Source organism: Streptomyces sp. NPDC004721, assembly GCF_053601495.1.
Genome location: NZ_JBSGBZ010000003.1, coordinates 1 through 230,686, shown reverse-complemented (window position 1 = coordinate 230,686; position 230,686 = coordinate 1). Strand labels below are relative to the sequence as shown.

Below are 230,686 nucleotides of genomic sequence, written 5' to 3'. Positions count from 1 at the left end.
CGGCGGTGGTGCCGGGGCGCGGATGCTCGTCGTGGTCGAGGACGACGAGCCCGTTGCGGTCCCTGACCGGGACGACGGAGCCGTCGAAGCGGCCCTCCTTCCAGGCGGTGGCCGCGCGCTCCTGGGACAGGGCCGCGTACTCGTCGACGTCCCGCCGGGAGAAGCCCTCGATGGTGGCGATCAGGTCGGCGCCGATGCCCTGCGGTACGAAGTTGACGGCGAGGTTGGTCATCGGGTCGTTGAACCAGGCGCCGCCGTCGGAGGCCATCGGCACCCGGGACATCGACTCGACGCCGCCCGCGAGGACCAGGTCCTCCCAGCCGGAGCGCACCTTGGCGGCGGCCAGGTTGACGGCCTCCAGGCCGGAGGCGCAGAAGCGGTTCTCCTGCACACCGGCCACCGTGTCCGGCAGTCCCGCGGCGATGGCGGCGATCCGGGCGATGTCGGAGCCCTGGTCGCCGATCGGGCCGACGACGCCGAGCACGATGTCGTCGACGGCGGCCGGGTCGAGTCCGGGGAAGCGGTCGCGGATCTCGTGGATGAGGCCGACGACCAGGTCGATGGGCTTCGTGCCGTGCAGGGCGCCGTTGGCCTTGCCGCGCCCGCGCGGGGTGCGGATCGCGTCGTACACGTACGCTTCGGTGCTCACTGACAAGCCTTTCGACGAGGGTGGTGTCCTGGGGGCGGTGGGGAGGAGCCGGGGCGGGTCGGGGGAACGTGTCGTGGTCGTGGGTCCGTCAGGAGCCGTCCTCCCCGTCATCTGCCTTCCCGTCCGTCCCGACCATCCCGCGGTTCCCGTCCATCCCGTCCGTCCCGTCCTCCAGGAGTGCGGGCAGGTCCCAGTCGCGGGCCACGGCCGCCGTGCCGTCGCCGGGCCGGGCGGGGCCGGTGCGGACGGCGGTGGGGGTGGCGGAGAAGCGGGGCGCGGGGGCGGGCTGGCTGAGGCCGGCGTGCTCCGTGAAGGTGCCGCGGGCGGCGAGGTGCGGGTGGTGCGGAGCCTCGCGTAGCGACAGCACGGGGGCCACGCAGGCGTCGGAGCCCTCGAAGACCGCGGTCCACTCCTGCTGGGTGCGGGACTTGAAGCGGGCGGCGACCGCCTCGCGCAGTTCCCCCCAGCGGGTGTGGTCGGTACGGGCCCCGGCGTGCTCCGCCAGGCCGAGCAGTCCCGTGAACTCGTCGTAGAACCGCTGCTCCAGGGCGCCGACCGCCATGTACCGGCCGTCCGCGGTCTCGTAGGTGCCGTAGTACGGGCAGCCGCCGTCCAGGAGGTTGGCCCCGCGGCGGTCCTGCCAGGCGCCGGCGGCGAGCATGCCGTGGATCATCGCGGAGAGGTGGGCGGTGCCGTCGACGATCGCGGCGTCCACGACCTGGCCGGTGCCGGTCGCGCGCGCGTGGTGCAGGGCGGCGAGGACGCCGACCACGAGGTAGAGGGAGCCGCCGGCGTAGTCGCCGAGGAGGTTGGCGGGGACGGCCGGGGGCGTGTCCGGTTCGCCGATCATGCCGAGGGTGCCGGTCACGGCGATGTAGGCGATGTCGTGTCCCGCGCGCGGGGCGAGCGGCCCGTCCTGGCCCCATCCGGTCATCCGGCCGTAGACCAGCCGCGGGTTGCGGGCGTGGCAGGCCGCGGGGCCGACGCCGAGGCGCTCGGCGACGCCGGGTCGGTAGCCCTCGATGAGGATGTCGGCGCGGGCGGCGAGGTCGAGGACGCGGGCGGGGCCGCCCGGGGACTTCAGGTCGACGACCACGGAGCGCTTGTTGCGGTTGGTGATGTCGTGGGCGGGGTCGATGCCCAGTCCGGCGCCGCCGGGGCGGTCCACCCTGACGACGTCGGCGCCCAGGTCGGCCAGCAGCATCGCGGCGAACGGGCCGGGGCCGATGCCGGCCAGCTCGACCACGCGCACACCGGTCAGCGGGCCGTGCCGCCCCGCCGCCTCTGCCGTTGCCATCAGGTCCCCTCACTGTGACACAACCGATGTAACACCGATGATGCTAAGAACGTGTTCCAGCGGATACAAGCCCTTGGCGAGCAAGCGCTTAGCCGAGGCGTACCCGGTGGCCTCGTGGCCATATCCCGCACCGCCGCGCCTTCACCGCCGGGCCCTCGCCGCCGGACCGCGCACTCCTCACGCTAGCCTCGGCCACGGACAGCGGCGCGGGCTGTGAGAGCAAGGAGTGTCATGAGCAGGCTGAGGAACTCCGACCGTCCGTACGACATCGTCCTCTTCGGAGCCACCGGCTTCGTGGGGGCGCTCACCGCCGAGTACCTCGCCGCGCACGCCCCGGAAGGGCTGCGCTGGGCCATCGCCGGACGCAGCGAGGAACGGCTCCGGGAACTGCGCGAGCGACTGCCCTCGGGTGCGTCCGTCGGAGTGCTGCGCGCGGACGCGGCCGACCCGGACTCCCTGCGCGCCCTCGCCCGGCAGGCGCGCGTGCTGGCCACCACCGTGGGCCCGTACGCGGCCGTGGGCGAGGAACTCGTCGCCGCCTGCGCCGACAGCGGCACGGACTACCTGGACCTGTGCGGCGAGCCCGAGTTCGTGGACCTGGTGTACGTCCGGCACGACGCACGCGCGCGCGAGACCGGGGCACGCCTGGTGCACGCCTGCGGCTTCGACTCCATACCGCCCGACCTGGGTGTGTACTTCACCGTTCGGCAGCTGCCGGAGGGCGTACCGCTGACCGTGGACGGATTCGTCCGGGCGGACGCCGCCTTCTCGGGTGGGACCCTCGCGTCGGCACTCAGCCAGTTCGCCCGCCCCCTGCGGGTCCGGGCCGCCGCGCGGGACCGGGCGCGGCACGAGCCCCGGCTGCTGGGGCGGCGGGCGGTCACGCCGACGGGCGCGCCGCGGTTCGCCGGGGAGGTGGGCGCCTGGGCGGTGCCGCTGCCGACCATCGATCCGCAGATCGTGCGGCGCTCCGCGCGCGTGCTGGAACGTTACGGCCCGGACTTCCGCTACCGCCACTATGCGGCCGTGCGGCACCTGCCGGTCGCCGTGGGCGGTGCCGCCGCCCTCGGCGCGGTCCTGGCCGCCGCCCAACTGCCGCCCGCCCGGCGCTGGTTGTCCGGACGGCTGCAGCCCGGTGAGGGGCCCAGCGCGGAGAAGCGGGCCAGGAGCTGGTTCTCGGTGCGGTTCGTGGGCGAGGGTGGCGGACGGCGGGTGTTCACCGAGGTGGCGGGCGGCGACCCAGGGTACGGCGAGTCGGCGAAGATGTTCGCCGAGTCGGCGCTCGCACTGGCGCTCGACGACCTCCCGCCGACGGCGGGCCAGGTCACCACGGCGGTGGCCATGGGCGACGCCCTCATCGACCGCCTGCGCCGGGCGGGCATCACGTTCCGGATCGCGACGAGCCGCTAGACCCGACCGGGCTACAGCGACCAGTCGGCCACGGTCCAGATCATCCCGGCTATCCAGCCGAGCCCGGCCAGTGCGGCGAGGATCAGGGCGGTGTTCACGGCACGCTCGACGGGGCGGGCCGGGTCGGCGAGGGGCTTGTGGGAACGGTGCGTCGTCATGTGCCACAGCCTGCCCAGGGGCCCCTGGTGGCCACATCCGTACGGATACTCAGATGGTGTACTCAGAACCGGGCCTCGGACCCGGACCCCGGAGCCGGGCCTCGGAGCTGGGCCCCGGAGACGGACACGCGACCCCGCGCCCCCGTGACCCTAGGCCCTGTCCTCCGTGGCCTCGCGCAGGGCGCGGCGGCACAGGGCGTCGGCGCGGCGGGTCGTCTCCGGGAGGCGGTAGTGCGGGGTGAGGGCGAGGGCGTGCGCGCAGGCGTTGTCCAGGCTCACCCGGTGGCCCACGGAGACGAAGACCGGCTTGACGCCGTCCCGGGTGCGCAGGGCCCGGCCGACCTCGTCGGCGCCGGCGAGCAGCGGGGAGGCGCTGCCGCGCGGGGTGTCCGGATCCTCGTGGGTGAAGGTGAACGGGTTCTTGGCGACGCCGATCGTCGGCAGTCCGGTCAGCACACCGAGGTGGCTCGCCAGTCCGAAGCGCCGGGGGTGGGCCAGTCCGTAGCCGTCGCAGACGACCAGGCCGGGCGGGCAGGGCAGGGCGTCCAGCGCGGCGAGCACGGTGGGGATCTCACGGAAGGCCAGCAGCCCGGGCACGTACGGGAAGGAGATCCGCCCGACGGCGGTGGTCTCGGCGACGACGCGCAGGGTGGCCGCGTCCAGGACGACGGCCGCCGCCGCGACGAGGTCCCGCTCGTCGTCGTAGGCCACGTCGACCCCCGTGACGTGGCCCGTACCGGGCGGCGGGCCCGGCTCGTCCCGCACCACCCGTTCGCGCAACTCGTCCTGGACGGCGCGGGCCTGCTCCTCGGTGGCGGGCCAGCCCGCGGGAACGCGTACGGTCGTCGTCATGATGGGCCGAGCGTACGGCCACCGGGTACGGCATGACGGGGCGGGCCCGCGTTCCTGACCGGAGGCGGGCCCGCCCGGCTGGGCACCGGTGGTCAGCCTCTGCCCAGGGCCTGCCGCAGCTGCTGCTTGTTCATGTCCGAGCGGCCGTGGATGTTGCGCCTTTTGGCCTCCTCGTAGAGCTGGTCGTAGGTGGGCCCCTCGGAGCCCCGGCCCGAACGCTGCCCGCCCCGCCTGCCGGAGGACATGTCCTGGGTGGAGGTGCGGCCGGCGGTCTTCGACTCGCCGCTGCGGGCACGCTCCTTGTTCACCGTGCGCGCGGCGATCTCCCTGGCGCGTTCGGTGCTCTCCCCCCGGTCCTGCGCGCTCTGCTTGATGTGCTCGTACTGGCGCTCGCGCTTGGAACTGGAACCGCGTGGCATGCCGTTCACTTCCTCTCTGTGCAAGGAACGGATACCGGCAATTCTGGATCGGTTCGCCATATCGGGCGATATCCAGTCGTCCAGTCGAGCGACGCGAGAGCCGTGTCACGTCCGTGAATGAACGCGGTGACGGAGGTCACTCGCTCCTCGTGTGCACGGATCGGCGGCTTCCGTCGTCTCTTCCAGTGCCCGGCCTCATCCGACCGGAGGTTCGTCCGGCCGTCACAAGGGAGCAAGGCCTTGTCCACCGACATCGAGCAGTTCGTGGAGGCGCGCCTGGTCTCCGCCACGCCACGGATGCCCAGCATTCCCGCCACGCTGCGCTACGACCGGCGCGACCCGTTCGCCGTCCGGATGACCTTCCCGGCCCCGGCCACCCTCGAAGGCGTGGACGTCTGCTGGCTCTTCGCCCGTGACCTGCTGGCGGCCGGTCTGCGGGAGCCCGAGGGCGACGGCGACGTACGGGTGCGGCCGTACGGCTTCGACCGCACCGTCCTGGAGTTCCATGCCCCCGAGGGCACGGCCGTGGTGCACGTCCGCAGCGGTGAGATACGGCGCTTCCTGGAGGCCACGAGCGAGCTGGTGCCGCTCGGTCTGGAGCACCTCCAGTTCGACCTGGACCATGATCTGGCGGAGCTGATGCGGGACGCCTGCTGACGGCCCCCAACCGGTGCGGGGCCCGTGGACTGGCCCGCTCGATGGTGAGGTGTTGGGTCACCAGCGGGTGGCAGCTCTCGTAGATCTTGCTGCGCACCGCGGCGACGAACGGTTCGAGGGTGGAGAGGATGCCGCCGAGGTAGACGGCGTCCGGGTGGGGCGGGGCGTCCGGGGTGACGGCCCCGGGGCCCCGACGGTCCCGGTCAGCCGCTCGCCGCGGCGGCGGAGGCCGCCGTGGTCGCCATGACCACCGCCGCGCTCACCTCGCGCACCACCCTGCGCAGCGCGGGGGCCGCGGCTCCACTGCGCTCGGTCAGCTCCTCGATGCGCTGCCGGTGGCGCTTGCGGTCCTTGGCGGGGACCAGGGTGCGCAGTTCGGCGGCGGCCGCGAGGGCGACGACGGCCGCGTCGCGTTCGGAGACCTCCGCGGCCGGCACCGGGCCCTCCAGCGCCCGGCGTGCCTCCTCCCGCAGCGCGTCCACGACGGCGACGCGCTCCAGGGCGTAGTCCACGGACGAAAAGACACCGAGGACCCGGCGCCGCTCGGCGCGCAGAAACCCTTCGGCGGCCAGCTGCTCCCGCACGGCGTCGAGGGTGGTCCGGGCGTGCAGCGTCACCCAGGTCTTCCAGCGGCGGGGCCGGGACTCCCGGACGAGTTCGAGCAGTCCGTCGAGCACCGGGTCCCCGGTGTCGGTGTCCAAGTTGGCGGGTGCGGCAATGCCGTCGTCGTCGACGAGCAGTCCGCGCTGGGCCAGCTCGGTCAGGGCGCCGGCCCGGACCAGATGGTGCAGTTGGGCGGTGCCGGTGATCTTCAGCCGCTTGGTGTCCCAGGCCAGCAGGTAGAGCCGGGCGGACAGCGAGAGCGAACCGTCGGGCACGGGGGCCTCCTTCCGGGGGGCTCGGGCCCACCCATTATTTCGTTGACAGGTGTCCCGGCCCCTCCTACCGTTTGCAGCGGTCCTGTTGCCGTCGATTGGAGAAGGACGTTGCTCGTCTGAGGTCCTGAGGCACCGCGTCGCACCGGTCAGGTGTGTGCGTGGCGCGCGACCTCGGCGTCCGAGCCGTCCCGAAGGAAATCCGGCCCAGGGCTTTTCTCATGCCCCGTGACCCCCGTTCCACACGGTGACCTCGCCCCGCGGTGCCTCACACGCGTCTGCCCCTGACCGCACCCAGCAATCGCGAGGCGCGCATGTCCTCATCCATCACCTGTACCTCCCTCTCCTTCGCCTGGCCCGACGGCAGCCCCGTCTTCACCGGCCTCGACGTCGCCTTCGGTCCCGGCAGGACCGGCCTGGTCGGCGTCAACGGCTCGGGAAAGTCCACCCTGTTGAAGCTGATCGCCGGCGAGCTCGAACCGGCCGATGGTGCCGTCCGCGTCACCGGCGAGGTGGGACACCTTCCGCAGAACGTCACACTCGACACCGCGCTGCGGGTCGACGAGGCGCTCGGCATCGCCGCGCAGCGGGCCGCTCTGCACGCCATCGAGGCCGGTGACGTCGCCGAGGAGCACTTCGAGACGGTCGGCGACGACTGGGACGTGGAGGAGCGCGCCCTGGCCACCCTCGGCGAGCTCGGTCTCGGCCGCGTCGACCTGGACCGCACCATCGGCGAGGTCTCGGGCGGCGAGTCGGTGCTGCTGCGGCTGGCCGCGCTGCTGCTGCGCCGGCCGGACGTGCTGCTGCTCGACGAGCCGACCAACAACCTCGACCTGCACGCGCGCCGCCGGCTGTACGCGGCCGTCGAGTCCTGGCCGGGCGTGCTGGTCGTGGTCAGCCACGACCGCGAACTCCTGGAGCTCGTCGACCAGATCGCCGACCTCAACTCCGGCCAGGTCACCTGGTACGGCGGGAACTTCTCGGCGTACGAGGAGGCCCTCGCCCTGGAGCAGGAGGCGGCCGAGCGCATGATGCGCGTCGCCGAGGCGGACCTGCGCAAGCAGCAGCGCGAACTGGCCGACGCCCAGGTCAAGCTGGCCCGGCGCAAGCGGTACGGCCAGAAGATGTGGGACCAGAAGCGCGAGCCGAAGATCGTCATGGGCGCCCGCAAGCGCGCGGCGCAGGAGTCCGCGGGCAAGCACCGCATCATGCACGAGGAGCGGCTCGCCGAGGCCAGGGAACGGTTCGACGAGGCGGCGGAGGCGGTGCGGGACGACGACGAGATCCGCGTCGACCTGCCGTACACGGCCGTACCGCCGGGCCGGACCGTGCTCACCCTGCGGGATCTGGAACTGGCGTACGGCGCGCGCGTCGACAGAGGTCTCGACCTGCGCGGTCCCGAGCGGGTCGCGCTGATCGGGCGCAACGGGGCGGGCAAGACGACGCTGCTGCGCACCGTCGCCGGGGAGCTGCCGCCGGTGTCGGGCGAGGTGACCGCGCATGTGCCGGCGCGGTTCCTGCCGCAGCGGCTGGACATCCTCGACGGCGAGCTGAGCGTCGCCGAGAACGTGGCCCGTCTCGCGCCGGGTGCCACCAACAACCGGATCCGGGCCCAGCTGGCCCGCTTCCTGTTCCGGGGCGCCCGCGCCGACCAGCTCGCGGCGACGCTGTCCGGCGGCGAACGCTTCCGGGCCGCGCTGGCCGCGCTGCTGCTGGCGGAGCCCGCGCCGCAGTTGCTCATGCTCGACGAGCCGACGAACAACCTGGACATGGCGAGCGTGCGCCGGCTGACGACGGCCCTGGAGTCCTACGAGGGCGCCCTGATCGTGGCCAGCCACGACCTGCCGTTCCTGGAGTCCCTCGGCATCACCCGCTGGCTGCTGCTGGAGGAAGGGGAACTACGGGAAACCACCTGGGAATCCGTCGCGGATCCCGCTTAGTGCTGTGGCCGGAAAGGTTTGCCGGGAAGCTCGCGGCGTCCGGTGCGGTGCATCGCAAGGCGGTGCGTCGCCTGCGTACTGGACGTACTCGGGTGATGCGACAACGCGGCGTGGGGTACCCCCGGCCGAAGGCTGGGGGAGTGCCGTGCCGGGCGTCGCGAGCCGGTGAACCTTTCCGGTCCCAGCACTAGCCCCCGGCGGGCTTTTGTCCGGGCGGACGCTTGTCGCATGATGGCGGCCCGGTGCGGTCACGGCCGCGCCGGGAACCGCCCGCGCGCAGACACGAAAGGCCCCTCGTGCCCACCAAGAAGGCCCTCGTCCGCCACCCCGGTCCACGTCTCGCCGAAGGGCTGGTGACCCATGTCGAGCGGGAGGAGGTCGACGTCGAACTGGCGGTGCGGCAATGGGAGGCGTACGTCGAGGCACTGCGCGACCACGGCTGGGAGACGGTCGAGGTCGAACCGGCCGACGACTGCCCCGACGCGGTGTTCGTGGAGGACACCGTCGTCGTGTACCGGAACGTCGCCCTGATCACCCGTCCGGGCGCCCGGTCCCGGCGTGGCGAGACCGCCGGGGTGGAGCAGGCCGTGGCCCGTCTGGGCTGCTCGGTGAACTGGGTCTGGGAGCCGGGCACGCTGGACGGCGGGGACGTGCTGAAGGTCGGCGACACGGTCTACGTCGGCCGCGGCGGGCGCACCAACGCGGCCGGTGTGCAGCAGTTGCGGGCGGTGTTCGAGCCACTCGGGGCGCGGGTCGTGACCGTACCGGTGAGCAAGGTGCTGCATCTGAAGTCGGCGGTGACGGCGCTGCCCGACGGGACGGTCATCGGGCACATCCCGAAGGTGGACACGCCGTCGCTGTACCCGCGTTTCCTGCCGGTGCCGGAGGAGTCCGGCGGCCATGTGGTGCTGCTCGGCGGCGACAGGCTGCTGATGGCGGCGAGCGCGCCGAAGACGGCGGAACTGCTGGGCGACCTCGGCTTCGAGCCGGTCGTGGTGGACATCGGCGAGTTCGAGAAGCTCGAAGGCTGTGTGACGTGCCTCTCGGTACGGTTGCGGGAGTTGTACGCCTGACGAGGCGGGCGGCGCCTGTTCCAGCCCCGGGACCTGCGGTCCTGGAGCGCTTCTGGGCGTCCGTCAACTCCTTTTCGGCACCCTTCTGATCAGCCACCTTTACGGCGAGCTTAACCTACGGATTCGTAACCTACGGTTTCGTAGCCTACGATCCCGTAGGTTCCCGTGCACCGCTCGCCGGGCCGTTCCGTTTCGCCCTGCCCGCCCCCGCTTCCGCGCGCGTCCCCTTGGAGTTTCCGTGACCCTCACCTCTCCTCACCTCGGCAGCCCGTCCGCATGGACCGACGCGCGGCTGCTGTACGCGCTGGAGGAAGTGGTCGAGAAGGAGCTGAACCGGCATCTGACGGTCGCCAAGGACTGGATGCCGCACGAGTACGTGCCCTGGAGCGACGGCCGCAACTTCCCCGGTCTCTTCGAGGACGGCGAGGCCTGGGACAAGGAGCAGTCCAAGGTCACGGAGGTCGGCCGGATCGCCCTGGTGGTCAACCTGCTGACCGAGGACAACCTCCCCAGCTACCACCACGAGATCGCCACCCTGTTCGGCCGGGACGGCGCCTGGGGCACGTGGGTGCACCGCTGGACGGCCGAGGAGGGCCGGCACGGCATCGTGATGCGTGACTACCTGCTCGCCTCGCGCGCGGTCGACCCGGACAAGCTGGAGCAGTTCCGGATGGCGCACATGAGCGAGGGCTTCGAGTCCGACAACCGGCACTCGATGCTGCACTCGGTCGCGTACGTCGCCTTCCAGGAGCTCGCCACCCGTATCTCGCACCGCAACACCGGGCACCAGTCCGGCGATCCGGTCTGCGACCGCATGCTGGCGCGCATCGCGACGGACGAGAACCTGCACATGGTCTTCTACCGCAACCTGCTCAAGGCGGCCTTCGAGATCGCGCCCGACCTGACCATGCAGGCGGTGCGGGACGTGGTGGTCGACTTCCGCATGCCCGGCCACGGCATCCCCGGCTTCGAGCGGGCGGCGGCGCAGATGGCCATCGGCGGCGTATACAACCTGCGCATCCACCACGACGACGTGCTCCAGCCGGTGCTGCGCTTCCTCAAGGTGCTGGAGATCGACGGCCTCGGCCCCGAGGGCGTGCAGGCGCAGGAGGAGCTGGGCCTGTTCATGGGCGGGCTGAACGACGAGGCGACGAAGTTCGACGAGCGGCTCGCCGCGCGGCGGGCGCGGCTGGCGGCGCGGGCCGGCGCCTGATCAGCCGTTCGCGCACGGGGCGGACCGCCCGGTCCGCCCGAGGGCCTGCCGTTCCTTCTCGGACAGGCCGCCCCAGACGCCGAAGCGTTCGTCGTTCGCGAGGGCGTACTCCAGGCAGGCCGAGCGCATCTCGCACATCCCGCAGATGCGCTTCGCCTCACGCACCGAGCTGCCCGGCTCGGGAAAGAAGAAGTCGGCCCCGGTCTGCGCGCACAGGGCCCGGTCCTGCCAGGCGATGCCGGCCGGGGTGGTCGTCTCGAAGTGCATGAACGGGATCGTGCCGGTCGACGCGAAACATTCGATCAACACCGGCTCAACGCGTCCCCCGCAGCCGCCCCACCGCGCCGATGATGACCGCACCCCCACCCGACCCGCACGGCGGCGCGCGGACTGCCCCAAAAACACGAGCGCACTCCACGCGTGACGGAAGGGACGACCACCGGGCCAACCGCCGCTGCCGGGTGACCGCCGTCAGCGGGGCCGACCAGCGCGGCCAAGTGACCGTCGCCAGCGGGGCGACCGCCACGGGCGGGTGACCGCCGTCAGCGGCGCGACCGCAGCGGACGGGTGACCGCCTCGGCGGAGGGCGACCACCGCTGCCAGGCGACCATCGCCAGCGGGTCCACCGCGGCGGGGTGACCGCCGTCAGCAGAGGGACCGCGGCAGCCAGGTGAACACCGTCAGCGGGGTGACCACACCGGGCGGGTGACCGCCTCGGCACGGGGCGACCACCGCTTCCGGGCGACCACCGCCAGCAGGTCCACCCGCCACCGGGCCGACCACCGCGGGCAGTCGAGCTGCATGACCAGGACAACGGCCACGCGCAGGATTGACAGGCACGCTTCCTGGGCGACCGCCGCGCCCGCGACCACCGCAGTCGACCGGGGCAACAGCCCCGAGCCGAGCGGCAACCTCGCCCGCAGGCCCGTCGTCGTCGCCGCGCGCGACAACCACGCCCCAAGCAGCCCACCCTCGCCGTACGGCGGCGCCCAGGGACGACCATCGCGACCCTCGACCAGTCCGGTCACCGTGCCGAGTGGCGGTCCCGAGGGGCGACCGTCGTGACCGGGGTGCCGCAAGGAACCGGGGCGGCGGCCGCGACCGGGTAACCCCGCGACCACCGCAGTCGACCGGGGCAGCAGCTCCGAGCCCGCGCAGCGACGCCGTCCCAGGGCCGGCGGTCGTTGCCTCGCGGCAGCCACAAGGCCCAGGGTGGGCACTCGCCGTGCAGCGGCCCGAGCCCGAGTGGCGACCTCACCCCCAGGTCCGCCGTCGTGCGCAGGACGCGAGGCCGAGTCGTGACCGCGTCCCCGGGCCGGACCTCGCCGTCATGGCGCAGCCCGGCAGGGCGTCGTGTTGCGGCGGCGGTTGTCGGTGGGCGGTGACAGACTCGGCAGTGCAGACAACCGGGCACCTTCGAAGGAGGGCAAGGATGCTCACCACCCGTTTCGTCAACGGCGCTCCTAACTGGATCGACGTCGGCACCCCCGACATCGACGGCGCCGGCTCCTTCTACGGCGCTCTCTTCGGCTGGCGGTTCCAGTCGGCCGGGCCGCAGGCCGGGGGCTACGGCTTCTTCCAGCTCGGCGGCCGGACGGTGGCCGGCGGGATGCAGACCACGCCGGAGCAGGGGCCGCCCTCCTGGACCGTGTACTTCCAGAGCGCCGACGCGGCGGCGACCGCCAAGGCCGCCGAGGAGGCGCACGGCACCGTGCTGGTCCAGCCCATGGACGTGATGGGCGAGGGGCACATGGCGGTCCTCGCCGACAAGGCGGGCGTGCCGTTCGGCATCTGGCAGCCGGGGCGGATCAAAGGCGTGGACATGGCCGGCGAGGCGGGCTCGCTGTGCTGGGTCGAGCTGTACACGGCGGACATCGCCGCGGCGGCAGCGTTCTACAACAAGGTGCTGGGCCTGGAGACCTCCGCGGTGCCCTTCCCCGGCGGCACCTACACGTGCGTGAACCCCGCCGAGGGCGGCGAGGACGCCATGTTCGGCGGCATCGTGGCCCTCGCCGACGACCCGACCGAGGCGAAGACGGGCGCGTACTGGCTGCCGTACTTCGAGGTCCCGGACACGGACGCGGCCGTGGCCAGGGCCGAGGAGCTGGGCGGCACGGTCCGGGTGCCCGCGACCGACGTCACGGGCGTCGGCCGTATCGCCAGGCTCGCCGACCCCTACGGCGCCCGCTTCGCGGTGATCAGGAGCACCCCGCCGCAGACGTGAGGCCACCCCGGCGGCCCGGCGGGCTCACGCGGACGCGCGCCGTACGAGGGTGGTCGGCAGGATGACGCTGCGCGGCGCGCCGCCCACCCCGGCCTCGGCGCCCCGTCCGTCGAGGCCGCGCAGCAGGAGGCGGGCCATCAACCGGCCCATCTCCTCGATGTCCTGACGCACGGTCGTCAGCGGCGGCTCGGTCTGCTCGGCCACCGGCAGCATGTCGTCGAAGCCGACCACGGCGACGTCGTCGGGGACCCGCAGCCCGCGCTCGCGCAGCACGCGCAGGGCACCGGAGGCGGTGAGGTCGTTCGCGGCGAACACCGCGTCCAGGTCGGGGCAACGGTCGAGGAGTTCGCGCATGGCGCGCTCGCCGCCGGCCGGGGTGAAGTCGCTCTCCACGATCAGCCGGGGGTCGGCGTCGACCATCACGTCCCGGAAGCCGTCGAGCCGGTCCACCGCCGAGGTCTGGTCGAGGGCGCCGGTGATGTGCCCGATCCTGGTCCGGCCGAGGCCGACCAGATGTCGTACGGCCTCCCGCGCCCCGCCCCGGTTGTCGCTGTCGACGTAGACGACCGCGGGGTTTCCGGCCGTCCGCGCGGGGTCCGCGGCGCCGGGGGCGGTGTCGTCGCTCCAGCCGGGCCGTCCGCCGAACACGGTCGGCACCCCGGCGCGCCTGATCAGCCCCGGCAGCGGGTCGTCGAGGTGGAGCGAGAACACGAGCGCGCCGTCGACGTGACCGCCGGCGAGGTAGCGCCCGACCCTGGCGTGGTCGTCGCGCCCCTCCGTGAGCAGCAGCACGAGCTGCGAGTCGTGGGCCGTCAGCTCCTTGCTGATGCCCCGCAGTTGCAGTGCGAAGAAGGGGTCGGCGAAGACCCTGGTCTCCGGTTCGGCGACGACGACGGCGACGGCGTCGTGCCGCTTGGTCACCAGGCTGCGGGCGGCCTGGTTCGGCACGTACCCGAGTTCCTCCACGGCCCGCCGCACCCGTTCGGCCAGCGGCTCCCTCACCCCGTCGCCGCCGTTCACCACCCGGGACACGGTGGCCCGCGACACCCCCGCACGCGCGGCCACGGCCTCCAACGTGGGACGCGACGCTGTCTCGGTCACTTCTGCGCTCCTCACCGGCGTTTGCGGATCAGGATAGCCGCGCCCGGGCCCCGTCGTGAGAGCGCTCTCAACCCGAAGAGCACCTCCCACCAGGGGTGCCCGCGCACTCAGCCCGCGCCCTCAGTCCGCGGCCGGGCCCTCCTTCTTCGCCCGGCTCGGCTGGACCCGCTTCGGCTCGCCCGGCATCTTCGGGTACTCGGGCGGGTAGGGCAGATCGCCGAGGCCGTGGTCGCGTTCGTCCTGGGAGGCCAGTTCCAGCAGCGCCTCCAGGGAGAAGGCGTGGTCGTCCATGTCGGCGTGCACGTCGCCGACTTCGGCGAACCGGGACGGCATGGTGGCCACGTCGAAGTCCTGAGGCCGGGCGGTGCCGACCTCCTCCCAGCGCAGGGGCGCCGAGACGGGGGCGTGGGGGCGGGGGCGCACGGAGTAGGCGGAGGCGATGGTGCGGTCGCGGGCCGTCTGGTTGTAGTCCAGGAAGATGCGGGCGCCGCGCTCCTCCTTCCACCACTTGATCGTCACGTGCTCGGGCATCCGGCGTTCCATCTCCCGGCCCACGGCGATCGCGGCGCGCCGTACCTGGGTGAAGGTCCAGCGCGGCTGGATCGGCACGAACACGTGCAGGCCGCGGCCGCCGGAGGTCTTGGGCCAGCCGCGCAGGCCCCCGAACTCCTCCAGTACGGACCGCAGTTCGTGGGCGGCGCGCACGGCGTCGGTGAAGTCGGTGCCGGGCTGGGGGTCGAGGTCGATGCGCAGCTCGTCGGGGTGGTCGACGTCGTCGCGGCGTACCGGCCAGGGGTGGAAGGTGAGCGTGCCGTACTGGGCGGCCCACACCACGGCGGCCTCCTCGGTGGGGCACATCTCGTCGGCGCTGCGACCGCTGGGGAAGGTGATGTGGGCGGTGGGAATCCACGCGGGCATGCCCTTGGGCGCCCGCTTCTGGAAGAACCACTCGCCGGTGATGCCGTCCGGGTAGCGCTCCAGGGTCGTGGGGCGGTCGCGCAGGGCGCGCAGGATGCCGGGGGCGACGGCCTGGTAGTACCGGGCGATGTCCAGCTTGGTGAACCCGCGCTCAGGAAAGAAGACCTTGTCCGGGCTGGACAGCCGTACGGTCCGCCCGCCCACCTCCAGTTCCACCGCATCGCCCATGCGAGCCACGGTAGGGGCAGCTCGCTGACCTCGCACACCGGGCGAGCACGCGCGCGGGCGCGCAGAATCTAGCCATGGACCTGCCGGTGATGCCCCCCGTGAAGCCGATGCTCGCCAAGTCGGTGGCGAGGATCCCGCCGGACATGCAGTACGAGGCGAAGTGGGACGGGTTCCGGGCGATCGTGTTCCGCGACGGCGCGGAGGTCGAGCTCGGCAGCCGTACGGGAAAGCCACTGACCAGGTACTTTCCCGAGCTGGTCGAGGCGCTCAAGGCGCGGCTGCCCGAGCGGTGCGTGCTGGACGGGGAGATCGTGATCGCGCGGGAGGGCCGACTGGACTTCGACGCGCTGACCGAGCGGATCCACCCGGCCGACTCCCGCGTGCGGATGCTGGCCGAGCGGACCCCGTCGTCCTTCGTGGCCTTCGACCTGCTCGCCCTGGACGGCGAATCCCTGCTGGACGTGCCACTGTCCGACCGGCGCGCGCTGCTGGTCCGGGCGCTGGCCGGGGTCACCGCTCCGGTGCACGTGGCACCCGCCACGACCGACATCGAGGTGGCCCGGCGCTGGTTCGAGCAGTACGAGGGCGCCGGCCTGGACGGTGTCGTCGCCAAGCCGCTGGGGCTGCGCTATCTCCAGGACGAGCGGGCCATGTTCAAGGTCAAGCACGAGCGCACGGCGGACGTGGTGGTCGCCGGGTACCGCCACCACAAGAGCGGCCCCGTCGTCGGCTCCCTGCTGCTCGGCCTGTACGACGACCGGGGCACCCTGCAACACGTCGGCGTGTCCGCCGCGTTCCCGATGAAGCGGCGCGCCGAGCTGATCGAGGAGCTGGAGCCGCTGCGCATGGACGACGTCACCGGGCACCCGTGGGCGGCCTGGTCGGACGAGGCGGCCCACGAAGCGGCCCGGCTGCCCGGCGCGCCCAGCCGCTGGTCGGGGAAGAAGGACCTGTCCTGGGTGCCGCTGCGGCCGGAACGGGTGGCCGAGGTCGCCTACGACCACATGGAGAACGGGGCGCGGTTCCGGCACACGGCCCGCTTCCGCCGCTGGCGTCCGGACCGCGCGCCGGAGAGCTGCACCTACGCCCAGTTGGAGGAGCCGGTCCGCTACGACCTGGCGGAGGTCTTCGGCTCCCACCCCTGAGCCCTCCGGCTCCGCGCCCGTGCGCGGCGGGCCCATGCGCGGCGGGACGCGGCGGCCCGGACGCGGGCCGCCCGCGCTCACGGCCGCATGACGACCTTGACGGACTCACGGCCGCATGACGACCTTGACGGCCCCTTCCTGCTTGCGCTGGAACATCTCGTACGCGTGCGGGGCGTCCGACAGCGGCAGCCGGTGCGTGGCGAAGTCGTCGACGCCGAGCGGGTCCTCGTCCGTCAGATAGGGCATGATCTCGTCGGTCCAGCGGCGGACGTTGGCCTGGCCCATGCGCATCTGGATCTGCTTGTCGAAGAGCGTGATCATCGGCATGGGGTCGGCCGTGCCGCCGTAGATGCCGCTCAGGGAGAGCGTGCCGCCACGGCGCACCAGTTCGATGGCGGCGTGCAGGGCGGCGAGCCGGTCCACGCTGAAGCGTTCCGCGAGCGGTGCGCTCAGCGCGTGCGGCAGCACCGCGGCGGCCTGCTGGACGAGACGGGCGGCGGCGCTGCCGTGCGCCTCGGTGCCGACCGCGTCGATCACGGCGTCGGGCCCACGTCCCTGTGTCTCGTCGCGGATCGCCGCGACCAGTTCCTTCTCGTGGTCGAAGCCGCGCAGATCGTATGTCTCCACGCCCCGCCGGCGCGCCCGGACCAGCCGTTCCGGGACCAGGTCCACGCCGAACACCCGCTCGGCGCCGCGCGCCTTGGCGATCCGGCACGCCATGTCGCCGATGGGGCCGAGACCGAGTACGGCCACGCTCCCGCCGCGCGGCACGTCGGCGTAGGCGACCGCCTGCCAGGCGGTCGGCAGCACGTCCGAGAGGTAGAGGAACCGGTCGTCGGGCGGGCCCTCGGGGAGCTTGATCGGGCCGAACTGGGCCTGCGGGACGCGCAGGTACTCGGCCTGGGCGCCCGGCACGGCGCCGTACAGGCGGGTGTAGCCGAACAGGGCGGCGCCCATGCCCTCGCTGGTGACCTGGGTGGTCTCGCACTGGGTCGTCAGGCCCGCGGAGCACATGAAGCAGTGGCCGCAGGAGATCTGGAACGGTACGACCACCCGGTCGCCGGGCTTGAGGTTCGGCACCTCGGCGCCGACCTCCTCCACGATGCCCATGGGTTCGTGCCCGAGGATGTCGCCCGGTGTCATGAACGGCGTGAGCACCTCGTAGAGGTGCAGATCGGAGCCGCACAGGCCGGTCGAGGTGATCCGGATGACGGCGTCCGTCGGCTCCTGGATCTTCGGGTCGGGGACCTCGTCCACCCGAACGTCGCGCTTACCCTGCCACGTCACTGCCTTCATCGCGGCGCGCTCCCTCCGTGGTTCTGCCTCTCCTGTGCCGCGCCCGGGTACCCGGGGCCCGCCCCTCCGAACCGCCGGCCGGCTCATTGGGCCGATCGGCCCACCGGGCGCGCTCGATCAGAACCGAACGGGTATGGCCACCGATGAGCGGATAAATACACAGTCAAAGACAGAGGCACGGAGACGGGGGCTGAACGGTGGACTTGGGACGAAGCACGCGCGTGCGCTACTCCGCCTCGGCGGTGGCGCTGCTGGCCGCCATGGCGACGGCCACCCCGGCGACGGGCTGCACGGCGCGGCACGGCACCGTCGAGGACGGGCGGAACGGAAAGGGAGAGACCCCGAGGACGGTGCGGGAGCTGCCGCAGACCCCGGCACCGAGTCCGGAGCACGCCGGCCCCGTCCTCGCCGTCAAGATCGACAACGTGGAAGCAGCCCGCCCCCAGACCGGGCTGAACGCCGCCGACATCGTGTACGCGGAGCAGGTCGAGGGCGGGCTGAGCCGACTGATGGCGGTCTACGCCACCCGGCTGCCCCCGGTCGTCGGGCCGGTGCGCAGCGCGCGCGAGTCCGACCTCGAACTGCTGCGCCAGTTCGACCGTCCCAGGCTCGCCTTCTCCGGCGCCCAGAAGAAACTGCTGCCGCTGATCGACGCCGCCCCGCTGTCCCCCAGAACACCCGACAACAAGCCCGACGCGTACTTCCGGGGCACCGCCAAGCCGGCCCCGCACAACCTCTTCCTGCGCCCCGGCAAACTCCTGGACTCGGCCCCGGGAGCGGACGCGCTGACCACCGGCTTCCGCTACGGACCGGCACCCGCGGGCGGCCGCGCCGAGACCTCGCGCACGGTCCGCTACCCGGCGGCCCGGTTCACCTTCACCTGGTCCACGCAACGGCACGGCTGGGAGGTGGCGATGGACGGCCGCCAGACCGTCACGACCGACGGGCAGCAGGTGGTGCCCACGACGGTCGTGGTGCAGCACGTGAGGGTACGCAAGTCGGATCTGCACGACGTGCTCGGCAACTACACCCCGTACACCGAGACCGTCGGCTCGGGGAAGGCGGAGGTACTGCGCGACGGGCGGGTGTACGACGCCACCTGGAAGCGCCCGAGCGCGGCGGACGGCACGCGGTTCACTGCCGCCGACGGCACGAACGTGAACTTCGCCCGGGGTCAGGTCTGGGTGGTCTTCACCCCGGACCGGTGACGTGCGGGCGGTGACCGGCGACGGCGGCGGACGCGATCAGGGCTGTGCGGCGAGGGGTTCCACCGGGTGGCGCAGCCCCTCGGCCGCGTCCGCGACCCGCCGGATGAGGTCGAAGAAGAGGGCCTGCTCGTCGGCGCTGAGCGGCCCCAGGAAGACCTGGTTCATCCGGGCCGTGCGCACGGTGAGCTTCCGGTGGGTACGCTCCCCCTCCCCGGTCAGCCGCAGCAGGAAGCGGCGGCCGTCCTGCGGGTCACGCACCTTGTCGAGCAGCCCGCGACGGCCGAGGCGGCTGATCACCTCCGCGATGGTGGACCGGTCGAGGCCCACCCGCTCCCCCACCGTGCGCTGGTCGAGCCCCGGCTCGGCGACGAGCACGTTCAGGACCGCGAACTGCGGCGAGGTGATCTCCTCGGAGACCATCGTGTTCCACAGCAGGTAGTGCGCCTGCTGCAACCGCCGGGCCAGATGCCCGGGGTGGGTCGAGAGGTCCACCGCGCCCATGTGCGCTCCTCGCGTCGGTCTGTCGTGTCGTCCGTGGCGTTCTGTAGGTGCACTGAACGATACCGCCGACGAGCCACCCGTCCACCACAGGTTTCCCGACGCCTCGGCCGTCCTCCTCATCCTGGTCATCCTGGTCAAGACGGTATTGACTGCGCACGCCCCAAGTGGCAGCGTGAGGGAACCCACGAAATAGTCAGTGCGCTGACTATCTGCGGTTGCTGAATGCTCGGCAGAGATGAGGCTTGATTCGATGGACAAGGTGGTCGCCACGGCCGTGGGGGCGGTGGCCGACGTATCGGACGGCGCGTCGCTCGCGGTCGGCGGTTTCGGGCTGAGCGGTGTGCCGAACGTGCTCATCCAGGCGCTGCACGAGCGCGGGGTGGGCGGGTTGTCGGTGGTGTCCAACAACTGCGGCGCGATGGAGTCGGGTCTGGCGGTGCTGCTGGCGGCGGGCCGGATCGGGCGGGTGACGGGCTCCTACATCGGGGCGAACAAGGAGTTCGCGCGGCAGTATCTGGCCGGTGAGCTGGAGGTGGAGATGATCCCGCAGGGCACGCTGGCCGAGCGGCTGCGGGCCGGCGGCGCCGGGATCCCCGCCTTCTACACCCCGGCCGGGGTCGGCACGCAGGTCGCCGAGGGCGGACTGCCCTGGCGTTACGACGGACAGGGCGGTGTGGCTTTGGCGTCGCCGCCGAAGGAAGTCCGCGAGTTCGACGGCACCGAGTACGTGCTGGAGCAGGGGATCCGGACCGACTTCGCGCTGGTGCGGGCGGCGAAGGGCGACCGGCACGGGAACCTGGTGTTCAACAAGTCCTCCCGGAACTTCAACCCGCTCGCGGCCATGGCCGGCAAGGTCACCATCGCCGAAGTGGAAGAACTGGTCGAGCCGGGTGAGATCGATCCGGACGCGGTGCACCTGCCGGGCATCTTCGTCCAGCGGGTAGTCGCCCTCACGCCGGAGCAGGCGGCGGACAAGAAGATCGAACAGCGCACGATGTCGGCGCCTTCGGCACGAGGAACGGTGAGCAGCTGATGGCCTGGACGCGTGAGGAGATGGCCGCCCGTGCCGCGCGGGAGCTGCGGGACGGCCAGTACGTCAACCTGGGCATCGGTCTGCCCACCCTGATCCCGAACTACCTGCCGGCGGGTGTGGAGGTGATCCTGGAGTCGGAGAACGGCATCCTGGGCACCGGCCCCTACCCCACCGAGGGCGCCGTCGACCCCGATCTGATCAACGCGGGCAAGGAGACCGTCACGGTCCTGCCCGGCGCCTCCTTCTTCGACTCGGCGCTGTCGTTCTCGATGATCCGCGGCGGGCACATCGACGTCGCCGTGCTGGGCGCCATGCAGGTCTCCGCCGGCGGTGACCTGGCCAACTGGGCCATCCCGGGCAAGATGATCACCGGGATCGGCGGGGCGATGGACCTCGTCCACGGCGCCCGCACAGTGACCGTGGTGATGACCCACACCGCCAAGGACGGCTCCCCGAAGATCCTCGAACAGTGCGCGCTGCCCCTGACCGGCAAGGCGTGCGTGAACCGGATCATCACCGACCTCGGCGTCCTGGACGTCACCGACGACGGACTCGTCCTGGTCGAGACCGCGCCCGGCGTCGGCGTCGGCGAGGTCACCGCCAAGACCGACGCCAAGCTGACCGTCGAAAAGGACCTGCTGTGAAGACCGTCTACCTCGTCGACGCGGTCCGCAGCCCGATCGGCCGCTACAGCGGCGCACTGGCGAGCGTCCGCCCGGACGACCTGGCCGCCCACGCGATCCGTGAACTCCTGGCTCGCGCACCCCACTTGGACCCGGTCCGGATCGAGGACGTCTACTTCGGCAACGCCAACGGTGCCGGCGAGGAGAACCGCAACGTGGGCCGGATGGCCGCGCTGCTGGCGGGCCTGCCGACCTCGGTGCCCGGGGTGACCGTCAACCGGCTGTGCGCCTCCGGCCTGGAGGCGGTGATCCAGGCCGCCCGCGCCATCGCGGTCGGCGACGCCTCGATCGCCGTGGCCGGCGGTGTGGAGTCCATGACCCGCGCCCCCTACGTACTGCCCAAGCCGGACCGGGCCTTCCCCGCCGGGCACGCCGAGATGTACTCGACCACCCTGGGCTGGCGCATGGTCAACCCCCGGATGGAACCGCAGTGGACCGTCCCACTCGGCGAGTCGGCCGAACTCATCGCCGAGAAGCACAAGATCAGCCGCGAGCAGCAGGACGAGTTCGCACTGCGCAGCCATCAGAAGGCCGCCGCCGCGCAGGAACAGGGCCTGTTCGACGCCGAGTTGGCGCCGGTCGCCATTCCGCAGCGCAAGGGCGACCCGCTGGTCCTCGCCGCCGACGAGTCCGTACGCCCGGACGCGTCCCTGGCGGCCATGGCGAAGCTCAAACCGTCGTTCCGCACCGAGAACGGTACGGTGACCGCGGGCAACGCCTCCCCGCTGAACGACGGCGCCGCCGCCCTGCTCCTCACCGACGAGGAGGGCCTGAAGGCCACCGGCCGCGAGCCGCTGGCCCGGGTCTCCGCCAGCGGTGTGAGCGCCACCGACCCGCACTACTTCGGACTCGCCCCCGTCGAAGCCGTCAACCGGGCCCTGGCCAAGGCCGGGAAGAGCTTCGCCGACCTCGACACCCTCGAACTCAACGAGGCCTTCGCCGCCCAGGTCCTCGGATGCGTCGCAGAGTGGCCCGAGTTCGACCCGGCCATCCTCAACCCCCAGGGCGGCGCCATCGCCCTCGGCCATCCGCTCGGCGCCTCCGGCGCCCGGCTCGCCGGCACCGTCGCCCACCAACTCGCCGGCAAGGGCGGAAGAGTCGGCGTCGCCACCCTCTGCATCGGCGTCGGCCAGGGCCTCGCCCTCGTCCTCGAACGCTAAGGAAGCGCTAGGAATCCCCATGGCTCTCACTCAGCACGACATCGACCAGGAGATCGCGGCCGAGTACGCCGCGTACGAGAAGCGCGTCGCCGGCGGCTCCCCGGTCGGGCACCATCCGCGCCGCGACTACGCGCCCTACCGCTCCTCGGTGCTGCGCCACCCCAAGCAGCCGCTGGTCGCCATCGACGCCGCCAAGGACCCGGAGCTGGTCGAACTGTCCTCGCCCGCGTTCGGCGAGCGGGACATCACCGGGATCGACAACGACCTCACCCGGCAGCACACGGGGGAGCCGATCGGCGAGCGGATCACCGTCTCCGGGCGGCTGCTCGACCGCGACGGGCGACCCGTGCGCGGCCAGCTCGTCGAGATCTGGCAGGCCAACTCCGCGGGCCGCTACGCCCACCAGTGCGAGCAGCACGACGCCCCGCTGGACCCCAACTTCACCGGCGTCGGCCGCACGCTGACCGACACGGAGGGCTTCTACCGGTTCACCACGATCCAGCCGGGCCCCTACCCGTGGCGCAACCACGTCAACGCCTGGCGTCCGGCGCACATCCACTTCTCGGTCTTCGGCACGGCGTTCACGCAGCGGCTCGTGACGCAGATGTACTTCCCGAACGACCCCCTGTTCGCGTACGACCCGATCCTCCAGTCCGTGACGGACGACGCGGCCCGGCAGCGACTGGTCGCCACCTACGACCACAGCCTGTCGGTGCCGGAGTTCTCGCTCGGCTACCACTGGGACATCGTGCTGGACGGCCCGCACGCCACCTGGATCGAAGAAGGACGCTGACCTGCCATGACGAAGATCGACACGAGCAGCCCCGAGAACGTGCTGCCCACTCCGTCGCACACGGTGGGCCCCTTCTACGGCTACGCGCTCCCCTTCCGCGGCGGCGAGGAGATCGCGCCCCTGGGGCACCCGGACACGGTCACCGTGCACGGGTACGTGTACGACGGCGAGGGGCGGCCCCTGCCGGACGCCCTGGTGGAGGTGTGGGGGCCCGACCCGGACGGCAACCTGCCGGCCGTGGACGGCTCGATGCGGCGCGACCCGGCCTCCGGCGACCACCTCGGCCGCAACGGGGTCGAGTTCACCGGCTTCGGCCGCATCCAGACCGACGTCGACGGCCACTGGTACGTGCGGACGCTGCGGCCCGGCGCGCGCGGACGGAACGCCCCCTACCTCAGCGTGTGCGTGTTCGCCCGCGGACTGCTCGTGCATCTGTTCACCCGGATCTACCTGCCCGGCGACGAGGCCGCGCTGGCCTCCGACCCGCTGCTCACCCAGGTGGACGAGGAGCGGCGCGGCACGCTGATCGCCGCGCGGGAGGACAGTGGGGCATACCGTTTCGACATCCGCCTTCAGGGCGAGGGCGAGACGGTCTTCCTGGAGTTCCGGTGACACCACCTGCCGCTGTTCCCGCCGCCGTCGGTCTCGACGTCGGTCTGCTCGGTCCGGGCTGGGCCGGCTCCCCCGCCGCGTCCGCGACGAGCGACTCCGCCTATCTGCGGGCCCTGCTCGACGCGGAGGCGGCGCTCACCCGGGCCCAGGCCGCGCTCGGCCTCGTCCCGGCCCGGGCGGCCGAGGCGGTGACCCGGGCGGCCGTTCCGGACCGTTTCGACGTGCGCGCGCTCGCGGAGCGCGCCCGCGGCGGCGGAAACCCGGTCATCCCGCTGGTCGCCGACCTCACCGAGGCCGTGGGCGAGGAGTACGGCCCCTGCGTCCACCGGGGCGCGACCAGCCAGGACATCATGGACACGGCGACGATGCTGGTCGCCGTGCGGACCCTGGACCTGGTCCTCGCCGACCTGGCCCGCACCGAACAGGCGCTGGCCCGGACGGCCGCCGCCCACCGTGACACGGCGATGCCGGGCCGGACGCTGACCCAGCACGCCGTGCCGACGACGTTCGGCCTGAAGGCGGCCGGGTGGAGGTCCCTGGTGCTGGACGCCCGGGACCGCCTGACCCGGGTGCGGAACTCCCTGCCCGTCCAACTCGGCGGCGCGGCGGGGACCTTGGCGGCCTTCGCCGCGTACGGCGCCGAGGACCCGACCGCGCTCGTCACCGCGTACGCCCGTGAACTGGGCCTGTGCGAGCCACTGTTGCCGTGGCACACGCTGCGCACCCCGGTCGCCGACCTCGCCGGATGCCTCGCCTTCGCCGCCGGGGCGCTGGGCAAGATCGCCGTGGACGTGCTGGTCCTGACCCGCACGGAGACCGCCGAACTCGCCGAGGGCAACGGCGGCGGTTCCTCCGCCATGCCGCACAAGGCGAACCCCGTGCGGTCCACGCTGGTCGCGGCCGCCGCCCGGCGTGCGCCGCAACTCGCGGCCACCCTCTACGGGTCACTGGCGGCGCAGGACGAACGGCCGCCCGGCGCCTGGCACGCCGAGTGGGAGCCGCTGCGGGAGCTGCTGCGGCTCGTCGGCGGCGCGGCCCGCGACGCGGCGGAGCTGTCCGAGGGGCTGCGGGTGGACGCGGACGCGATGCGCGCCCATCTCGGGCTGACCCACGGGCTGATCGTCTCCGAGCGGCTGTCGGCCGAACTGGCCCCGCTGCTCGGCCGTGCCCGGGCGAAGGAGCTGCTCACCGAACTCGCCCGGCGCACCTACACCGAGAACCGGAGCCTCCAGGAACTCCTCTCGGAACAGCCCGAGTTGAAGGACATTGACCTGGCCGAGCTCACCGACCCGGCCCGTTACACCGGCTCCGCCGGAGCCCTCACCGACCGTGCCCTGGAGCGACGTTGATCCTGCACCACCTTCTCGAAGGCCCCGCCTCCGCTCCCCCGTTGCTGCTCGGGCCGTCCCTCGGCACGTCGTACGCGCTGTGGGACAAGGTCGCGCCCGAGCTGGCGATCTCCCACCGGGTGGTCCGCTGGGACCTGCCCGGGCACGGGGGTTCGCCGGCCGGGCTGATCGGGCCCGGCGCGACCGTCGGCGACCTCGCCGGCCTGGTGCTGGCGCTCGCCGACTCGCTCGGCATCGAACGGTTCGCGTACGCCGGGGTGTCGCTGGGCGGTGCGGTGGGTCTGCACCTCGCCGTGCACCACCCCGAACGCGTCGACTCGCTCGCCGTCATCTGCTCGTCGGCCCACTTCAACGGCGCCAAGGCGTGGCAGGAGCGGGCCGAGCGGGTCCGGCGGGACGGGCTGGACTGGCTGGTCGAGAGCGCCGACGCCCGGTGGTTCGCCGGTGACTTCACCGTGCCGGAGCTGGTCCGGGACCACCAGGAGGCCGACCCGGAGGCATACGCCGCCTGCTGCGACGCGCTGGCCGCCTTCGATCTGACCGACCTGCTGCCTCGGATCGGCACGCGCACGCTGCTCGTCGCGGGCCGCGAGGATCCGGCCACCCCGCCCGCGCATCTGCGGCAGATCGCCGACGCGGTGCCCGGCTCGGCGCTGGTGGAGATCCCCGGCGCCTCGCACCTGGCGCCGGCGCAGTGCCCCGAGGCGGTCCTCGCGGCGCTGCGCACCCACCTCGACGGCGCTCCCCGGCGGGGTATGGAGGTGCGCCGCGAGGTGCTCGGCGACGCGCACGTCGACCGGGCGCAGGCCCGGCAGACCCCGTTCACGGCTCGCTTCCAGGACTTCATCTCCCGCTACGCCTGGGGCGAGATCTGGACCGACCCGACGCTGAGCCGCCGCGAGCGCAGCCTGATCACCCTGACGGCGCTGATCGCACACGGCCACTACGACGAACTGGCCATGCACGTACGGGCGGCCCGCCGCAACGGCCTCACCCCCGAGGAGATCGGCGCGGCGCTGCTCCAGAGCGCCGTGTACTGCGGGGTCCCGGCGGCGAACTCGGCGTTCGCGGTGGCCCAGCGGGTGCTGGAGGAGGAATCCGGGGAGAAGTGACGAAAGGTAACGACGGGTGGCGAACAGTAACGACGAGTGACCCGACGGGCCCTGGCGCCCTCGGCGGCCCGCACCGTCGGTCGCCGACGCGAGCGCGGACGCCGACGGCCGCCAGGCCGGCTCCCGGCTCCCGGGTGTGAACCAGGGCCCGTCCGGCGGACCGAGTCGCAGGACAGCGACAGTCGCCGTCGGCCCAAGCATGGTCCGCCGGCCGGGCCCTACTTCGGGGCCCGGCCCACTCCGTGTTCCGACTCCAGCAGACGCGCCGCCTGTTCCGCCAGGCCGTCCGCGCCGCACGAGCGCGCCAGTGCCAGGCCCCGGCCGAGCTCGGCGGCCGAGCGCGAGACGATGCCGAACTCGACGCGGGCGACGGCGTGTTCGTACTGGCAGGGAGAGGCCTCCAGGTAGGTGACGGCCTGCGCGGCCAGCCGGACCGCGCGCTGGCCGCGCTCCAGGGCCGCGGCGCAGCGCAGGGCCTCTCCTATGGCGGTGTCGGTGCCGAACCGCTCGGCCTGGCGGCGGAGGTCGGCGACGAGCCGGCCCGCCCGCTCGGGGTCCTCGGTGGCGAGCGCACGGGCCAGGTCGGCCGCCCAGGGCACCGTCACCGGGTTCTGGTGGCCGCGGGCGGCCGCCGCCTTCCCGGCCGCCTCCAGTTCGCTGACGGCGTCCTCGGTGCGGCCGAGGGCCAGCAGCAGCCGGCCGCGCACGCTGTGCGGATCGGGCAGCACGATGGTGGACGGGTAGGGCGGGGCGAAGGCGTGCTGCTCGGCGACCTCCCAGGCCTGCCCGACATGGCCGCGGGCGAGCAGGGTGTCGACGAGGTTGCAGGTCGCGGTCCAGTACAGGGGCAGTCCGCGGCCGATCCGCTCGGCCAGGCGCAGCGCTGCGCGCAGGGCCTCCTCCGCCTCCCGCAGCCGGCCGCGCCTGCGGTGCCCGAGGCCGACGTAGGCGTGGGCGAGGGCGAGGTGGCCGCCGCTCCAGCCGGCGGTCTCGTAGGCGCGCAGGGCCTCGGTGTAGAGGGTTTCGGCGCGGTCGAGGCGGTCGCAGTAGGCGTAGGAGCTGGCGAGCATCAGCAGCAGTTCGATGCCCCACTCGGTGTCGGTCCAGCCGAGTCCGGGGGCGAGGCGGCCGTTGACGAGTGCCCGGTCGCACATCTCGACGACCTCCTCGGCGCTCTCGCCGCGGGTCATGGCGTCGAAGCCGCGCAGGATCAGCAGGGCGCGCTCGGAGTTGTCGCGTCCGGTGCAGCCGGCGGCGAGTCCGGCGAGCTGCTCGGAGCGGTCCGGGGAGCTGGTACCGCCGGTGTACAGGCCCTCCCACATGTACTGGACCGCCTGCAACCGCATCCGGGTGGGCCCAGGTTCGTGGCGGGCGGCCTCCGCCTCGACCGTGCGGACCGCCTCCTCCAGCTGGTCGTTGTGCAGCAGGGCCTGGGACAGCCGCCACACGGCGTCCACGCGGGTGGCGCCGTCCAGGCCGGGCATGGCGAGCGCGCGTTGGAGGTGCTCGATGGTGGTGGCGGGCGCGGTCAGCAGCGTGGCGCAGCCCAGCTCGTAGAGCACGCGCGCGTGCGTTCCGGGGGTCGGCGGCTCCAGCAGGGCCCGCTCCAGGCAGCGGCGGGCCGCGTCGGACGCGCCGACGGCGAGGTGTTCGCGGGCCGCCTCGCGGAGCTGCTCGACGAGTTCCTGGTCGTCGTCCGGGTGGACCTGGAGCAGGTGCCGGGAGGCCGCGGCGGCGCCGAACCCGGAGTCGGCGACCACCTGGGCGGCGATGCCGTGCATGGCGGTGCGCAGGGCGTCCGGGATGGAGTTGTAGACGGCGGTGGCGATCAGCGGGTGCACGAACTCCAGGTCCCCGCCGCCGCCCCGGGTGCTCGCCGGGTCCGGCTCGGTGAGGATGCGGACGCGGCGCAGCAGTCCGGCGCAGCGCTCGGCGTCGTCGCGGTTCATGGTGGCCAGCCGGGCGACGAGCTCCACGGAGATGCCGGTGCCCAGGACGGCGGCGGCCCAGGCGAACCGGGTGGCGTCGATGCCGAGTTCCTCCAGGCGGGCGACGAGGCCGTGGCCGCGGGCCGAGCGGTTCAGGGGGCGCAGTTCGGCGGCCTGGGCCTCGACCGGTTCGAGTTCGCTGTCGCGCACCTTGGCGAGCAGTTCGACGGTCTCGTACGGGTTGCCGCCGGTGACCGCCCAGACCTCGCGGCAGAACGGCGCGTCGGCGTGCGGGCCGAGGGCGGTGCGGGTGAGTCCGGCGGTCGCCTCGGGGGTCAGGGCGCTCAGGGTGTGCACGCCCGCGGCGGCGACGGCCGCGTCCAGGCACCGGGCGCCCTCGCCGCCGAACTCGCCGGGCCGGCGGGTCACCACGAGCAGTACGGGCAGGTCCTCCAGGCGCTCGGCGAACGCGGCGAGCCAGCGCAGCGTCTCCACGTCGGCCCAGTGGGCGTCGTCGATCAGCAGCACCAGCGGCCACTCGCGCTCGGCCAGCCGGCGCACGGCGGCGACCAGTCCGTCGCACACGCCCTGCGGGTCGGCCTGCCCGTCCCGGGGTTCCGCGATGCCGAGGGCGGGGCCGGCGATGTGGTACCAGTCGCCGAGGTATTCGCGGGCCTCCTCGGGCATCAGCGACAGGAGCGCGGGCTGGAGCAGCTGCCGCACCACGTTGAAGGGCACGGAGCGCAGGGTCTCCCCGCCGCGCGCCGACCACACCACGCAGCCGCGTTCCCCGGCGATACGGCGGGTCTCGGTCAGCAGGGCGGTCTTGCCGAGACCGGCCTCCCCCTCCAGGACCAGCAGCCCTCCCGAGGACGCGCGGTCGGCGCACAGGACGTCGATCGCGCGTACGACGGCGGTGAGTTCCTCGTCACGCTCCCACAGCGAGCCCGAGGCGGCCGTGCCCGGCCGTACCTCCGTCATCCCGCTACCTCCCCAAGTCGCCAGACGGCATGCAGACTTCGAGCGTAGTCCCCGAGCGGCCGGCGCGGCGGCCCGTCCCGTCACCTGTTGCCTTGACGGGTGACCTGCGGTGGATGGGGCTGCGCCGGGCGCCGGACCGGGGTCCTCTCATCGGGCTTTCACCGACGCCTCATACGGTAGGCACATGACGCAGGTGACTCCTCCCGGGTGGTACCCCGACCCCGGGCAGACAAGTGACGGCCCCGCCACCGAGCGCTGGTGGGACGGCAGGGCATGGACGGACCAGACCCGTCCCGTCGGATCGGCCGCCGTGTGGGGTCCCCCGGCGCAGCAGGCGGCCCCGGGGCCGTACCCGGCCCAGCAGGCGGCCCCCGGGCCGTACCCGGCCCAGCAGGGGTATCCGGGGCATCCGGGATACCCGGGCTATCCGGCGCACCCCGGATACCCGGGGCGGCCGCCTGCCCCCGCGCGCCGCGGCCTGCGTATCGGCATCGCCGTCGCGGTGGCGGCCGCGGTGCTGGCGAGCATCGGCGTCGGCGTGTACGCGCTGGCCAACGACGTCGGCGGCAAGGACGGGCGTGCCGGGTCCCGGCAGGGGCAGGACGACCGGGGCGGCACCGGCGAGGAACGCGGCCCCTTCGGCGGCCCGGGCGGGGGCTCGGGCGACTCCGGCGGGTCCGGCGGGTCCGACGGCGGGCCGTCCGAAGCGCCGAAGATCAGGAGCGGCTCGGTGACCGACGCGGTCAGCGGCATCAGCCTGCCCGTGCCCGACGGCTGGTACGGCCAGGAGTTGGGGGTGGGCGCCCAGGTCACGTCGAACGACTCCTACAAGTGCCCCGGCGACACCTCCAAGAACTGCACCAAGGGCGGCGCCTACTCGGCTCCCGCGCTCGCGCTGCGCGTCCGCGGGAGCACGCCCGAGGAGGTCGCCAAGGCCGACATAGCGAAGAACGCCGAGGACTCCTACGGGGGCGAGGCCTACGGCGGCATAACCTCCCACCAGGTGCTGGCCTCCAAGGCGGTGACCGTGGCCGGGCAGAAGGGCTACCTGGTCCGCTGGAAGGCCGTCACCAGCAAGGGCGCCGACGGGTACGTGGAGTCCCTGGCCTTCCCCTCGCCCGCCGACTCCCGGCAGCTCGTCGTCGTCCGCTTCGGCCTCGACGTCGGGGAGCCGCAGTCCGTGATCGACGACATCACCCGGGGCATCGAGGCCTCCTCGGGCGGCGGCAACGGCCAGAGCGTCTGAGCCGTACCCGGACCCAAAGCGGCCGGGCGGGGCACCTCTCCGCTCCAGAGGTACCCCGCCCGGCCGGGGGTGCGCGCCGCCCCCGTCCCCACGGTGCGGCGCGGACAGGTCACCGCCCGGTCATCCCGGGGACGGTGGCCTGGGTCGTGAACCGAGGCCCAGTGCCGGCAGCACCGCGGCCTCCAGGAACCGGACCACGTAGTCCGGGTCGGCGTACTCCCCCTCCAGCACGGGCCGGATGCGCAGGACGCCGAACAGCTGCGCGGGCACGAACTCCAGCGCCGGGTTGTCCGCGCGGACCTCGCCGCGTTCCACCCCGCGCCGCAGGATCTCCCGCAGCGCGGCGATCTCCGGCTCGACCAGCGTCTCGCGCAGCGCCCGCTTCAGCTCGGAGTCCAGCGTGATCGCGTGCCCGAGCGCCTGGAGGAGGCGGGTGTCCCGGCCCGACCACTGGCCCGCGGCCAGCGCGACCCGCCGCAGGTCCTCGGCGAGCGAGCCCGTGTCGATGCCGGCGAAACGGCAGCGGCCGCTGGATCGCAGGGCGGCGGCCACGAACTGCGGCTTGGTCCGCCACTGCCGGTAGAGCGTGGACTTGCTGCACCGTGTGCTGGCGGCGACTCCCTCCATGGTGACGGCGTCATAGCCGTGCTCGCGGATCTGTTCGAGTACGGCGTCGAAGAACTCCTGCTCACGCTCCGGCGTGAGCTTGGAGCGGCGCGGGGCGACAACCGTCTCCGGCTCGTCCGCGGCCTGCGATGTCATCGCTGCGCTCCTCACTCGTGTCCCGGGAGTTCGGGCCCGGGCTCCGGGCCCGAACTCCCGGTGTGACGAAGGTCCATCGATACGGCAGTGTACCGGTACGCGTACGTATCGGTACACTGCCGTATCGGTACGCTCTCGTGTCGATGTACCTTACATCGACACGGGTGCGGACAGCACCACCCCACGCACCACCACGAGAGGGCCTGGCATGACATCCCGAAGCGAGGCCGCCGAAGCGGAGCCCGACGGACCGGCGCGGCGCCCGCTCGCCCACGAGTCCCGGCGGGCCGAGGGGAACACCCCGGCAGGGGCGGGCCGGTGAACGCCGCTCTGACGGCCGTCGTCCTGTCGCTGTTCTCGGCCGTCGCCTACGCGACCGCCGCGGTCGCCCAGGAACGGCTCGCCGCGCGCACCCGCGGAACGGGTGTGCGCGGACTGCTCCACGCCGGCGCCTGGTGGTGGGCCGTCGCACTGAACGGATCGGCGGCCCTGCTGCATGTGGTGGCCCTGAAGTACGGTCCGCTGACCGTGGTCCAGCCGCTCGGCGCGCTCACCCTGGTGGCCGCCGTGCCGCTGGGGGCGCGGATGGCCGGGCGGCGGGTCGCGGCGGCCGAGTGGCGGGGCACCGCGTGCACGCTGCTCGGACTGGCCGCCCTGCTCCTCGCCGCTTCCGGGCCGGCCCCGGTACGCGTGCTGAGCCCCGTCGAGGCACTGTCGGTGGCGAGTGCCACGGCCGTTCTGATCGGGGCGCTGTCACGGCCCGGGGCGCGGCCGGGCCTGCGGCACGCGACCGCGTCGGGGGTCGCCTCGGGCGTGGCCTCCGCGCTCACCCAGACGGTGACGGTGGCCGCCACGGACCACTCCGGCCCCCTGCTCAGCGCCCGCGTCATCATGGTGGCGCTACTCGTCGCGGCTTTCGCGACCGGTGGCCTGCTGCTGTCGCAGACCGCCTACCGGGACGGGCTCGGCGCTCCGCTCGCCGTACTGACGCTGACCAACCCGGCGGCGGCCGCGCTGATCGGACTCACCCTGCTGGGCCAGGGACTGAGGGGCGGCGCGACGGGCGTGCTGCTGGCGTCGGCGGGCGCGGCCCTCGCCTCCTGGGGGGTCGTGGCGCTCTCGCGGGCGACCCCGCGACCCACGGACGCCAACCCGGTACCCGGCCCGCAGCACATCGGACAGGGCGGCGTCCCGGACCATCCCGTGGCGGCCGTGCTCGCCCTGGAGACGGATCCGCCCGCCCAGGAACCTGCGCTGCCGTCCCAGCCGTTGGGGCCGGGACACCTCACCCCGTTGTGACCGGCGGTCAGTTCCAGCCGCGCGAGTCCTGCTTGAGCGCCGTGTCGACGGTCAGCGCCGTGGCGACCACCAGGCTCAGCAACGGCTCGGGCAGCTGGTAGTGGATCTGCAGGACGTAGTTGTCGGCGGTCGTGAACATCGTCTTGGCCAGGCCCTCCCAGGTCTTGGTGATCCGGGCGACCTCGTTGTCGGCGTGGTCGACGATGGCGAAGTTCCAGGCGCGCCAGTTCTCCGCCTTGATCGCGCCGACCTGCTGCCCGTTCGCGTTCATCGCGAAGTTGATCTTGCCGAAGACGTTCTGCTGGACGATCTCGCCGATCTCCGAGCCGTCCGGACGGGACACCACCACCCTCGACTTGAAGACCTTCGCCGGCCGGGTGAGCACCAACTGGGGTGTGCCGTAGGCGTCGCGGATCTCGAGCCTGTGCGTCATGAACTGGTCGAGGCTGGAGACGAAACGCATCGCCTTCTTCAGCGCGCTCTGCCCGATCTCGGTGACCGTGCCGATCCGGTTGCCGTGCTGGTCGAAGACCTCGTACTCGTTGGTCAGCTCGATCAGTTTGGCCTTCTGGTTCACCACGAGCACCGGCTCGCTGAACAGCGAGCCGCCGCCCTGGACGCCCGGAGCGACCCCGGCCTGGTGCTGGACCTGCTGCTGCACACGCAGGTCGGGGGCGGCCTGCTGCGGCGGCACCTGCTGCGCGACGTGGGCCTGCTGGTCGACGTGGGTGTGCTCCGTCCACTGGGCGCCGTCCCAGTAACGCAGCGTCTGGGCCGCTCCGTGCGGATCCGGGTACCAACCTGCCGGTGTGCTCGAATACGTACTCACCGGCGCACACTACCGCCGGGCAGGCGGAACCCATGCGCGCGAGTGACGCACGCCACACATTGACCTGCGGATTTCTGGGCAACCCTTTGCGGCCCTCGGCGATCTCCCTTGCGAATACATTGGTCACTTAGTTTTTCGAGGTTCGCATGAAGATTCGCCGCTCTCTGGCGCTCGCAGCAGCCACGGCAGCCATCACACCCGCTGTGCTTCTTGCGGCCCCCGCCGCCTTCGCCACGGAGTCTCCGACCCCGACGGTCACCGAGACGACCGAGGACGGCTCCACCGCCGCCGGCGAGGAGCCCGGCGCCACCACCGAGGAGCCCGCGGGCACCGACAACCAGACCCCCGAGACCGAGGGCCAGCCGAACGGCACCGACGGCCAGGCCACGGACGACATCAAGAAGTCGGACGGCACGGACGCGAAGTCCGACACCACCAAGGACGGGTCCGACTCGAAGGACGAGGGCACCACCGACAAGAAGCCGGCCACCCCCACCCCCAGCGCCTCGCCGTCCGAGACGCCGGGCCCCCAGGCGTGCAAGGAGGGCAAGAAGCAGAAGCAGGACAAGAACCTGCGCACCAGCCTGACCGGCCTGCCCTCGAAGGTCGTCGCGGGCAGCGGGTTCCACAACTTCAAGCTGAACGTCACGAACTCCGGCGACAACTCCTACAAGCGCGTCGACATGGGCGTGTTCGCGGCCCTGGTCGGGGAGAAGGAGTTCACCGACGAGAGCAGACACCTCACCCTGCAGTTCAAGGACCCGGTCACCGGCACGTGGGAGAACATCTCCCTGGACGAGAAGGATGACGCCATCGGCTACGTCGGCTACACCGACGTCAAGCCGAAGGAGTCCTTCTCCATCGACCTGCGGCTGAACGTGGACAAGAAGGCCCCGGCCGGCATGGGCGTCGCCATCTCCATCGGCATGTACGCCGACGACAAGGGCAACTGCGTCTACGCCTCCGACGACGACTTCTACCTGTTCGACGTCCTCGCGGCCGGCACCAGCGCGGGCAAGCCCACCGACGCCAAGCCGCAGGGCGGCAGGAAGCCGCTGCCCGCCAAGCCCGCCGGCGACAAGCAGATCGTCCCGCAGGGCCACCTCGCCGAGACCGGCTCCAACTCGGCGCTGCCGATGATCGCGGTGGCGGGCGGCGCCGCGGTCGCCGTCGGCGCGGGCGCCGTGTTCGTCGTGCGTCGCCGCAAGGCCGGCAGCGGCGCTGCCACGGCCTGATTCGCGTCCCTGACGCGCTGAAACACGAGGGCCGCACCCGCAAGAGCGGGTGCGGCCCTTCGCCGTCGGCGGTCGGCTGCCGACCGCGCCGGGCGGACAGAGCGCCGCGCCGGCGCGTCCGCCCTACCCGTAGGACAAGTTGGAGCACAGGTCGTCGTCGGCCGAGCGGGCGTCCGCCGCCACCGACGAGGGCACGGAGGTCGGCGCGGCCGAGGCGCCGTCCGCGGCGGCCGTGAAGTCCTCGCCCAGCACCACGTTGACGCCCGGGCCGGTCAGGGCCTGGAGTTCGGCCCCGGGGAAGAGCTTGGCGACCTTCTCGGCCTCGGCCTGCCGGCCGGGACCGTACTGGATGAGGGTGGTGGCGTGGTTCTGGCTGCCCGCGTTCCCGGTGCCGGTGACGGTGAAGCCGCGGCCGGTGAGGACGGAGGCGCCGCGGATGGCGAGGCCGGTGTTGGTGGTGCCGTTGTAGACACCCACGTCGATGCCCTTCCCCAAGTCGTGCTGACCGGCGTCCGGGGATGCGGAGGCACCCGCCTTGCCCTTCTTGTTCTTCTTGCCGCCGGCGTCCTTGCCGTCGATGGTGCGGTCGGCCCTGAGCGCGGCCCACAGTTCGGAGGCGTCCGGCTCCACGATGGCGACCCGCGCACCCTCATAGCGCCACGGGATGGTGACGAACTTGGTGTTGTGCAGGTCAACGTCCTTCAGCGACATCGCGAAGGACAGCAGCTTGTCGGCCGAGCCCAGACCGGGGTCCACGGTGAGCGACTTGGTGGCGGCATCGGCGAGGGGGAACAGCTTGGTCGGGGTGAACCCGTCGGCCTTGACCTTCTTGATGAGGCTGGCGACGAACGCCTGTTGGCGCTTGATCCGGCCTATGTCGGAGCCGTCGCCGATGCCGTGCCGGATGCGGACCCAGTCCAGCGCCTGTTTCCCGGAGACCTTCTGCTCGCCCTTGCTGAACAGCAGCGAGCCGCGGGTGGCCCGGTTGGGGTTGAGGTCCTTCTGGTAGATGTCCTGCGGCACGCACACCGGCACCCCGCCCACCACGTTGGTGAGCGCGGCGAATCCCTGGAAGTCGACGACGACGGTGTGGTCCACGCGCAGCCCGGTGAGGTGCTCGACGGTGTTCTGGCTGCAGGCGGGGTTGCCCTCGGCGGTGTTGCCCACGGAGTACGCGGCGTTGAACATCGTGTTCGGCTGCGGCTCGGTCCAGCCGCCGTCGGGGAGCTTGCAGGGCGGAATGGTGACCAGGGTGTCCCGGGGGATGGACACGGCGAGGGCGTGCCGGTGGTCGGCGTAGACGTGCAGCAGGAACGCGGTGTCGGAGCGGCCGATGTCGTCCTTGCTGCCGCCACCGAGGGCGTCGTTGCCGCCCACGCGCGCGTCGGAGCCGATGACCAGGACGTTCTCACCCTTGGACGAGCCGGCCTCGGGCCGGTCGCTGGACAGGCCGTCGGCGCCGAAGGTGTTGATGTTGCCGTTGAGCTTCAGATAGAGCCAGCCCAGACCCGCCGTGCCGAGCACCACCAGGGACAGCGCCATGACGAGGGTCGTCCGTGCGCGCGTGCGTCCGCCGCGGCCGCCGGAGGCGCGGCGGCGGGAACCGCCCCGGCGCTGGGGCGGGACGCCCCTGCTCCGGCGGCGCGAAGGAGCGGTCCTGTGGCTGGTCGTCATGCGCGCACCCTCATCCGTCGTACTCGTGCAGAGGGGACGGCTGGCCCCACCCAATGGTTGTACGGTTGCGCAATGTAGCAACAGTTGACGAGAGGACTCCGCAACGGGGTGCACGACCGGCCCGCACCCCCGATCCGGCGATACCGGTCAGGGGCTGGCCACGTCGAAGCCGTACCGCAGGGGCTCGCCCTTCACGCGCACGTCGCGGCGGTAGACGTACACCGCCTCCACGTGCACGCCGCCCCGCGGCGCCTCCGCCTGGCAAGGGAACGACACCTGAAGCACCCACGGCCGCCCGGCGACCTTGACCCGCATCCCGTCGGCCGGCCCGCCCACGAGCACCGCGGCCTCCTGCCCCATCACGCCACCACCAGATTCCATGGGGACAGTTTAAGGGTTGCGCAATTGTTGACCCGAGGAGATCTCCCGCCCGCCGGGGCTACGGGGCAGGGAGCCGGCGGGCCCGTAATCCGCCATCACCCTTGCCCCGCTGGCTAATTGGGGACCTGACCGGGGAAGATGGACGGCGTGAGCCATCCTGCCGACATCGTCATGGTCTTCGACCGGGACGAGGAACTTGCCGTCTTCCCCTCACTCCGGGCCGCGGAGGACGGGCTGGAGGCCATGGACGTGACGGACGGGGAGTACACGGCCTTCACCGTCGAGGGGCGCCTCGTCGACCTGCGCGCCCCGGACGGCGAGGAAGGCCTGGTCCTGGCCGCGCGGACCGAGGAGGACGGCCGGGAGGATCTGGAGCGCCCTCTGGCCCGCTTCTGGGCCCGCCGCCCCGGCCGCGCCCCACTGGACCCCGAGGGCACCGCCCGCCTCCTGCTGGAGGGCGGGCCACGGGCCTCGGGCCGCGGACCACGCCGGCCCTGGAACCCGTTCCGGCGCGGTCGCGCGCCGCGCTCCTGACGGGACGGCGGACGACCACGATGACAGCACGTTCCGCGCGGCCGGGGCCGCGGGCGCATTCACGAGTGCCGCGAAACGGCGATTCGGCACCGGCACCGGAGCGCCGCGCCCAGGGGGACCGCTCCCGCCGCTCTACGGTTGCGCACATGCGCAATTCACAGAGTGTCCGCGCGGAGAAGCGCGTGCCGGGCACCCAGGGCGCCCCGGCGGCACGTGGACGCCGACAGGCCCCGCCGCGGGCCCCGGAACCGGCGGGCCGGCCGCGCGGCGGGCGTGCGAGACGGGTGCCCGACCCCACCGCGCTCCCGCGCCGCGCCCTCGCGCGGCTGCGGCGGGCCTGGGACCGGCCACTCACCGGCTACTACCTGGTGGCGGGCAGTGCGGCGCTGATCGCCGGCCTGGGGCTGGTGATGGTGTTCTCCTCCTCGCAGATCGAGGCGCTGCGCTCCGGCCTGCCGCCGACCTACTATCTGCGCCGGCAGATCATGGCCGCGGTGATCGGCGCGGCGCTGGCGGTGCCGGCCGCCCGCATGTCGGTGAAGACGCACCGGTGGCTGGCCTATCCGCTGCTGGCCGGGTCCGTGCTGCTGCTGGCGCTGGTGCAGGTACCGGGGCTGGGGCGGACCGTCAACGGCAACACCAACTGGCTGGACCTGGGCGGGCCGTTCGTGCTCCAGCCCAGCGAGTTCGCGAAGGTCGCGTTCATCGTGTGGGGCGCGGACCTGCTGGCCCGCAAGCAGCAGCACAAACTGCTGGGCCAGTGGAAGCACCTGCTCGTGCCGCTCGCGCCCGGTGCCCTGCTGCTGCTGGGACTGATGATGCTCGGCGGGGACATGGGGACCGCGGTCATCCTGTGCGCCGTGCTGTTCGGTCTGCTGTGGCTGGCCGGTGCGCCGCTGCGGCTCTTCGGGGCCGCCCTGACGGGCACGGCGCTCCTGGCCACCGTACTGATCATGACCGCCCCGCACCGGGTGTCCCGGTTCGCCTGCCTCGGCGCGAGCGACCCGGGCCCGAACGACCAGTGCTGGCAGGTGGTGCACGGCCTGTACGCGCTGTCGACGGGCGGCCTGTTCGGCAACGGAATCGGCGCCAGCGTGGAGAAGTGGGGCCAACTGCCCGAGCCGCACACCGACTTCATCTTCGCCGTCACCGGGGAGGAACTGGGTCTGTTCGGCACCCTGTCCGTACTGGCCCTGTTCGCCGCGCTGTTCGCGGGCGGCCTGCGCATCGCCACCCGCCGCAACGACCCGTTCGTCCGCCTGGCGGCCGGCGGCATCGTCACCTGGCTCGCGGCGCAGACCTTCATCAACCTCGGCGGCGTCCTGGGGCTGGTGCCCGTCGCGGGCGTGCCCCTGCCGCTGTTCTCCTACGGCGGCAGCTCGCTGATCGCCACCCTGTACGCGGTGGGGATCCTGCTCGCCGCGGCCCGCGGCGAACCGGCCGTGCGTACGGCGCTGGAAGGACGTTGGCGCCGGATTCGCTCGACTCTGCCGCGCCGCCCCGGGCGCCGCCGCTGAGGCTCTGGGGTCAGGCGGACAGCGGGCGTTGCAGACGGATGCCCTGGAGGACGCCCACGGCGACCCAGCCGGCGAACATCGACGAGCCGCCGTAGCTGACGAACGGCAGCGGCAGCCCGGTGACCGGCATGATGCCGAGGTTCATGCCGATGTTCTCGAACGCCTGGAAGGCCAGCCAGGCAACGATGCCGGTCGCGACCACCGTTCCGTACAGGTCGGGGCAGGCGCGGGCGATGCGCAGCGCGCGCCACAGCACCACGCCGAGCAGGGCGATCAGCGCCCCGGCACCCAGGAAGCCCAGCTCCTCCCCCGCCACGCTGAAGACGAAGTCGGTCTGCTGCTCGGGCACGAACTGCCCGGTGGTCTGCGCTCCGTGGAACAGCCCCTGGCCCAGCAGGCCGCCGGCCCCGATGGCGATCCTGGCCTGACTGGTGTTGTAGCCGACCCCGGACGGGTCGAGGGCGGGATCGGCGAACGCGGCGAACCGGTTGATCTGGTACTGGTCCAGCAGATGCAGCTGCCACACCGCCACGGCACCCAGGATTCCGGCCGCGAGCAGCCCGGTGACCCAGCGCGCCGAGGCACCGGAGGCGAGCAGCACCCCGAGCACGATCACGCCGATGCCCATGAACTGCCCGAGGTCCGGCGTGAGCAGGACCAGCAGGGCGGGCACTCCGGCCACCGCCAGGGACTCCAGGACGCTGCGGCCGTCCGGGCTCGGCCGGTCGCCCGTGTCCACCTTGGTGGCCAGCAGCACGGCCATGGCCAGCACGATGGCGACCTTGACGAACTCCGCCGGCTGGATGGACATCCCGCCGATCATGATCCAGCGGCGTGACCCGTTGATCGTGGCGCCCAGTGGAGTCAGTACCGCGAGGACCAGCAGGAGCGTGACGCCGTACAGGACGGGGACGAGGTCCCGGAGCCTGCGCGGGCCCAGCCACATGGTGCCGACGGCCAGGGCGATCCCGATGGCGGTGTTGATCAGATGGCGCGTCAGGAAGGCGTACGGGTCGCCCTCGGTCAGCTGGGTGCGGCCGCGGGTCGCGGAGTACACCAGGAGCGCGCCGAGCACCGACAGCGCCAGCGCGGCGCCCAGCAGCGGCCAGTCCAGCCGCCGCAGGACCGAGCCGATGGCCGTGCGCGGCCGCGGTCCCGCGCCCCGCACCGGCCCCCGGGTGACCCCCGGCCCCATGAGCCCGCTCCCGACCTCCATCGCGGCTCTCCTTCGCTCTGGTTCGCTCTGGTGCGATCCGGCGCACTCCGGCGCACTCCGGTTCGCTCCGGCCGTGCCCCGGCAGGCTGTCCCGGATCCCGCACGGCACGGAACGCCATCATCGCCCAGTTGCGCAATCCGTTAAGTGAAGCACGCCGAAGGGTTGCGTGTTCACCGGCCCCCGCCGTGGTCACGCCTGCTCAGCAGGCTCTACGCTGGCCCCTCGTGAAGGACTCCGTGACCACCGACGAAGGCTCCTCGCGGAATCGTCTTCGCGCCGTCTCGTACCGCCGTGTGCCCGCCGTGGCCGGTTACCTGTGCCTGCTCGTGGGCGTGCTCGACGTCGCGGGGGCCATCTTCCCGCGTATGCGGCACGGGCGGGTGCACACCCTGGCCGTGGCCCTGCCCGGGGCCGTGTCCACCCTGGCCACCGCCGCCTCGCTGATCGTGGGCGTGCTGATGGTGATGCTGGCGCACGCCCTGCGGCGCCGCAAACGGCGGGCCTGGCGGGCGGTGATGATCCTGCTGCCCACGGGCGCGGCACTGCAACTGCTGCGCTGGCACCAGCATGTGCCCGGCGCCGTCACGGTGCTGCTGTTCGTACTGCTGCTCGTCGCCCGCCGGGAGTTCTACGCCTTGTCCGACCCGCGCACCCGGTGGCGGGCGGTGTGGAACTTCCTCCTGCTGAGCGCCTTCAGCTTCGGCGCGGGACTGCTGATCGTCGGCGCCCACCCCAGGAAGGTCGTCGCGGCCTCGCTGTCCGACCGTGTCCAGCACGTCGCCTACGGTCTGATCGGCATCGAGGGGCCGGTGCACTACTCCAGCGAGCGCACCAGCGACCTCGTGTACTTCTCGCTCGCCGGGCTCGGCCTGGTGACCGCGGCCACCACCCTCTACCTCGCGCTGCGCCCCTCCACACCCGTACCCGTCCTCGGCGACGACGAGGAGCGGCGGCTGCGCGCCCTGCTGGAACGGCACGGCGAGCGGGACTCACTGGGCTACTTCGCGCTGCGCCGCGACAAGAACGTGCTCTTCTCCCCCACCGGAAAGGCGGCGATCGCCTACCGGGTGGTGTCCGGCGTGATGCTCGCGGGCGGCGACCCGATCGGCGACGTGGAGGCCTGGCCGGGCGCCATCAAGGAGTTCATGGACACCGCCGCCCGGCACGCCTGGGTCCCCGCGGTGATGGGGTGCGGCGAGACCGGCGGCGAGGTGTGGACCCGCGAAGCCGGCCTGAACGCGCTGGAGATCGGCGACGAGGCCGTCGTCGACACCGCCGCCTTCACCCTGTCCGGGCGGCCGATGCGCAATGTCCGGCAGATGGTCAACCGCATCGAGCGGGGCGGCTACACCTGCCGCATCCGCCGCGTGCGCGACCTGTCCGAGCAGGAGACCGAGCAGATCCGGGCGGCGGCGGCCGCCTGGCGCGGCACCGAGGTGGAGCGCGGCTTCTCCATGGCCCTCGGCCGCTTCGGCGAAGTGGGCGACGGCGACTGCGTGGTCGTCACCGCCCACAAGGAACCGGACGCCGGCGCCCCCGCGCCCGCCGGGGACATCCGCGCGGTCCTGCACTTCGTGCCCTGGGGCCGGGACGGGATCTCCCTGGAACTGATGCGCCGCGACCGCACCGCCGACCCCGGTCTGAACGAACTCCTCATCGTCAAGGCCCTCCAGGAGGCGCCCGGCCTCGGTGTCAACCGTGTCTCGCTGAACTTCGCGATGTTCCGCGCCGCCCTCGCCCGCGGTGAACGCCTGGGCGCCGGACCAGCCCTGCGCGCCTGGCGCGGACTGCTGCTGTTCCTCTCCCGCTGGTTCCAGATCGAGTCGCTGTACAAGTTCAACGCCAAGTTCCAGCCCCAGTGGGAGCCGAGATTCCTGGTCTACCCCACGGCCCGCGACCTGCTCCGCATCAGCCTGGCCGCGCTCCAGGCCGAGGCGTTCCTCAATCTGTCCTGGCCCGCCCCGTGGCGGCGGAAGCCCCGGCGGCCGGAGCCCGCGCCCGTGTCCTCGGAGGCGAAGCCCGCCGAGGCGGAGTCCGCCGCGCTCGAGCCGCCCGGAGGACCGCCGGTACCCTAGTTGCATGGATGCGCAAGGACAGGTGTGGGACGCCGAGGCGGCGGACCGGGCGGTGGCGGTGCTCAAGGCGGTGGCGGACCCCTCGCGCTACCGGCTGCTGTGGGCGCTCAGCAACGGTGAGCAGCCGGTGAGCGAGCTGGCCCGGATGCTGGGCGCCCACGTGGCCGCGACGTCCCAGCACCTGGCCAGACTCCGGGCGGCCGGTCTGGTGACCACCCGCCGGGAGGGCACGCGCATCTTCTACCGGGCCGCGGGAGTGCGCCCCCTGCTGGAGGCCGCGCACGTCGCTGGCGCCGAGGGCGACGGCCCGGGATCCGGCGGACTCGGCGGCGAGGAGAGCGCGCTCGCACCCCGGCGGGCCGCCGCCACCAGCCCGGCGCTCTCACACCGCCCGGCCCTGGGCGGCACCCCGTGAGGCGGCGGCCCCGCGGTGCTCAGGCGGGGCCCGGAGTGCCCGTGGGTCCGGCCGCGTCGCCGGTGTCGTCGCGGCGGTACTCCTCGGGACCGGCGTCGTAGGCATACAACTCGGCGTAGCGGCCCCAGTCGGTGGCCGTCTCCAGCTGCTGGTCGACCTGCTCGCTGGTGTAGTGATGGGCCAGCAGATCGCGGAAGAATCCGGCCCGCGCGGTGCCGTCGGCCTTGCCGCGCACACTGCTGGTGATCACCTTGACCAGCGGCAGCTGGACCGCGGCCCGGGCGAAGATGGTCTTCGACTCCTGCACGTCGGCCCCGGCGAACGCGGTGCCGGTGGCGGTGAGCAGCAGGTCGTTGCCGCTGAACCCGGCGAAACCGAGCAGGTCCAGGGCGTCGACCTGGGGCATGATGTCATCGACCTCGAGGCCGAGGTCGTCGGCGAGATCGGCGAGGTCGCAGCGCCCACCGCGGTGCAGCACCAGCTCCGCCAGGCCCGACAGCCCGTCCACGCTCGCCTGCGGCAGCGGAGTGTTGGCCACCGTCCGCCTCTCCAGGTCGGCCGGCTCCTGGCGGCCAGGGGTACGGCCCTCCTTCTGCCGGCCGGTCATGGTGCGGTAGACACGGTCGATCATGTCCTCGAAGGCGGCGGAGTTGCGGTCGCGGGGCCGGTCCAGACCGACCTCGAACACCTCCCGGATGGTGCCGTAGGGGCGGGAGCCGAGCACCACGATCCGGTCGGCCATCAGGACCGCCTCCTCGATGTTGTGGGTGACCAGCACGATGGCCCGGGTGGGGAACTGGCCGGACTCCCACAGCTCCATCAGCTCGCCGCGCAGGTTCTCCGCGGTGAGTACGTCCAGGGCGGAGAACGGCTCGTCCATCATCAGCACGTCCGGCTCGACCACCAGCGCGCGGGCGAAGCCGACGCGCTGGCGCATGCCGCCCGACAGCTCCTTGGGGTAGGCGGACTCGAAGCCGTCCAGGCCGATCAGGTCGATGGCCAGGCGGGCGGCCTCCGCGCGCTCCACGGGGTGCACGCCCTTGGCCTCCAGGCCGAGTTCGACGTTCTGCTGCACGGTCAGCCAGGGCAGCAGCGCGAAGGTCTGGAACACCATCGCCGTACCGGGGTTGGCGCCGGTCAGCGCGGCGCCCTTGTAGCTGACGGTGCCGGAACTGGCCGGGACGAGTCCGGCCATGCAGCGCAGCAGCGTCGACTTGCCCGAACCGGACTTGCCCAGCAGCGCGACGACCTCACCGGCGCGGATCTCCAGGTCGATGCCGGAGAGCACGGGCAGTTCGCCGTCGGCGCCCGCGTACGACTTCGTCAGGCCGACAGTCTCCAGCAGCAGTTCGCCGTCGGCCGGGCGGGTGTTCTCGGTGGCCGGAAGGGTGTTCATCGCCATGGCAGGTCCAAGCTGTGGGGTTGCGGGGTGCGGGCGGGACCGGGCTTTGGAGTACGGGTGGGGCCCGGGGTGCGGACGGAAGCCGGTCACAGGGAGTACCGAGTCTCGGCCAGCCGGTACAGCGGGCGCCAGAGGAAGCGGTTGAGGCAGACCACGTAGACGCTCATCACGACCACGCCGGCGATCAGTTGGGGATGGTCGCCCCGCTCCGTGGCGCGGGCGATGTAGGCGCCCAGGCCGGTGGCGGTGAGCGTGGTGCCGCCGAAGGTGACGACCTCGGCGACGATGGAGGCGTTCCAGGCGCCGCCGGAGGCGGTGATGCCGCCGGTGACGTAGGAGGGGAAGATGCCGGGGATGATCAGCCGCCGCCAGCGCTGCCGGCCTTTCACCCCGAGGTCGTCCATGGCCTCGCGCAGGTCGGTGGGGATCGCCATGGCGCCGGCGATGGTGTTGAAGAGGATGTACCACTGGGCGCCCAGCGCCATCAGGAAGATGCCGCCGATGTCTATGCTCAGGCCGGTTCTGATGAAGAACCACACCGCCAGCGGGAAGAGGAAGTTGGCCGGGAACGAGGCCAGCACCTGCACCACCGGCTGGGCGATCCTGGTCAGCCGGGGCGAGAAACCGATCTTCACGCCGATCGGCACCCACACCGCCGTGGCCACGACGACCAGGACGGCGACGCGGGCCAGGGTGGCGAGCCCGAGCAGCAGCGGTTCGCCGAACACGCCCAGGCCCGTACGGTCGTACAGATAGCGGCCGAGGTCGGCCAGTCCCCACACGATCAGTCCGCCCGCGACCAGGGCGAAGGCGATGTCCCCGGCACGCCGCCTGCCGCGCGGCACCACCAGCGGCCGGTCGTCGGTGCCGAAGACGCGCCCGGCCCGGCTCAGCGCCCGGCCGGCCGGACGCAGCAGGCGGCCGACGAGCCGCGGCCAGTCGGAGCGGCGCAGGAAGTCCAGGACGACCGACCTCTGCACCTCGCTGGCCTCGGACTGCTCGATCTTGAACTTCTCCGCCCAGGCGGTCAGCGGCCGCCAGAACAGGAAGTTCACCCCGATCACCATGACGGCCATGGTGAGGATGGCGCAGCCGACCTTGGCCAGGTCGCCGTCGGCGATCGCGGCCCCGGCGTAGGAGCCGACCCCGGGCAGGGCGTAGTCGGTGTGGCCGAGGGTCACCGCTTCGGAGGCGACGAGGAAGAACCAGCCGCCGCCGAAGCTCATCATGCCGTTCCAGACCAGGCCGATCATTCCGGCGGGCAGCTCCACCTTCCAGAACCGCATCCACCGGGTGAAGCCGAACGACCTTGACAGCTCGTCCAGTTCGCGTGGCAGCGAGGTGAGGGAGTGGTAGAAGCCGAACGTCATGTTCCACGCCTGGGAGGTGAAGATGGCGAAGATCGCGGCGCACTCCAGGCCGAGCATCGAGCCCGGGAACACGGCGACGAACCCGGTCACCGCCACCGTCAGGAACGCCAGCACCGGTACGGACTGCAGGATGTCCAGCGCCGGGACCAGGATCCGTTCCAGACGGCGGCTCTTGGCGGCGGCGTAGGCGTAGACGAAGGTGAACGCCGTGGACAGGACCAGGGCGACGAACATGCGCAGCAGCGAGCGGGCGGCGTCGTAGGGCAGTTGGCCGACGCCGGTGTCCACCTTCGCCGACTGGCTGGTGGAGAACGAGACCGTGATCCCTTTCCCCACCCGCAGGGTGAGGTACAGCAGCACCACCACCGCGGCGGCGACGACCAGGTCCACCCAGGTCATCCGGGTGAGGCCGCCGGCGAACCGGGCGGGGAGCGACGTCCGCGACCGCGAGGCGGGCGCACTCGTACGGAACGACATCACAGGCACCTCCAAACCGCGCTCCGCCCGGACTGCGGCACATGGGTGCCCTGGTGCGAGCGCACCGCGACGCGGTGGAGCTCGCCCAGGGCCGGCATGACAGGGTACGGCGAGAAAGCGGCGAAAAGAGAAGAAGAGGAGAAGAGGCAAAGAAGGAGGAGGAAAGAGAAGCGAAAGAAGAAAGCGGACGACCGGGGCGACGGTCAGAGACTGCCGGAGAGGCCGCTCGGACTGGGTGGGTCGATGTCCACGAGTGCCTCCGTTCAGCCATGCGGTTCCGTCGGGGAGCACGGGCCTCGCGCACGGCGCGACAGGCGGGTGCCGACAGGAAGTGTGCCGCTTATTGCGTCGATACGCAAATAGAGCGGCCCCGGCGGTCGAGAACCCCGGGGCCAGGTGTCAGGCGTCGCGGCGGCGCACCGCCCACCAGCCGGCCAGCAGCGCGGCCGCCGCCCACAGCGCCGTCACCGCGAGCCCCGTCCAGGGGCCGAGGCCACCCGCCGCCTCTTGGTGCAGGACCTGCTGTCCGGCCCGGTCGGGCAGATAGCGGGAGGCGCCCTCGGCGATGTCCCCGATCACGAAGGACACGATCAGGATGAACGGGATGAGCAGGCTGAGCACAGCGACGGCGCTGCGCAGCAGCAAGGTGAGTCCCGCGGCGAACAGGGCCATCAGGGCGAGGTAGATCCCGGCGCCGACACAGGCCCGCAGTGCTCCCGGCGAGCCGAGGCCGATGGCGTACTCCCCCAGGAACGCCTGGCCCACGAGGAAGGTGGTGAATGCGGTCACGAGCCCCACGACGAGGGCGGCGGCGCCCACGACCGCCGCCTTGGCCGCGCAGAGCAGGCCCCGGCGCGGCACGGCCGACAGGGAGATCCGCAGGGCGCCGCCCGCGTACTCGGACGAGACGGCGGTGGCCCCGAAGGCGATGGCAGCGATCTGCGCGAAGTTGATCGCGTAGAAGGCTCCGAAGAGAAGGTCCTCGGCACCGTCCGCCTCCGCCCGGCCGACGGTGGAGTAGGCGAGCAGGGTGATGGCCAGGGTGGCGGCGAAGACCGCGACGAGCGAGCCGAAGCTCGCCCGGACCGACCGGATCTTGATCCACTCGGAGTGGAGAACGGCGGTGACGGACATGGTCACACCTCCTGCGGGGTGGTCGGGGACGCGGCGGCCGCGGCGGCGAACTCGGCCTCGCCGGTCGTGAGGGCGAGATAGGCCTGCTCCAGGGAGGCCCGTTCGTCGGTGAGTTCGAGGATCGGGATGCCTTCGCGGGCGGCGACGGCTCCGACCTGCTCGGCTCTGGCGCCGTCGACCACCAGCGGGCCGCCGTCGCCGTCCGCCACTGTGTATCCCTCGGCCAGCAGCACGGCCCGCAGCCGGGCGGGGGCGCCGGAGCGCACCCGGACGCGCGGGTGGCTGTGCTGTTCGATGAAGTCCTCCATGGTGGTGTCGGCGAGGAGCCGGCCCCGGCCGAGCACGACGAGGTGGTCGGCGAAGGCCGCGGTCTCGTTCATCAGGTGGCTGGAGACCAGGACCGTGCGGCCTTCCCGGGCCAGCCGGCGCAGCAACTCGCGGATCCAGACGATCCCTTCCGGGTCGAGACCGTTGGCGGGTTCGTCCAGCATGAGGACGGGCGGGTCGCCGAGGAGCGCGGCGGCGACGCCGAGGCGCTGACGCATGCCGAGGGAGAAGGTGCGGATGCGGCGGCGTGCCACCGTGACGAGACCGGTTTCCTCGAGCACCTCGTCCACGCGACGGGCCGGGATGCGGTTGCTGACGGCGAGGAAGCGCAGCTGGTCGCGGGCGGTACGGGAACCGTGGGCCGCCTGCGCGTCCAGCAACGCGCCGACGGTGCGCAGGGGTTCACTCAGGGCCGTGTAGGGACGGCCGCCCACGGTGGCGGAGCCGGCGGTGGGCCGGTCGAGGCCGAGGACGAGCCGCATGGTGGTGGACTTGCCGGCGCCGTTGGGGCCGAGGAACCCGGTGACCCGGCCCGGCTCGATGGTGCACGTCAGACGGTCGACGGCCCGGGTGCCGCCGTACTCCTTGGTGAGGTCCTGCACGTGGATGCTGGTCATGGCTTCAGCCTGGCCGGACGAGCGGGGACCGGACCTCCCCCGCCGGAGGAGACCGCCTCCCCCGTGCGAGGGAGCCGCCGGTGCCGTCCGCTCTGCCAGGATGACGGCATGCTCGGCCTGCTGTCGCCGCTGACACGTGCGGTCACCTACACCCGCTGGCTCCACCTGCTGGTGGGGTCGATCGTGCCGTTCGTCTGCGCCATGGTCTATCCCGGCCTGGTCGCTCCGACGCCCGGCGACTGGGCACTGATCGCGCTCCTTCCCGTCCCGCTGGTCCTGGCCGCGGCCATGGTGCCCTCGATGCGCCGTGCGGAGGGGCTCCAGGCGCGGCTGATGCTGTTCCCCGGGCCGCACGCGAGGGTGCGGAGCGACGAGGATCCGGAGGTTTCCGCAGCGCCGTCCACCTCGTGGACCGACCGGGCCAGAACGGGTGCCTGGATGGTGCTGCGCATGGAGGCGGGACTCGCGGTCGCGCTGGTGTCGGGCCAGTTGATGGCACTCTCACTCTCGCTCGTCGGGGGAGCCGCCGGGGATCCCAGCGTCGCCGACCCTCTCCTTCAGGTTCCCGGGTCCGGCTGGTGGTGCGCCCTCCTCGTCCCGGTGCCCGTGCTGGTGCTGCTCGCGGTGGCCGCCGTGGCGGGCGCCCTCATGGCCCAGGCCGCCCGCCGCCTGCTCGGGCCGTCGGTCAGGGAGCGTCTGTCGGAGCTGGAGCAGCGCACCGAGCGGCTGCTGGAACGCAACCGGATCGCACAGGAGTTGCACGACTCCCTCGGCCACGCGCTGACGCTGGCCGTGGTCCAGGCGGGTGCCGCCCGGGCGGCCGCCGACCCGGAGTTCACCGACCGGGCGCTGGAGGCCATCGAGGAGACCGGCCGGGCCGCGCTGGAGGACCTGGAGCAGGTTCTGCTCATGCTGCGGGACACGGGACGGCCTGCCGGCCCCCGTCCCGCCCTCGGTGAGGCGGACCGGTTGCTGGAATCCGCGCGGTCCTCGGGCGCGCGGGTCGACGCCGAGGTGACCGGGCCGTTGGAGGACGTGCCCGGGCCGGTCTCCCGCGAGGGCTACCGGATGCTCCAGGAGGCGCTCACCAACGTGCTGCGGCACGCGGGGCCCGTCCACGTCCGCGTACGCATCGCCGTGGAGCAGGCACGGCTGCGGCTGGAGGTGCGCAATCCGCTGACCGGGGCGGCCTCGGCGGCCGGCGCGGGTGGCGGCCGCGGGCTGCGCGGGATCCGGGAGCGGGCGGCGTTGCTGGGCGGCGAGGCCAAGGCGGGGCAGGACGACGGCTGGTGGCTGGTGCGCGTCGACCTGCCACTGCGGTGATCTACGCTGGCCGGATGCCGATCACCGTTCTCCTCGTCGACGACGAACCGCTCGTACGGGCGGGCCTGCGCGCCGTGCTGGAGGCGCAGCCGGACATCGAGGTGGTGGGCGAGGCGGCCGACGGTGCCGCCGTGATCCCGCTGGTGCGGCAACTGCGCCCCGATGTCGTGGCCATGGACGTACGGATGCCGCTGATGGACGGCATCGAGGCCACCCGGGCCGTGCTGCGCACGGAGCCGGACCCGCCGAAGATCGTGGTGGTGACGACCTTCGAGAACGACGAGTACGTGTACGGGGCGCTGCGCGCGGGCGCCGACGGCTTCCTGCTCAAGCGGGCCCGGCCGGCGGAGATCGTGCACGCGGTACGGCTGGTGGCCGCGGGCGACTCCCTGCTGTTCCCGGCGGCGCTGCGGGAGTTGGCCACCCGGTACGGCGAGGACCACGGCAACACCGCGGCCCGGACGGCCATGGAGCGGGCCGCGCTGACCGAGCGGGAGGGGCAGGTACTGCGCCTCATGGCGCGCGGCCTGTCGAACGCGGAGATCGCCGGGCGCCTGGTGGTGGGCACCGAGACCGTCAAGTCCCACGTGAGTTCCCTGCTGGCCAAACTCGGCGCCCGCGACCGCACCCAGGCGGTCATCGCGGCGTACGAATCCGGTTTCGTCGCCCCGGGCTGAGCCTCGGGGCGAGCGGGTGGTCCCGCGCCTCGCCGCGTTCGCGGAGCCTCGTCCTGCTCCTGGCGGCGAAGCGCGGGACACCGGCGGTCACGGGGTCAGGTAGGCCTCCACTTCGCTGAACTGGCCTGCCGGCCAGCCGGTGTTGGCGCTGACGGTCAGGCGGAGCCAGCGGAGGTTGGTGTTGCCCGGCAGGGACACGGCGGCCGTGTTGCCGGTGGCCGGGTCGAAGCGGTAGCCCTGGGAGCCGACGACGGTGGAGTAGGACGAGCCGTCGGTGCTGCCCTGCACGGTGATGGTCTGGGTGCGAGCGCCCCAGGCCGACGACGGCGGCAGCTTCAGCACCAGTCGGCGTACGGCCTGGTTCGATCCCAGGTCGACCGTCAGGGACTGCGGGAAGGCGTTGTTGGTGGACTCCCAGTAGGTGTTGGCGTTCCCGTCCACCGCGTTGCCCGGGGTGTAGACGTCCTGGGAGCCGGTGGCGGTGGCCGGGCGGCCCTTGGCGAGGTTGCGGCCCGGGTCGGGGTCGGGGTTGCCCTGGCCGGGCTGCGGCCAGGTCGAGCAGTCCGACCAGGTGGAGGTCCAGCCGGAGTTGCCGCCGCCGTCGGTCAGCGTGAAGCTGCCCGAGTTGGCCGGGTAGGGGCAGTTGTAGATGCCCGCGGCGCCCACGCCGGTGGCGGTGACGCCCCGGAAGGTCGCCGCGCCCTGTGCCTCGGCCTGGACGACGACCGTGCCGGTGTTCTTCACGGTCGCGCCGTCGACGGTGACGCCCTTGACCGGGTGGCCGTAACCTCCGCCCGACACGAACTCGAAGGCGCTGTACGGGCTGTCGGTGATCGTGGTGTTGGTGATGCGGACGGTGGCGTTGATCGCGCTGTCGTAGGAGTCGATGCGCAGCGCGCCCATCGGATGGTTCCAGTTGGGGTTCATCGCGCCGGCGCGCACCAGCGTGTTGCGGTCCACGGTGATGGTGCCGGCCAGTGGCGAGAAGGGGTCGAGGAACTTCTGGTTGGAGATCGCGATGCCGCTGCCGAGGGCGTTGGTGTCGGAGATCAGGTTGTCCTTCACCGTGATGTCCGTGCCGCCGTAGATCGCGATGCCGTTGGCGAGGTTCGGCTGCGAGATGGTGTTGTTCTCGAAGCTGCTGTTGGTGTCCGGCCCGTACAGCGACCACATGGCGAGCGAGTCGTCGCCCTGGTTGCGCAGGAAGTTGTTGCGGACCTTCACGCCCTTGGCGGTGCCGTTGAGATTGAGGCCGTCGGCGGTGGTGTCGAGGATGCGGCTGTTCTCGACGACGAGGTTGTCGTTGTTGCCGGTCAGCCACAGGCCGACCTTCAGGTGCTGGAGCCACATGCCGGAGACGGAGGAGTTCGGTCCGAGTGAGCCGTTGACGAAGTTGTCGGGGCTGGAGTCGACGCGCTCGGTGACCTCGCCGATGACCGCGAAGTCCTTGATGCGCACGTTCCCCGAGGAGTTGGACTGGTCGATGAAACGGGAGGTGTGCACGACCGAGTACCAGCTGCCCGCGCCCTGGAGGGTGACGTTCTGGACGCCGCCGAGGGAGGAGGTGAGCCGGTAGTCGCCCGGCGGGATCCACACCACGCCGCCCTGTGCGGCGGAGATGGCGTCCCGGAAGGCCTGGGTGGAGTCGCCCTGGCCGCTGGGGTCGGCGCCCTTGGAGGTGACGGAGACCGATCCGGCGGGCTGGGAGGCGGCCCCGGCGACCTGCTCGAAGTCGGCGACGTCCACGGTGACCTGGACGTTGGCGGCCTCGACGGCGACCTTGTCGCCGGGCTGGACGTTCTGCCCCAGCAGCAGCCGGGCGTTGTCGTAGAAGTGGTGCGTCCTGGCGCCGGCGATCCAGCCGGTGTCGACGTAGGAGTACTTCGAGGTGACCGCGAGCGTCTTGGTCAGCTTCGTGCCGTTGACGTACACGTTGAGCGTGCCGGACTGGCCGTCGGGGACGCTGTAGGAGACGTTCACGGCGTTGGCGGCCCGCGGCACGGTGAACTCCACGCGCTGCCCGGTGGCCAGCCGGACGGCCTGGCGTCCGGAGGCCTCGGAGGCCAGGGTGCCCTGGGTGTGGTCCGGCCCGATCCTGGTCCCGCTTGTGGTGGCGGACTCGGCTTCGACCGAGGTGAAGGGGAGGGTGGCGCCGGCCGCGGCGTGGGCGGCGGGTGCGCCGAGGGTGACGAGCATGCCGGCGGCGAGGGCGACGCTCGCCCCGATGGCCGGCAGGCGCCGGGCTGATCCGGCCCTGGTATTCGCATGCATGTGCTAATCCCTTCTAGGACGGTTTAGCTCGATCGTGTGGTGGTCGGCTTCCGGGCTTGTGGTGCGCTGGGCCGGTCGGGGAAGCGTTGCCGTGCGATCTGGGACGCCGGGTGCGGTGCCAGCGTGCGGGGCCCCTGCTCCACCAGCGAGATGGTTCAGGGCCTCCCCGTCGCCTCTGGCCGCTCCCACAGGCCAGGTCGTGAGGGACTCCGCCCCCCGGCTCGGACCACGGACACGATCCGTGTCGCCGCCCGGGACGCGAAAGCGGACGACCAGTGCGCCCAAAACCGTTCGGGGCGCGCGGCTGACGGAACTCACTCCCGCTCAGTCCACAGGGACGGTACGGGGATAGCGCGGTACTTCCCCAGCGGGTCGGCGGCTCCGGCTGCGCGGGCTCAGGCGCGCAGCCAGGCCGCCGTGTCCTGCGGGAGACGGCCGTTCTCGTCCAAGGGGCCGCTGCTCAGCAGGAGTTCTGTGTGTCCGGGGAGTTCGGCGGGCGTGGCGGCGAGGTTGACGACACAGGTCGTACCCGCCGCGCGGGTGAAGGCGAGGACACCTTCGGGGGCGGGCAGCCAGGTCAGGGGTGCGTCACCGAAGGCCGGGCGGAGGCGGATCGCCTCGCGGTAGAGGGTGAGCATCGAGGAGGGATCGCGCTGCTGCCGGTCGACGGCGTACGCGGGCCAGTCGGCGGGCTGCGGCAGCCACGGTTCCTCGTGGGAGCCGAAGCCGGCGTACGGCGCGTCGGCCGCCCATGGCAGCGGGACCCGGCAGCCGTCGCGGCCGGGGTCGGTGCCGCCGGAGCGGAAGTGCATCGGGTCCTCGACGCGGTCGAGGGGGATGTCGGCCTCGGGCAGGCCGAGTTCCTCGCCCTGGTACACGTAGACGGCGCCGGGCAGGGCGAGGGACAGCAGGGCGGCCGCGCGGGCCCTGCGGGCGCCGAGGGACAGGTCGGTGGGGGTGCCGAAGGCCTTGGTGGCGAAGTCGAAGCCGGTGTCGGCACGGCCGTAGCGGGTGACCGTGCGGGTGACGTCGTGGTTGCACAGCACCCAGGTGGCGGGTGCCCCCACGGGGGCGTGTTCGGCGAGCGTGGTGTCGATCGAGTCCCGCAGCCGTCCCGCGTCCCAGGGACAGGACAGGAAGGAGAAGTTGAAGGCCGTGTGGAGTTCGTCGGGGCGCAGGTAGCGGGCGAAACGCTCCGGGTCGGGCAGCCACACCTCGCCGACGAAGACGCCGTCGTGGGCGTCGGCCACGGCGCGCCAGGAGCGGTAGATGTCGTGGAGTTCGTCGCGGTCGACGAACGGGTGGGGATCGCGGCCCTCGACGAAGTCCGGCAGCGCGGGGTCCTTGGCGAGCAGGGCGGCCGAGTCGATGCGGACGCCCGCGACGCCCCGCTCGAACCAGAAGCGAAGGATGTCCTCGTGCTCCTGGCGGACCGCCGGATGGGCCCAGTTGAGGTCGGGCTGCTCGGGTGTGAACAGGTGCAGGTACCAGTCGCCGTCGGGCAGCCGGGTCCACACCGGTTCGGTGGAGCCGGCGAACTGGGACGGCCAGTCGCTGGGCGGCAGTTCGCCGCGCTCGCCGCGCCCCACGCGGAAGTGGAACAGTTCGCGCTCCGGGCTGCCCGGCGGCGTGGCGAGCGCGGCGCGGAACCACGGGTGCTGGTCGGAGACGTGGTTCGGTACGACGTCGACGATGGTGCGGATGCCCAGTTCCCGGGCCTCCGAGATCAGCTTCTCCGCCTCGGCGAGGGTTCCGAAGGCCGGGTCGATGGCCCGGTAGTCGGCGACGTCGTAGCCGCCGTCCTTCATCGGCGACAGGTACCACGGGTTGAACCACAGGGCGTCGACGCCGAGTTCGGCGAGGTACGGGAGCTTCGCGCGGACTCCGGCGAGGTCGCCGGTGCCGTCCCCGTCGCCGTCCGCGAAACTGCGCACGTAGATCTGGTAGATGACGGCGGAGCGCCACCAGTCGGTCTGCTTCCGGGCATGGGTGGGCTGTCCCACAGTGCGTGCCTTTCTGTCGAGGGGCCGTGTCAGCCCTTGGTGCTGCCGGCGCTGATCCCGGCGATGATGTGCCGCTGGAAGACGAGGAACAGGGCGACCATCGGAATGCTGGCGATCACCATCGCGGCGACCAGCACGGTCAGTTGGATGTTCTGCGACAGCTGGACGAGGGCCACGCTGATCGGCTGCTTGTCGGTGTCGGAGAAGACCATCAGCGGCCAGAGGAAGTCCTGCCACACGGCGACCAGCGCGAAGATCGAGACTACGCCGAGGACCGGCCGGGACATGGGCAGCACCACCGACCACAGGATGCGCAGCCGTCCGGCGCCGTCGATCTCGGCGGCCTCCAGCACGTCCCGTGGGAGCTGGTCGAAGAACCGTTTGAGGAGGTAGAGGTTGAAGGCGTTGGCGACGGCCGGCAGCCAGATCGCGAGGGGGTCGTTGAGCAGGCTCGTGTGGATCAGCGGCAGGTCGGCGACCGTCAGGTACTTCGGTACGACCAGGGCCTGGGCCGGGACCATCAGGGTGGCCAGGATGCCGCCGAGGACCACGTTGCCGAAGGCGGGTCTCAGCTTGGACAGGGCGTAGGCGGCGGCCGTGCAGAACACCAGCTGGAACGCCCAGGCACCGGCGGCCTGCACCACCGTGTTCCAGAGGTGCTGCGGGAGCTGCATCAGGTCCCAGGCGTCGGTGAAGCCGTCGACGTGCCAGCGCTTCGGCAGCAGGGTGGGCGGGGTCTGCGCGACCTCGTCCGGCGACTTCATCGCGCCGGTCGCCATCCAGTAGACCGGGAAGAGGAAGGCGAGCGCGAAGAGCAGGACGACACCGGTGAACACGGTCCAGTAGACGGCCTTCCCGCGCGGGCGGGCCAGGACGGCGGGAGAGACGAGGGTCCGGGTGCTCATGCGTCCCCCTCGGAGCGGGTGAGCCGCAGGTAGACGGCGGAGAACGCGCCGAGCAGGACCAGGAGCATCACGCTGAGCGCGCAGGCCCCGCCGAAGTCGTTGTAGAGGAAGGCGTACTTGTAGATCAGGTAGAGGACGGTGACCGTCGCGTTCTCCGGGCCGCCGCCCGTGATGACGAACGGCTCGGTGAACACCTGCATGGTGGCGATGACCTGAAGGAGCATCAGCATCAGGATGACGAATCTGGTCTGCGGGATCGTCACGTGCCGGACGCGCTGGAGGAGGTTCGCGCCGTCCAGTTCGGCGGCCTCGTACAGCTCGCCGGGGATGGACTGGAGCGCGGCCAGGTAGATCAGGACGGTGCCGCCCATGTTGGCCCAGGTCGCCACGATCACCAGGGAGACCAGGGCGGTGTCGGCGCCGTTGGTCCAGTTCGAGGTGGGCAGGTTCAGGAAGCGCAGCGCTTCGTTGGCGAGTCCGGCGCCGGGGTCGTAGAACCACTTCCACAGCAGGGCGCTCACCACCGGCGGGATCATCACCGGCAGATAGACCACGACCCGGAAGAAGGCCTTGGTGTGGCGGAGTTCGTTGAGGACGAGGGCGAGGACGAACGGGACGGCGAAGCCGATGAGCAGGGCCAGCAGCGTGAAGGTGAGCGTGTTGCGCCAGGCCGCCGCGAACTCCGGGTCGTGCAGGACACGGGTGAAGTTCGCGGTGCCGACCCACTCGGGCTCGGAGCCCGGCGTGTACTTCTGGAAGGCGATCACGACCGCGCGGATCGCCGGGTACCAGGAGAACAGGGCGAAGCAGACCAGGCCGCCGAGGAGGAATCCGTAGGCGTGGAGCTGGTCGCGCAGTCGCCGCCGCCCACGGCCCCCTGCCGGGGGCGGTGCCGGGAGGGGGCGTACGGCGACCGCCGGGGCGGATCGCCGCGCTGCCGTCTTCGTCATCGCCGTCAGCTCCGGGCCAGGATGCTGTCGATCTTGCCGGAGGCGTCCTTGAGGAGTTGGTCGATGTTCGCGTCCTTCTTGGTGAGGACGGCGGAGACCACGCCGTCGAGGACGGAGTAGATCTGCTGGGCGTTCGGCGGCTCGATCTTCAGCTGGATGTTCTTGTTGCCGTCGAGGAAGGCCTGGTAGTTCTCCACCGGGACGTTGGCGTTGGCCTTCTTGACCTCCTGGTCCTTGGCGTCGGCGGCGCCGGTGAACAGGCGCGGCTCGGGCAGGCCGACCGGGCCGTCGTTCTTCTTGGCGCGGGCGTAGTCACCGAGGAAGCCGGCGCCCGGGGTGAGGAACATGTGGTCGAGCCACTTGAGGCCGGCGCGGATCTGGTCGGGCGTGGCCTTCTTTTTGAACATGTAGCCGTCGCCGCCGATGAGCGTGCCCTTGCCGCCCGGCATGGGAGCGAGGGCCAGGTCCTTGTAGTTGCCGCCCTTCTCCTTGACCAGGATCGGGATGTTGTCGGGCGCGGAGAGGTACATGCCGAGCTTGCCCGAACCCATCATCTGCTGCACGTCGTTGATGACGAGGAGCTGCTTGCTGCCCATCGAGTCGTCGGTCCAGCGCATGTCGTGCAGGTTCTGCAGCACGGCGTGGCCCTCGGGGGTGTCGACGGTGGCCTTCTTGCCGTCGGCGTCGACGACGTCGCCGCCCTGCGAGTACAGCTCGGCGGTGAAGTGCCAGCCGCCCTGGTTCTGGGCGCTGTAGTCGGCGTAGCCGACGGTGCCCCCGCCGAGCGCGGCGATCTTCTTGGCGGCGGCGCGGACCTCCTCCCAGGTGGCCGGCGGCTTGTCGGGGTCGAGGCCCGCCTTCTCGAAGAGCTTGCGGTTGTAGATCAGGCCCATCGAGTAGCCGGTGCGCGGGATGCCGTAGATCTTCCCGTCGACGGTGTAGATGTCGCGCAGCTGCTGCTGGATGGTGTCGTAGCTCTTCAGCTCCTTGACGTACGGGGTGAGGTCGGCGGCCTGGTTGATGTCCACGACGTGCTTGGCGTCCGTGAAGTAGGTGTAGAAGACGTCCTCCATCTGGCCGCCGGCCAGCTTGGCGTCGAACGTCTTCGGGTCCTGGCAGGGGAAGGCGTCGTGCGCGACAACGTCGATGTCCGGGTTCCGCTTCTCGAAGGAGGCGATGTCCTCCTCGAAGAACTTCCGGTCGACCTTGGCGCTCTTGGGCGGCTCGCAGTTGACGGTGATGCGGGTCTTGCGGCCGGACGACTCGTCGTTGGACGACCCGCAGGCCGTGGCGACGAGGGCAAGGGAGGAACAGACGCCGATCGCCACAAAGGTGCGGCGGAAGCCGGTGCTTGACATCGGTGGACCCCTCTGGACAGGAGCTGTGGGCGCCGCACACTCAAGCACCGGCGACAACGGTCCGCAAGATGTCACGCAGAATCTGTAATTATTTGACAACAGGGAGGATCTACTGGATCTCAGGCACGCGGTGCTTGCGCGGTCGAGCCGCGGACCACCAGTTCCGGCTCGAACAGCAGCTCGTCGGCCGGTACGGAGGTGCCGCCGATCTGCGCGTTGAGCAGCTCGACCGCGGCCTTGCCCATCGACTCGATGGGCTGGCGCACCGTGGTGAGCGGCGGTTCCGTGCAGTTCATCAGCGCGGAGTCGTCGTAGCCCACGACGGAGATCTGGTCCGGCACGTCGAGCCCCTTGCGCCGGGCGGCCCGTACGACGCCGAGCGCGAGCGGGTCGCTGGCGCAGATGAAGCCGGTGACCCCGCGGTCGATCAGCTTGGCCCCGGCCGCGTGGCCACCCTCGATGGAGAAGATCGCCCGGGCCACGTACTCCTCGGGCAGCTCGCCCGCGAGGGCGCGGGCCGCGGCCAGCTTCCGCGCCGACGGCATATGGTCGCCCGGCCCGAGCACCAGGCCGATCCGCTCGTGCCCGAGGGAGGCGAGATGGCGCCAGGCCTGCTCCACGGCGACCGCGTCGTCGCAGGACACCGCGGGGAACCCGAGGTCCTCGATGGCCGCGTTGACCAGCACCACGGGGATGTTGCGGTCGGCGAGCCGCCGGTAGTGGTCGTGCGGCGCGTCCGCCTGTGCGTACAGCCCGCCGGCGAACACGACACCGGAGACCTGCTGTTGCAGCAGCAGCTCCACGTAGTCCGCCTCGGAGACCCCGCCCTTGGTCTGGGTGCACAGCACCGGGGTGAGCCCGAGTTGCGCCAGCGCGCCGCCGATGGCCTCGGCGAAGGCCGGGAAGATCGGGTTCTGCAGCTCGGGCAGGACCAGGCCCACCAGCCGGGCCCGCTCGCCGCGCAACTGCGTGGGCCGCTCGTACCCGAGCACGTCCAGCGCGGAGAGCACCGCCTGCCGGGTGGCGTCGGACACTCCGGGCTTCCCGTTGAGCACCCGGCTGACCGTGGCCTCACTGACCCCGACCTTCTTCGCCACTTCCGCAAGTCGTCGCGTCATGCACGCAAGCCTAGCGCAAGAAACGCAAACAGCTTGCGTAAAGGCAGACCGACCGCTGCCCTGCTAGTGCAGCACTAGATCCTGCTCCCCGTCGCCGTGTCCGAGGACAGGCGCTGGGCGACGTAGATCGGGAGGACGGACAGGAGCACCAGTACGGCCGCCACGACGTTCACCACGGGGGCCTGCTGGGGTCTGGTCATGTTGTTGAAGATCCAGATGGGCAGGGTCTCGACGCCGGGTCCGGCGGTGAAGGTGGTGACCACGACCTCGTCGAAGGACAGGGCGAAGGCGAGCAGGCCGCCGGCGAACAGGGCCGAGCGCACCAGGGGGAAGGTGACGTCGGCGAAGGCGCGGAAGGTGTTCGCGCCGAGGTCCATCGCCGCCTCCTCGTAGGAGCCGGAGGTGCGGCGGAGCCGGGCCACGACGTTGTTGAAGACGACGACGATGCAGAAGGTGGCGTGCCCGACGACCACGGTGAACAGGCCGAGGCCGACGCCGAGCGGCCGGAGCACCGTGGAGAAGGCGGAGTTCAGGGCGATGCCGGTGACGATGCCGGGCAGCGCGATCGGCAGGACGACCACGAAGGAGAGGGTGTCGCGGCCGAAGAAGCGGTGCCGGGCCACCGCGAAGGCGATGAGCGTGCCGAGGACCAGGGCGATCGCGGTGGCGCCCAGGCCCGCCTTCACCGAGACCCAGACGGCGTCGCGCGCTCCCGAGTTGCCCCAGGCCACCGACCACCAGTGCAGGGTCAGGCCGGGCGGCGGCCAACTGGCGCTGCGGTCCGGGTTGAGGGAGTTGACGAGGACCAGCAGGAGCGGGACGTAGATCACCGCGAAGCCGAAGGCTGCGGCGGCGCGCAGCGCGATACGCGCGCCACGGGAGAGCTGCATGACGTGGTACACCCCCTGGGAAGGCTGCCGAGGACGGTCAGAGGCTGCTGAGGGCGCCGGTGCGCCGCATCGCCAGCAGATAGAACACGATGACGACGACGGGGACCGTGCCGAGCGCGGCGGCCATGGGCAGGTTGAGTTCGATGTTGGAGTAGACGAGGTTGCCGATCAGCTGGGTCTTGCCGCCGACGATCTGCACGGTGATGTAGTCGCCCAGGCTGAGCGAGAAGGTGAAGACCGACCCGGCGGCGACCGCCGGCAGCACCATCGGCAGCACCACCGACCGGAAGGTGCGCCAGGGCCGCGCCCCGAGGTCGGCGGAGGCGTCGAGCAGGTTGGCCGGCAGCTGCTCCAGCGCGGTGTGGATCGGCAGGATCATGTACGGCAGCCAGAGGTAGGTCAGGGTGAGGAGGGCGGCCGGCAGGCCGAAACCGGGGCCGCTCAGCCCGAACGGCCTCAGCATCCAGTCCGCGAGCCCGCCCTGGGACAGGATCAGCCGCCAGGCGTACACCTTGACCAGGTAACTCGCCCACAGCGGCGTGAGGATGGCGACCACCAGCAAGGGGCGCCACCGGGGCCGGGCGACGCGCGCGGTGCAGAAGGCGAGCGGGAAGGCGATCACCGCGCACAGGCCGGTGACCGCCAGGGCCACGCCGACGCTGCGCAGGATCACCTGGTGGAAGACGGAAGTCGTCAGCAGGGCCCGGAAGTTGTCCACCGACCAGACCTTGACGACCTCCGAGGTGAAGGAGTTCGTCGTCCAGAAGGCGGAGAGGAACAGCACGGTCAGCGAGCCGAGGTACAGCACGGCCAGCCACAGCAGCGGTGCGGTCAGCAGCAGGGAGAGGCGCAGCCGGGGGCGACGGTGCAGCATCCCGGCCAGCCGCCGGACGGTGGCCCGGGAGCCTTGCCGTCCGGCGGCCTGGGCGGTGGCGGTCATGGTTCAGCCCTTGATCTCGGTCCAGGCCTGCACCCACTTGGCGTACGGGACGCACTTGACGTCCGTACGGCCGTCCAGGCACTGCGGGATCGGCGTGTTCCAGAAGGCGACGCGCTTCCAGTAGGCGGTGTCGGCCGCGTGGTAGGTGGCGCAGAAGTCCTTGTCGCTGGTCTGCTCGCAGGCCTTGGCGTTGGCGGGGGCCTCGCCGAAGTACTCGGCCACCTGGGCGTTGGCCTTCGGGGAGACGATCCAGTCCAGCCACTTGTAGGCGCAGTTGGGGTGCTTGGCCTTGGCGGAGATCATCCAGGTGTCGGACCAGCCGGTCGCGCCCTCCTTCGGCACGAACGCCTTGACCTTGGCGCCCTCGGAGGCGGCAAGGTTCACGATGACCTGCCAGGTGGTGCCGACCAGGGAGTCCCCGCTCTTGAAGGCGGAGACTTCCTTGAGGTAGTCGCCCCAGTACTCGCCGACGTCGGCGTTCTGCTTCTTCAGCAGGGCGACGGCGGCGTCGAACTGCTTCTGGTCGAGCGCGTACGGGTCCTTGATCTTCAACTCGGGCCTGGTGGCCTTGAGATACAGAGCGGCGTCGGCGATGTAGATGGGCGAGTCGTAGGCCGTGACGTGGCCCTTGTACTTCGCCGCGTCGTCGAAGACGGCCGACCAGGAGGTGGGCGCGGGCCGCACCTTCTCGGTGTTGTACATCAGCAGGTTGGCGCCGCGGCCGTGCGGGATGCCGTAGGCCTTGCCCTTGACGGAGTTCCAGGCCTGCATCTTCAGGTCGTCGAAGACGTCCTTGTAGTTCGGCACGAGGTCGGTGTTGACCGGGGCGGCGTCGCCGGAGGCGATCAGGCGCAGGGAGGCGTCGCCGGAGGCGGACACGGTGTCGTACTCCCCCGTCTTCATCAGCTTGACCATCTCGTCGGAGCTGGCCGCGACCTTGGAGTGGACCTGGCAGCCGGTCCGCTTCTCGAAGTCGCTGACCCAGTCGACCTTCGGGTCGTTGGAGCCGTCCTCGACGTAGCCGGCCCAGGCGATCACGTTGACCCGGCCCTCGGTCCTGCCGAGTCCGGACTGCGCCTTGAGGTCAGGAGGGTTGAGGCCGGTCGCGGAGTTGCCGCTCCCCGAGTCGGAGGAACCGCATGCGGTGGCGGCAAGCAACAGGGTGAGGGCGGCGGCCGTCTGGACGGTTCGGGTCAGGCGCACGACGTACTCCATGAGTGAGTGGGGGTGTGGTGCTCAGCGGGCGTCGGGGACCTGGACGGCGTGGCGGCGGTGCCATGCCAGCCGTACCCGGGTGCCGCGGTAGGCGGCGACGTCCTCGGCGGAGGTCTCCAGGTTCTGCTGGAGTGCGGTGAGGCGGCCGCCGGTGTCGAGGTCGACCAGGAAGCGGGTGGAGTCGCCCAGGTAGACGACCTCGGCGACGGTGCCCGTGGCGGTCGCCTGCTCGGGCTCGTCGGCGTCGGCGGACTCCTTCAGGACGCGGATCTTCTCCGGCCGGATGCTGTGCGTTCCGGGGGTGCCGAGGATCCGCCGGGCCGACTCGCCGTCGAGGAGGTTGGAACTGCCGACGAAGGACGCGACGAACGGGGTCGCCGGGCGTTCGTAGATCTCGGCGGGGGTGCCGACCTGTTCGACGCGGCCCTGGTGGAAGACGGCGATGCGGTCACTCATCGTCAGGGCCTCCTCCTGGTCGTGGGTGACGAACACGAAGGTGATGCCGACCTCCCGCTGGAGCGCCTTGAGTTCGACCTGCATCTGCTCGCGCAGCTTGAGGTCGAGGGCGCCGAGGGGTTCGTCAAGCAGCAGGACGCGGGGACGGCCGACCAGGGCGCGGGCGAGGGCGACGCGCTGGCGCTGGCCGCCGGAGAGTTCGGCCGGGCGGCGTCCGCCGTAGCCCTCCAGGCGCACCTCGGCGAGGGCCTTGCGGGCGCGGACGACCCGTTCGGCCTTGGGCACCTTGCGGATCTTCAGGGCGTAGGCGACGTTCTGCTCGACGGTCATGTGCGGGAAGAGGGCGTAGTCCTGGAAGACGGTGTGGACGTCCCGTTCGAAGGGGGCGAGGCCGGTGACCTCCTGCCCGGCGAGTTCCACGCGGCCCGCGTCCGGGGCCTCGAAGCCGGCGATCAGACGCAGGACCGTGGTCTTGCCCGAGCCGGAGGGGCCGAGCATCGAGAAGAACTCCCCGTCCCGGATCTCCAGGTCGACCCCGTCCACGGCGGTCGTCTCCCCGAACGTCCTGCGCAAGCCCTGCAGCCGGACGGCAACTCCCTTCATGCGGAACCTTTCTGACGCTCGTGAACGTTGAGCGGAAACCTATGAACTCATAGTTCAAAGCTCAAGACCGTCTCTGGGTAAAACTTGGGTCAACTGGCAAGGTGGTGGCCGTGAGGCAGCGACACGTCGAGAACGGGGCCGGGAGCCCACGCGGGACGGTGGACGCGGGTGAAGCCGGCCCCCGCAGAGTCGTCTTCGCGCCGGTGGAGAGCCGGGCACGGGTGGACGCGGTGGTGCGCAGGATCGGCGACGCCATCGAACTCGGGCTGCTCGCCGAGGGGGAGCAGCTGCCCGGCGAGTGCGAACTGGCCGGGCAGCTCGGTGTGTCCACGGTGACCCTGCGGGAGGCGCTGATGGCGCTGCGGCAGCAGGGTCTGGTCACCACCCGGCGGGGGCGCGGCGGCGGCAGCTTCGTCTCCCTGCCCGAACTTCCGGGCGAGGAACGGCTGAAGACCCGGCTGCGCGGCTGGAGCACGGAGGAGCTGCGCGACCTCAGCGACCACTGGGCCGCCCTGTCGGGCGCGGCGGCGGGCCTGGCGGCCGAGCGCACCGAGTCCGGTGATCTGGGCCCGCTCCTGCGTACCGTCGAGGAGTTGGCGGCGGCCGAGGACGCGGCGGCCCGCAGCCGGGTCTACGGCCGGTTCCATGTGGAACTGGCGGCGGCCGCGCAGTCCGCGCGGCTCACCCGGGAGCAGATCGCGCTCCAGACGGAGGTCGGTGCGCTGCTGTGCCTGGTGCTCGGCGACGACGAATATCGTGAAGAAGTCGCAGATCGTCATCGCGCCGTCGTCTCCGCCGTGCAGGATGGGGCCCGTGATCCGGCCCGTACGCTGGCGGAGCGGTGCGTCCAGGAGTCCGCGGCGCGACTCATCGCCGTGCGGCTGGGCCTCTGACGACGCGGCGTCCGGCCCTGTCCGCTGGAGGACGCCATGAGCATGAGCCGCGTAGGTGCCGGGGCGGCGACCGCGACCCGCGAGGCGTGCGCCGAGGAACGTGTCGCCGCGCGCGTGGGCCGCACGCTGGAGGCGGTCTTCGACGCGGTCGCCGAGATCCGCGCCGAGACGGCGGGTCTGCTGGCGCGGGTGGTCGCCGGGGGCCGCGCACCGGCGAGCGCCGACCTCGCCGCGCTGCGGCCGGGGCTGCATCTGCGGCTGGGCCGCGAGGAGCTGGTGTCGGGGGCCGGTTTCGTCGCGGCGCCGGGGCTGCTGGCCGACGTGCCGGCCTGGCTGGAGTGGTGGCAGTGCACCGCGCGGGGGGACGTGCGGCCGCTGCTGCTCGACCTGGATCCGCGGCAGTCGGCGTACTCGGACTACACCCACTGGGACTGGTTCGTCCTGCCCCGCGACACCGGGCTGCGGGCCGTCGCCGGGCCCTACGTCGACTACTTGTGCTCCGACGAGTACAGCCTGACCCTGTCCGCGCCGGTCCAGGTGGCGGGCCGTTTCGCGGGCGTGGCCGCGGCCGATGTCTATCTACGGCACTTCGAGGCGGCCGTACTGCCCCTGCTGCGCGAACTGCCCGGCCCCGCCCACCTGGTGAACGCCCGCGGCCGCGTGGCGGCCTCCACCGACCCGGCCCACCTGGCCGGCTCCCTGACCAGGGGCCCGGACTTCTCGGCGGTACTGGAACGGGGCCGCCCCAGAACCCACGACGGAAACCACCTGGTGCCGTGCCGGGGCGTACCCCTGATCCTGGTGATCAGGCCCTCGTGACCGGGCCGGGCCCACGGCGACAGGCGGCCGCGGCTGCCACCACCGGGAGCCACCACAGACCCCGCTGGGGCAGGGCTCAAAGTCGTCGGTCGCCCTCGTGGCCGGAGCGGCCCGGCGCCGTCGGCGACCTGAACGCCGACGGTGCCGGGTCAGCCCTCCGGGGCCGAGACCACGCTCAGGTGGCCGGCCGGACGGCGGGCCCGCCCCGTCCTGCGCCGCACGGGCGCGGGACGGCGGGCCTCGCGGAGGACCAGGGTGAGGCGGGTGTAGCCGAGGTCCTGGAGGGTCGCCGGGGTCTCCTCGATGATGCGGCACTCGGTGGCGCCCCAGCGCGGGTCCGGGTGCAGCAGGGGACGTACCGAACCGTCGGACACGACCGCCGTCTCGCCGACCGCGCGGAGCCAGTGCGGCAGCCCCTGCCGGTAGGCGGCCTCCATGATGGGGTCCTCGGCGATGTCCTGGAGGATGGCCTGAAGTCCGTGGTCGTGGCCGCTGCGCTCCACCGTGGCGGCGAAGTGCGCCAGCATCGGCAGGCACCAGCGGGACTCGTGCTCGCCGAGGACCGTGCCCGCGTCCGGGTGGAACAGCACGAACCGGAGGAAGTTGTCGCCCGGCATGGCCGTCGGGTGCGGGCCGACGCCACGGAAGAGTGACGTGAAAGCGCTGTTGGTCAGGACCACGTCCCAGGTGTGGTCGACGACGAGGGACGGGAAGGGGACGGCCTCCAGGAACGTGGTGTAGTCCCGGAGGTAGGCCTGCGCCTCGGAACGAACGGGGACGGCCCGCGGCGCCGGCCGCTGCCCTCCTGCCTGATGTGCCATCGGGAGGTCACCCCTCTTGCCTCTGCGGCCTTCACGCGGCGCCTTGATCCTGCTTCCCCTCCATGAGGCGTGTCAACTATCGTGGCATTCCATGCCGGTTGACGGCTGAAATTGGCCACAGTTGTGGCGAGACCTGGATGCGAGTTCGAACGACCGGTTAATCTCCGGGAAGTTCACGGCACCCCGCCTTTGTGAGAAGCCTGTGAGAGACGTAGGAGATCTGTCGGTGACGGATGGCATCGAGGATCCGGGCGCCACGGCCTCGGCCGTGCTGCCGGCCGTCGTCGCACGCGTCACCGCGCTGGCCGACCGGCTCGACGTGCCCCAGGCGGAGGTCTTCGACGTCGGCCGCCTGTCCGCGGCCTGCGGCGTGCCGGAGCCCGTGGTCAGAACCCTGCTGAGCGGCCGGTCCGCGGGCGAGCCGGACGTGCAGGCCCGCTTCCTGCAACGGCTCGACCTGCTGCGCCGCACCCGGCTCAAGCCCAACGGGCGCCGCTACACCCAGCAGGAGATCGCCGACGGCGCGGGCATGTCGCGCCAGCAGGCGGGCGCCCTCATCAACGGCGACCGGCGCCCCACCATGGAGCACTGCGACGCCATCCAGCGCTTCTTCCGGGTGCACGCCGGATTCCTCACCGCTGAGGACCCCGAGGCACTCGCGGGGGCCCTTCAGCACACCGAGCAGGAACTCCTCCAGCGGCTCGCCGACCGCGAGCGGGAGGCGGAGACGGCCGCCGACGACCCGCTGGAGCGGCTGCTCCAGGACCACGGCGTGCGCGGAATCGCCTGGCGGGCCGCGCAGCTGCCCACCGACCAGCACCGCGACAAGGTCGCCGAGTGGCTGGACATGCTTCTGGAGAGCGTCAAGCGGCCCGAGTAGTGATGCCGGGAAGAGGCGTGCCCATCGGCAGGGACATGCGCCGGCTGTGCGCCGATCCGGTCGGCGAGGTGACACTGCCGGCCCCGGCCCGGCCCGCCGACCCGTACGCCGCGCTGTGCGAGGCGATGAGCCGGCGCCGCGGGCGGCCCGTCCGCTTCCGTACGGCCGCCTTCCCTCCCGGAACCGTCGGCGGGCTGTGGCTCGACATGACGGATCAGGATCTGGTCCCCGTCGAGGAACGCACCGCCCTCGACCACCAGTTGGTGATCCTCGGCCACGAGCCGCGGCACCTGCGGGCCGGGCACCGCGGCCATCACGCGGACGGTGCCGGGGTCGCCACGCGTCTGCTCGGCGACGGCGCCGATCTCCAGGCGGCCGTCCGCCATGCCGCCGCGCGCAGCCGGTCCGCCCCTCGCCGAGGAGGAGGCGGCGAAGAGCTTCGGTCTGCTGCCGACCGGCAAGTTCCGCACGTGGCTGACGGGTTCATCCCTGCATGGGCCGGCGCGGCGCGACCATCCGGCCGGGCGGATCGAGGCGTCCCTCGGCTGCCTGGGGCGGCGGGTGGAGGGGGACGTCCCGAGCAGCAACCGGCCGTGCGGGCAAGATGTCCGGGACGCCCGGGGTTTGATTCGCCTGAGCTGAGTGGGCGAACCGGCGCGGAGCGCGAGGGCATTGTCAGTGGTGGGCGGCAAGCTGGAGGCCGCGCCACCGCCGTGCGGAGGCGCCGTGCGCCGTCCGGGCGACCGGGCGCGCGACCGTGTGACGCCGAAACCGGGGAGAGCGATCCATGCCCACCGCCGTACTGACCGACCACGAACGCACCGCCGTCCAGGCCTATCTCAGGCTCCTGCACACGGTTCGCGCCGCCTTCGACGGTCCTCCGGGCGGCGCCCGCCCACCGGTGGTCCCGCCCTCCGTGCTCGCCGAGGCGGAACAGGCGCTGGCCCGGGCGGGCCTGACGGGCAACGAGGAGGCGTTCTTCCGGCTTCTGCACAGCTGGTGCCCGGGGCCGTGACCCCTCAGGCGCGCGGGACCGTCACCGCGGTGACCACCAGACCCTGACTCACGGTCCAGCGCCCCTCGAAGTGGCCGAGGCGCAGTCCGTCGACCAGGGGGCCCGGGACGAGGAGCCGGGCGCGGAATTCGCCGCGCGGCGCCGGGCCCGCGGCGGTGCTCACCTCGACATCCGCCTCCTCGAACTCCAGCCACTTCCCGGTGAGCGGGAACCAGGCCTTGTAGACGGACTCCTTCGCGCTGAACAGCAGCCGGTCCCAGTGCACGCCGGGGTGCAGCGCGGCCAACCGCGCCAGACGCCGTTCCTCGACGGGCAGGGCGATGGTGGACAGCACGCCCTCGGGGAGCGGAGCGTGCGGTTCGGCGTCGATGCCGAGGGAGGCCAGGTCGGTGGCGCGGACCAGGGCGGCGGCGCGGTAGCCCTCGCAGTGGGTCATGCTGCCCGCCAGCCCCTCCGGCCAGCGCGGGGCGCCCCGCTCGCCGGGCAGCACGGGCCGCGGCGGCACGCCGAGCTTCTCCATGGCGACGCGGGCGCAGGCGCGCACGCCGGCGAACTCGCGCCGGCGCTTGCCGACCGCCCGCGCCACCACCGCCTGCTCCTCGGGGTGCAGCGGGGCCAGGTCGGTCTCGTCGTCGCCGTACGCCTCCACGGCCACCACCGAGCCCGGCAGCAACTCCTCGATCACCGGGTTCCGACCTCCAGGGGAAGAACGGGGCGCAGCCTGCCCGGGGGGTCCTTGCGCTTGCGCCACTCTCGGGGGTACCCGACCGACACCTCCTCGAAGCGAACACCCTCGTGGTGGGTGGTCCGCGGGATGTGGAGGTGGCCGTAGACCACGGCGGCCGCGCGGAATCTGCGGTGCCAGTCGGCGGTTCGCCGGGTGCCGCACCACATGGCGAACTCCGGGTACCACAGGACGTCCGTCGGGTGCCGGTGGAGCGGGTAGTGGTTGACGAGCACGGTCGGCAGGTCGCCGGGCAGTGCGGCGAGTCTGCGTTCGGTCTCGGCGACCCGGGCCGCGCACCAGGCCTCGCGGCTCGGATACGGGTCCGGATGCAGCAGGAACTCGTCCGAGCAGACCACGCCCGTGCCGTGCGCGTAGGCCAGTCCCTCGTCCTTGGTCGCGCAGCCGGCCGGCAGGAAGGAGTAGTCGTAGAGCAGGAACAGGGGTGCCACGGCCACCGGGCCGCCCGGCCCGTCCCAGACCGGGTAGGGGTCCTCGGGCGTCGTCACGCCCAGTTCGCGGCACAGCTCGACCAGGTGCTCGTAGCGGGCGACGCCACGCAGGGTGACGGTGTCGCGCGGATGGGTCCACAGCTCGTGGTTGCCGGGGACCCAGACCACCTTGCGGAACCGGCCCGCCAGTGTCTTGAGGGCCCAGCGGATGTCGGCGACGGTCTCCGCGACGTCGCCGGCCACGAGCAGCCAGTCGTCGTCCCGTTCCGGGGCCATCCGCTCGACCAGGGCGCGGTTCTCGCTGTAGCCGATGTGCAGGTCGCTGATGGCGAGCAGCTGCCCGGCCCCACCGGCCTTTCCCGTCACCTCTCGCCCCCTGTCGCCCACATCATGGGCACCACAAGAGCACATCCGGCGGCACGGAGACAAGCGCGGCCCGCGGCGGTCGTGGACGTTGCGCCACAGGGGGTCGGGCGGTGCCTCCGTGTGGCACGACCCGCTCTGCGGAAGTCGTATGATCACCCCAACACCGCCGCCTCAACTCCCTTTCGCGCAGGGCGGCTTGGTGCCCCTCCCTCCCCTCTGGCCGGGCTCGGCCCGCTTCGCCCTGCCCGCGACCCCCCGAAAGGCGGCCCGCATGGTCTCCGGCGTACGCGTCTGGCTCAACCGCACGTACGCGGAGAACGTCTTCTTCATGGATCAGCTGCGGAGAAATCCCGGCGACCGGACCGTCGAGATCCATGCCACGCACGGCGACGCCGACTCGCCCGTGCTGGCCGCCGCCGACACCGCGGAGCTCGAACCGGAGGGCCTGTCCCCCGCCGCCTACGTCGAGTACGCGCTGGACCAGTGCGCGCGGCGCGGCATCGACGTGTTCGTGCCGCGACTGAACCAGGCCGCGATCGTGACGCACCGCGCCGACTTCGCGGCCGCGGGCACCGCGCTGCTCGCGCCAACGCCGGAGGCGGTGGCCGTCTTCGCGGACAAGGCGACGGCGTACGAGGCGGCCCGGTCGATCGGCATACCGGTGCCGCCGTGGTGGCGGGTCCGCACGGCCGGCGAACTCGTGGCCGCCGTAACGGCGTTGGAAGAGTCCGGGCATCTGGCGTGCTTCAAGCCCGCGGCCGGTGCGGGCGGCGTCGGCTTCCGCGTCGTCACCCGCGCGCCCTTCTCACTGAGGCAGCTGAGCGGCTTCCCCGGCCCGCACGTCCCGCTGGACCTGGTCCTGCGGGCCCTGGAGCAGGCGGACGGTCCGGTGGACTGGCTGGTGATGCCCCGGCTGGAGCAGCCGGAGGTGTCGGTCGACTGCCTGACCGGGCCGGACAACCGGATCCGGCTGGCCGTGGGGCGCACCAAGAACGGCCGCCGCCGCGGCTTCACGCTGCACGAGCAGTGGCTGGAGCCCGCCCGGCGGATCGCGGAGGGCTTCGGGCTGCACTATCTGTCCAACATCCAGTTCCGGATGTACGACGACCGTCCGGTACTGCTGGACGTGAACCCGCGCCCGGCGGGCGGACTGCACCAGCTCGCACAGTGCGGGGTCAACGTCCCATGGGCCGCCGTGCAGTTGGCCCTCGGTGAAGATCCGGGGGTGGTGGCGCCGCCGTTCCTCGGGCAGGACTACACGGTGGTGTCGGGGCCGCGTCCGCTGCGGCCGGAGGCGATGGTCCGGCCGCGGAGCGAGATGCCCGCACAGGCGGCCGTGGCCCGCACGGGGGCCCCGGCGTAGCGACCCCTCCGGGATCGGTAGGGACCAATCACGGCGTCATGTCTTGACACCCGGATTGGTCCATACCAACTTGGTTGCGCACCTCCTGCACGGCCCGCCCTGCACCTCTCTGCACCTCTGTGCCTCCCGAACACCCCCCATATCTTCAGGGAGATAGCGTGCGCGACACACTGAGACGTCCCGGACGTCGGCTCCTCGCCCTGCTCGGCTCCGCGGTCCTGGCGCTCGCCGGGGCCATCGCCCTGCCGGGCACGGCCCACGCGGCCAACATCCTGAACAACCCCGGCTTCGAGTCGGGCGGCCTCTCCCCCTGGACCTGCACCGGCAACCTCGGTTCGGTGGTCTCCTCCCCCGTGCACGGCGGCTCCAAGGCCCTCGCCGGCGCGGTGACGTCGAGCGACAACGCCCAGTGCAGCCAGACCGTCCCGGTCCAGCCCAACACGACGTACAAGCTGAGCGGCTGGGTGCGCGGCTCCTACGTCTATCTCGGCGTCGACGGCGGCGCCTCGACCTGGACCTCGTCCCCGTCGGCGTACAGCCAGTTGTCGGTCTCCTTCACCACCGGCGCCGGCCAGACCAGCGCGACCGTGTACGTCCACGGCTGGTACGCGCAGGGCACCTACTACGCCGACGACATCAGCCTGGACGGCCCCGGCGGTGGTGGCGGCGACACCCAGGCGCCGACCGCGCCGACGGGCCTGACCTCCACCGGCAAGACGTCCTCCAGCGTGTCGCTGAAGTGGAACGCCGCCACGGACAACGTCGGCGTCACGGCGTACGACGTCTACAGCGGCGCCGGCCAGGTGCTGAGCGTCTCCGGTACGTCCGCCACGGTGAGCGGCCTGTCGTCGAGCACCTCCTACACCTTCACGGTCAAGGCGCGCGACGCCGCCGGGAACGTCTCCGGCGCCTCCAACTCCGTCACGGTCACCACCGACGCCGGCAGCGGCGGCGGTGGCGGCGGCTTCAAGCAGGCGGCTCCGTACCTGTACGAGGGTTGGGGCAGCCCGCCGAGCCCGACCTCGGTGATGAGCGCGACCGGCATCAAGTGGTTCACGATGGCGTTCGTGCTCGACTCGGGCGGCTGCACCCCGTCCTGGGACAGCCAGCGGCCGCTGACCGGCGGCGTCGACCAGACCGCCATCAACCAGATCCGCTCGGCAGGCGGTGACGTCGTCCCCTCCTTCGGCGGCTGGAGCGGCAGCAAGCTCGGGGCCAACTGCTCCTCCGCGAGCGCGCTCGCCGGGGCGATCCAGAAGGTGATCAACGCCTACGGCCTGAAGGCGGTCGACATGGACGTCGAGAACTCGGACGAGTTCGAGAACGAGGCCGTGCAGGCCAAGATCCTCACCGCGCTCAAGACGGTCAAGGCCAACAACCCCGGTCTCAAGACGATCGTCACCTTCGGCACCTCGACGACCGGCCCCACCTACTACGGCAACCGGCTCATCGAGCAGGCCAAGTCGCTGAACGCGGACATCGACGTCTTCACCATCATGCCGTTCGACTTCGGCGGCGGCGCGAACATGTACGGCAACACCGTGAACGCTGCCGAGGGCCTGAAGGCCAAGCTGAAGTCGACCTTCGGCTGGGACGACGCCACCGCCTACTCCCACATCGGCATCTCCGGCATGAACGGCCTGTCCGACCAGCAGGAGAACACGACCCCGGCGATCTGGACCCAGGTACGGGACTGGGCCAACGGCCACCACATCGCACGGCTCGCCTTCTGGTCGGTCAACCGCGACCGGCCCTGCCCGGGCGGCGGCGTGGCGGAGAACTGCTCCGGCATCAGCCAGAACAACTGGCAGTTCACCTCGATTACGGCGGGCTTCACCGGCTGAGCCCACAACCAGCCGCGCACCGCACGCCGTTGACGTCCCCCCGGGTCCCCGGACCTGAGGGGACGCCTTTCCCGGGCTTCTTCCGGGACCGCTTCCGGGACTTCGCCCGCAACTTCTTCCGGATTTTTTCCGCCGGGGGTGTATCAGGGCCCGGACCAGCGACTCTCAAGGGTGGGGGAACGGGGAAGACGGGGGACGTGGTCGGGGGACCACGGGGGAAACGGGGGACGGGGCGGTCGGTCGCCGTACGGGGGAGTGACCGGCCGCCCCGGCGGACTACCTGAGATACGCCAGGCCGGGATGTACGGCGAGGTAGCCGTCGACGAGCCGGCGGGCGACGTTCACGGAGTCGACCAGCGGGTGCAGCGCGAAGGCCTTCATCGCCGTCGCACGGGAGCCCGACCCCGCCGCGGCGAGCACCTCCCGCTCGACCGCCTTGACCGCGCAGACCAGCCCGGTCGCGTGCCCGGGCAGCGGGTCGACCGAGACCGGGTGGGCGCCGTTCGCGTCGACCAGGCAGGGCACCTCGACGACGGCCTCGGCGTCCAGCGCCGAAAGGGTGCCCCGGTTGCGGACGTTGAGGATCAGTGTGGTGCGCTCGTCGCGGGCGATGGCCCGCATCAGGGCGAGGGCGACCTTCTCGTAGCCGCCGGAGAGGTCGTCGGCCTCCCGCTCCCCCGCCCCCGCCGCCTCACGGTTCTCCGCCATGTAGGTGGCCTCGCGCTCGGCGCGGGTGCGGTTCCAGGCCTGGAGGGCGGCGGCCTGCGGATCCCGCAACTCCTCGTAGAACCGGGCCTGCTGGTCGCGCAGGAAGGCACCGCGGGTCTTCCCGGGGCCCTGGTGGGCCTGTACGGCCTCGCGGTTGAAGTAGTAGTAGTGCAGGTACTCGTTGGGGATCGCGCCCAGCGACCGGAGCCATTCAACGCCGAAGAGCCGGCCCTCCTCGAAGGAGCCGAGCAGTTCGGGGTCGGCGAGCAGGCGTGGGAGTTCGTCGCGGCCGTTCACGCGCAGTCCGCGCACCCAGCCGAGGTGGTTGAGGCCGACGTAGTCGATCCACGCCCGCCCGGGGTCCGCGCCCAGCACCCGGGCGATGCGCCGGCCGAGGCCGACCGGCGAGTCGCAGATGCCGATCACCCGGTCGCCGAGGTGGCTGGACATGGCCTCGGTGACCAGTCCGGCCGGGTTGGTGAAGTTGATGACCCAGGCGTCGGGTGCCAGCCGGGCCACCCGCCGGGCGATCCCGACGGCGACGGGCACCGTGCGCAGTCCGTAGGCGATGCCGCCCGCGCCCACCGTCTCCTGGCCGAGCACGCCCTCGGCGAGCGCCACCCGCTCGTCGTCCGCGCGCCCCTCCAGGCCGCCGACGCGGATGGCGGAGAACACGAAGTCGGCGCCGCGCAGGGCCTCGTCCAGGTCGGTGGTGGCCCGCACCACCGGCGCGTCCGGTGCCCCGGCGGCCTGTTCGGTCAGCACCCTGGTGACCGCGGACAGCCGTCCGGCGTCCAGGTCGTGCAGGACGACCTCGGTGACCCGGCCCTCGGCACGGTCGGCGAGCAGTGCCCCGTACACCAGCGGCACGCGGAATCCGCCGCCGCCCAGAATCGTCAGCCTCACGCCTGCACCCTACGTCCACGTCCGCCCCGCGCCGGAGGCCGGTGGGGCGGACCAGGGCACGTCGGACGTCCCTTCTGTTGTGGTGGAGCCTTGAACTCCCGTTCCGCGCAAGGACTTTCTCTGTTTTAACTCTTGACGGTGGCGGAGCCCGGGGGCACATTGGCCGCGCACCCACGATTGAGAGCGCTCTCAAGACCTCCCCGTACGTGTTCGAGCAAGGCATCCGAGCACCCCCACTCCGTACCCGAGAGGCACCCCCCATGAGCGAACCCCCCGTCGCATCCGCCGGTACGCGCCGTAGACGTTCCGTGCGGCGCGCGCTCGTCGCCGCCCTCGGCACTCTCGGCCTGGCGGCGGCCGCCGCCACCGCCGGGACCCTGCCCGCGAACGCCTCCGCCCCCACACCTCCGTCGGGCTGGACACAGGTCTTCCTCGACGACTTCGACGGCCCGGCCGGTACCGGCGTCAACACCGCCAACTGGCAGTACGACACCGGCACTTCCTACCCCGGCGGCGCCGCCAACTGGGGTACCGGCGAGGTCGAGACGATGACCTCCAGCACCAGCAACGTCTCCCTGGACGGCAGCGGCAACCTGCTCATCACCCCACGCCGGGACGCCTCCGGCAACTGGACCTCAGGCCGTATCGAGACCAAGCGCACCGACTTCCAGCCCCCGTCCGGCGGCAAGCTGCGCGTGCAGGCCCGTATCCAGATGCCCAACGTCACCGGCGCCGCGGCCAAGGGCTACTGGGCCGCCTTCTGGGCACTGGGCGCACCCTTCCGCGGCAACTACTGGAACTGGCCCGGGGTCGGCGAGCTGGACATCATGGAGAACGTCCAGGGCCTCAACACCAACTGGGCGACCATGCACTGCGGCACCAACCCGGACGGGCCGTGCAAGGAGACGACGGGCATCGGCGGTTCGACGTCGTGCACGGGCAGCACCTGCCAGGCCGGCTTCCACACCTACGCGATGGAGTGGGACAGGTCGACCGGCCCCGAGGAGATCCGCTTCTACCTCGATGACGTCAACTTCCACACCGTGCGGGCCAGCCAGGTGGACGCGACGACCTGGGCCAACGCCACCAACCACGGGTACTTCGTCATCCTGAACGTGGCGATGGGCGGCGGCTTCCCCGGCGCCTTCGGCGGCGGCCCGGACGGCGGCACCGAGCCCGGCCACCCGATGACCGTGGACTACGTGCAGGTACTCCAGTCCTCCGGCGGTGGGAGCGGTACCACACCTCCCCCGTCCGGCAACCGGGACGCCTACAGCCCCATCCAGGCCGAGTCCTACGACAGCCAGAGCGGCGTCGTCACCGAGTCGACCACCGACACCGGCGGCGGCCAGAACATCGGCTCCGTCGCGAACGGCGACTGGGCCCTCTACAAGGGCGTGAACTTCGGCTCCACCGCGGCCCGGCAGTTCTACGCGCGGGTCGCCAGCGGCGCCGCGAGCGGGGTCAGCGGACTGGTCGAGGTGCGCCTGGACGGCCGCGGCAACGCCCCCATCGGCAGCTTCGCGCTGGCCAACACGGGAGGCTGGCAGTCCTGGAGGACGGTCCCGGCGAACATCAGCCCGGTGACCGGCACCCACGACGTGTACCTCACCTTCAGCAGTGGCCAGCCGGCGGACTTCGTGAACGTCAACTGGTTCGACTTCGGTCACTGACCGGCACGCGTCTCCGGGCACCGGGGCTCCACGCACGCGCGTGGGGCCCCGGTGCCGTGTCGTGACCCGTGTCGTGGCCGCTGCCGTGCCTTGCCGTCGGCGACGTCCGTCGCGTGTCGCGTGTCGCGTGTCGCGTGTCGCGTGCATGATCCGAACGCGGCATGGAAGTCGCTCACCGTGATCGAAGCGGCCATGACCGCGGCAGTCGTGACCGCGGCAACCCCTGGGTACCTGTCCGGCGCGGGCGCCTCCACCCTGGCGGGTCCGCCGATCGAGGTGAAGGATCCGCCATACGAGGACACCCTGTATTACGAGGACACCCTGTAGACGGACGAGCCGGTCGCGCCCGGCACGGTGATCACCACACCGGAGGCCACGCCGCAAGGCGACCTGCCGGGCGCGGTGGCCAGGTCCCTCGACAGCAAGGGAGTTGACGCGGAATGAGCAAGAAGCCCACCGAGGTGGCGACGCAAGCCTCCCGGGCGACCGATACCGGGCCCCCGGCCGCCGCGGCCGCCCGCGGCCGGGCGCCGACCGCGGCCACGAAGCCCACGGCCCCGAGTCCCGGTCCCGACCACGGCCCCACGGGCGGCCAGGCCCCGGCGACCACCCACGCCCAGGCGCCGGAGTCGCGGTCCGCACCGCCCGACCGCAAGGCCCCCACCGGGGCCACGGCCTCCCGCAGCAAGGAAGTCCAGGCACCGGACGCCGGTGCTGATGTCCGGGTGCCGATGGCGCCGGCCGCCGATTGGGTGAATCCGCTGCGTGATCCCCGGGACCGGCGGCTGCCGCGCATCGCTGGGCCGTCCGGGCTCGTGATCTTCGGCGTCACCGGGGACCTGTCACGCAAGAAGCTGATGCCCGCCGTGTACGACCTGGCCAACCGCGGGCTGCTGCCGCCCGGCTTCTCCCTGGTCGGCTTCGCCCGGCGGGACTGGGAGGACCAGGACTTCGCGCAGGTGGTGCACGACGCGGTGCAGGAGCACGCGCGTACGCCGTTCCGCGAGGAGGTCTGGCAGCAGCTCTCCGAGGGCATGCGGTTCGTCCCCGGCGACTTCGACGACGACACGGCGTTCAAGCACCTGCGCGGGGCGGTGGAGAACCTGGACTCCTCGCGCGGCACGGGCGGCAACTTCGCCTTCTACCTCTCCGTACCGCCGAGGTTCTTCCCCAAGGTCGTGCAGCAGCTGAAGAAGCACGGCCTGGCGGAGGGCCCGGCGGGCTCCTGGCGGCGAGCGGTCATCGAAAAGCCGTTCGGTCACGACCTGGCCAGCGCCCGGGAGCTGAACCGGATCGTGCACGAGGTGTTCGACCCGGAGCAGGTCTTCCGCATCGACCACTACCTGGGCAAGGAGACCGTCCAGAACATCCTGGCGCTGCGTTTCGCCAACCAGATGTACGAGCCGGTCTGGAACCGCTCCTACGTCGATCATGTGCAGATCACCATGGCCGAGGACATCGGCATCGGCGGCCGGGCCGGCTACTACGACGGCATCGGCGCCGCCCGCGACGTACTCCAGAACCACCTGCTGCAACTGATGGCGCTCACCGCGATGGAGGAACCCATCGCCTTCGACGCCGAGGCGCTGCTCACCGAGAAACTGAAGGTGCTGAAGTCGGTGCGGCTGCCCGAGGACCTGGGCATACACACCGTGCGTGCCCAGTACGCCACGGGCTGGCAGGGCGGCAGGCAGGTCGCCGGCTACCTCCAGGAGGAGGGCATCAACGCACGGTCGAAGACTGACACGTACGCGGCGCTGCGCCTGGAGATCGACAACCGCCGCTGGGCCGGTGTCCCGTTCTACCTGCGCACCGGCAAGCGACTGGGCCGCCGGGTCACCGAGATCGCGGTGGTCTTCCAGCGGGCCCCGCACTCCCCCTTCGACACCACCGCCACCGAGGAACTGGGCGAGAACGCGATCGTGATCCGCGTCCAGCCGGACGAGGGCATGACGGTCCGCTTCGGCTCGAAGGTGCCCGGCACCTCCATGGAGATCCGGGACGTGACGATGGACTTCGCCTACGGCGAGTCCTTCACGGAGTCCAGCCCGGAGGCCTACGAACGCCTCATCCTGGACGTACTGCTCGGCGACGCCAACCTGTTCCCCCGCACCCAGGAAGTGGAAGAGTCCTGGAGGATCCTCGACCCGGTGGAGGCGTACTGGGACGACCACGGCAGGCCGGCGCAGTACCCGTCGGGCACGTGGGGTCCGCCGGAAGCCGACGAGATGCTCGCACGAGACGGACGGAGCTGGCGCAGGCCATGAAGATCGACCTCACCGACACCACAGCGGGAGATATCAACAAGGCGCTGGTGCGGGGCCGCCGCGCCATCGGCACACCCGCCGTGGGCATGGTCCTGACGATGGTCATCGTCACGGACGAGGAGAACGCCTACGACTCGCTGAGGGCCGCCGAGGAGGCCTCTCACGAGCACCCCTCGCGCACCCTGCTCGTCATCAAGCGGCACTCCCGTACGCTGCGGGACCGCACGCACTCCCGGCTGGACGCGGAGGTGCGGGTCGGCTCCGAGGCCGGCACGGGCGAGACGGTCGTGCTGCGCACCTACGGCGAGGTGTCCGACCACGCCGACTCGGTGGTGCTGCCGCTGCTGCTGCCGGACGCGCCGGTCGTCGTCTGGTGGCCGGTGGACGCGCCCGAGAACCCCTCGAAGGATCCGCTGGGCAGGCTGGCGCAGCGCAGGATCACCGACCTGTACGCCTTCGAGCGCCCGCTGGAGATCCTCCAGACGCGCGCGCGCAACTACGCCCCCGGCGACACGGACCTCGCCTGGACCCGGCTCACCCTCTGGCGCTCGATGCTGGCCGCGGCCCTGGACCAGGCCCGGATGCGGGTGACCTCGGCGGCCGTGGAGGCCGAGGCGGACAACCCGAGCGCGGAGCTGCTGGCCCGCTGGCTGGAGGCCCGGCTGGACGTGCGCACGGACCGCGTGGTCTCCGGCGGCCCGGTCGTCACGGCCGTACGGCTGGGCACCGACAACGGCGAGGTCGTCATCGACCGCCCCGAGGGTCCGCTGGCCACGCTGACCCTGCCGGGCCAGCCGCCGCGCACCCTCGCGCTGAAGGTCCGCCCCCTCTCCGAACTCATCGCCGAGGAGCTGCGCCGCCTCGACGCCGACGAGATGTACGCCGTCGCCCTGCGCGGCGAGGGCGCCAAGGAGACCGTCTGAATGTCCGACATCCAGGAAGTGAACTGACATGGCATCGATGCAGTTGGGTCTCGTCGGCCTCGGCAAGATGGGCGGCAACATGCGGGAACGCCTCCGCAACGCCGGCCTCACCGTGGTGGGCTACGACCGCGATCCGGACCTCTCCGACGTGGACAACCTGGTCGATCTCGTGGACCGGCTCGAGGCACCGCGCACGGTCTGGGTGATGGTGCCTGCCGGTGCCGCCACCCAGGGTGTCATCGACCAGTTGGCGACCCTGCTCAAACCCGGCGACATCGTCGTCGACGGCGGCAACTCCCGGTGGACGGACGACGAGAAGCACGCCAAACAGCTGAACGCACGGGACATCGGCTTCGTCGACGCGGGCGTCTCCGGGGGCGTGTGGGGCCTGAAGAACGGCTACGCGCTGATGGTCGGCGGCGACGAGGAGCACGTCCGGTGGCTGGAGCCGATCTTCGACGCGCTCAAGCCCCAGGGCCCGTACGGCTTCGTCCACGCGGGCAAGGTGGGCGCGGGCCACTTCGCGAAGATGGTCCACAACGGCATCGAGTACGCGATGATGCAGGCCTACGCCGAGGGCTGGGAGCTGCTGGAGAAGGTCGACTCGGTCACCGACGTGCGCGAGGTGTTCCGCTCCTGGACACAGGGCACCGTCATCCGCTCCTGGCTGCTGGACCTCGCCGTCGACGCCCTGGACGACGACGAGCACCTGGAGAAGCTGCGCGGCTACGCGGAGGACTCCGGCGAGGGCCGCTGGACGGTGGAGGCCGCCATCGACAACGCCGTGCCGATGCCGGCCATCACCTCCGCCCTGTTCGCGCGGTTCGCCTCCCGGCAGGAGGACTCCCCGCAGATGAAGATGGTCGCGGCGCTGCGCAACCAGTTCGGCGGCCACGCGGTGGAGGCGGCACCGGAGGAACAGACGAAGCAGGACTGACGCCCGGCCCACCGCCGGTCGCACTCCGCACCGAACGCGCTGCTCCGCAGGGCGCAGGCGCCGCTCGGGACGCTGCCCCGTCACACGCACGGGCGCATTCGGGGCACCGCGCCGCCAGGCACACGAGCACGTCCGAGACGCCCGCCCAATTGGCGCACGGGCACGCTCGGGGTGGTGTGCCAGCGGGCGCACGAGTGCGATTGGGGGTGCCGTGCCGCCGTGCGTGCCGGTCGGGGCGCGTTCGGGCGTCGGGAGGTGGTCAGTGGGGTGTGGCTGCGTCCAGGAGGGGGCTCAGTTCGCGGGCCACGGTTTCCAGGGGACGTACGCCTCCTTCGGCGCGGGCCATGATGATCGCCCCCTCCAGGGAGCTGATCATCAGTGTGGCCAGCGGCTCGGCCCGCTCGGCCGGTACGCCCATGCTTGTCAGGGCCTCCGCGACCGGCACCCGCCAGGCCGTGAACGCGGCGGCCGCCGCCTCCCGGATGGACGCGTGGGCCGAGGCGCAGTCCACCGTCGCCGCGGCGACCGGGCAGCCCGAGAGGGATCCGGCCGTCTCGTACTCTTCGGTCCACTGCCGGACCATCGCGGCGAACAGCCCGCCCGGCGTCGGCTCGGCCAGGCCCGCCATGAAGCGGGCGACGCGCCGGCCCGCGTACCGGCCGGCCCACGCCACCGCCTCGTTGACCAGCTGCTCCTTGCCGCCCGGGAAGTAGTGCTGGAGGGATCCGCGGGGCGCGTCCGCGTGGGCGGCCACCTCCCGCATCCCGGTCGCGCCCACGCCGTCGCGCCGGATGAGCTGGGCCGCGCTGAAGACCATCCGCTCGCGCGGTCCCCGCTCGGTACCCGTCATCGTCGGCCTCCCGGCTCCGTACGCATCTCGCGCCCCACCCTATGACCGCCGTCATGAGCGCGGCTACCATGACCGCTGTCATAACACAGCCCCGACCTCAGGGCGGTCCTCGTGAACGTCGGCTTCATCGGTCTCGGAGTCATGGGGCAGCCCATGGCGCTCCGGCTGGCCCGCTCCGGCACTCCCCTCACCGTGTGGAACCGGACGGCGTCCCGTACCGCTCCCCTGCGCGCGGCCGGCGCCGAGGTGGCGGCGGACCCCGGCGGGGTGTTCGCCCGGTCGGACGTGGTGCTGCTGATGCTGGCGGACGACGCCGCCACCGACGCGGCCCTCGGCCGGGGCGGGCCGGACTTCACCGCGCGTGTAGCGGGGCGGGTGCTCGTCCACATGGGCACCATCTCGCCCGCCTACTCGCGCGCCCTGGAGGCCGACGTACGGGCGGCGGGCGGGAGCTACGTCGAGGCGCCGGTCTCCGGCTCCCGCGTCCCGGCGGAGAACGGCCACCTGGTGGCGATGCTGGCCGGTGACGAGCGAGCGGTGCGGACCGTACGCCCGCTGCTCGCTCCCCTGTGCCGGGAGGCGTTCGTGTGCGGCCCCGTGCCGGGCGCGCTGCTGACGAAGCTGTCGGTGAACCTCTTCCTGATCACGCTGGTGACCGGGCTCACCGAGGCGTTCCACTTCGCCGAGCGGCAGGGGCTCGACCCGCGGCTGTTCCTCGACGTCCTGGACGCGGGCCCGATGGCCAGCCCGGTCTCCCGGATGAAGGCACCCAAGCTGCTGTCCGGGGACTTCGACGTCCAGGCGGCCGCCCTCGACGTGCTGAAGAACAACCGGCTGATCGCCGAGGCGGCACGCGCGTCCGGCACCGCCTCCCCGCTGCTCGACGTGTGCCACACCCTGTTCGAGGAGACGGTGTCGCTCGGCCACGCCGGACAGGACATGGTGGCGGTCCTGCGGGCGATCGAGAGCCGGACCCGCACGGGCGCCGCCCCTGAGCAGGGCGCGCCTCACCCGCCGGCGGCGCCCTTGGGGATGCCGTAGGCCCGTTCCACCCGCAGGCGGAGCACCAGGCGGCGCTCGCGGACCATGGCGGCGCGGTAGTCGTCCCAGTCGGGGTGCTCGCCGAGGACGTCCCGGTAGAGGCGGACCAGTTCCTCGACCGTCTCGTCGTACGGATCCGCGGCGACCGGTGACAGGTCCGCGGTGCCCTCGGCGACCGTGTAGGCCCACCGGTCCGGGCTGGTGACGTGGTAGGACGCCCGCGGGTCCCGGCGCAGGTTGCGGGTCTTGGCGCGGTCGTCGGTGATCGAGACGCGGACGACCCGCTCGTCCGGGTCGTAGGCGTGAGCGACGTTCGACAGCTGGGGCCGGCCGTCCCGCTTGAGGGTGACCAGCACCCCGCCGCGGCCTTCGGAGAGCAGCGCGAGCAGGGCTTCCTGCACGGCGTCGTACGGCGTGTCCTGAGTCATACCCCGGTCAACCAGTGGGGCCGAGCCGCGCATTCCCCAGTGCTCGCTCCCCCGCCCGCGGGGCTCCTGCCGTAGAGGGCGCGAGCGGGGGATCCCGGCGGTCGCCCGCCGGGTTTCCCGCTTCGTCGCAGGCTGCCCGGCCGGGAGCAGCCTGGTCCGGGTCCGGCCGCCGGTGCGGCCCTGGTCCGCCCGGCTCAGGACAGGTGCGCCACCGCGTCCAGATGGGGCAGGTGGTGGTCGAGCCGCTCCCGCTTCGTCCGCAGGTAGGTGATGTTGTTCTCGCACGGCGGGATCAGCAGCGGTACCTGCTCGGCGACTTGGATGCCGTGCCGCACCAACGCCTCCCGCTTGCGTGGGTTGTTGGACATCAGACGTACCGAGCGCACGCCCAGGTCGTGCAGCATCCCGGCGGCGACGCCGTAGTCGCGGGCGTCGACCGGCAGGCCGAGCGCCAGGTTGGCCTCGACCGTGTCCAGGCCCTCCGCCTGAAGGGCCATCGCCCGCAGCTTGGCGAGCAGCCCGATGCCCCGGCCCTCGTGACCTCGCAAGTAGACGACGATGCCGCTGCCTTCGGCGACGACGGCGCGCAGCGCGGCGGCGAGTTGGTCGCCGCACTCGCAGTGCTGGGAGCCGAAGGCGTCCCCGGTCAGGCACTCCGAGTGCAGCCGGACCAGGACCCTGTCGGTGCCGATATCGCCGTGCACCAGCGCGACTTGTTCGTCACCGCGGTCGTGGTCCAGGTAGCCGACCGCCTGGAATTTGCCGTACACGGTGGGCAGCGGGGCATTCACGACGCGCTCCACGCCCGTGCGCCGGGTCGACTTCTTGCCGAGTACGCCGAGGTCTTCTGTCATGATCTGATTCCTAAGCAGAGACGAAAGGCCGGAAAACAATGAGTGGTTCGGGAACGCGGCCGACGGCACATGGTCTGTTGCCGGCGGACACCACGCAAGACGTACGGACGCGGGGGGCGGACCTCTCACGGCAGGTGGCGGTCCTGCCGGTGGGCAGTTTCGAACAGCACGGCCCGTTCCTCCCGTTGGCGACCGACACGCTGGTCGCCTGTGCCATCGCCCTCCGGATCGCCGACGCGTACCCGGTGCACCTCCTGCCACCGGTGACGATCTCCTGCTCGCACGAGCACGCCGCCTGGCCGGGAACCGTCAGCATCTCTTCCGTGACCCTTCATGCGGTGGTGCGGGACATCGCGGATTCTCTGCGCCGCTCCGGCGTCGAGGCCCTGGTGGTCGTCAACGGTCACGGCGGCAACTACGTGCTGGGCAACGTCGTTCAGGAGGCCTCCGCGCGGGGTGAGCGCCTCGCGCTGTTCCCCGCCGCGGAGGACTGGCAGACGGCCCTCGAGGCGGCCGGGGCGCGCACCTCGCCGCTCACCGACATGCACGCGGGGGAAATCGAGACCTCCATTCTTCTGCACGCCCATCCGGAAATGGTCCGGGCCGGTTACGAGTCCGCCGATTTCGTCGCGGACGACCGGCGGCATCTGCTCACCGCCGGAATGTCCGCCTATACCGAATCGGGCGTCATCGGCCGCCCTTCTCTGGGTTCCGCGGAAAAGGGCGAGGAACTGCTGAACAGCCTGGCGGATTCCTTCGGTCCGTATTTCTCGCTGCTCGCGTCCGAGGGCTTGGAGTTGCCGGGGAGCGGGCACGGATAGTCCTCGTCGAAGGCGCGGCCGGGTTCCGGGGCCGGTTCGGCGGGGCGGGACCCGGCGCGCATCGCGGTGTACCAGCGGGCGACGAGGACGAGGGCGCCCGGCAGGCCGGCCACGAAGCTCAGCACCCCGTACACCACGGCCACGGCCACTCCGGTGCTCGCGCCGAGTCCGGCGGCGCCGAACGCCCAGGCCGCGACGCCCTCGCGGGGCCCGAACCCGCCCACGTTCAGCGGCAGTCCCATCGCGACCAGCGCGAGGACGGCCAGGGGAAGCAGGACGAGCACCGGGGCGGCGGGGCCGGCGACGTGCGCGGCGATCACGAACATCCCGATGTGCCCGGCCAGGACGACGGCCGAGGACAGCGCGACGCCCGGCCCGTTGCGGCGGGACAGCAGCCCCTCCCGGGCCTCGGCGAGGGCGCGGCGCAGGGCGCGCCCCCGGCGTGAGGGCGCGCGGTTCATGCGCAGGGCGAGGACGATGGCGAACGCGCCGGCGGCGGCGAAGGCGAGCAGGGCCGCGAGGTGCCGCGTCTGGTCGCGCACGGGGGACGGCAGGGTGAGCAGGACCGCCGCGCCGGTGACGGCGAGCGCGATCTGCCCGGCGACCCGTTCGAGGACCACGGTCCGTACGCCGCGCCCCAGATCGCCGGCGCTCTGCCCGTGCCGCACCGCCCGGTGCACGTCGCCCAGGACACCGCCGGGCAGCGCCGCGTTCAGGAACAGTGCACGGTAGTAGTCGGCCACCGCCGGGCCGAGCGGCAGCCGGATGCCCAGGCCGCGGGCCACCAACTGCCAGCGCCAGGCACTGAACACGGTGGTGACCAGCCCGATGCCCAGCGCCAGGATGAGGGTCGGCGTGTCGATCCGCCGCAGCCCGTCGAGGAAGACGCCGGTGCCCAGCCGCCACAACAGGACGGCGAGGATGGCGACACCGATGGCGGTGCCGAAGTGGGTTCGCACAGCACGGGTGTTGAGGCGGGAGAGCGCCGCGAGAAGGGTACGACCGCAGAGGGCTCCGCCTGATGTGCCGTGGGGACGGGGCACGTTGGGCGCGCCGGACACGTTGGGCGCGTCGGTCCCGTCAGGTGCACCGGCCCCGCCGGGTACACCGGTCCCGTCAGGAGCGCCGAGCGCGTCGGGGGCGCCGGACGCGTCGTGCTCCCCCGCCTCCAGGTCGCGTACGAGAGGTGCGTCCACCGTCTGCGCGCTCATGCGGCACGATCCATCGGCCGGGACAGCGCCAGCAGGTCGTTGTGGTGCACGACGACCCGCAACTCCCCCGCCGCGCAGGCCTCCAGACGGTCGGCGAGGTAGCGGTCGGCGCGCGGCTTCAGCTCGGGACGCTGTTCGACGGCCGCGCCGACCCAGCCGCGCAGCCACTGGGCGGTCAGTTCGCGCTGGTCGGGGCCGAGCCGCCAGGCACTCGGGTGCACCCGTACGGTGGCGCCGTGCGCGGCGAAGGCCTCGCAGGCCGCGTCGACCGCGTCGGGACCGAGCAGCCCGGTGCGCCGCTGGTGGGCGTTGAACGCCTCGGTGATCTCGGCGTCCAGCGGGTCGGCCGGGGTCAGTTCGACCCGGCCGGCCACCGAGAGGGTCAGCAGCGCCGGGCAGCCCGCCCCGGCGCAGGCCGCGGCGAGGGTGTCGATCTCCTCGCGGGTCAGAACGTCCAGCAGCGCGGAGGCCGTGACCAGGGACGCGCCGGACAGGGCGTCCGGGGTGAGCCGGGCCACGTCGCCGCGCCGCGTCTCGACGGTGACCCGGCTGCCGTCGGCGGCCGCGCGCGGGGAGGCCACGGCCGCGAAGTGCAGCAGGTAGGGGTCGCGGTCGTGCAGGACCCAGTGCTGGGGGCCGTCCAGCCGGGAGGCGAGCCAGCGGCCCATCGAGCCGGTGCCGCACCCCAGGTCGTGCACGACGAGCCCGCCGTGCCGGCTCGGCAGGTTGACCAGCCGGATCCGCAGCGGATCGAGCAGTTCCGTCGCCCGCGCGGCGGCGTCCGCCGCCTCCCGGAGCTGCAACCACTCGGGCGCGTACCGAGGCGGCTCCTCCTGCGCCGCGTCCTCCCGAAGCCTTACGGTGGCCCGCTCCCCGGGCCGCTGCGCCGGCCCGGCCCCCGGAATCACCGCAGGGGTCCCGGTGTACTGAGCCGCCTGCGGGGAGAACGCGCCGGATTCCGCCATGGCCGAGGGGTCCTTTCCTGCGAGCCGCGCCGTCTCGGGGGCCGACCGCCCCGCCGCGCCCGAAGCGGGGCCGGACCGCTCCCGCGGGCCCGGCCGGGACGGGTTGGCGCCGGTGGGCCGGGCGGCCTCCGTGGACGTATCCGGCGTGGTCATGCCGCCCTCCTGGGTTCCTTCGGCAGCCGGCCGAGCACGCCGGCCAGGCTGCGGGCGGTGTTGGCCCAGCCGTCGAGGGCGGCGCGCCGGCCGCGGGCGGCGGACTTCAGCCGGCGCCGGACGTCGGCCTCGCCGAACCAGCCGCGCAGCTCGGCGGCGAGGGCCGCGGGGTCCTCCGGCGGTACGAGGATGCCGGGCACCCCGCCGTCGGGGGCGCGGCCGACCGCCTCGCCCACCCCTCCGACGTCGGTCGCGAGCACCGGGACGCCCCGGGCGAGGGCCTCGGTGACCGCCATGCCGTACGTCTCCGCGTAGGAGGCGAGGACCATCAGGTCGGCGGCGGCGTAGCTGGCGTCGAGCTCGGCTCCGGCCCGCGGTCCGACCAGGTGGAAACGGTCCTGCAGGCCGTACTCCGCGATCAGGCCGCGCAACCGGTCGACGTAGGCGGGGTCCTGGGTGAGCGCGCCGACGCAGGTGCAGCTCCACGGCAGATCGGTGACCGCGGCCAGCGCCTCCACCAGCCGGTGCTGCCCCTTGCGCGGGGTGACCGAGGCGACGCACAGCAGCCGGGAGACCCCATCGGTGCCGGGCGCGAGCGGCGCGATGTCGGCGCCGGGGGTGGCGGCGTGGACCCGGTCGGGGGCGAGGCCGTGGTGGGAGACGAGGCGGCGCACCGCCCAGTCGCTGGTGGCGACGACGGCGGACACCGCGCGCAGCACCTGTCGTTCCCTGGCGTCCAGTTCCGCCGCCACGGCCGGGTCGAGTCCCGTCTCGTCGCCGAGCGGCAGGTGGACGAGGACGGCCAGGCGCAGCCGCTCGGCCTCGGGCACGACGGTCTCGGGCACGCCGCAGGCGACCAGCCCGTCGAGGAGGACGACCGCGCCGTCCGGCAACTCCCGTAGGAAGCGGGCGAGTTCGTCACGGGCCCGGGCGTCGGGCCGGGGCCAGGAACCGTCCACGGGATGCGCCCTGACCTGCCAGCCGAAACCAGGCAGGTCCAGGCTCACACGGCGGTCGTAGGCGTTGCCGCCGCTCGGGGTGGCCGGGTCGTCGATGCCGCCCGGCAGGACGAAGTGCACGGTGCGCAGGGACATGGGGATGATTCCGACGTTCTCCGAGCCGGCGCGCCGCGCGGGCAGGTAGGCCAGGGGCGAGGGGCGGTGGACGGTCGTGTCGGTCACAGCGCACGCTCGTAACTCGCCCAGGCGACGTGCGACTCGTGGAGTGTGACGGTGAGGCCGGCCAGGCCCTTGGCGCCCTCGCCCAGGGCGCCCTTGTGGATCCGTTCGGCGAGCCGGTCGGCGATGACCTTGGCCAGGAACTCCGTGGAGGTGTTGACGCCGGCGAAGTCGGGCTCGTGGTCGAGGTTGCGGTAGTTCAGCTCTCCCACCACGGCACCCAGTTCCTGCGTGGCCAGTCCGATGTCGACGACGATGTTGTCGTCGTCCAGCTGCTCACGCCGGAAGGTGGCGTCCACGAGGAACGTGGCGCCGTGCAGACGCTGCGCGGGCCCGAAGACCTCGCCTTGGAAGCTGTGGGCGATCATGATGTGATCGCGGACGGTGATGCTGAACAACGGACGACCCTCCAGGTGCGGCGCGTCTGGTCCCCCGGCCGGTGCCTGCCCGGGGATGCCGTGTAGTACGGCTCTTCGCTTCCCGTTGTTCAGTGCCCTCTCACTCTTTTCTCAAGGTCAGGCGCTCTTGTCGGCCCGGATCGGACGATCCGTCATGATCGGTCGCCGTACCTGACCCGGTGGCACAGCGCCGGGATCTCCCCGGAGGCGAGCCTCGGCATCACCTCCGGCAGTTCCTCGAACGCGCTCTCCCCGGTGACGAGGGCGTCCAGGGCCGGGTCGGCGAGCAGGTCGAGCGCGAGGGCCAGCCGGTCGGCGTACGTGCGGCTGGAGCGGGCCGGGGAGACGGTGCCGACCTGGCTGCCGCGGATGACCAGCCGGCGGGAGTGGAAGGCCTCGCCGAGCGGAAGGGCGACGCGCCGGTCGCCGTACCAGCTCAGTTCGAGGACGGTGCCCTCGGGGGTGAGCAGTTCCAGCGCGCGCGCGAGGCCCTGCTCGGTGGCGCTGGCGTGCACCACGAGGTCGCAGTCGCCGAGCGCGTCCCCGGGCAGCGCGAAGCCCACGCCGAGCGCCTCGGCGACCTCGGCGCGGGCCGGGTCCGCGTCCACCATCTGGACGCGCACGCCGGGGAACCGGGCCAGCAGGGCGGCCACCGAGCAGCCGACCATGCCGCCGCCGACGACGGCGATACGGTCGCCGACCAGGGGCGCGGCGTCCCACAGCGCGTTCACGGCGGTCTCGACGGTGCCCGCGAGCACCGCCCGCCCGGCCGGCACGTTCTCCGGCACACGGGTCACCGCGCTCGCCGGGACGACGTAGCGGCTCTGGTGCGGATGGAGGCAGAAGACCGTACGCCCGGTCAGCTCCCGCGGGCCCTCCTCCACCACCCCCACACTCAGGTAGCCGTACTTCACCGGGCCCGGGAAGTCGCCCTCCTGGAACGGAGCCCGCATGGCCTCGTACTGGCTCTCGGGCACCTGGCCGCGGAACACGAGCGACTCCGTTCCGCGGCTGACCCCGGAGTACAGCGCGCGGACGACCACCTCGCCCGGACCGGGTTCCGGAAGGTCCGTCCGGCGTATCTCGCCGTGCCCCGGCGAGGTCAGCCAGAAGGCGCGCGCGGAGCGGTTCATCGAGAATCCTCCTGAACGATCGGGAAGTTGTTCACGTACCGAGATGTGCACAGGCCGCGCACAACGTACGCGGCGTTGATCGACTCTGTCACTCGGCCGGAGGGTGTTCGGTGGCCCTGAACAACACGTACGACGCACGGCTGGTCCAGCAGGAGACCGCGGTGGGAGCGGGCGCGCAGATCCTGTTGCTGGCCCTGCTCGGCCCGGCGATCGGCATGGGTCCCGCGGGCTGGGTGACCGGTCTGGTCTTCGCGGTCGCCACCTGGGCGGTGCTCTCCCGGGCGCTGCACCGGTCGCGGCTGCGTTCCTTCGGCCCGGCCAACCGGGTGACCCTGGGCCGGGCCGTTCTCGTCGGTGGGGTGACGGCGCTGGTCGCGGACTCCTTCGAGAGCGCGCCGCCGGTGTCGCTGCTGGTCGCGCTGACGACGGTGGCCCTGATCCTGGACGGCGTCGACGGCAAAGTGGCCCGCCGCACGGGCACCTCCACGGCGCTCGGCGCCCGCTTCGACATGGAGGTGGACGCGTTCCTGATCCTGGTGCTCAGCGTGTACGTCTCGACGATGCTCGGCCCGTGGGTGCTGCTGATCGGCGGTATGCGGTACATCTTCGTCGCCGCCGCCCGGGTGCTGCCGTGGCTGAACGCGCCCCTGCCGCCGAGCACCGCCCGCAAGACGGTCGCCGCGCTCCAGGGCGTCTGCCTGCTGCTCGCCGGCGCGGACCTGCTGCCCCTGCCGGCCACCGCCGGTGTGGTGCTGCTGGCGCTGGGACTGCTGGTGTGGTCGTTCGGACGGGACGTGCTGTGGCTGTGGCGGACGTCGCGGGTGCGGGGCGCCGCCGTCGGGACCGGCGGGGTACTGCGGGCCGCCCCGGTCGAGGAGGTACTGGAGCCGGCGCGGGCCGCCTGACGCCGTACCACGCCGACGGGCCCGGATCACGGGGGATGTGATCCGGGCCCGTACCGCGTGCGAAGGGCGCGCCGCGTGCGGACTGTGGAGCGCCGGTGCCGGGCCGCCGCGCCCCTGCCGAGGGACCGCGCCCGTCCGCCCGCGGGGCCGGGATCAGGCGGCCCCGCGCCCCAGCTCCCCGTGCGCGCGCACGATGTCCGCGTACCGGTGGCCGCTGCCCTTGATGGTGCGGGCCTGGGTTGCGTAGTCGACGTGGACGAGGCCGAAGCGCTTGGCGTAGCCGTACGCCCACTCAAAGTTGTCCAGCAGCGACCAGGCGAAGTAGCCGGCCAGCGGGGCGCCCTTGCGGGCGGCGGAGGCGCAGGCGGCCAGGTGCCCCACGAGATAGTCCTGGCGCTCGGGGTCGTCGACCGTGCCGTCGGGGCCCACGGCGTCGGGGAAGGCGGAGCCGTTCTCGGTGACGTAGAGCTTCCGGGCGCCGTACTCGTGGGTGAGGCGCAGCAGCAGCGTCTCGATGCCGGACGCGTCGATCTCCCAGTCCATGCCGGTGCGGGGCACGTCCGGGCGGCGTACGGAGCGGGCGTGGGGCACCGGGCCTGCGGGGTCGTCGGCCACCGTCGCCGGGAAGTAGTAGTTGAGGCCGAGCCAGTCCAGCGGGGCGGCGATGATGTCGAGGTCGCCGGGGCGTTCGGGGAGGTCGACGCCGTAGACCTCGCGCATGTCGGCGGGGAAGCCGCGGCCGTGGACGGGGTCCAGCCACCAGCGGTTGACGTGACCGTCGTGGCGGCGAGCCGCGGCCTCGTCCTCGGGACTGTCGCTTGCCGGGAAGACGGTGGAGAGGTTGTTGACGATGCCGACCTCGGCGCCGGACGCCGCGGCGCGGATCGCCTGGGCGGCCAGGCCGTGGCCCAGGAGCAGGTGGTAGGAGGCGCGGACCGCGGCCGTCAGATCGGTCAGGCCGGGAGCCATCTTGCCCTCGAGGTGGCCGATCCAGGCGGAGCAGGACGGTTCGTTGAGGGTGGTCCAGTGGGACACCCGGTCGCCGAGGCGTTCGGCGACGACCGAGGCGTAGGTGGCGAAGTGCTCGGCGGTTTCGCGCTCGGGCCAGCCACCGCGGTCCTGGAGGGCCTGCGGCAGGTCCCAGTGGTAGAGGGTGACGGAGGGGGTGATGCCCGAAGCCAGCAGCCCGTCGATCAACTCGTCGTAGAAGTCGAGGCCCTTGGGGTTCACGAGGCCGTCGCCGTCCGGCATCACGCGCGGCCAGGCGATCGACAACCGGTAGGCGTTCAGGCCCAGTCGGCTCATCAGCCTGACGTCCTCGCGCCAGCGGTGGTAGTGGTCGCAGGCGGTGTCGCCGTGGTCGTCGTTGTCGATCTTGCCGGGGGTGTGGGAGAAGGTGTCCCAGATGGACGGTGAGCGGCCGTCCTCGGCGACGGCTCCCTCGATCTGGTACGCCGATGTGGCCGTGCCCCACCGGAAGTCGTGCGGGAGTGCGGCGAGGTCGATGGCGTCGGACACGTAAGTCCTTTCGAGACTTGGGGTGTTGGCGGTCACTTCACCGCTCCCGCGGTGAGCCCCGCGACGAGGTAGCGCTGAAGCAGCAGGAAGCCGGCGACCACGGGCACGCTGACGACGAGCGAGGCGGCCATGATCTGGTTCCAGTACACGTCGTACTGCGTGGAGTAGCCCTGGAGGCCCACCGCGAGTGTGCGGGTGGTGTCGTTGGTCATGACGGACGCGAAGAGCACCTCGCCCCAGGCGGTCATGAAGGCGTACACGGCGACGGCGACGATGCCGGGGATCGCGGCCGGCACGACGACCCGGAACAGCGCGCCGAGCGGCCCGCAGCCGTCCACCAGGGCCGCCTCGTCCAGATCGCGCGGGACCGAGTCGAAGTACCCGATCAGCATCCAGATCGAGAACGGCAGCGAGAAGGTGAGGTACGTCAGGATGAGGCCGCCGCGCGAGCCGAACAGGGCGATGCCGGTGGCGTTGCCGATGTTGACGTAGAGCAGGAACAGCGGGAGGAGGAAGAGGATGCCCGGGAACATCTGCGTCGACAGGACGGTGACCGTGAAGACGCGCTTGCCGTGGAAGTTGTAACGGCTGACGGCGTACGCGGAGAACACCGCGATCACCACCGAGCAGACCGTCGCCGCGCTGGCCACGATCAGCGAGTTGACGAAGTACCGGGCGAGCGGGACCGTCGACCAGATGTCGATGTAGGGGCGGAAGGTCAGACCGCTCGGCAGCCAGCGGAACTTGCCGGTGACGTCCGCGAGCGGCTTCAGCGAGCTGGAGACCATCACGTAGACGGGCACCAGGACGAACCCGGTCAGCAGGGTGAGGAAGATCCGCCGGGTCCACAGGAAGGTGCGCGGCGGCGCCATCGGAGACCGGTGGGTAGCGGCCGTCGCGGCCTCGAGAGTGGTGTCAGACATCGGCGGACCTCCGTCCGCGTGAGGTGAGCGCGAGGTAGCCGCCGGTGACGACCAGCAGGAAGAGCAGCAGCAGGACGGACATGGCGGAGCCGGTGCCGAAGTTCCAGGTGACGAACGAGGCCTGGTAGATGTGGACCGAGATGAGGTCCGCGGCCTCGGGGGCGGCCTTGCCGAACAGCACGTACGGCGTGTTGAAGTCGTTGAACGTCCACAGGAACAGCACCAGGACCAGCACCTGGTTGACGGGTCGCAGGGACGGCAGGGTGATGCGGCGGATCTGCTGCCAGATGCCGGCGCCGTCCAGCGCGGCGGCCTCGTACAGCTCGCGCGGGATGTTCTGGAGTCCGGCCATGACGATGAGGAAGGCGAACGGCCAGCCCTTCCACACCGACACCGTCAGCAGCGCGATGAAGCTGTTGTCGCCGATGAGCCAGAACGACGGCTTGTCGGTGAGGTGCAGCTGGTCGTGCAGCACGTGGTTCACCAGGCCGTTGTCGTGCTGGAACATGAACACCCAGGTGATGACGGCCGCGTAGACCGGCAGCGCGTACGGCACCAGGAACAGGGCGCGCAGCAGGCCGCGTCCGCGGAAGGTGTCCTGCATGCAGATCGCGGCCGCGGTGCCGATGAGCCAGCACAGGCCGACCGACAGCAGGGTGAAGGCGACGGTGACGAGGAAGGAGTGCAGCAGCGCCTCGCCGACGGGGGCGTTGAAGTCCACCGACATGCGGTAGTTGTCGAGGCCGGACCAGGGGGCCGTGCCCCAGTCGCGGATGTAGAACTGGGTGAGTTCCTTGAAGCTCATCACGATGCCGATCACCATCGGCACCAGGTGGACCAGGAGTTCGAGCAGCAGGGCGGGCAGGAGCAGCAGGTACGGCAGCGAGACACGTCCGAGCCACCCGGGGCGGCGCGGTCCGCGCGCCGCCCCGGGTGACTTCACGGGTGCCGTCGTCCCGCCGGTGTGCGCGGGAGCGGTGGTCGTCATGTGGGTGTCCGCGCTCACTTCGCCGGCATCTGCTGCTGGGCCTTGAGCAGCTTGGCCTTCACCGACTCCGTGGTGATCGTGCGTCCGGCGGCGGCGTCGGCGAACAGTTCCTTGACGGCCGTTCCGACGGTCGTCTCGAACTGGGACTCGTCGGCGACCTGCGGCAGCGCGGCGGCGCTCGTGGCGAGGGTCTCCTTCAGGACGGCGTTGTCCGGGGTGTTGAAGGCGGCGTCCGCCTGGGCGGCCTTGACCGGCGGGATGGAGGTGTAGGCCGAGTTGAGGATCTTCTGCTCCTCGTCGCTGGTCATGAACTTCACGAACTCCGTGGCGCCGTCGAGGTTGTGGGTGTTCTTGAAGACGGCCAGGTTGATGCCGGCGACCATCGAGTTGACCTGGGTGCCGGTGCCGGGGGTGCCGGACTGCACGGGGACCGGGGCGATGCCGTAGGCGTCCGCGCTCATGCCCTGGGACTTGAGGTTGGAGGAGGCGGACTGCCACAGCAGCATCGCTGTCCTGCCCTTGGCGAAGTCGCTGACCGACTGGTTCTGCGCGTACTCGGCGTTGCCCTGCGGGATGGCCTTGTCCTTGGCCATCAGGTCGACGTACTGCTTGACCGCGGCGACCGTGCCGTCGCTCGTGAAGTCGGGCTTGCCGTCGGCGGTGAAGAAGTCGGCGCCGTGCTGCTTGGCGAAGACGAACACGTGGTGGATGTTCTCCGAGACGTTGGCGCCCTCGGCGCCGAGGACCTGCTTGCCCTTGGCCTGGATCTTCTTGCCGTCGGCGACCAGTTCTTCCCAGGTGGCCGGGGGCTTGGAGATGCCCGCGTCGGCGAAGATCTGCTTGTTGTAGTAGAGCGCGTACGCCATCGAGTACAGCGGTACGGCGGCCGGGTCCTGGCCCTGGGCGCCGGTCGAGCCGAGCGCGGAGTCGACGAAGCGGTCCTTGCCGCCGATCTTGTCGAAGTTCTTGGCGTCCCAGGGCAGCAGCCCCCCGGTGGCCTGGAGGGAGGCGCTCCAGGTGTTGCCGATGTTGAGGACGTCGGGGCCCTGGCCCGAGGTGGTCGCGGCGAGGATCCGGTTCAGCAGGTCCGACCAGGGCACGACCTCCAGCTTCACCTTGATGCCCGTCTGCTTCTGGAACTTGTCGAGTTCGGGCTGGAGGACCTTCTTGTCGATCTCGATGCTGGCGCCTTGGTTGGAGGCCCAGTACGTGAGCGTCTTCGGCGAGTCGTTGGACCCGCCGCCCGTCGACGAACCGCCTCCACAGGCCGAGACGGCAAGGGCGAGAGACATGGTGACGGCGCCTACGGCCGCGGCTCGGATGCTGCGCATGGCTCCTGGTGTCCCTTTCCGGGAGTCGAGAACCGCGAGGAGTCCTCCGGACGCCGACACCGCTCTCGCTCCCGTGTCCCGTGCTCGTTCTCGTGCGATCGGGTCCGGTTCGCTCGGTTCGACTTCCGAAGGCGCCTCAGGGCTTAATTTAGGACGTGAGTTAAACCTCCGGGAGAGGACTCGTCAAGGGATCCGGCAAGGGCGAATCGGCGGCCGGCGACGGCGGAGGCGGCTCCGCCGACCCGATGCGGCCGGCACGCGCCGCCTGACCTGCGGCAGGAGGGCGGGGATGACGCAGTACAACGGTTGGGTCTCGGCGCCCGGCGCGGACGCGCTCGGCGAGGAGGGACGCATCTCCATCGGCGGCAGCAGGACTTGACGCGATGTCACTTCCTGTCTGGCCGAACCCCGTCGCACCTCTTGACGCTTCCTTCACTCGCATGAAGCATTCACCGTCAAGAGAGCGCTCTCGAACCCCCCACCCTTCATTTCCTGAACAGGAGAGCGGCCCGTGCCTCCTGTTCCCCCGGCGCTCCCATGGTCTGGCGGTGCGGTGACGGGCCGGCCCCTTCCCAGTGTGCGGGGACGGATAGGCCCCTTCCCGGTGTGTGGGCACGGGTCGGCCCCTACCGATGCTCGGGGAGGGGTCGGCGTTGGGGCCCCGAGACGCCCGCCGGGACCAAGCAGGGCTTTTGGGCCCTACCCGCATCCCCGTGCGGGGACTGTTCGGCCCTATCGGCGCCCCGTACCCCTCCGGCGATCATGAGGCGGCGGCCGGGAGGGCCGGGTCCGTTCCTCAACCGGAGCACCTCCGGGCTCGTCGTTGTGTCGATGAACCAAGCAGATGCGGAGGGCACCGTCCGGTGGACGAGGTGCGCATACAACAGGCGGCGGCAGCGCGGCCGGAAGCCCCTGACGACGGGGACGAGGCCACGCCGGCTCCCGGTACCACGGTGGCGGACAAGGCCGCGGCCCGTGGCCCAGTGACAGGAGGGCAGGCGGCCCAGGTCCCAGGACACGGCGCCGTGCGGCCCTCGTGGGTCGAGTGGCTGACCACCACCGACCACAAGAAGATCGGGACGCTGTATCTCGTCACCGCCTTCGCGTTCTTCGTCCTCGGTGGCGTGATGGCGCTGGCGATGCGAGCCGAACTCGCCCGGCCCGGACTGCAGATCATGTCGAACGAGCAGTTCAACCAGGCGTTCACGATGCACGGCTCGATCATGCTGCTGATGTTCGCGATGCCGCTCTTCACCGGCTTCGCGAACTGGATCATGCCGCTGCAGATCGGGGCGCCCGACGTCGCCTTCCCGCGGCTGAACATGCTCGCCTACTGGCTGTTCCTGCTCGGCTCCCTCATCGCCGCGGGCGGTTTCCTCACCCCGCAGGGCGCGGCCGACTTCGGCTGGTTCCTGTACGCGCCGCTGTCGGACGCCGTCCACTCGCCGGGCATCGGGTCCGACATGTGGATCATGGGTGTCGCACTGTCCGGCTTCGGCAGCATCCTCGGCTCGGTCAACTTCATCACCACGATCATCTGCATGCGCGCGCCCGGCATGACGATGTTCCGTATGCCGATCTTCACCTGGAACGTCCTGCTGACCGCGCTCCTCGTGCTGCTCGTCTTCCCCGTGCTCGCGGCGGCGCTGTTCGCCCTGGAGATGGACCGCAAGTTCGGCAGCCACATCTTCGACTCGGCCAACGGCGGGGCACTGCTGTGGCAGCACCTGTTCTGGTTCTTCGGCCATCCCGAGGTATACATCCTGGCGTTGCCGTTCTTCGGCATAGTCAGTGAGGTCATCCCGGTCTTCGCCCGCAAGCCGATGTTCGGCTACATGGGCCTGATCGGCGCCACCATCTCCATCGCGGGCCTGTCGCTGACCGTGTGGGCGCACCACATGTACGTCACCGGTGGCGTGCTGCTGCCGTTCTTCTCCTTCATGACGTTCCTGATCGCGGTCCCGACCGGGGTGAAGTTCTTCAACTGGATCGGCACCATGTGGAAGGGGTCCCTGAGCTTCGAGACGCCGATGCTGTGGACGGTGGGCTTCCTGATCACGTTCCTCTTCGGCGGTCTGACCGGAGTGATCCTGGCCTCCCCGCCGCTGGACTTCCACCTGTCCGACTCGTACTTCGTGGTGGCGCACTTCCACTACACGATCTTCGGCACGGTGGTATACGCGATGTTCGCCGGATTCCACTTCTGGTGGCCGAAGTTCACGGGCAAGATGCTCGACGAACGGCTCGGCAAGATCACGTTCTGGACGCTCACGGTGGGCTTCCACCTCACGTTCCTGATCCAGCACTGGCTGGGCGTGGAAGGCATGCCGCGCCGGTACGCCGACTACCTCGCGGCCGACGGCTTCACCACCCTCAACACCCTTTCCACGGTCGGGTCGTTCCTGCTCGGCCTGTCGATCCTGCCGTTCTTCTACAACGTCTGGAAGACGGCCAAGTACGGCAAGCCGGTCGGCGTCGACGACCCGTGGGGCTACGGCCGCTCCCTGGAGTGGGCGACCTCCTGCCCGCCGCCGCGGCACAACTTCACCTCCCTGCCTCGCATTCGGACCGAGTCCCCGGCGTTCGACCTGCACCACCCGGAGATCTCCGGGATCACGGGTGTCACCGGGGTCGGCGGGGCCGCCGGCGTCGCCAGGGCCGCCGGTGTGGCCGGGGCTGCCGGTGTCGCCGGGGCTGCCGAGGCCGCAGGGCGGGCCGAGGTGGAAGAGGCGGCGAGGTAGGCCGTGCCACACGCCGTCGCCGCCCTGGGAGCCGCGGCGCTCACCACCGCGGGCTCCGTCTGGTACGTGCCGGCCCTCGCCGACCTCCGGGCCGGCGCGGACCGGCCCGAGTCCCGGCGCATCGCCGCCGCGGCCTGCGTGACCGGCTGGGCCGGAACGGGCGCCCTCGCCGTGCTGCTGCTCGTCGCCGAGGCATGGTGGACGCCGGTCGCCGCGGCCGTCGCCGGCGCCACCGTCGCCGGCGCCCTGCGCCTGCACGCCGCCGCCCGCCGCAGACGCGAGGCCCGTGAGATGGCGCACCACTGGACTCATCTGGGCCACGTCCCACCCCCGACCGGCCCGTCCCCCTCCCGCAACGTCGTCGCCACCGTCCTCGTCTGCGGCCTGGCCGCGGCGGTGGCCGTGGCAGCCCTGCACGCCTTCTCCGGCCCGGCCGACGACCCTCGCTGGCTGACGGCCGTGGCCCCCGCCGCCGTCATGGGCGTGTTCCTCACCGCGGCGGCCGGGTACGCCCACGCGACGCGCCCCGCCACGGCCGGCGTCCGGGAGCGGCGACGGCGCTAGCGAGGCGGACGGGCCTTGGTCAGAGCCGTCAGGTCGGTTCGTTATGAAGGTCCGTGTACGGAAGGAGGCCCCTGGGCGCTGCGCCGCACCTGTTCGCGGTGCAGCGGTTCGCCCAGCCGGGGAGGGACCGGCTGCCCGGCAGCCGAGGAGGTGCCCGCCGACGGCCGAACCGGGTAGCGAGACAGGATGCGGACCCAACTCCACGTCGATGTAAGTTTCTTACATCGAACGCTAGCGATTTGGTAACTATTTTCACCCGGCTCGTTGACCAGGCGCGGCGCGCTGGGAACGGTGATGCGATCAAGCCGCTCCCGTCTCACTTCAAGGAGTCCGCGTGACCGACACCGCGAACCACGGCTCGGCCGCACGTCGCCCCACGCGCCGCGTCCTGCTGCGGGCCGCAGGACTGATGGCCGGCCTGGCCGCAACGGGGTTGCCCGTCCCCGCTGCTGCGGCGGCCGCCGCCGACGGCACCCCGACCGCGTACCGCGACCGCGAGCTGCGTGGCGAGTGGATCGCCTCCGTCGCCAACATCGACTGGCCCTCACGGACCGGACTGAGCCCCGCCATACAGCAGGCGGAGTTCGTCGCGCTGCTCGACCACGCCAGATCGATCGGCCTCAACGCGATATTCGCGCAGATACGCCCGGCGGCCGACGCCTTCTGGCCGTCACGCTACGAGCCGTGGTCGCAGTACCTGACCGGCACTCAGGGCCAGGATCCCGGCTACGACCCGCTGGACTTCATGGTCAAGGCCGCGCACGACCGCGGGCTGGCCCTGCACGCGTGGTTCAACCCGTACCGCGTCTCTCTGCAGTCCGACGTCACCAAGCTCGTGCCCGGTCACCCGGCGCGGCTGCACCCGGAGTGGATCGTCTCCTACGGCGGCCAGCTGTACTACAACCCCGGCATCCCGGCCGCCCGCGCCTTCGTCGAGAACGCCATCATGGACGCGGTGGAGCGCTACGAGATCGACGGCGTCCACTTCGACGACTACTTCTACCCCTACCCGGTGGGCGGACAGGACTTCCCCGACGGCGACGCCTTCGCCGCGTACGGCGCGGGCTTCACCGACCGGGCCGCCTGGCGCCGGCACAACGTGGACCTGCTGGTGCAGGAGGTGAGCGACCGGGTACGCGAGGTCCGTCCCGAAGCGGCGTTCGGCATCAGCCCCTTCGGCATCTGGCGCAACAACTCGAACGACCCACGAGGCTCGGCCACCAACGGCACCCAGTCTTACGACGCGCTCAACGCCGACAGCCTGGGCTGGGTGCGCAAGGGCTGGGTGGACTACATCGCCCCGCAGCTGTACTGGAACATCGGTCTGGCGGTGGCCGACTACGCCGTCCTCGCTCCGTGGTGGGCGCAGGCGGTCCGCGGTACCGACGTGCAACTGTGGATCGGAGAGGCCGTGTACAAGGTCGGCGACCCCGCCCAGCCGGCCCCCTGGCAGGACCCGGCCGAGCTCTCCCGGCATCTGACGATGGACAGGGGGCTGCCGGAGATCAGCGGCGAGATCCTGTTCAGCGCCGCCGATGTGACCGCCGACCCGATCGGCGCGATCAGCAAGCTGACCGCGGACCACTGGCAGCGGCCCGCGCTGCCACCGGTGCTGCCGAGGCTCGCCCACGGGCCCGCACCGCTGCCCCCGCTCGCGTCGGCGGCGCGGACGGCCGACGGCGGGCTCCGGATCGAGGTACGCTCCCGCGGCAACCACGTCCCCGCGCTGTACGCACTACGGCAGCACACCGCCGACGACGACGGCCTCGTGGCCGTACTCCCGGGCGCCCGCCACACCGAGTGGACCGCTCCGGCGGCCCCGGAGGGCGCGACGTACACGGTCACGTCGGTGGACCGCGCCAACCGCGAGAGCTCCCCGATCACGGTTCGGGCGCCTCGCCGCTGACATGGCATCACCTCCCGCAGCCCCGCCCTGGCCAGTTGGGGCCGGGCTGCAGGAGGACCTCAAATGCCGGGAGATGCACGGCCGTACCTGGGAGACTGGGTGCCCCGTCGGCGGGCACCTGCCGGTGCGGTTGGGGGGCCGCGGTGATCCGCTGACGCTGCGCGACAGAAGGTCCCACAACGTCAGCCGCGCATCAGGCTTCGCATGGGCACCTGGGCCAGCAGGGAAGGTTCCTTCTCGCCCTCGTAGCCGAGGTGGAGTTCACGGCGGGCGCGCGTGGCCAGGACGTAGTACTGCATGCGCAGGGCTGCGGAGGTGGGGTCCTTGGACACGTCGGTGTGGGTGTCGGGGATGACGACCGTGTCGAAGCCGAGCCCTTTGGCGCTGGCCCGGTGAACGATGACGACGCCCGGACGGCCGAGATCGATGTTGCGGTACTGGCCGCCCTTCGCCTCGGATGTGTACAACTGGACCTTCAGCCGTGGTGCCCGGCGCTCCAGGCTGCCCAGTATGGAGAACTGGGTGTGCTTGGAGTTGACGATCACGCCGATGGTTTCTCGCGGGTTCCGCTTGGCCAGCATGATCAGCAGGTCGGCGGCTCCGCGTTCGGGGAAGCGGTGGAGTCGTGGCGGAGGGCCCTGCCGGTCGGGCAGCACCGGCGCGCCGGCGCCCGTGTGGAAGTGTGCGGCGAAGGAAGCGATCTGCTCGGTGTTGCGATGGTTGCCGTCGAGTTCGTGGCGGGTGCAGCCACCGAGGTTCCGGGCGATCTCGGCGAGGGTGGAGTTGGAGTCGGTGAGGCGCTGGCACTCATCCGCATAGACCGTCGTACGTGCCTTGAGCATCCTGCAGAGCAGGTAGAACTCCGGGGGCAGGTCCTGTCCCTCGTCGATGACCAGGGTGAGGCCCTCGACGGTGCCGGTGGTGGCGGCCCGGTCGAAGAGGGCGCTCCAGTCGTGCCAGCCGTCGGCGCTGCGCGGGGCCTTGCCCCCGTACCACTGGTCGAGCCAGGCGTGCGCTGTCGCGACGCGGACACCGCGGTCGGTGGGTCCCAGTGCGTGGACCATCGCGGCCAGCGACTGGCGCAGCAGGTTGGAGCGGGTCAGCAGGGTCACCGGGGTGCCGGTGAGGGCGAGCATGACGGCCCGCTGCGCCGCGAGCAGGCTCTTGCCACTGCCCGGTGGGCCGCTGATCAGATGGTTTCCGTCGAATGGGAGGCTGTCGAGGCCGGTGCGTTGTTCGGGGGTCAGGTCGAGGTAGGTGAGGGTCATGACTGCTCCAGTGCGTCGGCCGCGGCGGCCCGCGCGGCGGTGACGATCGACTCCAGATAGCCGGGCACGTGCTCCCCGCCGACGACGAGGGCGCGGTCCAGGAGGGTGTTGCCGGTCTCGCAGCTGGTCTCGGGCAGCAGCGCGCAGGCGTGGCAGGCCGCGCGGTTGAGGTTGCCGAAGCCCTGGCCGGCGTGTTCGGCGCAGAGCGGGTCGGCCGAGCACCAGGCGGCGGCCTCGGTCATCCGCAGCAGGGTCTCCGCCAGCCGTGGCGGTTCGCCCTGGCGGACCAGGCCGCCGAGGGTGCCCTCGGCGTCTCCGGCGGCTGTGTAGACGAGGATGCCGTACTGGTCCTGTTCGGGGCGGGCGTAGATGCGCTCGCGCAGGCTCGCGGTGGTGTAGCCCGACTCGAAGGAGAGCTGACGGATCAGCAGGTGGGCGAGGGTGTGCAGCAGGACGAAGCGGGGGGCGAGGTCCGGTCCGGTCAGGGCCTCCAGACGGTCCCGCTGGAAGGAGCGGTCCAGGTCGGCGCGGATTCCGGCGACACGCCGCCGAACGTCGCGGTCGGCTTCCCAGCCCGTCAGCTCTTCCTGGTTCAGGGTCAGGAAGAGGCCCTCGCCGAACACCTCCACGGCCGGCAGCCACTTCAGACGCCTGGAGGTGTCGGCGGGCACGACGGTGGCGTCCGGGGAGACCCGGGTGAAGCCCGACAGGGCGCGCACCTCACGGAGCCGGTCGGCGAGGATGATCCTGCCGAAGCGGCGGCGGAGGGCCGCCCACGGGTCGGCGGTCTCCCCGCCGAGGCCGAGGGTGGTCTCGCGCAGCGCGAAGTCGCGGGTGGCGGGCGGTGCGGGTGCCGTGAAGGCGACCCACTCCTCGCGGCTGAGGTCGGGGCGGGCGGGCGTGGCGGGCGTGGCGGGCGTGGCGGACGCCGTGTTCGAGGACGGTTGTCCGGTTTCCTCGGCCACGAGAGCGTCGAGCAAGGCGTCGTCGACGCCGGTGTCCTCCTGGATCATCGTCCGGAAGAGGGCGGCCCTCGGGGTCCCGGCCACCTGGCACAGCGGCACCCACAGATGGTGCTCACGCACCTGGTGCGCGAGCCCGTCGTCGGCGTACGCCGGTACGTCGGTCTCGGGGATGTCGAGCGCCGAGTGCACGATCGGGTAGTACAGATTGCCTGCGGTGCGCTGCACGATCTGCACCGGCCGGGGGCAGTCCACCCGCTCGTTCGCCCGCTGCCACGGGTTTCGCCCGGAGCACCGCATGCCGTGGGTTCCGAGGATGTCGAGCAGGTCCCGGGCGGCGCCGCAGCTCTTGGCGGTGCAGGCGACGGAGAGAGCCTCGAGGCCGGAAGCCCGCTCGGAGACCAGGAAGCGCAGCTTGTCGCGTTCCTCGCACCGCTGCCGCTCCCCCGCGTCGCGCCGCGAGTGCGCCCAGAACCACCAGTCGACATCGCTGAGATGCCCCGCCTGGCAGATCTGCACGAACCTCATGGGCGCCAGGGTCCGCCCCGGCGAGCAGAACGTGCACCGCGGCGGCTGCCCGGGCTTCTCGTCGGCGATCCGCCAGCGCTTCATCCTGCGGCAGGAGCCGCAGAACAGCCAGGACGGGAAGCGGATGTACGGCGCTCCGGGCGCGTCGGGAACGTCGAAGCGGTCGTTCGCGGTGGCGGGTGCGGCGTAGAAACCCGTGACGCCGAGCCGGGAGGCGAGCCGAGGGGATTCGACCTTCTGCCTGCCCCTGGGCGGCCAGTCGCCGATACCAGTGGCCACGAAGGACTCGCCCTGGATGTCGAAGACGGCTCCGACGCCGAACGGCAGCACCGTCTGGGACTGGCGTACGCGGAGTGTGCGGCTCACAGATCGGCTCCCTTGACCGTCACCTGGCATTCCCGGTCGACGTTGCGCATGGAGTTCGGGGTCTCCCACAGGCCGTAGTTCTGTTCGAAGCTCGTGATCAGGTTGGACTGGCCCTTGCCCTGGCTGCGGTAGTACAGCTCGCGACCGTCCTTGCGGGCTTCCCGTGCGGCGTCCTCCCAGTCGGCGAGGAGACCCGCGAGTTCCTTGCGCACGGCCTCGCCGGTACCCGGTTCGGCCATCTCGGCGCGTGCGGCCAACTGGTGGGCTATTTGCTCGGCTTCGGGCATCCGGTCGAGTACGTGTCCGGCCTGGTTCTCCGCGGAGAGGCCGAGCTTGTGCCGTACGAGGACGACGAGCGCGGCGTGCAGGGCGCGCCGACGGGAGGGTACGGACCAGGGCGTGACACTGGTCGGTTCGACGTGCCGGTACAGGGAGCGGTGGTAGACGTCGAAGGTCTCGTAGTGGGAACGGTCCCTGGGGCGGGTGGCGTTGAAGAAGGTCACGACGAGGCCGGGCACGGAGTGCCGGCCGACGCGGCTGGTGGCCTGGATGTACTCGGCGGTGGTCTTCGGCTGGCCCTGCATCAGCATCAACGCGAGCCGTTTGACGTCGACTCCGACGGACAGCATGTTCGTGCACGGCAGGAAGGACACCGACTGCGGGTCGCGCCAGTGTTTCTCCAGCCGGTCCAGCAGCACGGGCTGCTCGGCCCGGTGCAGGTTGCTGGTCAGCTCCTGCACCTGGTGATCGGGCAGGGATCGTACTCCTGCGCCGGAGTCGAGTCCGGTGAGCTGGGCGGGGATGTCGTCGGCCGCCGCGGTGACCGTACGGCCGAGTTCGCGCAGGCTGTGGTGGTAGGCGACGAGCGTCCAGTAGGCGTCGCGGTGTTCTTCGGGAAGTTCCCAGGCGCCCTGGAGCATGGCGGCAGCGGTGGCCACTGAGGCGCGGCCGGCGGTGTGTCCCTGGGCCATGACGCCGAGGTAGCGGCGGCCGGCACGGGCGGTGTCGGGTTCGGCGAAGTAGGAGTGGCGGGCGTCGAGTCCGGCCGGAGGGAAGAGCTGGACGCCGCCGCCGTACAGGGCGCGCACCTGCTCTCCGGAGCGCCGGATGGTGGCCGTGGACGCCACCACCTTCGGCTCGGTGCCGTCGGGTGCGGTGCACAGTCCCAGGACGGCCGACTCGTACAGTCCCACGGTGGTGCCGAGCGGGCCGGTGAGCAGGTGCAGCTCGTCCTGGATGACGAGCGAGGGCGGAAGGCTCCCGCCCTGTGTGCCGCCCGCCCCGAACAGCCGTCCCGCGCGCGGTTCCCAGGCCAGGCGAGCGAACTTGTCGACGGTGCCGAGGATGAACGTCGGCGGCCGGTCATACAGCTGCTCGTCCACGACGGCGACGGGCAGTTCGTCGTGAAACACGCACTCCTCGCGCGGGCAGAAGAAGGCGAAGGAGTCGGCGGCGGAGCGCACTCCGTAGTCGCCGATGTCGGGCGACTTGTGGGCGGGCAGGACGCGAGTGCCGCACCACGGGCAGCGGTCGAGTATGAACACGTCCTCGGGCGTGGCGGCCTGGCGTGCGTTGTCGAAGGCCGCGCGGGCCTTTTCGTAGGTGTTCGGGGTGGTGGTCTCACCGACCCACAGGCCGATGGAGAAGGGTTCGTCGCCGTACGTCGCCGGGTCAGCTCGGCGCAGTGTCTCCAGGGCGCACACAGTGGTGGCGGCCCGCTGGAACTGCTGGGTGGTGAGCAGGCTGAGGGTGTAGCGGCTGAGCACGGCCGTGCCGCCGCCGTCGGGTTCGCGCCGCCTGAGCACCATGGTGAAGGCGGCGAGCAGCAGGTACGCCTCGGTCTTGCCACCACCGGTCGGGAACCAGATCAGGTCGGTCACGGTCCGGTCCGGATGCCGGGGGTCGGCGACCCCGTCCAGGGCGAGTAGGAAGAACGCCAGCTGGAAGGGGCGCCAGGTGGCGTCGGGCGCGGGCTCCGCGACGGCGGGCACGGCGTCCCGACGGGAGCGCCGAGTGCCGGCGAGATCGGGAGCGGAGTGGCGCATCTGCAGGGCCATCGCCCGGTTGGCGGCACGGAAGGCGTGCAGCAACTCGGGGCGGCTCGGGTCGCACAGGGTGCGCACGCCGGACTCGATACGGGCGACGGCGGTACCTATACGCGACAGGACGCGGTCGGCGGCCTCGCGCCCCCACTCTGGGACCTCCATGTTGAGCTGCCCGACGTACCAGGCGCGGTAGTCGGCTGCGAAGTCGGTGAGCTCCTCCCGCAGTTGCTCGACCGAAACACCGGGGTCGGCGAGGTGGCAGAGGTTCAGTACCGGCGAGCCGCTCAGACCTGCGGCGCGTACGCCGGTGACCTCCGCCTCGGGCATGACGGCCGCCCGCAGCCCGGTCACCTCCTCATCCGTGCCGTCGTGCAGCTCTTCGGCGGCGCAGCCGTGGCCGACGGCGTGGGTGCGGACATGCCGGTACTGCAGCCGCAGTTCCTGCTCCTCCAGGTCACGGCTGGCCAGTCGCACGCTCGGGTACTGGAGCACACGGCCGTCCACCGGCCGTGCCTCGAGCCCCACTTGGAACAGCATCCGGTCCCAGTGGGCCGCCTTCCCAAGGCCCGGTTCGTGCCGAGCGGCATTGACGAGCGCGACGGTGACAAGCTGTCCTGTGCCGAACTTCCGCCGTCGGATGCGGAGTTCGGCGCGTCCGTCCAGGACGCGGACATGGTCACGGTCGGGGCCGAGGGTGTGCGTCTCGGCGGGGAGCGGGATCCGCTGCCAGCTGCGTCCGCGCTCGTTGGTGCCGGCCAGGGTCAGGTAGTGGGCGGCGGCGCAGTCGATCTCCACGCTGGTGGCATCGGTGTAGAAGCTGAAGCCGAGGGAGGAGGGCAGCCAGGAGTTGGACTCGGGTACTGGGTCGCCGGCCGGGGCGGTGTCCTCGGCCCTCCCCTCCGTTCCGGCTCCGTCACGCTCCTCCGCGGCGAGGTCCAGCTGCCGCTGGAGGTCGGCCTCCTGCGGGAACAGGGTGCCCATGAGGTACTGCCGGTCGGGCGGGGCGTCGAGCGTTTCGTGTTCGTCGCCGGCCGGGCCGACCAGTTGGCGCCGTAGGTAGGAGACGAGTTCCTGTCGGGGGTCCATGGGGTTCCTGATGGTTGTGATCGGTGACGTTCTCGGGCGTACGGAAGGACCGGCGGACGTGCGCGTCAGGACCGGCGCCAACGGTCCCGGAGGGAGGTGCGACTGCCTGCCGCCTCCCGCGCGGCGGCCAGCTGTGCCTGGACGTCGCTCAGCTGCGTCTGCAGCTCGGTGATGCGCAGCCAGGCATCGTGCTCGTTCTGCGCGATGCGCTGGGCCGCCTGTTGCTCGGCCTCCTCGGCGCGCCGACGAGCCGCCTCGACGAACAGGTCCCGCTGCTTGACCGACGCTTCGGCCTCCCGCAGCCGCGCCTCGATCTCGGCGACCCGCACCTGAGCTCCTCGGCGGTACTCCTCCCGTGCCGACGCGGCGGCGCGCTCCCGCTCGGCGACGCCCGCCTCAGCCTTGCGCAACCTCGTCTCCAGCTCGGCGACCCACGCCCCGGTGGCACGTTCCCGCTCGGTGACAGCCGCCTGGGCCTCCCACAGCCGTGACTCGAGATCCGCGATGCGCGCTTCGGCGCCCTCGCGGTACTCACGCAGCCTCCGCTCCAGGGTGTGGACCCGCTCCTCGGCGCCGTCCGTCTGCCGGGCGGCCTCCTCCGCTTCTTCGGCCCTGCGCAGCAACGCCTGGTACGCATCATGGTGTTCCTGTCTCAGACGCGCGACGCGCTCTTCGGCCTGGCTCCGTAGGTACTGCACACGGCGCTCCCGGGCCCTGTCCGCACGGCACAGCAGCTCCTCCTCCAGCGCGTCGAGCTGCCGCTCGGCCTCCACCCGGGCAGCCGCGACGCGCTCGTCGGCGGCGATCCGCTCCTCGGTGAGCCGGCGCTCGTGCTCCTGCGCCAAACTGGCGAGCTCGGCCTCGTGCTGGGCGCATGCCTCGGAGAGCAGCCGGTGAAGGTCCTCGGACGGTGCCTGGGCATCGAGACCCTCAGCCGGGTGCGCGGGCACCGGAAGGGCCTCCGCGGGAGGCGGCGCCGGGAGTTCCCCGACGCCGGCCGACGAAGCCAAGGACGTGTCGACGACGTCCTCGCCGCCGTCAGGTGCCGGCTCCGTACGTTCCGAACCTTCCGGGGCTGCCCTGGTGAACTCCTTCAAAGCGTCACGAACGGCAACGCGCGACTCCGCGCGCAGCAGAGGCCTGTCCGCCAAATAAGCTCGGGGGGGCACCCCGCCCAGGGTCTCCGAGGTCCACTCGAAGAACTGCTCGGGCCGAAGCCCGAGCTTCTTGACGGTGTCGAAGACGCTTTCCAGTACTTCGAGGGCCGTGACCACTCGGCGGTCGAGCGTGCCCCGCTGCCGTGCGGCCCGAACCACATCGCCGGCGGCCGTCGAGCCGAGCAGAATGATCAGTTGCTGTGGCCCCACGGCCAGCAGTGCGTACTCGGCGAGCCAGGCCACTCCGCCACCGAGCGGTGGCCGCGCCAGTGCCCGGGCCTTGCCCCAGTCGGCAGCGTACGCGGTCGGCGCCGTGTTGGGCTCCGGGTCCGGCTCCGCCCCGGTGTCTCCCACGGTCGCACCAGCCGCTTCCCGCGCCGGCTCGAAGACGCCGTCGGACGTCGGTATCGCCGCCCCGACGTCAGCGTCCTCCTCAGTACTCGCAGCCTCTGCGGCATCCGTCAGGGTGTCGGACATCAGGCTCATCGCTCCTGCGTCAGCGACCTCCCCCACGTCGGCGGTCCCCTCGCCGCCCATTGCCGCCTCGGCCTCCGGCACCACCGTAACCTCGACCGCCGCCTCGGCCATCGGTGCGTCACCGCTCGCGTCCACCACCACAGTCCGGGCCGGCACCACAGCCACCTGTGCTTCCTCCGCAGCAGCCATGGCAAGCCGCTCCGCTCTCGCCCTACGGAGAGCGCGTCGGGCGCGAGCAGTGCGGGCGGCGTGGGTCGCGCGAGCGATACCGGCGGCTCGCGCCGCCTCTGCAGCCCGTTCCGCCGCCCGCTCGGCCTTCTCACACTCGGCGTCCAGGTTCACCCCGAAGAGGCCGCCCACGCGCAGCCGTTCCTTCAGCTCCGGCCGCAGCTTCACCTCGAGCTGCCGGATGCGCTCCCGGGTCACGCCGAACTCGGCCCCCAGCTCATCCAGCGTCGACCGTTCGTCCCCGTCGAGCCCCAGCCGCCGCATGAGGATCCGGTGATCACGTCCGCTGAACGTGTTCACCACAGCCATGACCTCTGCGGCGTGCAGGGCGTCCAACACCTGTTTCTCCACGGACGGCAACGGCTGCGTTCGCCCCACGAAATCCGCGAGCGTCGCCCCGTCGCCGATGATCCGATCGAGGGAGTCCGTGCGCTGGCTCAGCTTCCGGGCTTGCTCCACCTTCTCCAGGCTCAGGTCGCACGCCACCGCCACGTCGGCTGCGGTCGCGGGCCGTCCTTGTGCGGCCAGGCTCCGCTCGGCGTTCGCCACCTTGCGGATCTGCTCGTGCATGTGGACGGGGATGCGGATGATGGCGCCCTCGTCGGCGATGGCACGTGTCATTGACTGCCGAACCCACCACGTCGCGTAGGTGGAGAACTTGTTGCCCATCCTCGGGTCGAACTTCCGAGCCGCTCGCATCAGCCCGAGCGCCCCGTGCTGGACCAGATCGTCGTAGTCGAGTCCCTGTTCCAGATGCGACCGCACAATGGAGTGCACGAGCCGTAGATTGTGCACCACCAGACAGTCGCGGGCTCGGACCCGCAGGTCGTCCCTCGGCAGCGCCTTCAGTTCGTCCTCGTCGGCTTCCTGCTCGATCCGGTCCACTCCGCCCCTCACCAGGACGGCAAGCCCCACCTCGGCTTCCGCGCTCAGCAGCCGTTTCTCCGGCCGTCGCTCGGTCCGATCAGCCTCCAGCACGGCCCGCGCGGCCGCCAGGGCGTCGGCGAGGTCGCCGCCCGTCGCCGCCGTGGCGGCCTCGTCCGGCGTGGCCGCCACGGTGGCCTCGTGAGATTCCTGGGATCCCCGCCAACCGCCGGCCTCCCCCGCCACAGCACCGTCGGGATCCCGCCGCACACTGGCCCCCGCCCGCAGCTCCGCGGCTTCCCGACTGTCGAGCCCCGCCAGCCGAACGACGCCCTCGAGGGCCCGGGACGTCACGCACCCGGCGGCGTCGCGATACCGCGACAGCACAGTTCGGGCAAGCTCGACACGCGAAAACACAATTTCCTCACCTGTACGTGCAACCTTTTCACCACTGGGCGAGTCCATGTCTGCGTGCATGCGCAAATCCCGCACGGGCAGACCCAGCCGGGCAAGCTCGTTACGCAACCGGTCCCGTTCACCGTCATCCAGGGCGAGCGCTCGCACACCCTGGAGGAACTCACGTTCGGGCACCACCCCGTGCACCGCGGCACGCCGCAGCCGCTTCAGCAGGTCACCCAGCACGGCCCTCGACACAGGCGCGCCGGATTCCCCGACCAGTTGACGCCCCAAGGTCTCCACCCCCACCCCAACTTCACGCCAGAGATTAGCGGTTACGCGTTAACAACGTCAACACATACTAGGTCTAGAACAGTAACTAATCCTCGTGTACGGTGCCGGTGACTGTGTTCCCTGAAAGGACGTCAGCGGAGCACGGGACAACGAGGGGTAGGCGAGTCCCCGAACGGGGCAGCGGAGTGAGGGAAGAGGGGCGGCCGTGAGCCAGGAGCTGATCGATGGCAGGTTCCGCATCGGACAGGTCATCGGCAAGGGCAACATGGGGGAGGTTCACCGGGCCGAGGACCTGCAGGTTCCGGAGGGCAGCGCCGAGCGCACCATCGCCGTGAAGACGATCCTGCGCCGCCGCACAGGTGCCCTGATCGACACCGGTGCGGATCCCAAGTCGGCGGAGCGCTTCGCGCGCGAGGTACGCATCATGCGCCGCCTCGAGCACCCGAACCTGACACGGCTCATCGCCGGTGGGGTCAGCGAGGGCGGACTGCCGTATCTGGCTATGGAGTTCCTGGACGGCGAGACGCTGCGCGACCTCGTCGAGGAGGAGCACCAGCTGCCCATATCCTGGGTGGCCGCGATCGGCGCCCAGATAGCCGACGGCCTCTCCACCGCACACGCCGCCGACGTGGTGCACCGCGACCTCAAGCCCGCCAATGTCATGCTCACCCGCGGCGGAACCGTCAAGGTCCTCGACTTCGGCATGGGCCGTATCGTCGACGACCCGGACGAGGCACGGCTGACCAGCACAGGTGTCACCGTCGGCACCGCCCGCTACATGGCGCCTGAGCAGTTCCAGGCCCGCCAGGTCACCCAGGCCGCCGACCTGTACGCGCTCGGCTGTGTGCTGTACGAAATGCTGCTCGGTGTACCGCCCTTCGTCAGCGAGTCGTACGTCGAACTCGCCCGCAAGCATCTTGAGGCCGAGCCGGCTCCCGTCGGCGTCATCCGGGGCGAGATCCCCGCCGAGTTGATCCGCGTCGTCGGCCGGCTGCTCGCGAAAGACCCGGCCGACCGTCCCGCGAGCGCAGCCGAAGTCCGCGACGCCCTGTACCTGCTGGCTGCGCAGGACGCACGCACGCCCCAACTCCCCCACTGGAGTGCTTTCGACCCGACACGGCACCTGGCCGCCGCCACCGCCCGCACCAGCACTTCCCCGTCCATGCCCGCCCCGCGGCCCGCACCGGTCACCGCTTCCGGGACGGCGATGGACGTCTTCGGCGTGCACCGCGCGCTCATCAAGGACTACCGCTCCTTCACCGAGGGCGGCACCGTGATCCGCGACGACCGCGTCGCCGCGTTCGTGGAGACGGACCTCAACGAGAAGTCGCAGTGGCCCGATCCGTGGCTGTCGCTGAACCCGTTCTTCCAGAGCGGCGGGACGGTCGCCGAACTGGTCGGGGAGAAGGTGCTCCACCCGGAGTGCGCCCGTATCTTCCAGGCGGGCAAGACGGAGGGAGGCACGGTCCCGGACGGCCGGCCGCTCACCCTCCATCGCCACCAGCGCGAGGCCATCGACGCCGCAACGCGCGGCGCCTCGTACGTGCTGACGACCGGCACCGGTTCCGGCAAGTCGCTGTCGTACATCGTTCCGATCGTGAACCGAGTACTTCATGAGCGGGACTCCGAAGGCCCGAAGGCCGAGAAGCGGGTGCGCGCCATCATCGTGTACCCCATGAACGCGCTGGCTAACAGTCAGCTCAAGGAGCTCGAGAAGTACCTTCGCGACGGCTACGGCCAGGGCCGCGAGCCGGTCACCTTCGCCCGCTACACGGGGCAGGAGGACGACGAGAAGCGCAAGGAGATCCGGGACAACCCGCCGGACATCCTGCTCACCAACTACGTGATGCTGGAGCTGATGCTGACTCGGCCGGCGGACCGGGCCAGCCTCATCAAGATGGCCAAGGGCCTCGAGTTCCTGGTCTTCGACGAACTGCACACCTACCGCGGCCGACAGGGCGCCGACGTGGCCCTGCTCATCCGCCGGGTTCGCGAGGCCTGCCAGGCCCCGCAAGTGCAGTGCATCGGCACCTCGGCGACCATGTCGACCGAGGGCACCGTCGAGGACCAGAAGAAGGTCGTCGCCGGTGTGGCGAGCACACTGTTCGGCACTGGGGTCAGCCCGGAGCACGTCATCGGCGAGACGCTGGTCCGCGCGACCGACGAGGCGCCCGAGACCGTCCTCGCCGAGCGCCTGACCGCGCCTGCCGCGCCCCGTGCGTACGCCGATCTGGTGCGCGACCCGCTGGCCCGCTGGATCGAGACCCGCTTCGGCCTGGCCACGGACGAGGCGACGGGCCGGCTGGTGCGCCGGCAGCCCACGAAGATCGAGGTCGCGGCCGGCGAGCTGGCCGAGCAGTCCGGGGTTTCCAAGGACGACTGCGTGAAGGCCATCGAGGCCACCCTGGAAGCCGGTTCGCAGGCCCGCCACCCGGTCACCGAGCGCCCCCTGTTCGCGTTCCGCCTGCACCAGTTCCTCTCCAAGGGTGACACCGTCTACGTCACCCTGGAGGACAAGCTCTCCCGCCACCTCACCCGCTCCTACCAGCTGGAACAGCCGGGCAGCGGCGGCAAGTTGCTGATGCCGCTGGCGTTCTGCCGGGAGTGCGGCCAGGAGTACCTGACGGTCTGGCGTACCGAGAAGGACGGCGAGGTCCGCTACGAGGCCCGCCGGGACACCTCCGCCACGGGCGGGCGGCAGGGCGACGGCTACCTCTACATCGATGACGAGCGCGCCTGGCCTTCCAGCGTCCAGTACGCCGTCGACGACCGTCGCCTGCCGGAGTCCTGGCTGGAACTGGACGGCGGGGGCCAGGAGGTCGTCAAGAAGACGTACCGCGACCGGGTGCCGCGCGCCGTGACGGTCGACCCGCTCGGCTACGAGGGCCGGGGCGAGCTGCAGGCCGCGTTCATCCCGTCGCCGTTCCTGTTCTGCCTGCACTGCGGGGTGGCCTACGAGCAGACGCGCGGCCGGGACTTCGCGAAGCTGGCGACGCTGGACCAGGAGGGCCGGTCGTCGGCGACCTCCCTCATCTCCGCATCGGTGGTGCGGTCCCTGAAGTCCGTGCCGGAGGAGGCACTGGACAAGGAGGCACGCAAGCTCCTCACCTTCGTCGACAACCGCCAGGACGCCTCCCTCCAGGCCGGCCACTTCAACGATTTCGTGCAGATCACCCAGTTGCGCGGAGCCCTTTACCGGGCCGCCCTGGACGCGGGCGAGGACGGCATTGCCCATGAGGAGCTGGCCTCGGCGGTGACGAACGCGCTCGCGATCGCCCCCGTGGACTACACCGGCGACGCCGACCAGCCCCCGTCGCTGGCCCGCGCCGCGGCGAAGACGCTGCGTGACGTGATCGCCTTCCGCCTCTACCTCGACCTGGAGCGCGGCTGGCGCATCACCATGCCGAACCTGGAGCAGACGGGTCTGCTGGAGATCGACTACGCCGACCTGCGCTGGGTCGCCGACAAACAGGACCGCTGGGCGGACACCCACGCGGCGCTGCGCGACGCCGACCCGACGCTGCGGGCCGAGATCATGAAGGCGCTGCTCAACGAGATGCGCCGGTCGCTCGCCATCGACGTGTCCTACTTCCGCGACGACTTCGACGCGTTGCAGCGGGCGAGTGAGGAACGGCTGGTGGACCCGTGGGTGCTGTCGGCGTCCGACCGCCCGAGCATCGGCACCGCCTACCCGCACCCGTCGTCGGGCCGTGGACTGGACCGCTCGGGCCTGTTCCTCTCGGCGCGCGGCAAGTTCGGCAAGTACCTCAGGCGCGCCGACGACTCGTTCAAGAAACTTCCCCCCGACGACCTGCAGCTCGTGATCGCGGAACTGCTGAAGGTCCTGGCCGCGGGCGGCCTGGTGAAGGAGGTGTCGGAGGCCCCGCAGCGCGCGGGCCGCTACCGCAAGGCCAACACCCCGGCCACGACCGGTTACCGGGTCGCGGCGCAGTCGCTGATCTGGCGGGCGGGCAAGGGTGAGACGGGCGCGCACGACCCGTTGACGCGCACCTACCCGAGCGGCGACGGCCCGCGGGTGAACACGTTCTTCCGGGACCTGTACAAGGAGGCGGCGAGCGCGCTGGCCGGGCTGTTCGCGCGTGAGCACACCGCCCAGGTCGCCCCGGAGGAGCGCGAGCGGCGCGAGGAGGCGTTCCGCAAGGCGGAGTTGAAGCTGCTGTACTGCTCACCCACGATGGAGCTGGGCGTCGACATCTCCTCCCTCAACGCGGTGATGATGCGCAACGTGCCGCCCACGCCGGCGAACTATGCCCAGCGTTCGGGCCGCGCGGGCCGCAGCGGCCAGCCGGCGCTGGTGACGACGTACTGCGCGACGGGCAACAGCCACGACCAGTACTACTTCCGCCGCTCGGAGCGCATGGTCGCGGGCGCGGTGGCTCCGCCACGCCTGGACCTTGCCAACGAGGACCTCGTCCTCTCGCACCTCCAGGGCATATGGATCGCGGAGGCCGGCCTGAAGCTGGGCCGCGCGATACCCGAGCTCCTGGACGTGTCGTACCCGGACACCGGCGACCGCCCCGATCCGGCCCTCGAGCTGCTGCCCGACATCCTGGCCGCCTCCCTGGACGAGAGCGCGCAGGACCGCACGGTGAAGGGGGCGCTGCGGGTACTCGGCCCGCTGCTGCCGGACTTCGCGGACACGACCTGGTGGCACGACGACTGGATCCAGGACCGGGTGCGCACGGTGCCGGAGCGTTTCGACCGGGCCTTCGACCGCTGGCGGCAGCTGTTCCGCGCCGCGCTCGACGACCAGTACATACAGAACAAGCGGCGCCTGGACTACAGCCTCACCGAGAGCGACCGCAATCGGGCCAACGCCCGCCGCCGCGAGGCGGAGACGCAGCTGACCCTGCTGATGAACGAGAGCGTCGACAGCAGGTCGGTCCTCTCCGACTTCAACCCGTACCGCTATCTCGCCTCCGAGGGCTTCCTGCCCGGCTACAGCTTCCCGCGCCTGCCGCTGGCCGCCTACATCCCCACCATCGGTCGCCGCCGCGGGGACGGCGACTATCTCCAGCGGCCCCGCTTCCTCGCCATCCGCGAGTTCGGGCCCGGCGCGCTGATCTACCACGAGGGCGCCCGCTACCAGGTGACCCGCATCCAGCTGCCTCCGGACTCCTCCGGCGACCTGGCGACCAGCGAGGCCCGCCGCTGCGCCCAGTGCGGCTACCACCACGACCCGGCGGAACGCCAGGACCGCTGCCAGATGTGCGACGAGCCGCTGGGCGCGGCCACACACGGCCTGCTGCAGCTCCACACCGTCTACACCACGCGCCGGGAGCGGATCTCCTCCGACGAGGAGGAGCGGCGTCGGGCCGGCTTCCGGCTGGAGACGTCGTACCGCTTCCAGGACCACGGCGCCCGCAAGGGCCGCCTCAACGCCTCCGTCGCGGAGGCCTCGGGCGCGCCGCTGGCCAACCTCGCGTACGGCGACTCGGCGACCGTCCGCATCACCAACCTCGGTCGAGTGCGGGCCAAGCGGGACGAGCCGCCGGGCTACTGGCTCGACCTCGCCGACGGCCGCTGGATGAACGACAAGGACGCCGCTGAGGCCTCCGGCGACTCCAGCGAGTTGCCGGTGGTCGACGAGGACGGCAAGGAGCGACGCCGCAAGAAGCGGGTCATCCCCTACGTGGAGGACCGCCGCAACATCCTCGCCGTCGCCCTCGACGAGCCGCTGCCCGAGCCGGAGGCGCTGACCCTGATGTACGCGCTGGAGCGGGGCATCGAGGCCGCGTTCGAGCTGGAGGACGCCGAGCTGTCCAGCGAGCTGCTGCCGCCGGACGACGGCCCCCGCAACCGGCTGCTGTTCACGGAGGCGGCCGAGGGCGGTGCGGGCGTGCTGCGCCGCCTCCAGGCGGAGCCGGACGCTCTGGCGAAGGCGGCCCGGTACGCCCTGTCGATCTGCCACTTCGACGAGGACGGCAACGACCTCGGCGGACCGCACCCGAACCGGCCGTGCTCCCGCGGCTGCTACGAGTGCCTGCTGACGTACGGCAACCAGCTCGACCACGCGCTGATCAACCGCCACTCGGCGCGGGACCTGCTGGTGCGGCTCGCCTCCGCGACGGCCGAGCGCGAGTCGCGCGGGGAGTCGCGGTCGGAGCAGTACCGCCGCCTGCTCGACCAGGATCCCGCGGCGCCGACCGCGGTCGAGTCGTCGACCGCCGCCGAACTGGCCGCGCAGGGCGACTACCTGGGCTGGGCGAAGGCGCGGGGACTGAACCTCCCGGACGAGGCGGGCCCGTTCCTCACCGAGGCGAACGCGATGCCGGACTTCGTGTACAGGCTCCCAGGCGGGAACGTGGCCGTCTTCGTGGACACCCCCGACAAGGGACAGGACACCTTCCGGGACGAGGACGCCGAGGACCGTCTCTTCAACGCCAGTTGGGACGTCGTCCGCTTCCCGCTCGGCGCCGACTGGGACGCGATCGCCGCCGCCAACGCCCGGTACTTCGGCACGCCTGCCGCCAACTGACCACCCTTCCAGAGGACTTGAAGACACACATGGCACTCACGTACTCCGCCGGTTCCCTGGTGAAGGCCCGCGGCCGCGAATGGGTGGTACTCCCCGAGAGCAAGCCCGACCTGCTCGTCCTGCGCCCGCTCGGCGGCTCGGACGACGACATCGCCGCCGTGTTCCCGGTGTTCGAGACGGTCGAAGAGGCGAGGTTCGCTCCGCCGGAGCCGAGCGACCTCGGCGACCAGCGGGCGGCCGGCCTGCTGCGCACCGCGCTGCGGGTGGGCTTCCGCTCGGGCGCGGGCCCGTTCCGCTCGCTCGCCGGCATCGCGGTGGAGCCGCGCGCGTACCAGCTCGTGCCGCTGCTGATGGCGCTGCGACAGAAGACGGTCCGCATGCTGATCTCCGACGACGTCGGCATCGGCAAGACCGTCGAGGCGGGCCTGATCGCAAGCGAACTGCTCGCGCAGGGCGAGGCGTCGGGCCTGGCGGTGCTGTGCTCGCCCGCCCTGGCGGAGCAGTGGCAGCAGGAGCTGCGCAGCAAGTTCGGCATCGACGCGGAGCTGGTGCTGGCGTCGACGGTCACCCGTCTGGAGCGCGGCCTGGACCTGGGCCAGTCCCTCTTCGACCGCTACCCCAACGTCATCATCTCCACGGACTTCATCAAGTCCCCGCGCCACCGCGACGACTTCGTACGCCACTGCCCCGACCTGGTGATCGTCGACGAGGCGCACACGTGCGTGGCCGCCGACGACGCCTCGGCGGGCTCGCAGAACCAGCTCCGCTACGAGCTGCTGCGCCGCGTCGCCGAGGACGCCGAGCGGCACCTGCTGCTGGTGACGGCCACCCCGCACAGCGGCAAGGAGTCCTCGTTCCGCAACCTGCTGGGCCTGGTCAAGCCCGACTTGGCGCAGGTGAACCTGGAGTCGGAGAGGGGCAGGAAGCTGCTGGCGCAGCACTTCGTGGCCCGCAAGCGCGCGGACGTACGCCAGTACCTCACCAAGGAGGACGGCCTGGCCGACGACTCGCTCGCCGAGCGCACCGCGTTCCCCACGGACCGCTACTTCAAGGACGAGACGTACAAGCTGTCCCCGGAGTACCGGGCTCTGCTGGACGACGCGATCGCGTACGCGAGCGAGCGGGTGGAGGAGGCGGGCAGCCGGGGCCGGCGCGAGGCCCGAATAGCCTGGTGGTCGGCGATCGCACTGCTTCGCTCGCTGGTGTCCTCGCCACGTGCCGCCGCGCAGACGCTGCGGACGCGGTCGGCGGCGGCGGTCGCGTCGTCGGCGGAAGAGGCCGACAAGCTGGGCGCCCCGCTCAACAGCGACGCCGCCGACAGCGACTCGATGGAGGGCATGGACGTAGCGCCCGGCGCCGAGATCGAGGAGGACGACCCGCGCTCGCGCCTGGCCGAACTCGCCGACCTCGCCCAGGAGCTGGAGGGCCCGGCGAAGGACCTCAAACTGAAGGCCCTGATCAAGCACCTCAAGTCGCTGCTCGCCGACGGCTACAACCCGATCGTCTTCTGCCGCTACATCCCGACGGCCAAGTACCTGGCCGAGCAGCTGGCGAACGATCCGGAGACGAAGAAGCGTGGCCCGCTCGGAGCGAAGACGGTAGTCAAGGCCGTCACCGGTGAACTCTCCCCGCAGCAGCGCATCGACAACATCGAGGCGCTGGCCGCGGAGGCCGGCGAGGACGCCGCCGCACGCCGCGTACTGATCGCCACGGACTGCCTGTCGGAGGGCGTGAACCTCCAGCACTACTTCGACGCCGTGATCCACTACGACCTGGCGTGGAACCCCACCCGCCACGACCAGCGCGAGGGCCGCGTCGACCGCTACGGCCAGCGTCGCGACGAGGTCCGCGTCATCACCCTGTACGGCGATGACAACGGCATCGACGGCAAGGTCCTCGAAGTCCTCATCAAGAAGCATCGCCAGATCAAGAAGGACCTGGGCATCTCGGTGTCGGTCCCGGACGAGCTCTCGACGGGCGTGACGGACGCGATCGTGGAGTGGCTGCTGATGCGCGGCCGCGAGAACGAGGACGCCCTGTTCAGCGCGGACGCCTTCAAGGTGAGCACGGCGAAGCTGGACAGCGACTGGAACTCGGCGGCGGAGCGGGAGAAGCGGTCCCAGTCCCGTTTCGCGCAGCGCGCGATCCACCCGGAGGAGGTGGCCCGCGAGGTCGCCGCGATCCGGGAGGCGCTGGGCGGCACGGGCGAGGTGAAGACGTTCGTACAGGAGTCTCTGGGCGCACTGGGGGCGGTGCTGCGCGGTACGGCCGAGTCCAGTGACTTCACCGCCCAGGTGGGCGGCACGCCGGCGGGACTTCGGGACGCCCTCGCCACGGCCGTGGGCGCGGAGGTGATCGAGCAGGACCGCCCGATCCCGTTCCGGACGGACCCGGCGGTGGCTCGGGGTGAGGCGGCGCTGGTGCGGACGGACCCGGTCGTGGGCGCGCTGGCGTCGCATGTCCTGAACGCGGCGCTGGACGCGCAGGCGGACGGCGCGCGTCCGGCACGCCGCTGCGGTGTGATCACGACGGACGCGGTGACGACGCGGACGACGCTGCTGCTTGTCCGGTACCGATTCCATCTGACCCTGCCGTCGCGGAGCGGCGAGAAGCAGTTGGTTGCGGAGGACGCGAGGCTGCTGGCCTTCGAGGGCTCCCCGAAGAACGCGGTGTGGCTGTCGCAGGAGCGTGCCGCGGCCCTGCTGGACGCGGCGGCGTCCGAGAACACGGACCCGCACTTCGGCGAGCGCATGATCAAGCGCATCCTCGACCAACTCCCCGAGGTGATCGGCCACCTGGAGTCGTACGGCGATGACCTGGCCGCCGAGCTGGACGCCTCCCACCGCCGGGTGCGCCAGGCGTCCGGCGAGATCGTCCGTGGCCTGTCGGTGACGGCCCAGAAGCCGGCCGACGTCCTGGGCGCGTACTTGTACCTGCCCGCCAACCCCACTGCCCCCGCCGCTGTCCCTGCTGCTGCCTCTGGAGCGTCCGCCTGATGTCCGCCACGACTCGCCACCAGGTGTTCACCGCCGTCCACACGGTCGGAGGCCTGCTGCCGGCCGACATGCTGCTGCGCATCTCCGAGGGCAAGGACGTCCCGGGCGCGAAGCCCGCCGACTACGGCCTGCCGTCCTCCCGCTCGGTGCGGGACGAGGCGGAGCGCAGCTGGGAGTACCTGAAACCTCTCTGGCGCGAGCTGCGCAAGCACCTGCCCGAGGACCGGGAGACGAGCCTGCCCGCCACCGATCCCACGGGTCGTGCGGCTGCCGACTGGCTTGCGCCGCTGTGGCGGGAGCTGGGCTTCGGCCGCCTGACGCCGATCGGTACGGAGGGCGTCCGGGCCGACTCGGACGCGGAGAAGCGTTTCGAGGTCTCGCACCGCTGGCAGCACGCGCTCATCCACCAGACGCCGTGGAACGCCAACCTGGACAAGCGACCGGGCGGCGCGGGCACGGTGCCTCCGCAGTCGATGCTCCAGGAGTGCCTGAACCGGACCGAGGCCCACCTGTGGGGCGTTCTGACGAACGGCCGTCAGGTACGTCTGCTGCGCGACTCCAGCGCGCTGGCCACGGCTTCGTACGTCGAGTTCGACCTCGAGGCGATCTTCGACGGCGAGCTGTTCAGCGAGTTCGTGCTGCTGTACCGGCTGTTGCACGTGTCGCGGTTCGAGGTCGCGGAGGACGCGGCACCGTCGACGTGCTGGCTGGAGAAGTGGCGCACGGAGGCGATCGCGCAGGGCACGCGCGCCCTGGACCAACTCAGGAAGGGCGTCCAGCGGGCGATCACGACCCTCGGCACGGGCTTCTTGAAGCACCCGGACAACCGGGAGCTCCGCGAGACGCTGGAGGTGAAGACCTTCCACTACGCGCTGCTGCGCCTGGTCTACCGACTGCTGTTCCTGTTCGTGGCCGAGGACCGCGAGGTCCTGCTGTCCCCGTCGGCGGACGAGACGGCGAAGGAGCGCTACGCCACGTACTTCTCGTCGGCCCGCCTTCGCCGGCACGCCCAGCGACGCCGGGGCACGGCCCACGGCGACCTGTACCAGGCCCTGCGCTTCGTCCTCTCGGGCCTGGGTAACGACGACGGCCTCCCGGAGCTGGGCCTGCCCGGCCTCGGCGGCATCTTCGACGACACGGAGGCGGACAAGGTCCTGCACCTCCTGTCCCTGTCGAACGAGCCTCTGTTGGAGGCGGTCCGGGCGCTGTCGATCGTGCGGGACACGAACAGCAAGCGCAACCGGGTGGTCGACTACCGCCACCTGGACGCGGAGGAGTTGGGCTCCATCTACGAGTCCCTGCTGGAGCTGGTCCCCCAGCACAACGCGACCGAGCGCACCTTCGAACTGGTTGAGTTGGCGGGCAACGCGAGGAAGACGACGGGCTCATATTACACCCCGTCCTCACTCATCGAGTGCCTGCTGGACTCGGCGCTGGACCCGGTCATCGACGACGCGGTCAAGCGCGGCGAGATCCGGGCAACGCGCTCGGGCCAGCCGGACCCGGGCCCGGCCATCGTCGAGGAGCTGCTGAGCCTGACAGTCTGCGACCCGGCCTGCGGCTCGGGCCACTTCCTGGTGGCGGCGGCTCGGCGGATCGCCAAGCGGGTGGCTGCGGTACGGGAGCAGAACCCGGAACCGACGATCGACGCGGTACGTCACGCCCTGCACGAGGTCGTCGCGCGGTGCATCTACGGCGTGGACCTCAACCCGATGGCGGTCGAGCTGGCCAAGGTGTCGCTGTGGCTGGAGGCGCTGGAACCGGGCAAGCCGCTGGGCTTCCTGGATGCCCACATCAAGCACGGCAACGCGCTGATGGGTGCTACGCCGGCGCTGCTGGCCAAGGGCATCCCAAACGACGCGTTCAAGCCGATCGAGGGCGACGAGAAGAAGGTCGCGGCAGCGATTAAGAAGCGGAACGCTGCGGAGCGCGGAGGCCAGTTGAGCTTCCACACGGAGGAACGCATCTGGGTGTCGAACGCGGCATTCGCAGCGAGCCTGCGCGAGATCACTGCCGCTTCGACGGACACCCTGCGCGACGTCCGCCTCCAGTCGAGCCGCTTCCGCGAGCTGGAGCAGTCGGCGGACTACCTTCGGTCCCTGCACATCAGCGACGCCTGGTGCGCCGCCTTCGTCTGGCCCAAGGTCCAGGGCGCGCCGACCCCGGTCACGGAAGGGGTCTTCCGCGACCTCCAGAGCGCGGGCGCGGGTATTCCGGTGAGCACAAACGAGGAGATCATCCGGCTCGCGCAGGAGTACAGGTTCTTCCACTGGCACCTGGAGTTCCCGGAGGTCTTCTCGGTGCCCGAGTCGGGCGCGGGTGCGCAGCCTGGGACGGGCTGGGCGGGGGGCTTCGATGCGGTGGTGGGGAATCCGCCGTGGGAACGGGTCAAGCTCCAAGAGCAGGAGTTCTTCGCGGAGCGCAGTCCCGAGATCGCCAAGGCGACGAATGCGGCGGCGCGGAAGCGGGCGATCGCCCAGTTGAAGGACGACCCCGACAGACATCTGCTCTTCAAGGAGTTCGAGACCGCCAAGAGCCGCGCGGAGGGCGAGAGCCACTTCCTGCGCATCAGCGGCCGGTACCCTCTCACGGGGCGCGGCGACATCAACACGTACGCCGTTTTCGCGGAGACGGACCGCACGCTGACCGGCCCTCGCGGGCAGACAGGCATCATCGTGCCGACGGGCATCGCGACGGACGCTACGACGCAGTACTTCTTCAAGAACCTGGTGACGAGGGGCAAGTTGGCCGCCTTGTACGACTTCGAGAACGAGGACAAGGTCTTCCCCGGCGTCCATCACGCGATGCGCTTCTGCCTGCTCACCCTGCGCGGCGCGGGGGGCACGAACGAGCCGGCCCAGATGGTATTCAAGGTGCGCCAGGCCCAGCAGATCGCCGAGCGTCGCTACCAACTGACGGCGGAGGACATCCTTCGGATGAACCCCAACACCGGTACATGCCCGGTCTTCAGCAGCCGTCGGGACGCCGAGATCACTCTGGGCATCTATCGCCGGGTCCCGGTCCTCATCGACGAGTCACGCGAGGACGGCAATCCGTGGGGGGTGTCATTCATGCGCATGTTCGACATGGCCAACGACTCCCATCTGTTCCGTCCCGACGCGCGGCAAGGTGAGACGTTCGAGGACCTCCTCAAGGACGGCTGGAACCTGCAGGGCAACGTACTGGTTCGGGGCGACGAGCGCCTGCTGCCCCTGTACGAGGCCAAGATGCTCCATCACTACGACCACCGCTTCTCCACGTACCAAGGTGCCACGGAGAAGCAGCTCAATCAGGGCACGTTGCCACGGCTCACGGGCGAGGAGCATCAAGACGCCTCGGCTGTCCCGATGCCACGGTACTGGGTCCCTGAGCAGGACGTTCCCACGGGCGAAATCGACAAGAACGGCAAGGAGATCAAGCTGCCGGGTGTTCGGTCACGGCTTGCTGCCAAGGGGTGGGAGCGGGGCTGGATCATCGGCTTCCGGAAAATCTGCCGAGCTGCAGATGAGAGAACTGCGATCACTTACGCATTCCCTAAAGCAGGCCTCGGTGACTCAGGTAACATCATCTTGCCCAACATGCTCCGGCCTGCTGGGCTCCTCTACGCCAACACTGTCTCCGTGATCCTGGACTACGTGCTGCGTCAGAAGCTCGGCGGCTCCAACCTGAACTTCTTCCAGTTCGAACAGCTCCCATTGCTGCAACCCCACGAGCTTTCGCGCCACGCATCGTTCGTCACGCCCCGCGCGCTTGAGCTGGTGTACACGGCACACGACATGCAAGCCTTCGCCCGCGACCTCGGCGACACCGGCACTCCCTTCCGCTGGAACCCCGACCGCCGGGCACCGATCCGCGCGGAGCTGGACGCCTTCTTCTTCCACCTGTACGGCATCTCCCGTGACGACACCTCGTACGTGCTCGACACCTTCAACGTCACCCGAGACAACGACATGAAGGCGCACGGAACGTACCGCACCAAGGAACTGATCCTCGCCGAGTACGACCGCATGGCCGAGGCCGGCCTCGCCCTCGACAACCCCTTGGTGGACGGTGAGAACTACACCTCCACCCTCACCCCGCCCCCGGGCCACGGCCCCCGCCACCCGGCAAAGACTTCGGACGGAACCGCGGCATGAGATACAAAGACGAAGATGAAATCAAGCGCGCGCTTGGAATCGACTCCTGGAGAAACCTCTCCAAAGACAAGATGATCAGGTTCGTGGCTATGATGCCCGACATGGGCACCGAGGTGGCCCTGAAAATCGTTGAACAGTTTCCCGCGTTCAAGGATTTCGCCCTGAATGTTGTGGATGCGATGAAGAAATCGCATGAGTCCACACTCTCAGCTAACAAGCAAAGCCAGGAACACGTCCATCAAGCCTTTCAGGATCTCAGGGAGACCATCAAGAATGAACTCGACAAGGGAGACTTGACTTGGGAACAGAAGAGGGAACTTATCGAGAAAATGCAGGAAGCTGTAAGGGAGGAGTCCCAGAAGGACAGCGAGAACAAACGGTTCTTGGATGGGGCGCTCAAGAAAGTTTTGGTGCTCGGCAGTGCTGCGGTCGTCTTGGGTGTGGCTTTTGTAGGTGGCAGGGTAATGGCTGAAAGCAAGGACAGCCCCGAAGAGACCCTGGAGGCTTGACTTTACCTCCACCCTCACCTCGCCCCCAGGCCACGACCCCCGCCACCCCGCCTGCCCCAACCGCCACCACTGCCCGAGCCAGGAGCCAGGATGGTCTCGCCCACCTCCGAAGAGGACAACCGCAAGGTTCAGACCGCGGTCATCGGTCAGGCCGAGTCGGACTGGCCGGTGTTCCTGCCGTACGACCACGACGACTTCGACCGGTTCATGCGGAGCCGGACCCGCGACGACTTCTACTGCGGCGTCCTGCTCGGCGGCTGCGGCAAGAAGCTGACTCCGAAGCGGTACACGGAGAAGAAGTGCCACTTCGCGCACCGGCCGCCCGTGCACTGCCGCCGCACGGAGACCGGTGAAGCCAGCGCCGACCACCTCTACATCGGGCAGGCGCTGCGGCGCTGGCTGCTGCGGCAGGGATACCAGGACGCCGAGGTCACGTACCTGGACCCCGGCTTGGTCCACGGTGGAGCCGTCGAGGTCCGGTTCGGTCAGGGCCGGTCCCGGCTCATCCGGGTCCAGTTGGCCCGCCTCTCCCTCCGCGAGTGGCAGGAGACCCGCAAACGCCTCGCCGACCGGCACACCCACGTCCACTGGGCGTACGGACCCTACTGCGGGCTCTCGCACAACGAGGTGGACGCCGCCGGGCATGCCATCCGCATCTCCTGCCGCACCGAGGGCGGGACCCGCGCGGTGTACGTCGGCACGCAGTACTCGGACAACAGCCTCGCGTGGTCGGCCCTCACCGAGTGCCGCCTGTCTAACGAGGGGATCATCACGCCCCGCCTCGACGCCGAACCGCCCGCGAGCAGCACACCCGCTCCCGCCCCTACGTCCGTGGCCTTCCCGCTGGCTCCGGGCACCATCGCCTTCACCGCGGCGACCGAACTCCCGGCGCCACACCCTGACCCGGACGGCACCGCCGTACGCCTCTACGAGGCCGACCTCCAGCCGCTCGGCTCGACCGTAGTCCGGGCCCGGATCACCCTGCCGCATGCCCACCCCGCCCCTCCTCCGCACCAACTGCACGTCATCTACTCCTCAGCTCACCTGCTGCCGCTCACCGAAGCGGCCCCCTCCGAGCCCGCCTGGCTCATACGCGCCGACGGCGCCTCGCCCCTACCCCAGCAGACCGACTCCCGTTGGCCGGACCTGCGCCCCGCATCTCAGCCATCCGAGTCGCCCCCACCAACCCCCACGACGACCGAACCCTCCACCTCAACACTCCTTAGGCTCCCCCTCGGTGAGGCCGAGACGCTCCGCGTCTTCCGCTCAAAGCTGGAACTCGTCGCCCGCGCCCAGGGCATCGTCAACTGGGAGACGCTGGTTAGCCACGCGGGAGCGACACCTGCCGACATCACACCGGAGGAACGCGTCCGCCTGCTCATCGCGGTGGACCACCCCAGAGCCGACGGCAAGCCCGTGCTCTCGGCACTGGTCAAACCAGCCCTTGCCCCGGACGCGCCCGCCCCGTACTTCGCCGACGTCCTCGCCGGCCTCGGCTGGAGATCCGACCTGTCCGAGGCGAAGGTTGTGGAAATCTGGGAGCGCGAGCGAAGGACCGCCTACGCCCTAGTCGAATCGACACCCGCACGGCAACAGCCCTCGGCCGGACTGTCAGAGGCGAAGGCCGGTAGCGCCCCCGGGCTGAACGAGGCGCGGCTCGTGGCCCGGTTCCGCGAGCACCTGGAACTCGTCGCCAAAGGACACGGCATCATCAAGTGGTCGACCCTGCTCAAGAAGCAGCACATCTCACCGTCTACGTTGTCCGATGAGGACCGCGTTCGGCTGCTGGCCGCGGTCGACAGGTCCTACGTTCCCGGACGCCGGATGTTGTCGGCCCTGGTGAAGGCGGACGGGCAGACCCCAGGTCCGGCCCCGTTCTTCGGCGACGTGCTGACGGAGTTGGGCTGGACGCCCGACGCTGCCACCCCGACCGTGGAGGCAGCATGGCGGGCCGCCGTGGACCGTGCCTACGCACGGGGCGCACAAGCCGTAACCGTGACCCCAACCGCTCCAGCCGAGAAGGATCGCGTGCGCTGGGGCAAGCTCGGAACCACCAAGGCAGCCGTAGTCATGGCCGTTCGGCGGGCACTGATCGACGCCGCCCGGCGTCAGGTCTGCGTGGGCTGGCACACGCTCGCCGCTGCCGCCGGACTCAAGCCGACGGACCTCACCGACCGGGCCAGGGAAGCGATCCTCGTATCAGTCGACAGCCCACCCACGTACGGGGTGTTGCTCTCCTCGCTCGTGGTCGCCTCGGAACACACGCCTGTGCCGTACTTCGACGCCATCCTCAAACACCTCGGACGTCCCCACGGCCTGCGCCCCATCGAACTGGGCCAGCTCCGGAAGACGGAGCAGGCCCGAGTGTTCGCGGCCTACAGCGCTGCCGCCGACACCGCCGATGACGCGAAGGAAAGAACATGAGACCGAACTGTCGTCGCCTCGCCATCGGCATAGCCGCCACCGCAGCCGTCGTCACCCTGTCCGGCGCGGCAGGAGCAGTCGCTGGCGCCTACTTCGTCGCGACCGACCCGACCGGCGCGCGGGGCCCGGAGGGATCGGAAGGAGCACGGGGACCGCAAGGGCCTCAGGGTGAGCAGGGGCTGCAAGGTGAGCGCGGCCCCAAGGGTGACCGGGGAGAGCCCGGCGCAACCCCTGAACCAGCCACCCTCGGCATACCGGACGCCAGCACAACGGGCCCCGATCTCTCCGGTGGCCTACTCATCAGCTCCGGCACGTGCCCGGTAGGAACCTCTCAGTGGGACACCATCTACGTGGGCCGCAACTCCGTCCTCGGGTCACCGGGCGACGTCGATATGCGCGCGATGACGCTCTGCAAGATCCTCTGAGCGCCACCGCGCATGCCACTCTACTCAGGCCCCCCGGCGAACCCCACGAACCGCGACCACTCCTCACGCCCGACAGCGAAGTGAGGACGCGTCATGTCCTTGGAGTCCCGTACATGGACGGCCTGTTCGGTGACGGCGACCTCCACGCAGCTGTCACCCTGGCTGCCGCTGTAGCTGGACTTGAACCAGGCCAGTTCCGTCGTACTCATAGCTCTCCTCGGAGTCGCTCCAGCAGACCCCGCGAGTCCTGGGCGTTCAGGGCCTGCGAGCGCAGTGTGTCATAGCGCTGCTGGAGCAGGCTCACCTCTTTCGGGTCGGAGATCAGACGGCCGTTCTGCTGCCCCTCGGAGTACGCAAGTCGCTGCCCTTTCGGGGTCTCCAACAGCTGGAGAGGACCGTCGAGGCAGGCATGCAACCCCGCTGCCAAAGGCACAATCTGAAGCGTCACGTTACGCGGTGCGCTCAACTCCAGCACATGATCGAACAACCCCCGCATCAGCCCCGCGTCCCCGATTCGGCGCCGGAACACATGCTCCTCGACGATGAAACTGAACGGGGTCGTCGGCCGTTCGAAGAGCATCCTCTGGCGTTCCATCCGCCGCTCCATGAAGCTCTCCAACTGCTCGTCCGGCGCCACCGGAACGGTCCCCTCGAAGACCGCCCGCGCATACCCCTCCGACTGCAACAACCCTGGCACTAACCGGCACTCATACGTGCACAGACTCACCGCCACCCGCTCCAGCCGAGCCCACTGCCGGAACCAAGCCGCCAGCCCCGCCTCACCCCGCGTCAGATACTGGGCCGACTTCCGCAACGCCCCCGTGTTCCCCAGCGCCTCCTCCGCCCGCTCCACGAACGACTCGTCCGGCATCCGCCGCCCCAACTCCACGGACTCCACCGTGTGCTTGGAGAAGCGCACCAGTTCCCCGAACTCCACCCGGCTCAGCCCCGCGTGCTCGCGCAGCGCCTGGACGACGGCTCCGAACGTCCGCAGACTGTCCGACGGGTCCGGTTCCCGCTCGCACTCCCCGTCCGGCACCGCCGGTTCGACGTGGTCGGTCGTCATCGAGGCCCACCTCCAGGTGCACACATGCCAGTTCCCCCTGCTGGAGAACGACCAGAGTGGCCAACCCGGATTCGTACAGTCCACCGAACGTGTCCGTACGCTGACCCAGCGTACGGGCCGGGGAAAGTCATCCCGCCCGCCGACCAGTTCCGGGGGCATCACCGTTCCTGCACGGAACATTCCTCACGGCGGCGCTCGCCCGACCACGGCAAGGACCATTGTCCGAGCGGACGGCCGTGCTCGGGCCACTCCTCCTCGACGAGGTCGAACCAGCTGACCGCTGCAGCTGATCCGCCAGGGCAGCCGCCGAGGACTTGGCGCAGCCCCGGCCGGAAGCGCGCAGGTTCGCGAATTCCAGAGCGCCGAACAACGGAAACCCGTGCCCAGAGCTTGCCCCGGCAGCGGCCGGGACAGGCGGCTGGCTCAGCGGGCGTCGGGCCGGTGCTCGGTGATCCAGCGGGCGGCAAGGAGCCCGGAGGCCGCGGTGAGGACGGCGGCGATGACGGTGGCGTTGAGGCCGGAGGCGTCGGCGAGGATGCCGGCGACCAGTGCGCCGGCCGCGTAGCTGGTGTCCCGCCGGAACCTTACGTGCCCAGTCCGGGCGGCCGGTCCGCCCGCACCGGGTTGCGGCCGCGGAGCAGGACGACGAAACGGCTCATCGGCGTCGCCCCGCCCGGGGCTACGCAGGCGATTCGCCGGTCAGCTGCGCCGCGTGAGGATGCTGAGGGTGTTGGCGGCCACGATGGCGCCGATGCTCGCCCATTCCGTCCAGCCCAGGTTCTGGCCCAGGCCGATCCAGCCGACGAGGGCGGCGAGGAGCGGGTTGATGCTCATGAAGAGCCCGAACGCCTGGGCGGGTACGCGACGCAGGGTGAACAGGTCGGCGAGGTAGGGCACCGCCGAGGAGAGCACGCCGGCCGCGACGGCGTGGCCGACGGCCGCCGCGGTCGGCGGCTGGTGCAGGACGAGGATGATGCCGACCGGCAGGAACATCAGCGCGGAGAGTCCGGCCGCGGTGGCGGAGCCCTGCGCGCCCGGGATGCGGCGGCCGACGGTGCGGTTGAGGAGGATGTACGACGCCCAGCAACACGCGGCCAGCAGGCCCAGGCCCATTCCCACGTAGTCGGTCGAGGGCTGGGGGCGCATCAGGGTGACGACGCCGGCCGCGGCGATCACCGCGCAGCAGGCGTCGACGCGGCGACGTGCGGCGGCGAGGGCGATCGTGAGCGGGCCGAGGAACTCCAGCGTGACCGCCAGGCCGAGGCCGATGCGGTCGATGGCGGTGTAGAGGGACAGGTTCATGGTCCCGAAGACCACGGCGAGCCCCAGCATCGGCCGCCACTGCGCCCGGGTGAAGTCCCGCAGGCGGGGGCGGCCGACGGCAAGCAGGACGACCGCGGCGACGTACTGGCGGACCGCGACGACGCCCACCGGCCCGAGGACGGGGAAGGCAAGGGAACCGATCGCGGCGCCGACCTGGTTCGACAGACCGCTGCCGGCCATCGTGACCACGCCGGCCAGCCGCCCCCCAGACGGTGCCGGGACCGAGGGAGCCGTGGACGGGGCAGAGGACACGGAAATCGCGTCGGATGCGCTACGCATGACCCGATGGTGCGACCCCGCGACACTTGCACAAAATGCGTTCACGGTGGGATCTATACACTTGAGTAATGAATGTGGAGCTGCGGCAGCTGCGCTGCCTCGTCGCCATCGTCGACGAGGGCACCTTCACCGACGCCGCCATCACTTTGGGCGTCTCACAGGCAGCAGTGTCCCGGACCCTTGCCTCGCTCGAACGCGCCCTGGGGGTGAGGCTGCTGCGGCGCACCTCACGCGAGGTGACACCGACCGCGACCGGGCTGCGGGTGGTCGCCCAGGCCAGGCGGGTGCTCGGTGAGGTGGACGACCTGGTCCGGGAAGCCACCTCGGGCCACAGCATCCTGCGGATCGGCTACGCCTGGTCGGCGGTCGGCCGCCACACGCCCGCGTTCCAGCGCCGCTGGGCTCAGGCGCACCCCGGGACGGATCTGCACCTGGTCCGCGTCAACTCCGCGACCGCCGGCCTGGCGGAGGGCGCCTGCGACCTCTCCGTCATCCGCAATCCCCTGGACGACCGCCGCTTCGACGGGGCCATCATCGGCCTGGAGCGTCGCCTGTGCGCCCTGTCCGCCGAGGACCCCCTGGCCGCACGCCGGTCGCTGCGCCTTGCCGACCTCGGCGACCGCATCCTGCTGATCGACCGGCGGACCGGCACCACCACACCCGAACTGTGGCCGTCCGGCTCCCGCCCGGCGACCGAGGAGACCCATGACGTCGACGACTGGCTGAACGTGATCTCCAGCGGGCGCTGCGTCGGCATGACGGCGGAGTCCACCGCGCACCAGTACCCCCGGCCCGGCATCGTCTACCGGCCGGTCCGCGACGCCGAGCCCATCGCCGTACGCCTCACCTGGTGGCGAGACGACCCGCACCCCGCGACCCAGGCGGCGATCGAACTGCTCACCGCCCTCTACCGGGGCGAGTGACGCACTCGTCCCACGCGGCCACGAAAGATCACGGACTTGCCCAACTTCTCGGACACGCCCCGCCTACGCCTTGCCCTTCGGCAGCCTGCCGCCGCTCGGTGGCCGCACCGCAGTCGTTCGGTCGGGAAGTCCTGTCCGACCGGACTACCTGTTGACCGCGGTGCGGCCGGGGCCGGAGACCGGTGCCGTCAGGTCACCGGCTTGTACCCGAGGATGAACGTGGCCGGCAGGCCGCTGCCCGGGTTGCCCGAAGTGCTCGGCTTGGCCAGGGAGTACACCGGTGCGTTCACCGCCTGGAGTGCCTCCAGCGCCTTGGCCTCTCCTGCTGCCGCTCCGTAGTAGAGGTGGAACTCTCCCACAAGGCCGGCATTCGGATCGCCGGGTACGGGCTCCACCGGGACGGAGACGTCGAGGACCGTGCCCTGGTCGTACGGTCCGGCGTCGGTGAAGGACCCCTCATGGTGGAGCTTGGGCCGCCCTGAACCCGGGTCGGGCCCGGCCAGACCGTAGTCGCTGGCGAACCCCACGTTGGGGTGGTCCGCCTTGAGGGTGACGTACTCCTTGGTCGCGGTCGGTTCCACGTCCCAGTCGACCACCCGCCGGTAGGTGATGTGCGGCTGGTCGCCAGGCGGAGCCAGTGACGTGACCGTGACGGACACGTCATACAGCTCGGGACGTGCCGAGGGCTTGTACTCGTGCGTGACGTACACCGGGTAGTCGGTGCCCACCAGCCGCACCGTCGACTTGGCGGTGGTCGGCGTGGTGGTGAACTCCGTCACCTCGGCGTTCGCCGACAGCCCGTGGACTCCGTGCGACCAGCCGCTCCACTGGCCGACGCCCTCCGGCGGGGTGACCTGGATGCCCCATCCCTCGCAGTGGCAGGCGAAGGCGGAGACGGCCTCGTAGTTGGTGGGTTTGTGCCGCAGGCCCACCTGGGTGGTTCCGGTGCCGGCGCTGGGCCTGCCGCCCGGAGTGATCAGATTCCCGCCGGGTTGTACGCCGATCTCCACGTCACTGGCGCCGACCGAACCGCCGAACAGCGAGGTGTACTTGGTCTCCCAGCGGCCCTCCTCCTCGCCCTCGCCCGGGCGGCCGTGGCTGATCATCAACGTGACCACGTTGCAGGCGCCGCCGATCCTGGTGTCGAGGGTCTTGTCCTCTTCCCATGCGCTCTTGTCGTCCGCGAAGCAACGCCGGGGAATCCTGTCCCAGTTGACGACGGTGAAGGTCAGGCGCTTGTCGTCGTCCTGCATGGTGCGTACGGCCATGTTCCACAGCTTGGCCGGATCGGCCTGGCCGACGAGGTCGACGTAGTGCACTCCACCGCCCTTGACCGTCCACTTGCCCGAGGCCTTGCCGTCGGCGGGCAGTGCGACGGTCTCGTGCTTGGGGCGGGCCACCGGGAAGGTGGCGTCCGAGCCGGAGCCGCTCAGGGCACTGCACCATTGGGGTACGTCCCCGTCCTGGTAGCGCCAGTACGAGCCGTAGTCCGCGGCCGTGCTGCCGCCGCACAGGTGGTAGTTGGCGACACCGAACACGCGGAACTCCTCGTGGACGTCGCGGTGGTAGTCGTCGGTGATCATGTCTCGGATCTCGGTCGCGCCGTCGGGGAACCAGGCGCCGCCGATCCGCTCCCACGAGTGCCTGATCGCGTCCTGGCCGAACCGCTCGTCGAGGAACTCGGCGAAGATGAAGGCGCCGTACTGGCGGCCCGTGCCGAAGCCGTCCTGCTTGGTGGGTTCCTCCTCGGGTCGCTCGAAGAACTTCGGCAGATTGCGCGCGTAGTCGTAACGGCTGGCCGTCGGAACCGCGGGGTCGGGCGCCAGCGCCTGGTGCGCACCCCATTCCGCGGTGGCCTCCATCCAGGCGTTGAGGCTGCGCATGTTGAAGACGAGCCGCCAGCCGACGTACTTGTACTGCATCGAGTGGAACAGTTCGTGCCGGGGCAGATAGAACTCCTCCGCCTCTTGGCCCGTACTGAACTTCGTCCCGATGTGGATGATGTTCGCGTCGGCGAGCTCGTAGGGCTGCACGAAGCCCACGTTCGGATCCACATGGGTTGAACCGAGGAAGACGGCGACCTTCTTGTCGGTGTCTTCCCTGGGCCTGAAGCCCATCGACGTGTACGTATTCCACGCCTGTTCCAGGGAACGGGACATCCGGTCCACGTAGTTGGGGACGCCGTTGTCCGGGACGTCTCCCTCGGCGGACGTGCCGGCCCCGTCGTACGGGTTCACGTTGTTCTCGCCGCCGACGCTGTAGAACACCGAGAAGTTGGCCGTCTGGTGCACGCACTCGAACTCGCCCGGCAACTTGCCCTTCTGCCCGCACTCGGTGAGTGGGGCGAGCGCGGCCTGCTGCTGGGCCGTCTCGGCGGCCACGTCCTGCGGCTGCCTCGCGATCAGCGGCGCCAGCACGTCGGCGTGGGCCATGCGATTCTGGATGCTGCGCCGCACCGGGTGCCCGACACGGTCCAGTTCACGAGCGAGAATCATGGCGAGGATGGTGCGCTGTTCCTGCGGCAGGTCCTTGTCCCGGTAGCGGGCCGGTACTTTGCCTTGATAACCGAGCTTGGCGTAGGCGTGGTTGATGAACGCCTCTGCGTTGAGGCGTCCGGACCGCAGGTCCTCGAGCATCAGCCGGACGCCGGGCTCGAAGTCCTCGTACGACTCCGGCTCCGGGGTCGGCGGGGGCTCTTCGGCGGTGGTGCGCGGCGCCGGGTCGTACACCGGTTGCTCGTACGCGGCCGGTGCGAACGGCGCGGCCGGTGCGAACAGTGCGGCCTGCTTTTCGACCGCGGAGCCCGGAGCGCGGTCGTCGGTCCCGGCTGCCGCCGTCGGTTGGCACAGCGTCACGGCCAGCGAGGCGACGGCCAGCGCCGCGAGCGCGGTACGGGGTCTGTGCTTCATCGTGCGTAAGGCACCTGAGAAACGCCACATGGCAGATCCCCCCAGATTCTGCGGCCCCTGTCGGCCGGTGCCGGCAGGTGGCCATGGATGCGGTAGGGCAGAGGCTAGAGGGGGAGGCACATTCTGAACATGGGCCTGACAATGTCCACCAGGGCCACGGGTCCTTCCCCCGCCCCGGGAATCGACTTCACGTGCCCCGACCGTTACATCAACCGCCCGATGACGGCACGGCTGACCCTCGGCAGCTCCTCGTCATGCTCGATGCACGCGAACCGGCCGCCGCGCCGGGGCAGGGCCAGTTGCGAGCGCCCGGTGCCTCGGTCACCGCGGCGCTGCGAGGCGGTTAGGGTGCTGGTTCCGTCGCGCACCCCGTCTGCCCGGGAGACAAGGTCTTGAGTAATACCCCAGTACCGCCCTCTGCCCGCGCAGCGCAGAAGCCGCCGAAGAAGCACCGGCGGTTCGCGCTCTGGGGCGTGCTGGGACTGCTTGGTGCAACGACGGCGCTCTGCTCGGTGATATTCGCCTTCGCCCGCCTGGACAGCCGTCACGTCTGCACCCTGGAAGCCACACCAGCGGGAATCAGTGTCGATATCGTCCCGGCGATCGCGAATACAGTGTCCGAGGCGACACTCACGGCTTGCTGGGACGGCGCGTGCCAGGAGCGTCCCTTCGGGCATGGGATGTACCAGCAGAGCGGGCTGCCGGCGGGAGACCCCGTCATGTCGACTGAATCCGTCGCAGCGACGGAAAGCCCTGCAGCGAGCCCCACTCAGACATCGGATCCGGACGAACGTCATGTTTTCGTCGGCCTGAACAGCCTGCCGGCAAAGCCGGTGGACGTCACCGTCGTACTCAAGAACCAGAACGGTGCTCCTGTGCTCCGTGAACGGATCCACGTCACTCCCCAAGTGGTCCGTCCCAACGGCCGAAACTGCACTCCCGGCGGCCCCCAGGCGCACCTGCAGGTCACCGGAGAAGGACGGCTGACACTCCACGCGCAGAGCGCCAACACCCCGACGCCGAGCCGATGATCTGTGCCCGGTCCGGTCAGGCACTGTCCATCGCCAACCCACAAGATCTCCGGTTGTAGTACTTGTGGCGCCCTGCCGTTACGATCATCCTTCTCCGCGTCGAGCGTTGTGCGTCGCGACTGGAGGTGGGAGTGACTGCCACGGTGGGTCCGACCGGAGTGGAAGCGGTGGTGCGGAGTGACGCGGCACTGCTGGAGGACGATCTGGCCGAGTTCCTCGGCTCGTTGGCCGTCGTACCGGCGCTCGGAGGCCCGGGGACGGCATCGGTGTACGACGGGGCGTTACGGCGTTCGTTGTACGAGCCGGTCGCGGTTGCCGTCGGATCCAAGGTGGGGCAAGAGGCGTTGCCGCCCGTTGCCGGGGCGCCCGGCGGCACCAGGGCACCACTGCGCCCCTCGATGGTGTACTGGGCGTACCGCAACTACCGTGGCTTCCCCGACGAGGTCGTGGACGAGGCTTCCTCGGCCGACCTGGCGGTGATCCGCCGCGCGGCGGTGGCGGTGCGGATCCTGTTGAAAGCCGCGGTCGCACTCGACGACGTCCAGGACGGCAGCGACGTCCGCTACGGTGAGGCCTCGCTCCACGTCACCCACGGCGTACCACTCGCCCTCAACACCGGTTCCTGGCTGATCACGGCCGCGCTTCGGCACGCAGCCGATCCGCGGGTCGTGGACAGCCTGGTACAGGCGGTCGGCAACGGCTTCACCGGCCAGGCCGTCGACATGGCCACGCGGTCGGCGTGCACCCGCGCCGAGTTGGTGGACGCGCCGCACGATGTGCGGGTGGACTTCTGGGAGTCGATGGCCGCGCTCAAGACCGGGACGTTGTTCTGGATGCCGCTCGACGCGGCGATCGCAGCCCTACGCGTCGTCGAGGACGAGCGGCGCACACTGGACGACGCCATGCGCAAGCTCGGGCTGGCGAGCCAGTTGTTCAACGACCTGACCGACTTCGTGCCCGAACTAGGCGGGGTCAACACCCACGAGGACTTCGACGGACTGAGCAACCGTGTCTTCCTCGAACTCCTCGACTCCGCACCGCCCGCACAGCGCGCCTCGGCAGAACTGGACAGTGACCGGATGAAGTCGCTCGTCCTCGGCCATCCCAAGCTGGAGCACACACTCCTCGCGCTCGCCGCCGAAGCGGTCGAACTGAAGCGTGCGGCAAAGGAGGCCGTGCACCGCGTGTGCCGCTCCGACCGCAGCGCGGCGTACTTCGACCTGACGATCGAACGCAAGGGGCACCTCATCGACCGTCTCCACCAGACGGTTCGGCAGCGGAGCGGCGTATGACGGCCACGGTGGTCGAGCGCCTGCGCGCAAGCACCCGGGCATGGCACGATGCCTTGGAAACCAGCGGGTTCGCCACCGCGATGGTCGCCGGGACGCTCCCGCTCGACCGGTACGTCGGGCAACTCGCGGCCTACCGCGTGGTCCTGGAGACGCTCGAAGGCGAACTGTCTCGCGCCGCAAGCCCGTCCGTCGACCGGGTGTGGTCGGCGGAACTGGCCAAACTCCCCCTCATCGAGCGCGACTTGCGGTATTTCGCCGAGTTCGACGTCGATCCGAAACCCTGGGCAGCCGGGGAGACAGCGACGTTCGTGCAGGAGATCCGGCGCACCGCGGCATCGGCCCCTCAGGCTCTGCTCGGATTCCTGTACGTCCTGGAAGGCTCCACACTCGGCGGTCTGGTACTGCGCCAGTACGTCACCACGGCCTACCGGCTGCACAACGCGGACGGCGTGGCCTACTACGGCAGCGGCGACCGTGACCGCTGGGCGCGCTTCACAGCCCGCATGAACCAGGCACTCTCCGAGCCGGAGTCGCAAGACCGCGTCATCACCGCCGCCCACCGGGCCTACCACCACATCGCCGCGATGACCGACGCCCTGTCCGTAGGCCTCGCCCCGGGCCCGTGAACCGGCGCCGATAGGTGCACACCGCGGTGTCTGATGCGCAAGGCCGGCGTCGACATGTCCGAGGTGCGGTTCCTGCGGTCGTGCCGTGTCGCGGAGGAACTCGCGGCCAGGCCGCCGGTACGAGCCGACGCAACGGTGGACAGGGTTCCGGTCGAGCTGTTAGGCAGTGACCTCCACAAGTCGATCAACGGGGGATACTCATGCGTTCAGCCGCGCGGCGCGCGACACCGGTGCTGCTGGCAGCCGTCCTGCTGACTTCGTGCTCGTCCGGGCACGGCGACGCCACGGCGCCGGCTCCGGGCAAGCCCTCGTCCCCGGCAACGCCGGCCGCTGCCGAGCGCAGCGACGCCGCAAGTCCTGCCTCGCCGGCGACGAGCCCTTCCGGGACGGCGGGCTACCCCACCACGGAAGCCGCGCCGGGAGCGGCGGTGCCGCAGGTCCGGGACGCCTTCGCCGTCCTCCAGGCCACGTACACCGACGGCTGCACCACCCCGGGGAACTGCGAGTACTTCCTCAACCGGGTGCTGACCAATCTCAACGACCTCTACAACTCGATGAAGGCCAGCCCGAAGGGCACCGGTCACTTCGCCGGTCCCCTCTCGCGGATCCGCGCGATGCAGGACGCCCTCGGAGGCGACTTCTCCTTCCAGAACCTCAAACAGCACCAGAAGCTCCTGCTGGATACCCGGGAGGAGGTCAACACCTGGATGCAGTCCCATCCCGACGACTACCGATGAGGGCCTGCGGCGAAGCCAGGTCGCATTCCTGCTGATGTCCGGATGGCGAGGAGGCCGAGCCGTTGACCCGTCACAGGCCCGAAGATCTGCTCGTCCCGAAGTCACCCGGCCGCACCAGCCCCGTCTCATACGCGAGCACCACCGCCTGCGCCCGGTCCCGGAGTGCCAGCTTGGCGAAGATGCGGGCCACGTGGGACTTCACCGTGGCCTCGCTCAGGGTCAGTTCGGTGGCCAGTTCGGCGTTGGAGAGGCCGCGGGCCAGAAGGGTGAGGACTTCCAGTTCTCGGGGGGTCAGTGTGGCCAGGTCGGTGTGGACGGCGGGTGTGCGAGTGGAGTCCGAGGCGAAGCGTTCGACCAGTCGGCGGGTGATGGACGGGGCCAGCAGGGCGTCGCCGGTGTCGACGAGGCGTACAGCCGCCGCCAGGTGTTCCGGGGTGACGTCCTTCAGCAGGAAGCCGCTGGCCCCGATGGACAGCGCGGTGTAGACGTAGCGGTCCAGGTCGAAGGTGGTCAGGATGAGGACCCGGCAGTCCGGGAGCCGTTCCAGGATGCGGCGGGTGGCTTCGAGGCCGTCCATGTTCGGCATGCGGATGTCCATCAGGACGACGTCCGGCCTGAGTTCGCCTGCCGCCGCCAGCGCTTCCGCGCCGTCTGCCGCCTCGCCCACGACCTCGATGCCGCGGGCGGTCAGGATCAGCCGGAAGCCGGTTCTGATGAGGGTCTGGTCGTCGGCGATGAGGACGCGGGGGGCGGGCCCGGCCGCGGTCGTCGTCATGGGCGGTCCAGGGGGATGCGTGCCCTCACCCGGTAGCCGCCGCCGAGGCGGCGGCGGGCGTCCAGGTCTCCTCCGTACACCGCGACCCGTTCCCGCAGACCGAGAAGTCCGCGGCCCGTGCCGTCCCCGTGTCGCGGGACGGCCCGTGTGGAGGTGGGTTGCGCGGGCGCGGTGCCGGTGAGCACGCTCGGGCCGGTGTTCAGCACCTCCACCCGCAGGGCGTAGTCCGCGTATCGCACGGTCACCTCGGCCTTGCCGCCCTCGCCGTGTTTGAGCGCGTTGGTCAGCGCCTCCTGGATGATGCGGTAGGCGGTCACGTCGACGCCCTCGGGTAGCAGGCGCGGCTCGCCGGAGATCCGCACCTCCACGGGCAGTCCGGCGAACGAGACCCGGTCGACGAGCGGGCCGAGCCGGTCGAGGCCGGGCTGCGGCGCCGGCCCCGCGACTCCGCGGTCGCCTTCCGCGCCCTCGACCAGGTCCTCGTAGTCCGTGTCCTCGCCGTTCTGTGACGGCGCCAGCAGGCCCAGCAGATGCCGCAGGTCGGTCATCGCGCCGCGCCCCGCGTCCTCCACGGCCCTCAGGGCCGCCGCGGCCTCGTCCGGCATGGTGCCCAGCACCTCCCTCGCGGCCCCGGCCTGAACCACCATGAGGCTGACGTTGTGGCTGACGATGTCGTGCAACTCACGGGCGATTCGGTCGCGTTCGGCCGCCACCGCGGTACGGGCGGCGCTCGCCCGCTCCCGCTCCAGCAGCCAGCCGCGTTCCCCCAGGGCGGTCCGCCAGCGGCGCCTCGTACGCACCAGCGCCACCGCCAGCCATCCGGCGGCCGCGCACGTCACCCCCAGCCCCGCCATCAAGGCGTCCGGCTCCCACTCCCACACGGAGGCCACCTTCGCAGAACGGCGCCCCATCCGCATCAGCCTACGGATCCATGGGCCTGCATCCTGAGGATGAGGTGCGGGCCGGAGTGCCATCCAGGGGGCGATGTCCACGCACGTGTCTTCGCCTAGCGTCCCGTGCATGGTCACTGAGGACAGCAGCGGAGAGGCCGTCGTACAACTCGACGGCGTGCGCAAGGAGTACGGCGGGACGACGGCGCTGGACGGGGTGTCGCTCGAGATCCGGGCCGGGGAGGCGGTCGCGGTGATGGGACCCTCGGGGTGCGGCAAGTCCACGCTGCTCAACATGATTTCCGGCCTGGACCGACCGACGGGCGGCACGGTCCACGTGCACGGGGAGAACGTGGGGGCGCTGAGCGAGAAGGGGCTGGCCCTGTACCGGCGGCGGCGGATCGGCATGGTCTTCCAGTTCTTCAACCTCATCGACGACCTGTCCGCCCTGGACAACGTAGCCCTGGCCGCGCAGTTGACCGGCACCCCGGCCCGGCAGGCCCGCCGCCGCGCCCTGGAACTCTTCGAGGAACTCGGCATCGCCGACCGCCGGAACGCCTATCCGGCCGTACTCAGCGGCGGTGAACGGCAACGCGTCGCCGTGGCCCGGGCGTTGATGAACCGTCCCGCCCTGCTGCTGGCCGACGAGCCGACCGGCGCCCTGGACAGCCGCTCCGGCGAGCAGGTGATGGACCTGCTGCTCGACCTCAACCAGATCGGCCAGACGCTGATCCTGGTCACGCACGACGAGCACCTCGCACGGCGCTGCGCCAGCCGACTGGTTCTCCTCGCCGACGGCCGGGTGGCCGGCGAACACACCCTGGAGCCGTCCGCATGAGGGCGGTGTGGCGGGCCGCGCACGCGGCCGTACGGCGGCGCAGGCTCCAGTCGATCGTCATCTGGCTGGTCACGTTGACCTCGACCGGGGCGATCGTGGTCGCGCTCGGACTGGTCGACTCGGCCTCCGCCCCGTTCGACAAGGCGTTCGCCCAGCAGCACGGCCCGCACGTCGTCGCCGCGTTCGATCCCGCCAAGGTCTCGGACGCGCAGTTGACGCAGGCGGCTCGGCGGCCCGGGGTCGAGGCCGCCGCCGGACCCTTCACGCAGGCCGTACTCGACCTGCCGAGGGACGGCGCGCACGGCCTTCCCGGCGCCGTCACGGTCGTCGGCCGTCCCGGTCCCGGGGGCCCGGTGGACCGGGTGGACCTGTGGGCGGGCCGCTGGGCCACCCGGCCCGGTGAGATCGTCGTGAACCGGCAGTCGGACTGGACGCCGCACGACCTCGGCGAGCGGATCAACGTGCCCTCGGGACCGACCCTCACCATCGTCGGTTTCGGCTTCGACATGAGCCGCACCGCGGACGCCTGGGTCGCGCCCGGCCAGATGCCGGCCCTGCACCCGACGGCCACCCAGATGCTGTTCCGCTTCCCGGACGCCTCCTCCGAGAGCCGGCTCCGCGCCGACCTGTCCGCGGTGACCGCGGAACTGCCCAAGGACGCCCTCACCGCCTCCCAGTCGTATCTCACGCTCAAGAGCCAGGTGGGGAGTTCGGCGCGGGCCTACGCCCCGTACCTGATGGCGTTCGGGGTTCTCGGCATCGTGGTGGCGGTGCTCATCGTCGGCAACGTGGTAAGCGGCGCGGTGATCTCCGGCTTCCGGCACATCGGCATCCTCAAGGCCCTCGGGTTCACGCCGGGACAGGTCGTCGCCGTCTACCTCACGATGGTCTCCGTCCCCGCGGTCGTGGGCTGCGTGATCGGCACCGCCGTCGGCAATCTGCTGGCGCGTCCCCTCCTGGAGTTCGTGTTCATGGGGCCGGACGCGGGGATGTTCCACCGCAGCGTCGGCATCGCGCCCTGGGTGAACGTGCTCGCGCTGCTCGGCATGCCCGCCGTCTGCGTGCTCGCCGCGCTCGTTCCGGCGGCGCGTGCGCACCGGCTGTCAGCGGCGCGGGCGATCAGCGCGGGCAGCGCCCCGCGCGCCGGGCGGGCGCTGGGCATCCAGCGCCGGCTGGCGGGCAGCGGGCTGCCGCGGTCGGTGAGCCTGGGGATGGGCCTGCCGTTCGCCCGGCCGGGCCGCAGCGGCCTCACGCTCGCCGCCGTGGTCCTCGGGGTGGCCACCGTGACGTTCGCGACCGGCATGGGCACGACGATGACCAGGTTCGGGAACGCGGGGCGGGACGCCTACCAGGTCTCGGTGTACGCGAGCAGGGCCGACCACGGCAAGGTGATCGAGCCGGAGCACGGGGACCTCGCGCTCCAGTCGCTGCTTCGGTCGCTGCCCGGCGCGAGCGGCGTCACCGCGAGGGGGGTCGCGGAGGCCCGTATCGCCGGCTCGGTGCGATCGGTGATGATCGAGGGGCGCCGCGGTGACCGGCCGCAGTCGGACACCGTGCTCGTCGAAGGCCGGTGGACGCGCCGTACCGGCGAGGTCGTGGCCCCCTCGGCCTTTCTGCACCGGCACGGCCTGCGGGTCGGTGACCGTCTCGTCCTGGAGAAGGGCGACCGCCGGGAGGGGACGGTCGTCGTCGGCGAATCCATGGACATCAACGGCCAGTTGGTCTTCACCGACTGGTCGACGTTGACGGCGCTGTCCCCGGGCGAGAAGCCCATCGCGTACCTGATCGCGTTGCGCGACGGCGCCGACCCGGCCGCCTACGCGCGCGCCGCCAGGGCCGTCGACCGCGGCATCGACCCGGTGCCGCAAGGCCCGAACACCGTCACCCGGACCATCGTCGGCTCCGCGGCGCTGCTCACCGCGATGCTCGCCGTGGTGGCCTCCCTCGGCGTCCTCAACACGGTCGTCCTCAACACCCGCGACCGCCGCCGCGACCTGGGCATGCTGAAGTCGATCGGCATGACACCGCGTCAGGTGACCGTGATGGTGGTGACGTCGATGGCGCTGCTCGGCGCGGTCGGCTCCCTGCTCGGTGTCCCCCTGGGCATCGCGGGCTACGACCTGGTGGTGCCGCGGATGGCGGACGCCGTGGACATCGTCCTGCCCGCCTTCATGACGGACGTCTGGCGGGCCGGCACCCTCGCCCTCCTGGCGCTGTCGGGCGTCGCGATCGCGGTCCTGGGCGCGTACGTCCCGGCACGGGGCGCGGCACGGCTGACGGTGGCGGAGGCGCTGCGCAACGAGTGAGGCCGCCGACGCGGGTTGAGCGGTGCGCGCCGGACCTCGCCGAGCCGGCAGCCGCGGCTCCGGCGGCATCATCCGTCGGGGCCCGCGCATCAGCTTGGAGAAGTCCCGCACCTTGCGCCGGACCTCAGCTGCGGTGTGCACCCTCCGGTCGAGATCACCAGCAGTGCGGGCGGACGAACCATTGCCAGCCCTGGCACTCCACCGATACCACCGGCATCTCGGCGGGCTTCGCCTGTTTCATCCGCTCCGGAGTCCAGTACTCGAGGATCTCCTCGGGGGACGCCGTCTCGCGGTGCACGACCACGCCGCCGGAGCCCCCCGCGTCCGGGACCGTGGCCGACAGGGCCGCGCCGGAGAGTGCGATCGACCCGATGGACGCCGCGAGCACGATCCATGCGCGGGGCGGCAGCGTGGCACGGCGTTTGCCACGGTGGGCGGCACTCATCGGTTCTCCCTGCGCTGCGGATCGGCGGCCTCAGCCTCGTGGCCCCCGGGTGTCAATCGCCACATCCGGCGCTCCAACCTGCCTTTCACGAGAGGCAGTTGGCGTGCGCCGATACAACCGTACCGGGCCAAGAGCTGACCGCCGATCTCTGGTGCACGAACGTCCTCGCCCTCGCACCCACAACCGTCTTCCGGGGCGTTGTCAGTGGTCGCCGATAGCTTCGATCATGTTCCGCCGAGGTGGCGTGAGCGCCCCCTTTCGCATGCATGGGAGATGGTGCGTTGTCGGTCTGGGAGAAGTCGAGCACGGCACGGGTGGTGCCGTCGGCGCGGCCGCGGAAGCTCGCGAAGGTGCCGTTCGTCGAGTTGACCGACGGGCGGTTGCAGGGTGTGGTGTCCAGCGGGTCGGACATCGGGCGCGTGTACGTGTCCTCGGTCGAGGCGGGGACGTACGCGTTCGCGTGCAGCACCAACAACAACCGCCCCTGCGGCGGGGCCCGCGGCATGTTTTGCAACCACATACGCGCGCTCATCGGTGAGGCCGTGCTGCAGTACGGCGCCGAGCGCGTGGCCCGGTACCTGAAGGTCGAGGTGGACTCGGCGGAGCCGGACGCGCACGCCGTCACCGCCGTCATGACGGCCACGCGCCCCGCGGCGGCCGGTAGTTCGGTCGCGGCCCGGGTGTTCAGCCGGTTCCTGCGGCACCTGGCCTATCTCGAACTCGCGCCGAGTACCGCACCGCTGCCCGAGATGCAGTGGTTCCCGACGACGAGGGCGGTGGCCTGATGCATGCCGATCTGCTCTCCGACGCCGTCGACGGCCTTGACGAGGCTCTCACGGCCGTGGACGGGTTCGACGAGGCCCTCGTCACCGGTCTGCTGCGTCCGCAGCCCGGCCAGGCCGCTGGACTGACCGGGCTCGCGGACGCCGTCGCCGGGACGCCACTGGCCGCGCGGGTGGCCGAGGCCGCTGACAAGACGGCCGCCGGAGCCGCCGGCGAGGACCACTTCGTCGCGCTCGCCGCGGCCCGCACCGCCCTGCTCGGTTCCGTGCACGACGCGCTGACCGCCCGCGTCGAGGAGGCCACCGGTCGGCCGCGGGTCGAGGAAGCCGACACCGAAGCGGCCGGCGACAACGAAGAGGCGGCGAATCTGTACGCCGCGGCGCGCAGTTGGTTGTGCGATCTGGCGCGGGCCGGCTGGCAGGGCATCGACCACGAACTCGTCGACGGGGCCGCGCCGGTCGTCTCCGCGATGCTGCCCGACCCGGCGCTGCGCCGCCTGGCCACGCTGCTCGACGGTTTCGCCGCCGAACTCGCCGCCTCCTGCCCGGGGGCGACGCTGGAGCGCGTGCCCGTGCGCCGCTGGGCCGACCTGTGGTCGCGCGCCCTGCTGCTGACGCTGCCGGGCGCGGCGCGCGCGTCCGCCATGGCCGCGGTGACCGGCCGGCTGCTGCCGCTCGGTGTCGACGTGCAGGAGCACGCCACCGCCGTACAGGCGCAGGTGCACGCGGTGTTCGAGCCCGCGGACGGTGGCACGCCCCGGCTGGTGCGGGCCTCGGTGTCCGCGCCCAAGCCGGACACGGTCGTCGGCGCCGGTCTGTGGCAGCTGCTGCGGCCGCGCATGGCCCTGCTGGGGGCCGTGAGCGAGGGTCGCGCCATGGACCTCGACGCGATGCCCGTCACCGCCGAGGGCGACCTGATATGGGACGACGACCGTGCGTGTATGGGCGAGCCCGCCGAGGTCTTCGCCACCGCCCGGGTGGCCCTGCCCACCGCCGCCGCCTTCGCCGTGTCGCCGCTCGACCGGCACCCGGCCCGGATCGCGGTGCCCGTCCTGCTGGAGGGATACGGCGTGGAGGAAGGCGACGACGGAGTCTTCTTCCAGGTCGCCGGGTATCGCCTGGCCGTCGACACCGATCGCGTCCCGGCCGCCGGTCCGCTCTCGCCCGAGGCCGTCGCCGCGTCCGGCGCGTGTGTCGGGCTGCTGCGCTGGGACGCCGGGGAGTTCCTCCTCCAGCCGCTCGCCGTAGAACGGACCGTACGGAAGAAGACCGTCGCCGTGCACGCGGGGGCCTGGGCCGGAGGTACGACCGACAAGGCCGGGGTGCGGGCCGAGAAGGCCGCCACCGACGCCGTCGGCGTGCTGCGCGAACGTGCCGGAAGGCTGCTGCGGAAATGACCGAGGACATCACCGGAGAGGCTGCCGGCCCCGAGCCCGATCCGTACGACAACCGGCGGCAGGTCCTCTACTGGCGCCTGCTGGCCCGTCTCTTCGACCCGGAGGAGCAGGCCGGCCTGGAGTCGGCGAGTCTCGCCGTGGTCGAGGACATCGGCCTGCCGTCCGCGCTGCTCGATCCCGGTGTGTCGGTCGACTCCGTCGTGCAGCGGCATCCGGAGCTGGCCGCCGAGTTCGACGGGCTGATGGCACCGGTGCCGGACGAGGACGGCGAGCGCGACCGGGCCGCCGAGGTGCGGCGGGCGGCGCTCGCGTCGAAGGTGCTGCTGAACGTCTTCGCCTCCCGCCCCGGCACCGTCACCGCGGAGCAGCTGGCCCGCTGGCAGTCCGACGCCGGCTGGCTGGAGCGGGCCCTGGGCTGCCGGCCCGGCGAACTGCGCGGCGGAGGCGGCGGCACCCACCGCATGAGGGCCGGAGGGGGCGTCAGCCCGACTGGTACCGGCGTCGGCGGCCCCACACCCGACCTCAGCCGGCTGATCCCCGCGATCGGCCCGGAGCTCGGCTCCATCGAGGGCGATCTCGTCAAGCGCATGCACCTGCGCGAGGTGCTGGCCGACCCACAGCTGGCCTCACGGCTGACGCCGAGCATGTCCCTGATCGAGCAGTTGCTGCGCGACAAGAACAACCTCTCCGGCGTCGCCCTGGCCAACGCCAAGGCGCTGATCCGCCGCTACGTCGACGAGGTCACCGAGGTGCTGCGCACCCAGGTGGAGAAGGCCACGGTCGGCGAACTCGACCGGTCCGTCCCGCCCAAGCGCGTGTTCCGCAACCTCGACCTCGACCGCACCATCTGGAAGAACCTCACCAACTGGAGCCCGGAGGAGGAGCGGCTCTACGTCGACCGCCTCTACTACCGGCACACCAGCCGCAAGACGACGCCCCAGCGGCTGATCGTCGTCGTGGACCAGTCGGGTTCCATGGTCGACTCGATGGTCAACTGCACCATCCTGGCCTCCATTTTCGCCGGGCTGCCGAAGGTGGACGTCCACCTGATCGCCTACGACACCCAGGCTCTGGACCTCACTCCCTGGGCGCACGACCCGTTCGAGACACTGCTGCGCACCAAGCTGGGCGGCGGCACCGACGGCACCGTCGCCATGCGGCTCGCGCAGCCGAAGATCGCCGAACCGCGCAACACCGTCGTGGTGTGGATCTCCGACTTCTACGAGTGGCGCCACCAGGAGCTGTTCGACAGCATGGCCGCCATTCACCGCTCTGGAGCGAAGTTCATCCCGGTCGGCTCGGTGACCAGCTCCGGGCGCGGCAGCGTCAACCCGTGGTTCCGGGAGCGTTTCAAGGATCTCGGCACGCCGGTGATCTCTGGCCACATCAAGAAGCTCGTGCACGAACTCAAGACGTTTCTCACCTGATCACCGACCGTACGTCCGCGTCGTTGTGATCACCCCGTGGAAAGGCCCTTCCCTCATGTCCGACCTGCTGCGCGCCCCCGCCGAGATCAAGTACGCCGAGGAGCTCGACTGGCTGGAGTCGATCGACGACGGTCCCAAGCCGTTCTCATGGCGCCTGTCCCCGAAGATGGTCCGCCTGTTCATCCTGGGCTCCGAGCGCTCCGACGGCCTGGACCGGGAGATCTCGCAGAAGTGGTTCGGCGACCGCAGCTTCGTCGAGCGTTCCATCGTCACCCTCGCCTCCGACCGCGGTCTGCTGCTCATCGGCGACCCCGGCACAGGAAAGAGCTGGCTGGCGGAGCTGCTGTCCGCCGCGATCAGCCGCAACTCCACGCTGGTGGTGCAGGGCACGGCGGGCACCACCGAGGACCACATCAAGTACTCGTGGAACGTGTCCATGGTCATCGCCAAGGGCCAGTCGCGGGAGTCGATGATCCCCTCCCCGATCATGACCGCGATGGAGGCCGGCGCCATCGGCCGCTTCGAGGAGCTGACCCGGTCCACGAGCGATGTCCAGGACGCTTTGATCTCGATCCTCTCCGAGAAGTACATCTCCGTTCCCGAACTGGAGAGCGGCGGCAGCGACAACATCGTCTTCGCCAAGCCCGGTTTCTCGATCATCGCCACGGCCAACAGCCGCGACCGGGGCGTCAACGACCTGTCCTCCGCGCTCAAGCGCCGCTTCAACTTCGTCCGCATCCCGGTCGTGACGAACAAGAAGAGCGAGGCGGAGATCGTCCGCTTCCGCACCGAGGAACTGCTGCGCCGGCACTCGATCGACCTCGACGTACCGCCGACCCTGCTCGACGTGCTCCTGCAGAGCTTCGCCGACCTCCGCGCGTCCGCCGCGGCGGCCGGCAGCGACGACGAGAAGCTGGAGTCGGCGCTGTCGACGGCCGAGCAGATCGGCGTGCTGGAGGACGCCGTCCTGCACAGCAACTTCTTCGGCGAACGCGCCCTGACCGCCCGCACTCTGGCCTCCTCGCTCGTCGGCTCCCTCACCCGTCGCGAGCCCGAGGACCTGGCCATCCTCAACAAGTACCTGCACGGTGTCGTCGAGCCGCGCAGCAAGGAGGAGGGCGGCTCCTGGCCCGAGTTCCTGGAGGGCGGCCGCGACGCGATCGCCACGCTGTCATGAGCGGGCCCCAGGAGAGCGGCACGTTCGCCGGGCTGCGCGGGCAACTGCAGGAGGCCGCCGCCACGTTCGCGGGCGGCCCCGACGCCCTGGAGGGCATCCTCCTCGGCATGGTCGACGACGTCGACCGGGCGGTGCGCGAGCCGCTGGAGATCTTCCCCGTCTGCCATCACTCGCCCGCCTCGGCGACCGCCATGGCCCGGCGGCTGCGCGAGAAGCAGCCCAAGGTGGTCTACCTGGAGCTGTGCGAGGACATGGCACCGCTGCTGACCGAGCTGCGCAACTGCCGGCTGCCGGTGGCGGTGCAGGCGTTCGCCGGTGACGTGGAGGGCTTCCCCCGGGACTGGGCTCCGCTGTCGGTCGTCGCGCCGATCACCGAGGCGTCCGCCGAGTACCAGGCCATCGCGTACGCGCTGGACACCCCGGGTGTGGAGCTGGTCCTCGTGGACCGGTCCGCGGACCACGCCTTCCAGTGGGACACCGGCGGCGAGGAGGCGCGGGAGGCCGCGGCGGAGGACACCGATCCTCCGGCCGAGGCCGCGCTGCACGGCGAGGCCGTCGGCGTCGACCTCGGGGACCTCCGGCCGCGCTTCGCGGAGCTGGAGGAGCACCTGCTGCGCCACGGCAGGGTGCGGCACTGGTCGGAGTGGTGGCACCAGTACGTCGAGGTGCCGCTCGGCGACAGCGCCGCCGACCACGACACCTATCGCCAGGTGATGCTCCTCGTCGGCAGCCTGTTCCGGCGCCTCGCTCCGGGCGACGGCGCCCGGGTCCGCGTGGACGAGGACCGCGAACGGTACATGTGGACCCGGATGCGCGAGCATCTGACTGCCACCGGGACCGATCCGGCGGACTGCCTGTACGTGTGCGGGGCGTTCCACGCGGTCAGCCGCGTCGAGGAGTTCGGCGTGCACGGCAGCGCCGACACGTTCACGATCTCCCCGCGCACCGCCACCACCTGGCAGTACGGGCTGATCCCGTCCAGCCACGCGGCGATCGAGGCGCAGTTCGGCCTTGCCGCCGGCTCGGTGTCGATCGCCTCGACGGAGTGGGCGAAGAGCCTGAAGCGCACCCGTGTGCAGCCGTACCGGCTGGCGGGCCAGGCGGGCACGAAGAAGTCCCCGGCGAAGAAGGACCTTGCGACGAAGGCCTCGGCGGCGAAGGTCCGAGGAAGTCAAGCCACCGTTCCAGTACCGGAGTCCGCCGCCGCGGACCGGCTGTCCGGGTTCCTGCGCAGGCCGCCCGTGCTCGACGGCCTGGACGAGGCCGAACTGCTCGGCTGGTCGGTGGACATCGTGCGCGCGGCCCGGCGCAACGGCTATCTCGCCTCCACCGCCGACGCCATCGCGGTGTTCGAGACGTCGGTCCTGCTCGCCGGGATGCGGGACCGGGCCAAGCCCACGCCGTACGACTTCCAGGACGCGGCGGTCACCTGCATCGAGAAGGACGCCGTGCCGGGGCGGCGGGACGTACGACGCCTCGTCGAGATCATGATGGGCGGCGACCGGATCGGCCAGGTCGGCTACGACGCGCTGCCACCGCTCGCCCGCGATGTGCACGACCGGCTGGCGCCGCTCGGACTGAAGCTCCAGCAGCGGGGCGTGCAACGGGCCCTGCTGGACATGGCCTCCCGGCCGGAACTCCAGGCCTGCTCCGACGTCCTGTGGATGCTGCGGCGCCTGATGCCGCACGGCGCGGCCCGGCCGATCATGGGCGAACGGCGGCTCGGTGAGCGTTCGATCCAGGAGTCCTGGGACCTGGCGCTCGGCACCCACCAACGGGCCCTCATCGAGCTCGGTTACGAGGGCGTCAGCATCGAGCAGGTCCTGGAACAGCGACTGCGACGCGACGCCTACGGCCAGCAGGCCACGACCGCGACCGTACTGGCCGCGGTCGAGGACGCCACCCTGTACCTGCGCAGCCGCCGCCTCGCCGACGAACTCGGCACGCACGCGCTGAAGGTGCTCGCCACCGAGCGCAGCGTCGACGGCGCGCCGGAAGTGCTGCGCCGGGTGCGCGGGCTGCTGGCGTACTACCGCACCAGCGAACCGGTGCTGCCGCAGTGGATCGAGTCGTTCGTCAAGACCGGTTACGCCCACTACTGCACGCTGCTGCCGGTGGCGTTCCGGGACGAGGACGCCACGGTCGGGCAGGTCGCGGCGATGCTCGGCTTCCTGTTCAGCATGGAGAACCTCGCGCTGTCACTGGGCTGCGACCGGGCCCAGTTGGAGCTGGCGGTCGCCCAGTCGCATCCCGAGGAGCCGTCGAAAACCGCCCTGTTGTGGGCGGCGCAGGTGCAACTCGGCACGCTGTCCCGGGCCGAGCTGCGGGGCCGGTGCGACGCGCTGCTGGACAATCCGCTGGTGGTGCCCGCCTATCCCCGTTACCTCAGCGGCTTCGTCCATGCACTGGAGCCGGTGCCGGGGTTGGCGGACGTGGTCGTGGAGGCGGTGTCGAACGCGTTCGGGCGGCTGCCCGACGCGGTGCTGCTGCCGTGGCTTCCGCTGCTCATCACCACCTTGCGGTCCGGCGCCGCGGAGCTGGCCCCGCTGCTGATCCGCGAAGCTGGGCGGATCTTCCCGGGGCGGCTGGCGGCCTTGGACGCCTGGATACCACCGTGGCGGACGCCCCCGGTCCCGCCCGCCACCCGCCGGACGCGGTCCGGAGGACACGACCGCCGGGGCGCCGCGCTGCTCCCGGCGCATCCGGCGACCTGCGACGCGGTGGCGGAGCTGCTGGGCTGCACGCAGGGGTGGACACCGGCCGACGCCCCGCCCCCGTCGGGCCTCGGGTTGCTGACCGCGCATCCGGCGACGTGCGACGCGGTGGCGGACCTGCTGGGCTGCGACGGCGCGTGGGCGACGTCCGGCTCTGCGCCTTCGGGCGCCGCACTGACGAGCCGGCATCCAGCCACGGCGAAGGCCTTGGAGTCCCTGCTCACGAGCACATGAGAGCGAGCGCTTACGGCGCCGGCCGAGTCCTGGGCCCACCAGGATCCGGCCGGCCCGGCGTGCCGGTCAGCGGGCGTCCGCGTTGCGACGTCGCGTCGCCTTCCTCGCCGGCCGGTGGATGATGTCGTCGTCGGACTCCTCGCGCGGGACGTAGCAAAAGCCGTCCTCCGCCTCGGAGTCGTAGTCCACGACGACGTTGTCCCTGGTGAGCTTGGCCCGCCAGGACTGCAGCCTTTTCCTGGAGTCCTGGTCAAGGCTCATGCCTGCTCGGGCCCTGGCTTCCACCCGGAGCATCGCCAGCGGATACAGCTGTCGGTGCCGCGCCTCCACGGCCCAGGCCCTCAGCCCGGCCCACGCGGCGGAACATTCTCCCGAGGCCGGCGCGCAGTGAGCGACGGCGGCCAATCTCCATCGCCGGAGCAGCAGGTCCAGCCGTCCGTGCCGGTCGGCGGCAGGGCGGCCGGGCCGTCACTCCGCCGAGCGCGCCCCGCCCGGTGCTTCGCCCAAGCCCGTTTTCCCGCTCCGCGCCGCGCGGAACCGGCGCCGGATGTGTCGGGTCGGTGGCGATTCCGCGTGCTGCGCGTGAACATCGTCGCGCGGCGGGTGTTCTTCGCCACAGCGATGCGCAAAGCAGTGAGGTCGAGGTGTCACCATTTGCCCCGCAGATGTGCAGATTTGCGATGGCCTCGCCATTCAATTCACTGTCACATCAGCTCTGATCAAGGAAAACACTACCTCCTCACAAGCTGCTTTAAGATCGTTAATGATCTGGTTCCCCCATGCCTGCATCCTGACCCCGGATGCTCTTGGCAATCGCGATCACAACCGGCTGCGCGGCTCGCGCGACAGCCACACGTGTGCAGAAAGGTGAACACCATGGCCCTCGGACTGCTCCGCCGTCGGCGTTCTCACAGCGCCTCCGGTGCCGCGCCGGGCCTTTCCATTCCCCTGCCGCCCGGCGCGGGCGCGTTCGGCTGCGAGGTCGTCGACCCCATGGGGCAGCCCATGGGCGGAGCCGAGGTCACGGTGACCGCGCTGGACAGCCACCGCGTCGTGACCCACGGCACCACCGATCCGTACGGCTTCTTCATGGCGGCGCTGCCACCGGGCTCCTACAGTGTGCGGACCGCGGCCGAAGGCCTGTCGCCTGCCCGCGAGACCGTCGAGATAGCCGCCGGCGTGGCCCCTGCCCCAACGCGCATCACGCTGGAGCCCGCCCGTCAGCTGGAACTCCCGCCGCCCGGTACCTGGTTGTTCGACCCGCCGCACACCGCGATCCGGTTCATCGCCAAGCACGTGGGCATGGCCCATGTCCACGGCCGCTTCACCCGCTTCGACGGCGGCATCCGCGTCGCGCAGAACATGGCCGATTCCCAGGTCTCGGTGCGCATCGACGCCTCGAGCATCACCACGGGCAACAAGACCCGTGACAACCACCTGCGTTCCGCCGACTTCCTCGACGTCGCGCGTTACCCGTACATCGACTTCGTCAGCACCCGGTTCGTCTACCGCGGCGGCTCCAAGTGGACGCTGCACGGCTCGCTCACCATGCACGGCACCAGCCGTTCCGTCGGCCTGGACACGACATACCTCGGGACGGTGAACGGCGGTTACGAGCAGGAACTTCGCTGCGCGGCGCTGGCGAAGGCGGAGCTGCACCGCGAGGACTTCACCCTGAACTACCGCTCGATGCTGGCTCGCGGCATCGCGGTCGTCGGACCGACCGTCCAACTGGAGCTGGACGTACAGGCGATGTACCGCACCCCCGACACGCCCACGCCGCCGGAGTAGGCGCGCCTCCGTACGCTCACGCAGCGTACGGGCCTTCCTCCTGGCGTGCGCCCCCGCGCGCCCCTGACGGTGGCCCTCATGAACGTGACCACGCCCCACACATCCACCGTCGCCAGGACATTCGCACAGCAACTGTCCTCCACCCGTCGCGGCGCACGGCTCGCCCGGTTGCTCGCATCGGCGGAGTTGCGGGCCTGGGAGATGTCACCGTCCGTGGTCGAGCGCGCGGAGCAGATCGTGGCGGAGCTCAGCGCCAACGCGGCGCTGCACGGCCGGGTCCAGGGCCGTGACTTCCGCCTGGCGCTCCGCCTGGACCTGGTGGCCGGCCTGCTACGGATCGAGATGACTGACGCGCGTGGGGATCAGCTCCCTTCAGCCCGCACGGACTTCACCATGTCCCCGGACGCGGAATCAGGCCGCGGTCTGATCCTGGTCGCAGCCCTGGCGGACCGCTGGGGCACGGAGCCGTATCCGCCCGGCGGCAAGACGGTATGGGCGGAACTCAAGGCTCGATCCTCGTGAGCGGCTTCCGTCTCCGGTGTGGAGCGGCGGACTGCGCGTCGACACCGCGGCCGGCTGGGACGAGGTTCAGGCCGATGCCGGCTCCCAGCGGTAGTCGCCGGCGACGTCGCGGTAGGGGCGCAGCAGCGACTCAAGCTCCGTACGCACCAGATCGGCGTCGCCCGGCGGCAGGTTCAGTGACGCCCGCCGCATGCGGACACTCCAGGTGGCCGGGTCGGGAAAGATCGACAGCCGCGGCACCAGATCGCGCAGAACCAGTCCCTCGCGGAACGGGGCCAGGCCGGAGAACTCCAGTCGGCAGCCTTCCGGGAAGGAGCGGTCACCGAAGACGACCGGCTCGTCAAGGACCCGCACGGCGCTGGCGACCACGGCCCGGCCGATGACCCGTCCGAGGTCACGGGTCGGGTTCCGGAAGCATCCCCGTGTGGTGTAGAGGAAGATCTCATCGCCCTCTTCCAGCGCTCGGGCCGCCTTGGCCCGACCCGCCGGGAACGCCATCCGCTGCTCGGTCACCACCCAACTCAGGGCGGCCCGGTCTCCGATGATCAGCAGGTGCGTGGACGGCATATCGATCACGATAGCCGGGCGAAGCCGCTCGGTGCCGTGCCTCCCTACAGACCGGCTCGCGCCAACAACACAGGCAGCGCCTGCGGCTTCACCTTCTGCACGGAGCGCACCTGCCCGAGTCCGAGCTCGTCGCGGCCGACGGGGTTGCGGCACAGCGCGTCCGTCGCCTTCGGCAGCAACGTCGCGTCGACCCGGTAGGAGAAGTCCGGTTCGTCGGGATCCTCGTATGGCTCGCCATCCACCTCGGCCACCGCCGCGACCGCCGACTCCGGTTGGCTGAAGAAGAACCAGAGGCGGTCACCCCGGGCCATGCGGTTGCGCCGGCTGAGCCAGAGGTCGAGCTCAGGATCATCGTGCGCGAGACGGCGGATGGTCTCCTTGGTGGAAGGCTCTCCGTCCAGCGTGTCCTTGTTCGGGTTGAGGATGTAGATCCAGTCTTCCACGTTTCCCCCAATCGCCTCGGGACCCGTGCCGTGTGGGTAGAGAGCCCCTTCTTGTCGCCTCATCGTGGCAGCCAAAGGAACCGCCCGGAGACAAATGACCAACCATCAGGCAGCAAGCAGGCCTCATCCGGCATCATGACCGACGTGACAGGCGGGGTGGACGTGCGCACGGCGGCCGAGCAGTTCGTTCGGACGACCGTCTCGGAGGTGGAGTCGACCGCCAAGGAGGAGCGCGAGCGGGTGCTGTCCCAATTTCCGTTGGAGGGTTGGAAGACGCTGCCGCTGGAGCGCTATGCACTCGGGCAGTCCGCGCCCGCCGGATCGGAACCGACGTACTGCAGGCTGTTGGAGTTCCTCACCCCGAACCTGGGCAGCATCAAGGGTGGCAGCGCCGCGAAGCACATCATGTACCGCCACAACTCAGGCGAGTGGCGCCTGGCTGCTCCCCTGCGCAAGGCAGACCCTCAAGACGCATGGGAACAGCTCCGCGGACAGTTCGTCAGCGCGTTCAAGGCAGTGACCGACGGGGATTTCGAAGCGGTGGACGACCTCCCTGTGCTGCGGTTTGGTCCTGCCCTGGTGACCAAGTCGCTGGCTATCTACTTTCCCGAGCACTTCCTGCCCATCTACTCCGCCGAGCACCTGCGAAGGTTCCTCACCCTGCTGGGCGGCACGGTGGAGGCCGACTCCCCGGCCTGGCGCAGCAACCGAAGGCTTCTCGAGCTCATTCGGTCCCGACCGGAGTTCGCGGGCTGGAGCAGCTACGAGGTGATGCACTTCCTCTATCAGGAGTTCGATCCGCGTCCCCGGCAGCGCACCATCTGGAAGATCGCTCCTGGCGAGCGCGGTCGCCACTGGGACGAGTGCCGCGACGGAGGGTTCATCTGCGTGGGCTGGGACGACCTGGGTGACCTCGGCCAATACCAGAGCGACACAGAGCTCAAGGACACCTTCGACAGGCACTATCCCGGCAGTAGCGGCGGCAGCCTGACCACCGCACGAAGGCTACTGGCCTTCCGCGACCTGGAGACCGGCGACCGGATCGTGGCCAACCGGGGGATGGACGAGGTACTGGCCACCGGCACTGTCGCCAGAAGCTACCAGTTCCTCCCCGATCGTCCGGAGTACCAGCACGTCGTCTCGGTGACCTGGGATCTCTCCCATGCCCAAAAGCTGTCCAAGCCCCAGCACGGCTGGCGGTCCACCTTCGCCAAGGTCGATCCGGCACTCTTCGCCAGGTTGACCGCGCAGGGGAGCAGCCCCACCGTGGGCGCCGCCCCGACGCAGTCCGGCACATCGGTCGCCCTACCGGAGGACGTGCAGGCCGTACTCGACGCGCTCGAACGCAAGGGACAGGTCATCCTGCACGGGCCACCCGGTACCGGCAAGACTCGGCTCGCCCTCGGTGCCGCCCTGGCCCTGGCCGGCCGTGGGGACGTGCTCGATGACTCGGAACCGGGGCGTCGTGCCGAGGCTCAGGCCGAAGTACTGCGCAGTGACGGTGTCAGGCTGGTCACCTTCCACCCCTCATACGGGTACGAGGACTTTGTCGAGGGCTTCAAACCGGACCTGAGCGCCCAGGGCCCCGGGCTCACTCTTACCCTTGCGGACGGCCTGTTCCACAAACTGTGCAGCCGGGCCTCAACACATCCGGACCTGACGTTCCTGCTGATCATCAACGAGATCAACCGCGGTGATCTGCCGCGGATCTTCGGTGAGCTGATCACACTCCTCGAGCTCGACAAACGCAACCTCCCCGTTGACTTGCCAGTCAGTAAGCGCAGCTTCTCCGTGCCGCCGAACGTCCGGATCATCGGCACGATGAACACCGCCGACCGGAGTATCAGCCACCTCGACGCCGCGGTGCGCCGCCGCTTCGCCTTCCTGAGCGTCGGCCCGGACCCGGACGCCGTCTCGGGAACGGTCGGCCCGCTCGACCTGGCGGCGTTCTTCGAGTCCCTCAACACCCGTATCACCCGCCACCTGGACGCCGACCACCAGATCGGACACGCCTACCTGCTGCGCGACGGCGAGCCGATCGCCACCGAGGAGGATCTTGCGGCTGCCTTCCACCACGAGGTGATCCCGCTCCTGGAGGACTACTGCCTCGGCCGGGCCGACCTGTTGCACAGCATCCTCGGCGGCCTGGTCGACGCGGACACCGGACGGCCCTTGCTCATGTCCCCGCAGGATCTCGCCGACGCCCTGGCCACCGAGTTCACCAGCGGTACTCAGGGCCCCGATGCCTGACCGGACCGAAGTCCGGCTCGGCGAGTACGAGTCCGTTTCGCTGGGCAGCGAGCAGCTCACCTCCCGAGATGTCGACCGCTTACACGCCCTCCGGGCACGAGGCTGCCTCTCCCTGCACCCGGACCGCGCCGGGTGGCGACTCAAGGCCGACGCCACCGTCGGGGTGGTACTCCTGGACCGTGTCCGGCTGGTGGTCGAGCCGAAGTTCGCCATCCCGGGCAAGCAGCTCATGGCCTGGCTCGCCTACGCTCTCGGCGCGCCCATCCCGACGACGGTCCGGCGGTGGACGACAGCTCCGGACGGCTACGCCGACCTCGTCGCAGCCGCCCTGCTCGACGAGTGCCAGAAGCTCTTGCGAGAAGGGCTGCGCCGTGACTACGTCCGTCGCCAGAGGCTCGAGCCGGTCTTGCGGGGACGTCTGGACGGCGCCGCTCAGGCCACGCGCCGCTACGGGCAACTGGACCAGCTGCACGTGAGGACCTTCGACCGGGAGACGGACGTCTGGGACAACCGTGTCCTGGGAACCGCACTCAAGGCCGCGTTCGCCCTGACCACCCACTCCCAACTGGCACGCGACCTGCACGCCGTCATGGGCGCGTTCCCCCATGCCGCTACCCCGTTCGCCACCCTACGCGCGCTCGACCGAGTTCAGTACACGCGCCTCAACGTCCATTACCGCCCCGCGCACACCTGGGCGCGCCTGCTCCTGCGCGGCGGAGGCGTGACCGACCTGCTCACCGACCAAGGCAGCGCCGCAGGCGGCCTTCTGCTAGCCATGCCCGCGCTTTGGGAAGCCGTGGTCCGACGGATGACCACCGAAGCTGCAGCCCCGCACGGCGGCCACCGCGTGCCCAGCAACGGTGGGGCCGGCATCACCGTACGCGGAGATCTCGGCAGTGCTTCCACGTTCCGCCCGGACCTCTTACTCAGCCTGCCCGGTCCCGACGCGTCCCGTCGCGTGCTACTGCCGATCGACGCCAAGTACAAGCGCTACGACCGCTACGGCGTCAGCGCCGCCGACATCCACCAGCTCCTCACCTACAGCGCCGGGTATGCACCCTCCGACGCGCCGAAAGCGGTAATCGTCCACCCTCGGCCCGATGGACACGGCCGACGCACCCTTGAGGTCGGCGGCCCTCAGGGCGCTTTGGGTGTCATACACGTCCTCGGGATCGACACCCATGCACATCCTCAGCAGGCAACCGAGTGGGTCCGTACCACGCTGGCGTGAGCCACGACGGCCACGACTGGGCGGTGAACCAGCTGGCCCCGCGCCGCTGATCGCCGACATCTCGCGGGCCAGCACGCTGTGGTGTCCGACCAGGAGCGCCAGCGCCACACTGTACACAAATTCGAACCCTCTATAATTCTGAATTCCGTTGACGGCGCTAACAAGCTTCCGCCATGCTCAAAGCGCAAACGCCTTGCCTCATCTGCCGCGCCGGCATCCACGGACGCGCCCTGCACTAGGACCAGAACATGACGAACCACCCTCCCGCCTCCTCTACCGCCCCCGCCTCGTCCTCGGACACACCCGGTTCTCTGCGCGACCACCTCCTCGACCGCTTGGAGCGCTCCGGCCTCGCCCTTGAGGTGCGGACGCTGCTGCGCGAATTACTCCCCGGCGAGCGCGCCCGAAGCAGTGGGGGGCGGATGGGCCCCGTCCATCTGCGATCCATCACCGCGGCCGGCTGGCGCGGTGTCGGGCCGCGGACCACGCTCGAACTGCCGCCGGGCCCCGGCCTGATCGTCATCGCGGGTCCCAACGGCGCCGGCAAGTCGAGCTTCGCGGAGGCCGCGGAGACCGCGCTGACGGGGGTCAACTCCCGGTGGGAGGGGCGGCGGGCCCGCGACTGGCAGGGTGGCTGGCGCAATCTGCACAGCCCCGACGTCACGCCCGAGGTCTGCGTCGAGCTGTCCGTCGGTGAGCGCGGGGAACGCGTCAGGGTGCGGCGGACCTGGTACGGGACCAAGGTCGACGACACCCGGACGCGAGTCCAGACGGAGGACGGATCGGAGCGGAAGCTGGGGGAGGTCGTCGACGCCGAGGCGCTGGAACTGGCCCGTCCGTTCCTGCCATACAGCGAACTTGGGTCAATGATCAACGGCACGCTCGGCGGGCTGCACGATGCCTTCTTCAAGCTGCTCGGGCTCGAGTTGCTCGCCGAGTTCGACAGGCAGGTCAGGGATGTCGTGAGTGAGTGCGACCGGGCCGTCAAGGAGGGGGACGCGCTTACCACGAAGCTGTTGTTAGAGTTGGCCGCGCTCGACGACCCCAGGGCCCGCGAGGCCGCGACGGCGCTGTCCGGGACCAAGCGCGACGTCGGCCGAGTACGGGCGCTGTTGGAGAGTCGTACCCCGGCGGCCGAGAGCGAGCTGGCCCGGCTGCGGCAGTACGCAAGCCTGGCCGGGCCCGACTTGGGTGAGGTCGACGGAGCCGTCGCCCGGCTGAGGAAGGCCGCTGCCGGCGCCGAGGATGCGCGGCAGGGCAGCGCCGAGGACGCCCGTCGTCTGGCCCGGCTGCTGGCGGCGGCGCTGGACCACCGGCGTGCCTCCCAGAGTGCGGACTGTCCGGTCTGCGGCGCGGAGAACCGGCTCGACCGGACGTGGGCCGAGCAGGCGCGGGCCGAAGTGGAGCGGCTGCAAACGGAGGCCGTCGGCGCCGAGGCCGCACGGCAGGCCGTGACGACCTCAGTGCGGGCCGTCCACGATCTCGTACAACCGGTGCCTGTGTGGCTGCGGGGCGAGCCATCGGCCCTCGCCTCGGTCTGGCAGGACTGGGTCGTGTGCCGGGACATAGGCCATCCGCGAGAACTGGCTGATCGTACCGAGAGCGCCGCGTCCCGGCTGGACGACGCCTGCCGGCAGGTGCGGGAGGATGCCAGCCAGCGGCTCGCCGGGCATGACGGCGCGTGGCAGCCGATGGCCGTGCGGCTCGCCGAGTGGCTTGGCGTGGCCGAGGCGGCCGAGATCGCCCGCGAACGCCGCGCGCAAGCACGCAAGGCCCGAGCCTGGCTGCGGCCGATCATCGACGAACTGCGCGACGAGCGGCTGCGGCCGTTCGCCGAGCGGTCCCAGGAGGTGTGGCAGAAGCTGTGCGAGCACAGCAGCGTCACGCTCGGGTCCGTCACGCTCGCGGGCACGCCCGGGCGCGGTCGCGTCGAACTGGACGTCTCCGTGGACGACATGTCGGCACCCGCCTACAGCGTGATGAGCCAGGGCGAGCTGCACTCCCTTGCGCTCTCCCTCTTCCTGCCGCGCGCCACACACGCCGCCAGCCCGTTCGGGTTCCTCGTCATCGACGACCCCGTCCAGTCCATGGACCCCGAGAAGGTGGAGGGGTTTGCCCGGGTCCTCGACGCGTGCGCCCGGGACCGGCAGGTCGTCGTGTTCACCCACGACACCCGGCTCCAGCAGGCCATCGCGCACCTCGGTATCAAGGCGACGGTTCTGCGCGTCAGCCGTCAGACAGACCCGGTGGTGAGGGTGGAGACTTTCACTGACCCGGTGAAGCAGGCCCTGGCGGAGGCCCAGGACATCTCCTGCGACCCCAACCTGCCGCAGGACGTGGCCGATCACGTACTGCCCGCCATGTGCCGGGTGGCCGTGGAGGCCGCCTGCCTGGAGACCGCGCGGCGCAGGCTCCGTGACGAGCAGGGGCTCGGTCTGGGGGACATCGAGACGCGCATCGCGTCCCTGGACCGCACCAAGCGGTATGTGTCTCTCGCTCTGCTCGGCGACGATCGGCCGTCCGCCCGGGACGCCGTGGAACGCGCCAGTCCGGGCGGCTGGGCCCTGATCGAGGCCTTCAACTCCGGCTCGCACGCGCCGCTGCCCTCGGTCGACGACCGCAAGGCCCTGGTCGCCCGGACCAAGGTCCTCGCGGCAGCAATCCGGCGGAGCGCCATCCGTGGTGAGGGAAGCACGGGGGGTGTCCGGTGACCGTTTCCCCGGAGGCCCTCGTCGCAGCCGCCGACCGTCTTCTGCGCCCGCCGGCGGGCACGGTGCACACGCTGGCCCCTGGCCTGCGCGCTCGAGCCTCAGCGGTCCTGCTCCGCATGGCGCTCGACCAAGCCCTGGATGACTACTGGCGGCGGATCACACGATCCATGACGCTGATCGGCAAGCACCGCATGCTGTGCCTGGAGTGGTACGCGGGCTCCGACACCGCCCGCAGGTGCCGCACCACCTGGTCGGGGCTCAGTGCGGCGTGCCACTACCGGACGTACGAACTGCCTCCGGCCCCGGCAGAGATCGTCACCCGGCTGCTGGAGGTCACCACCCTTCTGGCAGCCCTGCGCGCCGAGCCGCACACGACTCCGGCGACGCGGAACGCGGACTCCTGAGGCGCAGCGCCATCTGCCGGATCCGGCATCGAGCTGCCTGCGCCCAACAGGCACCTATTGTTCTTGTTTGAAAGCACCGCGCACGGTTGGGGGGAATGATGACGATGGCCGCTGACGGCACGCCGTACCCGGAGTTCCGGCTGCGACTGCCAGGTGGCGGTCCCGAGGCCCGAGGACGGCTGCTGACCGAGAAGGGGACAAACGGAAGTCAGAAGTTCGTCGTCCTGGCCGGGTCTCCGGGGCGGTCGCACGTAGTGCCATCGTTCCCGGCGCGCATGCCCGCGGCGTACCGATTGAGGCAGCGTCTGATCGACGAAGGGATCCTCACGGAGTCGGCCACCTGGCCCGGATGGCTGGAGACGACACAGGACGTCGAATGTAATTCGCCGTCGGCCGCGGCGGAGATCCTGGTCGGTCGCAGCGCCAACGGATGGCTGGAGTGGAAGACCTCCGACGGTCATCCGCTGTCCGACTTCCTCGACCAGGTGTGGTGGGGACCCAACCGAGCATGGCTCGTGCGTGGTTCGAACGTCTCCGGCCTCGACCTCGTCCGACGGCTGTGGCTGCGAGAGGGACTGGTGACCTTGCAGGCCCGGCACCTGCGGCAGGGTGTCGAGCAGGGCATCAGCAAGGACAGGCTGCGCGCCTCCGTCGAGGAGGACTACGGCTCCACCGCTACGTACAACCAGAAGGTCCAGCTGGTGGAGGAACTGCACATGTTCCTCTCCCGTATGCGGCCCGGCGACATCATGTGCACCATCTCGGCTGGTCGGTTGTACGTCGGCGAGATCACGGGAGACGCCGAGCAGCTCGTCTCCGAAGATGGCCGCTCCGACCTGCGCCGGCCGGTGGACTGGGCGGGCGACGGCCACGCCTACGAGGGCCTGCCGGAGGCGCTCCAGCAGAAGCTCTCGGCACAGCACGACGTGGTGGATCTGACCGCGGTGAAGGATCTCATCGACGGCCTGGGTATAAGTGACGAGGACCTGATCGAGGAGGCGGAGGCCGCCGACCGGGACCCGACCATGGAACATCCCGCGCTGACCGCCCGCCGTGAGCTGGAGCTTCCCGAGCCGACCGGGGAGCTCGCCGCGGAGCTGCTCGTGCACGACACCGGCTGGCTGCGCGAGGTGCGTGATCTGCTGTGGGACGAGCGGCAGTTGGTGCTGTACGGGCCGCCCGGTACCGGCAAGACGTATCTCGCTCTGAAGCTGGCCGAGTTCTTGGGCGGCGGGCCCGAGCAGGTCAAGCTCGTGCAGTTCCATCCGTCGTACGCGTACGAGGACTTCTTCGAGGGCTTCCGTCCTCAGGAGGATTCCCGGACACGGGAAGTCGCCTTCCGGCTCACCGCCGGCCCCCTGCGCGAGCTCGCCGACCTTGCCTCCCGCGAGGGAAACCGGCACATCCCGCACTTCCTGATCATCGACGAGATCAACCGCGCCAACCTGGCGAAGGTCTTCGGTGAGCTGTACTTCCTGCTGGAGTACCGCAACAAGTCGGTGCGGTTGACCTACTCCGGCGACGACTTCGCTCTGCCGCCGAACCTGTTCGTCATCGGCACGATGAACACCGCCGACCGGTCGATCGCCCTCGTCGACGCGGCCATGCGGCGGCGGTTCGCGTTCGTGGAGTTGTCGCCGCGGACCGAGCCGACGAGCGGGCTGCTGCGGCGCTGGCTGGAGCGGGAGGGCAAGGATTCCGAGCCCGCCGATCTGCTCGACGCCCTCAACTCCCGTATCGATGACGCGGACTTCCGCATCGGGCCCTCGTACCTGATGAAGAAGGGTGTCTACCGGGAAGGCGGCCTGGAGCGGACCTGGCGGACGAAGATCCTGCCGCTGCTGGAGGAACACCACTACGGGGAGGCTGTGGACGTCGAGAAACGGTACGGGCTGGCCGCGCTGCGGGAGTCGCTGGGGTGACGCGGGTCGTCGAACTCGTCGAGTACGCGCCCGCCGTCAATCTCGCCCTGCCCGACGCCGTCGGCCGGGCGCTGGCGGCCGGGGACGTCGTCGATGCGGCGCCCGACCCGTACGCGGTCGGCCGCTGGGTGCTGCAGGCGGGCAGCAAGGTCGGGGCGGTCACCGTCACCGGAGCAGGGGTGGACGAGCCGGTCACCGTGCGCGTCACCCCGAAGGTGCCCATCGTCCGGCTCTTCTTCCTACTTGGTTACAGCCTCGACCCCCCCGGCGCGTGGCGCGACGAAGAAGTGGATGTGGCCGAGCACCGGGATCTGCTGCCCGCGCTCGCCCACGCCGTGGAACGGCAGATCGACCGGGCCCTGCGGCAAGGACTCCTGCAGGGATACCGGGCGACCGAGGAGAGCGCCCTGGTCGTTCGCGGGCGGATCCGGGAGGCGGAGCAGGTCCGGCGACGGTTCGGCGCGACGCTGCCGGTGGAGGTGACGTACGACGAGTTCACCACCGACATCGCCGAGAACCGGATCCTGCGCACGGCCGTCGAGCGGCTGCTGCGCCTGCCCGGTGTGCCGCGCGACGTGCGGCGCAGGCTGCTGCACCAGCGGGCCCGGCTCGCCGACGTCACCCCGGTCGTACGGGGGCAGCGGCTGCCGGACTGGCGGCCGACCCGGCTCAACGCCCGGTACCACCGCGCCTTGCACCTCGCCCGTGCCGTCCTCGACGGTTCGTCTCCCGAGCACGCTCCCGGCGAGCTGCGCATCGAGGGGTTCTTGTTCGATATGAACAAGCTCTTCGAGGACTTCGTGACCGTGGCGTTGCGCGAGGCCCTGCGCGGTTCGGGCCACACCGCCCATCTCCAGGACAGCCACCACCTCGACGAGGCCGCCGCCATCCGGATGCGGCCGGACTTCGTGCTGTACGGCCCTGACGGCACCCCCTGTGCCGTCGCGGACGCGAAGTACAAGGCGGAGCGACGTGGCGGTTTCCCGGACGCCGACCTGTACCAGATGCTGGCGTACTGCACCGCCCTAGGCCTGCGCGAAGGGCATCTCATCTACGCGAAGGGCAACGCGTCGCACACTGCCCACCGGGTGCGTCACGCGGGCATCCTGATCCACCAGCACGCCCTCGACCTGGACCAGGAACCGGCGGGGCTGCTCGCCGACGTCGAGGAAGTCGCGCGGCGGATGAGGAATGACTGACGCGGCCCTGACGCGACCTCCTGCTGCGGCTACTACAGCTTCCACTCGCCGGTCTGGTCGGCGAACCCGGAGTTCATGGTGAACTGCACGGTGTCGATCTTGGACGCCTTGGGAACTTCGAAGACGACCCAGCCGAGGCCCTTGGCGCCGGGCTTGAGTTTCAGGCTGGAGGCCATGGACGGCCCGGCCGTGATGTCCGCGAAGGTGGAGTCGAACTGCTGCCCCTTGCTGTCGGCGACCTGGGCACCGTTGGACGGGCTGTCGCTGTAGACCGCCTGACCAGTGTTGACGAGCTGGAACTGCACGCCGACGAACCGCTTGCCCGAGCCGGGCTCGGTGAACTCGTCGGCCGGCTTGCCCGGGTCGGCGACCTTGACGACGGTGACGTCGAGTCGGCTGCCGTCCTCGTAACCCTTCAGGGTGAGGGTGTCGCCGACCTTGGCGACCTCAGGAGCGGCGGACTTCTCCTTCTTGGCGTCCTTGCCGTTGTCGGCCTTGGCGGCGGCGTGCTCCTTCGGCTTGTCGACGACAGTGGTGCCGGAGCCGCAGGCCGTGACGGTGAGCGCGCCGATGGTGGCGACAACGACGGCGGCGATTCTGGTACGGGCGTGCATGGTCCCCCCAAGGGCACTGCTGTGTTGGTCACTACGTACCCCCGCAGGCTGTCCGAGCCGGGAGGCTCACGGAGGACCGTACGAGCCTTCCGTTGATGATGTCAACAGGTCGCTAGTTCGAGAGACTTGTTGACGTGAGGAGTAGTCATACCGCTGGTGAACACCTCATGCGTATGATCGGCTCCGGATCGTCCGTCCAGGGTGGGGAGTGCGCGTCGTGCCGCAGCTTGCGTTTGCCAACAGCTTCTGGGAGAGCTACGACGTGCTCGAGAAGCCCGTGAAGGCCGGCGTGCGCAAGGCGATGCAGAAGTTCCAGCAGCTCACCGTGCCGGAGCTGCACCAGGACAAGGGACTGCACCTTGAGTCCGTCGAGAAGGCCGCCGACCGGCGTATGCGGACCATCCGCATCAACGACTTCTGGAGGGGTGTCGTCCTTGCCCCGGACGACGGCAGTGATGTTTTCCTGCTCGTCAACGTCGTACGGCACGACGACGCCTACACCTGGGCGGCCAAGCGGCTGTACACGACGAACTCCGCGACGAGGGCCCTGGAGGTCCGCAACGTCCAGGCGATCGAGCAGTTGACTCCTCAGCTGGAGAAGGCGGCGGCCGCATCCGGCTCGCTGCTGTTCGCCAAGTACTCGGACACCGTGCTGCGTGAGCTCGGTGTCGACGAGCAGGTGCTTCGGGCGGTGCGCACGATCATCGACAGGCCGCAACTTGAGGCGTTCGGCACGCTGCTGCCGGAGGACCAGTTCGAGGTGCTGCAGTACCTTGCAGAAGGGTTTTCGCCGGAGGACGTGTACCGGGACGTGGTCGCCGTGCGTCGTCCCGTGGACGCGGGCCCCGATCCGGACGAGAGCCTCGCCGTGGCCATCGCCAACACCATCAGCCGCATCACGCTCGTCAGCGGCCCGGAGGAACTCACCGACATCCTGGAGAAGCCCTTCGCGGCCTGGCGGGTCTTCCTGCATCCCTCGCAGCGCCGGGTCGCCTACAGGGTGTCGTACGGCGGGCCGGTCCAGGTCACCGGCGGGCCCGGTACCGGCAAGACCGTCGCGGCGTTGCACCGCGTCAAGCATCTACTGACCCGCTCCCCCGACACCCGGCTCCTGCTCACCACGTACACCAACGCGCTGGCCGCCTCGCTGCGCGAAAACCTCGCCCTTCTCCTGGACGGTGACGAGTCGCTGCTCGAGCGCGTCGAGGTGACGACGGTCAACGCCTACGCTCACGGCGTGGTCACCCGCCTCGACGGCAAGGCCCCCTCCCCCGTCGGCGACCGGGACGAACGGCAGCTGTGGCAGCGTGTGGTCAAGAAGCTGGGACTGCCGTGGACGGAGCAGTTCCTGGCTCAGGAGTACCGGCATGTGGTCCTGGCCCAGGACCTGCGCAGCCTCGACGCCTACCGCACGGCCTCCCGTCGGGGCCGCGGCAGCGCGCTGTCGCAGTCGAAGCGCGACCAACTGTGGCCCGCGGTGGAACTGTTCGAGCAGATGCTGCGTGACCAAAGGATCACGACCTACCTCAAGGTATGCGCTCGCGCCGCCGACCTCTTGGCCGCCTCTGCGCCGACGCACGACCACGTCGTGGTCGACGAGGCGCAGGACCTGCACCCGGTGCAGTGGCGCGTGCTGCGTGCCGCGGTGGCGCCCGGCAACGACGACCTGTTCGTCACGGGCGATCCGCACCAGCGGATCTACGACTCCCGGGTCTCTCTGGGGTCGCTGGGTATCTCGGTCACCGGCCGCACCCACCGGCTGCGCATCAACTACCGCAGTACGGAGGAGATCCTCGACTGGTCGACGGGCATCCTCAGCCCGGTGACGGTCGACGACCTGGGCGGCGAGGGGGCCGACACCCTGGCCGGCTACCGCTCCCTGCTGCACGGCCGCAGGCCGCAGGCGGACGGGTACGGGTCCGAGCAGGCTGAGGTGACCGCGCTCGTGGAACGGGTGGAGGCGTGGATCGCGCAGGGCATACGTCCCTCCGAGATCGGCGTGTGCGCCCGCTTCAACGTGCTGCTCGACAAGGCCTATGACAAGTTGACCGCGGCCGGGGTGCCGGTGGTCCGGGTCAAGGACAATCCGGGGCCGGGCGTGGACGGGGTGCGGCTGGCCACCATGCATGCCATGAAGGGTCTGGAGTTCCGCTGCGTGGCCGTCCTAGGGGCGACGGCGAGTGCGGTGCCGTTCGCGCGGGAGGTGACGTCAGCCGACGTGGACGCGCTGCAGCACGACTCCGATCTGCTGCGGGAGCGGTGCCTGCTGTTCGTGGCCTGCACCCGGGCACGGGAGGCGCTGACGGTGACGTGGAGCGGGGCCGTGAGCCCGTTCATACCGATGCGCTGAGGGCTGCTCAGCTCCCTGGTTCCAAGGCACCGCCGGCGAGGCCGTCACGGGCCAGCGCGGCGGCGTCGCGACTCAGTTCGGCGACTCTTCTCGCCCGTTCCTCGAACTCCTGCAGGGCACGGAACGCCGCCCCGTATCGGCGCTGCTCGGCGATGTCCATCTGGGGAACGCGGGCGCCCTTGCCGTCGAGGCGGAACGTTCCGCTGGCGCTGGTGGACCGACGGGTATTGGCCGCGCTGCGCAGGAATCCCTGCAGAAAGTCGGTGTCGAGCTGGTCGCTGATCGACACCGGCTCGGTGTCGCCGTACTCGACGAGACCGGCTCGGGCGAGGTCGGCGACACTGACGGAGGGGCCGTCAGGTGCGCTCAGGCGTCCGCCTGTGTCCAGAGCCGGAAGAAGTTCGGCGAGTACGCGGACCTGTTCCGCCAGCTCACGCCGGAGCTGCTGGTATTCGGACATGTAGTCGCGGTGGGACTCCTGCACATAGCGGCCTGGAGTGAGATCCACGACGTCGTCGAGCAGTTCGATGAGTGAAACGTCGACCGTCTGGTCCGACTGTGCGTCCAAGGGGCCGTCCGGATCGTTCCCGGTCAGGTCCACCATACGGACACTGGTGGCCGCTTCACCGAGGGAGCGCGGGCGGCGCAGCTGCCAGATGTGCACCGGCAGAGCGTGCGAGACGGCTGAACCGGGTGGCAGAGCAGTGACCTGGGCGAGGATGCCGCGGCGTACGAGTTCGGCACGGATACGGCGTCCGGCCTTGCGGTAGGCGACCGACGCAGGCATGACCATGATGACCCGGCCGCCCGGGACGGTGTGCGCGTACGCGTGCTGCAACCAGGCCAGTTCGCCTTCCGCCCGGGACGGGGTGCCGAGTTCCCACCGTGGGTCGAGAAGGAGCTCTTCACGCCCCCAGTCGGTGTCTCCTACCGGAGGATCGCAGACGATCAGATCGGCTTTGAGGTCACCCCACCGGTCGTCGCGGAGGGAGTCCCCCGTGGCGATGTCGGCACCCACCCGTCCGGTGAGGTCGGCGCGCAATTGCGCGAAGCGGGCGCTGCGGGCATCCGCCTCCTGTCCGATCCGCCGCGGTCCCTGTTCGGGCCCGACAGAGAGCAGCAGGGTGCCGATGCCGCAGGCCGGATCAAGAATGGTCGCGTCGTCCGCTACTGCGCCGGCCAGGTGTCGGACGGCGCGGACAATGCGTGGAGAGGTGACCTGGTCCGATCCAGCTCGGCGCACGGAGTCGGTGAAGCGCTCGGCCAGGGCGTCCACCACCTCACCGGGCGAGCCGCTGTCGGCCAGGCGTCGGGCCACAGTGACGGCATCCTTCGGAAGCGCTTCCGGTCTCTTCGTCCGGACACCGGCGAGTGTCGTGGCGACATCGGCGAGCGCGGCAACCATGTCGTCGCCGTATGCTCCGCGCAGCAGCTGCCAGAGTTGCACGTCCTCCGAGAGGTCCTGGCCCTTGCGCTGCTTGTCCAGCCAGGTCTTGACCTCGCCAAGATCGAAGAGTGGACTGTTGACGCTTCCGCCCGTCGACGCGGGAAAGTCGTCGTACCGCCGACGCCAGTTGGAGACCGCTGCCCGGGTGACGCCCGCGAGCCGCGCGATCTCGGAGCCGGTAACGAGAGGACCGGCTGGTGGGGCGGCGTTGTCCGTCATGCGGCCACCGTACACGGCGCCCGTTTTCGCATCAACGGAAAATTGGTTGACGCGGTACACATAGGGCGAAGATGTCCTCATGTGTACTTCAGCCCCCCTCCCTGGCGGGGCTGTCGTACGACGACCATATTCGCCTCACGGCTTAGACAGGAGGGTTTCTCTCAGTTGGTCCGTGTTCATCGCCACCAGGTGTGGCACGCGGTCGTTCCACTGGGCGGCCAGGTTGTCCAGGGCCTGGACGACGGATCGGCGTATCCGGCGGATGGCAACGGCGAGTACGACCGCGGCGACCGGTCGCAGGAGTCGGCGACCGCGCAGGGAGACGGTGACGTGTATTTCCCATCTGCCGTCGTCCCGGGACGGGGACGGCCGGGGCTCCGCTCGCACGTCCGCCCGGATCCAGCGGTGGTCGAGCCGTGCCGAGGCGGGGGCTGAGGGTGGGGTGCGGTCGGTGTCTGCCGTGGGCCACCAGTCGTCCAGCCGTACCCGGGCGCGGCCCGTCATACCGAACAGCGTGCGCGCTGACGCATCACCCCGTGCCCGGCCGCTGATCTCGACCAGGCACGGGCGGTCGGGGCTCTTCAGGGCCGCGTCCAGTTCGACGTTCATTTCGTCCGAGACCAGGGCGAGTTCGAGACGGACAGCGCGGCGGTGATCCCACTCCCTGACGGTGATCTGTACGGTCTCGCTCGCGTCGGCATCCTCGCTGGTCCCGGACCCGTCCGCGTCCGCGTTGGCATCCGCTTTCGCGATTCCGTCCTCGTCGTCGTCCTCGACCTCGACCTCGACGTCGACCTCCGTAAGGTAGACCGAGCCGGGTCGCAGGTGCCGCCCTTGGGTAAGTCGGATGTCCGGGATCACCTGTCCGTCGGGCAGTACGAGCCCTTGTTCATCCGCCTGGCTCTCCTCCGCCAGGGTGCGGATCACGGCCAGTGCGTCCACGAGCCACGGGTACGGGACCGGCTCGACGACCACCTTGTGTCTGACGGAAACCATGCCGACAGTCTGGCCAGTCGGGTGCCGGTCTTCCATGGCACGGCACGGCAGAACCACGTCGGGCTGCTTGCCAGGCACCGGCAAGCAGCCCGAGAGGGCAACGGTGTCAGCCGTCGACGTGCAGGGCGCCCAGCAGCATCGGCAGGGAGGCGTGCAGTTCGCGCTGCCAGTATGCCCAGCCGTGGGTTCCCGGTCCGTAGAAGTTGGTGGTCACGTGCTGGGCGCCGACACGTTCGAGTTCGGCGGCCAGGGCGTGGTTCTGGCGGTTGAAGTCGGCCTCGAGCGCGCTCGTGCTGCCCGGGGAGTCCAGGGGTCCGGTGGTGCCGTCACCGCACGACAGGTACACGGGGACCGACTTGAGCCGCTGGGCCAGGTAGAACGGGTCGTGCGCCTCCCAGACGCCGCGCTGGGCGACCGGGTCGCCCCAGACCCGCAGCGGGTCGCCGCCCTGGCCGGCGAAGAAGCCCATGATGCGGTTCACCGACTCCTCGTTCAGCAGCGGGTGCGCCGAGCCGGAGTACGCCGCGGTCGCCTTGAACATTCCGGGGTGCCGGGCGGCGTAGAGCAGGGCGCCCTGGCCTCCCATCGACAGGCCGGCCACGACGCGGTTGGCGCCGGCGGCCCAGTCGCGCTCCAGGAGATGCCGCAGCTCCACGGTGTGGAAGGTCTCCCAGGCGGGGTCGCCGCCCTGGCCGTCGTTCCACCAGTCGCTGTACCAGCCGTTCCAGCCGGCCTCCGGCATCACCACGAGCACGTTGCGCAGGCTGTCGATCCGAGCGACGTCCGTGAGGGCGGTCCACGAGGTGTAGTCCCCGCAGCAACCGTGCAGCAGCCAGACGGTCGGCCAGTGCTGTCGCCGGTCGCTCGGGTTCCAGCCGTCGGGGGTGAGGAGCCGGACCTTGACCGTCCGGCCGCCCAAGGCCGCCGAGCGCACGGACAGGTCGACCTGCCGGTCCGCGACCTGGGTGGTCGCGACGACCTCGGCGCCTCGCGGCTTCGGGGAAGCGGGAACGGTGGTGTCGGCCGCCCCTGTGGCCGTGGGTGAGTCGGCGTGCGCCCAGGCGATCGGCGCGGTCGGCGTGAGTGTGAGAAGCAGTGCGGAGAGGACGAGCAGGACTCGGGTTCGAAGGGTCATCGCGGCTCCCTGTGGTTGGTCGCGGCTCGAGCGTTCTTCGACCGGGCGGGGTCAACTGCTGGGGGGCAGGATCAGCAAGGCGTCTCCGACGGGGCGTTCGCCGGCGGCGTCGGACGGCTGGTTGAGGACCTTGCTGTCAATCACCATCGTGGTGGAGCCGCCGCCGTCCAGGTTGATCGCGTCGCGCAGTCCGAGTGCCTTGGCGATCTCGGCGCTCTCGGTGATGCTGAGCCCGAGCGCGCTGGTGCTGCGTCCGTCGGCGGTGACGAGCACGGTCCTTCCGGCGGCGTCCACTCCGGCGAGCGTGCGCGGGTTTCGCTTGTGCACCCAGCCGTAGTAGAAGCTCGGGTCGCCCGGGTGCACCATGCCATCGCCGGCCGGTGTGACGTGGAGCCGGCCGTCGCGGACCAGTTCGGGGCCGCCGTTCACGATGTCGGTCCTGGTGGAGGGCGTCACCGGGTGCCCGCGTCCGTCCAGCAGTGTGGCCTTGATGTTCAGGTGGTCACCGACCCGCGCGAGGGCGGTCAGCTCGGCGACGCGCCGGCCGGTCGCCTGTACGGAACTCCCGCCGGCCGGGAGCGGTCCGCCACGTGGCGTGCGCAGCTCCACGACTCGGTCACGGGCGTCCAGGACTGCTTCGAGTCCCTCGCCCTGCGGGGTGCGTTGCCCGAAGTCGGGTGTGAAGGAGACGAGTTCGTCGGTGTTGGTGCAGGTCACGTCGTGCAGCGGGAGCGCGGTCGGGATGTCGTGCGCGTCGCCGCCGCAGTTCCTGATCAGTCCTGGTACGCGGTTGATGCCGTTCAGGCTCAGCGACGTGCCCCGGACGGTGACCCGCCCCTGCCAGGTGAAGCGGGTGACCTCGGTCTGGCGGCCGTTGGCGTGCGTTACGAGGCTGGGGCGCCCGTTGACCGGCTCGCTCAGCAGGCGGCCGTCATAGACACCGACGCCGGCTGGGTCTCCCGGTGCGCCCGCGCGGGGGTCGAGGACGAAGAACCCGGCGTTGACCGCCGCGGTCGCGCCGGCCGCGTACGACAGCCCGCTGGTCGTTTCGCGGTTCTCCAGGTCGGGGCCGTACGACGCCTTCAGGCTCCCGTGGAACCGGCGCGGGTCGATGGTGAGCACGTCGACGCGCCACGGGCCTCTGGCCGTGCGGTCGCCGTCCCAACCGGTGTACACCGCTGATCCCGCGTACCCCGCTGCCCTCAACCGTGCTTGTTCGGAGGCGGCGTTGGACTGCGCGTCGAACGAACCGACCCGGACCCGCCACCCGAGCGTGCCGCCGGCGTAGTCGGCCGTGCTCGACGTCGTCACCTGCTCGACCCGGGCCTGGAAGCCGTCGCGCTTCAGGTCGGCGGCCAGCTCGTCGGCGCTCGCCCTGTCCTTCAGGGCGGTCGGCGGCGCGTCGGGGTCCGGTGAGGTCTCACCACCGGGAATGGACACCTCGACCGTCCAGCGCAGTGCCGAGTCGGTGGCACCTCGCACGATACGGGTGAGGGTGACACCTGACTGGAGGGTTGTCGTCGTGCGGGTCTCGGTCAGGTCGGATGGCCCCAGTGGCAGTGCCTGGGCTGGGCCCGGGGACACCGGCGCCGCGGTCGCCTGGGCCGGCAGGACGCCCACCATGACGAGGGCGCCGAGGGCCGCACCGGCACTGTACAGTCTCTTCTTCATCTGCACCGCCTGGAAGCATGGGACAAGTGGTCTGGAGGACACGTCGCAGCAGCCTGGTTCTGGTGTCGGTGTGAGTGGACCGTGCCGTCGTCACGCGAGTCTCCTGGCTGGCATTGACTCGGACATGACATTCACGCCCCCTGGCTGGTCATGTTGCCAGCCGTGCAGGCGACATGAAAGCCCTGCTGCTCCTTGCGGATGGCAGGGCTTTGGCGTAGGCGGGCCTCACGTCAGCTCCCGGTCTCCTCCGGAAGAAGGCGGCACCCGTCACGGTGCTGGGTCACGCCGGGATCGACTGCCCCTGGAACATCCGGGTTCCGGCCGAGCCGAAGTCCCCTACGGAGCCGGGCAGGTCACGCGGGCCGGCCGGCAGCGGGTCGTGACGGACATGGTCGGCGGGCAGCCCGGCACGGGTGAGCACGGACGTCACCGTCTGAACCATCGCCGGCGGCCCGGCGAGCAGGGCGCGGCCGGCCGCCGCGGGGCGGCTGCGGGTCACCGCGCGGGCCAGGCGGTCGTACACGCCCTCCCCCGGGGTCCCGCCCGTCACCGGAGCCACGGTCAGCCACGGGCGGCTCCGTTCGGCCTCGGACAGGTACCCGGTGTCGTACAAGTCGCCGCTGCTGCCGTCAGCGCCCGGAAAGCCTCCGGAGGAGAGCATCTGCCGGCGCAGTCGCATCGCGTCGTGCCGGGCGAGGAGTGCGTGGTACGTCCCGTCTTCCGCGCTCATGATCAGCGTCCCCTCCGCGTCTCGCGCCCGACGGCGGTCAGCCGCGCGGCGTCCGGTCCAGCCGCGCCCGGGGCGGCGGCCGGGGCCGGAGCGCACCGGACCCCTGGGCGGTCCGGTGCGCTGCCCGGGAGCTGGCGGACGAGTCGAGGCATGGGTGGGCTCCTGAAGAGACGTGTGAGGAACGGTGGGGACACGACGGGAACAAGGGACGATCCGTCCGCTGAAACCGCAGGCCAGTATGGCATTAGGGGCAAATACCCCAACGTCCCTGAGTGCGAGGGCCGTTGGGCCCTGGACATGGCCAACACCGTGCTCTCCAACACCGTGCTCTCCAGGCTCAGGTCTCCCTCTCCGGCGCGTAGTCGGCCTCCTCCGGACCCCAGCCCCCGGACCTCAACCCCGACCTCACTACTGGGACCCGAACCACGGCCCCCACCCGGCCCGTCACCGCCGATGTCAGAGCCGCTTGGTACAACTCTTCGCGAACAACGCAATGCGTGAGAGCCCCAGGAGGCCAGCGACATGTCCCACGTCGAGCATCTGAAGGAACTGCACGGCCTCCCGGCCTTCGACTTCGCACGCTTCGCGGGGAAGCGGGAGCTTCCGGAGGCGGGCGCCGCGGCCTGGTGGCTGGCCGTCGAGCCCTACGGGGACTCCCCGCAGGACTTCGGCGACCTGTGGGACCGCTTCCTCGACTCCGTCGATCCCGCCGGGGTGCGCGCCATCATCGTGGGTCAGTGGGGTGAGCCGTACGACAACGACTCCAGCGGCATCGTGCGGCGCCTCGTGGACGCCCGCGACCGGCTGACCTCGCTCCGGGCCGTGTTCATCGGGGACCTGGAGATGGAGGAGGCGGAGATCTCCTGGATCGAGCAGTCCGATGTCACTCCGGTCCTCGAGGCGTATCCGCTGCTGGAGGAGTTCGGGATCCGCGGCGGCACCGGGCTGCGCTTCCCGGCGGTCCGGCACGAGCACCTGCGCACGCTCCGCTTCGAGGCCGGCGGCCTGCCCGGCGAGGTCGTGCGCGGTGTCGCCGCCAGCGAGCTTCCCGCGCTGGAGCACCTCGACCTGTGGCTGGGCGTGGAGGAGTACGGCGGTGACACGGGGGTCGCCGACCTCGCCCCGATCCTGACCGGGGGGCGCTTCCCGGCGCTGCGCCATCTCGGCCTGCGCAACAGCGAGATCCAGGACGAGGTCGCCACCGCCGTCGCCGGAGCCCCCGTCGTCGCCCAGTTGACGTCACTCGACCTGTCGCTCGGCGTGCTCACCGACGAGGGCGCGACGGCGCTGCTCGGCGGTCAGCCGCTCACCCACCTGACCCGGCTCGACCTCCACCACAACTTCCTGAGCGAGCCGGTGGTCGAGCGGATCCGCACGGCGCTGGAGCCGTCCGGCGTCGAGACCGACCTGTCGGAGCGCGGCGAGGTGTGGGAGGACGACGGGGTCGTCCACCGTTTCACCGCGGTCGCGGAATGAGGCCGTCTTGACTGGCGGTATGTCGCGGTCTCCGAGTAGCGCGGCGCCCGCCTCCGGCCTTCGGTTCGCCGTCGTCGGCAATCCCGAGAACCGGCGGACGACGATGTTCGCCGACTCCGTTCACGCGGCCGGTCACCCGGCACCCCGCGTGCTCGCCTGGCGGGACGTGCTGCGCGGACGGTACGCCTTCACGCCGGGCGAGTTGGTACGGATCGACTCCCCCGGCGAGAACGCCGAGGTCGACCGGTTGCTGCGGGACACCGACGACCCCACCCGGGTCGAGGGAACGGCTCTGTGGCACCGCCGTTTCACCGCCGCGGTCCGGGAGGTGACCGCCGCGGCTCGGCGTGCGGGCGCGGCGACGACCGCCGACCCGGAGGACGTCGCGGTCATGTTCGACAAGCGGCGCTGCCACGCCCGTCTCGCCGCCGCGGGCGTCCCGGTCCCCCCGGCCCTGGCGGGTCCGGTCGGCGGCTGGTCCGGGCGGGACGGGCTCCGGGAGCAGCTGAAGGCGGCCCGTATCTCACGGGCGTTCGTGAAACCGGCGCACGGGTCGTCGGCCTCCGGTGTCGTGGCGCTGACGGTGGCGGGACCGGGCCGGGTCAGGGCGACGACCTCCGTGGAGACCACTGCCGACGGCTGCCTCCACAACTCCCTCCGGGTGCGCCACTACACCTCGGAGACCGAGGTCGCCGCCCTCGTCGACGCCTTGGTCCCGGACGGGGTCCACGTCGAGCGGTGGCTGCCGAAGGCCTCGCAGGGCGGCCGGGCCGCCGACCTGCGGGTGGTCGTGGTGGCAGGGCGCGCCACACATGCCGTGGTGCGGACCAGCCGGCATCCCATGACGAATCTGCACCTCGGTGGCGCCCGCGGCGACCTGGACGCGGCACGCGCGGCGATCCGGGCCGCGGGTGGCGGCTTCACCGATGTGGTGGAGGTGGCCGAGCGGGCGGCAGCGTGCTTCCCGGGCACCCTGTGCGTCGGCGTGGACATCCTGCCTGCGACGGGCTGGCGCCGCTTCGCGGTCGGCGAGGTGAACGCCTTCGGGGACCTGCTGCCCCGCCTCACCGGCCTGCCGGGCAGCGGTGCCGAGGGCCTCGACACGTACGCCGCACAGGTCGCCACGGCCCCAACGTTCGTGCAGTCCGTCGCACCAGCCGTCGTGCAGGACGACGCACCCACCGCCGCACCAGCCGCCCAACAGAACACCGCACGCACCCCGGCACCGGCCGCCGCACCAGCCGTGGTGCAGGACGCCACACGGACCCGGGCACCAGCCCCCGCACCGGCCGCCGCCGCTGCCCCCGCAGCCGCCGCACCAGCCACCGTGCAGAACGCCGCACGAGCCGCCGCCCCGGCCCCCGCCCCGGCCGCCGTCCGGCGAGCAGAACGCAAGGAGCACCACCATGACACCACCGCTTGACATGAACGACGTCGTGGGAAGCCACGACATCCTGTTCGTCACGCTCGACACACTCCGCTACGACGTGGCACGGGAGTTGGCGGCGGCCGGACGCATCCCGAACCTGGCCCGGCATCTGCCCGGCGGTACCTGGGAGCGCCGGCACGCCCCCGGCAGTTTCACCTACGCCTCCCACCAGGCGATGTTCGCGGGCTTCCTGCCGACACCGGCCGCGCCGGGCCCGCATCCTCGGCTCTTCGCAGCCCGTTTCGCGGGCAGTGAGACCACCGCGGACGGCACCTTCGTCTACGACACTCCCGACCTGGTCTCGGGTCTGGCCGCCGTGGGCTACCGCACCGTGTGCATCGGCGGCGTCGGCTTCTTCAACAAGCAGGGACCACTGGGCTCCGTACTGCCGGAGATGTTCCAGGAGAGCCACTGGGAGCCCGAGTTCGGAGTGGCCTCCCCCACGTCCTTCGAGGCCCAGGTGGCCTGTGCGGAGAAGGTCGTCGCCGAACTCTCCCAGGGTCAGCGCCTGTTCCTCTTCGTGAACGTCTCCGCGCTGCACCAGCCCAACTGGTTCCACCTCCCCGGGGCCACCCGCGAGGCGGGCGACACGCGGGCCACCCACGCCGCGGCGCTGGAGTACGTGGACCGGCACATGGGACGGCTCCTGGCCGCCGTCGCCGGCCGCCGTCCGTGCTTCGCCGTCGTCTGCTCCGACCACGGCACGGCGTACGGCGAGGACGGCTACAGCGGCCACCGCATCGGCCATGACGTCGTCTGGACCGTGCCCTACGCCCACTTCTTCGTCGACGGGGCCCGATGACCATGGCCATCACCAGCACCGGGGCGGCAACCGCGGCCGGCACCGTCCGCCCGTACCAGCAGTACGTCTACGCGTATCCGCACAAGACCGCGTACCGTCCGCTCGCCCGGGAGCGGGCGTCCCTGCGCGCGCTGTGGGCGGACGAGCCGAAGGACGCCCTCTCGCTCTACTTCCACATCCCGTTCTGCGAAGTCCGCTGCGGCTTCTGCAATCTCTTCACCCGGATCGGGGCGCCGGACGGTCTGACCACCGCCTACCTGGATGCGATGGAACGTCAGGCAGGCGCGGTACGCGAGGCGCTGGGCGAGGGAGCGCGCTACGCCAACGCGGCCTTCGGCGGCGGCACTCCGACGTTCCTGGAGACCGCCGAGCTGGAGCGGCTGTGCGATCTGGCCGAGCGCGGCCTGGGTGCCGACCTCGCCGCGATCCCGCTGTCGGTGGAGGCCTCCCCCGCGACGGCGACCGCCGACCGGCTGTCCGTACTGGCCGACCGCGGCACCACACGGCTGAGCCTGGGCGTGCAGAGCTTCGTCGACTCCGAGGCACGCACGGCCGTACGCCCCCAGCGCCGGGCGGACGTCGAAGCGGCCCTCGCCCGGATCCGCGACACCGGCATACCCGTCCTCAACATCGACCTGATCTACGGCATCGACGGCCAGACCGAGCAGTCCTGGACCCGTTCCCTGGACGCCGCCCTCGCCTGGCAGCCGGAGGAGCTGTACCTCTACCCGCTCTACGTGCGCCCGCTCACCGGTCTCGGCCGGCACCGCGGGACGGCACCCGGCGGCGACGCCGACTGGGACGAGCAGCGGCTGCGGCTGTACCGCCACGGCCGCGACCACCTGCTCGCGCGGGGCTACGAGCAGGTGTCGATGCGCATGTTCCGCCGTGCGGGCGCCCCCGCCACCGGCGGAGAGGACTACGCGTGCCAGACCGACGGCATGGTCGGCCTCGGCTGCGGCTCCCGCTCGTACACCTCGACGCTGCACTACTCCTTCGACTACGCCGTGGACATGCACCGCATCCGAGGGATCATCGACGACTACACGGCACGCCCGGCCGACGACTTCCGGCACGCGGACTTCGGCTGGGAGATGGACGCGGACGAGTCCCGGCGCCGCCATCTGCTCCAGTCACTGCTCCAGGCCGAGGGCCTGCCCGTAGCGGACTACCGGACCCGTTTCGGCGCCGCGCCGGGCGACGACTTCGCCGCCGAGCTGGACCGGTTCCGCGAGCGGGGCTGGCTGGACGACGGCGCGGGCGCGGAGTTGCTGCGGCTGTCCCCCGAGGGCCTGGCCCACTCCGACGCGCTGGGGCCCGAGTTGTTCTCCACCGCGGTGCGCGAGCGCATGGCCGCCTACGAACCGAAGTGACGGAGCGCGCATGGACCTGACGATCCTCTACCGCGGCCCGCTGGCGTCGTGCGACTACGACTGCCCGTACTGCCCGTTCGCCAAGCGACGGGACAGCCGCGCCCAACTCACCGCGGACCGCGCGGCGCTGGAGCGTTTCGCCGCCTGGGCGGCCGCGCAGCACGACGACCGGCTCTCGCTGCTGTTCACGCCGTGGGGCGAGGGCCTGGTGCGGTCCTGGTACCGGCGTACGCTCGCGGAGCTGAGCCGGCTGCCGCACATCCGCCGGGTGGCGATCCAGACCAACCTCAGCTGCCGTACGGACTGGCTGGACACGGCCGACCTGGACACCGTCGCCCTGTGGTGCACCTTCCACCCCGGGCAGACTCCGTACGACCGCTTCCTGGCCAAGTGCCACGATCTGGCCGCGCGCGGTGTCCGCCACAGCGTCGGCGTCGTCGGGCTTCCCGAGCACCTGGAGCAGGCGCGCCGGCTGCGGGACGACCTGCCCGACCACGTGTACCTGTGGGTCAACGCCGCGGAGGGCCACACCTACACCGACGCCGAGGCCGACCGGTGGACGGCCCTGGACCCGCTGTTCCCGTACAGCCGCCACCCGCACCGCAGCGCGGGCCTGCCCTGCCGTACGGGAGAGTCGGTCATATCGGTGGACGGCGAGGGCACCGTGCGCCGCTGCCACTTCGTCCGCTCGGAGCTGGGCAACCTGTACGACGGCTCCTACCGGCGGGCCCTGCGCCCCCGCCCGTGCCCGCTGGCCGTGTGCGACTGCCACATCGGCTACGTCCACCTGGAGACGCTGCCGCTGTACGACGTGTTCGCGGGCGGCGTCCTGGAACGGATCCCGGCCGCGCCGCCCACGGTTCAGCGCTTGATTCCGACGTCCCGGTAGCCGGCCGTCCCGCGGGCCTTCTCAGGCGGGGCGGCCGGGTGCCCGGTCGAAGTCGTCGTCGCTCATGCGCAGGAGCGCCCAGCCGGCCCCGGCGAAGCCTGCCGCGGCGACCAGCAGGCCGGCGCCGGACGCGATGTGCCCCGGCATGAAGGGGTGAGTGAAGCCGCCCAGTGCCAGGGCGATGCCCGCCCAGGCCGGCGCGGCGCCGCTGCGCCACAGGGCGAGACCGAGCAGCAGCATCCCGAGGACGATGCCGACGATGAACAGCAGGCCGCCCGTCAGGGCCAACGGGTCCTCCTCCAGGGCCTTCTGAAGCGCGGCCACGGTCGTCACGTTCAGGCCGTTCTTGGCCGTCATGTACGCGAGCAGGTCGCCGCCCTGGTTCAGGGGGAAACCGGCCAGTTGACCGAGGAGCGCGAGGAGCGCGCCGGCGGTGGTGAGCCGGGGTGCGCCCCGGCGGGACACCCAGATCACGGCGAAGGTCGCCGGGATCAGGAGGACCAGGAACGGCACACCGAGGTACTGGGTGGCGCGGGCCTGGTCGAGGTGGCCGGAGTAGGCGGTCACGGTGTCCTCGAACGACGAGCCCCCGTCGACGGGGCTGAGGATGTAGCTGAGCCCCATGCCGGTCATCGGCAGCGGGGCGACGACGGCGAGCAGGACGCGCCAGAACCCTCGTACGTCTTTCAGCGGCTTGGGCTGCTGCGGCGAGGCCGCCCTGGTCGGCTGAGTGCCGGTGTCGGACTGCATGGTGGAACCTCCGTTCCGGTCGGAGAGGTGAGGGTGGGTCAGCTCGTCTGCGGCGTCTTCGCCGTCCGGCCCACGGCGTACGCGAGGGCCAGGCCGGTGCCGGCGGCGCTGAGGACGAGGCCGATGACGGCGCCGTCCCAGCTCCGGACGAGGGCGACGACCGCGCCGATCAGGTTGAGCGCACCGACGGTGAGTACGGCGGGCGTGGCCCAGGCGGCGGAGCGGAGCAGGGCGATCGCGGCGACGATGCCGACGACGCCGAGCAGGCTGATCAGCCAAGCGGCCGGGGCAGGGATGCCGTTGCCTCCGTCATCGAGGGCGATCGGAAGGTTGAGCAGCGACATGGCGAGGGTCGCGATGGCGGCGGAGCAGCGGATGGTCCTCATGGCGGCCTCCTGGATACGGCGATTGCCGGACCAGCGTCGGGCGCGCCGGGATCCCCGGCCCAGGGCTCGCCTTCCCGAGCCGGCGCGGTCGCGTCCGGCACGGGACGCTCCAATTCCCGGGCGGATCGGGAAGGTTTCCCGGAAACACGGGAAACGCGGCCGTTGCTGTCGCCGGACGCGGATCGGGATACTCGCCGTATCGACACTCCGCGCGGACACCGGACCCGGGACGGCGGCCGATGGGCCGCCGCGACGCTGGCGGCCGTCCTCGTCGGGGTGGGCTTCCTGCTGTGGTGGGTGACGGCGGGGCATCCGATGCCGGACTCCGGCGGGTCCCCGGCCTGGGTGGAGCCGCTGGTCACGATGATCGCGTACGGGGTGACGGGGGCCCTGCTCATCGACCGCCGTCCGGACCTGCCGTTCGGGTGCCTGCTCGCCGGGGCGGCCGTGCTGGTCGTCGTGCAGGTGCTGGTCCTGACGCCGGCGTACGCGGCCGTCCTGGACGGCGACCGCGGCGTCCCGGCGCGCTGGGGGCTGACCGCCGGAACCTTCGCCTTCGCGCCGGTCGCCGCGCAGGGTCTGATCAACATCCGGTTCCCGTCCGGGCGACCGGCCGGCCGGTGGAGCGCGGTCCTCGAGAAGGTGATCATCGCCTGCACCGTGCTGGTCATGGTGGGCGGACTGCTCGGGGGCACGACCCTGCGGGACGTCGGGGGCGGCGTGAGCGGGCTCGCCCACCCGCTCACCGGCGGGAGCACGGTCGGCCGGATCGCCGACGCGGCGACTTTCCTGGCGCCCGTGGTGGTGCTGCTCGGGCTGATCGCGGGCATCGGTGTCGTGGTCCGGTTCGCCCGGGCCGAGGGCGTCGCCCGGCAGCAACTGAAGTGGCGGGCGGTCGGCGTGGTCGTGGCGCTGGCGCTGTTCCCGCTCGCCGTCACCGAGCAACTGCCGTCGCTGACGAACAGCGTGGACGCGGTCGTGTTCGTCCTGACCCTGGCCCTTCCGGTGCTGCGCTACCGGCTGTGGTCCATCGACACGATCCTGCGCCGTTCCCTGGTCTACGGTGCGATCACCGCCGCCCTGATCATCGGCTTCGCCGTGCTGACGGGGCTGGCCACCCGCGTGGTCTCCCGGCAGGTCGCGGCCCCGGTCGCCGCGGCGGCCGTGGCACTGTCCTTCGTGCCGCTGCGCGACCGCACGCAACACCTGGTGGACCGCCTCTTCTACGGCGGCCGTCAGGACCCCTACCGCACGCTGCGGGACCTCGGGCAGCGACTCAACTCCGTCCCGGGCGGCGACGCGCTCGGCTCGTTCGGCCACGCGGTGGCGTCCGCGCTGCGGCTGCCGTACGTGGCCGTCGAACGCGCCGACGGAACCCCGGTCGCGTCCTACGGCACACCGGTGGAGCCGCTGGAACGCCGGCCTCTGCTGTACGAAGGCCAGATCGAGGGCTACCTGGTCGCGTCGGCCCGGCGCGGCGAAGAGGGCTTCGACGACCGCGACCGCGGCCTGCTGTCCGACATCGCCGGCCGGCTCGGTCTGGCACTGCACACCCGGACGCTCACCGCCGAACTGCTGCGGTCGCAGCAGCGCCTGGTCGCCGCGCGGGAGGAGGAGCGGCGGCGGCTGCGCCGTGAACTGCACGACGGCCTCGGTCCGGTGCTCACCGCCATCGGCCTCACCCTGGATGCCGCCCGCGCGCGCCTGGATTCCGATCCTCCCGCGGCCGACACCCACATCGCCGAGGCCCGCGAGGCCGCCGCCCAGGCGCTGGCGGACCTGCGCAAGGTGGTGCACGGGCTGCGCCCGCCCAGCCTGGACGACCTCGGGCTCGCCGGAGCGCTGCGCTCGCAGGCCGACCGGCTCACGGCGGGCTCGCCGCTGCGGGTCACCGTCGAGGCGGGCGAGCTGCCCGACCTGCCGGCCGCGGTCGAGGTCGCCGCCTACCGCACCGCCGTCGAGGCGGTCACGAACGCGGTGCGCCACAGCGACGGACGGCAGTGCCGCGTACGCCTGGACGCCTCCGCACGGGAGTTGGTGCTGCGGGTGGGCGACGACGGTACGTCCGCAGGTCCGTGGCTGCCCGGCGTCGGCGTGACCGCGATGCGCGAACGCGCCGCCGAACTGGGCGGACGCTGCCAAGCCGGCCCCGGCCCCGACGGCGGCGCCGTCACCGCCCGGTTCCCACTCCCGGAGACACCATGATCCGCGTCCTCCTCGCCGACGACCACCCGCTGGTACGCCAGGGAATGCAAGCAGTCCTCGACACCGTCGACGACATCGAAGTGGCCGGTGAGGCCGGGGACGGCCTCGAAGCCGTCCGCCGGGCCGTCGAGTTGGTGCCGGACGTCATCGTGATGGACCTGCAACTGCCCGGGTTGCACGGCATCGAGGCCACCCGGCAGATCCGGGCCCGGGTGCCGGACGCGGCCGTGCTGGTCCTGACGATGTTCGAGGACGACGCCACGGTCTTCGCCGCCGTCCAGGCCGGCGCGCTCGGCTATCTCGTCAAGGGGGCCGACGGAGCGGACATCGTCGCCGCCATCCACGCCGCCGCGGCCGGGCAGCCGGTCTTCGGCGCGGCGCTGGCGGGCAGGCTGCGGACCTGGTTCGTGTCACCGCCGCCGCAGGACGGCCCGTTCCCCGAACTGACCGCTCGCGAGCGGGACATCCTCGACCACCTCGCGGCCGGGCTGTCCAACGCGGAGATCGGCCGCCGCCTGCATCTGTCCGGCAAGACCGTGGCGAACAACGTCTCGGCGATCCTGGCCAAGCTGCACCTCACCCAGCGCAGCCAGGCCATCGTCCGGGCGCGCGACGCCGGTCTGGGCCGCCCGCGCTGAGAACTCCCCTCTTTTCCGCGCCGGTTCAGCTGTGCTCCGCGGCGCTCGCTCCGCGCCGCGCCAACGGGCGTGGCCCATTGAGCCGCAGTCTCACCGCGGCCAGCTCGGCACGGCCCCGCTCGGCGAGGCGGTCGGCACCGCACTCCTCCGCCAGCTCGACGCCCTCGGACAGAAGCCCGGTCGCCCGGTCCGTACCGCCGCCGCGCCCGAGTTCCGCGCCGAGGTCGATCAGGGCCTCGGCGTACGCGTGCCGGCTGGGGGATCGGCGCAGTATCTCCACCGCGCGCTCCCGCAGGGGCAGCGCCTGCCCGTCCTCGGCCACCGCCGCGCTGAAGCTCAGCGCCTCGCCGATGGCGGTGGGCGTGCCGTAGCGCTCGGCCCGCCGCAGCATCTTCGCCGTGAGGGCGCGGGCGCGCGCGGGGTCCTCCTCGGCGACGGCGAGGGCGAGGTGTCCCGCCCAGGGGCACCAGGTCGGGTTGACGATGCCCTTGGCCTCCAACCGTGCCCCGGCGGCCGTGAGTTGTGCCTCGGCCTCCTTGCGCAGGCCACGGGCGAGAAGCAGCCGTCCGTAGACCGTCTGGGAGTCCGGGAAGACCACCGCGTTCAGGTACGGGGGCGCGAAGTCGTACGTCCTGGCGACCCGCTGCGCCTCCTCCACGCGGCCCCGGGACAACAGGACGTCCACCAGCAGCCCCACGGCGTACCACCGGGCGGGCACCCGGTCGCCCACCCGCTCGGCCAGGCGCACGCCCTCGCGCGCGCACTCCTCCGCCTTGACGAGCATCCCGCGCCGGAACCAGACCAGGCCGAGGAGGGTGAAGCCGAAGGAGAGATGGGCACCGCTCCAGCCGACCTGCTCGCACTCGGCGATGGCCGAACTGAACAGCTCCTCCGCGCGGTCGCATTCGTCGGCGTACATATAGCTGAGCGCGGCCACGCTGGGCAGTTCGAAGCCCCAGTCCGGGTCGGTGTAGCTCAGGCCCATCGCGCGTGCGGCGACGTCCAGCGTGTCCGCGGCCGGTTCCCCGCGCAGCATCGCGTCCCAGGTGCGGACGCAGAGCAGGGCGCGCTCCTCGATGGCCTCTCCGGGCAGGTCCTCGACGAGCCGTGCGAGCCGGCGGGAGCGGTCGGACGCCTGCTCCTCGTGGGCGTCGAAGACCAGCCACAGGTAGTGCGCGACCTGCATGCGCAGCCGTGCCCGTGGGGAGTGGGACCGGGCCACCTCGGCTCCCGCGACGGTGGCCGCCTTGGCGAGTTCGTCGTTGTGGGCGAACACCTGGGCCAGCCGGAAGGTGGCGTTCTCCCTCAGCTCGGGGTCGAGGAAGGGCTGTTCCAGAGCCGCGGTGAGGTGATTGACCGTGGTCGCGGGAGCGGTGAGCAGGGCGGAGCAGCCGAGTTCGTAGAGCACGCCCGCACGGTCCTCGGGCGCGGGAGGTTCGCGCAGTGCGCGTTCCAGGCAGCGCCGGGCCGCGTCGGGCGCGCCCAGCCGGAGGTTCTCGCGGGCGGCGGCGCGCAGTTGCCGGACGGTGTTCGGGTCGCCCTCGGGGTGGGTCTCGAGCAGGTGCCGGGCGGCGGCGGTGGTGCCCAGGCCCGCGTCGGCGACCGCCCAGGCGGCCTGACCGTGCAGCCCGGTGCGTGTGGTCGGCGGGATGGCCTGGTACACGGCGGTGGCGATGAGCGGGTGGATGAACTCGAGGGTGCGGGTGCCGGTGAGGATACGGGCGACACGCAGTCGGTCCGCGGCGGACTGCGCCTCGGCCGGGGGCAGTCCGGCCACCGAGGCGGCCAGGTCCGCGGAGATCTCGGTACCGAGCACCGCGGCGGCCCAGGCGAGCCGGACAGCGGCGTGGCCGAGCCTCTCCAGGCGTTTGATCAGGCCGGTGCCCCGCGCGCTCGCGGCGAGTTCCCCCAGCAGGGAGGCCGACTCCGCGTCCGGGGCGAGACCCCGGTCCTGGACCTTGGCGATCAACTCGACGGCCTCGTAGGGGTTGCCGCCGGTGACCACCCAGCACTCGCGGCAGAAGGCGTCGTCGGCCTCGGCTCCGAGCGAGCCCCGCACCAGTCCGGCCACCGCCTCCGGGCTGAGGGCGTGCAGCGGGATCGGGCGTGCGCTGCGGCCGTCGATCAGTTCGCGGAACGTCTGCGCCTCGGCCGGCACCTCGTCCGGGCGGTAGCCGACGACCACCAGCACGGGGAGTTCCCGCGCTCTCACCGCGAAGGCGGAGAGCCAGGCGAGAGACTCCAGGTCGCCCCAGTGGGCGTCGTCGAGGACGATCACGACCGGTGCCCGGCGCACGGCCACCTGGGTGACGACCCAGTCCAGACCGTCCCGGACGCCCTGCGGGTCGGGGCCGGCGGTACCGGTCTGCTGAGCGAACAGGCCGACGGCCGGTCCGGCGATCTCGTACCACCCGCCGAATATCTCGCGGCGCTCGGCCTCGGTGCAGGAGGCGAGGACGGGCTGGAGCAACTGGCGTACGACGTGGAAGGGGACGGTGTGCTCCTGCTCGCTGCCCCGGGCGGACAGCACGGTGCAGCCGCGCGTGGCGGCCATGCGCCGGATCTCGGTCAGCACGGTCGTCTTGCCCAGTCCGGCGGCGGCGCTGAAGAACAGCAGCCCGCCCCGCCTGCCTTCGCCGTTCCCCGCGCCCGCACAGATCCCCTCAACCGCTTTCTGAGCGGCGGTCACCTCGTTCTCGCGCTCGTACAGGGGCCTCCCCAGCCGATCGCGTCCATCCACGATGGTGGTCCTCTCGGTGCGCTGCCGTTCCGACACTCCGTTACCCCTGATCTGCCGGTATGCCGGGAAGCCTAGCGAAACGCACACGGGGACTGCACAGTTGCGTGCGAATTGGTTGCGGACGGCCGCGAGAGGGTACTCACGCCGAAATCCGATGCTCAGTCGGCAATCGGAATCGGCCGGAAACAGCTCGGGGTGCCGCGCCAGGGCCGGCCGGGTGCGCCGGATGTGACCGGCCGGAAGACGCTCGGGGTCGGTGCGGGCGGCACGCCGGACGGCGTCCACGCAGGGCGATTCACCGCCGGCCGACATCTCCGCGCGCCCGCAGGGCGCCGAACCAGTCGGGGCCACATCGGCAACACATGAAACATACAGCCCCGTTGACTCGTTTCAATGATGATCATAGAGTCCGACGCCGACGGCCTCGGCCCGCGCCCGCGATCCGGCTTTCCGCATGGGTGCGACCCCCCTCGCCGCTCTGACGGTGGGTCAGGGGCCGTGCTCGACCGCACCACCTGCACCGCCCCGTATCTGACAACTCCGGGAGCAGCAAGTGAACAGACGTCGCACGGCCGTCGCGGCCGCCTCGGCACTCGTCACCACCTTCGCGCTGACCGCCGCGCTCGCCGGCCCCGCCACCGCGGTGCCCGGCGCCGCGGACCAGACCGCCGCGGACCAGACCCGGACGGGGGCGGTCGCCACCGCGACCGACCCCGTCACCCATGAGGAGAACGACCGCGTCCCGAAGGGCTCGCTCTGGACGCAGCACTACTTCCCGTCCTCGGACGGCTCCGACACCGAGCTGCACGCCGACGTCCTGCTGCCCGAGGGACTGGCCCCGGGCAAGAAGGTGCCCGTCATCCTGTCGGTCGGCCCCTACTTCGGGCACTCCGGGCAGACCGATCCCGAGGGCTGGAAGCACACCGGCCCCTCGTCCCGCTTCCAGGACTTCGTCGAGGGCACCGACCTGTTCGCCCAGGGGTACGCCTTCGTCATGGTGGACCTGCGCGGCTTCGGCGGCTCCACCGGCTGCCTCGACTGGGCCGGTCCCGGCGAGCAGGCCGACGTCAAGGCGGCGATCGACTGGGCGGCGAAGCAGCCGTGGAGCACGGGCGCGGTCGGCATGTACGGCAAGTCGTACGACGCCGTCACGGGCCTGATCGGCAACAACCTGAGCCAGAAGGCCCTCAAGGCCGTCGTCGCCCAGGAACCCGTATGGGACATGTACCAGTACATCTACTCCAACGGGGTGCCCCGCCCGAACGTCACCGGCACCGCCAACGCCTACAACTCCATCGCCACGATTCCCCAGATGAAGGACGACGACGCGCACTACCTGGCCAACGCCCAGTGGGAGAAGACCCACCCGGAGTGCCTCACCCAGAACTCGGCCGGGTACAAGATCGCGGACCAGTGGGACAAGCACTGGACCGACCGTGACCTGGCGAAGATGGCCAAGGGCACCAAGACCCCGCTGTTCGTCACCCAGGGCTTCATCGAGAACAACACCAAGCCCGAGGAGATGCAGGAGTACCTCGACAACCACGAGGGCCCGCAGCGCGGTTGGCTCGGCCAGTGGGAGCACGTGCGCGGCGGCGACCGCACCAGCGACGGACGCCTGTCCATGGGCCGCGAGGGCTGGTACGACGAGACGCTCTCCTACTACGACGAGTACCTCAAGGGCATCAAGCCGAAGGTCAAGTACCCGGCCTACGTCGTCGAGGACTCCACGGGTGCCTGGCGCGCCCAGAACACGTGGCCGGACGTGAAGCGGTCCGTCACCCTCCCGCTCGGCAACGGCTCGTACCTGGACGACGGTGGCGCCTCGGGCCGCGCGGCCCTGGCCGCGGCCGGCGAGCCGACGGCGCAGACGCTCGGGAAGCCGTCCGGCCAGTGGGACATGGAGAACGCGCCCGCTACCGACCAGGCCGCCCCGAAGGGCCTGGCCAGGGGGCTGGCGAAGCTCCAGAAGGACGGCAAGGTCACATCGAGCTTCTTCGTGTGGTCGAAGCCGGTCGGACAGTCCGTGCGCCTCACCGGCACCCCGCAGGTCTCCCTGACCGCCCAGGGTGAGGGCAACGTCATGCTCAAGCTGTACGACGTCGCCCCGAACGGCAAGGCCGTCATGTTCGACGAGCAGGTCTCCCTGCTGCGTTCGGGCCGGATGACCGTCGATCTGAAGGCGACCGACTGGACCCTGGCCGCGGGTCACGTCCTGGCCGTGGAGATCGGCTCCATCCAGACCGGCTCCTGGCGCGCCACGCCGTCCGGCCAGACGGTCGAGGTCAAGGGCGCGCAGCTCAAGCTGGCCCTGGACGACCCGGCCCGCGACACCGCCACCGCCGGCGCCCGTTCCCCGTTCCTGGACACCTACCTGCGCCAGTACACGGTGAACCTGCCCGCCGGTCCCGCCTCGTTCACGGTGACCCCTGGCGGCCACCTCTGAGCCGAGCGGCAACACACGACGAGGGCTCCAACCGTCAAGGTTGGGGCCCTCGTTGGCGTATCGACGGGCGGTCTTCGCGAGACCGCCCCCGACCGGCGTTGTCAGGTGGCCCGGGTTCCCGGTGAGCCGCGCGGGCACGCCTCAGCCCAAACCGTGCGCCCGCTTGTACTCCAGCGCGTAGGCGAGCTTCCCGGGCTTGGCGTCGGAGTACGGCTTGCTCAGCTTGTTGAACTCGCCCTTGTTGACCGCGCTGCCGTCGTTCCACCGCTCCAGCGCGCCGAGTTCGGCGGCGGTGAAGCCGCTGTCGACGACGGCGCCCTTGGGCAGCGCCGTCATCGTCTCGGTGAGGGACTTGACGGTGGCCAGGTAGTTGTCGAGGTCGTTCGGGTTCCAGTCGGCCAGGTCGATCGGCTTGGCGTCGCGGACCCAGCTGCCCCAGTAGAACTCCTGGAACGGCAGCCCGTTCTGCGCGTAGCCGATGTCACGGCCGAAGTAGAGCAGGCTGCGGTACTTGTCGTCGGTGAAATTGGCCAGACCCACGCTGGTCGGCAGCTTGTTCACCGTGACCTGGTTGCCCTCGGGGGCGCGCAGGTACACCCACTTGTGCGCCTTCATCTCGTCCCAGAAGGCCTGGCGGGGCAGGTTGCTCAAGTTGGCCTGCACCCGCAGCCGGACGTGCAGGTCGGCCCCGCCGTCGGGGGTCTCGTAGAAGGAAGTCAGCGTGTGGTGCCCGTCGGTGAGGAACGGTTCGCCGCCGGGGCCGATGACGACGGTCTTCATGGGTGCGATGCTGGCCGCCGTCTCCGCCCCGACGGGGAGTTCGCACGTGAACGACGACGGGTCGTCAAGTCGCGCGCCCGGAGACACGGTTGCCGCGGCGGATCGGCCGTCGGCCTCGCACCAGTCGTCGAACTTCCTGTTGATCGCGTCCTTGCCGAGGGTGTAGCGGCCGAGCTTGTAGTACACCTCGTCGTAGCCGAGCGACGGCTGGGTCGGGTGCACGTCGCCGATGCGGACGTCGAGCAGGTCACCGGGCTGGGCGCAGAGGTACCGCGCGAACGGCGTGCTGCGGTTGTCGTGGCCGCAGAACGACGGCCGGGTGCCCGGAGCACCGGGTGCGGCGGCGGCGACCGGCGCCAGCGCGGCGACGCCGGACCCGATGACGGCGAGGGCCACTCCGCGGGCCGAGGCCCGGCGGGACGGAGATCCGAAGCGCATCACACCTGCTCCTTGCGATATGGGGAATGTCGACGGTCAGCGTGTGGCCGATCACCCAATGCACTGGATCGTCCCGGTGACGTCCGGCGGAGCCGTAGGTGAACAATTCACCGCCAACCGGCTTCCGTACGGCGCTTCCTGCCGGATCTCCGCACGCGCCGCTCAAGAACCGCCACCCGTAATTCAACTTTTCGCCCCTCGGAGATGTTGCGAACATGTCAATGCATCCCTTACGTTTACGCGCGTCAACCCGACCTGTGCGCCGTGGAGTTGACGGCGTGCCCGGCACCTGCTGATCCCCCACCGCGACCGGCACTCACCCACCGCTCACAGCTCCGACGCTCCACTCCCGACCGTCGATGGCCGTCACCACGGCCAACCCGGCCCAAGCGCATCGCAGTGTCCCTCCACATCTCTGGGAGCACCATGCCTTCAGCCACCCTCTCGCGGTTCAGACCCGGCAACACCGGTACCGGCCCGCGCCGGACGTTCGCCCGTGCGGCCGGGCTGCTGGCCGCCGCCCTGACCCTGCTGGTCCTGCCCGGCACCGCCCCGGCGACGGCCGCCGGCGACCCCGGGACCACCACCGGGACCCCGGTGCGCATGACGCACCCGGACCAGGACCACGCCGGATCCGGACTCCAGCGCCCGGGCGCGGCATCACTGTCGGCCTCCGCCCCGCTCGCCGTCAGCACGGGTCCGGCCGGTCTCGACGTCAGCGGCTACCAGGGCAACGTCGACTGGACGTCCGTCAAGAACAAGGGCGCCGCCTTCGCCTACGTCAAGGCCACCGAAGGCACCACCTACACCAGTCCCTACTACTCCCAGCAGTACAACGGCGCGTACAACGCCGGACTGATCCGCGGCGCCTACCACTTCGCGCTGCCCGGCAACTCGAGCGGTGCCGCGCAGGCCGACTGGTTCGTCAGCCACGGCGGCGGCTGGACCGCCGACGGCAAAACGCTGCCGCCCGCCCTGGACATCGAGTACAACCCCTACGGAGCCACCTGCTACGGGCTGAGCCAGAGCGCGATGGTCTCCTGGATCCGGGACTTCAGCAACCAGGTGCGCACCAAGGTCGGGCGCTACCCGACGATCTACACCACCACCGACTGGTGGACCACCTGCACCGGCAACAACAGCAGCTTCGGGGCCACCAACCCGCTGTGGATCGCCCGTTACGCCTCCAGCCCCGGCACGCTGCCCGCCGGCTGGTCGGCCCAGACGATCTGGCAGTACGCCGACTCCGGAACCTTCCCCGGCGACCAGGACACCTTCAACGGCACCCTCACCGACCTCCAGGCCTTCGCCAAGGGAGGCGGCTACAACCCTCCGCCGACCGCCAGTTGGCCCACCGTGAAGCAGGGGGCCTCCGGTGAGCGGGTCAAGTCCGTCCAGTACCTGCTCAACGCGCACGGTTCCGCGTTGACGGTGGACGGCGCGTTCGGGCCGGGGACCGACTCGGCGGTGCGTTCGTTCCAGTCCGCGCACGGCCTCGGCGTGGACGGCATCGTCGGACCCGCCACCTGGCAGGCCCTCATCGTCACCGTACGGCAGGGTTCGTCGGGACCCGCGGTCCAGGCGGTGCAGAGTCAGCTCAAGGCGCGCGGTTCCGCGGTGACGGTCGACGGCGCGTTCGGGCCCGCGACCGACTCCGCGGTGCGTTCGTTCCAGTCCGCGCACGGCCTCGCCGTGGACGGCATCGTCGGTGCCAACACCTGGCAGGCCCTGGTCGCTTGACCTTCGGGGCGTCGTCACCAGTAGTCACCCGTAGTCACCCAAGGAGGAGACTTCCATGAACCCGGCACGACACCCCCAGCGAAGCATCGACCGCCGCACCCTGTTCCGGAGCGCGGCGGGCGTGACGGCCGCGCTCGGCGTGGCGGCGGTCACCGGCGTCGCCACGGCGGGCACGGCCTCGGCCTACGGCTGGACCCGTACCCTCCAGCAGGGCGCCTCCGGCTCCGACGTGGTGGAGCTCCAGATCCGCGTCGGCGGCTGGGCCGCCAACAGCGCCTCCCAGACGTACGTCGCCTGGGACGGCGCCTTCGGTCCGGGCACGGCCGCCGCCGTCCAGCGCTTCCAGTCCGCCTACGGCCTGGGCGCGGACGGCATCGTCGGCCCGCAGACCCAGAGCGTGCTCAACAGTCTGGAGGCCGGCGACGGATCGACCGCCCACTTCAACTTCAGCGAGTTCTACTCCAAGGACGGCTCCGGCTTCAACAACGGCAAGGTCGGCTCCGCGACGGTCAAGGAGAACGTCCGCCGGCTGATGTACAAGCTGGAGGCGGTGCGCAAGAAGGCCGGCAACAGCGCGATCACGATCAACTCCGGCTTCCGGAGCATCGCGCACAACGCCGCCTCGGGCGGCGCGTCCAACAGCATGCACCTCTACGGCGTCGCCGCCGACATCGTCGTCTCCGGCCACAGCACCCTGCAGACCTACCGGATCGCCGAGACCTGCGGCTTCTCCGGCCTCGAGGCGTACACGCACTCGTGGCAGCACGTCGACAGCCGCGTCCAGTACCCCTCGTACGGCTCCGGCTCGTGGTGGTGGGAGAGCGGCGTGGTGTGACCCGCCCGCTCCGGCACAACCGGCCCGTCCGCGCCGTCATGGCACGGACGGGCCCGTCCGGTCGTGGCCGGTGTTCGGTGAGCCGCCCATCATGCGCAGCATGGACAGCCCGCCGGTACGCCAGAACCGCACCAGAAGCAGCGCGGCGAGGAGGAGGAAGGCGATGTTGAGCCAGGTGGTGTAGTTCCATCTGATGCCTTCCATGGGGAGCCTCGCGTCGGCCTGGTCGGGGATCAGGCCCAGTCCGCCGAAGACGAATTCCACGACGTAACCGGCGACGACCATCGCGAGGTAGAAGGTGCCCAGCAGGAATACGGCCATCCGGGCGCCGTAGTACTTCCGGTAGATGTTGAGGATGGGCAGGATCAGCAGGTCGGCGAAGATGAACGCCACCACGCCGCCGAAGCTGATGCCTCCCTTCCACAGCACCACCGCCAGCGGCACGTTGCCGATCGAGCACACGAACGAGGCGATCGCCACCAGCGGGCCGATGACGGGGCCCCACAGCTTGGCGGCGAGCGGGTGGCCCTCGAAGAAGAAGGTGCGCCAGAACGAGTCCGGGACCCAGGCGGCGACGGCGCCGGCGATCAGCAGGCCGACCACCAGGTCGCGCAGGATCGCCGCCCATTCCATGACGAAGACGTGGCTGACTGCGGTGAAGCCCTCGCGGGAGACCAGACGCCGGGTGAAGGAGCCCTCGCGCCGCACGGACATGTCCATCGCCGCGTGGCCCTCCATCGACCCGGCCAGGCCCCGTTCCGCCTGCTCGCGGGCCTGGCGCAGCAGCCTCTCGCGCAGGAACAGCCGGAAGAGGACGGCCAGCAGGATGATCATGACGGGCCCGCCGACGAACTCGGCGGCGGTGAACTGCCAGCCCATCAGCAGCGCGAGGATGACGCCGAGTTCGACGACGAGGTTGGTGGAGGCGATCTCGAACGCCATCGCCGCGGTGAAGTCGGCGCCCTTGCGGAACAGGGAGCGGGCCAGCGCCACCGCGGCGTAGGAGCAGGACGAGGACGCCACGCCGAGCCCGGCGGCGGCGGCGAGGGTGCGGGGACGGTCGTCGCCGAGCAGTGCGACGACGGTGGACTTGCGGACCACGGCCTGGACGACCGCGGACAGGGCGAAGCCCAGGATCAGGGCCCAGGTGATCTCCCAGGTCATGGACCCGGTGATCGCCAGTGCGTGCAGTACGGCGTGCATCTGTGCAGCCTTCCCTGCAAGGCGCGGCACACGGCCGAGGGACACGCCCGCCGCCGGGGGCAGGACGGCGGGGACCGGACTACGAAGCCCTCGTCACCGGCGGTGGACGCTGACGGCATAGCCGCCGCCGTCATAAGGGTCGGCGTCCCAGGTGGCGAAGCGGTCGACGAGAGTGAGGCCGGCCGCGGCGCAGCAGTCGTCGTACTCGGGCAGGGTGATGCCGGGCGGCACGGGCAGGTGGGCTTCGTCCAGGCCGAATCCGGCGACCAGCAGACCGCCCGGACGCAGGGCGGCGGCCAGGCGCTCGACCACGGCGGCCTCGGTGCCGGCGGTGAGCAACGGGAAGATGTTGCCCGCGGCGACCACGAGATCGAAGTCCGCCGCGATGCCGAGCAGGTCCGGCTCGAACGTGGCCAGATCGGCCTGGAACCAGGGCAGTTCCGGCGCCTGCTTCCGCGCCACCGCCAGCATCGACGCGTCGAGATCCACCCCGACGCAGTCGTACCCCAGCTCCGCGAGCCGGATCATGACCCGCCCGGTACCGCACCCGGCGTCCAGCACCCGCGCCCCGGCAGGCACGAGAGCGGCACAGAACCGCGCCTCACCGTGCACGTCCTTGCCACTACGGGCGAGCGCCGCGAACCGCGCGGCGTAGTCCTCGCCGGACGTCCCCCCGGTCAGTTCCCTCCAACGGCTCATGCGGCCCACTATAGGTCGACCGTGTGCCGCCCCAAGAAGCGACCGCCCTCGCGGAACACGCGGCGAGGACTCGACCGTAAGGCCGTGCAGGCCGACCGGCGGGACAGGGGGCCGATCAATCAGGGGAGTCGCCGGTCCGCATCGGGCATGGCCTTCGGTACTTCCTGAACACCACCTCCCCCAGGTGGGCACGGGTGCCGTCAACGCTTGAAAAGTTCCCGTGTCCGGGGGCTTGCCGACCCCTCGGCCTCATCAGTTAAATCAAGATGTGAACTAAGCGGTGCAGGCGTGGAGTTGAGCTTGCACACGCCATGTACGCCGCCCCGCCCTCCTCGCGAACACTCGCCCATCGCATCCGCAGGGACCCGTATGAGACTCAGATCCTTCGGTGTCGCGCTCGCCGCAGCGGCAGCGCTCATCGCCCTTCCCGCCACCCAGTCGCCGGTCGCCGCGGCGGCCGGGACTCCGCTGTCCCAGGGCAGGACCGCCACGTCGCCGTCCGGCCAGAGCGCCGGCGTCGCGGCCGCCTGCGGCACCGGCAACGCCGCCCTGGGCAAGCCCGCATCGGCCTCCTCCACCGAGAACGCGGGCACCCCGGCCTCCGCCGCCTTCGACGGAGACCCGGGCACCCGCTGGTCCAGCGCCTTCTCGGACCCGCAGTGGGTGCAGGTCGACCTCGGCTCGGTCCAGAACCTGTGCAAGGTGGACCTGACCTGGGAGACCGCCTACGCCAAGGAGTTCCAGATCCAGGCCTCCGCCAACGGCCAGAGCTGGACCACGCTGAGGAGCGTCACCGGCGCCACCGGCGGCACCGCCTCCTACGACGTCAGCGGCTCGGGCCGCTACCTGCGCGTCTACGGAACGGCCCGCTCGACCGGGTACGGCTACTCGCTCTGGGAGGTCGCCGTCCACACCGAGTCGTCCGGCGGCGGCACCCCGCCCGTCCAGGGCGGCGGCGACCTGGGGCCGAACGTCATCGTCGTCGACCCCTCCACCCCCAACCTCCAGCAGAGGTTCGACCAGGTCTTCGCCCAGCAGGAGTCCAACCAGTTCGGCGCCGGCCGCTACCAGTTCCTGCTCAAGCCGGGCACCTACAACGGGATCAACGCCCAGATCGGCTTCTACACCTCGATCTCCGGCCTTGGCCTCAACCCCGACGACACCCAGATCAACGGTGACATCACCGTCGACGCGGGCTGGTTCAACGGCAACGCCACCCAGAACTTCTGGCGTTCGGCGGAGAACCTCGCCATCAGGCCGTCGCACGGCGACGACCGGTGGGCCGTCGCCCAGGCCGCGCCGTTCCGCCGCATCCACGTCCAGGGCGGCCTCAACCTCGCCCCGAACGGATACGGCTGGGCCTCCGGCGGGTACATCGCCGACTCGAAGATCGACGGCACCGTCGGACCGTACTCACAGCAGCAGTGGTACACCCGCGACAGCTCGGTGGGCGGCTGGACCAACGGCGTGTGGAACATGACGTTCACCGGAGTGCAGGGCGCGCCGGCGACCGACTTCGCCACCGGCTCGTACACCACGCTCGACACCACGCCGATCTCGCGCGAGAAGCCGTTCCTCTACCTCGACGGCAGCACCTACAAGGTCTTCGTACCCGCCAAGCGCACCAACGCCCGCGGTGTGTCCTGGCCGGCCAACGCGGGCAGTTCCCTCCCGCTCGACCAGTTCTACGTCGTCAAGCCGGGCGCTACCGCCGCCACCATCAACCAGGCACTGTCCCAGGGCCTCAACCTCCTGTTCACGCCCGGCGTCTACCACCTCGACCGGACCATCGACGTCACCCGCGCGAACACCGTGGTGCTCGGACTGGGCCTCGCCACCCTCGTGCCCGACAACGGCGTCGACGCGATGCACGTCGCCGACGTCGACGGCGTCCGGCTCGCCGGATTCCTGGTCGACGCGGGCACCGTCAACTCGGACACCCTCCTGCGGGTCGGCCAGCCCGGCTCCTCCGCCGACCACTCCGCCAACCCGACCACGGTGCAGGACGTGTTCGTCCGCATCGGCGGCGCGGGCCCCGGCCTCGCGACCAACTCGGTCGTCGTCAACAGCAACAACGTCGTCATCGACCACACCTGGCTGTGGCGCGCGGACCACGGCAGCGGCGTCGGCTGGAACACCAACCGGGCCGACTACGGCCTGCGGGTCAACGGCAACGACGTCCTCGCCACGGGCCTGTTCGTCGAGCACTACAACAAGTACGACGTGTACTGGAACGGAGAGCGCGGCCGGACGATCTTCTTCCAGAACGAAAAGGCCTACGACGTCCCGAACGCCGCCGCCATCACCCACGACGGCATCGTCGGCTACGCGGCCTACAAGGTCGCCGACACGGTCAACACGCACGAGGCCTGGGGGCTGGGCAGCTACTGCAACTTCACGGCCGACCCCACGATCGTCCAGGCCCATGGATTCCAGGTACCGGTCAAGTCCGGGATCAAGTTGCACGACATTCTGGTGATCTCCCTCGGCGGCCAGGGCCAGTACGCCCACGTCGTCAACAACACGGGCGCGCCCACCTCGGGAACGAGCACCGTGCCGTCCAAGGTGGTCCAGTTCCCCTGACCGGGGACGGATGACCGGCCCAAGCCGGCGAAAGCACGCGGCGAGTCACCCACCGGTGGCTCGCCGCCTGCCTTGGCAGGAACCGGGCCGTCACCAACGGCTTCGGCTGGATCGGCGACCAGTTCAAGGACGACAAGCCGGACCTGTACGCGACCGGCTCCCGCTCCCCGAGGACCGCCGTCTCCGAACGGCCGACGCCGCCGGCCCCCGCCACCCCGTCGGAGGACTCCCCGGCCCCGGCCGCCTCCCCCTCGGAGCCCGCGCCCCCGCCGCCGTCCCCGGCGGAGGGACGGCCGGCGGACCAGTCCGAGGCCGGGGAACAGGGCATCAACTCCCTCCGGGACTCCTACACCTGCCCCTGGCAGGCCTACGTGGTGAACAGGCCGTCCGGCGCGTTCACCGGACCGCCCGCGCTGGCGGACGGCGCCCCGACCCCGCCGTCATCGACGACACGACGGGAGACCCCGGCAACACCCACCTCGTGATCGACGTCCAGCCGCCCGACACCCGGCCGCTGCTCATCAAGGAGTTGCGGATCAAGGTGCTCCGGCGCGCCCCGGCCCCCTCCCCCGACCGGGCCACGCTGGTCGGCCTGGACAGCGGGGAGTGCGGCACCTCTCCGACCACCGTGAAAGCCGCGGCCGACCTCGACGGGAACGCGGACTTCGCGACCGTGCGCTACTCGGGCGGCCCGTCCCTCCCGCAGGAGATCACCGGCGGCCGGACCCTGAGCATCGCCCTCACCGTGTCGACCGGCGGCGCCGACTGCGTCTGGGTGCCGGAACTCGTCTGGGCCAAGGACGGCGAGGTGAAGACGACCGAGTTCCGCATCGGCGGCAGGGACTTCCACACCGTGGCGACCGACGGACTGCCGCGGCTGGCCTGGAAGCAGGACCTGAACACCCGGCAGTGGTCGGTGACCGTCTTCGACGAGTCGATCCTGCGCTGAGCCCGGTGGGCGTAGCTAGTGCCCCGGCAGGTGACGTTTGCCCGTGAAGGAGCGGCGTCCGGTGCGTGCTCTGGGGGTACCCCCTGCTCGAAGAGCTTGGGGGAGTGCCGGCCGGAAGTCCTCGTACTGGACGTACTTGGGCTTTCGGCCGGTGCGGCGAGAGGGCGTGCCGGGCGTCACGACGGGGCGAACGTTGCCTGTCGGGGCACTAGGAACCGGCCCCGTCGGCCGCGCCCGCCACGGCGTCCTCGCGGCGGGCCGCCAGTACCCCGACGACCCCGACGATCAGCAGTACGGCGACGGTGCCGAGGGTGAATGCTTCGAACGAGGTACGCGAGACCCCCCAGACGTCGTGGAAGACGTAGTCGATGCCGAAGAGGTGTTCCAGGACTCCGGGGAAGAGCGCCGACCACGATCCGATCAGGATCCAGGCGTAGACGAGTGCCGCGCAGAGCAGGAAGCCGCGGCTGCCGAAGGGGACGCTGTAGGGCCGTGGGACGTCCGGCCGGCGGATCCGCAGCAGGACCAGGGCGGGGATGACGACCAGGTAGGACAGCAGCAGGGTGGTGACCGCGACGGTGAGCACCACGGCGAACACGTCGGCCGCGTCGCCGTTCGCGAGCCGCATGGCGGCGAGCATGAACACCGTGGCCACGGCTCCGGAGAGCAGGTTGGTGCGCACTGGTGTACCGAGCCGCGGGTGGAAGGCGCCGAGGGCGCGGGTGAAGAAGCCCCCGTCAGCGGCGGCCATGGCCTGCATGCGGTCGCTGACGATCATCCAGGCGCTGCCCTGGGTGAGCAGGGCGAAGACGAACATGACGGCGGTGAGCTTCAGCAGGGGGCCGGCCGCTCCGCCGTAGACGCTGAAGACGAGGCGGGCGCCCTCCATGAAGCCGCCGATGCCGGTGACCTGCTGCTTGGGTACGACGGCCAGGAGGGCGAGGACCGGCAGCAGATAGCAGCAGGCCGCGACGGTCGCGGAGCGTCCGAGTGCGGCGGGCACGTCGCGCTGGGGGTCGTGCATCTCCTCGCCAGCGGCGTTGGGTGCTTCGAAGCCGACGTAGGCGAACAGCAGGATCGGCACCAGGGCGAGGAAGCCGGCGGTCGTCGGGGTGAAGCGGGTGTCGGTCAGACCCTGGAAGCCGTGCCGCGCCCCGTAGAGCACGGCCGTGAGGGTGAACACGGTGAGGGCGAGGACCTTCGCCGCCGCGCCCGCGGTGGTGATCCATTTGCCGCGGCGCAGGGAGACGACGGCCGTGAGAATGGCGATCCAGACGAACAGCAGCTTGAAGGTGTAGTCGGCCACCGTGCCCGAGCCCAGGTGGAAGACGAAGCCGTCCCAGGTCTGCGCGGCAAGGAAGACCAGGGAACCGCCCAGCCAGACGGGGTTGGTGACCCAGTAGAACAGGGTCGTGAGCGCGGCCGCCGGACGGCCGAGGGCGAGCTTGACCCATACGTACGGGCCGCCTTCCTGGGGAAACGCGGCGCCGGTCTCGGCGAACAGCAGGGCGTAGGGAACGAGGAAGAAGAGGGCCATGACCGCCGTCCAGGTGGCGGCCTCGCCGCCGCCGGTGGCGATCTGCCCGACGGTGTCGAAGGAGATGACCGCGGCGATGGCCATGGCAGTGATGTCGAAGCGCTTGAGGCTGCGTTGCAGGGCGCCGGCCGCGGGCTGGGTGTCGCGTGGTTCGGTCGTCGAGAGGTTGGAGGACACGGGCAGTTCCTAGGAGGGAGAGGAGTAACTGCGAGGGGGCGCGTGCGGGCGCCGTGACGGCGTGGAGTCCGTGTCGGGTGGTGCTGGGCGACAGGGCCTAGTGCCGCGGCAGGCAACGTTTGCCCGTCAAGGAGCGGCGTCCGGTGCGTGCTCTGGGGGTCCCCCCTGCTCGAAGAGCTTGGGGGAGTGCCGGCCGGAAGTCCTCGTACTGGACGTACTTGGGCTTTCGGCCGGTGCGGCGAGAGGGCGTGCCGGGCGTCGCGACGGGGCGAACGCTGTCTGTCGGGGCACTAGGAGGCCCGGTCGCGATCCGGGCCTCCCACCTGGGCGTCAGGCGGCGCGGATCTCGCCGGTGGGCTCGGTGCGCTCCAGGACGCCGCGCAGCGCGGAGGCCGCTTCCTTGGCCTCGGCCTCGGTCATGATCAGCGGCGGGGACAGCACCAGGCTGTGTGCGGAGTCGCGCACGATGACGCCGGTCTCGCGGCGGATGACGTCGTGGGGCATCCGGTCGGGGTTCAGGGGCAGGGGTGCGCGGGTGGCGCGGTCCTGGACGAGTTCGACGGCGAGCATCATGCCGACCGAGCGGATTTCGCCGACGATCGGCAACTCGCCGAGCTGGGCCTCGAGTTCACCGTGGAGGAAGGCGCCGAGACTCGTCGCGCGGGCGAGGAGGCCCTCCTTCTCGATGATGTCGAGGTTGGCGGTGGCGACCGCGGTGGCGACGGGGTGCCCGTTGTAGGTGTAGCCCATGGGGAAGCCGTGGTCGCGCAGCAGGACCTCGGCGACGTGGTCGCCGACCAGGAGGGCGCCGAGCGGGACGTAGCCGGAGGTGATGCCCTTGGCGGTGACGATGATGTCCGGGGTGACGCCGAAGTACTGGGCGGCGAACCACTCGCCGACGCGGCCGTAGGCGGTGACCACCTCGTCGAAGATCAGCAGGATGCCGTGCCGGTCGAGGACTTCGCGCACCCGGGGCCAGTAGTCGGCCGGCGGGACGAGCATGCCGCCGACGCCCATGATGGGTTCGCCGATCATCGCGGCGATGTTCCGCGGGCCGATCTCCGCGATGCGCTCCTCCAGTTCGCGGATGAGGAAGTCGGTGACCTGCTCGGGGCTCAGCGGCTGGTCGCCGTAGAGCTCGGAGCGGTACGGCCACGGGGGCGTGAGGTGGGAGACGTGCGGCATCATCGGCGCGAAGCCCTCGTGGTAGACGGGGAAGCCGGTGGCCGAGCCACCGCCGTAGCCGATGCCGTGGTAGGCCTTGCTGCGCGCCAGGATCCAGGTCCGGCTGCTCTCCCCGCGCCGGTGGTGGTAGTAGCGGGCCATCTTGATGGCCGCCTCGTTGCCCTCGGAGCCGCCCGAGGTGAAGTAGACGTGGTTCAGGGGGTCGGGGGCGATGGAGGCGAGGCGTGCGGCGAGTTCGATCGCGCGCTCGTTGGAGAACTCCCAGAAGCTGGTGAAGTACTCCAGCTTCTTCATCTGCTCGTGGGCGACGTCGGCCAGGTCCGTGCGGCCGTGGCCGACCTGGGCGAGCCAGAGGCCGCCGGTGGCGTCGAGGTAGCTGCGGCCCTCGGTGTCGGTGAGGCGGCAGCCGGAGCCGGAGGTCATGACGACGCGCTCGGTGGCGGTGCCCGGCAGGTAGGGGTGGATGATGTGCGCTCGGTCCAGCTCGATGAGGTCGGCGGCGTTGCTGGTCATGAGAGGGTGCGTCCTTTGCTCGGTGCCGGTGGTGGGTGTGGTGGCCGGGAGGCCTGGTGTCGCCGGCGCGGTCAGCCGTAGGCGATCCAGGTCGTCTTCAGGCCGGTGTACTTGTCGAAGGAGTGCAGGGAGAGGTCACGGCCGTGACCGGACTGCTTGAACCCGCCGAAGGGGGTGAACGGGCTGAGCGCGTCGACGGTGTTGACGGAGACGGTGCCCGCCTGGAGGGCGTCGGCGACGCGGTGGGCCCGGCCGAGGTCCCGGGTCCACACGGACGCGGCCAGTCCGTAGGCGGAGTCGTTGGCGAGGCGGACCGCCTCGTCCTCGTCGTGGAAGGGCAGCACGGTCAGCACGGGGCCGAACAGTTCCTCCCGGACGAGCGGGGCGTCGGGTCCGAGGCCGGTGACGACGGTGGGGTCGAGGTAGGCGCCGTCGCGGTCGGGTCGCGTGCCGCCGCACACGAGCGTGCCGCCCGATGACCGCAGGGCTTCGAGGACGCGTTCCACCTGGGCCTCGTCGACGAGCGGCCCGAGACGGGTCGCGGGGTCGAGCGGGTCGCCCGGCAGCCAGCCGCGGGCGTGTTCGGCGACCCTGGCCGTGAACTCCTCGGCGACGGAGGCCTCGACCATCAGGCGGGTGTTGGCGGAGCACACCTGGCCCGAGTTGTAGACGAAGCCCCAGGCGGCGCGTTCCGCGGCGGCCTCCAAGTCGGCGTCGGCGAAGACCACGTTGGGGCTCTTGCCGCCGGCCTCGGGCCACACCTGCTTCATGTTCGACTCGGCCGAGTAGGCGAGGAACCGCTTGGCCACGGCGGTGGAGCCGGTGAAGACCAGGGTGTCCACGTCCGGGTGGAGACCGAGAGCACGCCCGGTCGTCTCCCCCGGGCCGGGGACGACGTTCAGTACGCCGTCGGGAAGGCCGGCCCGCGAGGCGAGTTCGGCCAGCAGCAGTGCCGACAGCGGGGACTGCTCCGCCGGCTTCAGCACGACGCTGTTGCCCGCGGCCAGGGCGGGCGCCAGCTTCCAACTCGCGATGTCGAGGGGGAAGTTCCAGGGCACCACCGCGCCCACGACGCCCAGCGGGGCGCGGCGCACGAGGGCGAGGTTCCCGGGCGGGGCCGGGGCGACCTCGTCGTAGAGCTTGTCGACGGCCTCCGCGTACCAGGCGAAGACGCCGGCCGCGCCGGGCACGTCGGTGCCGTGGGACTCCGCGATGGGCTTGCCCATGTCGAGGGTGTCGCAGAGGGCGAGTTCCTCGCTGTTCTCCTCGATGAGGCGGGCGAGGGCGAGCAGGACCCGCTTGCGCTCGGCGGGTGCGGTACGCGACCAGCGGCCGCCCTCGAAGGAGGTGCGGGCCGCGGTCACGGCCCGGTCGACGTCGGCGGCCGAGCCGGCCGCCACATGGGCGGTGGTCTTGCCGGTCGCGGGGTTCACGGTCGGGATCCACTGGTCGTCGGCGGGGTCGCTCCACGCTCCGTCGATGAACAGGCGCGTGCGTGGCGTGAGGTCGGCGGCGCGCTGCCGCCAGTGGGCGTACGTCTGCATGCTGTGGCCTTCGATTGCGTCGTGGGACGTGGGCGAACCGGTGCCCGTTCGGATCGGGTGCGGCCTGGGCCGTCTCGATCGGCTGTGGCCCGGACCCTCTCAGGGGGCCGTCCGGAAACGGCGGGCGCGACGGGGCGGGCGGCTCGGCAGCGCGTGCCTGCACCGATTTCTTTGAGTCGAGATTCAAACAATAGGCGAACCGGCCGTCAATGCTTCTGACTGAAACTTCTTGCGAAGACTGAGATGGGTATCAGAGAATTGGCCACCATGGGGAAAGCCGGTAGACCACGCAACCAGACGGCACGCAGGCAGGCCCTCGTCTCCGCCGCGGGACGGGCCATCGCGGAGCGCGGCCTGGAGGGCCTGCGCATCAAGGACATCGCGGACGCGGCGGGCGTCTCCCAGGGCTCGGTCCTGTACTACTACCCCGAGCTCGACGACCTCGTACTGGAGGTGCACCGGGGCGCGGTCGAGAGCTATCTGTCCTCGCGGCAGGGGGCCTACGACGAGGCACCCGCCGAGGATCCGGCGGCACGGCTGCGGGCCCTGCTGCACAGCGGTCTGCCGAGCATGACGGAGGACCCGGTCCACGGCCTGCTGTACGAACTGCACCGGCGCGCCGGCCGCAGCCCCGGCCACGCCGAACTGATGACCTCCCTCTTCGCCCGGGAGGTCGCTCTCTACACGACCGCCCTCGAGGTCGGCGCCGCGACCGGTGTGTTCTCCCTGGCCGCGTCGGCGCACGATCTGGCGCACGGGCTGGTGGCCCTGGAGGACGGCTACGGTCTGCACATCGTCAGCCGCAACGCGGCCCTGCGGCCCGACAGGGCCCGCGAGCTGATTCTGGCCCATGCCCGGGCGGTGACGGGCTGCGCCGGCCTGTAGGGCTCGGCGGGCACCGCTCGGATCCGTCCCCGGTGAGCGGCTGCCGGCTCAGGCCTCGGTGGACCGGGCGGCGGCGATCTCACGCAGCAGGTCCATCACCGCTCGGGCGCGAGCGGTCTGGGTGACGCCCTCCAGGGAGGCGATCCTGACTTCGAGCGGGGAGGCGTCCCGGAGCTGGAGTTCCGCGATCTCGCCGCCGCCGTAGGTCTGGCTGGTCGCCGGGCGCTGGTTGAGCACGGAGTAGCCGAGTCCCCGGGCCACCAGGGAGCGCACGGTCTCGTAGCTCTGGGTGCGGTAGCGGACGTCGGGCGCGGTGCCGGTGGCGGCCACCAGCGCGCGGAAGTAGTCGCGGCTGTGGGGAAGGTCCAGCAGGACGAGCGGTTCCGTGGACAGTTCGGCCAGCTCCACGCTGCCCTGACCGGCCAGCGGGTGATCGGCCGGGACGATGACATAGGCGGGGGCGCGGGCGATCGTCTCGCTGCTCAGGTCCGGCTCGGCCGACAGACCGAGGTGGTAGGTGAGGGCGAAGTCGATGCGCCCCGCCGCCAGGGCGTGGACGAGCTGGTCCGTCTCCGCCTCCACCACGTCGATCTCGATGCCCGGATAGCGTCTGGTGCACTCGCTGAACAGGTGGGGCAGGTAGTAGGGGGCCAGGGTCACGAAACAGCCGACGGCCACCGGCCCGGAGATGGTCTCGCCCTCTCCCCGGGCCTCCCGTTCGACCTCGCGGGCGCGGGCCAGCAGATCCCGCGCCTGCTGCTGGAGCCTCTCCCCGGCGGGTGTGAGGGTCAGCCCCCGGCCCCGCCGGCGGATGAACAGCTGCGCCTGGAGGTCGCGCTCCAGGTTGTGGATGGCCGCGGACACGGCGGACTGCGCGATGTGCAACTCCGCCGACGCCTCCGTCATCGAACCGCGCTCGGCGGCGACGAGAAAATAGCGGAGCTGAACGAGCGTGAAACCCACTGGTGCCGTCATACGTGACCCTTGCGCCGGGCGATCCGTGTCGGTGCCGACCTTATGCGGCACGGTCTAGCGAACCTCGGCTGCGGCCGCTTCGGGCACGTCCTCGGCCACGTCCTCGGCCACGTTCTCGGGCACGTCCTCGGGGCGCAGCAGGGCGGAACCGGCGGTCTCCCGCAGGGACAGGGCGGCCACGAGACCGCCGGCGGCGAACACCATCAGGTACGGGCCGGGCACCAGGGTGCTGCCGGTCGCGGAGATGAGCACGGTCATCAGGTACGGCACGGTGCCGGCGAACAGGGCGGCGGTCACGTTGTAGGCGATGGACAGACCGCTCTGACGCGTGCGAGTGGGGAAGGTCTCCGCCGACCACACCGCGTACGTGCCGAGGATGGCCGCCAGGATCACGCCGAGCAGCAGTCCGGCGATCCAGGTCCCGGCGAGCCCGGTCCGCATCAGGAGGAAGGCCGGGGTGGAGACGACCAGCAGGGCCGCCGTCGCCCCGACGAACACCGGCTTGCGTCCCACCCGGTCGGACAGCAGGCCGAACAGCGGCACGAGCACCAGGCCCACCAGCGAGATCACCGTGGACAGCAGTGCGGCGCTGTCGGCCGAGTGGCCCAGGTGGTCGGTCTCATAGGTGACGAGGTAGGTCAGCACCGCGTAGAAGGGCACGTGCATGGCCGCCATCAGGCCCGCCGCCTGGAGCAGTTGCCGCTTGTGGGAGCGCAGCAGCTCCCGCGCGGGGCTGCGCGGGATGGAGTCGCTGGCTTCGAGCATCCGGTACTCGGGGGTGTCCTCGATCTTGTTGCGGATGATGAAGCCGATGACGCCCAGCGGCGCGGAGACGAGGAAGGGGATGCGCCAGCCCCAGGAGGTGAGCTGGCCGTCGTCGAGTCCCGTGGACAGCAGCAGGAAGACGAACGAGCCGGCGAGGAAGCCCAGCAGGGAGCCGACCTCCAGCCAGCTCACCCCGAATCCGCGACGGCGCCGGGGCGCGCTCTCGGCGAGGAAGCTCGCCGCGCTGCCGAACTCGCCGCCCGCGGCGAAGCCCTGGATCAGCCGCAGGAGCACCAGGAGCACCGGGGCGGCGATCCCGATCGACGCGTAGCCGGGCAGCAGGCCGATCGTCAGGGTCGCGCCGGACATCATGAAGATGACCAGTGACAGGGTGCGCTTGCGGCCGATCCGGTCGCCGAGCGGTCCGAACACCAGGGCACCGACCGGCCGGATGCCGAACGACACGGCGAACACACCGAACACGGCGAGCAGTCCGGTCGTGCTGTTCTCGGCCGGGAAGAACACGGTCGCGACGGTACTGGCGAGATAGGCGTAGGCAGCCCAGTCGAACCAGTGCACGAACACGCCGACGGCTCCCGCGGCGACGCTCCTGCGCAGTGCGACCGCGTCGGTGGCCGCCACGGCTTCGGTCGTCGTGGCGCCGCTGTTACTGGTGCGCATACGCACCTCCTTGTGGGGATGGGTGACGAGCCGGGAGTTGTGCGCCTGCCCGTGCCCTCAGAGGGCGGGCAGGCCGGTCAGGGAGGCGGGGCTGGTGAGTTCGCGGAGTTCCGCCTCGGTCAGCAGCTCGCGCTCGCGTATGAGGTCGAGTGCGGGTCTGCCGGTGTGGTGCGCCTCCAGCGCGAGGGCGCAGGCGGTCTCGTAGCCGAGTGCGGGGCTGAGCGCGGTGACCAGTCCGGTGGAGGCCGCGACGGTCTCCGCGAGCCGGTTCCGGTTGCAGGTGATGCCCCGTACGCAGTGTTCGGTGAGGACTTTGATGCCCGCGGTCAGGTGCTCGAGGCCGGCGGTCAGACTCCGGTGGATGACCGGTTCGAAGGCGTTGAGCTGGAGCTGGCCGCCCTCGGCGGCGAGGGTGACGGTCACGTCGTTGCCGATGACCTCGAACGCGATCTGGTTGACCGCCTCGGGGATCACCGGATTGACCTTGCCGGGCATGATGGACGATCCGGCCTGCCGTGCGGGGAGGTTGATCTCGCCGAACCCAGCCTGCGGTCCGGAGGACAGCAGACGCAGGTCGTTGCAGATCTTGGACAGTTTCACGGCGATGCGCTTGAGCACGCCGGACAGCTGGACGAAGACACCGACGTCCTGGGTGGCCTCGATGAGGTCGGGCGAGGACAGCAGCGTCGGGATCCCCGTCAGCCGGCGCAGATGCTCCATCGCGCGCTCCCGGTAGCCAGGGCGGGCGTTGAGCCCGGTGCCGATCGCCGTGCCGCCGAGGTTGAGTTCGTGCAGCAGCAACCTGGCCTCGGCGAGCCGCAGTTCGTCCTCGGCGAGGGTGGCGGCGAACGCCCCGAACTCCTGGCCCAGCGTCATGGGTACGGCGTCCTGGAGTTGGGTGCGGCCCATCTTCAGCACGTCGGCGAACTCGGCGGCCTTGGTCTCGAAGGCCTCGCGCAGGCCGGCCAGGGCGACGAGCAGTTCGGCGATGTGCGCGTCCAGCGCAAGCTTCACCGCGGTCGGATAGACGTCATTGGTGCTCTGCCCGAGGTTGACGTGGTCGAGGGGGTGCAGGACCGCGTACTCCCCGCGGGAGCGTCCGAGCAGTTCCAGGGCGCGGTTGGCGATCACCTCGTTGGCGTTCATGTTGGTCGACGTGCCCGCGCCGCCCTGGATCAGGTCGACCACGAACTGGTCCCACAGCGCGCCGTCACGGATCTCGGCGCAGGCGTCCGTGATCGCCGACGCGAGTGCGCCGTCCAGCGCGCCGACCTCGGCGTTGGCGCGGGCCGCGGCGTGCTTCACCGCCGCCAGGGCGCGGATCAGGTGCGGCCGGGCGGCGAGGGTCTCCCCGGTCAGGGGGAAGTTGGCCACCGCTCGGACGGTGTGCGCGCCGTAGTAGGCGTCCGCCGGCACGTCGACGTCGCCGAGCATGTCGTGCTCCGTCCGGTACCTGGTGTCCGCCGGGGCGGTGTGCCGGGGGCCTGGGGTCGGGGGCATCGGGGTCCTCCGGGTCGTAGGGGATCGAGGGGGCCGGTGAACGGCACGCTGAGCGTCGCGGGAAGGCGGTCCGGGCCAGGCGGACCGGGCGGCCGGTGGGCGGAGGTCACCGCGCCGGCCGCCGTGCCAAGGGCGCCGGCACGGCACCGGGCGAGGCCGCGAGTACCGGCCGCCGCGCCAAGGGCGCCGGCACGGCACCGGGCCGGGCCGCGAGCGGTGGCCGCCGTGCCAAGGACCCGGGCCGGCACCGGGCGAGGCCTCGAGCGGCCGCCTGCGGCCGCGGTGGACCCCGTCGAACCGACCGGGGGTGACCACTGCCGTGCCGGACCCGGGCGGAACGTCTCCCGGGTGCTTCCACGGCACGCGACCGGTCCGCGCGGCCATGGCGGCGGCCGCCCCCGTCACGCCGCCGCTCCCCCGGCCGGGACGCTCCGGTCCACGCCGGTCCAGGCCAGGGCGATCGCCCCGTCGAGCAGGGCCCGCTGCGCCGCCGCGCCCACGCAGTACGCGGCGAACTCGTGCTGGTGGTTGGTGGCGGGCAGGGATCCGATGCCGATGTAGGGGTGGATGGCCGGCACCATCTGCGAGACGTTGCCCATGTCGGTGGAGGCGCGGTTCATCCGCGCGGCCTGGCCGGGCGGCGCGAACTCCCGGCCCAGGGCGAGGGCGTTCGCACGGTAGTGCCCGAGGGCGGTCTCGTCCGTGCGGAACTCCGCGTACGGCTTGCTCTCCGGCTCGATCTCCAGCTCGCAGCCGGTCGCGAGGGCACCGGCCTCGAAGGCCCGCATGACCCGCGGCTCCAGCTCGGCCAGTTCGGCGAGTGTCTCCGCGCGTACGTACCAACGGCCGGTCGACCGCTCCGGGATGGCGTTCGGGGCGTCCCCGGCGTGGGTCACCACACCGTGCACCCTGGCCGAGCCCGGCAGTTGCTGGCGCAGCAGGCCGATCGCGACCTGGGCCACGGTGAAGGCGTCGGCCGCGTTGACCCCGGCCTCCGGGTAGGCCGCGGCGTGCGCGGACTTCCCGGCGTAGGAGATCCTGGAGTGGCTGACCGCGAACGGGCGGGCCTCGGCGACGTCGACGGGCGCCGGGTGCACCATCATCGCGAGGTCCACTCCGGCGAAGGCGCCCCGGTCGAGCATCTCGATCTTCCCGCCGCCGCCTTCCTCGGCCGGGGTGCCGTAGACCTCCACGGTGAGGCCGGCGTCGTCGGCGACGGCGGCCAGGCCGAGCGCGGCCCCCACCGAACTCGCGGCGATGAGGTTGTGCCCGCACGCGTGGCCGAGGCCCGGCAGCGCGTCGTACTCGGCGCACAGCGCGATCCGGACGGGCCCGCTGCCGAACCGGGCGAGGAACGCCGTCTCCAGGCCCAGGTAGGACGAGGTGACGTCGAATCCGGCGCGGTCCAGCAGTTCCGGTACGGCGGCGGCGGCCCGGTGTTCCTCCCAGGCGGTCTCCGGGTCGGCGTGCAGCCGCTCGGAGAGCCCGATCAGCTCCTCGGCCCGGCGGTCGACCGCCTGCCGGGCCGCCTCCTTCAGCGCGCTCATCACAGGTCGCCCGGGACGCCGTAGGAAGGAGCGGCGGCGGGGTCGAGTCCGCGCCGCACGTAGTCGTCCCGCTGCGGCAGCCAGACGTCGAGGAGTTCGCCGAGCCGGTCCACGGGATCCTCGGCCCAGTCCACCCGCAGGTCGGTCACCCGCCAGTCCACGTCCGCGACGACCGCCAGGCCCGCGGAGTACACCGGCCCCTCCTCGCCGCCGGCCGCGACGGCGGCCTTCAGGGCGGTGAGCAGACGCTCCTCGAGCTCCCCGCCGGCCGCGGCGTAGGCGTCGAGGAGAACGCCGGGGATGTGCTCGCCGGACAGCATGTTGCCGGCCGCCACCGCGCCGTCCGCGGTGGCCGAGGCGTGCTTGCCGAGGGTCTGCGAGCCACTGTGGGCGAACCCGGCACCGGAGCGGCCCAGCACGGTCAGCTGCCGGTACTCGATGGACTTCGCGTTCCGCGCCGCGCCGGTGACGTCGGCCAGGGCGCGCTCCGCGTCGCCGTGGTCGGCCAGCCCGTCCAGCAGGCTCGTGCCGAGCGTGGGGTCGGTGACGTTCTGCGAGGCCGCCGCGCCGACCCCGGGCCGCAGATGGACGACCCGGGCGGCGACCGCCGGACTCGACGAGCTGGCCACGATGCCGAACCGCTGACCGTCGCGTACCACCAGGGAGAAGGTCATGCCCGCGCCTCCTCGGGGATCACGGCGATCGCGTCGATCTCGCACAGCCACTCCGGGCGGGCCAGGGCGGAGACGACCAGGCCGGTGGAGATGGGGTGCACGCCCTTGGTCCAGCGGCCCACGGTGCGGTACACCGCCTCGCGGTAGCGCGGGTCGATCAGGTAGATGGTCAGCTTGACCAGGTGCTCCATCCGGCTGCCCGCTTCTTCGAGCAGCATCTTGATGTTGGCCATCGCCTGCTCGGCCTGGGTCTCGGCATCACCGATGCCCACGGACTCGCTGGTGTCGAGGTTCTGGCCGATCTGACCCCGGACGTACACCGTGTCGCCGGCGACGACGGCCTGGCAGAGGTCGTTGTCGAGGCTCTGCTCGGGATAGGTGTCGCGCGTGTTGAACGGCCGGATCCGGGTGTGCCCGCCGGCGACGATCGGGGTCCGCGCCTGACGGCCCTCGCTCGTGGAGGTCATCGTCTGCTCCTCAGTTCGTCAGGGCCGCCGGCGTGGCGCCGGGCCGGTCGGTGGTGCCGTACGCGAGGTAGCCCCGCTGGGTCGCGATGTGGTCGGCGACGTATCTGGCGTCGTGCCAGACGCCCCAGATGAAGCTCGATCCGCGGCGGGACAGCCAGGGCAGGCCCAGGAAGTAGACGCCGGGCTCGGTGGACACTCCTCGCCGCTGGTCCGGCCGGCCGTTCTCGTCGAACGCGTCGACCTCGAGCCAGCCGTAGTCGGTGGCGAAGCCCGTCGCCCAGACGACCGAGGTGACGCCGGCCCCGGCCAGGTCGAGCTCCAGGAGGGGACTGGTCACGCAGTCCGGGTCCGGTCCGAGGACGTGGGCCTCCGGCTCCTCGGGGAGGTCGAGCCCGTTGCGCTCGACGTACTCGTCGGCCGCCCGCAGGAACGCGAGGTACTTGTCGTCGCCGAGCGCGATGTTCGCGGCGAGATCCGGCGCGAAGCGCAGTACGCCGTCGTCGTAGGACGTGGTCAGGCCGACAAGCTCGATGCCGGTGCCGGCCAGGGCGCGGAAGTCCACGGTGTGGCCGCCGCGGGCGCCGCTGACGGCGATGGTGACGTGTTCGGCACCTCGGGGAGGGGTCTCCGAGTCCCAGATCCCGAGCACACCGAGCCACCAGCAGAAGTCACGTCCGCGGTACTCGCGGGGAGGACGGTCGTGCGGGCCGACGGAGAGGAAGACCCGGCGGCCGGACCGGCGCAGCTCGTCGGCGATCTGGACCCCGGAGGAGCCGGCCCCGACCACGAGGACGGCGCCCTCGGGCAGTTGCTCCGGGTTGCGGTACCCACTGGAGTGGATCTGCGCGGGGACGGCGCCGTCCGGGACGATGGGCGGGATCACGGGTCGCTGGAACGGTCCGGTCGCGGCCACGACGAAGCGCGCGTCGATGGAGCCCTCCGACGTCTCGACCCGGAAGCCGGGCCGGCCGGTGTGCTTGCGCACCGAGGTCACCTCGACACCGCAGCGGACCGGGGCGCCGATCTTCTCGGCGTACATGACGAAGTAGTCCGCGACCTGCTCCTTCGAGACGAAGGCGTCGGGGCCGACGTCGGGGAACTCCAGCCCCGGGAACCGGTCGTGCCACGCGGGCCCGTTGGCGACCAGGGAGTCCCACCGCTCCGAGCGCCACCGCTCGGCGATCCGGTGCCGCTCCAGGACGATGTGCGGTACGCCGTGGGCTCCCAGGTGCTCGCTCATCGCGACGCCCGCCTGGCCCGCCCCGACCACGACTACTTCAGTCTCTTCACTGGGCATTTCAGCCTCCACTCAGGCGGTAGTCCATTCCGGTGTCGCGTTGACTGTGCTACCGCACGAGACATCCTCGGGCGCCCCCGGAAACCTGTCGAACAGATGTTTCCGGTGTGAGTGATCTGATTTCGAGATGCGATCAAGGGGCGTGACACTGGGCGTGTCGTGCGGGACGGATGGTTACCGTGGGGGTCGGCGCCGGCGATCCGTTGCCGCGTCCGCCCACACGGAAGGGAACCCCTCGATGGTCGATGAGCCGGTCTTGGTGCTAGCGGCAACCGGAGGACAGGGCAGGGCCGTTGCCGACGCGCTGCTGGGCCGCGGGGCCCGGGTCCGCGCGCTGGTGCGCGACCCCGCGCGGAAAGCGGCACGGGAACTGGCCGACCGGGGTGTCGAAGTGATGGCGGGATCCCTGAGCGATCGCGGGTCGCTCGCCGCCGCGATGAGCGGGGTGGCGGGCGTCTTCGCGTTCACCACCCCCTTCGAGGCCGGCGTCGAGGCGGAGGTGGGCCAGGGACGGGCCATCCTGGCTGCCGCCGGGGAGGCGGGCGTGCCGCATCTCGTATTCAGCTCGGTCGCCGGCGCCGACCAGGAAAGCGGGGTGCCGCACTTCGAGAGCAAGGCACGCATCGAGGCCGAACTGGCCGCCGGCGACGTGCCCCATACGATCCTGGGGCCGACGTATTTCTTCGACAACGCTCTCGGCGGAGCGGAGCGCATCCTCGGCGGCGTTCTCGACCTGCCGCTGCCGCCCGACCGGCCGTTGCAGCAGCTTGCCCGCCCCGACCTCGGAGCGTTCGCGGCGGAAGTGCTGCTCAACCCCGCCCGCTACGTCGGGCAGCGCATCGAGCTGGCAAGCGACGCGCCCACTCCCACGCAGATGGCGGCCGCGCTCGGCGCGGCGCTGGGACGGGAGGTCCGCCATGAGCAAGTGCCTTTGACGGCGGTCGCCAACCCGGACATGCACGCGATGTGGACGTTCCTGAACGGACCCGGCTACCGCGTCGACATCCCCGCACTGCACGCCGCTCACCCGGAGATCCCCTGGAGCGGCTTCGCCGACTGGGCGCACCGCACGTTCGCGCCGGCCCGCTGAGGCAGCCGGTCCGCTGATCCGGCCCGTCAGGTCCTGCGGAGGCCGGGGTGGGAACGCGGATGAGCGGGGCAGGACGGAGGCGTCCGCGGGCGATCGTGCCGTCGCCGCCGCCGTCACCGCCCGGGCCGAGGCCTCACGAAAGCCGGACCCGCCAGGCCAGTACGCCACCGGAGACGCCGGGCCGCAGTCGCACGCGCAGGCGCAGTGCGGTGGCGGCCACCGGCTCGTAGGAGACGTGGTTGAACGTGTCGGTGGCCGTGCCGTACGCCGAGGCGCCGCTCACCGGCTGCCAGGCGCCCGCGGGTGACCGGTACTCCAACTGCCAGGACTGCGGTACCCGGCAGGCGCCGTGGCCGGTGTCGTCGTACCAGTACACCGACACCCCGCTCGTGCGGACCGGCTCGGCGTACTCGTACCGCACCCACTCCTCCGTGCCGGTCCGGTCCCACCAGGTGAAGCGGGGTATGGACTGATCGAAGGAGTCCGCGGGCTCGACCGCGGCGTTGATGATCAGGGCCTGGGGGCTGTCCACGCCGCTGAAGGACGCGGTGCAGTCGGCCCATTCGCTCGCCCGCCGCCCCGATCCCACCGTGGGAAAGGCGGTGATGCGCAGCCGCGCGGCGGCGGACGGGATCAGCGTGATGTGCTCGACCGGCTCGGTGGTGCGCACCGGGCTCTGCTGGAGCGGCGCCGCCACGTTCTGGTCGTCCGCCTGCCAGGCGGGGACACGCCGTGCCTTGGCCTTCATCCGGACGGGGGTTCCGGTGTACGTGAACGGGTTGGCGGCACGGGCCCGGGTGCGCTCCAGGATGAAGGAGCGGGCGGGGTCCTTCTCGTCCAGTGCCAGGGCGTAGTTCCACGGCGAGGCCGGACGCACCTCGTACTCGGGCCAGTCCGCGGTGCCGGCGAACCGCGTCCACGCCTCCTCGATCTGGAGGGAGTAGGTCAGCGGACCGTGGTCGACGGAGACCGAGTCGCGGTTCGCGCCCCAGGTGCGCACGGTGGTGCGCATGGGCAGGCGCAGCTCCACGGTGTCGCGGTGCTGCCAGGGGCGGTCAAGGACCAGGTACCCGCCGCTGCTGCGGGCCTGCGCGGGCCGGCCGTTCACCAGCACCGAGGGGGCCCGGCACCAGCCCGGCACGCGCAGGTACAGAGGGAAGCGCACCGTCCGGGGTGTGGACAGGGTGAACGCGACGGTCTCGCCGAACGGGTAGTCGGTGCGTTCGGCGATGGTGACCGTGGTGCCGTCGGCGACCTCGGCGCGCACCGAGGACTCCGCGTACAGCGAGGCGCACAGGCCGCCGTCGGCGCTGGCCAGCCAGAGTTCCTCGGCGTAGTAGGGCCAGCCCATGCCGTAGTTGTGCGGGCAGCAGCGGTACTGGTGGATGCCGGGCATGTACGCCTGCATGGCGAAGCGGTTGTCGAACTGGCCATGTGACTTGGGGACGTTGTCGAGCTGGATGCCGTTGGCGGAGGTCGCGTAGTGGATGCCCTGCTGCAGCGGGTCGAGCGCGGCCGGCAGCATGTTCAGCGCCAGCTCCTCGCAGCGGTCGGCCCACACCGCGTCGCCGGTGATGCGGGTGAGCAGCTGATGGCTGTGCATGAACTCGACGATGCCGCAGGTCTCGAAACCCTGGCGGGGATCGTGGTAGCCGCTGCGGGCGTTCTCGTCCCCGGCGAAGCCGCCGCCGGGGAACTGCCCGTACCGGCGCATCACGGTGTCGTAGACACGGTAAGTGGCGTCACGGAAGGCCGAGCCGCCGGCCAGAACGCCGTACTGGGCCGGTTCGCGGAACCCCTGGGCCAGGTTGACGTTGTGCCAGGTGGGGATCGCGGTGGTGTAGTCGGCGCTGTTGGCATGGATCTTGTGCACCAGGTCCAGCAGCCAGGAGTCGCCGGTGCGGTTGTACAGCCAGTAGGCCGTGTCGATGGTGTCGCCGCAGCGGGCGGAGCCCCAGCCCTGTCCGAACAGTGCGGCCGGCTGCGTATCGAGGTACTTCAGCCATCCTCGCAACGCCGGGACGACCCGGTCGTCACCGCTGTACTCGTGCCAGGTGCGCAGGGCGTCCAGCACCGGCATGTACGGCCAGAAGTCCGGGCCGCCGCCCAGCGCCGTGCGCAGCGCGGACGGGCCGAAGAAGCCGTCCGGTTGCCGGGTGGCCAGGATGCGGTCGATCCAGGCGCGGGTCAGCTCCAGGGTCCTGGCGTCGCCGGTGACGTAGCCGAGGTCGCCGAAGCCGCGCAGCCAGTAGGGCAGTTCCTCCCAGCCGTCCCTGTCGGGCACGGCCCAACCACTGGTGGCCGGGGACAGGTACTCGGAGATCTCCGGCAGGCGCCCGTTGAGGCCGTTGAGCTGGAGGTCGAGCTGTTCGCGCAGCCAGCCCTTGGGGGTGACGCTGCCCGGGGGAAGCCGCAGAAAGGGCTCCTGCCGCAACGGGGCCCGGTTGGCCGGGTATCGGCTGAGGGCGCGGGCGGGGCCGACCAGGCGCACCGGCGGCCGGGGCGCGGCCGCCTGCGCGGGCAGACCCGTCGCTCCCGCCAGTGCGGCGCCACCGACGACGGCCAGTGAGCGGTTGAGGAACGCGCGACGTTCCATGCGGACGTCCTTCCTGAACTGCCGAAGGGGGACAGGGCGGTGGGACGACGAGGAGACCGCCGGCCGGCGGCGGTCGTGTGGTCGTGGTGGGGGGTGACGGCCGGCGCGTGCGGACCGGCCGGCGGCGCTGTGCGACTGCGGCGTCAGCGCGCCTTATAACGTTGGAGAGACTGCCGCCGACAGGAATGACAGCATGCGCGAGCAGTCGTGTCCAGACCTTGAACGGCCCGTGCCAGCCGCTGACTTGGACATCTTTCGGCCGGGGCCGTGCCGGTTCGCATCGGTTGGGGTTCGGGGTCTGGACAGGGTTGTGAGGGCCCTGCTTTCATGCTGCCGCGCCGACTTTTCCAACGTTATACAAGAACGCTTCCGCTGCGCTTCCCATGGCGCTTCCCGCTGTGACGGGCGGCGCGAGCGTCTCCTTCGGCGCAGGTTCAGGCGTGGACAATTTCCGTTACGGAAAGGGTGAGCATGAGCCCAGGCAGACTCCGAATACCCTTCCTCGGCCGACTCGCTGCGTTGCTGCCACTGCTGCTGGGGGCCGCGTTGCTGGTCCCGGCCCAAGTGAGTGCCGCACCCGCCGCGGCGTCCCCTCCCTCCGCCGAGGCCGCCGACCTCGGCCTGCGAGGTGACTACTACCGGATGTCCAGCAGGACGGCGCTGGACTTCGCGTCGTACACCGGCACCCGGATCGACAACTCCCTCTACGTCGACGACCTGCTGCCCACGCTGCGCGCCTACGCCGGGACCACGGACAACGTCGCGGTGCGCTGGACGGGTCGGCTCCAGGTACCCGTGGACGGCGTCTACACCTTCTACATCAAGGGCGACAACGGCTTCCGGATGTCCCTCGACGGGGCCAGTGTGATCGACCACTGGACCACCGACTGGGACGTCCAGACCACCTCCGAGGCGATCACCCTGACGGCCGGTCTGCACGACCTGGCGGTCGACTACAACCAGGGCAACGGCGGTGCCTACCTGCACACCGAGTGGTCGGGGCCGGGCTTCTCCCGGCAGCCGGTCCCCGACTCGGCGCTGCACCTGCCGGCCGGCTTCGCCCCCGCCGACGCCAAGGGCACCGTCGCCACGACCGGGCGGACCGCCACGATCGAACTGCCCTCCGCCGTCGAGGCCGTTCCGGCCGACGCGGCCAAGCACCTCGCGGTGGTCTCCGGAGGCGCCCTCTGGTCCCCCACCGTGGCCAGGGATCCCAACAACGCCTCCAGGCTCCTGGTCACCCCCGGCAAGGACGACACCCCCGTCGCACTCCACGCCGACGTGCGGATCAGCTACGACGGCAAGGGCGGCATCACCACCGCCGACGGCGAACTCGGGCCCTTCTCCGTGGTGGCGCAGAACAACTCCACCTGGTACTTCGCCACCAAGTGGGCCAAGGACGTCTCCGCCGACAACGCCCTGCCCGAGTACCCGCGGCCGCAGCTGACCCGCAAGAACTGGCAGAACCTCAACGGCACCTGGCAGTTCCAGGCCACCGAGCAGGACGCCGCGCTGCCCACCGGGAAGCTCACCGGGAAGATCCTGGTGCCGTACCCGATGGAGTCGGCCCTGTCCGGCGTCGCCAAACACCACGACTGGTCGCTGTACCAGCGCACCTTCACCGTGCCGAACGGCTGGAAGGTGGGATCGGGCAACCGGCTGCGGCTGAACTTCGGCGCGGTCGACCACGAAGCCTGGGTCTATGTCAACGGCAGGCAGGTCGCCCACCACACCGGCGGCTACGAGGAGTTCGGCGCCGACGTCACCGACGCGCTCAGCGGACGCGGGCAGCAGACCCTGCTGGTGAAGGTCAAGGACACCACGAACGACAAGTACGCCCTCGGCAAGCAGTCCACCAACCCGAGCGGCATCTGGTACACTCCGAGCTCCGGCATCTGGCAGACCGTCTGGATGGAGCCCGTTGCCGCGGCGAGCGTCGACTCACTGGTGCTCACCCCGGACCTGTCGGACAACTCGCTCTCCGTCACCGTGCGCCCGGCCGCCGGGACCGCCCCGACGGCGAAGGTCACCGCCACCGCCTACGCCGGCGACAAGCCCGTGGGATCGGTCACCGGCCGGGCCGGTACCGCGCTGCGCATCCCGATCAGCAAGCCGCGCCTGTGGAGCCCGGACGACCCGTACCTGTACGACCTCAAGGTGACGCTTGACGGCGGACGTGCCGGAGAGGACGAGGTCGGCTCCTACTTCGGTATGCGGTCGATCAAGGTCGCCCCGGTCGGCGGCGTCAACAAGATCGTGCTCAACGGGAAGCCCACCTTCGTGATGGCCACCCTGGACCAGGGGTTCTGGCCGGACGGTCTGTACACCGCGCCGACCGACGAGGCCCTGAAGTACGACCTGGTGGAGCACAAGAAGCTCGGCTTCAACGCGGTGCGCAAGCACATCAAGGTGGAGCCCGCCCGCTGGTACTACTGGGCCGACCGGCTCGGTCTGATGGTGTGGCAGGACATGCCGAGCCGTATGACGGCGGCGGCCGGCACACCGGAGACCCAGACCTTCATCGACCAGGTGCACACCATCGTCGACCAGCACATCAGCAGCCCGTCGATCGTCATGTGGACCATGATGAACGAGGGCTGGGGCGAATGGAGCAAGGCCGCCACCGGTGAACTCGCGGACGCGGTCAAGAAGCAGGACCCGTCCCGTCTCGTGGATGCCCACTCCGGAGTCAACTGCTGTGCCTCCAAGGGTGATTCGGGTCGAGGCGACATCATCGACTTCCACGACTACCACGGTCCGGCGAACCCCGCCCCCGACGCCACCCGGGCATCCGTCGACGGGGAGCACGGCGGCTACTCGTACCTCGTTCCGGGCCACATCCTGGGGACCGCCGGCGGTCAGGACTACGGCGACGCCGCCACCAGCACCGAGGAGTTGACCAAGGCATACGTGGAGAACACCAGGAAGCTGATCCAGCGCGCCTCCTGCGGGCTCTCCGGCTCGGTCTACACCCAGGTCACAGACGTGGAGGGCGAGCTCAACGGCCTGCTCACCTACGACCGCAAGGTGGTCAAGGTGCTCCCCGACCAGGTGCGGGAGATCAACCAGCAGGTCATCGCGGCGGGCTCCGCCGCGGGCGGGGTGAACGTCCCGCCGGGCACCCCGGGACCGGCCGGAGTGTCCTGGTGGCCGCTGCACCAGCAGTCCGGCACGGTCGCCCCGGACGTCGCCGGCGGACACGACGGCACCCTCAAGGGCGGCGCGACCTGGACCTCCGGGCCGAACGGCGGCGCGCTGCAACTGGATGGCAAAACCGGTTACGTCGACGCCGGCGCGCCCGTCCTGGACACCGAGAAGGGCGACTACTCGGTGGCCGCCTGGGTCCGGCTGGACGACAAGGGGCACTTCAGCACCGCGGTGTCCATCGACGGCGACAGGAGCAGCGTCTTCTACCTGCAGTACTCCCAGGCCGACAAGCGGTTCGCGTTCAGCTTCTCCGGCGCCCGGGCGCTGGCGAACAGCATCGGTGAGCCGCAGGCCGGCAAGTGGTACCACCTGGTCGGCAGCTACAGCCACCGGGACGGGGCGCTGCGGATCTACGTGGACGGCACCGAGGCGGGCTCCACCCGCGCCTGCAACGGAGAGGTGCCCACCGGGAACCTGGTGATCGGCCGCGGCAAGTACAACGGCGGCCCGGTCGACCACTGGACCGGCGCGATCGCCGACGTCCACGCCTACGACCGCGCCCTGAGCGGGGCCGAGGCGGCCTCGCTGGCAGCGCACGAACCCACCGCACCCACCACGCGGTGACGACGGCGGGAGGCCCCCGGTCCACCCCGGGGGCCTCCCGGTCCCCCCTGCCCCTGACCTAACCCGCTGCCCCTGCCCCTGCCCCTGCCCCTGCCCCTGCCCCTGCCCCTGCCCCTGCCCCTGCCCCTGCCGAGAAACGTGCGCGACGCCGTATTCCCACCGTGCGGCGCCCCTTCGGTGCCCCCTTCGGCGATCCGGACGACGTCGTCGACCTCGCCGTGACACAGCAGTCGCCCCACCACGCAAGGAGTGCAACGACCATGACCAGCCCTCGCAGATCCCGTCTCGTGGCCGCCGTCTGCCTCGCTGCCGCCGCGGCCCTCGCCGCCGGCTGCTCCAAGGAGGAGGGCAGCGGCACGGCCTCCTCCGACACCAGCCAGGGCGCCCAGGTGGTGCAGTCGCCGTCCGCCGACTCCTCGGGATCGGGCTGCACCCTGGAGGCCTACGGCGCCACCAAGGTCGACCTGAAGAACGCGGTCGTCGGCTTCTCGCAGTCCGAGAAGGAGGCCAACCCCTTCCGGATCGCCGAGACCCAGTCCATCAAGGACGAGGCCGCCAAACTGGGCATCAAGAAGTTGCTCACCACCAACGCCCAGTCCCAGCTGTCCAAGCAGATCAGCGACATCAAGGACATGCTGGCCCAGGGCGCCCAACTGCTGATCGTGGCGCCGCTGAACTCCGACGGCCTGGAACCGGCGCTCCAGGCCGCCGCGGCCAAGCACGTGCCCGTGATCACCGTCGACCGCAAGCTCAACGCCACCGCCTGCAAGGACTATGTGGCCTTCCTCGGCTCGGACTTCGTCGAGCAGGGCAAGCGGGCGGCGGACGCGATGATCCAGGTGACCGGCGGCAAGGGGAAGGTCGCGATCCTGCTGGGCTCGTCCGGGAACAACGTCACCACCGACCGCACCAAGGGCTTCGTCGACCAGATCAAGGCCAAGGCCCCGGGCCTCGAGATCGTGGCCCAGCAGACCGGCGAGTTCGCCCGCGACAAGGGCCAGCAGGTGATGGAGCAGCTGATCCAGTCCAAGCCGGACATCACCGCCGTGTACGCGGAGAACGACGAGATGGGCCTGGGCGCCGTCACCGCCCTCAAGGGAGCCGGCAAGAAGCCCGGCAAGGACGTCAAGATCATCTCCATCGACGGCACCCGCAACGCGGTGCAGGCCCTGGCCGACGGCCAGTACAACGGGGTGATCGAGTCCAACCCCCGGTTCGGCCCGCTGGCCTTCGAGACCGCGCAGAAGTTCTTCGCCGGCGAGTCCATCCCGGAGAACGTGATCATCTCCGACCGCGCCTACGACGCGTCCAACGCCAAGGACTCCCTGTCCGGAGCCTACTGAGACGCCCTCGGGCCACCCGGGCCGCCCCGGACCGGGCGGCCCGCTCCCCGCTGACCGACCGACGGAAGGCCTGACCCCCATGGCACCCCCCGAAGCGGCTGTCGCCGCACCGCACCCGGACGCGGACGGCGCCGCGCCACCGACGGTGCTGGAAGCCGTCGGCGTCGGCAAACGCTTCGCCGGCGTGGTGGCGCTCGACGACGTCTCCCTGACGCTGCGCCGCGGTGAGATCCACGCCCTGGTCGGCGAGAACGGCGCCGGCAAGTCCACGCTGATCAAGGTGCTCACCGGCGTGCACCGCCCCGACACCGGGGAGCTGCGCCTGGGCGGGCAGCCGGTCTCGTTCGCCCGGCCGCACGAAGCGCAACAGGCCGGCGTCTCGACCATCTACCAGGAGGTCAACCTCGTCCCGATGATGAGCGTGGCGCGGAACATCTTCCTGGGCCGCGAGCCCAAGAACCGCCTGCGCCTGATCGACTTCCCCCGGATGCACCGGGAGGCGGCCGAACTACTGGCCGGCTTCGGAGTCACGGCCGATGTGCGCCGCCCCCTGAACACTCTGGGCGTGGGCACCCAGCAGATGGTGGCACTGGCACGGGCCGTCTCGGTGCGGGCCCGGGTGGTGGTGATGGACGAGCCGACCTCCGCGCTGGAGCCGCGCGAGGTGGAGACGCTCTTCCGGGTCATCGAGGAGCTGCACAGCCGGGACATCGCCATCCTCTACGTCAGCCACCGGATGGATGAGCTGTACCGCATCTGTGACCGGGTCACCGTGCTCCGCGACGGGCGGCTGGTGCACACCGGCGCCCTCGCGGATCTGGACCGGATGCAGTTGGTCTCGATGATGCTCGGCCGGGAGGTCGCCGAGGTCCGCCGGCACGGCGTCACCGGCTTCGGCGCCGCTCACGACGCCGCCCGTGAACCGGTGCTCACCGCCGAGAAGCTGAGCCGCCGTCATCTGCTCGACGAGGTGTCCCTGGAGTTGCGTCCGGGGGAGGTTCTGGGGCTGGGCGGCCTGCTGGGTTCCGGACGTACCGAGACCGCGAAGGCCCTCGTCGGTGCGCTGCCGCTGGACTCCGGCACGGTCTCGGTGGCGGGCAGACCGCTGCGCCGCCTCTCTCCCGCCGCGGCGATCCGGGCCGGCATCAGCCTGCTCTCCGAGGACCGCAAGGCCGAGGGGATCGTGCCGGGCCTGTCGGTGCGGGAGAACATCGTCCTGGCCGCCATGCCCCGCCTCTCCCGTGCCGGTGTCGTCTCCCGCAGGCAGCAGGACCGCATCGTCGAGATCTTCATGAAGCGGCTGCGGATCAAGGCGGCCGGCCCCGAGCAGAAGGTCGAGGAGCTCTCCGGCGGCAATCAGCAGAAGGTGCTGCTGGCCCGCTGGCTCTGCCTGGAGCCCAGAGTGCTGCTGCTGGACGAGCCCACCCGCGGGATCGACGTCGGCGCCAAGGCCGAGGTGCAGGCCCTCATCGACGAACTGGCGCAGGAGGGGCTGGCGGTGCTGCTGATCTCCTCCGACGTCGAGGAGCTGGTGGAGGGCGCGGACCGGCTGGTGGTGCTGCGCGGCGGCGCGGTGGCCGGTGAGCTGGCCGGCGACCTGGTCAGCGAGCCCGAACTGCTGGACATGCTGGCCGCGCACACGCCCGAGCCCGCTGCCGAGGCGCCGCCCGCAGCGTCACAAACAGCGCCGCACACCCCGCCGCACACGGACAAGGAGCAGGGATGACCCAGTTGTCGCCGGCACTGGGACGGAGCGCGGTGCGGCTCGCCGCACCGGCCTGGTTCCAGAAGTACGGCGTCTACACGGCGGTGTTGGTGCTGCTCGCCTTCAACGCCGCGTTCACCGAGCACTTCCTGACCGTCGCCAATCTGCGGACCCAGCTGGTGCAGGTCTCCCCGGTCGTCATCGTGGCGCTCGGCATGGCGCTGGTCATCGGCACCGAGGGCGTGGATCTGTCGGTGGGGTCCACGATGGCGCTGGCCGCCGCGCTGCTGCCGCTCTACCTCGGCTACGGTCTGGTTCCGGCGCTGCTCGTGGCGCTGGTGGCCGGGGTCGTCGTGGGCACGGTCAACGGCACCCTGGTCGCGGTGGTGGGCCTGCAACCCATCGTGGCCACTCTGGCCCTGTTCGTCGGAGGCCGGGGACTGGCCCTGGTGACGGCGGACGGGCAGCTCAAGCAGATCGTCAACCCGGACCTGCTGGCGCTCGGCAGCGGTGAGGTGCTGGGCATCCCCGTGGTGGTACTGACCGCGGGCGTCCTGGCACTGGCGGTGGCCGGTGTCGTGCACCGCACCACCTTCGGCCGGCAACTGGTCGCGGTGGGCGGCAACCGGGCCGCCGCCGGACTCGCCGGCCTGCCGGTCAAGCGGGTCCTGATCGGCGTCTACGTGCTGTGCGGCGTCCTCGCGGCGCTCGCCGGCGTGCTGGCCACCGCCCGGCTGACCGCCAGCGACCCCTCCGCGCTCGGCAACCTCATGGAGCTGTCCGCGATCACCGCGGTGGTGGTCGGCGGCACGCCGCTGACCGGCGGCTCGGTACGGGTGCTGGGCACCGTCACCGGCGCGCTGCTGATGCAGCTGCTGCGGGCCACCCTGGTCAAGCACGATCTGCCGGACTCCACCGCGCAGATCGCCCAGGCCGCCATCATCCTCGTCGCCGTCTACGTCGCCCGGGAGCGCAGGTCCCGATGAAGTCACTCACCACCCCCCGGCAACTGTCGGCCGCCCTCCGCCCGACGGCGGCGTCCCCCTCCCCCACCGCCGGCCAGGAGCGGATCACGTCGCTCCTCCAACGGCACGGCGCCCTCGCCGTCCTGGTGGCGGTCGTCCTCGTCTCCTCGTTCGTCTTCCCGTCCTTCGGCACACTCGACAACGTCCAGAACATCGCCGTACAGGCGTCCTTCATCGCCGTCGTCGCCCTGGGCATGACGCTGGTGATCATCACCGGCGGCATCGACCTCTCGGTCGGATCGGTGTTCGCGCTCGGCGGCGTGCTGGCCGCCTGGGCCTCGCAGTACGGTCTCTGGGCCGCGCTGCTGCTGCCGCTGGCCGTCTGCGGGGCGATCGGCACACTCAACGGGCTGCTGATCGCACGGGCCGGCATGGCCCCCTTCATCGTCACCCTGGCCACCCTGCTGGGGGCCCGCGGCCTGCTGCTCGCCCTCACCGACGAGGGCGCCACCACCTACCTGGTGCCGCGGGGCTCGGCCTTCGCCGAACTCGGCCAGGGGACGGTGGGCGGCTTCGGGTATCCGGTGCTCATCGCGCTGGCCCTGTTCGCCGCGGGCGGGACGGTGTTGCAGCGCACCTCGTTCGGCCAGTCGCTGTTCGCGGTGGGCGGCAGCGCCGACGCCGCGACCCTGATGGGGCTGCCGGTGGCCCGCACCCGGGTCCTGGTCTACATGCTCAGCGGGCTGCTCGCGGGGTTCGCCGGCGCGCTCAACGCCGCCCGGCTCTCCTCCGGAGTGACGATCATCGGCGTGGGCATGGAGCTGGACGCCATCGCCGCGGTGGTCATCGGCGGCACCCTGCTGATCGGCGGAGCCGGCTCGGTGAGCGGCACCCTCTGGGGAGTGCTGCTGCTCGCGGTCATCCAGAATCTGATCAACCAGATAGGCTCGCTCAATTCGTCCTACCAGTCCGTGGTCAGCGGCGGCTTCCTCATCGTGGTGGTCGTGGCCCAGCGGTACCTAGCGCGGGCACGCCGCACCTGATGACAGACGCCGTGCCGCAGGACCGTCGCAGTCCTGCGCTCGGCCCGACAAGGAGGGAACGCCGTGGGCGTCAGCCTCAAAGACGTGGCGCTGCGAGCGGGAGTGTCCATCAAGACCGTCTCGAACGTCGTCAACGACTATCCGCACGTCACCCCGGCCATGCGGGCCCGGGTGCAACAGGCGATCGACGAACTCGGCTACCGCCCCAATCTCACCGCGCGCCACCTGCGCAAGGGCCGCACCGGGATCATCGCGCTGGCCGTTCCCGAACTCGGCAACCCGTACTTCGCCGAACTGGCCAGCGCGGTCATCGACGCCGCGGCCCGCCACCACTACACCGTGCTCCTCGACCACACCGCCGGCATGCGGGAGAAGGAGATGCTCGTCTGCCAGGGGTTCCGGACCCATGTGATCGACGGCCTGATCCTCTCCCCGATCGAGCTGGAGAACCAGGACCTGCGCGGCCGCACCGACACATCGCCGCTGGTGCTGCTCGGCGAGCGGGAGTACGACGCCCCCTACGACCACATCGCGATCGACAACGTGGCCGCGGCGCGCAGCGCGGTCCGCCACCTGGTGGGGATGGGGCGGCAGCGGATCGCCTTCCTCGGCGCGCGGGCCGAGAGCGCACGGCAGCCCGCCCACCTGCGCCTCCAGGGGTGGCGGGAGGAGCTGGCCGCGTCCGGGCTGCCGCACGACGACTCGCTGGTCGCCCCCACCGACGGCTACGGCCGGGCGGACGGCGCGCAGGCCATGACCGCCCTGCTGGACCGCGGAGTGCGGCCCGACGCGGTCTTCGCCTACAACGACCTCCAGGCGATCGGCGCCATGAGGGTGCTCGGCGAGCGCGGGCTGCGCATCCCGCAGGACGTCGCGGTGGTGGGGTTCGACGACATCGAGGAGGGCCGCTTCGGGGCGATCACGCTGACCACCGTCTCCCCCGACAAGCAGGCCATCGCCCGGCAGGCCGTCGGCTGCGTCATCTCGCGGCTGACCGGCTCCGCCGACGGCGAGCCGCGCCGGCTGCGACCGGGCCACGACCTGGTGGTACGCGAGTCCACCCTGGGCCGCCACCGCTGAACCGGCCCGCCACCCCCCTTCCCGAGGACCTCCATGCCCCGACCCGCCCTGCGCTGCTCCCCCTTCGGCACCACGCCCGACGGCACTCCGGTGGAACGCTGGCACCTCGACTCCGGCTGCGGCGTGCGCGCCGAGGTGCTCACCTACGGCGGCATCCTGCACGCCCTGGAGGTGCCGGACCGCAACGGAGTCGCACGCTCGGTCGTCCTGTCCCTGACCGGCACCGAGGACTACGCCGGCCCGAGCCCGTACCTGGGGGCCCTGGTGGGACGGTACGCCAACCGGATCGCCGACGGCCGCTTCACCCTGGACGGCCGGGCGCACCAGGTGCCGCTGAACGACCGGGGCCACGCCCTGCACGGCGGCCCGGACGGCTTCGACCGGCGGAACTGGACAGCATCGCCCGTGCTGGGCGACGACCGCGCGGGGGTACGCCTCACGCTGCGCAGCCCCGACGGCGACATGGGCTTCCCCGGAACACTGGACGTCACAGCCACCTATGTCCTCGACACCCGAGGAACGCTGGCGCTGGACTACCGGGCCGTCACCGACCGGCCGACCGTCGTCAACCTCACCAACCACGCCTACTTCAACCTGTCGGATGCCGGCACGGTGACCGACCACACGCTCCTGCTGGACGCGGACCGCTACCTGCCGCTGTCCGACGAAGGCATCCCGTACGGGCCCAGCGCGGCGACGGCCGGCACCCCCTTCGACTTCACCCGCGCGCACCGCATCGGCGCCCGCCTGCACGACCCCGACCCGCAACTGCGGGCGGCGGGCGGCTACGACCACTGCTGGGTGCTGCGCCCACCCTCGGACGGGTCGGCCCTGCGGCGTGCGGCCCGGCTGGAGGATCCAGGCAGCGGGCGGGCCATGGAGGTCTGGACCACCGAACCGGGCCTCCAGGTGTACACCGGCAACCAGCTCGACGGAACGCTCAAGGACGCGACGGGCCGCCGCCACGAGCGGCACGCGGCCGTCTGCCTGGAGACCCAGCACCTGCCCGACTCGCCGAACCACCCGGAGTACCCGAGCACGGTGCTGCGCCCGGGCTCCGCCCTGACCAGCCGCACCGAGTACCGCCTCGTCCCGGGCGGCACCCTGGAGGAAGAGAGGGAGTGACGGCGGGAGAGGAGGCGTGATGCGAACCAGCGACGAGATCTATCACCAGGTCCGCTGGGACCCGCGGTTCGACCCGTCCCGGTTCGTGCTGGGGATCAGCCTGCGCGGAGACGGCGTCGAACGCGTCCCGCTGTCTTCCTTCGTGCCCGGCGGCGACATCCCGTGGCACCGGGTGGTGTTCATCGAGGCGGACGGCGAGGTGGTCTGGGACCGGTCCACGGGCGTGGACCGCGTCGACGCGTCGGGCGCCGGCCGGGTACGGGCCCCGCGAGCGGACCCGGGCTTCGACGCGACCTCCGGCAGCGGCGAGCCCGTCGGTGCCCTCGACGTGTCCCCGACGGCCCGTACGGCGGTGGCCTGGATCCCGCCCGCGGAGCTGTGGCCGGCGGTCCAGGACATCCGCCGGGATTACGATCCGCAGATCCACCGGTGGCCGCCGCACGTCAATGTGCTCTACGGCTTCGTACCGGAGTCCGACTTCGAGCGGGCGGCCCCGCTGCTCGCCGCGGCGACGGCCGCGACGCCGGTCTTCACCGCCCGGCTGGAGGGGGTGCGCACCTTCCGGCACAGGGCGTACTTCACCGTGTGGCTCGACCCGACGGCAGCCGGCGAGACGCCGTGGGCGGACCTGCACCGGGCACTGAGCCGGCGGTTCCCGCGCTGCCGTGGGCCCGCCAAGGACTTCACCCCGCATCTGTCCCTGGGCCGGACCCGGGATCCCCGGCAAGTCACCGCCGACTGCGCCACCCGGCTGGACCCCATGACGGCGACGGTCTGGGAACTCGTCCTGCTCTCCCGCAGGGGCGACGGACCGATGCGCCCCCGGGCCACGCTCGCCCTGCGCACGGGCGAACTCCGCCGACTGCCCACCCCCGCCCCCGAAGCACCGGGCCCGGAGGACACGGCATGGCTCTCCACGATCACCGACAGGTGAGGCGACTTGTGGCCGATCCCGCGCGACACCTGGTGACAAGCGCCACCCGATGAGCCCAACCTGGCAAGACCACCTCGACCCACCGCAGGCCGCGGCCCCTACCGGGCCTGTTCCCGAAGCTCGCTCGCCGGACGCGTAGGGCCCAGCCCTCCGGAGGTCGTCCGTTCCGCCCGTCGCCCGTGGCCTGACGAGGGGCGGAACGGCGACGTCAACCCTGCCCGGTGAGGTGCTTCCTGAGGGAGGCGATGACCGCGGGGGCCTCCGCCGTCAGGTAGAAGTGGCCGCCGGGGTAGACCTGAAGGTCGAAGTCGCCGGTGGTGTGGCCGCGCCAGGCCTCGGCCTCGACCATCGTTGTCTTGGGGTCGCTGTCGCCGGTGAGGACGGTGATCGGGGCGCGGACGGTGACGTCGGAGGCGCACCGATAGGTCTCGATCGCCTCGTAGTCGCTGCGGATGGCGGGGAGGATCATGCGCAGGATCTCCTCGTCGCCGAGCAGCGCGGTGTCGGTGCCGGCGAGGAGCTTCAGCTCCCGCACGATGCCCTCGTCGGAGAGGCGGTGCACCTTCTCGTCGCGGACGGTCGACGGCGCGCGTCGCCCGGACGCGAACAACCGCACGAGCTCACCGCCGTCGGCCTCCAGCCGCCGGGCCACCTCGAACGCCAGGGTGGCGCCCATGCTGTGCCCGAAGAACGTGGTCGGCCGCGCCTTGAGGGCGGGGCCGAGAGCGTCGTAGAGCTGGTCGGCGAGGGTGGCGATGTCCGTGGGCGACACTTCCTTGCGCCGGTCCTGCCGTCCCGGGTACTGCACCGCGAAGACCTCGGCCACGGAGGACAGTTGGGCGGACACGGGGAAGTAGAAGGACGCCGAGCCGCCCGCGTGCGGGTAGCAGTAGAGCTGGGTGGAGCGGGAGGGGGCCGGGTGGAAGCTCCGGGCCCACAGGCTCTCCTCGGTGGACGTACGGGTTGTCACGCTTTCCTGGACCTTTCGTGAGCGCCGGCATGGTGCCGGCGGTGTGGCATGCGGCGGGTTTCGGCGGTACGGGGCGGAGCCGCGGCGGGTCCCCGCGGGCCGCCGGGGCGGCCCGCGGGGCGGGTCAGTTCAGGCCGAGTTCGTCGTCGAGGAGCGCGAACATGTCCTCGTCGGACGCCCCGTCCAGGTCGTCCTTCGAGGAGTCCTCGTCGGGCATGTCCGTGCGGCCCAGCTCGGCCCACTTGGTCCTGAGGACCTCGATCCGGCCGGTCACCCGACGGTGCTCGTCCGCGTCGTCGAGGCTGAGTCCGGCGATCGCCTTCTCCAGCGCGTCGAGTGCCGAGAGCACCGAACCGGCGCCCGCCCGGTCGTCGGTGACGAGCCGTCCGCGCAGGTGCCGTACGACATCGACCGTCGTCGGGTAGTCGAACAGCAGCGTGGCGGGCAGCCGCAGACCGGTGGCCGCGTTGAGCCGGTTCCGGAACTCGACCGCGGTCAGCGAGTCGAAGCCCAGTTCCTGGAACTGACGGTCCGAGCCGATCGCCGAGCCGTCCCGGTGTCCGAGCACCGCCGCCGCCTGTCCGCGCACGAGCTTGAGCAGCATCTCCTCCTGCTCCTGCGTGCCCAGTCCGGCGAGCTGCCGGGTGAGCGTGCCCGCGGACGGCACCGCGCTCCGGGCCGCGGCCCGCCGCGCGGGCACCCGGATCAGGCCGCGCAGCAGCGCGGACACGTCACCGCGGGCCCGCAGTACGGCGAGGTCCAGCCGGACCGGCAGCGCCAGCGCCCGGTCGCCCGCGACCACCGCGTCGAACAGGGCGCGGCCCTGCTCGACCGTCAGCGGCGGCATCCCGGAACGCGCCAGGCGGTCGGCCTCGGCGTCGGAGAGGGTGCCCGTCATGCCGCTGTCCTGCTCCCACGGGCCCCACGCGAGGGACACGCCGGGCAGCCCGTCGGCGCGGCGCCGCGCCATCAGGGCGTCCAGGAACGTGTTGGCCGCGGCGTAGTTGCCCTGACCGGCACCGCCGAACACACCGGCCACGGACGAGTAGACGACGAACGCGTCCAGGTCCAGACCGCGGGTCGCCTCGTGCAGGTGCCACACCGCGTCCGCCTTGGGCCGCAGCACCGTGGCGAGGCGGTCCGGCGTCAGCGAGCCGACCACACCGTCGTCGAGGACACCGGCCGTATGGACGACCGCCGACAGCGGACGGTCCTGCGGTGCCGCCGCGACAAGGGCGGCCACGGCCTCCCGGTCGGCGACGTCGCACGCCCGCACGGTGACCTCGGCGCCCAGTTCCTCCAGTTCGGCGACGAGCTTGCTCGCGCCGTCCGCCTCGAGGCCGCTGCGGCTGGCGAGGAGGAGGCTCCGTACGCCGTGCGTGGCCACCAGGTGCCGGGCGAGGAGCCGGCCGAGGCCGCCGGTGCCGCCGGTGACCAGGACGGTCCCGGTGGTCCGGAACGTGCGGGACGTGCCGTCCGCCGCGTTACCGGAAGCGGGCTCCGGCTGTGCGGTGCCGGTGTCGAGCCGGGCGAGGCGCGCGGCCACGATCTCGGTGCCGCGCAGCGCGAGCTGCGGTTCCTCGGCGCCGGCCGTCAGGGCCTCGACGAGCCGGGCGGACGGGTCCGCCGCGGCCGGATCGAGGTCGAGCAGGCCGAAGCAGCCGGGGTTCTCCGTCTGCGCCGACCGCACCAGGCCCCAGACCGCGGAGGCCGCGAGGTCCGCGGTCCCGCCGTCGTCCACGGCGACCGCGCCGCGGGTGACGAACACCAGCCGCGAGGCCGCGAGCGCCTCCTCGCCGGGCCACTGCTGCAGGAGCGCGAGCACCCGGGCGGTGACCTCCCGGACCGCGCTGGGCAGGTCGTCCCCGCCGGCCGGGGCTCCGGCGACCGGGACGAGCACCATGTCCGGTACGGCGGCGTCGGGCGAGGCCGGCAGCGCGGTGAGGTCGGCCGCCGTGCCGACCGTGAGGCCGGTGCCGGTGAGGGCGTCGGTGAGGCCGAAGGGGTCGTCCCCGACGACCGCGACCGACGCGGGCTGAGCGGCCCCGGTGTCGGCCAACGTCATCCAGTCGACGCCGAACAGCGTGTTCTGGTCGTCGCCCGCGGACTTCAGCTGGTCACCGGTGACCGTGCGGGTGAGGAGCCGGTCGACGGTGACCACCGGCGCACCGGCCGGGTCCACCGCGTTCACCGAGAGCGCGGCCTCGCCCGCGGGGGCCAGCCGCACCCGCAGCGCCGAGGCGCCGGAGGCGTGCAGCGCGACCCCCTCCCACGAGAACGGCAGGGCGCCTCCTCCGTCGCCCTCCTCGCCGCCGGTGGCGGCCAGCATGGTGGCGTGCAGCGCGGAGTCGAGGAGCGCCGGATGCAGACCGAACTCGGCCGCCTCGCCGGTGACTTCCTCGGGCAGCGCGACCTCGGCGAAGAGTTCCTCGCCGCGGCGCCACACCGCGCGCAGCCGCTGGAAGAGCGGTCCGTACGCGAATCCTGCCTCGGCGAACGCCTGGTAGCAGTCCTCGGTGTCGAGCGGCTCGGCGTCCCGCGGCGGCCAGACCTCGGTGTCGAAGCCCTGGTCCGGTGGGGTGGTAGCGCCGGGTGCCAGGACACCGGCCGCGTGCTGTGCCCACGCCGACTCGTCGGCGCCTTCGGGGCGCGAGTACACCCCGACCACACGCCGGCCTGAGTCGTCCGGGACGGCGACGGCGACCTGGACCTGGAGCGCGCCCCGCTCGGGCAGGACCAGCGGCGCGGCGAGGGTCAGTTCCTCGACCCGGTCGCAGCCGACCTCGTCGCCCGCGCGGACCGCCATCTCCAGCAGGGCCGTGCCCGGCAGCAGGACGGTGCCCATGACGGCATGGTCGGCCAGCCACGGGTGCGAGGTCAGCGACAGGCGGCCCGTGAACAACACGCCCTGCCCTGCGGCGAGTTCGACGGCGGCGCCCAGCAGCGGGTGCTCGGCTGAGCCGAGCCCGGCAGCCCGGACGTCACCGGTGGCGGCGGCCCGGCTGGTCGGCCAGAACCACCGGTGCTGGAAGGCGTACGTGGGCAGGTTCACCCGGCGGGCACCGGTACCGGCCAGCAGGTCCTGCCAGCCTCCCCCGATCCCCCGCGTGTACAGCCCGGCCCGGCCCAGCAGGGCAGTCGTCTCCTCGTCACGGTCCTTGCGCAGCAGCGGGATAGTGACGGTCTCGTCGCCGGTCAGCGACTCCTGCGCCATCGCGGAGAGGACCCCGTCCGGGCCCAGCTCCAGGAACGTGGTCACACCCCGTTCCTCGAGCGTGCCCACCCCGTCGGCGAAGCGGACCGCCTCACGGACATGGCGCACCCAGTACTCGGGCGAGCACAACTCCTCGGCCGTGGCCAGGGAACCCGTCAGGTTCGACACCACCGGGATCACCGGGGTGGCGTACGACAACTCCTCGGCCACCGCCCGGAATTCCTTGAGCATCGGGTCCATCAGGGGCGAGTGGAAGGCGTGGGACACCCGCAGCCGGGTGGTCTTGCGGCCGTCCGCCTCGAATCGCGCGGCCAGCTCCAGTACGGCGCCTTCGACGCCCGAAACGACCACGGACGTAGGTCCGTTGAGTGCGGCGATCGACACCTCATCGGTCAGGTACGGGACGACCTCGTCCTCGGTGGCCTGGACGGCCACCATCGCGCCTCCGGCCGGCAGCGCCTGCATCAGACGACCACGAGCAGCCACCAGGCGGGCCGCGTCCTCCAGGGTGAACACCCCGGCGACGTGCGCCGCGGCGATCTCACCGATGGAGTGACCGGCCACGAAGTCCGGCCTCACACCCCACGACTCCACCAGCCGGTAGAGGGCCACCTCAACAGCGAACAGAGCGGGCTGAGTCCACCCCGTCTCGTTCAACAGACCAGCGTCCTCACCCCACATCACCTCCCGCAGCGAACCACCCAACTCGCCATCCAGGACGGCGAGAAAGGCATCCAGAGCCTCAGCGAACACCGGGAACCGGCCATACAACTCACGACCCATCCCCAACCGCTGCGAACCCTGACCCGAGAACAAAGCCGCCGAGCGACCGGCCGCCACCATGCCCGACATCGCCGCCGGATCGGTCGTGCCCGCCGCCAGGGCGGTGAGGGCGCGGACCGTCTCCTCGGGCTCACCGGCGAGCACCACCGCGCGGTGGGCGAACAGCGAGCGGGTGACGAGCAGGGAGTGGGCCACGTCGACCGGACGCGGTGCCGGCTCTTCGGTGACCGCGGCGAGCAGGCGGGCGGCCTGGTCGCGCAGCGCCTCCGGCGTCTTGCCGGACAGCACCCACGGCACCACCGAGGGCTCCACCACATCCGACTCCGGTGCCGAAGCGGCGACCACCGTGCCCTGGATCACCTTCGCGGGCTGCTCCAGGATCACGTGGGCGTTCGTACCGCTGATGCCGAAGGACGACACACCCGCACGGCGCACGTGCTCCGTCTCGGGCCACGCGGTCTGCTCGGTGAGCAGTTCGACCGCGCCCTCGGTCCAGTCGACGTGCGAGGACGGCGCGTCGACATGCAGGGTGCGCGGGAGCACACCGTGTCGCATCGCCATGACCATCTTGATGACACCGGCGACACCGGCCGCCGCCTGCGTGTGACCGATGTTGGACTTCACCGAACCCAGCAGCAGCGGCTGCTCCGGGTCACGGTCACGGCCGTAGGTCGCCAGCAGCGCCTGCGCCTCGATCGGGTCACCCAGCGTCGTACCCGTACCGTGCGCCTCGACGACATCCACGTCACCGGCCGACAGCCCGCCACTGGCCAGCGCCTGGCGGATGACGCGCTGCTGCGAGGGACCATTCGGAGCCGTCAGACCGTTGGACGCGCCGTCCTGGTTGACGGCGGAACCGCGGACGACCGCGAGGATCTCGTGACCGTTGCGGATCGCGTCCGACTGCCGCTCAAGCACCAGCATGCCGACACCCTCGGACCAGCCGACACCGTCCGCCGCGTCCGAGAACGCCTTGCACCGGCCGTCGGGCGACAGACCCCGCTGCCGCGCGAAGTCCACGAACACGGCGGGCGTCGACATCACGGTCACACCACCGGCCAGGGCGAGCGAGATCTCCCCCGACCGCAGGGCCTGCATCGCCCAGTGCATCGCCACCAGCGACGACGAGCACGCCGTGTCCACCGTGACCGCCGGACCCTCCAGGCCCAGCGTGTAGGAGACGCGGCCCGAGGCGAGACTCGGTGAACTGCCGCTGCCCTGGAAGCCCTCGAACTCCGGGCTGCCCAGCATCGCGCTGTAGTCGCTGTACATCACACCGGCGAACACACCGGTCGCACTGCCCCGCAGACCGACCGGATCGATACCCGCCCGCTCGATCGCCTCCCACGACGCCTCCAGCAGCAACCGCTGCTGCGAATCCGTCGCCAGCGC

At 71.3% G+C, this 230,686-nt stretch carries 173 protein-coding genes and 5 pseudogenes (1 of these 178 cut by a window edge); 90 read left to right on the top strand and 88 right to left on the bottom strand.

The window, feature by feature from the left end:
• Both ACWEK3_RS04105 and ACWEK3_RS04100 read right to left on the bottom strand, forming a co-directional pair.
• Positions 1-649, bottom strand: the 5' portion of a protein-coding gene (locus ACWEK3_RS04105) for an acetyl-CoA C-acetyltransferase (protein ID WP_450543906.1). 566 nt of this gene lie to the left of the window's left edge; 649 of the gene's 1,215 nt are visible here — the first part of the coding sequence; the start codon lies at positions 647-649; its stop codon lies off the left edge, out of view.
• An 88-nt stretch (positions 650-737) separates the two neighbouring features.
• Positions 738-1,946: a CaiB/BaiF CoA transferase family protein gene (locus tag ACWEK3_RS04100; RefSeq protein ID WP_450543907.1), complete on the bottom strand. Its 1,209-nt coding sequence runs from the start codon at positions 1,944-1,946 to the stop codon at positions 738-740.
• Between the two features lie 231 nt (positions 1,947-2,177).
• On the opposite strand from ACWEK3_RS04100, the gene ACWEK3_RS04095 reads away from it, so the two are divergent.
• Positions 2,178-3,356, top strand: coding sequence for a saccharopine dehydrogenase family protein (locus ACWEK3_RS04095; RefSeq protein ID WP_450543908.1), 1,179 nt, complete (start codon positions 2,178-2,180; stop codon positions 3,354-3,356).
• 11 nt (positions 3,357-3,367) lie between these two features.
• Here ACWEK3_RS04095 and mmpA read toward each other — a convergent pair whose 3' ends face one another.
• The 3 genes from mmpA to ACWEK3_RS04080 form a co-directional block, all read right to left on the bottom strand.
• A complete protein-coding gene (mmpA, locus tag ACWEK3_RS04090) occupies positions 3,368-3,514 on the bottom strand; it encodes a morphogenic membrane protein MmpA (protein ID WP_361410381.1) in 147 nt (48 codons plus the stop codon).
• Between the two features lie 150 nt (positions 3,515-3,664).
• A complete protein-coding gene (locus tag ACWEK3_RS04085; RefSeq protein ID WP_450543911.1) occupies positions 3,665-4,366 on the bottom strand; it encodes an endonuclease V in 702 nt (233 codons plus the stop codon).
• A 92-nt stretch (positions 4,367-4,458) separates the two neighbouring features.
• The gene (locus ACWEK3_RS04080; RefSeq protein WP_361410375.1) at positions 4,459-4,785 is read right to left on the bottom strand and encodes a plasmid stabilization protein; all 327 of its coding nucleotides are present in this window, start codon (positions 4,783-4,785) and stop codon (positions 4,459-4,461) included.
• Between the two features lie 240 nt (positions 4,786-5,025).
• Here ACWEK3_RS04080 and ACWEK3_RS04075 point away from each other — a divergent pair, with 240 nt between their 5' ends.
• Positions 5,026-5,442, top strand: a complete 417-nt coding sequence (locus tag ACWEK3_RS04075; protein ID WP_450543912.1) for an SsgA family sporulation/cell division regulator — start codon at positions 5,026-5,028, stop codon at positions 5,440-5,442.
• 28 nt (positions 5,443-5,470) lie between these two features.
• Here ACWEK3_RS04075 and ACWEK3_RS04070 read toward each other — a convergent pair.
• Both ACWEK3_RS04070 and ACWEK3_RS04065 read right to left on the bottom strand, forming a co-directional pair.
• A pseudogene (locus tag ACWEK3_RS04070) lies at positions 5,471-5,599 on the bottom strand (ROK family transcriptional regulator); the annotation flags it as partial.
• Between the two features lie 46 nt (positions 5,600-5,645).
• Positions 5,646-6,320 carry a GOLPH3/VPS74 family protein gene (locus ACWEK3_RS04065; protein WP_453248874.1) on the bottom strand — a complete coding sequence of 225 codons (675 nt, stop codon included), beginning with the start codon at positions 6,318-6,320 and terminating at the stop codon, positions 5,646-5,648.
• 311 nt (positions 6,321-6,631) lie between these two features.
• Here ACWEK3_RS04065 and ACWEK3_RS04060 point away from each other — a divergent pair, with 311 nt between their 5' ends.
• From ACWEK3_RS04060 to ACWEK3_RS04050, 3 genes are all read left to right on the top strand, one after another.
• A complete protein-coding gene (locus tag ACWEK3_RS04060) occupies positions 6,632-8,257 on the top strand; it encodes an ABC-F family ATP-binding cassette domain-containing protein (RefSeq protein WP_450543915.1) in 1,626 nt (541 codons plus the stop codon).
• A gap of 296 nt (positions 8,258-8,553) precedes the next feature.
• A complete protein-coding gene (gene ddaH / locus ACWEK3_RS04055; RefSeq protein WP_388725540.1) occupies positions 8,554-9,330 on the top strand; it encodes a dimethylargininase in 777 nt (258 codons plus the stop codon).
• Between the two features lie 238 nt (positions 9,331-9,568).
• Positions 9,569-10,543: an acyl-ACP desaturase gene (locus ACWEK3_RS04050; protein WP_450546354.1), complete on the top strand. Its 975-nt coding sequence runs from the start codon at positions 9,569-9,571 to the stop codon at positions 10,541-10,543.
• Here ACWEK3_RS04050 and ACWEK3_RS04045 read toward each other — a convergent pair whose 3' ends face one another.
• Both ACWEK3_RS04045 and ACWEK3_RS04040 read right to left on the bottom strand, forming a co-directional pair.
• A complete protein-coding gene (locus tag ACWEK3_RS04045) occupies positions 10,544-10,810 on the bottom strand; it encodes a WhiB family transcriptional regulator (protein WP_172632786.1) in 267 nt (88 codons plus the stop codon).
• Positions 10,811-11,223: 413 nt separating this feature from the next.
• Positions 11,224-11,433 (bottom strand): hypothetical protein, encoded by a 210-nt coding sequence (locus ACWEK3_RS04040; RefSeq protein ID WP_453248873.1) that lies wholly within the window; start codon positions 11,431-11,433, stop codon positions 11,224-11,226.
• Positions 11,434-11,975: 542 nt separating this feature from the next.
• On the opposite strand from ACWEK3_RS04040, the gene ACWEK3_RS04035 reads away from it, so the two are divergent.
• Complete coding sequence (locus ACWEK3_RS04035; RefSeq protein WP_450546350.1) at positions 11,976-12,767, top strand: VOC family protein; 792 nt, start codon at positions 11,976-11,978, stop codon at positions 12,765-12,767.
• A gap of 24 nt (positions 12,768-12,791) precedes the next feature.
• Here ACWEK3_RS04035 and ACWEK3_RS04030 read toward each other — a convergent pair whose 3' ends face one another.
• Positions 12,792-13,868, bottom strand: coding sequence for a LacI family DNA-binding transcriptional regulator (locus tag ACWEK3_RS04030; protein ID WP_450546349.1), 1,077 nt, complete (start codon positions 13,866-13,868; stop codon positions 12,792-12,794).
• Between the two features lie 120 nt (positions 13,869-13,988).
• The gene (gene ligD / locus ACWEK3_RS04025; RefSeq protein WP_453248872.1) at positions 13,989-15,014 is read right to left on the bottom strand and encodes a non-homologous end-joining DNA ligase; all 1,026 of its coding nucleotides are present in this window, start codon (positions 15,012-15,014) and stop codon (positions 13,989-13,991) included.
• A gap of 74 nt (positions 15,015-15,088) precedes the next feature.
• Between ligD and ACWEK3_RS04020 the strand changes: the two genes are divergently transcribed.
• The gene (locus ACWEK3_RS04020; protein ID WP_384433496.1) at positions 15,089-16,159 is read left to right on the top strand and encodes an ATP-dependent DNA ligase; all 1,071 of its coding nucleotides are present in this window, start codon (positions 15,089-15,091) and stop codon (positions 16,157-16,159) included.
• A 105-nt stretch (positions 16,160-16,264) separates the two neighbouring features.
• Here ACWEK3_RS04020 and ACWEK3_RS04015 read toward each other — a convergent pair whose 3' ends face one another.
• Positions 16,265-17,455, bottom strand: a complete 1,191-nt coding sequence (locus ACWEK3_RS04015; protein ID WP_388725551.1) for a zinc-dependent alcohol dehydrogenase — start codon at positions 17,453-17,455, stop codon at positions 16,265-16,267.
• A gap of 260 nt (positions 17,456-17,715) precedes the next feature.
• Here ACWEK3_RS04015 and ACWEK3_RS04010 point away from each other — a divergent pair, with 260 nt between their 5' ends.
• Positions 17,716-18,663 carry a DUF3048 domain-containing protein gene (locus tag ACWEK3_RS04010; RefSeq protein WP_453248890.1) on the top strand — a complete coding sequence of 316 codons (948 nt, stop codon included), beginning with the start codon at positions 17,716-17,718 and terminating at the stop codon, positions 18,661-18,663.
• 36 nt (positions 18,664-18,699) lie between these two features.
• On the opposite strand, the gene ACWEK3_RS04005 is transcribed toward ACWEK3_RS04010, so the two are convergent.
• The gene (locus tag ACWEK3_RS04005) at positions 18,700-19,164 is read right to left on the bottom strand and encodes a MarR family winged helix-turn-helix transcriptional regulator (protein WP_450546342.1); all 465 of its coding nucleotides are present in this window, start codon (positions 19,162-19,164) and stop codon (positions 18,700-18,702) included.
• A gap of 250 nt (positions 19,165-19,414) precedes the next feature.
• Between ACWEK3_RS04005 and ACWEK3_RS04000 the strand changes: the two genes are divergently transcribed.
• The 7 genes from ACWEK3_RS04000 to pcaDC are packed head-to-tail and all read left to right on the top strand — an operon-like array spanning position 19,415 to position 25,906.
• Positions 19,415-20,197 carry a CoA transferase subunit A gene (locus ACWEK3_RS04000; protein ID WP_453248889.1) on the top strand — a complete coding sequence of 261 codons (783 nt, stop codon included), beginning with the start codon at positions 19,415-19,417 and terminating at the stop codon, positions 20,195-20,197.
• Entirely contained in the window at positions 20,197-20,841 is a 645-nt protein-coding gene (locus ACWEK3_RS03995) for a CoA transferase subunit B (RefSeq protein WP_453248871.1), read from the top strand. The genes ACWEK3_RS04000 and ACWEK3_RS03995 overlap by 1 nt, the downstream gene beginning before the upstream one ends.
• Complete coding sequence (locus ACWEK3_RS03990) at positions 20,838-22,040, top strand: thiolase family protein (protein ID WP_453248870.1); 1,203 nt, start codon at positions 20,838-20,840, stop codon at positions 22,038-22,040. Before ACWEK3_RS03995 ends, ACWEK3_RS03990 begins: the two co-directional genes overlap by 4 nt.
• A gap of 19 nt (positions 22,041-22,059) precedes the next feature.
• Positions 22,060-22,833, top strand: coding sequence for a protocatechuate 3,4-dioxygenase subunit beta (gene pcaH / locus ACWEK3_RS03985; protein ID WP_453248869.1), 774 nt, complete (start codon positions 22,060-22,062; stop codon positions 22,831-22,833).
• Positions 22,834-22,839: 6 nt separating this feature from the next.
• The gene (pcaG, locus tag ACWEK3_RS03980) at positions 22,840-23,445 is read left to right on the top strand and encodes a protocatechuate 3,4-dioxygenase subunit alpha (protein ID WP_453248868.1); all 606 of its coding nucleotides are present in this window, start codon (positions 22,840-22,842) and stop codon (positions 23,443-23,445) included.
• Entirely contained in the window at positions 23,442-24,794 is a 1,353-nt protein-coding gene (pcaB, locus tag ACWEK3_RS03975; RefSeq protein ID WP_450546334.1) for a 3-carboxy-cis,cis-muconate cycloisomerase, read from the top strand. Before pcaG ends, pcaB begins: the two co-directional genes overlap by 4 nt.
• Positions 24,794-25,906 (top strand): bifunctional 3-oxoadipate enol-lactonase/4-carboxymuconolactone decarboxylase PcaDC, encoded by a 1,113-nt coding sequence (pcaDC, locus tag ACWEK3_RS03970; protein ID WP_453248888.1) that lies wholly within the window; start codon positions 24,794-24,796, stop codon positions 25,904-25,906. The genes pcaB and pcaDC overlap by 1 nt, the downstream gene beginning before the upstream one ends.
• A 218-nt stretch (positions 25,907-26,124) precedes the next feature.
• On the opposite strand, the gene ACWEK3_RS03965 is transcribed toward pcaDC, so the two are convergent.
• Complete coding sequence (locus ACWEK3_RS03965; protein WP_453248867.1) at positions 26,125-28,815, bottom strand: ATP-binding protein; 2,691 nt, start codon at positions 28,813-28,815, stop codon at positions 26,125-26,127.
• A gap of 184 nt (positions 28,816-28,999) precedes the next feature.
• On the opposite strand from ACWEK3_RS03965, the gene ACWEK3_RS03960 reads away from it, so the two are divergent.
• Positions 29,000-30,061: a DUF2510 domain-containing protein gene (locus tag ACWEK3_RS03960; RefSeq protein ID WP_450546330.1), complete on the top strand. Its 1,062-nt coding sequence runs from the start codon at positions 29,000-29,002 to the stop codon at positions 30,059-30,061.
• A gap of 120 nt (positions 30,062-30,181) precedes the next feature.
• Here ACWEK3_RS03960 and ACWEK3_RS03955 read toward each other — a convergent pair whose 3' ends face one another.
• Positions 30,182-30,823, bottom strand: coding sequence for a TetR/AcrR family transcriptional regulator (locus ACWEK3_RS03955; protein ID WP_450546328.1), 642 nt, complete (start codon positions 30,821-30,823; stop codon positions 30,182-30,184).
• Positions 30,824-31,141: 318 nt separating this feature from the next.
• Between ACWEK3_RS03955 and ACWEK3_RS03950 the strand changes: the two genes are divergently transcribed.
• Positions 31,142-32,122 carry a hypothetical protein gene (locus ACWEK3_RS03950; protein ID WP_453248866.1) on the top strand — a complete coding sequence of 327 codons (981 nt, stop codon included), beginning with the start codon at positions 31,142-31,144 and terminating at the stop codon, positions 32,120-32,122.
• A 7-nt stretch (positions 32,123-32,129) separates the two neighbouring features.
• On the opposite strand, the gene ACWEK3_RS03945 is transcribed toward ACWEK3_RS03950, so the two are convergent.
• On the bottom strand, positions 32,130-32,951 hold the full coding sequence (locus ACWEK3_RS03945; protein ID WP_450546325.1) for a phospholipid scramblase-related protein: 822 nt from the start codon (positions 32,949-32,951) through the stop codon (positions 32,130-32,132).
• 203 nt (positions 32,952-33,154) lie between these two features.
• Here ACWEK3_RS03945 and ACWEK3_RS03940 point away from each other — a divergent pair, with 203 nt between their 5' ends.
• Complete coding sequence (locus tag ACWEK3_RS03940) at positions 33,155-34,186, top strand: LAETG motif-containing sortase-dependent surface protein (protein ID WP_453248865.1); 1,032 nt, start codon at positions 33,155-33,157, stop codon at positions 34,184-34,186.
• 123 nt (positions 34,187-34,309) lie between these two features.
• Here the strand turns inward: ACWEK3_RS03940 and ACWEK3_RS03935 are convergent, their stop codons facing one another.
• On the bottom strand, positions 34,310-35,860 hold the full coding sequence (locus tag ACWEK3_RS03935) for an LCP family protein (protein WP_453248864.1): 1,551 nt from the start codon (positions 35,858-35,860) through the stop codon (positions 34,310-34,312).
• A 147-nt stretch (positions 35,861-36,007) separates the two neighbouring features.
• Entirely contained in the window at positions 36,008-36,241 is a 234-nt protein-coding gene (locus ACWEK3_RS03930; RefSeq protein ID WP_361410298.1) for a hypothetical protein, read from the bottom strand.
• 147 nt (positions 36,242-36,388) lie between these two features.
• On the opposite strand from ACWEK3_RS03930, the gene ACWEK3_RS03925 reads away from it, so the two are divergent.
• A complete protein-coding gene (locus tag ACWEK3_RS03925) occupies positions 36,389-36,775 on the top strand; it encodes a hypothetical protein (protein WP_453248863.1) in 387 nt (128 codons plus the stop codon).
• Positions 36,776-36,921: 146 nt separating this feature from the next.
• Positions 36,922-38,292 carry a putative lipid II flippase FtsW gene (gene ftsW / locus ACWEK3_RS03920; RefSeq protein ID WP_450538514.1) on the top strand — a complete coding sequence of 457 codons (1,371 nt, stop codon included), beginning with the start codon at positions 36,922-36,924 and terminating at the stop codon, positions 38,290-38,292.
• 10 nt (positions 38,293-38,302) lie between these two features.
• Here ftsW and rodA read toward each other — a convergent pair whose 3' ends face one another.
• Positions 38,303-39,487 carry a rod shape-determining protein RodA gene (rodA, locus tag ACWEK3_RS03915; RefSeq protein ID WP_450538526.1) on the bottom strand — a complete coding sequence of 395 codons (1,185 nt, stop codon included), beginning with the start codon at positions 39,485-39,487 and terminating at the stop codon, positions 38,303-38,305.
• A gap of 246 nt (positions 39,488-39,733) precedes the next feature.
• On the opposite strand from rodA, the gene ACWEK3_RS03910 reads away from it, so the two are divergent.
• Positions 39,734-41,584, top strand: coding sequence for a phosphatidylglycerol lysyltransferase domain-containing protein (locus ACWEK3_RS03910; protein WP_450538512.1), 1,851 nt, complete (start codon positions 39,734-39,736; stop codon positions 41,582-41,584).
• 4 nt (positions 41,585-41,588) lie between these two features.
• Positions 41,589-41,999, top strand: a complete 411-nt coding sequence (locus ACWEK3_RS03905) for an ArsR/SmtB family transcription factor (protein ID WP_450538510.1) — start codon at positions 41,589-41,591, stop codon at positions 41,997-41,999.
• 19 nt (positions 42,000-42,018) lie between these two features.
• Here the strand turns inward: ACWEK3_RS03905 and ACWEK3_RS03900 are convergent, their stop codons facing one another.
• From ACWEK3_RS03900 to ACWEK3_RS03885, 4 genes are all read right to left on the bottom strand, one after another.
• Complete coding sequence (locus ACWEK3_RS03900) at positions 42,019-43,401, bottom strand: ABC transporter ATP-binding protein (protein ID WP_450538508.1); 1,383 nt, start codon at positions 43,399-43,401, stop codon at positions 42,019-42,021.
• Between the two features lie 86 nt (positions 43,402-43,487).
• Entirely contained in the window at positions 43,488-45,248 is a 1,761-nt protein-coding gene (locus tag ACWEK3_RS03895) for an ABC transporter permease (protein WP_450538506.1), read from the bottom strand.
• A 399-nt stretch (positions 45,249-45,647) separates the two neighbouring features.
• Positions 45,648-46,382 carry an ABC transporter permease gene (locus ACWEK3_RS03890; protein ID WP_450538504.1) on the bottom strand — a complete coding sequence of 245 codons (735 nt, stop codon included), beginning with the start codon at positions 46,380-46,382 and terminating at the stop codon, positions 45,648-45,650.
• A gap of 2 nt (positions 46,383-46,384) precedes the next feature.
• A complete protein-coding gene (locus tag ACWEK3_RS03885) occupies positions 46,385-47,326 on the bottom strand; it encodes an ABC transporter ATP-binding protein (RefSeq protein ID WP_453248862.1) in 942 nt (313 codons plus the stop codon).
• A gap of 108 nt (positions 47,327-47,434) precedes the next feature.
• Here ACWEK3_RS03885 and ACWEK3_RS03880 point away from each other — a divergent pair, with 108 nt between their 5' ends.
• Together ACWEK3_RS03880 and ACWEK3_RS03875 are read left to right on the top strand one after the other, a co-directional pair.
• Complete coding sequence (locus ACWEK3_RS03880) at positions 47,435-48,649, top strand: sensor histidine kinase (protein ID WP_453248861.1); 1,215 nt, start codon at positions 47,435-47,437, stop codon at positions 48,647-48,649.
• 14 nt (positions 48,650-48,663) lie between these two features.
• Positions 48,664-49,326 (top strand): response regulator, encoded by a 663-nt coding sequence (locus tag ACWEK3_RS03875; protein WP_453248860.1) that lies wholly within the window; start codon positions 48,664-48,666, stop codon positions 49,324-49,326.
• A gap of 87 nt (positions 49,327-49,413) precedes the next feature.
• Here ACWEK3_RS03875 and ACWEK3_RS03870 read toward each other — a convergent pair whose 3' ends face one another.
• The 10 genes from ACWEK3_RS03870 to ACWEK3_RS03825 all read right to left on the bottom strand — a co-directional run bounded on the left by ACWEK3_RS03870 (position 49,414) and on the right by ACWEK3_RS03825 (position 62,035).
• Positions 49,414-51,597 carry a discoidin domain-containing protein gene (locus ACWEK3_RS03870; RefSeq protein ID WP_453248859.1) on the bottom strand — a complete coding sequence of 728 codons (2,184 nt, stop codon included), beginning with the start codon at positions 51,595-51,597 and terminating at the stop codon, positions 49,414-49,416.
• A gap of 395 nt (positions 51,598-51,992) precedes the next feature.
• Positions 51,993-53,600: a glycoside hydrolase family 13 protein gene (locus ACWEK3_RS03865; protein ID WP_453248858.1), complete on the bottom strand. Its 1,608-nt coding sequence runs from the start codon at positions 53,598-53,600 to the stop codon at positions 51,993-51,995.
• A gap of 29 nt (positions 53,601-53,629) precedes the next feature.
• Positions 53,630-54,505, bottom strand: a complete 876-nt coding sequence (locus tag ACWEK3_RS03860) for a carbohydrate ABC transporter permease (protein ID WP_450538496.1) — start codon at positions 54,503-54,505, stop codon at positions 53,630-53,632.
• Positions 54,502-55,455, bottom strand: a complete 954-nt coding sequence (locus tag ACWEK3_RS03855) for a carbohydrate ABC transporter permease (RefSeq protein WP_450538494.1) — start codon at positions 55,453-55,455, stop codon at positions 54,502-54,504. Before ACWEK3_RS03855 ends, ACWEK3_RS03860 begins: the two co-directional genes overlap by 4 nt.
• Positions 55,456-55,460: 5 nt before the next feature.
• The gene (locus ACWEK3_RS03850) at positions 55,461-56,813 is read right to left on the bottom strand and encodes an ABC transporter substrate-binding protein (protein ID WP_453248857.1); all 1,353 of its coding nucleotides are present in this window, start codon (positions 56,811-56,813) and stop codon (positions 55,461-55,463) included.
• Between the two features lie 119 nt (positions 56,814-56,932).
• Complete coding sequence (locus tag ACWEK3_RS03845) at positions 56,933-57,931, bottom strand: LacI family DNA-binding transcriptional regulator (RefSeq protein ID WP_450538491.1); 999 nt, start codon at positions 57,929-57,931, stop codon at positions 56,933-56,935.
• Positions 57,932-58,005: 74 nt separating this feature from the next.
• Positions 58,006-58,821, bottom strand: coding sequence for an ABC transporter permease (locus ACWEK3_RS03840; RefSeq protein ID WP_453248856.1), 816 nt, complete (start codon positions 58,819-58,821; stop codon positions 58,006-58,008).
• A 37-nt stretch (positions 58,822-58,858) separates the two neighbouring features.
• Positions 58,859-59,761, bottom strand: a complete 903-nt coding sequence (locus ACWEK3_RS03835; protein WP_453248855.1) for an ABC transporter permease — start codon at positions 59,759-59,761, stop codon at positions 58,859-58,861.
• Between the two features lie 3 nt (positions 59,762-59,764).
• Positions 59,765-60,976, bottom strand: a complete 1,212-nt coding sequence (locus tag ACWEK3_RS03830) for an ABC transporter substrate-binding protein (RefSeq protein WP_453248854.1) — start codon at positions 60,974-60,976, stop codon at positions 59,765-59,767.
• Between the two features lie 21 nt (positions 60,977-60,997).
• Positions 60,998-62,035, bottom strand: coding sequence for an ABC transporter ATP-binding protein (locus tag ACWEK3_RS03825; protein ID WP_453248853.1), 1,038 nt, complete (start codon positions 62,033-62,035; stop codon positions 60,998-61,000).
• Between the two features lie 158 nt (positions 62,036-62,193).
• Between ACWEK3_RS03825 and ACWEK3_RS03820 the strand changes: the two genes are divergently transcribed.
• A complete protein-coding gene (locus ACWEK3_RS03820) occupies positions 62,194-62,928 on the top strand; it encodes a FadR/GntR family transcriptional regulator (protein ID WP_390726216.1) in 735 nt (244 codons plus the stop codon).
• Positions 62,929-62,970: 42 nt separating this feature from the next.
• The gene (locus ACWEK3_RS03815) at positions 62,971-63,747 is read left to right on the top strand and encodes a cache domain-containing protein (RefSeq protein WP_450538486.1); all 777 of its coding nucleotides are present in this window, start codon (positions 62,971-62,973) and stop codon (positions 63,745-63,747) included.
• Between the two features lie 149 nt (positions 63,748-63,896).
• Here ACWEK3_RS03815 and ACWEK3_RS03810 read toward each other — a convergent pair whose 3' ends face one another.
• On the bottom strand, positions 63,897-64,568 hold the full coding sequence (locus ACWEK3_RS03810) for an MmyB family transcriptional regulator (RefSeq protein ID WP_384434267.1): 672 nt from the start codon (positions 64,566-64,568) through the stop codon (positions 63,897-63,899).
• Positions 64,569-64,794: 226 nt separating this feature from the next.
• On the opposite strand from ACWEK3_RS03810, the gene ACWEK3_RS03805 reads away from it, so the two are divergent.
• From ACWEK3_RS03805 to ACWEK3_RS03795, 3 genes and pseudogenes are all read left to right on the top strand, one after another.
• A complete protein-coding gene (locus tag ACWEK3_RS03805) occupies positions 64,795-65,448 on the top strand; it encodes a helix-turn-helix domain-containing protein (protein ID WP_390726142.1) in 654 nt (217 codons plus the stop codon).
• A gap of 35 nt (positions 65,449-65,483) precedes the next feature.
• A pseudogene (locus ACWEK3_RS03800) lies at positions 65,484-66,003 on the top strand (toxin-antitoxin system, toxin component); the annotation flags it as partial.
• 232 nt (positions 66,004-66,235) lie between these two features.
• Positions 66,236-66,463 (top strand): hypothetical protein, encoded by a 228-nt coding sequence (locus ACWEK3_RS03795; protein ID WP_361410243.1) that lies wholly within the window; start codon positions 66,236-66,238, stop codon positions 66,461-66,463.
• 4 nt (positions 66,464-66,467) lie between these two features.
• On the opposite strand, the gene ACWEK3_RS03790 is transcribed toward ACWEK3_RS03795, so the two are convergent.
• Both ACWEK3_RS03790 and ACWEK3_RS03785 read right to left on the bottom strand, forming a co-directional pair.
• Entirely contained in the window at positions 66,468-67,148 is a 681-nt protein-coding gene (locus ACWEK3_RS03790) for a 4'-phosphopantetheinyl transferase family protein (RefSeq protein ID WP_453248852.1), read from the bottom strand.
• Positions 67,145-68,005, bottom strand: a complete 861-nt coding sequence (locus ACWEK3_RS03785; RefSeq protein ID WP_453248851.1) for a metallophosphoesterase family protein — start codon at positions 68,003-68,005, stop codon at positions 67,145-67,147. Before ACWEK3_RS03785 ends, ACWEK3_RS03790 begins: the two co-directional genes overlap by 4 nt.
• 271 nt (positions 68,006-68,276) lie before the next feature.
• On the opposite strand from ACWEK3_RS03785, the gene ACWEK3_RS03780 reads away from it, so the two are divergent.
• Together ACWEK3_RS03780 and ACWEK3_RS03775 are read left to right on the top strand one after the other, a co-directional pair.
• Positions 68,277-69,368: an ATP-grasp domain-containing protein gene (locus ACWEK3_RS03780; RefSeq protein WP_453248887.1), complete on the top strand. Its 1,092-nt coding sequence runs from the start codon at positions 68,277-68,279 to the stop codon at positions 69,366-69,368.
• Positions 69,369-69,526: 158 nt separating this feature from the next.
• The gene (locus ACWEK3_RS03775) at positions 69,527-71,212 is read left to right on the top strand and encodes a carbohydrate binding domain-containing protein (protein ID WP_453248850.1); all 1,686 of its coding nucleotides are present in this window, start codon (positions 69,527-69,529) and stop codon (positions 71,210-71,212) included.
• 276 nt (positions 71,213-71,488) lie between these two features.
• On the opposite strand, the gene ACWEK3_RS03770 is transcribed toward ACWEK3_RS03775, so the two are convergent.
• Positions 71,489-72,826 carry a 6-phospho-beta-glucosidase gene (locus ACWEK3_RS03770; RefSeq protein WP_453248849.1) on the bottom strand — a complete coding sequence of 446 codons (1,338 nt, stop codon included), beginning with the start codon at positions 72,824-72,826 and terminating at the stop codon, positions 71,489-71,491.
• 260 nt (positions 72,827-73,086) lie between these two features.
• On the opposite strand from ACWEK3_RS03770, the gene ACWEK3_RS03765 reads away from it, so the two are divergent.
• The 5 genes from ACWEK3_RS03765 to gnd all read left to right on the top strand — a co-directional run bounded on the left by ACWEK3_RS03765 (position 73,087) and on the right by gnd (position 78,626).
• Entirely contained in the window at positions 73,087-74,499 is a 1,413-nt protein-coding gene (locus ACWEK3_RS03765; protein ID WP_453248848.1) for a glycoside hydrolase family 16 protein, read from the top strand.
• Positions 74,500-74,640: 141 nt separating this feature from the next.
• Entirely contained in the window at positions 74,641-74,826 is a 186-nt protein-coding gene (locus ACWEK3_RS03760) for a hypothetical protein (protein WP_453248847.1), read from the top strand.
• Between the two features lie 404 nt (positions 74,827-75,230).
• Positions 75,231-76,766 carry a glucose-6-phosphate dehydrogenase gene (gene zwf / locus ACWEK3_RS03755; RefSeq protein WP_453248886.1) on the top strand — a complete coding sequence of 512 codons (1,536 nt, stop codon included), beginning with the start codon at positions 75,231-75,233 and terminating at the stop codon, positions 76,764-76,766.
• Complete coding sequence (gene opcA, locus ACWEK3_RS03750; protein WP_361410218.1) at positions 76,763-77,689, top strand: glucose-6-phosphate dehydrogenase assembly protein OpcA; 927 nt, start codon at positions 76,763-76,765, stop codon at positions 77,687-77,689. Before zwf ends, opcA begins: the two co-directional genes overlap by 4 nt.
• Positions 77,690-77,726: 37 nt before the next feature.
• The gene (gene gnd / locus ACWEK3_RS03745) at positions 77,727-78,626 is read left to right on the top strand and encodes a phosphogluconate dehydrogenase (NAD(+)-dependent, decarboxylating) (protein ID WP_450538523.1); all 900 of its coding nucleotides are present in this window, start codon (positions 77,727-77,729) and stop codon (positions 78,624-78,626) included.
• Positions 78,627-78,885: 259 nt separating this feature from the next.
• Here gnd and ACWEK3_RS03740 read toward each other — a convergent pair whose 3' ends face one another.
• Positions 78,886-79,476, bottom strand: a complete 591-nt coding sequence (locus tag ACWEK3_RS03740; protein WP_450538469.1) for a TetR/AcrR family transcriptional regulator — start codon at positions 79,474-79,476, stop codon at positions 78,886-78,888.
• Positions 79,477-79,587: 111 nt separating this feature from the next.
• Between ACWEK3_RS03740 and ACWEK3_RS03735 the strand changes: the two genes are divergently transcribed.
• Positions 79,588-80,517, top strand: a complete 930-nt coding sequence (locus ACWEK3_RS03735; RefSeq protein ID WP_453248846.1) for an NAD(P)-dependent oxidoreductase — start codon at positions 79,588-79,590, stop codon at positions 80,515-80,517.
• Here ACWEK3_RS03735 and ACWEK3_RS03730 read toward each other — a convergent pair.
• Together ACWEK3_RS03730 and ribA are read right to left on the bottom strand one after the other, a co-directional pair.
• Entirely contained in the window at positions 80,484-80,945 is a 462-nt protein-coding gene (locus ACWEK3_RS03730; protein ID WP_390726128.1) for a PPOX class F420-dependent oxidoreductase, read from the bottom strand. The genes ACWEK3_RS03735 and ACWEK3_RS03730 overlap by 34 nt on opposite strands.
• Positions 80,946-81,139: 194 nt before the next feature.
• Positions 81,140-81,799 carry a GTP cyclohydrolase II gene (ribA, locus tag ACWEK3_RS03725; RefSeq protein ID WP_376541429.1) on the bottom strand — a complete coding sequence of 220 codons (660 nt, stop codon included), beginning with the start codon at positions 81,797-81,799 and terminating at the stop codon, positions 81,140-81,142.
• Between the two features lie 38 nt (positions 81,800-81,837).
• On the opposite strand from ribA, the gene ACWEK3_RS03720 reads away from it, so the two are divergent.
• Positions 81,838-82,620, top strand: coding sequence for a creatininase family protein (locus tag ACWEK3_RS03720; RefSeq protein WP_453248845.1), 783 nt, complete (start codon positions 81,838-81,840; stop codon positions 82,618-82,620).
• A 161-nt stretch (positions 82,621-82,781) separates the two neighbouring features.
• Here the strand turns inward: ACWEK3_RS03720 and ACWEK3_RS03715 are convergent.
• The 5 genes and pseudogenes from ACWEK3_RS03715 to ACWEK3_RS03695 all read right to left on the bottom strand — a co-directional run.
• Positions 82,782-83,831, bottom strand: a pseudogene (locus ACWEK3_RS03715) (lysylphosphatidylglycerol synthase transmembrane domain-containing protein); the annotation flags it as partial.
• Positions 83,828-84,796: a methyltransferase domain-containing protein gene (locus ACWEK3_RS03710; protein ID WP_453248885.1), complete on the bottom strand. Its 969-nt coding sequence runs from the start codon at positions 84,794-84,796 to the stop codon at positions 83,828-83,830. The pseudogene ACWEK3_RS03715 and the gene ACWEK3_RS03710, both read right to left, overlap by 4 nt.
• A 149-nt stretch (positions 84,797-84,945) precedes the next feature.
• A complete protein-coding gene (locus ACWEK3_RS03705; protein ID WP_453248844.1) occupies positions 84,946-86,130 on the bottom strand; it encodes a glycosyltransferase family 4 protein in 1,185 nt (394 codons plus the stop codon).
• Positions 86,127-86,525, bottom strand: a complete 399-nt coding sequence (locus tag ACWEK3_RS03700; protein ID WP_453248843.1) for a 6-pyruvoyl trahydropterin synthase family protein — start codon at positions 86,523-86,525, stop codon at positions 86,127-86,129. Before ACWEK3_RS03700 ends, ACWEK3_RS03705 begins: the two co-directional genes overlap by 4 nt.
• A 152-nt stretch (positions 86,526-86,677) precedes the next feature.
• The gene (locus tag ACWEK3_RS03695) at positions 86,678-87,658 is read right to left on the bottom strand and encodes a zinc-dependent alcohol dehydrogenase (RefSeq protein WP_453248842.1); all 981 of its coding nucleotides are present in this window, start codon (positions 87,656-87,658) and stop codon (positions 86,678-86,680) included.
• 110 nt (positions 87,659-87,768) lie between these two features.
• On the opposite strand from ACWEK3_RS03695, the gene ACWEK3_RS03690 reads away from it, so the two are divergent.
• A complete protein-coding gene (locus ACWEK3_RS03690; protein WP_453248841.1) occupies positions 87,769-88,563 on the top strand; it encodes a CDP-alcohol phosphatidyltransferase family protein in 795 nt (264 codons plus the stop codon).
• Positions 88,564-88,716: 153 nt separating this feature from the next.
• Here ACWEK3_RS03690 and ACWEK3_RS03685 read toward each other — a convergent pair whose 3' ends face one another.
• The 4 genes from ACWEK3_RS03685 to ACWEK3_RS03670 are packed head-to-tail and all read right to left on the bottom strand — an operon-like array spanning position 88,717 to position 93,323.
• The gene (locus ACWEK3_RS03685; protein ID WP_453248840.1) at positions 88,717-90,081 is read right to left on the bottom strand and encodes a GH1 family beta-glucosidase; all 1,365 of its coding nucleotides are present in this window, start codon (positions 90,079-90,081) and stop codon (positions 88,717-88,719) included.
• Between the two features lie 32 nt (positions 90,082-90,113).
• Positions 90,114-91,004: a carbohydrate ABC transporter permease gene (locus ACWEK3_RS03680; RefSeq protein ID WP_453248839.1), complete on the bottom strand. Its 891-nt coding sequence runs from the start codon at positions 91,002-91,004 to the stop codon at positions 90,114-90,116.
• A complete protein-coding gene (locus ACWEK3_RS03675; RefSeq protein ID WP_384434323.1) occupies positions 90,997-91,992 on the bottom strand; it encodes a carbohydrate ABC transporter permease in 996 nt (331 codons plus the stop codon). The genes ACWEK3_RS03680 and ACWEK3_RS03675 overlap by 8 nt, the downstream gene beginning before the upstream one ends.
• Before the next feature lie 14 nt (positions 91,993-92,006).
• The gene (locus tag ACWEK3_RS03670; RefSeq protein ID WP_453248838.1) at positions 92,007-93,323 is read right to left on the bottom strand and encodes an ABC transporter substrate-binding protein; all 1,317 of its coding nucleotides are present in this window, start codon (positions 93,321-93,323) and stop codon (positions 92,007-92,009) included.
• Between the two features lie 863 nt (positions 93,324-94,186).
• Between ACWEK3_RS03670 and ctaD the strand changes: the two genes are divergently transcribed.
• The 3 genes and pseudogenes from ctaD to ACWEK3_RS03655 form a co-directional block, all read left to right on the top strand.
• On the top strand, positions 94,187-96,064 hold the full coding sequence (ctaD, locus tag ACWEK3_RS03665) for an aa3-type cytochrome oxidase subunit I (protein WP_453248837.1): 1,878 nt from the start codon (positions 94,187-94,189) through the stop codon (positions 96,062-96,064).
• Positions 96,065-96,067: 3 nt separating this feature from the next.
• Positions 96,068-96,628 (top strand): hypothetical protein, encoded by a 561-nt coding sequence (locus tag ACWEK3_RS03660; RefSeq protein WP_453248836.1) that lies wholly within the window; start codon positions 96,068-96,070, stop codon positions 96,626-96,628.
• 409 nt (positions 96,629-97,037) lie between these two features.
• Positions 97,038-98,219: pseudogene (locus ACWEK3_RS03655) on the top strand (glycoside hydrolase family 10 protein); the annotation flags it as partial.
• Between the two features lie 497 nt (positions 98,220-98,716).
• Here ACWEK3_RS03655 and ACWEK3_RS03650 read toward each other — a convergent pair.
• The 4 genes from ACWEK3_RS03650 to ACWEK3_RS03635 all read right to left on the bottom strand — a co-directional run bounded on the left by ACWEK3_RS03650 (position 98,717) and on the right by ACWEK3_RS03635 (position 108,079).
• Positions 98,717-99,802 carry a DNA helicase gene (locus ACWEK3_RS03650; RefSeq protein ID WP_453248835.1) on the bottom strand — a complete coding sequence of 362 codons (1,086 nt, stop codon included), beginning with the start codon at positions 99,800-99,802 and terminating at the stop codon, positions 98,717-98,719.
• Positions 99,799-101,658 (bottom strand): DrmB family protein, encoded by a 1,860-nt coding sequence (gene drmB, locus ACWEK3_RS03645; protein ID WP_453248834.1) that lies wholly within the window; start codon positions 101,656-101,658, stop codon positions 99,799-99,801. Before drmB ends, ACWEK3_RS03650 begins: the two co-directional genes overlap by 4 nt.
• Positions 101,655-104,789 carry a helicase-related protein gene (locus ACWEK3_RS03640; protein ID WP_453248833.1) on the bottom strand — a complete coding sequence of 1,045 codons (3,135 nt, stop codon included), beginning with the start codon at positions 104,787-104,789 and terminating at the stop codon, positions 101,655-101,657. Before ACWEK3_RS03640 ends, drmB begins: the two co-directional genes overlap by 4 nt.
• 65 nt (positions 104,790-104,854) lie before the next feature.
• Positions 104,855-108,079, bottom strand: a complete 3,225-nt coding sequence (locus ACWEK3_RS03635; protein WP_453248832.1) for a sigma-70 family RNA polymerase sigma factor — start codon at positions 108,077-108,079, stop codon at positions 104,855-104,857.
• Between the two features lie 331 nt (positions 108,080-108,410).
• Here ACWEK3_RS03635 and ACWEK3_RS03630 point away from each other — a divergent pair, with 331 nt between their 5' ends.
• The 5 genes from ACWEK3_RS03630 (at position 108,411) to ACWEK3_RS03610 (ending at position 124,769) form a co-directional block, all read left to right on the top strand.
• Positions 108,411-114,704: a protein kinase domain-containing protein gene (locus ACWEK3_RS03630; RefSeq protein ID WP_453248831.1), complete on the top strand. Its 6,294-nt coding sequence runs from the start codon at positions 108,411-108,413 to the stop codon at positions 114,702-114,704.
• Between the two features lie 29 nt (positions 114,705-114,733).
• Positions 114,734-117,700, top strand: coding sequence for a helicase-related protein (locus tag ACWEK3_RS03625; RefSeq protein ID WP_453248830.1), 2,967 nt, complete (start codon positions 114,734-114,736; stop codon positions 117,698-117,700).
• Positions 117,700-121,836 carry an Eco57I restriction-modification methylase domain-containing protein gene (locus tag ACWEK3_RS03620; RefSeq protein WP_453248829.1) on the top strand — a complete coding sequence of 1,379 codons (4,137 nt, stop codon included), beginning with the start codon at positions 117,700-117,702 and terminating at the stop codon, positions 121,834-121,836. The genes ACWEK3_RS03625 and ACWEK3_RS03620 overlap by 1 nt, the downstream gene beginning before the upstream one ends.
• Positions 121,833-122,345, top strand: a complete 513-nt coding sequence (locus ACWEK3_RS03615; RefSeq protein WP_453248828.1) for a hypothetical protein — start codon at positions 121,833-121,835, stop codon at positions 122,343-122,345. The genes ACWEK3_RS03620 and ACWEK3_RS03615 overlap by 4 nt, the downstream gene beginning before the upstream one ends.
• A gap of 90 nt (positions 122,346-122,435) precedes the next feature.
• Entirely contained in the window at positions 122,436-124,769 is a 2,334-nt protein-coding gene (locus ACWEK3_RS03610; RefSeq protein WP_453248827.1) for a hypothetical protein, read from the top strand.
• A 445-nt stretch (positions 124,770-125,214) separates the two neighbouring features.
• Here the strand turns inward: ACWEK3_RS03610 and ACWEK3_RS03605 are convergent, their stop codons facing one another.
• The 3 genes from ACWEK3_RS03605 to ACWEK3_RS03595 form a co-directional block, all read right to left on the bottom strand.
• Positions 125,215-125,403, bottom strand: coding sequence for a DUF397 domain-containing protein (locus ACWEK3_RS03605; RefSeq protein ID WP_453248826.1), 189 nt, complete (start codon positions 125,401-125,403; stop codon positions 125,215-125,217).
• Positions 125,400-126,260, bottom strand: a complete 861-nt coding sequence (locus ACWEK3_RS03600; RefSeq protein ID WP_453248825.1) for a helix-turn-helix domain-containing protein — start codon at positions 126,258-126,260, stop codon at positions 125,400-125,402. Before ACWEK3_RS03600 ends, ACWEK3_RS03605 begins: the two co-directional genes overlap by 4 nt.
• Before the next feature lie 699 nt (positions 126,261-126,959).
• Positions 126,960-127,862, bottom strand: coding sequence for an EamA family transporter (locus ACWEK3_RS03595; RefSeq protein WP_453248824.1), 903 nt, complete (start codon positions 127,860-127,862; stop codon positions 126,960-126,962).
• A gap of 68 nt (positions 127,863-127,930) precedes the next feature.
• Between ACWEK3_RS03595 and ACWEK3_RS03590 the strand changes: the two genes are divergently transcribed.
• Complete coding sequence (locus ACWEK3_RS03590; RefSeq protein ID WP_453248823.1) at positions 127,931-128,785, top strand: LysR family transcriptional regulator; 855 nt, start codon at positions 127,931-127,933, stop codon at positions 128,783-128,785.
• 188 nt (positions 128,786-128,973) lie between these two features.
• On the opposite strand, the gene ACWEK3_RS03585 is transcribed toward ACWEK3_RS03590, so the two are convergent.
• Positions 128,974-131,694 carry a hypothetical protein gene (locus ACWEK3_RS03585; protein WP_453248822.1) on the bottom strand — a complete coding sequence of 907 codons (2,721 nt, stop codon included), beginning with the start codon at positions 131,692-131,694 and terminating at the stop codon, positions 128,974-128,976.
• Between the two features lie 473 nt (positions 131,695-132,167).
• On the opposite strand from ACWEK3_RS03585, the gene ACWEK3_RS03580 reads away from it, so the two are divergent.
• The 4 genes from ACWEK3_RS03580 to ACWEK3_RS03565 all read left to right on the top strand — a co-directional run bounded on the left by ACWEK3_RS03580 (position 132,168) and on the right by ACWEK3_RS03565 (position 135,380).
• Positions 132,168-132,725 carry a hypothetical protein gene (locus ACWEK3_RS03580; protein WP_453248821.1) on the top strand — a complete coding sequence of 186 codons (558 nt, stop codon included), beginning with the start codon at positions 132,168-132,170 and terminating at the stop codon, positions 132,723-132,725.
• Positions 132,726-132,856: 131 nt separating this feature from the next.
• Entirely contained in the window at positions 132,857-134,017 is a 1,161-nt protein-coding gene (locus tag ACWEK3_RS03575) for a polyprenyl synthetase family protein (RefSeq protein WP_453248820.1), read from the top strand.
• Positions 134,014-134,643, top strand: a complete 630-nt coding sequence (locus ACWEK3_RS03570; RefSeq protein ID WP_453248819.1) for a biliverdin-producing heme oxygenase — start codon at positions 134,014-134,016, stop codon at positions 134,641-134,643. The genes ACWEK3_RS03575 and ACWEK3_RS03570 overlap by 4 nt, the downstream gene beginning before the upstream one ends.
• A gap of 200 nt (positions 134,644-134,843) precedes the next feature.
• Positions 134,844-135,380: a hypothetical protein gene (locus ACWEK3_RS03565; protein ID WP_453248818.1), complete on the top strand. Its 537-nt coding sequence runs from the start codon at positions 134,844-134,846 to the stop codon at positions 135,378-135,380.
• A gap of 70 nt (positions 135,381-135,450) precedes the next feature.
• Here the strand turns inward: ACWEK3_RS03565 and ACWEK3_RS03560 are convergent, their stop codons facing one another.
• Both ACWEK3_RS03560 and ACWEK3_RS03555 read right to left on the bottom strand, forming a co-directional pair.
• Positions 135,451-136,155: a response regulator gene (locus tag ACWEK3_RS03560; protein ID WP_453248817.1), complete on the bottom strand. Its 705-nt coding sequence runs from the start codon at positions 136,153-136,155 to the stop codon at positions 135,451-135,453.
• On the bottom strand, positions 136,152-137,066 hold the full coding sequence (locus ACWEK3_RS03555; RefSeq protein WP_453248816.1) for a sensor histidine kinase: 915 nt from the start codon (positions 137,064-137,066) through the stop codon (positions 136,152-136,154). Before ACWEK3_RS03555 ends, ACWEK3_RS03560 begins: the two co-directional genes overlap by 4 nt.
• A gap of 109 nt (positions 137,067-137,175) precedes the next feature.
• On the opposite strand from ACWEK3_RS03555, the gene ACWEK3_RS03550 reads away from it, so the two are divergent.
• Positions 137,176-137,883, top strand: a complete 708-nt coding sequence (locus tag ACWEK3_RS03550) for an ABC transporter ATP-binding protein (RefSeq protein ID WP_453248815.1) — start codon at positions 137,176-137,178, stop codon at positions 137,881-137,883.
• A complete protein-coding gene (locus ACWEK3_RS03545; RefSeq protein WP_453248814.1) occupies positions 137,880-140,189 on the top strand; it encodes an ABC transporter permease in 2,310 nt (769 codons plus the stop codon). Before ACWEK3_RS03550 ends, ACWEK3_RS03545 begins: the two co-directional genes overlap by 4 nt.
• A gap of 154 nt (positions 140,190-140,343) precedes the next feature.
• Here ACWEK3_RS03545 and ACWEK3_RS03540 read toward each other — a convergent pair whose 3' ends face one another.
• On the bottom strand, positions 140,344-140,634 hold the full coding sequence (locus ACWEK3_RS03540; protein ID WP_453248813.1) for a hypothetical protein: 291 nt from the start codon (positions 140,632-140,634) through the stop codon (positions 140,344-140,346).
• A 266-nt stretch (positions 140,635-140,900) separates the two neighbouring features.
• On the opposite strand from ACWEK3_RS03540, the gene ACWEK3_RS03535 reads away from it, so the two are divergent.
• Genes ACWEK3_RS03535 through ACWEK3_RS03515 form a run of 5 tightly spaced genes read left to right on the top strand, consistent with a single transcriptional unit; the run spans position 140,901 to position 148,365 of the window.
• A complete protein-coding gene (locus tag ACWEK3_RS03535) occupies positions 140,901-141,419 on the top strand; it encodes a hypothetical protein (RefSeq protein ID WP_453248812.1) in 519 nt (172 codons plus the stop codon).
• The gene (locus tag ACWEK3_RS03530) at positions 141,419-142,813 is read left to right on the top strand and encodes a hypothetical protein (RefSeq protein ID WP_450538417.1); all 1,395 of its coding nucleotides are present in this window, start codon (positions 141,419-141,421) and stop codon (positions 142,811-142,813) included. The genes ACWEK3_RS03535 and ACWEK3_RS03530 overlap by 1 nt, the downstream gene beginning before the upstream one ends.
• On the top strand, positions 142,810-144,240 hold the full coding sequence (locus ACWEK3_RS03525) for a vWA domain-containing protein (RefSeq protein WP_453248811.1): 1,431 nt from the start codon (positions 142,810-142,812) through the stop codon (positions 144,238-144,240). Before ACWEK3_RS03530 ends, ACWEK3_RS03525 begins: the two co-directional genes overlap by 4 nt.
• A gap of 55 nt (positions 144,241-144,295) precedes the next feature.
• A complete protein-coding gene (locus ACWEK3_RS03520) occupies positions 144,296-145,417 on the top strand; it encodes an ATP-binding protein (protein WP_384185419.1) in 1,122 nt (373 codons plus the stop codon).
• Entirely contained in the window at positions 145,414-148,365 is a 2,952-nt protein-coding gene (locus tag ACWEK3_RS03515) for a hypothetical protein (RefSeq protein WP_453248810.1), read from the top strand. The genes ACWEK3_RS03520 and ACWEK3_RS03515 overlap by 4 nt, the downstream gene beginning before the upstream one ends.
• A gap of 66 nt (positions 148,366-148,431) precedes the next feature.
• On the opposite strand, the gene ACWEK3_RS03510 is transcribed toward ACWEK3_RS03515, so the two are convergent.
• Positions 148,432-148,626 carry a hypothetical protein gene (locus ACWEK3_RS03510; protein WP_453248809.1) on the bottom strand — a complete coding sequence of 65 codons (195 nt, stop codon included), beginning with the start codon at positions 148,624-148,626 and terminating at the stop codon, positions 148,432-148,434.
• A 615-nt stretch (positions 148,627-149,241) separates the two neighbouring features.
• Here ACWEK3_RS03510 and ACWEK3_RS03505 point away from each other — a divergent pair.
• Together ACWEK3_RS03505 and ACWEK3_RS03500 are read left to right on the top strand one after the other, a co-directional pair.
• Positions 149,242-150,156: a YceI family protein gene (locus tag ACWEK3_RS03505; RefSeq protein ID WP_450538412.1), complete on the top strand. Its 915-nt coding sequence runs from the start codon at positions 149,242-149,244 to the stop codon at positions 150,154-150,156.
• 78 nt (positions 150,157-150,234) lie between these two features.
• A complete protein-coding gene (locus ACWEK3_RS03500; protein WP_453248808.1) occupies positions 150,235-150,678 on the top strand; it encodes an ATP-binding protein in 444 nt (147 codons plus the stop codon).
• A 66-nt stretch (positions 150,679-150,744) separates the two neighbouring features.
• On the opposite strand, the gene ACWEK3_RS03495 is transcribed toward ACWEK3_RS03500, so the two are convergent.
• On the bottom strand, positions 150,745-151,245 hold the full coding sequence (locus ACWEK3_RS03495) for a hypothetical protein (RefSeq protein WP_453248807.1): 501 nt from the start codon (positions 151,243-151,245) through the stop codon (positions 150,745-150,747).
• Positions 151,246-151,289: 44 nt separating this feature from the next.
• Complete coding sequence (locus ACWEK3_RS03490) at positions 151,290-151,688, bottom strand: EVE domain-containing protein (RefSeq protein WP_450538406.1); 399 nt, start codon at positions 151,686-151,688, stop codon at positions 151,290-151,292.
• A 135-nt stretch (positions 151,689-151,823) separates the two neighbouring features.
• Between ACWEK3_RS03490 and ACWEK3_RS03485 the strand changes: the two genes are divergently transcribed.
• The 6 genes from ACWEK3_RS03485 to ACWEK3_RS03460 all read left to right on the top strand — a co-directional run bounded on the left by ACWEK3_RS03485 (position 151,824) and on the right by ACWEK3_RS03460 (position 161,405).
• Complete coding sequence (locus ACWEK3_RS03485) at positions 151,824-153,938, top strand: AAA family ATPase (protein ID WP_453248806.1); 2,115 nt, start codon at positions 151,824-151,826, stop codon at positions 153,936-153,938.
• The gene (locus tag ACWEK3_RS03480) at positions 153,931-155,169 is read left to right on the top strand and encodes an McrC family protein (protein WP_450538401.1); all 1,239 of its coding nucleotides are present in this window, start codon (positions 153,931-153,933) and stop codon (positions 155,167-155,169) included. The genes ACWEK3_RS03485 and ACWEK3_RS03480 overlap by 8 nt, the downstream gene beginning before the upstream one ends.
• A gap of 248 nt (positions 155,170-155,417) precedes the next feature.
• Positions 155,418-157,880 (top strand): AAA family ATPase, encoded by a 2,463-nt coding sequence (locus ACWEK3_RS03475; RefSeq protein WP_453248805.1) that lies wholly within the window; start codon positions 155,418-155,420, stop codon positions 157,878-157,880.
• On the top strand, positions 157,877-158,284 hold the full coding sequence (locus ACWEK3_RS03470; protein ID WP_450538398.1) for a hypothetical protein: 408 nt from the start codon (positions 157,877-157,879) through the stop codon (positions 158,282-158,284). Before ACWEK3_RS03475 ends, ACWEK3_RS03470 begins: the two co-directional genes overlap by 4 nt.
• Positions 158,285-158,388: 104 nt before the next feature.
• On the top strand, positions 158,389-160,206 hold the full coding sequence (locus ACWEK3_RS03465; protein WP_453248804.1) for a DUF4357 domain-containing protein: 1,818 nt from the start codon (positions 158,389-158,391) through the stop codon (positions 160,204-160,206).
• The gene (locus ACWEK3_RS03460; RefSeq protein ID WP_453248803.1) at positions 160,203-161,405 is read left to right on the top strand and encodes an McrC family protein; all 1,203 of its coding nucleotides are present in this window, start codon (positions 160,203-160,205) and stop codon (positions 161,403-161,405) included. Before ACWEK3_RS03465 ends, ACWEK3_RS03460 begins: the two co-directional genes overlap by 4 nt.
• 32 nt (positions 161,406-161,437) lie before the next feature.
• On the opposite strand, the gene ACWEK3_RS03455 is transcribed toward ACWEK3_RS03460, so the two are convergent.
• Positions 161,438-162,019, bottom strand: coding sequence for a DUF4352 domain-containing protein (locus ACWEK3_RS03455; RefSeq protein ID WP_450538392.1), 582 nt, complete (start codon positions 162,017-162,019; stop codon positions 161,438-161,440).
• Positions 162,020-162,236: 217 nt separating this feature from the next.
• Between ACWEK3_RS03455 and ACWEK3_RS03450 the strand changes: the two genes are divergently transcribed.
• Positions 162,237-164,369: a UvrD-helicase domain-containing protein gene (locus tag ACWEK3_RS03450; RefSeq protein ID WP_450538390.1), complete on the top strand. Its 2,133-nt coding sequence runs from the start codon at positions 162,237-162,239 to the stop codon at positions 164,367-164,369.
• Between the two features lie 7 nt (positions 164,370-164,376).
• On the opposite strand, the gene ACWEK3_RS03445 is transcribed toward ACWEK3_RS03450, so the two are convergent.
• From ACWEK3_RS03445 to ACWEK3_RS03425, 5 genes are all read right to left on the bottom strand, one after another.
• Positions 164,377-166,035: an HsdM family class I SAM-dependent methyltransferase gene (locus ACWEK3_RS03445; RefSeq protein ID WP_450538388.1), complete on the bottom strand. Its 1,659-nt coding sequence runs from the start codon at positions 166,033-166,035 to the stop codon at positions 164,377-164,379.
• A gap of 135 nt (positions 166,036-166,170) precedes the next feature.
• Entirely contained in the window at positions 166,171-167,031 is an 861-nt protein-coding gene (locus tag ACWEK3_RS03440; protein WP_453248802.1) for a hypothetical protein, read from the bottom strand.
• Between the two features lie 106 nt (positions 167,032-167,137).
• Positions 167,138-168,166 carry an alpha/beta hydrolase gene (locus ACWEK3_RS03435; protein ID WP_453248801.1) on the bottom strand — a complete coding sequence of 343 codons (1,029 nt, stop codon included), beginning with the start codon at positions 168,164-168,166 and terminating at the stop codon, positions 167,138-167,140.
• A gap of 51 nt (positions 168,167-168,217) precedes the next feature.
• The gene (locus tag ACWEK3_RS03430; protein ID WP_453248800.1) at positions 168,218-169,837 is read right to left on the bottom strand and encodes a phosphodiester glycosidase family protein; all 1,620 of its coding nucleotides are present in this window, start codon (positions 169,835-169,837) and stop codon (positions 168,218-168,220) included.
• 280 nt (positions 169,838-170,117) lie between these two features.
• Positions 170,118-170,567 (bottom strand): hypothetical protein, encoded by a 450-nt coding sequence (locus tag ACWEK3_RS03425; RefSeq protein WP_450545846.1) that lies wholly within the window; start codon positions 170,565-170,567, stop codon positions 170,118-170,120.
• Between the two features lie 522 nt (positions 170,568-171,089).
• Here ACWEK3_RS03425 and ACWEK3_RS03420 point away from each other — a divergent pair.
• The 5 genes and pseudogenes from ACWEK3_RS03420 (at position 171,090) to ACWEK3_RS03400 (ending at position 176,536) form a co-directional block, all read left to right on the top strand.
• Positions 171,090-172,043 carry an STM4015 family protein gene (locus ACWEK3_RS03420; protein WP_450545847.1) on the top strand — a complete coding sequence of 318 codons (954 nt, stop codon included), beginning with the start codon at positions 171,090-171,092 and terminating at the stop codon, positions 172,041-172,043.
• A gap of 19 nt (positions 172,044-172,062) precedes the next feature.
• Positions 172,063-173,166, top strand: a pseudogene (locus tag ACWEK3_RS03415) (STM4014 family protein); the annotation flags it as partial.
• 301 nt (positions 173,167-173,467) lie between these two features.
• Positions 173,468-174,274, top strand: coding sequence for an STM4013/SEN3800 family hydrolase (locus ACWEK3_RS03410; protein WP_453248884.1), 807 nt, complete (start codon positions 173,468-173,470; stop codon positions 174,272-174,274).
• Positions 174,275-174,276: 2 nt separating this feature from the next.
• Positions 174,277-175,647 carry an STM4012 family radical SAM protein gene (locus ACWEK3_RS03405; protein ID WP_453248799.1) on the top strand — a complete coding sequence of 457 codons (1,371 nt, stop codon included), beginning with the start codon at positions 174,277-174,279 and terminating at the stop codon, positions 175,645-175,647.
• Between the two features lie 10 nt (positions 175,648-175,657).
• Entirely contained in the window at positions 175,658-176,536 is an 879-nt protein-coding gene (locus ACWEK3_RS03400; RefSeq protein ID WP_450545851.1) for an STM4011 family radical SAM protein, read from the top strand.
• Between the two features lie 21 nt (positions 176,537-176,557).
• On the opposite strand, the gene ACWEK3_RS03395 is transcribed toward ACWEK3_RS03400, so the two are convergent.
• Both ACWEK3_RS03395 and ACWEK3_RS03390 read right to left on the bottom strand, forming a co-directional pair.
• On the bottom strand, positions 176,558-177,286 hold the full coding sequence (locus ACWEK3_RS03395) for a hypothetical protein (protein WP_450545853.1): 729 nt from the start codon (positions 177,284-177,286) through the stop codon (positions 176,558-176,560).
• 38 nt (positions 177,287-177,324) lie between these two features.
• Positions 177,325-177,672: a hypothetical protein gene (locus ACWEK3_RS03390; RefSeq protein ID WP_453248798.1), complete on the bottom strand. Its 348-nt coding sequence runs from the start codon at positions 177,670-177,672 to the stop codon at positions 177,325-177,327.
• Between the two features lie 162 nt (positions 177,673-177,834).
• Between ACWEK3_RS03390 and ACWEK3_RS03385 the strand changes: the two genes are divergently transcribed.
• Together ACWEK3_RS03385 and ACWEK3_RS03380 are read left to right on the top strand one after the other, a co-directional pair.
• Positions 177,835-179,877: a sensor histidine kinase gene (locus ACWEK3_RS03385; protein WP_453248797.1), complete on the top strand. Its 2,043-nt coding sequence runs from the start codon at positions 177,835-177,837 to the stop codon at positions 179,875-179,877.
• Positions 179,874-180,515 (top strand): response regulator, encoded by a 642-nt coding sequence (locus ACWEK3_RS03380; RefSeq protein WP_450545859.1) that lies wholly within the window; start codon positions 179,874-179,876, stop codon positions 180,513-180,515. The genes ACWEK3_RS03385 and ACWEK3_RS03380 overlap by 4 nt, the downstream gene beginning before the upstream one ends.
• Before the next feature lie 25 nt (positions 180,516-180,540).
• On the opposite strand, the gene ACWEK3_RS03375 is transcribed toward ACWEK3_RS03380, so the two are convergent.
• On the bottom strand, positions 180,541-183,255 hold the full coding sequence (locus ACWEK3_RS03375; protein WP_453248796.1) for an ATP-binding protein: 2,715 nt from the start codon (positions 183,253-183,255) through the stop codon (positions 180,541-180,543).
• A gap of 553 nt (positions 183,256-183,808) precedes the next feature.
• On the opposite strand from ACWEK3_RS03375, the gene ACWEK3_RS03370 reads away from it, so the two are divergent.
• Positions 183,809-185,701, top strand: a complete 1,893-nt coding sequence (locus ACWEK3_RS03370; RefSeq protein WP_450545863.1) for a CocE/NonD family hydrolase — start codon at positions 183,809-183,811, stop codon at positions 185,699-185,701.
• Positions 185,702-185,842: 141 nt separating this feature from the next.
• Here ACWEK3_RS03370 and ACWEK3_RS03365 read toward each other — a convergent pair whose 3' ends face one another.
• Complete coding sequence (locus ACWEK3_RS03365; RefSeq protein ID WP_453248795.1) at positions 185,843-186,919, bottom strand: ParB-like protein; 1,077 nt, start codon at positions 186,917-186,919, stop codon at positions 185,843-185,845.
• A 426-nt stretch (positions 186,920-187,345) separates the two neighbouring features.
• Here ACWEK3_RS03365 and ACWEK3_RS03360 point away from each other — a divergent pair, with 426 nt between their 5' ends.
• Positions 187,346-188,659: a GH25 family lysozyme gene (locus ACWEK3_RS03360; RefSeq protein ID WP_450545866.1), complete on the top strand. Its 1,314-nt coding sequence runs from the start codon at positions 187,346-187,348 to the stop codon at positions 188,657-188,659.
• A 55-nt stretch (positions 188,660-188,714) separates the two neighbouring features.
• Entirely contained in the window at positions 188,715-189,494 is a 780-nt protein-coding gene (locus ACWEK3_RS03355) for a D-Ala-D-Ala carboxypeptidase family metallohydrolase (RefSeq protein ID WP_453248794.1), read from the top strand.
• 36 nt (positions 189,495-189,530) lie between these two features.
• Here ACWEK3_RS03355 and ACWEK3_RS03350 read toward each other — a convergent pair whose 3' ends face one another.
• Positions 189,531-190,697 (bottom strand): permease, encoded by a 1,167-nt coding sequence (locus ACWEK3_RS03350; protein ID WP_453248793.1) that lies wholly within the window; start codon positions 190,695-190,697, stop codon positions 189,531-189,533.
• A 93-nt stretch (positions 190,698-190,790) separates the two neighbouring features.
• Positions 190,791-191,396, bottom strand: coding sequence for a class I SAM-dependent methyltransferase (locus ACWEK3_RS03345; RefSeq protein WP_450545871.1), 606 nt, complete (start codon positions 191,394-191,396; stop codon positions 190,791-190,793).
• A gap of 369 nt (positions 191,397-191,765) precedes the next feature.
• Between ACWEK3_RS03345 and ACWEK3_RS03340 the strand changes: the two genes are divergently transcribed.
• Positions 191,766-193,979 carry a discoidin domain-containing protein gene (locus tag ACWEK3_RS03340; protein WP_453248792.1) on the top strand — a complete coding sequence of 738 codons (2,214 nt, stop codon included), beginning with the start codon at positions 191,766-191,768 and terminating at the stop codon, positions 193,977-193,979.
• 481 nt (positions 193,980-194,460) lie between these two features.
• The gene (locus ACWEK3_RS03335) at positions 194,461-194,928 is read left to right on the top strand and encodes a hypothetical protein (RefSeq protein WP_453248791.1); all 468 of its coding nucleotides are present in this window, start codon (positions 194,461-194,463) and stop codon (positions 194,926-194,928) included.
• Positions 194,929-195,136: 208 nt separating this feature from the next.
• Here ACWEK3_RS03335 and ACWEK3_RS03330 read toward each other — a convergent pair whose 3' ends face one another.
• From ACWEK3_RS03330 to ACWEK3_RS03320, 3 genes are all read right to left on the bottom strand, one after another.
• A complete protein-coding gene (locus ACWEK3_RS03330; protein WP_453248790.1) occupies positions 195,137-196,642 on the bottom strand; it encodes an APC family permease in 1,506 nt (501 codons plus the stop codon).
• A 330-nt stretch (positions 196,643-196,972) separates the two neighbouring features.
• Positions 196,973-198,340, bottom strand: a complete 1,368-nt coding sequence (locus tag ACWEK3_RS03325; RefSeq protein WP_453248789.1) for an aminotransferase family protein — start codon at positions 198,338-198,340, stop codon at positions 196,973-196,975.
• A 71-nt stretch (positions 198,341-198,411) separates the two neighbouring features.
• Positions 198,412-199,884 (bottom strand): aldehyde dehydrogenase, encoded by a 1,473-nt coding sequence (locus tag ACWEK3_RS03320; protein ID WP_453248788.1) that lies wholly within the window; start codon positions 199,882-199,884, stop codon positions 198,412-198,414.
• 267 nt (positions 199,885-200,151) lie between these two features.
• Between ACWEK3_RS03320 and ACWEK3_RS03315 the strand changes: the two genes are divergently transcribed.
• Positions 200,152-200,769, top strand: a complete 618-nt coding sequence (locus ACWEK3_RS03315) for a TetR/AcrR family transcriptional regulator (protein ID WP_376547529.1) — start codon at positions 200,152-200,154, stop codon at positions 200,767-200,769.
• A gap of 48 nt (positions 200,770-200,817) precedes the next feature.
• Here ACWEK3_RS03315 and ACWEK3_RS03310 read toward each other — a convergent pair whose 3' ends face one another.
• From ACWEK3_RS03310 to ACWEK3_RS03280, 7 genes are all read right to left on the bottom strand, one after another.
• Positions 200,818-201,744, bottom strand: a complete 927-nt coding sequence (locus tag ACWEK3_RS03310; RefSeq protein ID WP_450543654.1) for a LysR family transcriptional regulator — start codon at positions 201,742-201,744, stop codon at positions 200,818-200,820.
• A 54-nt stretch (positions 201,745-201,798) separates the two neighbouring features.
• On the bottom strand, positions 201,799-203,190 hold the full coding sequence (locus ACWEK3_RS03305; RefSeq protein WP_453248787.1) for an MFS transporter: 1,392 nt from the start codon (positions 203,188-203,190) through the stop codon (positions 201,799-201,801).
• A gap of 57 nt (positions 203,191-203,247) precedes the next feature.
• Positions 203,248-204,690, bottom strand: a complete 1,443-nt coding sequence (locus ACWEK3_RS03300) for an aspartate ammonia-lyase (RefSeq protein ID WP_453248786.1) — start codon at positions 204,688-204,690, stop codon at positions 203,248-203,250.
• Between the two features lie 401 nt (positions 204,691-205,091).
• The gene (locus tag ACWEK3_RS03295) at positions 205,092-206,237 is read right to left on the bottom strand and encodes a M20 family metallopeptidase (RefSeq protein ID WP_450543659.1); all 1,146 of its coding nucleotides are present in this window, start codon (positions 206,235-206,237) and stop codon (positions 205,092-205,094) included.
• Entirely contained in the window at positions 206,237-206,911 is a 675-nt protein-coding gene (locus ACWEK3_RS03290; RefSeq protein WP_388732501.1) for a DUF1028 domain-containing protein, read from the bottom strand. Before ACWEK3_RS03290 ends, ACWEK3_RS03295 begins: the two co-directional genes overlap by 1 nt.
• The gene (locus ACWEK3_RS03285; RefSeq protein ID WP_453248785.1) at positions 206,908-207,378 is read right to left on the bottom strand and encodes a RidA family protein; all 471 of its coding nucleotides are present in this window, start codon (positions 207,376-207,378) and stop codon (positions 206,908-206,910) included. Before ACWEK3_RS03285 ends, ACWEK3_RS03290 begins: the two co-directional genes overlap by 4 nt.
• A 10-nt stretch (positions 207,379-207,388) precedes the next feature.
• Positions 207,389-208,675 carry a flavin-containing monooxygenase gene (locus tag ACWEK3_RS03280; RefSeq protein ID WP_453248784.1) on the bottom strand — a complete coding sequence of 429 codons (1,287 nt, stop codon included), beginning with the start codon at positions 208,673-208,675 and terminating at the stop codon, positions 207,389-207,391.
• A gap of 238 nt (positions 208,676-208,913) precedes the next feature.
• On the opposite strand from ACWEK3_RS03280, the gene ACWEK3_RS03275 reads away from it, so the two are divergent.
• Positions 208,914-209,765 carry an NmrA/HSCARG family protein gene (locus tag ACWEK3_RS03275; RefSeq protein ID WP_390874148.1) on the top strand — a complete coding sequence of 284 codons (852 nt, stop codon included), beginning with the start codon at positions 208,914-208,916 and terminating at the stop codon, positions 209,763-209,765.
• Between the two features lie 133 nt (positions 209,766-209,898).
• Here ACWEK3_RS03275 and ACWEK3_RS03270 read toward each other — a convergent pair whose 3' ends face one another.
• On the bottom strand, positions 209,899-212,361 hold the full coding sequence (locus ACWEK3_RS03270) for a beta-L-arabinofuranosidase domain-containing protein (protein ID WP_453248783.1): 2,463 nt from the start codon (positions 212,359-212,361) through the stop codon (positions 209,899-209,901).
• Positions 212,362-212,832: 471 nt separating this feature from the next.
• Here ACWEK3_RS03270 and ACWEK3_RS03265 point away from each other — a divergent pair, with 471 nt between their 5' ends.
• The 8 genes from ACWEK3_RS03265 to ACWEK3_RS03230 all read left to right on the top strand — a co-directional run bounded on the left by ACWEK3_RS03265 (position 212,833) and on the right by ACWEK3_RS03230 (position 224,327).
• Positions 212,833-216,132, top strand: a complete 3,300-nt coding sequence (locus ACWEK3_RS03265; protein ID WP_453248782.1) for a LamG-like jellyroll fold domain-containing protein — start codon at positions 212,833-212,835, stop codon at positions 216,130-216,132.
• Between the two features lie 260 nt (positions 216,133-216,392).
• Positions 216,393-217,475, top strand: a complete 1,083-nt coding sequence (locus ACWEK3_RS03260; RefSeq protein ID WP_453248781.1) for an ABC transporter substrate-binding protein — start codon at positions 216,393-216,395, stop codon at positions 217,473-217,475.
• Positions 217,476-217,554: 79 nt separating this feature from the next.
• The gene (locus tag ACWEK3_RS03255) at positions 217,555-219,201 is read left to right on the top strand and encodes a sugar ABC transporter ATP-binding protein (RefSeq protein WP_450543670.1); all 1,647 of its coding nucleotides are present in this window, start codon (positions 217,555-217,557) and stop codon (positions 219,199-219,201) included.
• Entirely contained in the window at positions 219,198-220,166 is a 969-nt protein-coding gene (locus tag ACWEK3_RS03250; protein WP_450543672.1) for an ABC transporter permease, read from the top strand. Before ACWEK3_RS03255 ends, ACWEK3_RS03250 begins: the two co-directional genes overlap by 4 nt.
• On the top strand, positions 220,163-221,188 hold the full coding sequence (locus ACWEK3_RS03245) for an ABC transporter permease (RefSeq protein WP_450543674.1): 1,026 nt from the start codon (positions 220,163-220,165) through the stop codon (positions 221,186-221,188). The genes ACWEK3_RS03250 and ACWEK3_RS03245 overlap by 4 nt, the downstream gene beginning before the upstream one ends.
• A gap of 63 nt (positions 221,189-221,251) precedes the next feature.
• A complete protein-coding gene (locus ACWEK3_RS03240) occupies positions 221,252-222,268 on the top strand; it encodes a LacI family DNA-binding transcriptional regulator (protein WP_384440626.1) in 1,017 nt (338 codons plus the stop codon).
• Between the two features lie 33 nt (positions 222,269-222,301).
• The gene (locus ACWEK3_RS03235; RefSeq protein WP_453248780.1) at positions 222,302-223,393 is read left to right on the top strand and encodes an aldose epimerase family protein; all 1,092 of its coding nucleotides are present in this window, start codon (positions 222,302-222,304) and stop codon (positions 223,391-223,393) included.
• Positions 223,394-223,412: 19 nt separating this feature from the next.
• Positions 223,413-224,327 carry an RNA repair domain-containing protein gene (locus ACWEK3_RS03230; RefSeq protein WP_450543679.1) on the top strand — a complete coding sequence of 305 codons (915 nt, stop codon included), beginning with the start codon at positions 223,413-223,415 and terminating at the stop codon, positions 224,325-224,327.
• Positions 224,328-224,535: 208 nt separating this feature from the next.
• On the opposite strand, the gene ACWEK3_RS03225 is transcribed toward ACWEK3_RS03230, so the two are convergent.
• Together ACWEK3_RS03225 and ACWEK3_RS03220 are read right to left on the bottom strand one after the other, a co-directional pair.
• Entirely contained in the window at positions 224,536-225,297 is a 762-nt protein-coding gene (locus tag ACWEK3_RS03225; RefSeq protein ID WP_450543681.1) for a thioesterase II family protein, read from the bottom strand.
• A gap of 124 nt (positions 225,298-225,421) precedes the next feature.
• A partial coding sequence (locus tag ACWEK3_RS03220; RefSeq protein ID WP_453248779.1) for a type I polyketide synthase occupies positions 225,422-230,686 on the bottom strand: 5,265 nt, incomplete at its 5' end.

Bases quoted from the DNA above. Each gene is read 5' to 3' on its own strand.
- ACWEK3_RS04100 (WP_450543907.1), bottom strand. From the start codon at position 1,946: ATGGCAACGGCAGAGGCGGCGGGGCGGCACGGCCCGCTGACCGGTGTG.
- ACWEK3_RS04095 (WP_450543908.1), top strand. From the start codon at position 2,178: ATGAGCAGGCTGAGGAACTCCGACCGTCCGTACGACATCGTCCTCTTC.
- mmpA (WP_361410381.1), bottom strand. From the start codon at position 3,514: ATGACGACGCACCGTTCCCACAAGCCCCTCGCCGACCCGGCCCGCCCC.
- ACWEK3_RS04085 (WP_450543911.1), bottom strand. From the start codon at position 4,366: ATGACGACGACCGTACGCGTTCCCGCGGGCTGGCCCGCCACCGAGGAG.
- ACWEK3_RS04080 (WP_361410375.1), bottom strand. From the start codon at position 4,785: ATGCCACGCGGTTCCAGTTCCAAGCGCGAGCGCCAGTACGAGCACATC.
- ACWEK3_RS04060 (WP_450543915.1), top strand. From the start codon at position 6,632: ATGTCCTCATCCATCACCTGTACCTCCCTCTCCTTCGCCTGGCCCGAC.
- ACWEK3_RS04045 (WP_172632786.1), bottom strand. From the start codon at position 10,810: ATGCACTTCGAGACGACCACCCCGGCCGGCATCGCCTGGCAGGACCGG.
- ACWEK3_RS04035 (WP_450546350.1), top strand. From the start codon at position 11,976: ATGCTCACCACCCGTTTCGTCAACGGCGCTCCTAACTGGATCGACGTC.
- ligD (WP_453248872.1), bottom strand. From the start codon at position 15,014: ATGGGCGATGCGGTGGAACTGGAGGTGGGCGGGCGGACCGTACGGCTG.
- ACWEK3_RS04020 (WP_384433496.1), top strand. From the start codon at position 15,089: ATGGACCTGCCGGTGATGCCCCCCGTGAAGCCGATGCTCGCCAAGTCG.
- ACWEK3_RS04015 (WP_388725551.1), bottom strand. From the start codon at position 17,455: ATGAAGGCAGTGACGTGGCAGGGTAAGCGCGACGTTCGGGTGGACGAG.
- ACWEK3_RS04010 (WP_453248890.1), top strand. From the start codon at position 17,716: ATGGCGACGGCCACCCCGGCGACGGGCTGCACGGCGCGGCACGGCACC.
- ACWEK3_RS04005 (WP_450546342.1), bottom strand. From the start codon at position 19,164: ATGGGCGCGGTGGACCTCTCGACCCACCCCGGGCATCTGGCCCGGCGG.
- ACWEK3_RS04000 (WP_453248889.1), top strand. From the start codon at position 19,415: ATGGACAAGGTGGTCGCCACGGCCGTGGGGGCGGTGGCCGACGTATCG.
- ACWEK3_RS03995 (WP_453248871.1), top strand. From the start codon at position 20,197: ATGGCCTGGACGCGTGAGGAGATGGCCGCCCGTGCCGCGCGGGAGCTG.
- pcaH (WP_453248869.1), top strand. From the start codon at position 22,060: ATGGCTCTCACTCAGCACGACATCGACCAGGAGATCGCGGCCGAGTAC.
- pcaG (WP_453248868.1), top strand. From the start codon at position 22,840: ATGACGAAGATCGACACGAGCAGCCCCGAGAACGTGCTGCCCACTCCG.
- ACWEK3_RS03965 (WP_453248867.1), bottom strand. From the start codon at position 28,815: ATGACGGAGGTACGGCCGGGCACGGCCGCCTCGGGCTCGCTGTGGGAG.
- ACWEK3_RS03960 (WP_450546330.1), top strand. From the start codon at position 29,000: ATGACGCAGGTGACTCCTCCCGGGTGGTACCCCGACCCCGGGCAGACA.
- ACWEK3_RS03955 (WP_450546328.1), bottom strand. From the start codon at position 30,823: ATGACATCGCAGGCCGCGGACGAGCCGGAGACGGTTGTCGCCCCGCGC.
- ACWEK3_RS03935 (WP_453248864.1), bottom strand. From the start codon at position 35,860: ATGACGACCAGCCACAGGACCGCTCCTTCGCGCCGCCGGAGCAGGGGC.
- ACWEK3_RS03930 (WP_361410298.1), bottom strand. From the start codon at position 36,241: ATGGAATCTGGTGGTGGCGTGATGGGGCAGGAGGCCGCGGTGCTCGTG.
- ftsW (WP_450538514.1), top strand. From the start codon at position 36,922: ATGCGCAATTCACAGAGTGTCCGCGCGGAGAAGCGCGTGCCGGGCACC.
- rodA (WP_450538526.1), bottom strand. From the start codon at position 39,487: ATGGGGCCGGGGGTCACCCGGGGGCCGGTGCGGGGCGCGGGACCGCGG.
- ACWEK3_RS03905 (WP_450538510.1), top strand. From the start codon at position 41,589: ATGGATGCGCAAGGACAGGTGTGGGACGCCGAGGCGGCGGACCGGGCG.
- ACWEK3_RS03900 (WP_450538508.1), bottom strand. From the start codon at position 43,401: ATGGCGATGAACACCCTTCCGGCCACCGAGAACACCCGCCCGGCCGAC.
- ACWEK3_RS03895 (WP_450538506.1), bottom strand. From the start codon at position 45,248: ATGTCGTTCCGTACGAGTGCGCCCGCCTCGCGGTCGCGGACGTCGCTC.
- ACWEK3_RS03890 (WP_450538504.1), bottom strand. From the start codon at position 46,382: ATGTCCGTCACCGCCGTTCTCCACTCCGAGTGGATCAAGATCCGGTCG.
- ACWEK3_RS03885 (WP_453248862.1), bottom strand. From the start codon at position 47,326: ATGACCAGCATCCACGTGCAGGACCTCACCAAGGAGTACGGCGGCACC.
- ACWEK3_RS03880 (WP_453248861.1), top strand. From the start codon at position 47,435: ATGCTCGGCCTGCTGTCGCCGCTGACACGTGCGGTCACCTACACCCGC.
- ACWEK3_RS03875 (WP_453248860.1), top strand. From the start codon at position 48,664: ATGCCGATCACCGTTCTCCTCGTCGACGACGAACCGCTCGTACGGGCG.
- ACWEK3_RS03870 (WP_453248859.1), bottom strand. From the start codon at position 51,597: ATGCATGCGAATACCAGGGCCGGATCAGCCCGGCGCCTGCCGGCCATC.
- ACWEK3_RS03860 (WP_450538496.1), bottom strand. From the start codon at position 54,505: ATGAGCACCCGGACCCTCGTCTCTCCCGCCGTCCTGGCCCGCCCGCGC.
- ACWEK3_RS03855 (WP_450538494.1), bottom strand. From the start codon at position 55,455: ATGACGAAGACGGCAGCGCGGCGATCCGCCCCGGCGGTCGCCGTACGC.
- ACWEK3_RS03850 (WP_453248857.1), bottom strand. From the start codon at position 56,813: ATGTCAAGCACCGGCTTCCGCCGCACCTTTGTGGCGATCGGCGTCTGT.
- ACWEK3_RS03845 (WP_450538491.1), bottom strand. From the start codon at position 57,931: ATGACGCGACGACTTGCGGAAGTGGCGAAGAAGGTCGGGGTCAGTGAG.
- ACWEK3_RS03840 (WP_453248856.1), bottom strand. From the start codon at position 58,821: ATGCAGCTCTCCCGTGGCGCGCGTATCGCGCTGCGCGCCGCCGCAGCC.
- ACWEK3_RS03835 (WP_453248855.1), bottom strand. From the start codon at position 59,761: ATGACCGCCACCGCCCAGGCCGCCGGACGGCAAGGCTCCCGGGCCACC.
- ACWEK3_RS03830 (WP_453248854.1), bottom strand. From the start codon at position 60,976: ATGGAGTACGTCGTGCGCCTGACCCGAACCGTCCAGACGGCCGCCGCC.
- ACWEK3_RS03825 (WP_453248853.1), bottom strand. From the start codon at position 62,035: ATGAAGGGAGTTGCCGTCCGGCTGCAGGGCTTGCGCAGGACGTTCGGG.
- ACWEK3_RS03815 (WP_450538486.1), top strand. From the start codon at position 62,971: ATGAGCCGCGTAGGTGCCGGGGCGGCGACCGCGACCCGCGAGGCGTGC.
- ACWEK3_RS03810 (WP_384434267.1), bottom strand. From the start codon at position 64,568: ATGGCACATCAGGCAGGAGGGCAGCGGCCGGCGCCGCGGGCCGTCCCC.
- ACWEK3_RS03795 (WP_361410243.1), top strand. From the start codon at position 66,236: ATGCCCACCGCCGTACTGACCGACCACGAACGCACCGCCGTCCAGGCC.
- ACWEK3_RS03780 (WP_453248887.1), top strand. From the start codon at position 68,277: ATGGTCTCCGGCGTACGCGTCTGGCTCAACCGCACGTACGCGGAGAAC.
- ACWEK3_RS03765 (WP_453248848.1), top strand. From the start codon at position 73,087: ATGAGCGAACCCCCCGTCGCATCCGCCGGTACGCGCCGTAGACGTTCC.
- zwf (WP_453248886.1), top strand. From the start codon at position 75,231: ATGGCGCCGGCCGCCGATTGGGTGAATCCGCTGCGTGATCCCCGGGAC.
- opcA (WP_361410218.1), top strand. From the start codon at position 76,763: ATGAAGATCGACCTCACCGACACCACAGCGGGAGATATCAACAAGGCG.
- gnd (WP_450538523.1), top strand. From the start codon at position 77,727: ATGCAGTTGGGTCTCGTCGGCCTCGGCAAGATGGGCGGCAACATGCGG.
- ACWEK3_RS03740 (WP_450538469.1), bottom strand. From the start codon at position 79,476: ATGACGGGTACCGAGCGGGGACCGCGCGAGCGGATGGTCTTCAGCGCG.
- ACWEK3_RS03730 (WP_390726128.1), bottom strand. From the start codon at position 80,945: ATGACTCAGGACACGCCGTACGACGCCGTGCAGGAAGCCCTGCTCGCG.
- ribA (WP_376541429.1), bottom strand. From the start codon at position 81,799: ATGACAGAAGACCTCGGCGTACTCGGCAAGAAGTCGACCCGGCGCACG.
- ACWEK3_RS03720 (WP_453248845.1), top strand. From the start codon at position 81,838: ATGAGTGGTTCGGGAACGCGGCCGACGGCACATGGTCTGTTGCCGGCG.
- ACWEK3_RS03710 (WP_453248885.1), bottom strand. From the start codon at position 84,796: ATGGCGGAATCCGGCGCGTTCTCCCCGCAGGCGGCTCAGTACACCGGG.
- ACWEK3_RS03695 (WP_453248842.1), bottom strand. From the start codon at position 87,658: ATGAACCGCTCCGCGCGCGCCTTCTGGCTGACCTCGCCGGGGCACGGC.
- ACWEK3_RS03680 (WP_453248839.1), bottom strand. From the start codon at position 91,004: ATGTCTGACACCACTCTCGAGGCCGCGACGGCCGCTACCCACCGGTCT.
- ACWEK3_RS03675 (WP_384434323.1), bottom strand. From the start codon at position 91,992: ATGACGACCACCGCTCCCGCGCACACCGGCGGGACGACGGCACCCGTG.
- ACWEK3_RS03670 (WP_453248838.1), bottom strand. From the start codon at position 93,323: ATGCGCAGCATCCGAGCCGCGGCCGTAGGCGCCGTCACCATGTCTCTC.
- ACWEK3_RS03650 (WP_453248835.1), bottom strand. From the start codon at position 99,802: ATGACCCTCACCTACCTCGACCTGACCCCCGAACAACGCACCGGCCTC.
- ACWEK3_RS03640 (WP_453248833.1), bottom strand. From the start codon at position 104,789: ATGGACCCCCGACAGGAACTCGTCTCCTACCTACGGCGCCAACTGGTC.
- ACWEK3_RS03625 (WP_453248830.1), top strand. From the start codon at position 114,734: ATGGCACTCACGTACTCCGCCGGTTCCCTGGTGAAGGCCCGCGGCCGC.
- ACWEK3_RS03620 (WP_453248829.1), top strand. From the start codon at position 117,700: ATGTCCGCCACGACTCGCCACCAGGTGTTCACCGCCGTCCACACGGTC.
- ACWEK3_RS03615 (WP_453248828.1), top strand. From the start codon at position 121,833: ATGAGATACAAAGACGAAGATGAAATCAAGCGCGCGCTTGGAATCGAC.
- ACWEK3_RS03610 (WP_453248827.1), top strand. From the start codon at position 122,436: ATGGTCTCGCCCACCTCCGAAGAGGACAACCGCAAGGTTCAGACCGCG.
- ACWEK3_RS03605 (WP_453248826.1), bottom strand. From the start codon at position 125,403: ATGAGTACGACGGAACTGGCCTGGTTCAAGTCCAGCTACAGCGGCAGC.
- ACWEK3_RS03600 (WP_453248825.1), bottom strand. From the start codon at position 126,260: ATGACGACCGACCACGTCGAACCGGCGGTGCCGGACGGGGAGTGCGAG.
- ACWEK3_RS03595 (WP_453248824.1), bottom strand. From the start codon at position 127,862: ATGCGTAGCGCATCCGACGCGATTTCCGTGTCCTCTGCCCCGTCCACG.
- ACWEK3_RS03590 (WP_453248823.1), top strand. From the start codon at position 127,931: ATGAATGTGGAGCTGCGGCAGCTGCGCTGCCTCGTCGCCATCGTCGAC.
- ACWEK3_RS03585 (WP_453248822.1), bottom strand. From the start codon at position 131,694: ATGAAGCACAGACCCCGTACCGCGCTCGCGGCGCTGGCCGTCGCCTCG.
- ACWEK3_RS03570 (WP_453248819.1), top strand. From the start codon at position 134,014: ATGACGGCCACGGTGGTCGAGCGCCTGCGCGCAAGCACCCGGGCATGG.
- ACWEK3_RS03565 (WP_453248818.1), top strand. From the start codon at position 134,844: ATGCGTTCAGCCGCGCGGCGCGCGACACCGGTGCTGCTGGCAGCCGTC.
- ACWEK3_RS03560 (WP_453248817.1), bottom strand. From the start codon at position 136,155: ATGACGACGACCGCGGCCGGGCCCGCCCCCCGCGTCCTCATCGCCGAC.
- ACWEK3_RS03555 (WP_453248816.1), bottom strand. From the start codon at position 137,066: ATGGGGCGCCGTTCTGCGAAGGTGGCCTCCGTGTGGGAGTGGGAGCCG.
- ACWEK3_RS03550 (WP_453248815.1), top strand. From the start codon at position 137,176: ATGGTCACTGAGGACAGCAGCGGAGAGGCCGTCGTACAACTCGACGGC.
- ACWEK3_RS03545 (WP_453248814.1), top strand. From the start codon at position 137,880: ATGAGGGCGGTGTGGCGGGCCGCGCACGCGGCCGTACGGCGGCGCAGG.
- ACWEK3_RS03540 (WP_453248813.1), bottom strand. From the start codon at position 140,634: ATGAGTGCCGCCCACCGTGGCAAACGCCGTGCCACGCTGCCGCCCCGC.
- ACWEK3_RS03535 (WP_453248812.1), top strand. From the start codon at position 140,901: ATGGGAGATGGTGCGTTGTCGGTCTGGGAGAAGTCGAGCACGGCACGG.
- ACWEK3_RS03530 (WP_450538417.1), top strand. From the start codon at position 141,419: ATGCATGCCGATCTGCTCTCCGACGCCGTCGACGGCCTTGACGAGGCT.
- ACWEK3_RS03525 (WP_453248811.1), top strand. From the start codon at position 142,810: ATGACCGAGGACATCACCGGAGAGGCTGCCGGCCCCGAGCCCGATCCG.
- ACWEK3_RS03520 (WP_384185419.1), top strand. From the start codon at position 144,296: ATGTCCGACCTGCTGCGCGCCCCCGCCGAGATCAAGTACGCCGAGGAG.
- ACWEK3_RS03515 (WP_453248810.1), top strand. From the start codon at position 145,414: ATGAGCGGGCCCCAGGAGAGCGGCACGTTCGCCGGGCTGCGCGGGCAA.
- ACWEK3_RS03510 (WP_453248809.1), bottom strand. From the start codon at position 148,626: ATGAGCCTTGACCAGGACTCCAGGAAAAGGCTGCAGTCCTGGCGGGCC.
- ACWEK3_RS03505 (WP_450538412.1), top strand. From the start codon at position 149,242: ATGGCCCTCGGACTGCTCCGCCGTCGGCGTTCTCACAGCGCCTCCGGT.
- ACWEK3_RS03500 (WP_453248808.1), top strand. From the start codon at position 150,235: ATGAACGTGACCACGCCCCACACATCCACCGTCGCCAGGACATTCGCA.
- ACWEK3_RS03495 (WP_453248807.1), bottom strand. From the start codon at position 151,245: ATGCCGTCCACGCACCTGCTGATCATCGGAGACCGGGCCGCCCTGAGT.
- ACWEK3_RS03485 (WP_453248806.1), top strand. From the start codon at position 151,824: ATGACCGACGTGACAGGCGGGGTGGACGTGCGCACGGCGGCCGAGCAG.
- ACWEK3_RS03480 (WP_450538401.1), top strand. From the start codon at position 153,931: ATGCCTGACCGGACCGAAGTCCGGCTCGGCGAGTACGAGTCCGTTTCG.
- ACWEK3_RS03475 (WP_453248805.1), top strand. From the start codon at position 155,418: ATGACGAACCACCCTCCCGCCTCCTCTACCGCCCCCGCCTCGTCCTCG.
- ACWEK3_RS03465 (WP_453248804.1), top strand. From the start codon at position 158,389: ATGGCCGCTGACGGCACGCCGTACCCGGAGTTCCGGCTGCGACTGCCA.
- ACWEK3_RS03455 (WP_450538392.1), bottom strand. From the start codon at position 162,019: ATGCACGCCCGTACCAGAATCGCCGCCGTCGTTGTCGCCACCATCGGC.
- ACWEK3_RS03445 (WP_450538388.1), bottom strand. From the start codon at position 166,035: ATGACGGACAACGCCGCCCCACCAGCCGGTCCTCTCGTTACCGGCTCC.
- ACWEK3_RS03440 (WP_453248802.1), bottom strand. From the start codon at position 167,031: ATGGTTTCCGTCAGACACAAGGTGGTCGTCGAGCCGGTCCCGTACCCG.
- ACWEK3_RS03435 (WP_453248801.1), bottom strand. From the start codon at position 168,166: ATGACCCTTCGAACCCGAGTCCTGCTCGTCCTCTCCGCACTGCTTCTC.
- ACWEK3_RS03430 (WP_453248800.1), bottom strand. From the start codon at position 169,837: ATGAAGAAGAGACTGTACAGTGCCGGTGCGGCCCTCGGCGCCCTCGTC.
- ACWEK3_RS03425 (WP_450545846.1), bottom strand. From the start codon at position 170,567: ATGAGCGCGGAAGACGGGACGTACCACGCACTCCTCGCCCGGCACGAC.
- ACWEK3_RS03420 (WP_450545847.1), top strand. From the start codon at position 171,090: ATGTCCCACGTCGAGCATCTGAAGGAACTGCACGGCCTCCCGGCCTTC.
- ACWEK3_RS03410 (WP_453248884.1), top strand. From the start codon at position 173,468: ATGAACGACGTCGTGGGAAGCCACGACATCCTGTTCGTCACGCTCGAC.
- ACWEK3_RS03405 (WP_453248799.1), top strand. From the start codon at position 174,277: ATGGCCATCACCAGCACCGGGGCGGCAACCGCGGCCGGCACCGTCCGC.
- ACWEK3_RS03400 (WP_450545851.1), top strand. From the start codon at position 175,658: ATGGACCTGACGATCCTCTACCGCGGCCCGCTGGCGTCGTGCGACTAC.
- ACWEK3_RS03395 (WP_450545853.1), bottom strand. From the start codon at position 177,286: ATGCAGTCCGACACCGGCACTCAGCCGACCAGGGCGGCCTCGCCGCAG.
- ACWEK3_RS03390 (WP_453248798.1), bottom strand. From the start codon at position 177,672: ATGAGGACCATCCGCTGCTCCGCCGCCATCGCGACCCTCGCCATGTCG.
- ACWEK3_RS03380 (WP_450545859.1), top strand. From the start codon at position 179,874: ATGATCCGCGTCCTCCTCGCCGACGACCACCCGCTGGTACGCCAGGGA.
- ACWEK3_RS03365 (WP_453248795.1), bottom strand. From the start codon at position 186,919: ATGCGCTTCGGATCTCCGTCCCGCCGGGCCTCGGCCCGCGGAGTGGCC.
- ACWEK3_RS03360 (WP_450545866.1), top strand. From the start codon at position 187,346: ATGCCTTCAGCCACCCTCTCGCGGTTCAGACCCGGCAACACCGGTACC.
- ACWEK3_RS03355 (WP_453248794.1), top strand. From the start codon at position 188,715: ATGAACCCGGCACGACACCCCCAGCGAAGCATCGACCGCCGCACCCTG.
- ACWEK3_RS03350 (WP_453248793.1), bottom strand. From the start codon at position 190,697: ATGCACGCCGTACTGCACGCACTGGCGATCACCGGGTCCATGACCTGG.
- ACWEK3_RS03345 (WP_450545871.1), bottom strand. From the start codon at position 191,396: ATGAGCCGTTGGAGGGAACTGACCGGGGGGACGTCCGGCGAGGACTAC.
- ACWEK3_RS03340 (WP_453248792.1), top strand. From the start codon at position 191,766: ATGAGACTCAGATCCTTCGGTGTCGCGCTCGCCGCAGCGGCAGCGCTC.
- ACWEK3_RS03325 (WP_453248789.1), bottom strand. From the start codon at position 198,340: ATGACCAGCAACGCCGCCGACCTCATCGAGCTGGACCGAGCGCACATC.
- ACWEK3_RS03320 (WP_453248788.1), bottom strand. From the start codon at position 199,884: ATGCAGACGTACGCCCACTGGCGGCAGCGCGCCGCCGACCTCACGCCA.
- ACWEK3_RS03315 (WP_376547529.1), top strand. From the start codon at position 200,152: ATGGGGAAAGCCGGTAGACCACGCAACCAGACGGCACGCAGGCAGGCC.
- ACWEK3_RS03310 (WP_450543654.1), bottom strand. From the start codon at position 201,744: ATGACGGCACCAGTGGGTTTCACGCTCGTTCAGCTCCGCTATTTTCTC.
- ACWEK3_RS03305 (WP_453248787.1), bottom strand. From the start codon at position 203,190: ATGCGCACCAGTAACAGCGGCGCCACGACGACCGAAGCCGTGGCGGCC.
- ACWEK3_RS03300 (WP_453248786.1), bottom strand. From the start codon at position 204,690: ATGCCCCCGACCCCAGGCCCCCGGCACACCGCCCCGGCGGACACCAGG.
- ACWEK3_RS03295 (WP_450543659.1), bottom strand. From the start codon at position 206,237: ATGAGCGCGCTGAAGGAGGCGGCCCGGCAGGCGGTCGACCGCCGGGCC.
- ACWEK3_RS03290 (WP_388732501.1), bottom strand. From the start codon at position 206,911: ATGACCTTCTCCCTGGTGGTACGCGACGGTCAGCGGTTCGGCATCGTG.
- ACWEK3_RS03285 (WP_453248785.1), bottom strand. From the start codon at position 207,378: ATGACCTCCACGAGCGAGGGCCGTCAGGCGCGGACCCCGATCGTCGCC.
- ACWEK3_RS03280 (WP_453248784.1), bottom strand. From the start codon at position 208,675: ATGCCCAGTGAAGAGACTGAAGTAGTCGTGGTCGGGGCGGGCCAGGCG.
- ACWEK3_RS03275 (WP_390874148.1), top strand. From the start codon at position 208,914: ATGGTCGATGAGCCGGTCTTGGTGCTAGCGGCAACCGGAGGACAGGGC.
- ACWEK3_RS03270 (WP_453248783.1), bottom strand. From the start codon at position 212,361: ATGGAACGTCGCGCGTTCCTCAACCGCTCACTGGCCGTCGTCGGTGGC.
- ACWEK3_RS03265 (WP_453248782.1), top strand. From the start codon at position 212,833: ATGAGCCCAGGCAGACTCCGAATACCCTTCCTCGGCCGACTCGCTGCG.
- ACWEK3_RS03260 (WP_453248781.1), top strand. From the start codon at position 216,393: ATGACCAGCCCTCGCAGATCCCGTCTCGTGGCCGCCGTCTGCCTCGCT.
- ACWEK3_RS03255 (WP_450543670.1), top strand. From the start codon at position 217,555: ATGGCACCCCCCGAAGCGGCTGTCGCCGCACCGCACCCGGACGCGGAC.
- ACWEK3_RS03250 (WP_450543672.1), top strand. From the start codon at position 219,198: ATGACCCAGTTGTCGCCGGCACTGGGACGGAGCGCGGTGCGGCTCGCC.
- ACWEK3_RS03245 (WP_450543674.1), top strand. From the start codon at position 220,163: ATGAAGTCACTCACCACCCCCCGGCAACTGTCGGCCGCCCTCCGCCCG.
- ACWEK3_RS03235 (WP_453248780.1), top strand. From the start codon at position 222,302: ATGCCCCGACCCGCCCTGCGCTGCTCCCCCTTCGGCACCACGCCCGAC.
- ACWEK3_RS03230 (WP_450543679.1), top strand. From the start codon at position 223,413: ATGCGAACCAGCGACGAGATCTATCACCAGGTCCGCTGGGACCCGCGG.